197 protein-coding genes and 8 pseudogenes (2 of these 205 running past the window's edge) are annotated in these 227,900 nt (G+C 63.5%); 110 read left to right on the top strand and 95 right to left on the bottom strand.

Features of this window, described 5'->3' with window-relative positions; translation table 11 throughout:
- The 3 genes in view from ACVWW6_RS20345 to ACVWW6_RS20335 are tightly spaced (at most 13 nt apart) and all read right to left on the bottom strand, a layout consistent with a single transcriptional unit that may run on beyond the window.
- Positions 1-1,301, bottom strand: partial view of an NCS2 family permease gene (locus tag ACVWW6_RS20345; RefSeq protein ID WP_011088882.1) — the 5' portion only. 91 nt of this gene lie to the left of the window's left edge; 1,301 of the gene's 1,392 nt are visible here — the first part of the coding sequence; its start codon is at positions 1,299-1,301; the stop codon falls past the left edge of the window.
- Between the two features lie 13 nt (positions 1,302-1,314).
- The gene (locus tag ACVWW6_RS20340) at positions 1,315-3,180 is read right to left on the bottom strand and encodes an adenine deaminase (protein WP_038966716.1); all 1,866 of its coding nucleotides are present in this window, start codon (positions 3,178-3,180) and stop codon (positions 1,315-1,317) included.
- A gap of 8 nt (positions 3,181-3,188) precedes the next feature.
- Positions 3,189-3,857 (bottom strand): TetR/AcrR family transcriptional regulator, encoded by a 669-nt coding sequence (locus ACVWW6_RS20335; protein ID WP_028174416.1) that lies wholly within the window; start codon positions 3,855-3,857, stop codon positions 3,189-3,191.
- A gap of 197 nt (positions 3,858-4,054) precedes the next feature.
- Between ACVWW6_RS20335 and ACVWW6_RS20330 the strand changes: the two genes are divergently transcribed.
- Together ACVWW6_RS20330 and ACVWW6_RS20325 are read left to right on the top strand one after the other, a co-directional pair.
- Positions 4,055-5,068: a formamidase gene (locus tag ACVWW6_RS20330; protein WP_456681320.1), complete on the top strand. Its 1,014-nt coding sequence runs from the start codon at positions 4,055-4,057 to the stop codon at positions 5,066-5,068.
- An 86-nt stretch (positions 5,069-5,154) separates the two neighbouring features.
- The gene (locus ACVWW6_RS20325; protein ID WP_028174415.1) at positions 5,155-6,474 is read left to right on the top strand and encodes a dicarboxylate/amino acid:cation symporter; all 1,320 of its coding nucleotides are present in this window, start codon (positions 5,155-5,157) and stop codon (positions 6,472-6,474) included.
- Positions 6,475-6,483: 9 nt separating this feature from the next.
- Here ACVWW6_RS20325 and ACVWW6_RS20320 read toward each other — a convergent pair whose 3' ends face one another.
- Both ACVWW6_RS20320 and ACVWW6_RS20315 read right to left on the bottom strand, forming a co-directional pair.
- Positions 6,484-7,857 (bottom strand): hypothetical protein, encoded by a 1,374-nt coding sequence (locus ACVWW6_RS20320; protein WP_097532424.1) that lies wholly within the window; start codon positions 7,855-7,857, stop codon positions 6,484-6,486.
- A 96-nt stretch (positions 7,858-7,953) separates the two neighbouring features.
- On the bottom strand, positions 7,954-9,228 hold the full coding sequence (locus ACVWW6_RS20315) for an allantoate amidohydrolase (protein WP_456681319.1): 1,275 nt from the start codon (positions 9,226-9,228) through the stop codon (positions 7,954-7,956).
- Between the two features lie 408 nt (positions 9,229-9,636).
- Between ACVWW6_RS20315 and ACVWW6_RS20310 the strand changes: the two genes are divergently transcribed.
- The 6 genes and pseudogenes from ACVWW6_RS20310 (at position 9,637) to ACVWW6_RS20285 (ending at position 15,515) form a co-directional block, all read left to right on the top strand.
- A complete protein-coding gene (locus tag ACVWW6_RS20310; RefSeq protein ID WP_182872229.1) occupies positions 9,637-10,749 on the top strand; it encodes a BMP family ABC transporter substrate-binding protein in 1,113 nt (370 codons plus the stop codon).
- Positions 10,746-11,858 carry an ABC transporter permease gene (locus tag ACVWW6_RS20305; protein WP_182872230.1) on the top strand — a complete coding sequence of 371 codons (1,113 nt, stop codon included), beginning with the start codon at positions 10,746-10,748 and terminating at the stop codon, positions 11,856-11,858. Before ACVWW6_RS20310 ends, ACVWW6_RS20305 begins: the two co-directional genes overlap by 4 nt.
- Before the next feature lies 1 nt (position 11,859).
- On the top strand, positions 11,860-12,786 hold the full coding sequence (locus tag ACVWW6_RS20300; protein ID WP_011088891.1) for an ABC transporter permease: 927 nt from the start codon (positions 11,860-11,862) through the stop codon (positions 12,784-12,786).
- A 25-nt stretch (positions 12,787-12,811) separates the two neighbouring features.
- Positions 12,812-13,493 (top strand): annotated as a pseudogene (biuH, locus tag ACVWW6_RS20295) (biuret amidohydrolase).
- The gene (locus ACVWW6_RS20290) at positions 13,490-15,022 is read left to right on the top strand and encodes an ABC transporter ATP-binding protein (RefSeq protein ID WP_456681318.1); all 1,533 of its coding nucleotides are present in this window, start codon (positions 13,490-13,492) and stop codon (positions 15,020-15,022) included. The pseudogene biuH and the gene ACVWW6_RS20290 overlap by 4 nt, the downstream one beginning before the upstream one ends.
- Positions 15,023-15,035: 13 nt before the next feature.
- On the top strand, positions 15,036-15,515 hold the full coding sequence (locus ACVWW6_RS20285) for a nucleoside deaminase (protein ID WP_097532428.1): 480 nt from the start codon (positions 15,036-15,038) through the stop codon (positions 15,513-15,515).
- Positions 15,516-15,710: 195 nt separating this feature from the next.
- Here the strand turns inward: ACVWW6_RS20285 and ACVWW6_RS20280 are convergent, their stop codons facing one another.
- Positions 15,711-16,817, bottom strand: coding sequence for a hypothetical protein (locus ACVWW6_RS20280; RefSeq protein WP_097532429.1), 1,107 nt, complete (start codon positions 16,815-16,817; stop codon positions 15,711-15,713).
- A 583-nt stretch (positions 16,818-17,400) separates the two neighbouring features.
- Between ACVWW6_RS20280 and ACVWW6_RS20275 the strand changes: the two genes are divergently transcribed.
- The 4 genes from ACVWW6_RS20275 to ACVWW6_RS20260 all read left to right on the top strand — a co-directional run bounded on the left by ACVWW6_RS20275 (position 17,401) and on the right by ACVWW6_RS20260 (position 22,106).
- Positions 17,401-18,972, top strand: coding sequence for an ABC transporter ATP-binding protein (locus ACVWW6_RS20275; protein WP_028174406.1), 1,572 nt, complete (start codon positions 17,401-17,403; stop codon positions 18,970-18,972).
- Positions 18,956-20,047, top strand: a complete 1,092-nt coding sequence (locus ACVWW6_RS20270; RefSeq protein WP_028174405.1) for an ABC transporter permease — start codon at positions 18,956-18,958, stop codon at positions 20,045-20,047. The genes ACVWW6_RS20275 and ACVWW6_RS20270 overlap by 17 nt, the downstream gene beginning before the upstream one ends.
- Positions 20,034-20,951, top strand: a complete 918-nt coding sequence (locus tag ACVWW6_RS20265) for an ABC transporter permease (protein ID WP_456681317.1) — start codon at positions 20,034-20,036, stop codon at positions 20,949-20,951. Before ACVWW6_RS20270 ends, ACVWW6_RS20265 begins: the two co-directional genes overlap by 14 nt.
- Before the next feature lie 78 nt (positions 20,952-21,029).
- Positions 21,030-22,106, top strand: a complete 1,077-nt coding sequence (locus ACVWW6_RS20260) for a BMP family ABC transporter substrate-binding protein (RefSeq protein WP_456681316.1) — start codon at positions 21,030-21,032, stop codon at positions 22,104-22,106.
- A 95-nt stretch (positions 22,107-22,201) separates the two neighbouring features.
- Here ACVWW6_RS20260 and ACVWW6_RS20255 read toward each other — a convergent pair whose 3' ends face one another.
- Complete coding sequence (locus ACVWW6_RS20255; RefSeq protein WP_456681315.1) at positions 22,202-23,551, bottom strand: 8-oxoguanine deaminase; 1,350 nt, start codon at positions 23,549-23,551, stop codon at positions 22,202-22,204.
- 153 nt (positions 23,552-23,704) lie between these two features.
- On the opposite strand from ACVWW6_RS20255, the gene ACVWW6_RS20250 reads away from it, so the two are divergent.
- Genes ACVWW6_RS20250 through ACVWW6_RS20240 form a run of 3 tightly spaced genes read left to right on the top strand, consistent with a single transcriptional unit; the run spans position 23,705 to position 28,672 of the window.
- On the top strand, positions 23,705-24,532 hold the full coding sequence (locus tag ACVWW6_RS20250; protein WP_456681314.1) for an FAD binding domain-containing protein: 828 nt from the start codon (positions 23,705-23,707) through the stop codon (positions 24,530-24,532).
- On the top strand, positions 24,529-27,252 hold the full coding sequence (locus ACVWW6_RS20245; protein ID WP_456681313.1) for a molybdopterin-dependent oxidoreductase: 2,724 nt from the start codon (positions 24,529-24,531) through the stop codon (positions 27,250-27,252). Before ACVWW6_RS20250 ends, ACVWW6_RS20245 begins: the two co-directional genes overlap by 4 nt.
- A gap of 22 nt (positions 27,253-27,274) precedes the next feature.
- Positions 27,275-28,672, top strand: a complete 1,398-nt coding sequence (locus ACVWW6_RS20240; RefSeq protein WP_060908380.1) for a nucleobase:cation symporter-2 family protein — start codon at positions 27,275-27,277, stop codon at positions 28,670-28,672.
- On the opposite strand, the gene uraD is transcribed toward ACVWW6_RS20240, so the two are convergent.
- The 4 genes from uraD to ACVWW6_RS20220 form a co-directional block, all read right to left on the bottom strand.
- Positions 28,673-29,560 (bottom strand): 2-oxo-4-hydroxy-4-carboxy-5-ureidoimidazoline decarboxylase, encoded by an 888-nt coding sequence (uraD, locus tag ACVWW6_RS20235; protein WP_038966721.1) that lies wholly within the window; start codon positions 29,558-29,560, stop codon positions 28,673-28,675.
- 7 nt (positions 29,561-29,567) lie between these two features.
- The gene (gene puuE / locus ACVWW6_RS20230) at positions 29,568-30,503 is read right to left on the bottom strand and encodes an allantoinase PuuE (RefSeq protein WP_011088905.1); all 936 of its coding nucleotides are present in this window, start codon (positions 30,501-30,503) and stop codon (positions 29,568-29,570) included.
- Positions 30,504-30,917 carry a DUF3830 family protein gene (locus ACVWW6_RS20225; protein WP_011088906.1) on the bottom strand — a complete coding sequence of 138 codons (414 nt, stop codon included), beginning with the start codon at positions 30,915-30,917 and terminating at the stop codon, positions 30,504-30,506.
- 90 nt (positions 30,918-31,007) lie between these two features.
- Positions 31,008-31,286: a hypothetical protein gene (locus ACVWW6_RS20220; protein ID WP_038966722.1), complete on the bottom strand. Its 279-nt coding sequence runs from the start codon at positions 31,284-31,286 to the stop codon at positions 31,008-31,010.
- 2 nt (positions 31,287-31,288) lie between these two features.
- Between ACVWW6_RS20220 and ACVWW6_RS20215 the strand changes: the two genes are divergently transcribed.
- A complete protein-coding gene (locus ACVWW6_RS20215; RefSeq protein WP_236842105.1) occupies positions 31,289-31,747 on the top strand; it encodes a hypothetical protein in 459 nt (152 codons plus the stop codon).
- Between the two features lie 1,008 nt (positions 31,748-32,755).
- Here ACVWW6_RS20215 and ACVWW6_RS20210 read toward each other — a convergent pair.
- Complete coding sequence (locus tag ACVWW6_RS20210; RefSeq protein WP_011088909.1) at positions 32,756-33,136, bottom strand: hypothetical protein; 381 nt, start codon at positions 33,134-33,136, stop codon at positions 32,756-32,758.
- Between the two features lie 291 nt (positions 33,137-33,427).
- Between ACVWW6_RS20210 and ACVWW6_RS20205 the strand changes: the two genes are divergently transcribed.
- Positions 33,428-33,676, top strand: a complete 249-nt coding sequence (locus tag ACVWW6_RS20205) for a DUF2798 domain-containing protein (protein WP_027546509.1) — start codon at positions 33,428-33,430, stop codon at positions 33,674-33,676.
- A gap of 89 nt (positions 33,677-33,765) precedes the next feature.
- Here the strand turns inward: ACVWW6_RS20205 and ACVWW6_RS20200 are convergent, their stop codons facing one another.
- From ACVWW6_RS20200 to ACVWW6_RS20190, 3 genes are all read right to left on the bottom strand, one after another.
- Positions 33,766-35,553 (bottom strand): chloride channel protein, encoded by a 1,788-nt coding sequence (locus ACVWW6_RS20200; RefSeq protein WP_456681312.1) that lies wholly within the window; start codon positions 35,551-35,553, stop codon positions 33,766-33,768.
- Between the two features lie 12 nt (positions 35,554-35,565).
- Positions 35,566-36,219 (bottom strand): L-fuculose-phosphate aldolase, encoded by a 654-nt coding sequence (locus ACVWW6_RS20195; protein WP_178372679.1) that lies wholly within the window; start codon positions 36,217-36,219, stop codon positions 35,566-35,568.
- Between the two features lie 169 nt (positions 36,220-36,388).
- Positions 36,389-37,015: a MarC family protein gene (locus ACVWW6_RS20190; protein WP_011088912.1), complete on the bottom strand. Its 627-nt coding sequence runs from the start codon at positions 37,013-37,015 to the stop codon at positions 36,389-36,391.
- A gap of 144 nt (positions 37,016-37,159) precedes the next feature.
- Here ACVWW6_RS20190 and ACVWW6_RS20185 point away from each other — a divergent pair, with 144 nt between their 5' ends.
- The 4 genes from ACVWW6_RS20185 (at position 37,160) to ACVWW6_RS20170 (ending at position 40,861) form a co-directional block, all read left to right on the top strand.
- The gene (locus ACVWW6_RS20185; RefSeq protein ID WP_038966726.1) at positions 37,160-37,729 is read left to right on the top strand and encodes a YciE/YciF ferroxidase family protein; all 570 of its coding nucleotides are present in this window, start codon (positions 37,160-37,162) and stop codon (positions 37,727-37,729) included.
- A gap of 188 nt (positions 37,730-37,917) precedes the next feature.
- The gene (locus ACVWW6_RS20180; RefSeq protein ID WP_011088914.1) at positions 37,918-38,301 is read left to right on the top strand and encodes an Hsp20/alpha crystallin family protein; all 384 of its coding nucleotides are present in this window, start codon (positions 37,918-37,920) and stop codon (positions 38,299-38,301) included.
- 8 nt (positions 38,302-38,309) lie between these two features.
- Positions 38,310-40,700, top strand: coding sequence for an endopeptidase La (lon, locus tag ACVWW6_RS20175; protein ID WP_110116811.1), 2,391 nt, complete (start codon positions 38,310-38,312; stop codon positions 40,698-40,700).
- Positions 40,701-40,705: 5 nt separating this feature from the next.
- Positions 40,706-40,861, top strand: a complete 156-nt coding sequence (locus tag ACVWW6_RS20170; RefSeq protein WP_166466033.1) for a hypothetical protein — start codon at positions 40,706-40,708, stop codon at positions 40,859-40,861.
- A 71-nt stretch (positions 40,862-40,932) separates the two neighbouring features.
- On the opposite strand, the gene ACVWW6_RS20165 is transcribed toward ACVWW6_RS20170, so the two are convergent.
- From ACVWW6_RS20165 to ACVWW6_RS20125, 9 genes are all read right to left on the bottom strand, one after another.
- Positions 40,933-41,235: an HU family DNA-binding protein gene (locus tag ACVWW6_RS20165; protein ID WP_008139488.1), complete on the bottom strand. Its 303-nt coding sequence runs from the start codon at positions 41,233-41,235 to the stop codon at positions 40,933-40,935.
- Positions 41,236-41,579: 344 nt separating this feature from the next.
- A complete protein-coding gene (locus tag ACVWW6_RS20160; protein WP_110116812.1) occupies positions 41,580-42,812 on the bottom strand; it encodes an acetyl-CoA C-acetyltransferase in 1,233 nt (410 codons plus the stop codon).
- A gap of 264 nt (positions 42,813-43,076) precedes the next feature.
- Complete coding sequence (locus ACVWW6_RS20155; protein ID WP_162603696.1) at positions 43,077-44,540, bottom strand: GH1 family beta-glucosidase; 1,464 nt, start codon at positions 44,538-44,540, stop codon at positions 43,077-43,079.
- A 160-nt stretch (positions 44,541-44,700) separates the two neighbouring features.
- The gene (locus ACVWW6_RS20150; RefSeq protein ID WP_162603697.1) at positions 44,701-45,108 is read right to left on the bottom strand and encodes a hypothetical protein; all 408 of its coding nucleotides are present in this window, start codon (positions 45,106-45,108) and stop codon (positions 44,701-44,703) included.
- 61 nt (positions 45,109-45,169) lie between these two features.
- On the bottom strand, positions 45,170-45,337 hold the full coding sequence (locus ACVWW6_RS20145) for a hypothetical protein (protein WP_165448169.1): 168 nt from the start codon (positions 45,335-45,337) through the stop codon (positions 45,170-45,172).
- A 240-nt stretch (positions 45,338-45,577) separates the two neighbouring features.
- On the bottom strand, positions 45,578-45,811 hold the full coding sequence (locus ACVWW6_RS20140) for a hypothetical protein (RefSeq protein ID WP_027546492.1): 234 nt from the start codon (positions 45,809-45,811) through the stop codon (positions 45,578-45,580).
- Positions 45,808-46,107: a hypothetical protein gene (locus tag ACVWW6_RS20135; RefSeq protein ID WP_162603698.1), complete on the bottom strand. Its 300-nt coding sequence runs from the start codon at positions 46,105-46,107 to the stop codon at positions 45,808-45,810. The genes ACVWW6_RS20140 and ACVWW6_RS20135 overlap by 4 nt, the downstream gene beginning before the upstream one ends.
- Positions 46,108-46,233: 126 nt before the next feature.
- A complete protein-coding gene (locus ACVWW6_RS20130) occupies positions 46,234-48,708 on the bottom strand; it encodes a TonB-dependent receptor (protein ID WP_456681311.1) in 2,475 nt (824 codons plus the stop codon).
- Positions 48,709-48,856: 148 nt separating this feature from the next.
- Positions 48,857-50,215 carry a histidine kinase gene (locus ACVWW6_RS20125; RefSeq protein WP_028174383.1) on the bottom strand — a complete coding sequence of 453 codons (1,359 nt, stop codon included), beginning with the start codon at positions 50,213-50,215 and terminating at the stop codon, positions 48,857-48,859.
- 209 nt (positions 50,216-50,424) lie between these two features.
- Here ACVWW6_RS20125 and ACVWW6_RS20120 point away from each other — a divergent pair, with 209 nt between their 5' ends.
- Positions 50,425-51,045, top strand: a complete 621-nt coding sequence (locus ACVWW6_RS20120) for a response regulator (protein WP_027546488.1) — start codon at positions 50,425-50,427, stop codon at positions 51,043-51,045.
- A 77-nt stretch (positions 51,046-51,122) separates the two neighbouring features.
- A complete protein-coding gene (gene fghA / locus ACVWW6_RS20115) occupies positions 51,123-51,968 on the top strand; it encodes an S-formylglutathione hydrolase (RefSeq protein WP_456681310.1) in 846 nt (281 codons plus the stop codon).
- A gap of 165 nt (positions 51,969-52,133) precedes the next feature.
- On the opposite strand, the gene ACVWW6_RS20110 is transcribed toward fghA, so the two are convergent.
- Positions 52,134-52,703, bottom strand: a complete 570-nt coding sequence (locus ACVWW6_RS20110) for a DUF3280 domain-containing protein (RefSeq protein ID WP_456681309.1) — start codon at positions 52,701-52,703, stop codon at positions 52,134-52,136.
- 59 nt (positions 52,704-52,762) lie between these two features.
- Here ACVWW6_RS20110 and ACVWW6_RS20105 point away from each other — a divergent pair, with 59 nt between their 5' ends.
- From ACVWW6_RS20105 to ACVWW6_RS20080, 6 genes are all read left to right on the top strand, one after another.
- Entirely contained in the window at positions 52,763-53,944 is a 1,182-nt protein-coding gene (locus tag ACVWW6_RS20105; protein ID WP_456681308.1) for an ABC transporter substrate-binding protein, read from the top strand.
- A gap of 191 nt (positions 53,945-54,135) precedes the next feature.
- Positions 54,136-55,104: a YVTN family beta-propeller repeat protein gene (locus ACVWW6_RS20100; RefSeq protein ID WP_028174379.1), complete on the top strand. Its 969-nt coding sequence runs from the start codon at positions 54,136-54,138 to the stop codon at positions 55,102-55,104.
- Positions 55,101-55,910 (top strand): ABC transporter ATP-binding protein, encoded by an 810-nt coding sequence (locus ACVWW6_RS20095; RefSeq protein WP_110116822.1) that lies wholly within the window; start codon positions 55,101-55,103, stop codon positions 55,908-55,910. The genes ACVWW6_RS20100 and ACVWW6_RS20095 overlap by 4 nt, the downstream gene beginning before the upstream one ends.
- On the top strand, positions 55,907-56,755 hold the full coding sequence (locus ACVWW6_RS20090) for an ABC transporter permease (RefSeq protein WP_110116823.1): 849 nt from the start codon (positions 55,907-55,909) through the stop codon (positions 56,753-56,755). Before ACVWW6_RS20095 ends, ACVWW6_RS20090 begins: the two co-directional genes overlap by 4 nt.
- Positions 56,752-57,366 (top strand): hypothetical protein, encoded by a 615-nt coding sequence (locus ACVWW6_RS20085; protein WP_028174376.1) that lies wholly within the window; start codon positions 56,752-56,754, stop codon positions 57,364-57,366. Before ACVWW6_RS20090 ends, ACVWW6_RS20085 begins: the two co-directional genes overlap by 4 nt.
- Positions 57,367-57,502: 136 nt before the next feature.
- The gene (locus ACVWW6_RS20080) at positions 57,503-57,802 is read left to right on the top strand and encodes a copper-binding protein (protein WP_011088933.1); all 300 of its coding nucleotides are present in this window, start codon (positions 57,503-57,505) and stop codon (positions 57,800-57,802) included.
- Between the two features lie 135 nt (positions 57,803-57,937).
- Here the strand turns inward: ACVWW6_RS20080 and ACVWW6_RS20075 are convergent, their stop codons facing one another.
- A complete protein-coding gene (locus tag ACVWW6_RS20075; RefSeq protein ID WP_028174375.1) occupies positions 57,938-58,495 on the bottom strand; it encodes a PQQ-dependent catabolism-associated CXXCW motif protein in 558 nt (185 codons plus the stop codon).
- On the bottom strand, positions 58,492-59,373 hold the full coding sequence (locus ACVWW6_RS20070) for a substrate-binding domain-containing protein (RefSeq protein ID WP_038966732.1): 882 nt from the start codon (positions 59,371-59,373) through the stop codon (positions 58,492-58,494). The genes ACVWW6_RS20075 and ACVWW6_RS20070 overlap by 4 nt, the downstream gene beginning before the upstream one ends.
- A gap of 129 nt (positions 59,374-59,502) precedes the next feature.
- On the opposite strand from ACVWW6_RS20070, the gene ACVWW6_RS20065 reads away from it, so the two are divergent.
- Positions 59,503-60,429, top strand: coding sequence for a quinoprotein relay system zinc metallohydrolase 2 (locus tag ACVWW6_RS20065; RefSeq protein WP_456681307.1), 927 nt, complete (start codon positions 59,503-59,505; stop codon positions 60,427-60,429).
- A gap of 70 nt (positions 60,430-60,499) precedes the next feature.
- Complete coding sequence (locus ACVWW6_RS20060) at positions 60,500-61,318, top strand: quinoprotein dehydrogenase-associated SoxYZ-like carrier (RefSeq protein WP_028174372.1); 819 nt, start codon at positions 60,500-60,502, stop codon at positions 61,316-61,318.
- Positions 61,319-61,438: 120 nt separating this feature from the next.
- Here ACVWW6_RS20060 and ACVWW6_RS20055 read toward each other — a convergent pair whose 3' ends face one another.
- Positions 61,439-61,798 (bottom strand): hypothetical protein, encoded by a 360-nt coding sequence (locus ACVWW6_RS20055; protein ID WP_028174371.1) that lies wholly within the window; start codon positions 61,796-61,798, stop codon positions 61,439-61,441.
- A gap of 87 nt (positions 61,799-61,885) precedes the next feature.
- Between ACVWW6_RS20055 and ACVWW6_RS20050 the strand changes: the two genes are divergently transcribed.
- Genes ACVWW6_RS20050 through ACVWW6_RS20030 form a run of 5 tightly spaced genes read left to right on the top strand, consistent with a single transcriptional unit; the run spans position 61,886 to position 65,553 of the window.
- Positions 61,886-62,866: an ABC transporter substrate-binding protein gene (locus ACVWW6_RS20050; protein ID WP_039186037.1), complete on the top strand. Its 981-nt coding sequence runs from the start codon at positions 61,886-61,888 to the stop codon at positions 62,864-62,866.
- 1 nt (position 62,867) lies between these two features.
- Positions 62,868-63,605, top strand: coding sequence for an ABC transporter permease (locus tag ACVWW6_RS20045; RefSeq protein WP_028174369.1), 738 nt, complete (start codon positions 62,868-62,870; stop codon positions 63,603-63,605).
- On the top strand, positions 63,595-64,335 hold the full coding sequence (locus ACVWW6_RS20040) for an ABC transporter ATP-binding protein (RefSeq protein WP_028174368.1): 741 nt from the start codon (positions 63,595-63,597) through the stop codon (positions 64,333-64,335). Before ACVWW6_RS20045 ends, ACVWW6_RS20040 begins: the two co-directional genes overlap by 11 nt.
- Positions 64,336-64,393: 58 nt before the next feature.
- A complete protein-coding gene (locus ACVWW6_RS20035; protein WP_404521550.1) occupies positions 64,394-65,179 on the top strand; it encodes a pentapeptide repeat-containing protein in 786 nt (261 codons plus the stop codon).
- A 26-nt stretch (positions 65,180-65,205) separates the two neighbouring features.
- Entirely contained in the window at positions 65,206-65,553 is a 348-nt protein-coding gene (locus ACVWW6_RS20030) for a hypothetical protein (RefSeq protein WP_074076720.1), read from the top strand.
- Between the two features lie 10 nt (positions 65,554-65,563).
- On the opposite strand, the gene ACVWW6_RS20025 is transcribed toward ACVWW6_RS20030, so the two are convergent.
- The 4 genes from ACVWW6_RS20025 to ACVWW6_RS20010 form a co-directional block, all read right to left on the bottom strand.
- Entirely contained in the window at positions 65,564-65,773 is a 210-nt protein-coding gene (locus ACVWW6_RS20025) for a hypothetical protein (RefSeq protein WP_011088944.1), read from the bottom strand.
- A gap of 259 nt (positions 65,774-66,032) precedes the next feature.
- Positions 66,033-66,938, bottom strand: a complete 906-nt coding sequence (locus ACVWW6_RS20020; RefSeq protein ID WP_456681306.1) for a hypothetical protein — start codon at positions 66,936-66,938, stop codon at positions 66,033-66,035.
- A 25-nt stretch (positions 66,939-66,963) separates the two neighbouring features.
- The gene (gene pqqA / locus ACVWW6_RS20015) at positions 66,964-67,044 is read right to left on the bottom strand and encodes a pyrroloquinoline quinone precursor peptide PqqA (RefSeq protein ID WP_008562446.1); all 81 of its coding nucleotides are present in this window, start codon (positions 67,042-67,044) and stop codon (positions 66,964-66,966) included.
- A gap of 171 nt (positions 67,045-67,215) precedes the next feature.
- Positions 67,216-67,608, bottom strand: coding sequence for an EF-hand domain-containing protein (locus tag ACVWW6_RS20010; protein ID WP_271552127.1), 393 nt, complete (start codon positions 67,606-67,608; stop codon positions 67,216-67,218).
- Positions 67,609-67,949: 341 nt separating this feature from the next.
- On the opposite strand from ACVWW6_RS20010, the gene ACVWW6_RS20005 reads away from it, so the two are divergent.
- The 6 genes and pseudogenes from ACVWW6_RS20005 to ACVWW6_RS19980 all read left to right on the top strand — a co-directional run bounded on the left by ACVWW6_RS20005 (position 67,950) and on the right by ACVWW6_RS19980 (position 72,842).
- Positions 67,950-69,614 (top strand): methanol/ethanol family PQQ-dependent dehydrogenase, encoded by a 1,665-nt coding sequence (locus ACVWW6_RS20005; RefSeq protein WP_110116828.1) that lies wholly within the window; start codon positions 67,950-67,952, stop codon positions 69,612-69,614.
- A gap of 10 nt (positions 69,615-69,624) precedes the next feature.
- Entirely contained in the window at positions 69,625-69,981 is a 357-nt protein-coding gene (locus ACVWW6_RS20000; RefSeq protein ID WP_060908403.1) for a c-type cytochrome, read from the top strand.
- On the top strand, positions 69,978-70,901 hold the full coding sequence (locus ACVWW6_RS19995; protein WP_456681305.1) for a substrate-binding periplasmic protein: 924 nt from the start codon (positions 69,978-69,980) through the stop codon (positions 70,899-70,901). Before ACVWW6_RS20000 ends, ACVWW6_RS19995 begins: the two co-directional genes overlap by 4 nt.
- A 180-nt stretch (positions 70,902-71,081) precedes the next feature.
- Positions 71,082-71,240, top strand: a complete 159-nt coding sequence (locus ACVWW6_RS19990; RefSeq protein WP_246740558.1) for a hypothetical protein — start codon at positions 71,082-71,084, stop codon at positions 71,238-71,240.
- A 34-nt stretch (positions 71,241-71,274) separates the two neighbouring features.
- Positions 71,275-72,275 (top strand): annotated as a pseudogene (locus ACVWW6_RS19985) (Bug family tripartite tricarboxylate transporter substrate binding protein).
- Between the two features lie 141 nt (positions 72,276-72,416).
- Entirely contained in the window at positions 72,417-72,842 is a 426-nt protein-coding gene (locus ACVWW6_RS19980; RefSeq protein ID WP_028174359.1) for a hypothetical protein, read from the top strand.
- A 38-nt stretch (positions 72,843-72,880) separates the two neighbouring features.
- Here ACVWW6_RS19980 and ACVWW6_RS19975 read toward each other — a convergent pair whose 3' ends face one another.
- Entirely contained in the window at positions 72,881-73,849 is a 969-nt protein-coding gene (locus ACVWW6_RS19975; protein WP_028174358.1) for a helix-turn-helix domain-containing protein, read from the bottom strand.
- Between the two features lie 515 nt (positions 73,850-74,364).
- Here ACVWW6_RS19975 and xoxF5 point away from each other — a divergent pair.
- The 6 genes from xoxF5 to ACVWW6_RS19945 all read left to right on the top strand — a co-directional run bounded on the left by xoxF5 (position 74,365) and on the right by ACVWW6_RS19945 (position 81,944).
- Entirely contained in the window at positions 74,365-76,173 is a 1,809-nt protein-coding gene (gene xoxF5 / locus ACVWW6_RS19970; RefSeq protein ID WP_011088953.1) for a lanthanide-dependent methanol dehydrogenase XoxF5, read from the top strand.
- A gap of 81 nt (positions 76,174-76,254) precedes the next feature.
- Entirely contained in the window at positions 76,255-76,776 is a 522-nt protein-coding gene (locus ACVWW6_RS19965) for a c-type cytochrome, methanol metabolism-related (RefSeq protein ID WP_249162777.1), read from the top strand.
- A 57-nt stretch (positions 76,777-76,833) separates the two neighbouring features.
- A complete protein-coding gene (locus ACVWW6_RS19960) occupies positions 76,834-77,943 on the top strand; it encodes an S-(hydroxymethyl)glutathione dehydrogenase/class III alcohol dehydrogenase (RefSeq protein WP_011088955.1) in 1,110 nt (369 codons plus the stop codon).
- A 32-nt stretch (positions 77,944-77,975) separates the two neighbouring features.
- Positions 77,976-78,539, top strand: a complete 564-nt coding sequence (gene gfa, locus ACVWW6_RS19955; protein WP_011088956.1) for an S-(hydroxymethyl)glutathione synthase — start codon at positions 77,976-77,978, stop codon at positions 78,537-78,539.
- A gap of 638 nt (positions 78,540-79,177) precedes the next feature.
- On the top strand, positions 79,178-79,630 hold the full coding sequence (locus ACVWW6_RS19950; protein ID WP_011088958.1) for a (2Fe-2S)-binding protein: 453 nt from the start codon (positions 79,178-79,180) through the stop codon (positions 79,628-79,630).
- A 1-nt stretch (position 79,631) separates the two neighbouring features.
- Positions 79,632-81,944, top strand: coding sequence for a xanthine dehydrogenase family protein molybdopterin-binding subunit (locus ACVWW6_RS19945; protein ID WP_011088959.1), 2,313 nt, complete (start codon positions 79,632-79,634; stop codon positions 81,942-81,944).
- Between the two features lie 273 nt (positions 81,945-82,217).
- On the opposite strand, the gene ACVWW6_RS19940 is transcribed toward ACVWW6_RS19945, so the two are convergent.
- From ACVWW6_RS19940 to ACVWW6_RS19920, 5 genes are all read right to left on the bottom strand, one after another.
- A complete protein-coding gene (locus ACVWW6_RS19940; protein WP_011088960.1) occupies positions 82,218-83,945 on the bottom strand; it encodes a methanol/ethanol family PQQ-dependent dehydrogenase in 1,728 nt (575 codons plus the stop codon).
- A gap of 118 nt (positions 83,946-84,063) precedes the next feature.
- Entirely contained in the window at positions 84,064-84,717 is a 654-nt protein-coding gene (locus ACVWW6_RS19935) for a QcrA and Rieske domain-containing protein (RefSeq protein ID WP_011088961.1), read from the bottom strand.
- A 246-nt stretch (positions 84,718-84,963) separates the two neighbouring features.
- Positions 84,964-85,428: a group III truncated hemoglobin gene (locus tag ACVWW6_RS19930; RefSeq protein WP_011088962.1), complete on the bottom strand. Its 465-nt coding sequence runs from the start codon at positions 85,426-85,428 to the stop codon at positions 84,964-84,966.
- Positions 85,429-85,563: 135 nt separating this feature from the next.
- Positions 85,564-86,415, bottom strand: coding sequence for a 3-hydroxybutyryl-CoA dehydrogenase (locus ACVWW6_RS19925; protein ID WP_110116834.1), 852 nt, complete (start codon positions 86,413-86,415; stop codon positions 85,564-85,566).
- Between the two features lie 264 nt (positions 86,416-86,679).
- Positions 86,680-88,158, bottom strand: coding sequence for an FAD-binding oxidoreductase (locus ACVWW6_RS19920; RefSeq protein ID WP_456681304.1), 1,479 nt, complete (start codon positions 88,156-88,158; stop codon positions 86,680-86,682).
- A 227-nt stretch (positions 88,159-88,385) separates the two neighbouring features.
- Between ACVWW6_RS19920 and hisC the strand changes: the two genes are divergently transcribed.
- Both hisC and ACVWW6_RS19910 read left to right on the top strand, forming a co-directional pair.
- Positions 88,386-89,438: a histidinol-phosphate transaminase gene (hisC, locus tag ACVWW6_RS19915; protein WP_182869141.1), complete on the top strand. Its 1,053-nt coding sequence runs from the start codon at positions 88,386-88,388 to the stop codon at positions 89,436-89,438.
- Between the two features lie 128 nt (positions 89,439-89,566).
- Positions 89,567-90,265 (top strand): ABC transporter permease, encoded by a 699-nt coding sequence (locus ACVWW6_RS19910; RefSeq protein ID WP_011088966.1) that lies wholly within the window; start codon positions 89,567-89,569, stop codon positions 90,263-90,265.
- Here ACVWW6_RS19910 and ACVWW6_RS19905 read toward each other — a convergent pair.
- Positions 90,239-91,048 carry an extracellular solute-binding protein gene (locus tag ACVWW6_RS19905; protein WP_038966748.1) on the bottom strand — a complete coding sequence of 270 codons (810 nt, stop codon included), beginning with the start codon at positions 91,046-91,048 and terminating at the stop codon, positions 90,239-90,241. The genes ACVWW6_RS19910 and ACVWW6_RS19905 overlap by 27 nt on opposite strands.
- Before the next feature lie 297 nt (positions 91,049-91,345).
- Here ACVWW6_RS19905 and ACVWW6_RS19900 point away from each other — a divergent pair, with 297 nt between their 5' ends.
- The 4 genes from ACVWW6_RS19900 to ACVWW6_RS19885 all read left to right on the top strand — a co-directional run bounded on the left by ACVWW6_RS19900 (position 91,346) and on the right by ACVWW6_RS19885 (position 96,316).
- On the top strand, positions 91,346-92,611 hold the full coding sequence (locus ACVWW6_RS19900) for a hypothetical protein (RefSeq protein WP_182869143.1): 1,266 nt from the start codon (positions 91,346-91,348) through the stop codon (positions 92,609-92,611).
- Between the two features lie 62 nt (positions 92,612-92,673).
- The gene (locus ACVWW6_RS19895; RefSeq protein ID WP_028174348.1) at positions 92,674-92,958 is read left to right on the top strand and encodes a TonB-dependent receptor plug domain-containing protein; all 285 of its coding nucleotides are present in this window, start codon (positions 92,674-92,676) and stop codon (positions 92,956-92,958) included.
- A 168-nt stretch (positions 92,959-93,126) separates the two neighbouring features.
- Positions 93,127-94,011, top strand: a complete 885-nt coding sequence (locus ACVWW6_RS19890) for a subclass B3 metallo-beta-lactamase BJP-1 (RefSeq protein ID WP_011088970.1) — start codon at positions 93,127-93,129, stop codon at positions 94,009-94,011.
- Positions 94,012-94,306: 295 nt separating this feature from the next.
- A complete protein-coding gene (locus ACVWW6_RS19885) occupies positions 94,307-96,316 on the top strand; it encodes a putative bifunctional diguanylate cyclase/phosphodiesterase (RefSeq protein ID WP_456681303.1) in 2,010 nt (669 codons plus the stop codon).
- A gap of 2 nt (positions 96,317-96,318) precedes the next feature.
- On the opposite strand, the gene ACVWW6_RS19880 is transcribed toward ACVWW6_RS19885, so the two are convergent.
- The 8 genes from ACVWW6_RS19880 to ACVWW6_RS19845 are packed head-to-tail and all read right to left on the bottom strand — an operon-like array spanning position 96,319 to position 104,682.
- A complete protein-coding gene (locus ACVWW6_RS19880; RefSeq protein ID WP_060908416.1) occupies positions 96,319-97,038 on the bottom strand; it encodes an ABC transporter ATP-binding protein in 720 nt (239 codons plus the stop codon).
- Entirely contained in the window at positions 97,031-97,786 is a 756-nt protein-coding gene (locus tag ACVWW6_RS19875) for an ABC transporter ATP-binding protein (RefSeq protein ID WP_404521535.1), read from the bottom strand. The genes ACVWW6_RS19880 and ACVWW6_RS19875 overlap by 8 nt, the downstream gene beginning before the upstream one ends.
- On the bottom strand, positions 97,783-98,781 hold the full coding sequence (locus ACVWW6_RS19870) for a branched-chain amino acid ABC transporter permease (RefSeq protein ID WP_456681302.1): 999 nt from the start codon (positions 98,779-98,781) through the stop codon (positions 97,783-97,785). The genes ACVWW6_RS19875 and ACVWW6_RS19870 overlap by 4 nt, the downstream gene beginning before the upstream one ends.
- Entirely contained in the window at positions 98,778-99,653 is an 876-nt protein-coding gene (locus ACVWW6_RS19865) for a branched-chain amino acid ABC transporter permease (RefSeq protein ID WP_028174342.1), read from the bottom strand. The genes ACVWW6_RS19870 and ACVWW6_RS19865 overlap by 4 nt, the downstream gene beginning before the upstream one ends.
- 11 nt (positions 99,654-99,664) lie before the next feature.
- Positions 99,665-100,906, bottom strand: a complete 1,242-nt coding sequence (locus ACVWW6_RS19860; RefSeq protein WP_271611952.1) for an ABC transporter substrate-binding protein — start codon at positions 100,904-100,906, stop codon at positions 99,665-99,667.
- Positions 100,907-100,928: 22 nt separating this feature from the next.
- A complete protein-coding gene (locus tag ACVWW6_RS19855; protein WP_456681301.1) occupies positions 100,929-103,304 on the bottom strand; it encodes a xanthine dehydrogenase family protein molybdopterin-binding subunit in 2,376 nt (791 codons plus the stop codon).
- Positions 103,301-103,825, bottom strand: coding sequence for a (2Fe-2S)-binding protein (locus ACVWW6_RS19850; protein WP_060908420.1), 525 nt, complete (start codon positions 103,823-103,825; stop codon positions 103,301-103,303). The genes ACVWW6_RS19855 and ACVWW6_RS19850 overlap by 4 nt, the downstream gene beginning before the upstream one ends.
- Positions 103,822-104,682, bottom strand: a complete 861-nt coding sequence (locus ACVWW6_RS19845; protein ID WP_456681300.1) for an FAD binding domain-containing protein — start codon at positions 104,680-104,682, stop codon at positions 103,822-103,824. Before ACVWW6_RS19845 ends, ACVWW6_RS19850 begins: the two co-directional genes overlap by 4 nt.
- 255 nt (positions 104,683-104,937) lie before the next feature.
- Here ACVWW6_RS19845 and ACVWW6_RS19840 point away from each other — a divergent pair, with 255 nt between their 5' ends.
- A complete protein-coding gene (locus ACVWW6_RS19840) occupies positions 104,938-105,558 on the top strand; it encodes a TetR/AcrR family transcriptional regulator (RefSeq protein ID WP_060912642.1) in 621 nt (206 codons plus the stop codon).
- Here the strand turns inward: ACVWW6_RS19840 and hutU are convergent, their stop codons facing one another.
- From hutU to hutI, 3 genes are read right to left on the bottom strand one after another with little or no spacing between them, the layout of a single operon-like run.
- Positions 105,559-107,229 carry a urocanate hydratase gene (gene hutU, locus ACVWW6_RS19835; protein ID WP_060908422.1) on the bottom strand — a complete coding sequence of 557 codons (1,671 nt, stop codon included), beginning with the start codon at positions 107,227-107,229 and terminating at the stop codon, positions 105,559-105,561.
- Positions 107,230-107,242: 13 nt separating this feature from the next.
- Positions 107,243-108,802: a histidine ammonia-lyase gene (gene hutH / locus ACVWW6_RS19830; RefSeq protein ID WP_456681299.1), complete on the bottom strand. Its 1,560-nt coding sequence runs from the start codon at positions 108,800-108,802 to the stop codon at positions 107,243-107,245.
- Positions 108,799-110,013, bottom strand: coding sequence for an imidazolonepropionase (hutI, locus tag ACVWW6_RS19825; RefSeq protein ID WP_028174334.1), 1,215 nt, complete (start codon positions 110,011-110,013; stop codon positions 108,799-108,801). The genes hutH and hutI overlap by 4 nt, the downstream gene beginning before the upstream one ends.
- 99 nt (positions 110,014-110,112) lie before the next feature.
- On the opposite strand from hutI, the gene ACVWW6_RS19820 reads away from it, so the two are divergent.
- From ACVWW6_RS19820 to ACVWW6_RS19785, 8 genes are all read left to right on the top strand, one after another.
- Positions 110,113-111,471 carry a formimidoylglutamate deiminase gene (locus ACVWW6_RS19820; protein ID WP_456681298.1) on the top strand — a complete coding sequence of 453 codons (1,359 nt, stop codon included), beginning with the start codon at positions 110,113-110,115 and terminating at the stop codon, positions 111,469-111,471.
- The gene (hutC, locus tag ACVWW6_RS19815) at positions 111,468-112,196 is read left to right on the top strand and encodes a histidine utilization repressor (protein ID WP_456681297.1); all 729 of its coding nucleotides are present in this window, start codon (positions 111,468-111,470) and stop codon (positions 112,194-112,196) included. The genes ACVWW6_RS19820 and hutC overlap by 4 nt, the downstream gene beginning before the upstream one ends.
- A gap of 110 nt (positions 112,197-112,306) precedes the next feature.
- Positions 112,307-113,251: an ABC transporter substrate-binding protein gene (locus tag ACVWW6_RS19810; RefSeq protein WP_011088986.1), complete on the top strand. Its 945-nt coding sequence runs from the start codon at positions 112,307-112,309 to the stop codon at positions 113,249-113,251.
- A 71-nt stretch (positions 113,252-113,322) separates the two neighbouring features.
- Positions 113,323-114,096, top strand: a complete 774-nt coding sequence (locus ACVWW6_RS19805; RefSeq protein ID WP_011088987.1) for an ABC transporter permease — start codon at positions 113,323-113,325, stop codon at positions 114,094-114,096.
- Positions 114,093-114,878, top strand: coding sequence for an ABC transporter ATP-binding protein (locus ACVWW6_RS19800; RefSeq protein ID WP_038966753.1), 786 nt, complete (start codon positions 114,093-114,095; stop codon positions 114,876-114,878). The genes ACVWW6_RS19805 and ACVWW6_RS19800 overlap by 4 nt, the downstream gene beginning before the upstream one ends.
- Positions 114,871-116,103 carry a hydantoinase/carbamoylase family amidase gene (locus ACVWW6_RS19795; protein ID WP_456681296.1) on the top strand — a complete coding sequence of 411 codons (1,233 nt, stop codon included), beginning with the start codon at positions 114,871-114,873 and terminating at the stop codon, positions 116,101-116,103. Before ACVWW6_RS19800 ends, ACVWW6_RS19795 begins: the two co-directional genes overlap by 8 nt.
- A 15-nt stretch (positions 116,104-116,118) precedes the next feature.
- Complete coding sequence (locus tag ACVWW6_RS19790; RefSeq protein ID WP_110116852.1) at positions 116,119-116,832, top strand: phosphoribosyltransferase; 714 nt, start codon at positions 116,119-116,121, stop codon at positions 116,830-116,832.
- A gap of 146 nt (positions 116,833-116,978) precedes the next feature.
- Positions 116,979-117,905: a catalase family peroxidase gene (locus tag ACVWW6_RS19785; RefSeq protein WP_456681295.1), complete on the top strand. Its 927-nt coding sequence runs from the start codon at positions 116,979-116,981 to the stop codon at positions 117,903-117,905.
- A gap of 19 nt (positions 117,906-117,924) precedes the next feature.
- Here the strand turns inward: ACVWW6_RS19785 and ACVWW6_RS19780 are convergent, their stop codons facing one another.
- Positions 117,925-118,857 carry a helix-turn-helix domain-containing protein gene (locus ACVWW6_RS19780; protein WP_028174327.1) on the bottom strand — a complete coding sequence of 311 codons (933 nt, stop codon included), beginning with the start codon at positions 118,855-118,857 and terminating at the stop codon, positions 117,925-117,927.
- Positions 118,858-120,132: 1,275 nt separating this feature from the next.
- Here ACVWW6_RS19780 and ACVWW6_RS19775 point away from each other — a divergent pair.
- On the top strand, positions 120,133-121,293 hold the full coding sequence (locus tag ACVWW6_RS19775; RefSeq protein ID WP_404521520.1) for an MFS transporter: 1,161 nt from the start codon (positions 120,133-120,135) through the stop codon (positions 121,291-121,293).
- Positions 121,294-121,295: 2 nt separating this feature from the next.
- Here ACVWW6_RS19775 and ACVWW6_RS19770 read toward each other — a convergent pair whose 3' ends face one another.
- On the bottom strand, positions 121,296-122,285 hold the full coding sequence (locus tag ACVWW6_RS19770; protein ID WP_404521518.1) for a Bug family tripartite tricarboxylate transporter substrate binding protein: 990 nt from the start codon (positions 122,283-122,285) through the stop codon (positions 121,296-121,298).
- A 293-nt stretch (positions 122,286-122,578) separates the two neighbouring features.
- Between ACVWW6_RS19770 and ACVWW6_RS19765 the strand changes: the two are divergent.
- Positions 122,579-125,420, top strand: a pseudogene (locus ACVWW6_RS19765) (ATP-binding protein).
- Between the two features lie 45 nt (positions 125,421-125,465).
- Here the strand turns inward: ACVWW6_RS19765 and ACVWW6_RS19760 are convergent.
- The 3 genes from ACVWW6_RS19760 to ACVWW6_RS19750 all read right to left on the bottom strand — a co-directional run bounded on the left by ACVWW6_RS19760 (position 125,466) and on the right by ACVWW6_RS19750 (position 129,107).
- Entirely contained in the window at positions 125,466-126,404 is a 939-nt protein-coding gene (locus ACVWW6_RS19760) for an aldo/keto reductase (protein ID WP_011088996.1), read from the bottom strand.
- A 70-nt stretch (positions 126,405-126,474) separates the two neighbouring features.
- Positions 126,475-127,968, bottom strand: coding sequence for an MDR family MFS transporter (locus tag ACVWW6_RS19755; protein WP_011088997.1), 1,494 nt, complete (start codon positions 127,966-127,968; stop codon positions 126,475-126,477).
- Positions 127,965-129,107 (bottom strand): HlyD family secretion protein, encoded by a 1,143-nt coding sequence (locus ACVWW6_RS19750; protein ID WP_011088998.1) that lies wholly within the window; start codon positions 129,105-129,107, stop codon positions 127,965-127,967. The genes ACVWW6_RS19755 and ACVWW6_RS19750 overlap by 4 nt, the downstream gene beginning before the upstream one ends.
- A gap of 143 nt (positions 129,108-129,250) precedes the next feature.
- On the opposite strand from ACVWW6_RS19750, the gene ACVWW6_RS19745 reads away from it, so the two are divergent.
- A complete protein-coding gene (locus ACVWW6_RS19745; RefSeq protein ID WP_060912643.1) occupies positions 129,251-129,892 on the top strand; it encodes a TetR/AcrR family transcriptional regulator in 642 nt (213 codons plus the stop codon).
- Positions 129,893-130,070: 178 nt separating this feature from the next.
- Here ACVWW6_RS19745 and msrA read toward each other — a convergent pair whose 3' ends face one another.
- The 7 genes from msrA to ACVWW6_RS19710 form a co-directional block, all read right to left on the bottom strand.
- Positions 130,071-130,586: a peptide-methionine (S)-S-oxide reductase MsrA gene (msrA, locus tag ACVWW6_RS19740; protein WP_038966770.1), complete on the bottom strand. Its 516-nt coding sequence runs from the start codon at positions 130,584-130,586 to the stop codon at positions 130,071-130,073.
- A 29-nt stretch (positions 130,587-130,615) separates the two neighbouring features.
- Positions 130,616-131,056, bottom strand: coding sequence for a cupin domain-containing protein (locus tag ACVWW6_RS19735; RefSeq protein WP_011089001.1), 441 nt, complete (start codon positions 131,054-131,056; stop codon positions 130,616-130,618).
- 21 nt (positions 131,057-131,077) lie between these two features.
- On the bottom strand, positions 131,078-131,500 hold the full coding sequence (locus tag ACVWW6_RS19730) for an OsmC family protein (protein WP_456681294.1): 423 nt from the start codon (positions 131,498-131,500) through the stop codon (positions 131,078-131,080).
- A gap of 206 nt (positions 131,501-131,706) precedes the next feature.
- Positions 131,707-132,555, bottom strand: a complete 849-nt coding sequence (locus ACVWW6_RS19725; RefSeq protein WP_456681293.1) for an enoyl-CoA hydratase/isomerase family protein — start codon at positions 132,553-132,555, stop codon at positions 131,707-131,709.
- Positions 132,556-132,626: 71 nt separating this feature from the next.
- Positions 132,627-133,940 (bottom strand): epoxide hydrolase family protein, encoded by a 1,314-nt coding sequence (locus ACVWW6_RS19720; protein ID WP_456681292.1) that lies wholly within the window; start codon positions 133,938-133,940, stop codon positions 132,627-132,629.
- A 246-nt stretch (positions 133,941-134,186) separates the two neighbouring features.
- Positions 134,187-134,876: a VOC family protein gene (locus tag ACVWW6_RS19715; RefSeq protein WP_456681291.1), complete on the bottom strand. Its 690-nt coding sequence runs from the start codon at positions 134,874-134,876 to the stop codon at positions 134,187-134,189.
- 151 nt (positions 134,877-135,027) lie between these two features.
- Positions 135,028-135,693 (bottom strand): sensor histidine kinase, encoded by a 666-nt coding sequence (locus ACVWW6_RS19710; RefSeq protein ID WP_456681290.1) that lies wholly within the window; start codon positions 135,691-135,693, stop codon positions 135,028-135,030.
- 327 nt (positions 135,694-136,020) lie between these two features.
- Here ACVWW6_RS19710 and ACVWW6_RS19705 point away from each other — a divergent pair, with 327 nt between their 5' ends.
- The 7 genes and pseudogenes from ACVWW6_RS19705 (at position 136,021) to ACVWW6_RS19675 (ending at position 144,055) form a co-directional block, all read left to right on the top strand.
- Positions 136,021-138,864, top strand: a complete 2,844-nt coding sequence (locus tag ACVWW6_RS19705; RefSeq protein WP_456681289.1) for an ATP-binding protein — start codon at positions 136,021-136,023, stop codon at positions 138,862-138,864.
- Positions 138,865-138,982: 118 nt separating this feature from the next.
- The gene (locus tag ACVWW6_RS19700; protein ID WP_011089008.1) at positions 138,983-139,690 is read left to right on the top strand and encodes a hypothetical protein; all 708 of its coding nucleotides are present in this window, start codon (positions 138,983-138,985) and stop codon (positions 139,688-139,690) included.
- A gap of 181 nt (positions 139,691-139,871) precedes the next feature.
- The gene (locus ACVWW6_RS19695; RefSeq protein ID WP_171463800.1) at positions 139,872-140,573 is read left to right on the top strand and encodes a type 1 glutamine amidotransferase domain-containing protein; all 702 of its coding nucleotides are present in this window, start codon (positions 139,872-139,874) and stop codon (positions 140,571-140,573) included.
- A gap of 82 nt (positions 140,574-140,655) precedes the next feature.
- A pseudogene (locus ACVWW6_RS19690) lies at positions 140,656-140,978 on the top strand (GlcG/HbpS family heme-binding protein); the annotation flags it as partial.
- A gap of 90 nt (positions 140,979-141,068) precedes the next feature.
- A complete protein-coding gene (locus ACVWW6_RS19685; protein WP_456683170.1) occupies positions 141,069-141,611 on the top strand; it encodes a VOC family protein in 543 nt (180 codons plus the stop codon).
- Between the two features lie 17 nt (positions 141,612-141,628).
- A complete protein-coding gene (locus ACVWW6_RS19680) occupies positions 141,629-142,585 on the top strand; it encodes an alpha/beta fold hydrolase (protein ID WP_456681288.1) in 957 nt (318 codons plus the stop codon).
- Between the two features lie 483 nt (positions 142,586-143,068).
- Positions 143,069-144,055, top strand: a complete 987-nt coding sequence (locus tag ACVWW6_RS19675; RefSeq protein ID WP_456681287.1) for a helix-turn-helix domain-containing protein — start codon at positions 143,069-143,071, stop codon at positions 144,053-144,055.
- 317 nt (positions 144,056-144,372) lie between these two features.
- Here ACVWW6_RS19675 and ACVWW6_RS19670 read toward each other — a convergent pair whose 3' ends face one another.
- The 4 genes from ACVWW6_RS19670 to ACVWW6_RS19655 form a co-directional block, all read right to left on the bottom strand.
- Positions 144,373-146,694: a molybdopterin guanine dinucleotide-containing S/N-oxide reductase gene (locus ACVWW6_RS19670; RefSeq protein WP_456681286.1), complete on the bottom strand. Its 2,322-nt coding sequence runs from the start codon at positions 146,692-146,694 to the stop codon at positions 144,373-144,375.
- A gap of 212 nt (positions 146,695-146,906) precedes the next feature.
- Positions 146,907-147,956: an Ldh family oxidoreductase gene (locus ACVWW6_RS19665; RefSeq protein ID WP_456681285.1), complete on the bottom strand. Its 1,050-nt coding sequence runs from the start codon at positions 147,954-147,956 to the stop codon at positions 146,907-146,909.
- 2 nt (positions 147,957-147,958) lie between these two features.
- Entirely contained in the window at positions 147,959-148,840 is an 882-nt protein-coding gene (locus tag ACVWW6_RS19660) for an alpha/beta hydrolase (protein ID WP_456681284.1), read from the bottom strand.
- A 78-nt stretch (positions 148,841-148,918) separates the two neighbouring features.
- Positions 148,919-149,821, bottom strand: coding sequence for a VOC family protein (locus ACVWW6_RS19655; RefSeq protein ID WP_456681283.1), 903 nt, complete (start codon positions 149,819-149,821; stop codon positions 148,919-148,921).
- 23 nt (positions 149,822-149,844) lie between these two features.
- Here ACVWW6_RS19655 and ACVWW6_RS19650 point away from each other — a divergent pair, with 23 nt between their 5' ends.
- On the top strand, positions 149,845-150,138 hold the full coding sequence (locus ACVWW6_RS19650; RefSeq protein ID WP_171901081.1) for a hypothetical protein: 294 nt from the start codon (positions 149,845-149,847) through the stop codon (positions 150,136-150,138).
- Entirely contained in the window at positions 150,131-150,862 is a 732-nt protein-coding gene (locus ACVWW6_RS19645) for a GntR family transcriptional regulator (protein ID WP_271551115.1), read from the top strand. The genes ACVWW6_RS19650 and ACVWW6_RS19645 overlap by 8 nt, the downstream gene beginning before the upstream one ends.
- 143 nt (positions 150,863-151,005) lie before the next feature.
- On the opposite strand, the gene ACVWW6_RS19640 is transcribed toward ACVWW6_RS19645, so the two are convergent.
- A complete protein-coding gene (locus ACVWW6_RS19640) occupies positions 151,006-151,893 on the bottom strand; it encodes a branched-chain amino acid aminotransferase (RefSeq protein WP_182872288.1) in 888 nt (295 codons plus the stop codon).
- Positions 151,894-152,546: 653 nt separating this feature from the next.
- Here ACVWW6_RS19640 and ACVWW6_RS19635 point away from each other — a divergent pair.
- Positions 152,547-153,419, top strand: a complete 873-nt coding sequence (locus tag ACVWW6_RS19635; RefSeq protein ID WP_456681282.1) for an acyl-CoA acyltransferase — start codon at positions 152,547-152,549, stop codon at positions 153,417-153,419.
- A gap of 37 nt (positions 153,420-153,456) precedes the next feature.
- Here ACVWW6_RS19635 and ACVWW6_RS19630 read toward each other — a convergent pair whose 3' ends face one another.
- Genes ACVWW6_RS19630 through ACVWW6_RS19610 form a run of 5 tightly spaced genes read right to left on the bottom strand, consistent with a single transcriptional unit; the run spans position 153,457 to position 159,557 of the window.
- Entirely contained in the window at positions 153,457-154,821 is a 1,365-nt protein-coding gene (locus ACVWW6_RS19630) for a cytochrome P450 (RefSeq protein WP_456681281.1), read from the bottom strand.
- Positions 154,818-155,966: a homoserine O-succinyltransferase MetA gene (gene metA / locus ACVWW6_RS19625; protein WP_456681280.1), complete on the bottom strand. Its 1,149-nt coding sequence runs from the start codon at positions 155,964-155,966 to the stop codon at positions 154,818-154,820. The genes ACVWW6_RS19630 and metA overlap by 4 nt, the downstream gene beginning before the upstream one ends.
- A gap of 26 nt (positions 155,967-155,992) precedes the next feature.
- Entirely contained in the window at positions 155,993-157,267 is a 1,275-nt protein-coding gene (locus ACVWW6_RS19620) for an O-acetylhomoserine aminocarboxypropyltransferase/cysteine synthase family protein (protein WP_011089021.1), read from the bottom strand.
- 32 nt (positions 157,268-157,299) lie between these two features.
- On the bottom strand, positions 157,300-158,304 hold the full coding sequence (locus tag ACVWW6_RS19615; protein ID WP_456681279.1) for an amino acid--[acyl-carrier-protein] ligase: 1,005 nt from the start codon (positions 158,302-158,304) through the stop codon (positions 157,300-157,302).
- 26 nt (positions 158,305-158,330) lie between these two features.
- A complete protein-coding gene (locus ACVWW6_RS19610) occupies positions 158,331-159,557 on the bottom strand; it encodes an acyl-CoA dehydrogenase family protein (RefSeq protein WP_110116875.1) in 1,227 nt (408 codons plus the stop codon).
- Positions 159,558-159,800: 243 nt separating this feature from the next.
- Here ACVWW6_RS19610 and ACVWW6_RS19605 point away from each other — a divergent pair, with 243 nt between their 5' ends.
- From ACVWW6_RS19605 to ACVWW6_RS19580, 6 genes and pseudogenes are all read left to right on the top strand, one after another.
- A complete protein-coding gene (locus tag ACVWW6_RS19605) occupies positions 159,801-160,070 on the top strand; it encodes a phosphopantetheine-binding protein (protein WP_038966761.1) in 270 nt (89 codons plus the stop codon).
- Complete coding sequence (locus tag ACVWW6_RS19600; RefSeq protein ID WP_456681278.1) at positions 160,067-161,950, top strand: long-chain-acyl-CoA synthetase; 1,884 nt, start codon at positions 160,067-160,069, stop codon at positions 161,948-161,950. The genes ACVWW6_RS19605 and ACVWW6_RS19600 overlap by 4 nt, the downstream gene beginning before the upstream one ends.
- Positions 161,951-161,984: 34 nt before the next feature.
- Positions 161,985-162,230, top strand: coding sequence for an acyl carrier protein (locus ACVWW6_RS19595; RefSeq protein ID WP_038966762.1), 246 nt, complete (start codon positions 161,985-161,987; stop codon positions 162,228-162,230).
- Positions 162,217-163,602 carry an AMP-binding protein gene (locus ACVWW6_RS19590; protein ID WP_456681277.1) on the top strand — a complete coding sequence of 462 codons (1,386 nt, stop codon included), beginning with the start codon at positions 162,217-162,219 and terminating at the stop codon, positions 163,600-163,602. The genes ACVWW6_RS19595 and ACVWW6_RS19590 overlap by 14 nt, the downstream gene beginning before the upstream one ends.
- A pseudogene (locus ACVWW6_RS19585) lies at positions 163,595-163,714 on the top strand (SDR family NAD(P)-dependent oxidoreductase); the annotation flags it as partial. The gene ACVWW6_RS19590 and the pseudogene ACVWW6_RS19585, both read left to right, overlap by 8 nt.
- A pseudogene (locus ACVWW6_RS19580) lies at positions 163,707-163,829 on the top strand (SDR family NAD(P)-dependent oxidoreductase); the annotation flags it as partial. The pseudogenes ACVWW6_RS19585 and ACVWW6_RS19580, both read left to right, overlap by 8 nt.
- Before the next feature lie 67 nt (positions 163,830-163,896).
- On the opposite strand, the gene ACVWW6_RS19575 reads toward ACVWW6_RS19580, so the two are convergent.
- From ACVWW6_RS19575 to ACVWW6_RS19565, 3 genes are all read right to left on the bottom strand, one after another.
- The gene (locus ACVWW6_RS19575) at positions 163,897-164,157 is read right to left on the bottom strand and encodes a hypothetical protein (protein ID WP_161533867.1); all 261 of its coding nucleotides are present in this window, start codon (positions 164,155-164,157) and stop codon (positions 163,897-163,899) included.
- A 318-nt stretch (positions 164,158-164,475) separates the two neighbouring features.
- Positions 164,476-164,598, bottom strand: coding sequence for a hypothetical protein (locus ACVWW6_RS19570; RefSeq protein WP_456681276.1), 123 nt, complete (start codon positions 164,596-164,598; stop codon positions 164,476-164,478).
- A 248-nt stretch (positions 164,599-164,846) separates the two neighbouring features.
- Positions 164,847-165,533, bottom strand: coding sequence for a LuxR C-terminal-related transcriptional regulator (locus tag ACVWW6_RS19565; RefSeq protein ID WP_271551140.1), 687 nt, complete (start codon positions 165,531-165,533; stop codon positions 164,847-164,849).
- Positions 165,534-166,264: 731 nt separating this feature from the next.
- Between ACVWW6_RS19565 and ACVWW6_RS19560 the strand changes: the two genes are divergently transcribed.
- The 4 genes from ACVWW6_RS19560 (at position 166,265) to ACVWW6_RS19545 (ending at position 170,515) form a co-directional block, all read left to right on the top strand.
- The gene (locus tag ACVWW6_RS19560; RefSeq protein ID WP_271551142.1) at positions 166,265-167,164 is read left to right on the top strand and encodes a LuxR C-terminal-related transcriptional regulator; all 900 of its coding nucleotides are present in this window, start codon (positions 166,265-166,267) and stop codon (positions 167,162-167,164) included.
- 255 nt (positions 167,165-167,419) lie between these two features.
- Positions 167,420-167,569, top strand: coding sequence for a hypothetical protein (locus ACVWW6_RS19555; RefSeq protein WP_456681275.1), 150 nt, complete (start codon positions 167,420-167,422; stop codon positions 167,567-167,569).
- Between the two features lie 598 nt (positions 167,570-168,167).
- Positions 168,168-169,379, top strand: coding sequence for a Wzz/FepE/Etk N-terminal domain-containing protein (locus ACVWW6_RS19550; RefSeq protein ID WP_456681274.1), 1,212 nt, complete (start codon positions 168,168-168,170; stop codon positions 169,377-169,379).
- A gap of 356 nt (positions 169,380-169,735) precedes the next feature.
- Positions 169,736-170,515: a class I SAM-dependent methyltransferase gene (locus tag ACVWW6_RS19545; RefSeq protein ID WP_456681273.1), complete on the top strand. Its 780-nt coding sequence runs from the start codon at positions 169,736-169,738 to the stop codon at positions 170,513-170,515.
- 75 nt (positions 170,516-170,590) lie between these two features.
- Here ACVWW6_RS19545 and ACVWW6_RS19540 read toward each other — a convergent pair.
- The 3 genes and pseudogenes from ACVWW6_RS19540 to ACVWW6_RS19530 form a co-directional block, all read right to left on the bottom strand.
- A pseudogene (locus ACVWW6_RS19540) lies at positions 170,591-170,741 on the bottom strand (carbamoyltransferase C-terminal domain-containing protein); the annotation flags it as partial.
- Between the two features lie 115 nt (positions 170,742-170,856).
- Positions 170,857-172,263 carry an O-antigen ligase family protein gene (locus tag ACVWW6_RS19535; RefSeq protein WP_456681272.1) on the bottom strand — a complete coding sequence of 469 codons (1,407 nt, stop codon included), beginning with the start codon at positions 172,261-172,263 and terminating at the stop codon, positions 170,857-170,859.
- Positions 172,264-172,483: 220 nt separating this feature from the next.
- Positions 172,484-173,641, bottom strand: coding sequence for a glycosyltransferase family 4 protein (locus ACVWW6_RS19530; protein WP_304548114.1), 1,158 nt, complete (start codon positions 173,639-173,641; stop codon positions 172,484-172,486).
- A 243-nt stretch (positions 173,642-173,884) separates the two neighbouring features.
- On the opposite strand from ACVWW6_RS19530, the gene ACVWW6_RS19525 reads away from it, so the two are divergent.
- Positions 173,885-174,844 carry a hypothetical protein gene (locus ACVWW6_RS19525; protein WP_304548115.1) on the top strand — a complete coding sequence of 320 codons (960 nt, stop codon included), beginning with the start codon at positions 173,885-173,887 and terminating at the stop codon, positions 174,842-174,844.
- 346 nt (positions 174,845-175,190) lie between these two features.
- Here the strand turns inward: ACVWW6_RS19525 and asnB are convergent, their stop codons facing one another.
- The 4 genes from asnB to ACVWW6_RS19505 form a co-directional block, all read right to left on the bottom strand.
- Positions 175,191-177,167 carry an asparagine synthase (glutamine-hydrolyzing) gene (gene asnB / locus ACVWW6_RS19520; RefSeq protein WP_304548116.1) on the bottom strand — a complete coding sequence of 659 codons (1,977 nt, stop codon included), beginning with the start codon at positions 177,165-177,167 and terminating at the stop codon, positions 175,191-175,193.
- A 293-nt stretch (positions 177,168-177,460) separates the two neighbouring features.
- Positions 177,461-178,204, bottom strand: coding sequence for an FkbM family methyltransferase (locus ACVWW6_RS19515; protein WP_271551155.1), 744 nt, complete (start codon positions 178,202-178,204; stop codon positions 177,461-177,463).
- A gap of 165 nt (positions 178,205-178,369) precedes the next feature.
- A complete protein-coding gene (murJ, locus tag ACVWW6_RS19510; protein ID WP_456681271.1) occupies positions 178,370-179,989 on the bottom strand; it encodes a murein biosynthesis integral membrane protein MurJ in 1,620 nt (539 codons plus the stop codon).
- On the bottom strand, positions 179,986-180,288 hold the full coding sequence (locus ACVWW6_RS19505; RefSeq protein WP_456681270.1) for a hypothetical protein: 303 nt from the start codon (positions 180,286-180,288) through the stop codon (positions 179,986-179,988). Before ACVWW6_RS19505 ends, murJ begins: the two co-directional genes overlap by 4 nt.
- A gap of 392 nt (positions 180,289-180,680) precedes the next feature.
- Here ACVWW6_RS19505 and ACVWW6_RS19500 point away from each other — a divergent pair.
- Both ACVWW6_RS19500 and ACVWW6_RS19495 read left to right on the top strand, forming a co-directional pair.
- Positions 180,681-181,166, top strand: a pseudogene (locus ACVWW6_RS19500) (transposase); the annotation flags it as partial.
- Positions 181,167-181,616: 450 nt separating this feature from the next.
- On the top strand, positions 181,617-182,603 hold the full coding sequence (locus ACVWW6_RS19495; protein WP_456681269.1) for a heparin lyase I family protein: 987 nt from the start codon (positions 181,617-181,619) through the stop codon (positions 182,601-182,603).
- A gap of 67 nt (positions 182,604-182,670) precedes the next feature.
- On the opposite strand, the gene ACVWW6_RS19490 is transcribed toward ACVWW6_RS19495, so the two are convergent.
- The 3 genes from ACVWW6_RS19490 to ACVWW6_RS19480 all read right to left on the bottom strand — a co-directional run bounded on the left by ACVWW6_RS19490 (position 182,671) and on the right by ACVWW6_RS19480 (position 187,347).
- Positions 182,671-183,933: a glycosyltransferase family 4 protein gene (locus tag ACVWW6_RS19490; RefSeq protein WP_456681268.1), complete on the bottom strand. Its 1,263-nt coding sequence runs from the start codon at positions 183,931-183,933 to the stop codon at positions 182,671-182,673.
- Complete coding sequence (locus ACVWW6_RS19485; protein WP_456681267.1) at positions 183,914-185,176, bottom strand: nucleotide sugar dehydrogenase; 1,263 nt, start codon at positions 185,174-185,176, stop codon at positions 183,914-183,916. The genes ACVWW6_RS19490 and ACVWW6_RS19485 overlap by 20 nt, the downstream gene beginning before the upstream one ends.
- Before the next feature lie 419 nt (positions 185,177-185,595).
- Positions 185,596-187,347 carry a hypothetical protein gene (locus tag ACVWW6_RS19480; RefSeq protein ID WP_456681266.1) on the bottom strand — a complete coding sequence of 584 codons (1,752 nt, stop codon included), beginning with the start codon at positions 187,345-187,347 and terminating at the stop codon, positions 185,596-185,598.
- A 1,133-nt stretch (positions 187,348-188,480) separates the two neighbouring features.
- On the opposite strand from ACVWW6_RS19480, the gene ACVWW6_RS19475 reads away from it, so the two are divergent.
- The 13 genes from ACVWW6_RS19475 (at position 188,481) to galE (ending at position 206,557) form a co-directional block, all read left to right on the top strand.
- Positions 188,481-189,605, top strand: coding sequence for a Gfo/Idh/MocA family protein (locus ACVWW6_RS19475; protein WP_271551170.1), 1,125 nt, complete (start codon positions 188,481-188,483; stop codon positions 189,603-189,605).
- Positions 189,598-190,251 carry a sugar transferase gene (locus tag ACVWW6_RS19470; protein ID WP_246740550.1) on the top strand — a complete coding sequence of 218 codons (654 nt, stop codon included), beginning with the start codon at positions 189,598-189,600 and terminating at the stop codon, positions 190,249-190,251. The genes ACVWW6_RS19475 and ACVWW6_RS19470 overlap by 8 nt, the downstream gene beginning before the upstream one ends.
- A gap of 41 nt (positions 190,252-190,292) precedes the next feature.
- Positions 190,293-191,474, top strand: coding sequence for a DegT/DnrJ/EryC1/StrS family aminotransferase (locus ACVWW6_RS19465; protein WP_456681265.1), 1,182 nt, complete (start codon positions 190,293-190,295; stop codon positions 191,472-191,474).
- Between the two features lie 50 nt (positions 191,475-191,524).
- A complete protein-coding gene (locus ACVWW6_RS19460; protein WP_271612980.1) occupies positions 191,525-192,220 on the top strand; it encodes a DapH/DapD/GlmU-related protein in 696 nt (231 codons plus the stop codon).
- Positions 192,221-192,324: 104 nt separating this feature from the next.
- Entirely contained in the window at positions 192,325-193,242 is a 918-nt protein-coding gene (locus ACVWW6_RS19455; protein ID WP_456681264.1) for a glycosyltransferase, read from the top strand.
- Positions 193,243-193,321: 79 nt separating this feature from the next.
- Positions 193,322-194,359 carry a polysaccharide deacetylase family protein gene (locus tag ACVWW6_RS19450; protein ID WP_456681263.1) on the top strand — a complete coding sequence of 346 codons (1,038 nt, stop codon included), beginning with the start codon at positions 193,322-193,324 and terminating at the stop codon, positions 194,357-194,359.
- A 47-nt stretch (positions 194,360-194,406) separates the two neighbouring features.
- Positions 194,407-195,561 (top strand): glycosyltransferase family 4 protein, encoded by a 1,155-nt coding sequence (locus tag ACVWW6_RS19445; RefSeq protein WP_271551182.1) that lies wholly within the window; start codon positions 194,407-194,409, stop codon positions 195,559-195,561.
- An 879-nt stretch (positions 195,562-196,440) separates the two neighbouring features.
- Positions 196,441-198,684: a heparin lyase I family protein gene (locus tag ACVWW6_RS19440; protein ID WP_456681262.1), complete on the top strand. Its 2,244-nt coding sequence runs from the start codon at positions 196,441-196,443 to the stop codon at positions 198,682-198,684.
- Between the two features lie 109 nt (positions 198,685-198,793).
- Complete coding sequence (locus tag ACVWW6_RS19435) at positions 198,794-199,318, top strand: cysteine peptidase family C39 domain-containing protein (RefSeq protein WP_456681261.1); 525 nt, start codon at positions 198,794-198,796, stop codon at positions 199,316-199,318.
- Between the two features lie 34 nt (positions 199,319-199,352).
- Positions 199,353-201,443 (top strand): type I secretion system permease/ATPase, encoded by a 2,091-nt coding sequence (locus ACVWW6_RS19430; protein WP_456681260.1) that lies wholly within the window; start codon positions 199,353-199,355, stop codon positions 201,441-201,443.
- Positions 201,430-202,854 carry an HlyD family type I secretion periplasmic adaptor subunit gene (locus ACVWW6_RS19425; RefSeq protein WP_456681259.1) on the top strand — a complete coding sequence of 475 codons (1,425 nt, stop codon included), beginning with the start codon at positions 201,430-201,432 and terminating at the stop codon, positions 202,852-202,854. Before ACVWW6_RS19430 ends, ACVWW6_RS19425 begins: the two co-directional genes overlap by 14 nt.
- 1,179 nt (positions 202,855-204,033) lie before the next feature.
- Complete coding sequence (locus ACVWW6_RS19420) at positions 204,034-205,422, top strand: polysaccharide biosynthesis/export family protein (protein WP_304548129.1); 1,389 nt, start codon at positions 204,034-204,036, stop codon at positions 205,420-205,422.
- Positions 205,423-205,498: 76 nt separating this feature from the next.
- Complete coding sequence (gene galE / locus ACVWW6_RS19415) at positions 205,499-206,557, top strand: UDP-glucose 4-epimerase GalE (RefSeq protein WP_161533805.1); 1,059 nt, start codon at positions 205,499-205,501, stop codon at positions 206,555-206,557.
- Positions 206,558-207,302: 745 nt separating this feature from the next.
- Here the strand turns inward: galE and ACVWW6_RS19410 are convergent.
- Complete coding sequence (locus ACVWW6_RS19410) at positions 207,303-207,686, bottom strand: VanZ family protein (protein ID WP_161533803.1); 384 nt, start codon at positions 207,684-207,686, stop codon at positions 207,303-207,305.
- A gap of 680 nt (positions 207,687-208,366) precedes the next feature.
- Here ACVWW6_RS19410 and ACVWW6_RS19405 point away from each other — a divergent pair.
- The 5 genes from ACVWW6_RS19405 to ACVWW6_RS19385 all read left to right on the top strand — a co-directional run bounded on the left by ACVWW6_RS19405 (position 208,367) and on the right by ACVWW6_RS19385 (position 214,834).
- A complete protein-coding gene (locus tag ACVWW6_RS19405; protein ID WP_456681258.1) occupies positions 208,367-210,721 on the top strand; it encodes a hypothetical protein in 2,355 nt (784 codons plus the stop codon).
- 93 nt (positions 210,722-210,814) lie between these two features.
- Positions 210,815-211,858 (top strand): TAXI family TRAP transporter solute-binding subunit, encoded by a 1,044-nt coding sequence (locus ACVWW6_RS19400; protein WP_110116914.1) that lies wholly within the window; start codon positions 210,815-210,817, stop codon positions 211,856-211,858.
- Positions 211,855-212,475, top strand: a complete 621-nt coding sequence (locus tag ACVWW6_RS19395; RefSeq protein WP_456681257.1) for a hypothetical protein — start codon at positions 211,855-211,857, stop codon at positions 212,473-212,475. The genes ACVWW6_RS19400 and ACVWW6_RS19395 overlap by 4 nt, the downstream gene beginning before the upstream one ends.
- Before the next feature lie 36 nt (positions 212,476-212,511).
- The gene (locus ACVWW6_RS19390; protein ID WP_456681256.1) at positions 212,512-213,117 is read left to right on the top strand and encodes a DsrE family protein; all 606 of its coding nucleotides are present in this window, start codon (positions 212,512-212,514) and stop codon (positions 213,115-213,117) included.
- 820 nt (positions 213,118-213,937) lie between these two features.
- The gene (locus ACVWW6_RS19385) at positions 213,938-214,834 is read left to right on the top strand and encodes a LysR family transcriptional regulator (protein WP_038967682.1); all 897 of its coding nucleotides are present in this window, start codon (positions 213,938-213,940) and stop codon (positions 214,832-214,834) included.
- Positions 214,835-214,844: 10 nt separating this feature from the next.
- Here the strand turns inward: ACVWW6_RS19385 and ACVWW6_RS19380 are convergent, their stop codons facing one another.
- The 8 genes from ACVWW6_RS19380 to ACVWW6_RS19345 form a co-directional block, all read right to left on the bottom strand.
- Complete coding sequence (locus tag ACVWW6_RS19380) at positions 214,845-215,924, bottom strand: isocitrate/isopropylmalate dehydrogenase family protein (RefSeq protein ID WP_304564118.1); 1,080 nt, start codon at positions 215,922-215,924, stop codon at positions 214,845-214,847.
- Positions 215,925-216,004: 80 nt separating this feature from the next.
- Positions 216,005-217,486 carry an aldehyde dehydrogenase family protein gene (locus ACVWW6_RS19375; RefSeq protein ID WP_456681255.1) on the bottom strand — a complete coding sequence of 494 codons (1,482 nt, stop codon included), beginning with the start codon at positions 217,484-217,486 and terminating at the stop codon, positions 216,005-216,007.
- Between the two features lie 98 nt (positions 217,487-217,584).
- Positions 217,585-218,523, bottom strand: coding sequence for an NAD(P)-dependent oxidoreductase (locus tag ACVWW6_RS19370; RefSeq protein WP_456681254.1), 939 nt, complete (start codon positions 218,521-218,523; stop codon positions 217,585-217,587).
- A gap of 40 nt (positions 218,524-218,563) precedes the next feature.
- Positions 218,564-220,057: a sugar ABC transporter ATP-binding protein gene (locus tag ACVWW6_RS19365; RefSeq protein ID WP_028176107.1), complete on the bottom strand. Its 1,494-nt coding sequence runs from the start codon at positions 220,055-220,057 to the stop codon at positions 218,564-218,566.
- Positions 220,058-220,061: 4 nt separating this feature from the next.
- Positions 220,062-221,096 carry a hypothetical protein gene (locus ACVWW6_RS19360; RefSeq protein ID WP_456681253.1) on the bottom strand — a complete coding sequence of 345 codons (1,035 nt, stop codon included), beginning with the start codon at positions 221,094-221,096 and terminating at the stop codon, positions 220,062-220,064.
- Positions 221,097-221,140: 44 nt separating this feature from the next.
- Positions 221,141-223,261, bottom strand: a complete 2,121-nt coding sequence (locus ACVWW6_RS19355; protein WP_456681252.1) for an ABC transporter permease — start codon at positions 223,259-223,261, stop codon at positions 221,141-221,143.
- A gap of 51 nt (positions 223,262-223,312) precedes the next feature.
- On the bottom strand, positions 223,313-224,326 hold the full coding sequence (locus tag ACVWW6_RS19350; protein WP_456681251.1) for a sugar ABC transporter substrate-binding protein: 1,014 nt from the start codon (positions 224,324-224,326) through the stop codon (positions 223,313-223,315).
- 38 nt (positions 224,327-224,364) lie between these two features.
- Complete coding sequence (locus ACVWW6_RS19345; RefSeq protein WP_011089068.1) at positions 224,365-225,363, bottom strand: ABC transporter permease; 999 nt, start codon at positions 225,361-225,363, stop codon at positions 224,365-224,367.
- A 378-nt stretch (positions 225,364-225,741) separates the two neighbouring features.
- Between ACVWW6_RS19345 and ACVWW6_RS19340 the strand changes: the two genes are divergently transcribed.
- Positions 225,742-226,251, top strand: a complete 510-nt coding sequence (locus ACVWW6_RS19340; protein WP_404521450.1) for a hypothetical protein — start codon at positions 225,742-225,744, stop codon at positions 226,249-226,251.
- Between the two features lie 143 nt (positions 226,252-226,394).
- Here the strand turns inward: ACVWW6_RS19340 and ACVWW6_RS19335 are convergent, their stop codons facing one another.
- Complete coding sequence (locus ACVWW6_RS19335; protein ID WP_011089070.1) at positions 226,395-226,895, bottom strand: Lrp/AsnC family transcriptional regulator; 501 nt, start codon at positions 226,893-226,895, stop codon at positions 226,395-226,397.
- 155 nt (positions 226,896-227,050) lie between these two features.
- On the opposite strand from ACVWW6_RS19335, the gene ACVWW6_RS19330 reads away from it, so the two are divergent.
- Both ACVWW6_RS19330 and ACVWW6_RS19325 read left to right on the top strand, forming a co-directional pair.
- Complete coding sequence (locus ACVWW6_RS19330; protein WP_244647664.1) at positions 227,051-227,341, top strand: hypothetical protein; 291 nt, start codon at positions 227,051-227,053, stop codon at positions 227,339-227,341.
- Positions 227,338-227,900: the 5' portion of a 3-methyl-2-oxobutanoate dehydrogenase (2-methylpropanoyl-transferring) subunit alpha gene (locus ACVWW6_RS19325; RefSeq protein WP_028176113.1), read on the top strand. The gene runs 670 nt beyond the window's last position; the window shows 563 of its 1,233 coding nt (coding positions 1-563); it begins with the start codon at positions 227,338-227,340; its stop codon lies beyond the right edge, outside the window. The genes ACVWW6_RS19330 and ACVWW6_RS19325 overlap by 4 nt, the downstream gene beginning before the upstream one ends.

Raw genomic sequence — 227,900 nt, 5'->3', positions numbered from 1 at the left:
GTCACTTCCAGGGCGATGTAGCTCAGCGTTCCCAGGGCCATTCCGTTGATGAGGTTGTTGGTCAGAACGGTGACGAGCAGCGTCAGCACGATCGGAACCGCGTTGCCGAGATCGGTCATGTCGATGCGGGCAAGCCCCTGCATCATCAGCACACCGACGAGCACCAGCGCGGGCGCAGTCGCTTGCGGCGGGATGATGACGAAGATCGGCCAGAAGAACAGCGCAAGGAAGAAGAGCCCCGCAACGGTCAGCGAAGTCAGCCCCGTTCGGCCGCCGGCCTGCACGCCGGTGATGGACTCGATGTACGCCGTGACGACGGAGGTGCCGAGCAGCGGGCCGACGATGGATGCCGTCGCATCGGTGGCAAACGCAGCGGTGGCGTTCGGGATCGAGCCATCGGGCTTGCGCAGGTTGGCGGCGCCCGTCACGCCGATCAGCGTGCCAAGCGTCGAGAAGAATTCGGCACACAGGAAATAGAACAGCAGCGGCAGCGCGACGACGAAATGGCTGAAGAGATAGCCGAAATCGAGCGCCATGAACGTGCTGCTCGGCCAGCGGGGCCATGACATGATCGCCGAAGGCACCGACGTCACCATCTTGCCGTTGCCGCCGGGAACGAAGAAGCCGATCAGGGTGAGTACCGCGATCGACAGCATCAGCGCCGCCGGAACCCGGCGCGCCACCAGCACCGGCGTGAGCAGGAGGCCAAACAGCGTCAACAGCACCGGCGGGCTGCGCAGCGATCCCATCGCGATGTAGGTCGACGGGTTCTGGACCACGAAGCCGGCGCCGCGCAACGCAATGAAGACGATGAGCGTGCCGACGGCCGCCTGGATGCCGATCTTCAGCGCTTCCGGCACATCCTTCGCGACTTTCTCGCGCAGCTTCGACAGGCTGAGGATCAGGAACAGAACGCCGGTGAAGGCGACCATGGCGAGCGCACCTTGCCAAGGCATGCCCATCTGCTTGACGATGACATAGGTGAAGATGACGTTCGACCCCATAGCCGGCGCAACCGCGAGCGGCAGATTGGCCCACAGCCCCATCATCATCGAACCGAAAATCGCGGCGAGTGCCGTGGCGCTGACCAGATCGCCACGATCCATTCCGGCGTTGGACATGATCGCCGGGTTCACGGCGATGATATAGGCCATCGCAGCGAACGTGGTCGCGCCGGCCATCACCTCGCGGCCGACACTCGTGCCACGCTCGGTGAGGCCAAAGATGCGATCGAGCAGTCCGGCGGCTGCGCGCGGCGCCGGCTCTGCGGAGGCGGCTTGCGGCTTCGTCATCTCGTTCATCCAGTCCTCCCCCCTACCAGATCACCGGGTGCGCTTCGCCCGTCTGCACGTTGATGAAGCCGAGCGGCGCCTGCTCACACGGCGCCACCAGCACCCAGCTCCAGGGCGCGCAGGTCAGCGTCGCGAACATCAGCCGCTCGGGGAATCCCGGATACCAGCGTGGCCGGTAGGTCGGCTCATACATCCAGTCGACCTTGCGCCCCTCCGCGTAGAGCGCCTGCATCTCGGCATCGAGCGCTTGCGCCGAGCGGCAGCTCATCAGCCCGCCGACCTCGAAGCGCACAGTTGCAACGAGCTCTCCCTCACGCACCAGCGCCCACCCGCCCTGAAGTTCGATAAGCGCGTTCACCGCCTTCGCCATGGCCGCGTCTGAGGAGCCGACCACCCAGATATTGTGCTTGTCGTGCGCCACCGAACAGGCAACCGCCGTCTCCGGCGTGCGCGGTCCACAACCGCGCCAGAACATCTTTGCGATGCGCCCGTCGCCCGAAAAGCGGTCGACGATCGCAAATTTGGTGATGGCCTCGCTCTCGTCGCGCTGCACGGCACCGTCACGCACCGGCAGTTCGAGGGTGTAGAATTCGGGATGCCAATGGAAGGGACGGATCACGGCCGCCTTCATCGTGGCACGGCCGGGCTCGGCTCGCAGTTCGAAATCCTGAGGCTTGATCGAGCGCTTGATGTTGACCGTCTTCGTTGCCCAGTCCGGCCAGACGATCTCGGGCACTTGGCCGATGTAGCGCTCGCCTTCGGAGATTTGGACGCCGTCGGCCCACACTTCGGCGATCGTGAGTTTGCCAACATCCGAAAGCAGCACCACGTCGCCGAAACGGCCTGGAGCCAGGCTGCCGACGAACGGCGTAAGCCGCATGTGGCGCGCCGGATTGATGGTGAGGCACTGGATGGCGATTTCCGGCGCGAGGCCGGCCTCGATCGCGAGCCGCGCATTGTGGTCGCTGGCGCCGAGCTCGAGCGTGTGGCTGGCACTGCGGTCATCCGTCGTGAACGCGATCTGCGACCAGTCCTGCAAACCCTTCGCGAGCAGCCATCTGACGATCTCGTCCATGGCATAGACGCGCAGCTCGACGAACAGGCCGCGGGTGAGCTTGTCCCAGGTTTCTTCCGGAGTCTGCACTTCGTGGTCGGACGCGAGCCCGGCCGCCGCAAAGGCGTTGATAGAGGGCAGATCCCGCAAGCCGGAGGCATGGCCTTCGACGACGCCGCGCGCCGCGAATGTCGCCTCGATCATGCCCCAGAGCCGCTTGTAGGACGGATTGTCGGGATTCCAGACCGCTGGCCAGTCCATGACCTCGTCGAGCCCGGTCACCATCAGGCTCTCGGCCATGAAGCGCGCCTGCTCGTCGCGGCCATACCAGCCGCCACCCCATTCATAGGCCGTGGGTGGCACCGCCGAACCAGGCTGCGGAAAGATCTTGAGCGGCGAGCCGCGGCGACGCGCTTCGAACCAGAACTCGAGATTGCGCGCACCGTTGACGTTGGAGAACTCGTGGCTTGCCTCGCAGGTCCAGGTATTGCCATGCGGCAGCACCAGCGCGGCCTCCCATTCCGGCGTCAGATGCGAGCTTTCGATATGCTTGTGCACCTCGCCGAAGCCGGGCACGGCGGCAACATCAGGCCGATGCACCCGCTCGCGGACCTCGCCCGGATAGCTGCCGGCGGGCCCGACCCAGGCGATGCGGCGGCCCTTGATGACGATCTCCTGATCTTCGCTCCAGGTACGGCTGTGCACGTCGAGCAGCCTGCCGACCCGCAAGGAGCGATCGGCCGGCCGGTGGCCGAGCGCCGTCAGCACCAGGTCCTGGCGGATGCGAACCTCGTCGGGCGCAGTGATCAGAAGATCGTCGGGTATCGCATTCATGACCTGCCTCACTCTACGCCGGTACGTTCGCGGCTCGTGGTCCGCGTCCGCGAAGATTTGCCGGCCTTGCCGCCTCGCGCCGCAGCGGCATCGCGCTGCCGGACATCCTTCAGGAGGGTCGTGAGCGCCCACTCGATGGCATCGGCGATCTCGCTGCTGGTCATGCCGAAATCCTCGCGCATCGCATTCCAGGCCAGCACGTTGTTGAGATAGGACGCGAGCGCCTCCGCCTGGCGAACCTCCTTCGCGGGGAGATGTCGCACCAGCGGCGCCATCGCCTTGCGATGCTGGTCGATCAGGTGCCGCCGGAAGCCGGCGCGCACCCGGCGGCCGGCCCGCGTCATCGCAATGGCGCGCGCCAGATGCGGATGGCGGTCGAACCGCTTGCACAGTTTGCGGAAAATCTCCGGCAGCTCGTCAGGCGAGGTGAAGGGAATGTAGCTGAAGACGTTGTCCTCGATCCACTCGCCGGCCGCAGCAAACAGTTCCGCGCGGGTCTTGAAGTGCCGATAGATGGTTCGTTCGGCCACCTTCGCGCGCTTGGCCACCGCGGCCATGGAGATGTCGTCGGCCGCCTCGTCCTCCAGCGTTTCGACGAAAGCCGCAACGATGCGCTGCCGCGTCATCTCGGCATATTCGTCACGAAGACTGGCGATATGTCGCTTTGCTGTACTCATGTCAGAAGTCTGACATCAGGCGATTTGGAGGGTCAAGCCGAGACTTGAGGCACGCCGCGCCGCAACAATGGGCGGCGGCACGCTCGGCCGCCCGCCTGAAAAATGGACTTTTGCGCGTCGCCAAAATCGGATTTGCTCTTCCACGAAACGATCGCACGCAGCGGCGCGGCGCTCTGGTTCCAGCAAGGGAGCTGATCATGAACGGGCTTGGCGGGTTGAACAAATCGCCTGAGGGCGTGGTCATCGGGCTCGTGCAGCTGCAACTGCCGAACGTCGTCACGCGGGCCGATCTGGCAAGGCAGACCGAGCGTATCGTCTGGATGGTCGGCAAGGCGCGCCGCAACCTTTCCACCATGGATCTGGTGGTGTTCCCCGAATATTCGCTGCACGGCCTCTCGATGGACACCAATCCCGAGATCATGTGCCGGCTCGACGGACCCGAAGTCACGGCCTTCAAGAAGGCCTGCGTCGACAACAGGATCTGGGGCTGCTTCTCCATCATGGAGTTCAACCCGCACGGCAATCCCTACAATTCCGGCCTGATCATCGACGACCACGGCGAGATCAAGCTGTACTACCGCAAGCTCCATCCCTGGATTCCGGTCGAGCCGTGGGAGCCCGGCGACATCGGCATTCCCGTGATCGAGGGCCCGAAAGGCGCCAGGATCGCGCTGATCATCTGCCATGACGGCATGTTCCCGGAGATGGCGCGGGAATGCGCCTACAAGGGCGCCGAGATCATGATCCGCACCGCCGGCTACACCGCACCGATCCGCGAGGCCTGGCGCTTCACCAACCAGGCCAATTCGTTCCAGAATCTGATGGTGACGGCCAATGTCTGCATGTGCGGCAGCGACGGCTCGTTCGATTCCATGGGCGAAGGCATGATCGTCAATTTCGACGGCACGGTGCTGGCGCACGGCACCACCGGCCGCGCCGACGAGATCATCACCGCCGAGGTGCGGCCCGATCTCGTGCGCGAGGCGCGGATCAATTGGGGCGTCGAGAACAACATCTACCAGCTCTGGCACCGCGGCTATGTCGCGGTGAAAGGCGGCGCGATGGACTGCCCCTATACTTTCATGCAGGACATGGTCGCTGGCACCTTCCGCCTGCCGTGGGAAGACCAGGTCAAGGTCACCGACGGCAGTTCCTGTGGCTTCCCGGCACCGACACGGATGTACGGCAAGACGGCGAAGGCGGCGGAATAGAGCCGTTTTCGGCTCCGACCGCGACATTCTGGCACGGTAGTTGCTCCTTTTGACGCCCAAGACGCGTCAAATTGGGGGAGTTCACCATGTCGACCATTGCCGCGGCCCCGGCCGCCGAGCGCAAGCCGCTTTACGCCTCACTGTTCGTCCAGGTCCTGGCCGCGCTGGCGCTTGGCGTCATCCTGGGAATGGCCGTTCCGGACTTCGCGATCGGGCTCAAGATCCTCAGCGACGCCTTCCTGAAGCTGATCTCGATGATCGTGGCGCCGATCGTGTTCTGTGTCGTCGTCCACGGCATTGCCGGCGCCGGCGACCTCAAGAAGGTCGGCCGGGTCGGCGTCAAGGCGCTGGTCTATTTCGAGGTCATGACGACGGTCGCCCTCGTGGTCGGCTTGCTGCTCGCCTACCTGTTCGGCCCCGGCCACGGCATGAACATCGATCCGTCGACGTTAGATGCGAAGGCGCTCAACACCTACGCCGACAACGCCCACAAGCTGTCCGGCGGCGGCATCGGCGCCTTTCTGATGAACGTGATCCCGACCACCTCCTTCGATGCGCTGTCGCGCAATGACGTGCTCCAGGTGCTGTTCTTCGCGGTGCTGTTCGGCGTCGGTCTTGCGCTCGTCGGCGGCGAGAAGGGCGCGCTCGTCACCTCCATCATCGACGCAGCCTCCACCGTGCTGTTCCGCGTCATGGGGCTTATCGTCCGTGTCGCTCCACTCGGCGTGCTCGGCGCAGTCGCCTACACCGTCGGCAAATACGGCGTCGGCTCGCTGAAGCAGCTCGTCTCACTGGTGATGCTGTTCTACGTCTCGGTCGGCATCTTCGTGCTTGGCGTGCTCGGGGGCGTGATGGCGCTTGCCGGAATCAACATCCTCAAATTCCTCGCCTACCTGCGCGAGGAGCTCACCATCGTGCTCGCAACGGCGTCCTCCGACGCGGTGCTGCCCCAGATCATGAAGAAGCTGGAGCGCATGGGCGTGAAGGATTCCGTGGTCGGCCTCGTGATCCCGACCGGCTATTCGTTCAACCTCGATGCCTTCTCGATCTACCTCACACTTGCCGTCGTGTTCATCGCGCAAGCGACCAACACGCCGCTGTCGTTCGGCGATCTCCTCTTGGTGCTCGGCGTTTCGCTGATCACCTCAAAGGGCGCACACGGCGTGCCGGGCTCCGCCATCGTGATCCTGGCCGCGACGCTCAACGCGGTGCCGAGCATTCCGGCAATCGGCCTCGTGCTGGTGCTCTCGGTCGACTGGTTCATCGGCATGGCCCGCGCGCTCGGCAACCTCGTCGGCAACTGCGTGGCGACGGTGGTCGTGGCGGCCTGGGAAGGCGACCTCGACCGCGCCAAGGCGGCCAAGGTGCTCGAAGGCGGCGAGATGGTGGACGTGACGGCGGGCTAGCGCTCCGGATCAATCGTTCCACTGGAGGAGCGGCGTTCCATACGCCCTCCTCCAAACGGACAGGAAGCGTGGAAACCAGGAGTGAGCTACGGCGCCCTTGTAAGCCCAGGTGCGATATTTCAGACCATGCTCCGAGATCAATTCCTGATAACCGCCATGGACCTCGGTCGCGGTCCGGATGTCCTTCAATATCCCCTGGGCGCAGGCCCGATAGGTATCGCCTCCCGAGAATTCGTCGTAGTCGAGCATGCGATCGGCAAACTCGACGTTGAAGGTCGGCCAGGACGAACGCCCCTGATAGGCGGGAGCCGCGATCTTGTGGATCATCTTGTTCCGGGGATTATCCGCGGACACCAGGAAATGGAACGTGCTGGGGATGCGAAAACGCGGCTCGGCGATGATCAGATCCGTCGTGGCCGCGAACAGCGCGCGCTCGCTTGCCTCGCTCATATCCCAAAATCCGCGATGCACGCTGACGAAGTCCAGGGCGACCGATGACACCGGCGAGCCCGCCGGGCCATCCAGAGAGTGCCTGATATAGCCGCCCTTGCCGAACAGGCGGAGCAGGTCCCTCTTGTAGTGTCCGAGGTCGTGCCCGAGCAGCCGCTTCAGTTCATTCTCGTCGACGACCCCGAGCTGCACGCCCCACACGAACGTCGTGTAGACGCAGGCGTTGGTGACGAAACGCCTGCGCTCGGCACGCGTGTCCGTCGCCGCGGAACGCGGCGCGCGGGCGTCGCAGAGCAAATACCTGACACCGTCGTCGTCGAACGGCTCCAGCTCACGCGCGAGTTGAAGGATCGCGCGCTTCAGGTCGCCACCGTATTCGGCCAGCAACAAGCGGCCGGCATGCGCGCATTGTGACATCGCCAGATAGGACGACGCTCTCTCCTCGGCAAAGATCATCTGCCGCAGGCCGGCCAGAATGCCGAGCAGCGTGTCCGACGGGCGCGAGAAATAGTTCACGCCGAGATACCGTGCGTGTCCCGCCGGGACGATGGTCGTCGTGACGACGTTGGCTCGAACCGCCTCCAGCAACAGACGGACGCTCTTTTCGAGCAGACGCGCCCGCCGCACCGCGTCCTGCGCATCCATGATGGTCTCGGGGTCGAGGACATCAGGATAGAACCAGGCGAAGTCGCGCGGATAATAGGCGGATGCGTGCGGCGCTCCCGTGACGAGAAAGGACTCGGTCACCGAGAAGGCGCTGTCCATCGAGTGCCGGTAAAGATCCTCGATGGCCGACAACGAAGGATGCGACTTTCTCAGGAATCGATCACCGAGAAAATTGACGGCCTGAAGAGCGTTGGCGGCAAAGGTCGCGGCCATACCCTGGTAAAACCGATTTCCGCGATGTGACGGCAAGGAAATATCGCTGTTCATGTGCGCCTAGTGTCTCGGGATCCCGGCGATGGCCGGCCACCGTTCCAAGCGTGACTGATTCGTGTCTCGTCCCGATGACGTGCGGGCTCCCGATAGTCACTTCGCGCTGGCGCGATCCTCCCGCGGCCTGAAATTCTCGATCACCCTGAGCAGCACCCGTGCGCCGGCGTCGGCGTCGGCGAGCTCGACATGCTCGTCCGGGTGATGGCTGACGCCGCCACGGCAGCGGACGAAAATCATGCCAACATCGGCGATGTCAATCATGGCCATGCCGTCGTGCCCGGCCCCGCTCGGCAGGTCGAACACGGAAACGCCTTCCGCGGCGATCGCCTGCGCGATCTGGTCTTTCAGCCAGGACGCGCAGGGTGCGGTGCGGTTCTCGTGGGTGACATCGAGCTGGAGCGCCAGCTGCCGGCGCTTAGCGATCGCCTCGATCTGCCTGACGACGTCGGCGACCGCGCGCTTGCGGTGCATGTCGGTCGGCGCGCGCATGTCGATGGTGAAGGACACCTCGCCCGGGATGACATTGGTCGCGCCGGGCCTCGCCTGGATGTAGCCGACGGTGCCGACCAGGCCGCCCTCGTCGGTCCGGCAGAACTGCTCGATCGCGCCGATGCATTCGGCCGCGCCGGTGAGCGCGTCACGGCGCAGCGCCATCGGCACGGTGCCGGCGTGACCGGCCATGCCGTTCAGCCGCGCGGCCAGCCGTGTCGCGCCCGCAATCGCGGTGACAACGCCGACGGGCAGGTTCTGTGCTTCCAGCACCGGACCCTGCTCGATGTGCAATTCGAGATAGGCTAACAACTCGCGCCGGGCCCGCGCGGCCGCGCCGATATGGTCCGGGTCGAGGCCAAACTTGACGAGCGCATCGCGCATCGACACGCCGTCGCGATCGCGCGTGTTCAGGACGCTCTCGTCGAAAGTGCCGGCCACCGCACGGCTGCCGAGCAGCGTTGAGGCGAAACGTACCCCCTCCTCGTCGGCAAAGCCAATGACCTCGATCGCGAACGGCAGGCGCTTGCCGCGGCGATTGAGATCGGCGACGCAGGCGATGGCCGTGATCACACCCAGCGGCCCGTCCCATTTGCCGGCGTCGCGCACGGTGTCGTAGTGCGAGCCGAGCATCAGGCAGGGCGCCCCCGGCCGCTCGCCCTCATAGCGGCCGCAGACATTGCCGATCGCATCGAGATGCGCGCTCATGCCGGCCTCACGCATCCAGCCGAGGATGAGATCCGCAGCGGCGCGCAGCTCCTTGCTGAGATAGATGCGGGTGAGCTTGTCGGTCTCTTCCGAAATCGCGCCGAGCTCGTTGATGCGGCGAACGATCTCCTCGCCGAGCGATGCATCGTGAACGGCGGTTGCAGCACCCATCTCGGTCGAGCTTTCCATCTTCTGGGACCGCGGCGGCGGCGGTCCTGGCGGCGATCGATACAAGTTCAGTGCCAGCAAAATAATGCGGCCGGCGCCGTCCCAATCAGCGCGTGGTTAGCATGAATGCGCCTCGCCGGCAGGCTGCCCGACGCCAGTCATGCACATGCGAGAGCTGGTTAAGGCTGCTTAACTCTATTGCATACAATGGAATAATATTGCCCATAAATTGATCTGCTATTTTCCTCAGCAAGATTCAACCAAGATATATATCATTTATTTTTCAAATACTTGGATCCTTATGCACGCTTCATAGCCTCTGGCACAAAGCTTGCGACAACTTATCCCGGCTCCGCCAAACCGGCGGTGGCCGCGAGATCAAGGCGGGGCATCCGCCAAGGGGAGCAAGCAATGGATATTGGCAGGATTTCACGACGTCGTTTGTTGCAGGGCGGCGCCGCCCTCACCCTCGGCGCGGCGGCGGGCGCCCGCCCGGCCTTCGCGGCCGACACCACCATCGGCTTCATCTATGTCGGCTCGCGCGACGACTACGGCTACAATCAGGCGCATGCCCAGGGCGCGGCAGCGCTGAAGAAGATTCCCGGCCTCAAGGTCGTCGAGGAAGAGAAGGTGCCGGAGACCGACGCGGTCGAGAAGACGATCGAGTCCATGATCAATCTCGATGGCGCCACCCTGCTCTTCCCGACCTCGTTCGGCTACTACAATCCGCACATGATCAAGATGGCCAACAAGTTCCCGAAGCTGCGCTTCGAGCACTGCGGCGGCCTCTGGACCGACAAGGACCCGAAGAACGCCGGCAGCTATTTCGGCTATATCGACGAAGCCCAGTACATCTCCGGCATCGTCGCCGGCTACACCTCCAAGAGCGGCAAGCTCGGCTTCGTCGCCGCAAAGCCGATCCCGCAGGTGCTGCGCAACATCAATGCCTTCGCGCTCGGCGCAAAGCTCGCCAATCCCAAGGCGACGACGCAGGTGATCTTCACCGGTGACTGGTCTATGCCGGTCAAGGAAGCCGAAGCCACCAACAGCCTGATCGACCAGGGCGTGGACGTCCTCACCTGCCACGTCGACGGGCCGAAGACGATGGTCGAGAACGCGGCGCGCCGCGGCGCCTTCGTCTGCGGCTATCACACCAACCAGTCGCCGCTCGCGCCGAAGGCGTATCTCACCGGCGCCGAGTGGAATTGGGAAGCGCTCTATCCGAAATTCGTCAAGATGATCGCCGCCGGCGAGAGCATCCCGAACTTCTATCGCGGCGGCCTCAAGGAAGAGATCGTCAAGACCTCGCCCTATGGCGAAGCCGTCTCCGCCGAGGCGCGCAAGCATGCCGACGACATCAAGGCCAAGTTCCTGTCGGCGGAAGGATACGCGATCTTCAAGGGAGGGCTCGTCGACAACAAGGGCAAGACGATGATCCCTGCCGGCACCGATCGCGGCCAGAAGGATCCCGAACTGGAGAAGATGGACTATCTCGTCGAAGGCGTGATCGGAGCGACTTCGTGACCACGGAAGCGGCGGATTCCGCCGAGGCGGCCGGGACAATTGCCCCGGCCGCCGATCCGGGATTCCTCCAGCGCCACGGCGCGACAATCGAGTACATCCTGATCCCGGGCGCGGCGCTCGCCGGCGCGCTCGTGGTCTTCGGCATCTTCGTCGCGATGTTCGGCAAGAACCCGCTCGACCTCTTTTTCTACATGTACTACGGCGCCTTCGGCACCTGGTTCTCCTGGCAGAACACGCTGACGCGTGCTGCGCCGCTGATCCTCACCGCGCTCTGCACCGCGCTGCCCGCGCAGCTCGGCATGGTCATCATCGGCGGGGAAGGCGCGCTGCTGATCGGCGCGCTGTCCGCGACGAGTGCTGCGCTCGCACTCCAAGGCATGCCGCCGCTCGTCGTGCAGATCGCCATGGTCATCGCCGGCGTGATCGGTGGCGGTCTGTGGATCATGCTATCCGGCGCGCTTCGGCAGTACCGCGGCGTCAACGAGACCATCTCGAGCCTGCTGCTCGTCTACATCGCGCTCGCGATCCTCAACCATCTCGTCGAGGGGTTGATGCGCGATCCCGCCAGCCTCAACAAGCCGTCGACCCGCGAGATCGGTGCCGCCAACATGATCGGCTCCATCCCCGGCACCGACGTGCATTGGGGTCTCGTCTTCGGCCTGATCGCGGCGATCGCCGCCTACATCCTGATCTATCACACCGTGTTCGGCTTCGCCGCGCGGGTCGCCGGCGGCAACATCCGCGCCGCGAAGATCGTCGGCCTCGGCGTCAGCAAGCTGATCCTGACCGTTTGCTTCCTCGCCGGCGGCGCCGCAGGCCTTGCCGGCATGGTCGAGGTCGCGGCCGTGCAGGGGCGCACCAACGCCAATCTCGCGGCTGGCTACGGCTTTACCGGCATTCTCGTTGCGTTCCTGGCGCGGCAAAATCCGCTCGCCGTCATCCCCGTCGCGATCCTGCTCGGCGGCATCAGCGCCAGCGGCGGCCTGTTGCAGCGCCGCCTGGGGCTGCCCGACGCCTCCGTGCTGGTGCTCCAGGGCATCATCTTCGTCTTCGTGCTGGCCAGCGATGCGCTCTACGGCCGCATCGGATTCTTGAAGGGAAGATCCTGAGATGGCAGACGGATCGATCGGACTCTGGACCGTCCCGCTCGCCGTGCTCGGCGGAGCCATTCGCGTCTCCACGCCGTTCCTGTTCGTGAGCCTGGGCGAATGCATCACGGAGCGCTCAGGCCGCATCAATCTCGGCCTCGAAGGCACGCTGGTGATGGGCGCGATGAGCGCCTACGGCATCTCCTATCTCTCGGGATCACCATGGTTGGGTGTGCTCGCCGCCGGCATCACCGGGGCGCTTCTCGGCGCACTGCATGCCGGCATCTGCTCGCTGCCGCGCGTCAACGACGTCGCGGTCGGCATCGCCCTGATGCTGTTCGGCACCGGGCTTGCCTTCTATCTCGGCAAGCCGCTGATCGAGCCCACCGCACCGCGGTTGCCCGCGATCGATTTCGGCTGGTGGAGCGACATCCCGCAGGTCCGCGCGGCGCTACGCGTCAATGTCCTGTTCCTGATCGGCGTCGCGCTCGCGCCGATCCTTTACTGGGCCTTCCGGACCACACGTTGGGGCCTTCTCATTCGCACCGCCGGCGAAAGCTCTGACGCTGCACGCGCCATGGGCCATTCCGTGCTGCTGATCCGCCTGCGTGCCACCATGGTCGGCGGCTTCCTCGCCGGCATCGGCGGCTCGTTCCTGTCGCTGTTCTATCCCGGAAGCTGGAACGAGGGCCTGTCCTCCGGGCAGGGCATCACCGCGGTCGCGCTTGTCATCTTCGCGCGCTGGGATCCCCTGCTCTGCCTGTGGGCCTCGCTCGCCTTTGGCGGCGCCGCGGCGCTGGGACCGGCACTGCAATCGGTCGGCGTCACCTCAGGCTATCACCTCTTCAACGCCGCGCCCTACATCCTGACGCTGGCGATCATGATCATCACCTGCTCGCCCAAACGCACGCTGACCGGCGCGCCCGCCGAACTCTCGATCACACGGTAACACGCGACACGCAACGAGGTCGTCCATGCCCGAGCGCTACATCAAGTCCGAGCCCTATGCCTGGCCTTATAACGGTGACCTCCGTCCCGAGAACACGGCGCTGATCATCATCGACATGCAGACCGATTTCTGCGGCGTCGGCGGCTACGTCGACAAGATGGGCTATGACCTCTCGCTGACGCGGGCGCCGATCGAGCCGATCAAGAAGCTGCTCGCGGCGATGCGCGCCCAAGGCTTTCACATCATCCATACCCGCGAGGGCCATCGTCCCGATCTCTCCGACCTGCCCGCCAACAAGCGCTGGCGCTCGCGGCAGATCGGCGCCGGCATTGGCGACCCCGGACCCTGCGGACGTATCCTGGTGCGCGGCGAGCCCGGCTGGGACATCATCGAGGAGCTTAGCCCCCTGCCGGGCGAGCCCATCATCGACAAGCCTGGCAAGGGCTCGTTCTGCGCCACCGACCTGGAGTTGATCCTGCGCGTGCGCGGCATCGAGAACATCGTGCTGACGGGCATCACCACCGACGTCTGTGTCCACACCACCATGCGCGAGGCCAACGACCGCGGCTTCGTGTGTCCTGCTGCACGATTGCTGCGGCGCCACGGACAAGAGCAATCACGATCATGCGCTGAAGATGATCAAGATGCAGGGCGGCGTATTCGGCGCGGTCTCGACCTCCGAGGCCTTCATAGGAGCGATTTCGTGATCATCGGCGAAACGCCTCCGCCCTCAGGCGCGTTCGGCGTCGACGCCATCGCCATGACCATGCGCTTCGGCGATTTCCTGGCGCTCGACAATGTCGAGCTGAAGGTGCGGCCGGGGTCATTCCATGCGCTGCTCGGCGAGAATGGCGCCGGCAAGTCGACGCTCGTCAAGTGCATCATGGGCTATTACCACGCAACCGAGGGCGACATCATCGTCGGCGGCCGCGAGCAGGCGATCGCCAACCCGAAAGACGCTCACGCCCTCGGCCTCGGAATGGTCTACCAGCACTTCACGCTGGTGCCGGCCATGACGGTCGCCGAAAACCTCGTTCTGGCACGTGACAATGTGCCGGCCGTGGTGGACTGGTCGAAGGAGATGAAGCAGCTCGAGGCCTTTCTGGCGCGGATGCCCTTTAAGGTGCCGCTCTCCGCAAGAGTCTCCGACATCTCGGCCGGCGAACGGCAGAAATGCGAGATCCTGAAACAGCTCTATCTGAAGCGCCGCTTCCTGATCCTGGACGAGCCCACCTCGGTGCTGACGCCGGCGGAGGCGGACGAGGTGCTCGGCATGCTCCGCGACATGGTCGTCAAAGGCGAGCTGACGATCCTGATGATCACGCACAAGTTCCGCGAGGTCATGGCCTTTGCCGACGAGGTCACGATCCTGCGCCGCGGCAAGCTCGCCGGAGCCGGCAAGGTTGCCGAGCTGACGCCGGACGCGATGGCGCGCACCATGATCGGCGCCGAGGAGCTGACCGTGCAGCCGCCGCGCACCGGCGAAGCCGGCCAGGCGCGGCTGGAGCTGGAAAAAATTCGCGCGCTCGACGACGCAGGCGCCATTGCCGTCCATGACGTTTCCCTCACCGTGCGCGCCGGCGAGATCGTCGGCATCGCCGGCGTCTCCGGCAACGGCCAGCGCCAGCTCGTCGAGGTGCTGGCCGGCCAGCGCGAGGCCGAGAGCGGCGAGGTCCGCGTCGCCGGCGATCCCTATCACGCCAGCCGCGAGGAAATGCGGCGCCACAAGATGTCGCTGCTGCCCGAGGAGCCGCTGAAGAACGCCTGTGTCGGCGGCATGAGCGTCGCCGACAACATCGCCTTCCGCGAGTTCGACCGGGCGCCGTTCGCCAGCGGCGGCTGGTGGCTCAATCGCAGCGCCTTCCGCAACGACGCCAGGAAGAAGATCGGGCAGTACAAGATCAAGACCCGCACGCCCGATACGCCGATCTCGGCGCTCTCAGGCGGCAATGTCCAGCGCGCCGTGCTGGCCCGCGAGCTCGGCGGCGACGTCGAGGTGTTGATTGCCGCCAATCCCTGCTTCGGTCTCGACTTCGCGGCGGTGGCGCAGATCCACGCGGAGATCATGGCGGCGCGCAACCGCGGCGCGGCGGTGCTGCTCGTCAGCGAAGACCTCGATGAACTGCTCGAACTGTCCGATCGCCTCGTGGTAATGTTCCACGGCGAGTTCGTGTATGAAGCACGAACCAGCGAGGCCGATCTCACCGTGGTCGGCCGGCACATGGCGGGACACTGACTGCGGAGGACCGATGGACGGCGCACGCGACGAGCACTTTCTGCGTCTGTCCTTTGCGGTCGCCCGCCGTTCCCTCACCCATGGCAACCATCCCTTCGGCTGCGTCGTCGTCGATGCGGACGGCAAGGTGCTGATCGAAACCGAGAACGGCTACATGCCCGATTGCGACGGCACTGCGCATGCCGAGCGCCTCGCGGCAACGCAGGCCTGCCGCACGCTCAGCCGCGAGGTGCTGGCAAAGGCCACGCTCTATTCCTCGGCAGAACCGTGTGCGATGTGCGCCGGGGCGATCTACTGGGCCGGCATCGGCCGCGTCGTCTACGGCCTCAGCGAGCACCGCCTGCGCGGCGTCACCGGCAACCACCCGGAGAACCCGACCCTCGATCTGCCCTGCCGCACGGTCTTTGCCGGTGGCCAGCGACCGACGGAAGTCGTCGGGCCGCTGCTGGAGGACGAGGCCGAGGTGCTGCACGACGGCGTGTGGACGAAGTAGCCGCCACCACAAACTCGGAAGCGTAGGGTGGGCAAAGGCGCTCTTGCGCCGTGCCCACCATTTGAATGCAATCGAAGCAGAAGTGGTGGGCACGCTTCGCTTTGCCCGCCCTACGGCAGCGTCTTCCCGTAAATACCAATGGCGCCGCACGGGTCATGCGCGGCGCCATCGTTGTAGCTTGGAGTCTTCAGCCGATTAGAACTTCACAGTGATGCCACCGTAGACCGTCGATTCGGTGCAGCTCTTGGTGCTCTGGCCGGTCGCGGCGACCGTGCAGACACCCGCCATGGCGTTGTGGTCGAGACCGAACTTGTTCTGCCAGTAGCGGTAGGCAACCCAGAGGTCGACGAAGTGCGAGTACTTGTCACCCCAGACCGCCTTCGAGGCATCGAAGGTCAGGCGGATCGGTTCGCTGTTCAGCTCGGTCTTCGACTTGGTGCTGAAGATGCCGGTGCCAGACAGCGCGGGAAGGCCGTTCGAGTCGCCCTTCGGTCCGTACCAGCCGGCGCGGCCGCTGATCGACCAGAATTGCATGTTGGGCGGCAGGAAGCCGAGGTCCATGTAGTAGTTGATCTCGACGGCCCAGGTCGGGTTGTAGCTGACATTGCCGTCCGAGTTACACGTCACGCCCGCAACGCCCGGTCCGAACAGGCCGCACTGGGTGAAGGCGTTGTGGTTCGAGAACTCCCAGTACATCAACGGAGCGACGTTGATGTAGCCCTTGTAGGGAAGGTCGAAGGCGAACTGGAGACCGGCGACGACGTCGCGCTTGGCGGGCGCGAGGAAGGTGTTCTCGGTGTTGGCGTCCATGCCGACTTCGAACGAGATGTTGTGCAGCGGCCCCATGGTGAAGGCCTTGGTGTTGAAGATCTCGTTCCAGCCGAAGGTCGAGCGGAACAGGCCATAGATCTCGGTCGCACCCGCGCAGTCGCTGGCGGTGCCGCCGATGTTCACGCCGGGCGCGACGCAAGGGCTGGCGGGGTCATTGTGACCCGACTTGAACATCGAGATGGTGAAGAAGTTGGTGCCGTAGGCCCAGAGGTCGAAGTGGGTGAAGGAGTAGACCTGCTTGGCTGTGGTGCCGTTGATGCTGCCGTCGGGGCGAACACTCCACATGCCGGGGTCGGTGCCCTTGGGCATCCAGGAGAACGTGACGCGGTTGTCGATCACCAGGAAGAACGGGAGGTCGGCCGGCTTCTTGGCAGCCTTGACCGGCAGATCCGCCGCCTGGGCCAGGCCAGAGGTAGCGAGCGTAGCAAGTGACAGCGCGGCGGCTGCAATTGCCTTGAAACGAAACGACATCCTGAATACCCCCAAGTTTGGACACGTAAAAATGAACGTCCCTTGGGTGCGACACTTGCGCCGATCTCCCGGGGTGAGAAGCCTCAACTTTTTTCAAGGCATGCCGCTTGTTTCGGCAGCCGGTGGCTCTTCTCCGCGGAGTTTTGAGGATTCTTGTGCGCTCCCACCTGCCTGCACGCGGCAAGGCAAGGCGGCCCATTGCCGGACATTCCCGTTTGATTTTGTTTGCTTTTCATGTCGGAGCGAAAGGACAGACATGATGATCGGCGGCCGTCGTCACGTCGGCCTGCAAATGCATACGCGCGGTGGCGCGACTTTGCTCAACTTCACGTCAAGCCTGCACAGCCGGTTCCGATTTGGCTTGAACCGTCACAAATTTGCAACAGACGTCACGCGCAAGCCGCGCCCGCAAGGACAGTCCTGAGCCGCTGGAGCACGATCCGCGCACGGCGAGAGCGGCGACTCGCCGTCATCAACCGCCTGCCGAAGCGTTGAGCAAGGGATGACGCTTTTTCACACCTTACGCGGCGGTTCAAACTAGCTCACTATTGAGGCACTTCACCCCATGCAAGCGCATCAGCGAATGTTAGATCCGACGCCTAACGGCCTGCATTCCGGCGAGTCCCCGCTGCTTCAGACGCTCGGGCTCACCAAGCGCTATGGGGATTTCCTCGCCAACGACTCCATCGACATCGATATCTGGCCGAAGGAAATCCACGCGCTGCTGGGCGAGAACGGCGCCGGCAAATCCACGCTCGTCAAGGCGATCTACGGGCTGATCCAACCCAGCGCCGGCGAGATTCGCTGGCAGGGCGAACGAATCGTGCTGTCGGGCCCGTCGGAAGCTCGCAGCCGCGGCATCGGCATGGTGTTCCAGCATTTCTCGCTGTTCGACAACCTCACCGTTGCCGAGAACGTCGCGCTCGGCCTCGATGGGAAAGAATCCTTCAAGGACATGTCGGCGCGGCTGGAGCAGGTGTCGAAGACCTATGGACTGCCGCTCGACCCCAGACGCGAGGTCTGGCAATTGTCGGTCGGCGAGCGCCAGCGCATCGAGATCGTCCGTGCGCTGATGCAGGATCCGAAATTCCTGATCCTGGACGAGCCCACCGCCGTCCTGACGCCGCAGGAGGCCGACCAGCTCTTCATCGTGCTGGAGCGGCTGAGGGCCGAAGGCCGCGCCATCCTCTACATCAGCCACAAGCTGGAGGAGGTGAAGCGCCTCTGCGACACCGCCACGATCCTGCGCGGCGGCAAGAAAGTAGACACCTGCAATCCCCGGCTCGAGACCGCCGCCTCGCTCGCGCGCATGATGGTCGGCGGCGAGATCAAGGAGGTCAAAGCGCCCGCCGGCCGCAAGACCACCGTGCCGCGGCTCGTCGTCAACGACCTCTCGCTCGCGCCGAGCGAAGCGCACGGCGTTCGGCTGGAGCACATCTCGTTCGAGCTGAAGGGCGGCGAGATTCTCGGCATCGCCGGCGTCGCCGGCAACGGCCAGGACGAGCTGTTCGCCGCGCTCTCCGGCGAGCGCCTGTCCAAGGACCCCGGCACGGTGGTGATCGAAGGCATCGCCGCCGGGCATCTGTCGATCACGCACCGGCGCAAGCTGGGTGCCGCTTTCGTTCCCGAGGAGCGGCTCGGCCACGGCACCGCACCGCGCATGAAGCTGTCGGAGAACGCGCTGCTGACCGGGCACGCCGCCAGCGGCATGGTCCATCGCGGCTTCATCGACACCGCCGCGACGCTGAAGACCGTCGATCGCGCGACCGAAACCTTCGACGTGCGCAAGGCCAAGCGCGATCCGGAGGCTGCGAGCCTTTCCGGCGGCAATCTGCAGAAGTTCATCGTGGGACGCGAGATCCTGCGCAATCCGGCGGTGCTGGTGGTCAGCCAGCCGACCTGGGGCGTCGACGCCGGCGCCGCCGCGGTGATCCGCCAGGCGCTGCTCGATCTCGCAACCGCGGGCGCGGCCGTGCTGGTGACCAGCCAGGACCTCGACGAGCTCGCCGAGATCGCCGACCGCATCGCCGTGATGTTCCACGGCCACCTGTCGGCGCCGCTCGCAACAAGCGAAGCGACCCGCGAAAAACTCGGCCTTTTGATGGGCGGCAGCAGCCTGGAGCCGAAGGAGGCCGCGCATGCAGTTGGTGCTTGAGAAGCGCGCCGAGCGCTCCAACACGATCGCGCTGGTCTCGCCGCTGATCGCGATCGGCCTGACGATCGTCACCATGACCATCCTGTTCGCGATCCTCGGCAAGAATCCGCTCCTCGCCCTGCATGCCTATTTCATCGCGCCACTGACCGACGGCTATTCGCTCCAGGAGATCGCGGTGAAGGCGACGCCGCTGGTGATGATCGCGATCGGCCTGTCGCTCTGTTATCTCGCCAATGCCTGGAACATCGGCGCCGAGGGGCAATTCCTGATCGGCGCGGTCGCCGGAAGCTGGATCGCGGTGAAGACGCAAGGTACTGACGCCGGGGCCTGGGTATTGCCGGCCATGCTCGTGCTCGCAGCCGCTGCAGGCGCGCTCTATGCGCTGATCCCGGCGATCTGCAAGGTGAAGTTCGGCGCCAGTGAAATCCTGACCAGCCTGATGCTGGTCTATGTCGCCGACCTCTTCCTTGATTATCTCGTGCGCGGCCCCTGGCGCGATCCGCACGGCTTCAACTTCCCGACCACCGCCGAATTCGATCCGGTGGCGACGGTGCCGCTGCTGATCGAAGGCGGCCGGCTGCATCTCGGCTCGATCATCGCCCTGCTCGTCGTTGCGGCGGCAGCGATCCTGCTCGGACGAACCATCAAGGGTTTCGAGATTCGCGTAGTCGGCGCAGCGCCCCGCGCGGCGCGGTTCGGCGGATTCAACGCCGACCAGCTGATCATCCTGACCTTCGCGGTTTCCGGCGCGCTCGCGGGCCTTGCCGGCATCATTGAGGTCGCGGGTCCCGTCGGGCATCTCCAGCCCGGCATCTCGCCAGGCTACGGTTTTACGGCGATCATCGTCGCCTTCCTCGGCCGGCTGAACCCGCTTGGAATATTAATTGCAGGTCTTTTTCTCGCACTGACCTTTATCGGCGGCGAGCAGGCGCAGATCGCGATGAAGATCCCGTTGGATGTCACCAAGGTGTTTCAGGGCATTCTGTTGTTCTACGTGCTCGCCTGCGACTCCCTCATCCTCTACCGCTTCAAGCTGGTGTTCCCGAACCGACAGGTGGCCCGTGGAACTGGTTGAAGCCATCATCCTTGCGGTGCTCGCCGCCTCGACGCCGCTCCTGATCGCGGCGACCGGCGAGCTCGTGACCGAGCGCTCCGGCGTGCTCAATCTCGGCGTCGAGGGAATGATGATCGTCGGCGCGGCCTGCGGCTTTGCCGGCGCCTGGCTGACCGGCTCGATTCTGGTCGGCGCGCTGTTCGGCATCGTCGCGGGCACGCTGATGTCGCTGATCTTCGCGCTGATGGCGCTCGGGCTGGCCGTCAACCAGGTCGCAACGGGCCTCGCGCTGACCATTCTCGGCATCGGGCTCTCCGGCCTGATCGGCGCCGGCTTCGTCGGCGAGCGCATCACGCCGGCTGCGCATCTCGCCCTTCCCGGCCTCACCGACATTCCGCTGGTCGGCCGCGTGCTGTTCGGCGAGGACGCCTTCGTCTATTTCTCCATCGCGCTGATCATCGGCGTCTGGTGGTTCCTGTACCGCACGCGGGCGGGCTTGATCCTGCGCGCCTGCGGCGACAATCACGTCTCGGCGCACGCGCTCGGCTATCCCGTGCTGCGCATCCGCACCTTCGCCGTGATGTTCGGCGGCGCCTGCGCCGGCCTTGCCGGCGCCTATCTGCCGCTCGCCTATACGCCGTTCTTCATTCCGGGCATGACCGCGGGTCGCGGCTGGATCGCGCTGGCGCTGGTGGTGTTCTCGTCCTGGCGGCCGGGCCGGCTCGTGGTCGGTGCTTATCTGTTCGGCGCGGTGACCATCCTGCAACTGCACGCGCAGGGCTGGGGCGTCGGCATTCCCTCGCAATTCATGTCGGCGCTGCCTTACCTCGCGACCGTCATCGTCCTGGTCCTGTTGTCCCGCGCGCGCACCGGCGGCTCGACCGCGCCGGCCGCGCTCGGCACCGTGTTCGTGCCTGACCGCTGAGTTTTCATTTCCGCGGCGGGCGCGATGGGGCGCGCACGCTGCGGATCGTGGCTTTCCCCGACTATCTGGAGATTGATGATGAGAAAATCACTTCTTGCGCTGGCTGCCGGGCTTCTGCTTGCCGGAAGCGTCAGTGCCGCCTCCGCCGCCGACAAGCTGAAAGTCGGCTTCATTTACCTCGGCCCGGTGGGCGACCTCGGCTGGACCTACCAGCACGAACAGGGACGCCTGGCGCTGGTGAAGGAATTGGGCGACAAGATCGAGACCACCACGCTCGAGAACGTCCCTGAAGGTCCCGACGCCGAGCGCGCCATCGAGCAACTCGTCCGCGCCGGCAACAAGCTGATCTTCACCACCTCGTTCGGCTACATGGACCCGACGCTGAAGGTCGCCAAGAAGTATCCGAACGTGCATTTCGAGCACGCCACCGGCTACAAGCGCGACAAGAACATGTCGACCTATTCGGCCAAATGGTACCAGGGCCGCTACATCCAGGGCCTGATCGCGGCCAAGATGTCGAAGTCGGGCGTGCTCGGCTATATCGGCTCGTTCCCGATTCCCGAGGTCGTCTCCGGCATCAACGCGACGATCCTCGCGGCGCAGACCATCAATCCGAACATCAAGGTCAAGATCATCTGGGCCAACACCTGGTTCGACCCGGGCAAGGAAGCCGACGCCGCCAAGGCGCTGATCGACCAGGGCGCCGACGTGATCATGCAGCACACGGACTCGCCGGCGGCAATGCAGATCGCCAGCGAACGCGGCAAGCTCGCCTTCGGTCAGGATTCCGAGATGATCAAGTTCGGGCCCAAGACCCAGCTGACCTCGATCCTCGATACCTGGGGCCCCTACTACATCGAGCGCGTCAAGGCCGAGTTGGCCGGCAGCTGGAAGTCCGAGGACACCTGGGGCGGCCTGGACAGCCACATGTTCGCGATGGCGCCCTACACCAACATGCCCGACGACGTGAAGAAGATGGCCGAGGATGCCCAGGCCGCGATCACCGCCGGCAAGCTGCATCCGTTCAAATGCCCGATCGTTGGGCAGGACGGCAAGGAGGTCGAGTGCAAGGGCGGCGCCAATCTCGCTGACGGCCAGATCCTTGGCATGAATTTCTACGTCAAGGGCATCGACGACAAGCTGCCGGGCAAGTAGCACGCTTCTTGCATTGCCTGGACCACCTGCTCCTCCCGGAGGAGGTTCGGAGGGGGTAGCCACAAGCACCCGGCACTTGTGGTTGCCCCCTCTTTCTATCCCGCCTGCATCGCCCGCGCCGCGGAACTGTGGCGGCGGATGAGATCGGCGACATCCAGTCCCGGAATCGCGCCGTCGATCACGGCCCATTGTCCTGCCACCATGACCCGGTCGGCCCGGTATGCCCCGCACAGCACCAGCGCGGCCAGGGGATCGCCATGGCCGGAGAAACGCAGTTCGTCGAGCCTGAACAGCGCCAGATCAGCTGCCTTGCCCACGGCAATCTCGCCGAGTTCCGGCCGGCCGACACAGGCCGCCGAGCCCTTGGTCGCCCAGCGCAGGGCATCCTTGTGGCTGACCTTCGTCACCCCGTAGCGCGCCCGTTGCAGGAGGAACGCGGCCCGCACCTCCTGCATCAGATTCGACCCGTCGTTCGAGGCCGAGCCGTCGACGCCGATGCCGATCCCGACACCGGCATCCTCCATCTCGCAGACCGGACAGCAGCCGGACGCCAGAAGCTGGTTGCTACAGGCGCAGTGGCTGATGGTCGTCCTGGCCTTGCCGAGCCGCTTGATCTCGTCGGCGTTGAAAAAGATGCCATGGGCGAGCCAGGTCCGCGTATTGAGCCAGCCGCATTGCTCGAGATAGTCGAGTGGACGGCAGCCATACATCTGCTGGCAGAATTTGTTCTCGTCCTCGGTCTCGGCGAGATGGGTGTGCAGGCGCACGTCGAGCTTGTCGGCGAGATCGGCGGTGGCGCGCATCAGCGACGTCGTCACCGAGAATGGCGAGCACGGCGCCAGCGCGATTTGCACCATCGCGTCCGCCCCGCGCTGGTGATGCTTGGCGACCACGCGCGCGCTGTCGGCGAGAATGGTGTCCTCGTCCTGCACGACGCTGTCGGGCGGCAGCCCGCCGTCGCGCTGCGACAGGTTCATCGACCCGCGCGTGAGCAGCACGCGCACGCCGAGCCGTTTTGCGACTCCGACCTCGATATCGACGGACTCCTCGAGCCCCGCCGGGAACACGTAGTGATGATCGGTCGTGGTGGTGCAGCCCGACAGCAGCAGCTCGGACATCGCCACGGTCACACCGAGCTCCAGCGATTCCGGCGTCATCCTCGCCCACACCGGATAGAGCGCCTGGAGCCAGGGAAACAGCTCGCGGTCCATCGCCGCCGGCAGCGCCCGCGTCAGCGTCTGGTAGAAGTGATGATGGGTGTTGATAAGGCCCGGCAGCACGACGTGTTCGCTCGCGTCGAACACCGCGACATCCGCGGTCGCAGGCACGCCGCCGGCCGGCACGAGCTCGACGATCCGGCCATCCTTCGCCACGATCCCGCGCCCGGCGCCGTCGGCGAGGATGGCCAGGGGGTCCCTGATCCAGATCGGCTTTGCGTCGCTCATGATCCTGTTTCTCCCCACATCCGCTGACGGCAGACCTGCAAGGCGGAGGCCTGCCTAATCGCGTTCCCGCTGCGACTTCTTGTTGCGACTTGGCTCTGGTCTTGCAAGACTTTCTCTCGGTACAAATCACTCGATGCAAGCGCTGACGCAGCCATGGACTTGAATACCATCACAGCCGTAGCCCATCCGCAAACGCGCGCGCAGCTGCCCGTTTGGACGCCAGGTGATGCTTGGCTCGCAGGCGGCACCTGGCTGTTCTCGGAGCCACAAGCGCAGCTGACGCGGCTGATCGATCTCGCCGATCTGAAATGGCCGGCGCTGACGATCGCCGAGAGCCATCTCGGCATCGCCGCCACTTGCACCGTCGCGCAGATCGACGGACTCGCCTGCCCGCCCGACTGGCTCGCAGCGCCGCTGATCAACCAGTGCTGCCGCGCGTTCCTCGCTTCGTTCAAGATCTGGAAGACCGCGACCGTCGGCGGCAATCTCTGCATGTCGCTGCCGGCGGGACCGATGATCTCGCTCACATCCGCGCTCGACGGCGTCTGCACGATCTGGAAGGCCGGCGGCGGCGAACAGAAGATTCCCGTGATCGACTTCGTCACCGGCAACCAGCGCAACCGCCTGACGCCGGGAGACCTGCTGCGGCAGATCGATATCCCGATTGCCGCGCTGAAGCGCCGCACGGCGTTTCGCCAGATCTCGCTCGCCCCGGTCGGCCGCTCGGCGGCACTCCTGATCGGTAGCCTCGATAGCGACGGCACGCTGGCGCTGACAGTCACCGCATCGACGGTGCGGCCGATCCGCCTCACCTTTCACAAAGCCCCGGACGCGAGCGCGGTTCGCGACGCGATCGTGCAGCAGATCACCGATGACCTCTACCACACCGACATCCACGGCAAGCCGCTCTGGCGCAAGCACATGACGTTGCGGCTCGCCGAAGAGATTCGCGGCGAACTCCTGGGGGCAACGCCGTCATGAGCTTCGAGATCAACGGCAAGACGTTTCCGCAGGAGCCGCGCGCCGGCCAGTGCCTCCGCACGTTCCTGCGCGAGCTCGGTCATTTCGGCGTCAAGAAGGGCTGCGACGCCGGCGATTGCGGCGCCTGCACCGTGCTGCTCGACGGCGAGCCGGTGCACAGCTGCCTGATCCCGGCGTTCCGCGCCGAGGGGCGCACTGTGACCACGATCGAGGGCCTCGGCGGCGAGCACGGCGCGCATCCGATGCAGCAGGCCTTCCTCGATGCGCAGGGCTTTCAATGCGGCTTCTGCACCGCCGGCATGATCCTGACCTGCGCCTCGCTGAACCAGGCGCAGCGCACCGATCTCGGCGCCGCGCTGAAAGGCAATATCTGCCGCTGCACCGGCTATCGCGCGATCGAGGACGCGCTGCTCGGCAAGATCAACGTCGAGGAGAGCGTCGAGGCCGGCGCCGCCTTCGGCCGCAGCCTTCCGGCGCCAGCAGGTCCCGATGTCGTGCGCGGCAAGGCACGCTACACGTTCGACACGCAGATTGACGGCCTGCTGAACATCAAGCTGCTGCGCTCGCCTCACGCGCACGCCAGAATCACCGCGATCGACAAGTCTGCGGCGCTCAGCGTTCCCGGCGTGCATGCGGTGCTGACGCATGAGGACGCGCCATCGGTGCTGATCTCGACCGCGCGGCACGAGAAGGACTGGATGGACCCCGAGGACACCCGCATCCTCGACGACGTCGTGCGCTTCATCGGCCAGAAGGTCGCGGCGGTCGTCGCCGAAAGCGAAGGCGCCGCCGAGGAAGCCTGCCGGAGGCTCAAGGTCACTTACGAGGTCCTGCCTGCGCTGATCGATCCAGAGCAGGCGATGGCGCCCGGCGCGCCCATCATTCATCCCGACCGCACCACCGAGAACCGCGTCGCCGACGCCAGGCGCAACCTTGCGGCTGAGACCCATGGCGAGTTCGGCGATGTCGCAGCAGCACTCGCCACATCCGCCGTCACCTACGAAGCCACCTTCCACAGCCATCGCGTGCAGCACGCCGCGCTGGAGACCCATGGCGGCCTCGCCTGGCTCGACGCCTCCGGTGTGCTTAACGTCCGCACCTCGACGCAGGTGCCGTTCCTGACCCGGCGCGCGCTGTCGGACATCTTCCAGCTGCCCATGGACAAGGTCCGCGTGTTCTGCGAGCGCGTCGGCGGCGGCTTTGGCGGCAAGCAGGAGATGTTCGTCGAGGATATCCTTGCGCTCGCCGCGCTGAAGACCGGACGCCCCGTGAAGCTGGAGCTCACCCGCGAGGAGCAGTTCATCGCGACGTCGACGCGGCATCCGATGCGGGTCCACATCAAGGCCGGTGCCGATGCCGACGGCAAGCTCACCGCACTCCAGCTCGACGTGCTCTCCAACACCGGCGCCTACGGCAATCACGCCGGCCCGGTGATGTTCCACTCGCTGTCCGAGTCCATCGCCGTCTACAATTGTCCGAACAAGCGGGTCGACGGCTACGCCGTCTACACCAACACGGTGCCATCGGGTGCGTTTCGCGGCTATGGCCTGCCGCAGACGCTGATCGCGATCGAGGCCGCAATCGACGAGCTGGCCGGGCAGCTCGGCATCAGCCCCTACGACATGCGCCGGCGCAACATCGTCAAGCCAGGCGACCCCATGCTGTCGCCGCCGCCATCCGAATTTCACGACGTGCTCTATGGCTCCTACGGGCTCGACCAGTGCCTCGATCTCGTCGAGCGCGCGATGCAGGCGGATGGCCCGCGGCCGGAGCTGTCGCCGGAATGGCTGATCGGCGATGGCATCGCGCTGACCATGATCGACACCGTGCCGCCCGCCGGCCACATCGCGGACGCCATGATCGCGCTCAACGACGACGGCGGCTTCGATCTCACCGTCGGCACCGCCGAGTTCGGCAACGGCACCAGCACGGTCCACCGCCAGATCGCGGCGACGACGCTGGCGACCACCGTCGACAGGATTCGCCTGCGCCAGTCCGACACCGCCCATGGCGGCCACGACACCGGCGCCTATGGCAGCGCGGGCACCTTCGTCGCCGGCAAGGCGACGCATGCAGCCGCCATGCAGCTTGCCACGGACTTGAGGGCGGCCGCGGCCGGCGCCTGGCTTTGCGATGTCGGAAGCTGCGCGCTCGAGGACGAGTTCGTCGTGAGCGGCGTCAGGCGCATGTCCTTTGTGGAGCTTGCGAAGCTTGCGCGCGAACGCGGCCAGCCGCTCGCAGCACAAGGCAATTCCGGCGGCACGCCGCGCTCGGTCGGCTTCAACGTGCAGGGCTTTCGCGTGGCGGTGAACAAGGGCACCGGCGAGCTCAAGATTCTCAGAAGCGTGCAGGCCGCCGACGCCGGCGTCGTCGCCAATCCCATGCAGTGCCGCGGCCAGGTCGAGGGCGGCGTCGCGCAGGCGCTTGGTGCTGCGCTCTACGAGGAGATGGTGATCGACGCGGACGGCCGCGTCACCAACGCCAAGTTCCGCGACTACCACCTGCCCTCCTTCGCGGACGTGCCGCGCACCGAAGTCTTCTTCGCCGAGACCTCCGACACCATCGGCCCCTTGGGCGCGAAGTCGATGAGCGAGAGTCCGTACAATCCGGTCGCCGCGGCGCTCGGCAACGCGATTGCAGACGCCACCGGCATCCGCTTCACGGCGCCGCCGTTCAAGCCGGACCGGCTGTTTCCGGCGCTGCACGATAAATTTGGTTAGGCCTATTTTGGGGGATTCATTCGTGAGCAGCGAGGTCCATCCCGTCGACGAAGTCCTGCCGGTCCCGCGCCTGCTCGCGCTCGGGCTCCAGCATGTGCTGGTGATGTATGCCGGCGCGGTCGCGGTGCCGCTGATCATCGGACGCGCGCTGAAGCTGCCGCCGGAGGACGTCGCCTTCCTGATCAGCGCCGACCTGTTCGCCTGCGGGCTTGCGACGCTGGTGCAATGCCTCGGCTTCCCCGGCGTCGGCATCCGCCTGCCCGTGATGATGGGCGTAACGTTTGCCTCGGTCGGACCGATGCTCTCGATGGCCGCCGCGCCCGACATCGGCCTGCTCGGCATCTACGGCTCCGTCATCGCCGCCGGCCTGTTCGGCATCGTCGCCGCGCCCTTCGTCAGCCGGCTGCTGCCGCTGTTTCCGCCGGTCGTCACCGGCAGCATCATTCTCGTCATCGGCATCTCCTTGATGCGGGTCGGGATCAACTGGGCCGGCGGCGGCCTGCCGACCTTGACGAAGGTCGTCGACGGCGTTGCCGGCAGCTTTCCCAATCCGGCCTATGGGCAATTGCAGGGGCTCGGCATTTCGCTGTTCGTGCTGCTTTTCATCCTCGGCCTGATCAAATGGGGCACCGGCTTCCTCGCCAACGTCTCCGTGCTGCTCGGCATCGTCGCCGGCGCCGTGCTCGCGACCATTCTGGGCGTGATGCATTTCGACAAGGTCAGTGCTGCCTCCTGGGGCGCGCTGGTGATCCCGTTCCGCTTCGGCATGCCGCAATTCCACCTCGTGCCCGTCGTCACCATGTGTGTCGTCATGATCGTGGTGATGATCGAGTCGCTCGGCATGTTCCTCGCGCTCGGCGACATCACCGGCAAGACGGTCGACCGCGAAGCCCTGAGCCGAGGCCTGCGCGCCGACGGCGTCGGCACGCTGCTCGGCGGCATCTTCAACACCTTTCCCTACACCTCGTTCTCGCAGAATGTCGGCCTCGTCTCCGTCACCGGCGTGCGCTCGCGCTGGGTGACGGTGACGGGCGGCTGCATCATGCTCGGCCTCGGCCTGTTGCCGAAGCTCGCGGCGCTGGTCGAGGCGGTGCCGCTGGTCGTGCTCGGCGGCGCGGGCCTCGTGATGTTCGGCATGGTCGCGGCAACAGGCGCGCGCATCCTCACCTCGGTCGATTTCCGCACCAACCGCTACAATCTCTTCATCGTCGCGATCTCGATCGGCTTCGGCCTGATCCCGCTCGCCGCGCCCGGGTTCTTCCGGAACCTGCCGCATGATCTACAGCCGCTGCTGGAGTCCGGCATTTTGCTTTGTGCGGTGGTCTCGGTACTGCTCAACGCCTTCTTCAACGGCTTGGGCGGCGGCGCTGCGGCCGAGGCGGATGCAGCGGCAGTCGCGTCATCCGCACAACATGTCTAGCTAGCTGCCGCGATAGGTCGCGTAGCTCCAGGGCGTGACCAGCAGCGGCACGTGGTAGTGATTTTCCGGCTCGCTGATCGCAAAGCGCAATGGGATCTCGTCGAGGAACGGCGGCTCCGACAGCGGCACGTTGCGCTCGGCGTAATATTTGGCGACGCGGAAGCGAAGCTCGTAGCGGCCGATCGGAAGCGGACGGCCGCCGATCAACGGCTGATCGGTACGCCCATCCGCATTGGTGACGGTGCGCGCGATGACGCGGCTCTCGCCGAGACTCGCAAGCTCGATCAGCTCCACCGGGATGCCTGGCGCGGGCTTGCCGGCGTGATTGTCCAGCACATGCGTCGAGAGCCGGCCGTGCACCTTGAGCTTGTCGTCGGCGACGACGAGCTGGTCGAGCCGCAGCGCCGAGATGCGGCCGATCTCCTCGATCGCACGTCGCGTCTCGGTCTTGGCAATATTGAGCAGCCGCGTTTCGAAGTCGCGCAGCACGGAATCCTTCGTGTGACGGCGCACGCAGACGATGTAGGGGAAGCCGAACTTTTCACGGTACGCATTGTTGACGCGCTCGAACGCGGCATATTCGGCGTCCGACAGCCGGTCGAGCCCGGCGCTGTTCTGCTCGTCGGTCGATTCCGCCGTCAGGCCCGCGGCGCGCTGGGTCTTGTTGGCGAGATCGGGATGCGCCCGGATCAGCGCCAGCTGCACGTCGGGCTCGGCGCTCTGGATCGCGGCCATCAGCGCGGCGTGCAACTGGTTGATGCCGGTGAACGGCCGCTGCCCGGCGAGCTTCTCCGCAATCCACGGCGAATATTCGACGACATTGGCGAGGGCCGCGACGAAGTCGGCTTTGTCGGCGGCGTTGAGATCGGCGAGCGAGATTTGCGACATCACACCTTCACCCGATCTCGAAGGCGTCGGCAGCAAGATGCGCGTGCTTGTCGTGCCAGTGCTGCGCGATCTGGAGCCGCGTCGGCACCCAGACGCGCTCGTGCTTGCCGATGTAATCCAGGAAGCGGATCAACCCCGCGGCCCGGCCCGGCCGGCCGGCGAGGCGGCAATGCAGCCCCACCGACATCATCTTCGGCGCGGTCTCGCCTTCGGCGTAGAGCACGTCGAAGGCGTCCTTCAGATAGGTGTAGAACTGCTCACCTTCGGCAAAGCCCTGCGGGTTGATGAACCGCATGTCGTTGGCGTCCAGCGTATAGGGAATGATGAGCTGCTTGCCCCTGGCGCCCTTGACCCAATAGGGCAGATCATCGGCATAGGAGTCGCAGAGATAGAGGAAGCCGCCCTCCTCCATCAGGAGGCGGTTGGTGTTGATCGAGGAGCGCCCGGTGTACCAGCCGAGCGGCCGCGACCCCGTCGCCTCGAGGTGGACGCGGATCGACTCGGCGATCTCGGCGCGCTCCTGCGCCTCGGTCATGTCCTTGTGCTCGATCCATTTCAGGCTGTGGCTGGCGATGTCCCAGCCGGACTCCTTCATCGCGGCGACGATTTCCGGATTCCGCTTCAGCGCGGTGGCGACGCCGAACACGGTGGTCGGCCATTTGCGCTCATCGAACATCCGCCACAGCCGCCAGAAGCCGGCGCGCGAGCCATATTCGAACATCGATTCGATATTGGCGTGGCGCTGGCCCGGCCAGGGCTGCGCGCCGAGCACGTCGGACAGGAAGGCTTCCGAGGCGCGATCGCCGTGCAGGATGTTGTTCTCGCCGCCTTCCTCGAAATTGACGACGAACTGCACCGCGACCCGCGCGTTGCCCGGCCATTGCGGATGCGGCGGGTTGCGGCCGTAGCCGCGGAGATCGCGCGGGTAGCGGGTATCAGTCACTCAGACTTCCTCGAAGCGGATCGGCAGCGCGCCCTTCCACAGCACGCTCTTGCCCAGCGTCGCCAGATTCTCCAGCCCCGAGGTCACCGTGATGAAGTGATTGCCGGCGAGCTGGCCCATCTTGCTCGCGAAGCTCACGCCGCCATAGGCCATCAGGATCTCGGTCTCGCTGATGCCGCCGGGATAGAGGATGATCTGGCCCGGTGCGGGATAGCTGGTGTGGTTCTCGTAGCCGACGCCGAAATCGAGGTCGCCGAGCGGCATCCACACCGCCTCGCCGCTCCAGCGCACGTGGATGATGTGGCTTTCGAACGGCATAGCCTTGCGGAACGCGGCAACGGTCTTGGGCGCCAGTTGCTCCTCGAAGCGAGCATCGAAGGTATAGTCGCCGGCACGGATAACGAGTTTGCTCATCTCATCTCTCTGGATCGGGGGCTAAAGGCCCCACGGGGAACTTTCAAGCAAAGAGCATTCCATCGGGCTTCGCGCAAGGGGCGCGGCCCCTCACCTGCGGTCGTAGGACCAGCCGAAAATGCCGCTCCGCCGCGTCTCCGGCTCGGGCTCGGCGGCAGGCGGCGGCGCCTCCTTGAGTTCCGCCTGCGGCGGGGGTGGAGGCGGTGCGGGAAGGTTCTCGCATTTCATCGAGTAGACCAGCTTGCCGTCCGCGGTCCGCCCGATCGGCGCGCAGGGGTCCGGATGCGCCGCCGCACTCTTCGGAGTGAGCTTGACCTGCGCCGCGGCCGGCGAGGAGATCAGAAGAAGGACCAGCAGATATTTCGACATCGTTGTCGCCTGAAAACCAATTCGCCCCATTCAACCGGATTGCCGGGGGCAAGTCCATCGGGCCCAACCGGCCGATTGCCGAATATTTAGCCGGGACCAAAAAATTTGCTCGCCGCAACGTGATGGCTGCGCTTCCGATCGTGAGGCCGGCGCTGCTGATATTTGGCAGGGCCCATCGCCATGTCAGCCGCGACGACGAAATCATGTCTCACAGCCGGAGCGTCGTCACGGGAGAAACAACGATGCAAAAGACTTTCGCCATTCTCGGCGCAACGCTGATTGCCGCCGCCACCATCCAGACCGCCGCAGCCAGCGACCGCCACCACGCCCGCAAGGCGCAACCGGCTCCCATCACTCAATCGGTACGCGACTCCAACGCCGCACTCTGGCCGTCGCAGCCGACCGCGCCCGACTGGTCGCGCTACGCCAACGGCGCCATGTCGGCGCCGGCGGGACGGTGATGCTGGAAGCCTAGCGCGATAGAGCGCAACTGCTTCAATGCCGTCATTGCGAGGAGCCCGCGACAAAATTGCGAAGCAATTTTGCGCTGATGCGACGAAGCAATCCAGACCGCCTCCGCGGAAAGACTCTGGATTGCTTCGCTGCGCTCGCAATGACGGAGCGAGACGCATCGGCGTCATCCTCTAACTCGAGTCCCGACTCGCAGACACGCCTTCCCGTCCTCGCGGCTTAATTCGCCCGAGCTTTGCTTCGTCGCTCCACCCTCATTAGCCAAGAGGGCGCAGGGAAGGCCGGGTGCTGACCTAGCACCCGCGGTCCGCTGCGCGAAAGGTAGCGCAAAAGAACCGCACAGCAGCATACAGGTGTAGCCAATCACTCGGCCTTCCCTGCGCAGTGGTTGGACGGCTTATGCCGTGCTCTCCCGGGAGCCGAGTTCGTTCTGGCCTCCCTCGCTCTCGCGAAAGTCGCCGGCACCGCGCCGGTTGACGCAACTGCCGCATTCGCAAGAGCTTGACCGTAGCAACGACGGCCAGGACCACACGGTTTTGCCGTACGCACGGCTCGCTTGCTCGCCGCAGTTTTCCCGGCCCTGTCGACGGAGCCGGAAACTTACAGGCGAGACGAACCTGACAGCGCCGCTCATCCAGCGCGAAGTCCTGGGCTCACGGAGAGCAATCCGCCCTGCCCTTGACCTCTCGCGCCCGACGCTGCCGCGTCCACCGCAAGCCCGGCTCGCGAAACGTGACGACACAAGATCGCCCCTCAAGGATGAGCCGGGATGGGCGACACATACGGCATTTCCGAATTTCGGTAAAGTGGAATATTTTTGCGCAAGTGGATTGACAGCTTCGCAGGTGTTTTGCCCGTCGGGCAAGATCTCGTAGCCCGGATGAGCGAAGCGACATCCGGGGTCTTGCCACGCGCTACAGCGGTCCCGGGTATCGCTGCGCTCACCCGGGCTGCGACGAAACAGCTATGGCGAAAACAGCCGACTAATACGGCTGATATCAGTAGCCCGGGTCGTAATAATAGGGACTGCCGCCGTAATAGCCCGGACCGCCATAGTAAGGACGCCGCCCATAGTAATAGTGGTCCTCATAATAGTCGCGGCGTCGCTGCTCGGCGATCACCCCGCCGATGATGCCCGCCGCGGCGCCCATGAAGGCGAGGCCCGCCGCGTTCGGCCCGCGTCGATAGTAGCGGTGGCGGCGTGCTGCGCTGAAATCAGTGACGTCGGAGGAGGCCTGACCTGCCTTCGCGGACGCCGCCTGTGCCGGCCCGGGGGATGCCGCAGCCGAGGGCGATAACGAGGTTGCGAGCAGCGCCAGGCCTGCGCACGCGGCCAGGACGGTGTTGCGGCCGGCTGCGGAAATCATGAGTCTGCTCATTTTGACCTTCCTCTGCTTTCACTCAAACACATCGATGCAAACCGTCGGTAACGCGCAAAGCACTGAAATGGTTTCGTGATCGCGGCAATCTGCCACGCTTTGAACGATTGTAAACCGACTGACCAGATCCAGCTTGAACCACTCAACCTGAGCGGATAATGAACAGCCGCGCCGTTTTTCGGTCGCCGTAAGCGTTTCACGTGAACCAACGCATCAACCGACGCCGTCGGGATCGATGCCATTTGCAGGGTTCAACGTGACTGACGCGTCCTTTTCCGTAAGAGAAATCAGATGATTGCGGTTCGCAAACTGCCGGCGCGCTATGCGCCGATCGTAATGCCCTTTGTGCTGTCCATCCTCATGACAGCCGTGGTGTCGGTCATTTCGACGCTTCGAAGCCTCGGCGCAACGCCGGCCTTCCTCGCGACCTGGCCGGGCGCCTGGGCGCTGTCATGGCTTGTCGCCTTTCCAACGCTGCTGATGGTACTGCCACTGGTCCGCCGGATCGTGGCCTGCGTGGTCGCGTCTCCATCGCAATGATCCGGAACAGCGCCTAGCGGTCTTCCGAAAGATCACGCGCAAACACCAACGTGAAGCGCGATGACGATTCATCGCAATCTCATCGCGCTTTACGACAGCGCCCCGAGCACGCCGCGCGTGGCCTTGTCGATCTCCTCGACATAGCGGCGACGGGCGAAGTTCTCGGTGAGGAAACCGACCACCTTGCGGCTGTCGGTGGAATCGACCACCGCCAGCATCTCGGCTTCCGCCTCATCGAACACCGCCATCGCCGACTTCACGTTCATTTCCGGGATCAACACGATGTCGATCAGGCGGGCGAGCTCGATCACCTGGATGTCGTCGGCGATGGTGTCGAGGTCGCTGGAGAACAGATCGGGCAGCAGGACGAGGCCGATATATTCGTCCGCATTGTTGACGATGACGACTCCCGGCCGCGAGCCAAGCACGAATTCGCGGCGTACGGCGGCGATCGTCGTGGTCGACGGCACCTTGCCGACGTCGGAGCGCATCAGCCGCTCGACGGTCAGGTTGCGCAGCCAGCCGACGTCGTTGGCGCTGCGGATGGTCTCGCCGCGCAGATGCAGGCGCCAGGTCGAGAAGGAGTGGCCGAACATGAAGCGGACGCAGATCGAGGTCACGATGCAGCCGGCCAGCACCACGGCGGTGACGTCGACATTGCGGGTCATCTCGAGCACGAGGAACGACATCGTCAGGGGACCGCCGACGATGGCGACGCCGAGCGTCGCCATGCCCGTCAGCATCGCCACCAGCGGATCGATCACGAAGTTCGGGCTGATCAGCAACAGCGCCGCGGAGAAGAACTTTCCGATCAGGCTGCCGACGAACAGCGAGGCGAAGAACAGGCCGCCGCGGAAGCCCGAGGCGAGCGAGATCAGGCAGGCCGTCACCTTCAGGGCGATGATCAGCGCGATCAGGCCGATCGTCATGTCGTGAAAGAGATCGAGCACCATGGCGCCGTGGCCGGCCGCCAGCACCTGCGGCGTGACGATGGCAAAGCCGCCGACGACGAGGCCGCCCATCACGGGACGCAGCCAGACCGGCAGCCAGGCGAACAGGCGCTCGAACATCGGCGAGGAGCGCATCACGGCGATGCCGACGCCGCTGGTGATGAGGGCGAGACCGATCAGTGCCAAATACTGCTCGACGCCGACGGCGCTGACCTTCGGTATCTCCAGCGAATACGGCGCGCCGCCGAGCCATTGCGCGGTCAGCGCACCTGCGAGCGAGGCCGCCAGGATCGGGGCGGCGCTGCCGACCGAATAGACGCCGACGATCAGCTCGCAGGCGTAGAAGGCGCCGGTGATCGGCGCGCCGAACGCCGCGGCGATCGCGGCGGCCGCACCGCAGCCGACCATCAGGCGCAGATCGTTGCGGCGCAGATTGAAAAACTTGCCGAGCAGCGAGGCGATGCCGGAGCCGATCTGGGTATAGCCGGCCTCGAGGCCGACCGAGGCGCCGCAGCCGTTGGAGATCAGCGTCTGGCTCGACACCACCAGGCTGTCGCGCATCGACAGATTGCCGCCGCGCAGCGCATTGGCCTCGATCGGGTCGACCGCGCTGGAGATCTTCATCCGCCGCCGCGACCATTCCATGATGCCGAGCGCCAATCCGCCGAGCGCAGGCGCGATCAGCGCCGCCCAGGGGCTGACCCTGGCGTTGGCCGACAGGCGGACGTCGACGGGAATGCCGTAGATAACCATATGGGCAATCTGCGCGATCTCGGCCATCAGCGTCACGATGGCGCCGGCCAGCGTGCCGATCACCAGTGCAAGCGGGATCAGGTAGAACTCGTTGCTGCGCAAGAGCGCGCGCAGGCGAACCATGAGGCGGTTCGATCCCTTGCGATCGGCGAGATGTCTGATCCGCACGAACACCTTCTGCCCGCCCTACCCTTCCGACATGCCGTAGCCGGACATGCGCTGGCGCACGCGTTCGACCTCGGCGCTAGAGAGCAGCGGCGGTTTCCCGATCTGGAGGCAGCCGTGATATTGCCGCGCCAGGGTCTCGACCTCGACAGCGAGCCACATCGCCTTGTCCAGCGTCTTGCCGATCGCGATCATGCCGTGATGGTCGAGCAGGCAGGCAAGCCGCCCCTCCAGCGCCCGCACCGCATGTTCGGACAGTTCCTCCGTTCCGAACGTGGCATAGGGCGCGCAGCGGATGCTGTCGCCGCCTGCGGCCGCAATCATGTAGTGCACCGGCGGGATCTCCATGCCCATGATCGCCAGGATGGTGCAATAGGTCGGATGGGCATGGACCACGGCGTCGACCTCGGGCCGGGCCTTCAGGATGTCGCGGTGGAAGCGCCACTCGCTGGACGGCTTCTGATCGGGCGCGTGCGAGCCGTCCATCGCCATGAACACGATCTGGTCCGGCGTCATGGCCTCATAGGGCACGCTGGTCGGCGTGACCAGAAGCCCGTCCACATGCCGGACGCTGATATTGCCTGATGTGCCCTGGTTGATGCCGAGCGCATTCATGCGGCGGCAGGCGTCGATGATGGCCTGTCTCTTGGCGAGCTCGTCCACGGTCATCGACATCCCGATTTCATCTCGACTTCTTGGCGATGGGCGTTTGTCAGACCGGAAGTACGTCAAAGCAATATGGCAGCGCAAGCGAAAGCGACCGGACCGCCTGTCGTCTCGCCGGCCGGTCCGGCGCGGCACGAAATAGACCGTAAAATCAACGGATTAACGGATCGTCGCAATCCTACGGCAGGCTCGCCCGGACGGCCGCGATGCCGTTGATCACGAACTGCACGGAATAGGCGGCGAGCAGCATGCCGAGCACGCGCGAAAGCACGGCATTTCCGGTGCGCCCGAGGGTGCGGGCGATCAGGCTCGCGGACAGAAAGCACAGCATGCAGAGCAGGCACACCGAGAGGACGACCGCGATGATGATCGCGCGCCGCGCCCCGTAGCCGGCATCGCCCGTCAACAGCAATGTGGTCGCGATCGCACCGGGGCCGGCCATCATGGGGATCGCCAGCGGAAACACCGCGACATCGGACGCGTGCTCCGAGGTCGCCTTGTCGGCCTCGCGGGCCTCGCGATGCGGGCGGTCGCCGAAGATCATCTGGTAGGAGACGCCGAACAGCAGCAGCCCGCCCGCGATCTGGAACGCGGGGATGCCGATCCCGAGCTGGCGCAACAGCCAGTTTCCGACCAGCGCGATCACCACCAGGATCGAGGCTGCGATCAGCGGCGCGCGCAGCGCGATCGTGCGCTTGACCGTGTCGGGCATGCCCCCGGTCGCGGCCAGGAAGGCCGGCGCAAGGCCGACGGGATCGACCACCAGCAGCAGCGTCACGAAGGCGGACAGGGCGAAGTCGAGCATGCGGCTGGGTCTCGCGCGAGGTGGGGCCGCAATCCATAACGGCTCGACGCGGCCTTCGCGAGGAACATTTGCCCTCGCAGAGTCTTGGTCGCGCGAGGATTGAGGAGGGCCTCGCCTTCCCGTGTCGCCTCAAGAGGAGGATTTATGGCCAAACGAGCAAAGAAACGTGCGAACGCGAAAAAGTCCGCGGCGCGCCGCCCGCGTCAGGCGCCGAAGATGTTGAGCGACCTGTTTCTGGAGACGCTGAAGGACATCTATTACGCCGAGAACAAGATCATCAAGACGCTGCCGAAGATGGCGAAGGCGGCTCACTCCAAGCAGCTGTCCGCCGCCTTCAACAAGCATCTGCGCGAGACGCAGGGCCAGGTCAAACGCCTTGACCAGATCTTCAAGATGCTGGGCAAGCCCGCGCGCGGCAAGCCCTGCGAGGCGATCAACGGCATCACCGACGAGGGCGCCGAGATCATGAAGGATTTCAAGAACGCCCCTGCCCTCGACGCCGGCCTGCTCGCCGCGGCGCAAGCCGTCGAGCACTACGAGATCTCCCGCTACGGCACGCTGCGCACCTGGGCCGAGGAGCTCGGCATGCCGGACGCCGCCAGGCTGCTCCAGGCGACGCTCGATGAGGAAGAGGCGACCGATCACACCCTGACCGAGCTCGCCACCTCCGTGATCAACCTCGAAGCGGAAGAAGAATACCGCGCCGCCGCCTGATCGGCGCGCCCCGGCCCAACTGTTGCCTACGACGCCGCGGAACATCTCCGCGGCGTCGCAGCGACTGATTGCAAGGGCCTCCTCGGGTTCGAGGGGACAGGCATGCTCCAAACGCGCGATGCTGGAATTTTGGGGAACGGTCCCCATATCCTCGTTTTCCAACCGCAGCGCCTTCCCCGAGTTTTGCCATGCAACCCAAAAATCCCCTCGACTGGATGCTGTCCGAAGCCCTGGACTCGCTGACCCGCGCCGAACGGCTGCGGCAGCAGTTCGGCCGCCAGGAAGCCTGCTGGGAGCCGCCGATCGACGTGCTCGAAACCGAGCATGAGCTTTTGATCCTGGTCGCGCTTCCCGGCGTCAATCCCGACAATGTCGAGACGGTGATCCATGACGGCGCGCTCGTCATCTCCGGCCAGCGCACCCTTCCGCCGGAGCTTCGCAACGCCCGCATCCACCGGCTCGAGCTGCCGCAGGGGCGTTTTGAGCGCCGCATTGCATTGCCCCTTGGCCGCTACGCCATCAGCCGCTTCGTGATGGACGGCTGCGTCGCGCTGCGCCTCGCCAAATCCTGAGGTCGATCATGGCCACCGAACAGATGAATACCACCCAGACCAATTCCACCGAGTCCGACGTGAAGATCCCCGACGACGCACTGATCATCATCCCCGTGCGCGAGATGGTGCTGTTTCCCGGCGCCATCGCGCCGATCGCGATCGCGCGGCCGAAGTCCATCGCCGCCGCGCAGCAGGCGCTGCGCGAGCAGCGGCCGGTCGGCATCGTCCTGCAACGCAGCCCGGAGACCGAAGAGCCGGGGCCGGACGATCTCTATCGGGTCGCTACCATCGCCAACATCGTGCGCTACATCACCGCGCCCGACGGCACCCACCACATCGTCTGCCAGGGCGTGCAGCGCGCGCGCATCCTCGACTTCCTGCCGGGGACTCCGTTCCCGGCCGCGCGGATCCAGCAGATTCCGGAGCCGACCACGACCTCGCCCGAGATCGAGGCGCGCGCGCTGAATTTGCAGCGCCAGGCGATCGAGGCGATCGAGCTGCTGCCGCAGGCGCCGCCCGAGCTGGTCGCGATGTTCCAGAGCACCACCGCGCCCGGCGCGCTGGCGGACCTGGCGACGTCGTTCATGGACATCAAGCCGCAGGACAAGCAGGAGGTGCTGGAGACCATCGACCTCTCCTTGCGGGTCGAGAAGGTGTCGAAGCACCTGGCGGAGCGGCTGGAAGTGCTGCGCATCTCCAACGAGATCGGCCAGAAGACCCGCGCCAGCTTCGACGAGCGGCAGCGCGAGGCGATCCTGCGCGAGCAGATGGCGACCATCCAGCGCCAGCTCGGCGAAGGCGACGGCAAGGCGGCCGAGGTCGCCGAGCTGAACGCTGCCATCGCCCAGGCCAAGATGCCGCCGGAGGCCGAGGCGCACGCCAAAAAGGAGCTGCGCCGCTACGAGCGCATGCCCGAGGCCGCCGGCGAAGCCGGCATGGTCCGCACCTACCTCGACTGGCTGATCGAGCTGCCCTGGGCGCTGCCCGCGGAGAAGCCGATCGACATCAAGGAGGCGCGCCGCATCCTGGATGCCGATCATTTCGGCCTGGAGAAGATCAAGAGCCGGATCATCGAATACCTGGCGGTGCGCAAGCTCGCCCCGCAGGGCAAGGCGCCGATCCTGTGCTTCGTCGGCCCGCCCGGCGTCGGCAAGACCTCGCTCGGCCAGTCCATCGCACGCGCGATGGATCGCCCTTTTGTGCGCGTCAGCCTCGGCGGCGTGCATGACGAGGCCGAGATCCGCGGTCACCGGCGCACCTATATCGGCGCGCTGCCCGGCAACATCATCCAGGGCATCAAGAAGGCCGGTAGCCGGAATTGCGTCATGATGCTGGACGAGATCGACAAGATGGGCCGTGGCGTGCAGGGTGATCCTTCCGCCGCCATGCTGGAGGTGCTCGACCCCGAGCAGAACGGGACGTTCCGGGACAATTACCTGGGCGTGCCCTTCGACCTGTCGCGCGTTGTCTTCATCGCGACCGCCAACATGCTGGACCAGATTCCGGGTCCGCTGCTGGACCGCATGGAGCTGATCAGCCTCGCCGGTTACACCGAGGACGAGAAGCTGGAGATCGCGAAGCGCTATCTGGTGCGGCGGCAGCTGGAGGCCAACGGCCTGACGGCCGAGCAGGCCGAGATCGAGCCGGACGCGCTGAAGCTGATCGTCAAGGGCTACACCCGCGAAGCCGGCGTGCGTAACCTCGAGCGCGAGATCGGCAAGGTGTTCCGCCATGCTGCGGTGCAGGTCGCCGAAGGCTCGGCCGCGAAGGTCGTGGTGACGGTGAAGGACATCGCCACGGTGCTCGGCCAGCCGCGCTTCGAAGGCGAGATCGCGCAGCGCACCAGCATCCCGGGCGTGGCCACCGGCCTTGCCTGGACGCCGGTCGGCGGCGACATCCTGTTCATCGAGGCCTCGCGCGTGCCGGGCCGCGGCGGGATGATCCTGACCGGCCAGCTCGGCGACGTCATGCGCGAGAGCGTGCAGGCGGCGATGACGCTGGTGAAGAGCAGAGCCAGCCAGCTCGGCATCGATCCGCAGCTGTTCGAGAAAAGCGACATCCACGTTCACGTCCCGGCGGGCGCAACCCCGAAGGACGGACCGAGCGCGGGGGTCGCGATGTACACGGCGCTGACGTCACTGCTCACCAATCGCACGGTGCGCAGCGACACCGCGATGACCGGCGAGATCTCGCTGCGCGGCCTGGTGCTGCCGGTCGGCGGCATCAAGGAGAAGGTGGTGGCCGCGGCCGCCGCCGGCTTGAAGCGGGTGATGCTGCCGGCGCGCAACAAGCGGGACTACGACGACATCCCGAAGAGCGCGCGGGACAACCTCGAATTCATCTGGCTGGAGCGCGTCGACGAGGCCATCGCCGCCGCGCTCGAGCCGGCCGAGGCCAAGGTCGAAGCGGCGGAGTGAATGCGATGAAGAAACTGCTGGAAAGAGCGAAGAAATCGCGCAAGACGCAGCGGCTGCGCCAGCTGCTCGATCGCGCCATCGACGGAGTTCGCGATGCGCTGGCGGGACCCGAGCCGCGGCTTCAGCCGGTCCCGGTCCGGGTTAAGCGCCGCAAAGGCTGAACCCCTCCGTTTCAGCCCTTGCGGTCGTCGAACATCAAAGGCCCCCTCTTTTCGAGGGGGCCTTTGCTTTATCAGGCCACGGCGTCCTTGGCAGCCTTGACCGGGCGGGCGCGGACGATCTTCCGGGCCGGCTTGGCCTTGAACATCATCTCTTCACCCGTGAACGGGTTGGTGCCCTTGCGCGCCTTGGTCGCGGGCTTCTTGATGACCACGAACTTGGCGAAGCCCGGCACCAGGAACAGGCCGTTCTTCTTGAGCTCCTTGTGACCGACGTCGGTCAGCGTCTCCATGACGCTCTTGACGTCGCGCTTGGAAAGCTCGGTGGCGGTCGCAATCTTTTCGATCAACTGCGATTTGGACATTTGGGCTGGCATCGTGTCTCCTCTGATTCGTTGCCGGTTGCATATTAGACCAACCGGCGAAGGCCTAGAGCCTTCTGCACAGTTATGTCGCGATTTTACGGGCTTTTTTGGCCCCCTGTGGCAAAAAACCCTGCTTTTTAGCTACTTCCGGAGCCGGAGGAGCCTCGGGCAGCGGATTTTACCTTGTTTCAAAGGCCCGCACGCAGCCTTGCTAAAGCTGATTCGCTGCTTTCGACAAGCGACGACCGGCCTCTTTGTGCGAGGAGGGGTGCGTTTCACCCTAGAAAATAAGGGTCGGATTGCACCGCAGCCCCTCCCTCTCCCCGTTTTTGCGGGGAGAATTGAGGAGGCGTCGGCTAGACGCGCTCGATAATGATGGCGGGCGCCATGCCGCCGGCGGCACACATGGTGACGAGGCCGCGCTTCAGGTCGCGCCGTTCGAGCTCGTCGAGCACGGTGCCGATCAGGATCGAGCCGGTCGCGCCGATGGGATGGCCGAGCGCGATCGAGCCGCCATTGACGTTGACCTTGGCGCGGTCGAGCTTGAGGTCGCGGATGTATTTTTCCGCGACCACCGCAAAGGCCTCGTTGATCTCGAACAGGTCGATGTCGTCGATGGTGAGCCCCGCCTTCGCCAGCACCTTGCGCGTCGCCGGCACCGGCGCATTCAGCATCAGCGTCGGCGAGTCCCCCATGTTCGCCATCGCCACCACGCGAGCGCGGGCTTTAAGGCCATGCGCCTTGGCGTAGGCCGGCGAGGCCAGGAGGATCGCGGCGGCACCGTCGACGACGCCGGATGAATTGCCGGCGTGGTGCACGAAGTCGATGTTCAGATCCGGATATTTCTGCAGGATCAGGCCGCGATAGGTCGTGCCCTTGTCGTCGAGCGCATAATCCGCGATCGCGGGAAATGCGGGCTTCAGCGCGCTCAGGCCTTCCATCGTGGTCTGCGGCCGCGGATACTCTTCGTGGTCGAGCGCGAGGCTGCCGTCCTCGCGATGAACCGGCACGAGGCTCTTCTTGAAGTGCCCGTTCGCGATCGCATGCGCGGCGCGCTTCTGGCTCTCCAGCCCGAGCGCGTCGACGTCCCGTCGCGTGATGCCTTCCATGGTTGCTATCGCATCGGCGCAGACGCCCTGATGCGACTGCGGATGCCGCGCACGCAGGCGCAGATTGCCGCCGTCCATCATCATCGGACCGCCGCCGCGGCGTCCCTCCATCGACATCATCTCGCAGCCGCCGGCGATGACGAGGTCTTCGGCGCCCGCCATGATCGAGGATGCCGCCATGTTGACGCTGGTGATGCCGCTTCCGCAGAAGCGGTCGAGCGTCACCGCGCTGGCGCGCACGTCGTAGCCGGCATCGAGCGCCGACATCCGGCCGAGATCGCCGCTTTGTGTTGCGACCTGCGCGCTGCAGCCCCAGACGATGTCGTCGACGTCGGCGGTATTGATGCCGGTGCGATCGGCGAGCGCGCGCAGCACGGTTGCGCCGAGTTGCTGCGGATGAATGCCCGAGAGCGCTCCCTTGCCGGCCTTGCCGACGCCCCGCGGTGTCCGGCAGGTATCGATGATCAGCGCGTCAGCCATTGGCGTTGTCCTCTTGTTATGAGTGTTGAGAGGCGTTGTGAATCAGGGGGAGAGTTGAGTCAATGCGCGGTGCCTCCCCTTCGCCTCTCCCCGCTTGCGGGGAGAGGCCGGATTTTACGCGCAGCGGAAAATCCGGGTGAGGGGGAGCTTCGGCAAGGACGGTGACAGATGGACTCGCGGAGAGTCCCCCTCACCCGGAATTTGCTGCCGCAAATTCCGGCCTCTCCCCGCACGCGGGGAGAGGCGAAGGCACCGAGACCGCAGCTACACCCCCGCCGCGTTCCTCGCGATCACGTTGCGGTAGTAGCTCGCGCTGAGCTTTGGCGTACGGACCTGGGTGTCGAAATTGACGTGATAGAGCCCGAAGCGCTTGCTCAGCCCGAACACCCATTCAAAGTTGTCCATCAGGCTCCAGAGGAAATAGCCGCGCACCGGCACGCCTTCGGCGGTGGCGCGCTGGAGCTGGGCGAGATAGTTGCGCAGGTACATGATGCGGTCGGTGTCGTAGATCTTGCCGTCTGGCGTCACCACGTCGTCACCGGAGGTGCCGTTCTCGCTGATGTAGATCGCATCCGTCTTCCAGATCTTGGCCGCCAGCTTCGGCACCCAGTAGATCGTCTCCGGCGCCACGCGGAGCCAGTCCGAGTTCATGTGCGGAAAGGATTTCGGGATCGGCAGCGGCATGAAGCCGGCGCCCTGGTCGGACGGCACCACATAGTTCTGCGGCGCGTAGATGTTGAGACCGAGGAAGTCGACCGGCGAGGAGATGATCTTCAGCTCCGCGTCGGTGTATTTCGGCGCATTGGCGCCGGCGTATTTCAGGAAGGCCTCGGTGTAGCTGCCGGTCATGATGACGTTGAGATAACCCGCGTTCATCTCGCGTAGCGCGATCTCGGCGGCGCGGACATGCTCGGGCGTGTCGATCGCGGGAACGCAGACGTCGATGTTCTCGGCCGGCCCGATCCTGGTGCCGCGGCGGCCATGGGCGCGCACCGCCTGCACCGCGAGCCCATGCGCGAGCCCGCTGTTGTGCCTGACCTGGTTGACCTCTCCTTGCGGCAGCGTCACGCCGGGCGCATCGATGCCGAGGCCATAGCCGAACTGCACGAAGCGGCCGCTCTCGTTCAGCGTGAACACGTTCTTGACGCGGTCGGTCAGACGCTCGGCGACATAGGCGGCATAGTCGCCGAAGATCTTGCAGGTCTCCGTCGAGCGCCAGCCGCCAAAGCGGTCCTGGAGCGATTGCGGCAAGTCCCAATGATAGAGTGTCATCCACGGCTCGATGCCGTTCTTGAGCAGCTCGTCGACCAGGCGATTGTAGAAGTCGAGGCCCCCGGGGTTCGGCTTGCCGTCGCCGTCGGGAAACACCCGCGGCCATGCGATCGAGAAGCGGTAGGCCTTGCAGCCAAGCTCCTTGATGAGCGCGATATCCTCCTTGTAGCGGTGATAGTGCTCGTTGGCGCGATCCCCGGTCGAGCCGTCCTCGATCTTGCCGGGGATGCGGACGAACCTGTCCCAGATCGAGGCCCCTCGCCCGTCCTCGTTGACGGCGCCCTCGACCTGGTAGGACGAGGTCGCCGTGCCCCAGAGAAAGCCTTCCGGAAAGCCGCTGTCGCGCGAGGCAGCGGCCGCCGGCTTGGCGTCGGCGCCGTCCAGAGGGTTTGCGATTGCCGCCGCGGACAATCCCGCCAGCGCGGCAAACTGGCGACGCGAGACCTTGTCCGACATGTGATGCTGCCCCTGGGATGATGCTGGTGCGGCGGCACAATGACCGGTCGCGGGCGGTTTGAGAAGCGAGCTTTGAGGAAGGTCGGATGCAGAATTGCGCCGCCCGGGCCGCGACATAAGGATGCGGGCGACCCGGCCGGCCGGCGAAGCGCTCCCGCGATCAGCGCGAGCGCTTGGGAAGCTTTGGAAGCTTGCGGGGATTGAACGCAGGGACCTGTCCGGCTTGTTCAGGTGCCGCCGGCTTCTGTTCCGTCAGAATGAGCGTTCCATGGAGGATCATTCCCGGCACTTGTTGCGCCGTCGCCGTGTAAGTCGCGATCTTGCCGGGGCAGTGTCCCTCGATGTCCAGCGTGAGTTCATCATCGACGCCGAAGACCGTCGCACGTCCATCGGTATGACGTTTCGTCAACACGGTTGCGGTGAAGCGATCGCCGTCGACCTGGCAGGAGCCGTGATACGTCATCAGGCTGTCACGGCCCCAAATCTGGCCGTCTGCGACATGGACGATACCCGTCCCCTGATCGAGGGGCGTCTTGTACCACGCCGTGTAGGTGCCATCCTTCAGCATGGGAGCCGTCTCCCCTGGTAGTCCCCCGCAAACAATCCGCATGATTAGCGCTAAGAAAGCGTTAATCGCGCGGCCCGTGCCAATCCGGTCGGTCCCTGCGCAGCTCGGCTTCAAGATCCTCGATGATGCTATGAAGCAGACACGCGGCAAGCGGGTCGGTCACTTCCCGTTCCAGATGCCGATAACGCGCGATCCGGGATTCCTGCTCTCTCAACTGGTGCTCTGTCATCAGACGGGCCCTCCGGCAAACCGACGCGCAGACAGCCAAACAGTTTCGTTAAAATTTTCGGATCATTTGCCATGGTTTCCGGTCCGTTAAGAGCCGTCGGGCGCCAAGACGCAGCGCTTCATCGAGTTTCTGCGCGAACGGCTGAGCCGGGGGTAGATCGTGCCGCTCCAACCTCCCGTCTGCAGATCGCGCGTCGAGTTCACGCTTGCGAAAGATTGAGGCCCAAGCGAATCCACGATGTCACGGCACGTCGCCGGCCTTGCGACTCCCGCCGATGCTGTGCGGCTTGTTGAGGAAGAACTCCCGATTGCCGAGAGCCGCCTCCGCGTATTGATCGATCGCGACCTGGATGGCCTCGATGTGCATCCGGCACCAGCCTTCGTAGCAAGACAGGCGCCGCGCATGATCGAGCGCCTTCAGGAATTCCGGCGGCTCCTGCATGTCGGAGAAGTAGGTCGGCCTCTCCCCCTTCATGCCCGTGCCACCTCTCGCGGCGGGACAAGACGGCGCTTCTCGGCATGGACGCGCGGCGGCGTCGGCCGCCGGCGGGGAATGAAGAGGCTGGCGACGACAATCGGGTCGGTGTCACCAAGGGCGGCTCGCTCCTGGACGAGCCCGCTCATCACCGTGCGCATCTTCATGACCTCGTGGGCCACGAAAGTGCAGTCCTCGTCCCGGTTGATCTGTTCATGCATGATCGCTTCAGCCTCACGCATGCTGACACGTAACGCTCTGATGACTCTACGGATTTCATTGATGCGGTTGTCCATGGCTCGCTCCCTGGCTGGACGGCCAGCATAAGAACAAATCATGAACATTGTGTCAATCGGCCTAAGGTAGAACAGGTCGGTGCCGACACCCCATCACGAGCCTGGCGAAAGGTCGATCCGCCGAACTCAGAATGTCACCCGCATCCCCGCATAGAACGCGCGCGGCCTTGCCGGGCTCAGCGAGCGCGGGTCGGTGAATTCTGCGCCACCATTGGTGAAGTTGGGCAAGGCTTCGCGGTCGAAGAACTGTCCGTAGGTCGCGTAACGCTTGTCGAAGATGTTGTCGACCTTGCCATAGAGCTGGATGTTCTTCGCGACCTGGTACGAGGTGTGGAGATTGAACACGGTGTAGGACGGCAGCTTCGAATACTGGTTGGACTCGTCGCCGACGAAATACTGGCTCGAGACGAACAGCGCATTGCCCCCGACTTTCCAGACGTCGGTGACGTTGTAGTCGATGCCGACCTTGACCCGGTGGCGCGGGATCGCGGGAATCTGGTCGCCGGGCAGGACCTGGATGGTCTCGGTCACGGGATCCCTGAACGGACTTTCGGAGCCGAGCTCGAAAGCGTCGAGATAGCGTGCGTCGACGAACGCATAGCTCGCCTGGAACTGGAGCGTGGGCGACTTGATGTTGACCTCGGCCTCGAGCCCCTGACGCCGCGTCCTGCCGACATTGGTGAAATAGCCGAAGCCGGTGCGTCCGACCGCAGGAACGGCGACGATGTCGTCATAATTGGTGGCGCGGAAGCCGCCGATCTTCCATCCGAGCGTACCGATGTTCAGCTCCTTGGTGCCGCGGAAGCCGGCCTCCATGGTCTTGGACACGACCTGATTCAGCGGCGGGTCCGAAACCAGAAACGCCGCGAGCAGGCAGGGCCGGACCGGGTCGGCGCAGCCGAGCTCGAGCGGCGTGGGCACGCGGTTGGCCTCGGAATAGCCGGCATAGGCCGTCAGCTCCGGCGTGATCTTGTAGGTGCCGCCGATCACCGGATTGAAGCGGGTGAAGGTGTGATCGCCGTTGAGACTGGTGCCGAGCTGATCCTCCAGCGTAATGCGCGCCACGTTGAAGCGGCCGCCGCCGGTGATGGCGAGCGCATCCGTGACGTTGAACGTGTCCATCGCGTAGAGGCCGTTATACTGATTGACGGTCCGCAGCGAGACCGGACCTGCGACGGTGTCAGGTACGCCGGTCGGTCCCAGGAAGATGCCGCTGCCGCTGACGACGTAGTCTTCTCCCATCGTGCCGATCTCGGCGGTCGCATTGTAGCGCGTGACACTGGCGTCGTAGCTTGTGCCCATCACGAAACGATTGTCGTGCCCGAACAGTTGATCGGTGTTGGTGGCCTGCCCCGACACGCCGAAGCTGGTCGACCGTATCGAGCTGCGGTCGATCTCGCCGAGGATCGTTCCCGGCGCAAAAGGATTGGCGAGCTGCACGCCGTTGGTACCGTTCGCGGGCGTGGTGTCATTGCCGAAGCAAAGCAGCGTTGGATCCGCACCGCATTCCTGCACATCGGTCGGGTTGCCGTCGACCAGCTTCTGCTCGTATCTGCGCAGATGCGCGGTGCCTTCCAGCGTCCAGGTCGGCGTCGCATCGACCTTTCCGGTGAAATTGAGATAGCCGACGCGGTTGCTTGTGGTCTGCGGCGTCGTGTAGGTCGCGCCCCAATACTTGTCGAGCAGCTCGGCCGGAACGGTGGCACTGGCCCCGAAATCGTTCTTGGCGATGCCCATGTTGGCGTGGAATTCGCTGTCGCCGGCCTTGTAGCCGACGTCGCCGTAGAAGCGCCGCACGTCAGATTGCGAGAAATTGCGGAAGCCGTTGTCGTGCAGGCCTTCGAGCGCGGCGTAGACGCCGTAATTCTTGTCGACCTGCTTGCCCCATTGCGCCGAGCCCTGGATGCGGCCGAACGAGCCGCCCATGACGTCGAGCTCGGCCCCCTGATAGGTGAAGCCGTCCTTCATCTGCAGATTGAGGGCCCCGCCGAGCGCGTTGAGGCCGAAGGCGGGATTGTTGGTCACCAGCGTCACCGACCTGATCGCGGCGGTCGGGATCAGGTCCCAGTTGACCGCGTCCGAGAAGGCTTCGTTGATGCGGACGCCGTTCTGGTACACGGCAAGGCCCTGCGGCGTGCCCGTCACTGGCGAGGCAACGAAGCCGCGGAATTCGACATCCGGCTGAAACGGATTGCCGGTGACTTCGGTGATATTTACGCCGGCGATGTTGTCGCGCAGCGCGTCGGTGACGTTGAGCGAGCCGGTCCGCTTGATCTGGTTGGCATCGACGGCGTTGATGGCCGACGGAACCTTGTCGACATCGAGACCCCTGCCGGTGCCCGGCGCGGTCGGGTAGACGTAGATGCGCGTCTTGGGGCGGGTCGACGACGATGCTCCTGCTTGCGCCACCGGCCGCGACGCCACGTTGCGCCTTGTCGTCGCGGGCGGCGGCGCCGCCACCTCGACCGGCGGCAGGTTCTGAACGTTGGTCTCCTCATCCTGCGCGGCCCCGGCAGGGCCCGCAACGACCACCCCAGACAGCAGCCCCGTCGAAACCGAAGCCATCAACAAACGACGCTTGAACCAAAGACGCTTGACCATCCCAGCCTTCCCATCCGTGACCACCGGCTGTTTTGATTTTCGCCGTTTGGTCGAGACGAGTGTATTCGGCACAAGCTCACGCGCCAGCCACAAAAGATCGGGCAATATCCGCGCCCGTTTTCCCGACCAAATCGGGAATTTTTCCCGATCAGGCCGCCGCCGTCGGCACCAGCGCCTCGACGGTCAAGCCGCCGTCGCCGGAGACGACGTTGAGCGTGCCGCCCAGCGCCAGAATCCGCTCGCGCATGCCGACGAGGCCGAAGCCGAGCTTCTGGCCTGGCTCCATGCCGCGGCCATTGTCGCTAACCCGCACCAGGGCACAGAAGCGGCCATCGCGCGTGAGCTGCTCCGCCGGCTCGATGACGACATTGACCGTGGTCGCGCCGGCATGACGGAACACGTTGGTGAGCGCTTCCTGCACGACGCGGTAGATGGTGAGGTCGGCGGTCTCTCCCGTCGCCCCGAGCCCGGACGCGATCGTGGTCTGGATCGTGACATCGGGATGCGACTCCCGCCACAGCCGCGACAGCGATTCGAGTGCCTGGCCGAGGCCAAGCTCGGCGAGGCCGACGGGCCGCAGCCGCTCCAGCACGCGGCGGGTGAATTGCTGGAGCGCGTTGATCTGTTCCAGCATGGCGCTGCCGTGTTTTCGCACGGCGTCCGCGCTCGGCGCGCGTCCATCCGCCTGTTTCGCCAGCGCGCTGGCATGCGCGCGCAGCGAAAACAGATACGGCCCGAACTCGTCATGCAGCTCGCGCGCGATCTCCTTGCGCTCCACGTCCTGGAGCGACACCGCGCGCTCGGCGAGCCGCCGCTTGTCCTCGACCGCCTCACCGAGCGTTGCCGCAAGATGGTTGAGTTTGGTGCAGATCGCGGCGAGCTCGGGCGCGCCGCCCGGCGCGACGCGCGCCTCATAGTGCCCGCCCTCTAGCTCGGTCATCGCCTCCGCCAGCGACTGGAGCGGCGCCAGCGCCCGCCCGACCACCGTCATCATCACCAGGAAGAGCGCGAGCGCGATCACCGAGCCGACCTCGAGCTGGGTCACGATGCCGTCCCATATCTCGGCGATCTCGTCGTCCGGATGCGAGGTGATCCGCAGCGAGCCGGGCTTGCCATGGATCGAGACGGGCACGCTGACCGCGGTCTGCTCGGGATGAACCAGGCTGACGAACCAGGCCGGCGGCCCGCGCGTGTCGTCATCGGCGTCGGGCCGGGGCGGCGTCAGCGGGTTCCCGCCGGAATCATGAAGCGCGATGCTGACATGACGCAGCCGGCTGAGATCGCGCGCGATCTGGTTCAGCCTCGCATCCGGATCGGGCGCCTCGTTCAGGTCCGCCACGATCATCTCGATGAACTCGCGCGCGAGCCGGATCACGCTCTGGTCCTCGGCCTGCACCCGCGGCCCCGCCTCCGTGACCTGGCGGCCGATGTTGACGGCGAGCCCCAGCGCCAGCAGAAGCGCCAGCAGCAGGTTGATGCGCGCGCGCAAGGATAGATTTTGCCACATTGGTGTCGCCTGTGCCTCGCGAAGCCCGGCCCGCACCTGTCCGATGACGTTGACAGAGGCGAAGCGCCCGATATCTAATCGAAAGCGTACAGCAATCCCGGCCGGGTTGCATGAGGCGACATGAGACGCGCGTGGCTCTCCTGTCGGTATCATGCGGCGCAAAACAGGCAAGTTCAGTCACAGGGAACGCGCTGTCGCGAGGAACGCCTATGCGCATTCTGATCGTCGACGATCATCCCATTGTTGCCTCCGGCTGCCGTGCCGTGCTGGCCGACGAGGGCGAGATCGAGATCCTGGAGGCCGCCGACGCCGAAGACGGCGAGTGCGTCTTCATTGTCGAGCGCCCCGACCTCTGCGTCATCGACATCAACCTGCCGACCGTCTCCGGCTTCGAGCTGGCGCGCCGCATCCTCGAGCGCGCGCCCGAGGCCCGCATCATCATGTTCAGCATGAACGACGACCCCGCTTTCGCCGCCCGCGCAATCGAATGCGGCGCCAAGGGCTACGTCTCCAAGACCGGCGACCCCGACGATCTCGTCGAGGCGATCCGCACCGTCGGAAGCGGCGGCACTTATCTTCCGAGCGCGATCGCGCGCAGCATCGCCTTCGCCGGGCCGGCACTGGCGCAAAGCCCGCTGTCCAAGCTGAACGCGCGCGAGATGGAGATCCTGCGGCTGCTCAGCGCCGGAAAGAGCCTGTCCGAGATCGCCTGGCTGGTGCAGTCGTCCTACAAGACGGTCGCCAACACCTCGTCGATCATGCGCCAGAAGCTCGGGGTCAAGACCTCGGTCGAGCTGGTGCGGCTGGCGATCGACAGCGGCGTCGCCTGACGCGCGGGCAGCCGCCACAAATTCGGTCACACAAGCGTTGCAATGTTGATGTGGTTAAGTGCCACTGGAGTTAGGGCATGACGATTCAGACTGTCTCGACCAATAAATCCTACGGCGGCGTGCAGGGCGTATACCGCCATGCGAGCCAGGCGACCGGAACCGACATGGTGTTCTCGGTCTACGTTCCCCCGCATGCTGACGGCGCAAAGCTTCCCGTGGTCTGGTATCTGTCGGGTCTCACCTGCACGCATGCCAACGTCACCGAGAAGGGCGAATTCCGCAAGGCCTGCGCCGAGCTCGGCCTGATCTTCGTCGCGCCCGACACCTCACCGCGCGGGCCGGACGTGCCGGGCGATCCCAACAATTCCTATGATTTCGGCCTCGGGGCCGGCTTCTATGTCGACGCGACGCAGGAGCCGTTTGCGCGCAACTATCGGATGTGGAGCTATGTCACCGACGAGCTGCCGAAGCTGGTCGCCGAGAACTTTCCGGTCGATGCCAGGCGGCAGTCGGTGATGGGCCATTCGATGGGCGGCCACGGCGCGCTGACGGTGGCGCTACGCAACCCGCACCGCTATCGCGCGGCGAGCGCGTTCGCGCCGATCGTGGCGCCGTCGCAGGTGCCCTGGGGCATCAAGGCCCTGACCGGCTATCTCGGGCCCAGCAAGGACAACTGGCGCAGCCACGACACCGTGGCGCTGATCGAGGATGGCGCGAAATATTCGGGCTTCCTGGTCGACGTCGGCGACGCCGACAACTTCCTGAAGGAGCAGCTCAAGCCGGAGCTGCTGCAAGCCGCCTGCACGAAAGCGAGCATCCCGCTGACGCTGCGGCGGCAGGCGGGCTACGACCACAGCTATTATTTCATCTCGACCTTCATGGGCGATCATCTCAACTGGCATGCGGAGAGATTGAAGGGGTGAGCTCGCTCTCTCCTCCCCCTCTCCCCGTACTTACGGGGAGAGGGTTGGGGTGAGGGGCTGCTTCGGCAGAGACGGTGAGAATTGTACTTGTGGAGACTCCCCCTCACCCGGAATTTGCTGGCGCAAATTCCGGCCTCTCCCCGCAAGCGGGGAGAGGCGAAGATCTCATGGCTTGCCGTAATTCGGCGCCAGCAACCGGTTGCGGATCAGATAGCTCATCGTGCGGGTCCAGGATTCGTCGGTGTTGCCGCGCATGTCGGCGCTCGCCACCGTGATCATGTTGCCGGTCTTCACGTCGCGCAGGTAGATGTTGAGGTTGATGATCAGGTTCGAGACCTTCTGCACCATGCCGGTGATCTCCAGGTCGGCACCCAGTTGCCCGGCGAGCTTGAGGTCGCAGCCGCCGCAGGCCTGCAGATTGGCGTGACGGGCGGCGTCCCTGACCGGCGCGATGTCGAGCACCCGGAACCGGCCTGAATCAGCCAGCTCCTTCCGCAGCTGCTCGCTGATGTGATCCAGCCGTACCAGCTCGGGCTTGGAGCCGTAGAACTCGCCGGGCAGGCTGGTGTCGATCAGCTCGAAGTCGAACACGGCGAGCTTCGGCGGATCGGCGAGCGCGACTGAGCCCGTCAACAGCAAAGCGGCGAAACATAGCAGCGCTCGCATGATCGTGATTCCGCCGCTTCGCGTCGCGAGGACGAAATGCGGGGTTGCATGCCCTGACAAATCGGTCATGCTTTAACAGAGACAATTCTCCATCGGCGGTCAAGCCGGGGAGAACGCCTGGAGGAAACATGATCCGATGGTTGGTCGGCCTGATCGGCTTAGGTCTTGCTGCGACGAGCGCGTTCGCGGCCGACCCTGTCATGATCGGCGTCGGCTATCTCGGACTCGCCGGCACCAGATCGACGCTGTCGCTGGTCGAGCAGCCCGCGGAGAATGACGGCGTCGCCGGCGCACGCCTCGCCATCGAGGACAACAACACCACCGGAAAATTCCTGGGCCAGCGCTTTGCGCTGGAGGAGCGCCGCATCAGGGAAGGCGAGGACGCGGTGCAGGCCGCGACCGCGCTCGCCGAGAAGAACGGCTTCATCATCGCCGATCTGCCGGCGGATGCGCTGCTGAAAGTGGCCGACGCCCTGCGCGAGCGCGGCACGCTGCTGTTCAACGCCGGGGCGATCGACGAGCGGCTGCGCGAGGCCGATTGCCGCGCCAATGTCATCCACACCGCGCCGACGCGCGCGATGCTGGCAGACGCGCTCGGCCAGTATCTGGTGTGGAAGCAGTGGAAGCGCTGGCTGCTCGTGGTCGGCTCGCATGACGAGGACAAGCTGTTCGCCGATGCGCTGAGGCGCACGGCCACACGATTCGGCGCTAAGATCGTGCAGGAGCGCACCTTTGAAGACGCCGGCGGAGCGCGCCGCACCGACTCGGGCGTGACGCTGATCCAGCGCCAGATGCCGGTGTTCACGCAGCAGGCCCCTAGCTACGATGTGCTGGTCGCCGCCGACGAGAGCGAGGTGTTCGGCGCCTATCTGCCCTACCGCACCTGGGATCCGCGGCCCGTCGCCGGCTCGGCGGGCCTCGTGCCGCGCAGCTGGGACGCCGCGCAGGACCAGTGGGGCGCAATCCAGATGCAGAACCGCTTCGTCAAGCTGAACTCGCGGCGGATGACTGCGCTCGACATGCAGGCGTGGACGGCTGTGCGGATGATCGGCGAAGCCACCTCGCGCACCAATTCCGGCGATGTGAAAAAGGTCGCAGATTTCATCAAGGGGCCGGATTTTTCGGTCGCCGCCTTCAAGGGTACGCGGCTGACGCTGCGCGACTGGAATCTCCAGCTGCGCCAGCCGATCCTGCTGGTCGACGGCCGCATGGTGGTGTCGGTGTCGCCGCAGGAAGGTTTTCTGCACCAGGTCTCCGAGCTCGATACGCTCGGCTACGACCGTCCGGAGAGCAAATGCAAATTGAAGTGAGCGATGTGATGAGATCGAGCCCTCGCCGCAACGACGCTGCGCCCCCTCTCCCGCTTGCGGGGGAGGGTTGGGGTGGGGGTGTCTCCGCGCGCGAGAGCCCCCAAGAGGAGCGAGCCCCCACCCGCATCGCATCTATCGATGCGATGCGACCTCCCCCGCAAGCGGGGGAGGTGAAACCAATCCGCAGCGGAATGTCGCGCATGTGGCGTGTTGGGCTTCTCTCTGGACTGGCGCTCATGACCGCGCCCGCGCACGCCTACATCGCCTATGTCTCGAACGAGAAGAGCAACACGGTCTCGGTGATCGACACCGACAGCTGGACGGTGACCAAGACCATCAAGGTCGGCCAGCGCCCGCGCGGCATCGACTTCACGCGCGACGGCAAGTTCGTGATGGTCGCGGTCGGCGACGACGACACCATCCAGGTGATCGACGCCAAGACGCAAAGCGTGGTGGACAGCCTGCCCTCCGGCCCCGACCCCGAATTGTTCGCCCAGGATGCCGCCGGCAAGATCCTCTATGTCGCCAACGAGAACGACAACACGGTGACCGTGATCGATCTCGAGAAGCGCGCCCGCCTCGGCGACATCCAGGTCGGCGTCGAGCCCGAGGGCATGACCATCAGCCCCGACGGCAAGACGCTGATCAACACGTCCGAGACGACCAACATGGCGCATTTCATCGACACCGCCTCGCGCCAGATCGTCGCCAACGTGCTGGTCGACGCGCGGCCGCGCTTTGCGGAGTTCAAGCACGACGCTTCCGAATTGTGGGTGTCCTCGGAGATCGGCGGTACGGTCTCGATTATCGATCCCGGGAAGCACGAGGTGATCGGCAAGGTCACGTTCGAGATTCCGGGCCTGCGGAAAGAGGCCATCCAGCCAGTCGGCATCGGCATGACCAGGGACGACAAGACCGCCTTCGTCGCGCTCGGCCCCGCCAACCGTATCGCCGTGGTCGATGTCGCGACGCGGAAGGTGACGAAATACCTGCTGGTCGGGCAGCGGGTCTGGCACATGGCGTTCACGCCGGACGAAAAATACCTGCTCACCACCAACGGCGTGTCGAACGATGTTTCCGTGATCGACGTCGCCGCGCAGAAGGTGATCAAGACCATTCAGGTGGGCGAACTGCCCTGGGGCATCGCGATCGCGCCATGACCAGTCCCGCCTCCATCGCCGAGCCGCGCGACAGCGCGCCGAAGCTAGATCCGGCGGCGGTGCCGGCGCTGTCGGTCGACGGCGTCAGCCATGCCTACGGCCCGCGCCGGGCGTTGATGGACGTCTCCTTCAACGTGCAGCCCGCGAGCTTCACCGCATTGCTCGGCCTCAACGGCGCCGGCAAGAGCACGCTGTTCTCGCTCATCACGCGGCTGTTCGGCATCCAGTCCGGCCGCGTCGGCATCTTCGGTCATGACGTCAGCAAGAGCCCCGGCGAGGCGCTGCGGCTGCTCGGCGTCGTGTTCCAGCCGCGCACGCTCGATCTCGATTTGTCGCTGACGCAGAACCTGCTCTATCACGCCGCGCTGCACGGCATCAGCCGCCGCGAGGCGGCCGCGCGCAGCGCCGAACTGCTCGGCCGCATCGGCCTCTCCGAGCGCGCCGGCAGCAAGGTGCGCGATCTCTCCGGCGGCCAGATGCGGCGGCTGGAGATCGCACGCGCGCTGCTGCACCGGCCGCGCCTGTTGCTGCTGGACGAGCCGACCGTCGGCCTCGACGTCAAGGCGCGCGCCGATATCATCAGCCACGTCCGCCAGCTCGTCACCGAGCAAGGCATCGGCGTGCTCTGGGCCACGCATCTGTTCGACGAGATCATGGCCGGGGACGACCTCGTGGTGCTGCACCAGGGCAAGGTGCTGGCGCAGGGGCCGATGAGCCGCGTCGTCACCGAAGCCGGCGCACAGGACGTCAACACCGCCTTCATGCGCCTGACCGGCGCGCAAGTAGTGCCGGGAGGCGGCGTATGAGCAGCATCACCACGCGCGAGGCGCCGCGCGGCTTCTCGTTCCAGGAGTACATGACTTGCCTCACCGGCATCGTCTGGCGTGAGGGCTTGCGCTTCCTGCATCAGCGCGAACGCTTCGTCTCGGCGCTGGTGCGCCCCCTGGTGTGGCTCTTCATCTTCGCGGCCGGCTTCCGCCAGGTGCTCGGCATCTCCATCATCCCGCCCTATGAGACCTACATCCTCTACGAGGTCTATATCGCGCCGGGGCTGATGGCGATGATCCAGCTCTTCAACGGCATGCAGTCCTCGCTCTCGATGGTCTATGACCGCGAGATGGGCAATATGCGCACGCTGCTGGTGAGTCCGCTGCCGCGCGGCTTCCTGCTGTTCTGCAAGCTGCTGGCGGGCACCGCGGTGTCGCTGCTCCAGGTCTATGCGTTCCTCTTGATCGCCTGGTTCTGGGACATCACGCCGCCATCATCCGGCTACTTCACCGTGCTGCCCGCGCTGATCCTGTCCGGACTGATGTTGGGCTCGCTCGGCATGCTGATCTCCTCCGGCATCAAGCAGCTGGAAAACTTCGCCGGCGTGATGAACTTCGTGATTTTCCCGATGTTCTTCGCCTCCTCCGCACTCTACCCGCTCTGGCGGGTGCAGGAGGGCAGCCCTTATCTGTACTATCTCTGTGAGGCTAATCCGTTCACCCATGCGGTCGAACTGATCCGTTTTGCGCTCTACGGGCAAATCAACTGGATCTCGCTGGCGGTGGTTGCGACCTGCACAATCGTCTTCATGATCGGTGCGATTCTGGCCTATGATCCCTCGCGCGGGCTGGCGCGACGGGGCCCCGCGGGAGGCGAAGGATGAAGGTTCGGACCGTGACCATGGCCGTTCTGGCGCTCGCCGCCGCGAGCACGGCCGCGCGCGCGGCCGATCCGCGCTATCCGGACTGGCCCTGCACCCAGGCGAAAGTGCCGGAGATCTCGCTCGCCGCCGTCTGGGCCGGCCCGGCGCTCGACGATGTCCAGACCAAGTGGAAGGACGATGCCAGGATCGGCGCGCTGGTCTCAAAACTGTCGGCGCGCAAGACGCCGCTGGACGAGGCCGAGAAATCGGTGAAGGAATTCCTGGCCGGCTCCGCCGCTGACAAGACCGCGAACGCAAAGCTCCTCTTCGCCGGCCTGTTCGACACCCTCAACGCCCAGCGCTCGCAGGTCATGAACGGGCTCGAACGGGTCAGCCGCAAGCAGCGCGACGCCGCCGACAAGATCCGCGACGAGACAATTCAGCTCCAGGCACTCCAGGGCGCGACACCGCGCGACGAGGCCAAGGTCGAGGCGCTCAGCAACGAGCTGGTCTGGAAGACCCGCATTTTCGAGGACCGCCACAAGGTGGTGCGGTTCGTCTGCGAGGTTCCGACCGCGATCGACCAGCGCCTGTTCGCGCTCGGCCGTGTGATCCAGCAGGAAATGGAATAGCGTCAACCTCGCTGACGGCTCCGCAGAAGTTCCCGCGATCTCATTGCGACTATTAACCTTTGCCGCGCTATCTGCCGGAACCAAATCGCTCTAGGATGTCTTGTCGATGTGAATCTCGAAATGCCCGGAGGCCTCGATGGGAACCACCAGATTCATCCTCGCAGGCGCTGCGGTCCTCAGCGTGCTCGCATCCAGCGCTTTTGCTGACGACATGACCGGAATGGTCACCAGGATCGACCGTCTCAACGGCACGATCTCGATCCAGCAGACGCAGAAGGGAACGGTCGGCGGGAGCGCAGGCGGCGCCGGCATGCTCCAGGAGTACAAGGCCAAGGATGCCGCGATGCTGGATGCCGTCCATGCCGGCGACAGGGTGAACTACTCTGCGACCGACAATAACGGCACGGGGACGCTGACCAAGCTGCAGAAGCAGTAGGCCTCCACGGCGTCATGGCCGGGCTAGTCCCGGCCATCCACGCCTCGCCCACAGCGCGAAGAACGTGGATGCCCGGGACATAGGCGAGCGAAGCGACGCCGTCCTTCGGACGGCTATGCCCGGGCATGACGGTTACTATTGATCCGGCCGCGGCTCCGGCTGCCCTTCGTCGGTCGGCAATGCCGCGCGCTCCCAGCCGTCGGTGCCATCAGGATACCAGGCGATGTTGGAATAGCCGTAAGCCAATGCACGCCTGGCGGCGTTCCAGGACATCCAGCAGTCGGCCAGGCAATAGATCACCAGCAGCGCGGCCTTGTCGCCGCGCGACGCTTGCGCGAGGCCGCGCTGCAAATAATCGTCCATGGCTGGCGGCAAATTTCCGTAGCCGGTATCCGGCAGCCACAGGCTGCCGGGAATGTTTCTGCGCGGCGCATCGCGCCAGACCGTACCTTGGGGAAGATTTTTCGGCTTCGGCGCGCGCGGCATCACGTCGATGAACGCGCCGCTCTTATCCCGCCAGATCGCCTCCGCTTCGGCTGTGGTGAGCACGCGCGCGCCGGCGAGCGTCGCCGGCACCGGCGCACGGTAATTGTCGGTACGGTAGCCCTCAGGCTCGAACGGCTCCGGCTGCTGCGCCAGTGCCGGTGCCGCCAGAACGGCGGCGACCAGTGCAGCGGCAACGCGCCGCCTCATGGCGCCTTCTTGGCCGTCTCCGCGCCGAGCGGCCGGTCGCTCTCGTCCAGCAAGGGAACGCCGAAGTCGAGCAGGATCTTGTTGATCTCGCCCTGGTTCTCCTGGATCAGCTTGTTGAGCTGCCGCTTCCAGTTCTGGTCGGCGGGACGCACGCCCATGCCGATGCGATAGACCAGCTTCGGACCGGTGGTTTCCTTCACCAGCGGCGTGACATGGAGCGAGCCGGCTTTCTTGGCATAGAAGCCGGCCATCGGTCCCCACAGCACGCCGGCGTCGATCTTGCCGGCCGAGAGGTCGTCGATCATCGCCTGCGCGGAATTGTCGAAGCGCGTGTCGATCATCAGCGGATAGGGCTTTGCGTCGCCCATCAGGCCTGCGATCGCCATATTGGTCGCCGGCGGCGTGCCGGCGACGATGCCGACATGCTTGCCCTTGAGCCTGGTATCTTCGAGCGTGTCGACATCTTCGAGCCCGCTGCCGGCCTTTGCGACCAACGCATAGGTCGTGCGGTAATAGGGATTGGTGCCCTGCACGAGGTCGTCGCCTTGCGGGAAACCCATGATGACGTCGCAGCGATGTGCGCCCAGCGTCATCCGGACGAAGCCTGTCGCCTGCGGGAAGAACACATAGTCGAGCTTCTTGCCGAGCTTGTCGGCGAACAGCTCGGCGAGCTTGTTCTCGAACCCCTCGCCCTTCTCGTTGGAGAACGGCAGATTGCGCGGATCGGCGCAGACGCGCAGCACCTTCGGGTCGACCAGCTCGAACGAGAGGTCTCCGGTCTCGCTGGTCTGCGCCATGGCAACGCCGCCCAGCGCGCAGGACGCAACCAGGCCCCACAGCAGGAACAACCCGCGACGATGTCGTCCGGCCTCCGTCATCGCGCTTCCTCCTCGTTTTGTTTGAATGTTATCCATGCAACGCATGACGCGCCATGTTTTGCCAAACCTTGCGCTGGCTTCCCTTTGTTGCAGTGCAATGCAGCAAATCCTTTGAACTGGGGCGGAAAAGTGTCTCACATCGCTTCAATGATCGCTGCCCTGACCCTGCTCGGGATAGCGACGCTAGCACGCACTGATGCAGCCGAATTGCCTGTAAGCGAAGTCGCGCCGGGAATCTTCGTACACTCCGGGACCATTGCCCTGATGACGCGCGAGAACGAGGGCGACATCGCCAATGTCGGCTTCATCGTGGGCACTGACGCGGTCGCCGTGATCGACACCGGCGGCAGCTTGCGCGAGGGCGAGGCGCTGCTGGCGGCCGTGCGGGCCCGCACTGAGAAGCCGATCCGCTACGTCATCAACACCCACGGCCATCCCGACCATGTCTTCGGCAATGCAGCCTTCGTTGCGGAAGGAACCGGCTTCGTCGGCCACAACAGGCTGCCGCAGGCACTGGCGACGCGCGGACCCTACTATCTCGACAATTTCCGTCGCATCATGGGCGGCGAGCTGATCGATCCCGTGAAGATCGTACCGCCCACCCTACTCGTTTCGGACACGATGATGCTCGATCTTGGATCGCGCCGCCTGACCTTGCGGGCCTGGCCGGCCGCGCACAGCGACAATGACCTGACGGTGTTCGACGAGACGACCAAGACGCTGTTCGCGGGCGACCTCGTCTTTCTCCGCCACATTCCGGTCATGGACGGCAGCATTCGCGGCTGGCTTGCCCTGCTTAGGGAGCTTGAAGCGGTTCCGGCAATTCGCGTCATTCCCGGTCACGGCCCCGTGAGCGACTGGCCTGCGGCGCTGGCCGATGAACGACGTTATCTCACGACGATGCTGTCCGACGTCCGCACACTCAACAAGAAGGGCGCGCCGATCCGAACCGCCGCGGACAAGGCCGCTGAATCGGAACGGTCGCACTGGCAGCTGTTCGAGGACTACAATGCCCGCAACGCAACCGCAGCATTCTCGGAAATTGAATGGGAGTAGCGGGCGCGCTACGCTATGCAGGAATGAGCTTCGCGGACCCTGACTGCTTCGTCCGCACGGGACCATGACCATGACGGGATGCATACGCCGCCTGCCCCTTATCGCCCTCCTCCTCGGCGTCGCCTTTGCCGCGCCGACGCAGGCCGAAGAGACCTACGATCCCTGGCCGGGCCTGGTGCAGGACATCTTCAGCAACCGTCCGATGAACGACGGCGCCAACGTGATCGGCATCGAGATGCCGTATCGCGCCGAGGACGCGGCCATCGTGCCGGTGACCCTGCGCAGCAAGCTCTCGCCGGGCGATGCCCGCCGTATCCGTTCGATCACGCTGGTCATCGACCGCAATCCGGCGCCAATGGCGGCGAAATTCGAGCTCGGGCCGGATGCCAATGTCAGCGAGATCTCCACGCGCGTGCGCGTCAACAACTACACCGACGTCCACGCGGTGGCCGAGCTCAGCGACGGCCAGCTTTATGTCGCCAAGACCTATGTGAAGGCCTCCGGCGGCTGCTCCGCGCCTGCGGGAAAGAATGTCGAGGAAGCCAAGAACCGGCTCGGCCAGATGCGCTACCGGCAATTCGCGCGCGAGGACGCGCCGGCGAGCCGCGTCCGCGAGGCGCAGATCATGATCGGCCATCCCAACAATTCCGGCCTGCAAATGGACCAGGTCACGCAGCTCTATATTCCCGCCTTCTTCATCAACCAGTTGAAGCTGACGCAGGACGACAGCCCCGTGCTGTCAATGGAAGGCGGCATCTCGATCTCCGAAGATCCCAATCTGCGCTTCACCTATGTCTCCAACGGCGCCAGGCGTTTCCGCGCGGAAGCGAAGGACACGGATGGACATGTGTTCCGGAACGAGTGGGATGTGGAGAAGCCGGGGACTTGATAGTCTCGCCGTCATTCCGGGGCGGTCCGCGGGACCGAACTATGGTGCGCGATTGCGCACCTGAGAATCTCGAGATTCCGGGTTCGATGCTTCGCATCGCCCCGGAATGACGGTGTTAGATCAGAAACACCTCACCTCGGCCTCGGCCTGCGCCCGCCTCAAATCATTCACCGCCGAGTTCGCCTGCTCCGACGTGCGAAACTGGACGCCGAGATTGCCGCGCACCTGGGACATGCTGAGCGCGGTCTCGGCGGTGACGTAGCGCTCATAGGTGACGATCGAGGCCACAACGTCGATCGAGCAGGAACATTGCTCGATCGCGGCCCGTGTCTCGCCATTGGCCTTCATGCAGCCATAGACATATTCCGCGCGCGCCGCCGTCGGATAGTCGTTGGCCTCCTGCGCGCGCGCCGTGGGCACGGCCGCCGCCAGCACCGCCAATGCGGCGACAATCGGTCGTAGCTGTCCCGCCAGATTCATGAGCGTCCTCCCGCTGGTTGCGATGGAAGCTATGCTATGCGTATTGTCCTGAAAAGCACTCCCTTCGAGGAAACGGCTCACAAGGTGATGAGAGCAATTGGTCGGACATTGGCGCTCGCGGTGACGCTGGCGCTGACACAGGTCGCAAGCGTCCGCGCCGCGGATACCATCCGCCTTGCGGTGCAGAAGACCGGAACATTCTCCTGGGAGCTGGCTGCGATCCGGGCCGGCGGCCTCGACAAGGAAGCCGACCTGTCGCTGGAGGTCACCGAGCTTGCGAGCCCCGAAGCCGGCAAGATCGCGCTGCGTGCGGGCAGCGCCGACATCATCCTGTCGGACTGGCTATGGGTGTCGCGCGAGCGCGCCCTCGGCGCCAAGCTCACCTTCTACCCCTATTCCAGCGCACTTGGCGCCGTAATGGTGCCCGCGGCCTCGCCGATCAAGACGCTCGCCGACCTCAAGGGCCGCAAGCTCGCCGTCGGTGGTGGCGCGATCGACAAGAGCTGGCTGCTGCTGCAGGCGCGGATGAAGCAGGACGGCATCGACCTGAAGTCCGACGCGACCATCGTCTATGGCGCGCCGCCCTTGATCGCCGCCAAGGCGCTTGACGGCGAAATGGATGCCAGCCTCAATTTCTGGAATTTCTGCGCCCAGCTCGAGGCCAAGGGCTTTCGCCGCCTCGCCGGCATCGAGGACATCCTGCCGAAGTTGGGGGCCAAGGGCGCGGTCTCCGCGGTCGGTTATGTCTTCGACGAGGGCTGGGCCGCAAGCCACCGCGATGCGGTGGCGCGTTTCATTGCGATGACCCGCAAGGCCAAGCAGCTGCTGGTCACCTCCGACGCCGCCTGGGAGAAGATCGCGCCGCTCACCGGCACGAGCGATGCCGTCATGCTCAAGACCTACCGTGACCGTTATCGCGACGGCATTCCGCGCCGGAGCATCGCCGACGAGGAGGCCGATGCGCGCGTGCTCTATCGCGTGTTGGCCGAGACCGGCGGCCGCGACCTGGTCGGGCCGGCGGCCGAACTCGACCCCGGCACCTTCTATCATGCAGTCCCCGGAGACTGAGGTGCTGCGTCTGCTCTCGTTTTCCCTGTTCCTCGCGACCTGGTGGCTTGCAGCGCTGTTCGTCGGCGGCGCAAAGCTGCCCTCCCCGCCTGCCGTGCTCACCGTCATCATCGCGGAAGCGTCGAGCGGCGCGCTGTTCCTGCATCTCGGCGCCACGCTGGCGCGCGTCGCGCTCGCCTTCGTGCTGGCGATGTCGCTCGGCAGCGCCGTCGGCTACCTGATGGGACGGGTGAAGCTCGCCGACCGGCTCGGCGATCCCTGGCTGATCCTGCTGCTCAACCTGCCTGCGCTGGTCGTGATCGTGCTCGCCTATATCTGGGCCGGCCTGACCGAGGCGGCGGCGATCGCCGCGATCGCCATCAACAAGCTGCCGACCGCCATCGTCACCTTGCGCGAGGGCACGCGCGCGCTCGACCGTTCGCTGGACGAGATGGCGAGCGTGTTCGCGATGCCGCGCTGGCGTGCCTTCCGCCATGTCGTGCTGCCGCAGCTTGCGCCCTATATCGCGGCCTCGGCGCGTTCCGGATTGTCGCTGGTGTGGAAGATCGTGCTGGTCGCCGAACTCCTGGGACGGCCGAACGGCGTCGGCTTCGAGATCGGTGTCGCCTTCCAGCTGTTCGACACGCCGCGGCTACTCGCCTACTCCCTGACATTCGCCGCCGTCGTGCTCGTGATCGAGACCGTGCTGGTGCAGCCGTTCGAGGCCCGTGCAACAAGGTGGCGGCCCCGTGCGGCTTGAAGTCGATATCACAGGCAAGACGTTCAGGAGTGCCGCGGGCGAAACGCACGAGGTGCTGGCGCCGGTCAAGTTCGCGGTTCAATCCGGCGAGGTCGGCGTGCTGATCGGTCCCTCCGGCTGCGGCAAGAGCACGATGCTGCGCATCATCCTCGGGCTCGACCGCGATTTCCACGGGACCGTCGCGCGACCGCCGGAAGCGCGGATCGGGATGGTGTTCCAGGAGCCGCGGCTGCTGCCGTGGCGCTCGGTCGAGCAGAATGTGCGGCTTGCGGCTCCAGACATCTCCGAGGCGAAGCTGTCGGAGCTGTTCAGGATCCTGGAACTGGAAGCGCATCGCAGCCACTTTCCCGGCGAATTGTCGCTGGGTCTTGCCCGGCGCGTCGCTCTGGCTCGCGCCTTCGCAGTCGAGCCCGATCTGCTCGTGCTCGACGAGCCCCTCGCCTCGCTCGACGACGCGCTCGCGGGGCGCCTGCGCGACGAGATCGCGACGCTGGTCGCAAGCCGCCCCGTGATGACGTTGCTCGTCACCCACAGCCTCGACGATGCGGTCCGCCTCGGCGACCGCCTGTTCTTCCTGTCGCCGCAGCCGGCGCGCATTCTGGCAGAGGTGCCCATCAGCATCCCGCGTGGGGCACGCGGCGACGCAGAGATCGCCACGATCAAGGCGGACCTCGTGGCGAGGATCCAAGGCGAACATAGCGGCGAACGCGCCGGGCGTGATGCCTCATAGGCAACCACGCCAAGCGCGTGCTAAACAGGGCCGGTAGCGGAGCCTGATGATGAAGCGAATGATCGCCCTCATGACGCTTGGCCTCGCTCTCGTCGCGACCATGGCGAGCGCGCAGGACATGATGCGTGACGTCGACCTCACGTCACCCGCGATGATCTCCGCGGAAATGAGCCGGCAGGAGGTCGAGGCCATCCTGGCCAAAGCGAGCGCCGGGGCGCCGGCCGATTTCACCGGCAAGCGGTTGTCGGGGCTCGATCTCTCGGGTCTCGACCTTTCCACGGTGATTTTCCGTGCGGCACGACTCAACAAGACAAAACTCGCCGGTGCCCGTCTGGATCATGCGATCCTCGATCAGGCATGGCTGCTGGACGCTGATCTGGCGGGCGCGAGCCTGAAGGGCGCCAATCTGTTCGCCTCGCAGATGGCGCGCGCGCGTCTGGACGGCGCGGACCTGACCGGTGCTCGCATCGCTGCCGACCTCACCGGCGCAAGCCTGGTCGGCGCCTCGATCGCGGACGCGCATCTTGGCGCCGATATGCGCAACCAGTCGATGGGACTCATGCGCGCCGTGCTGCGATCCGCCAATCTGGAACGGCTGAACGCGCGCAACGCCGACCTGTCGCGCGTCGATCTTGAATTTGCCTCGCTCAAGGGAGCCGACCTGACCGGTGCGTCGCTCAAGAATGCTCAGCTCGGCGGCGCCGACCTGACCGGAGCCACCGTCACTGACACCGATTTCGAGGGCGCTGATCTTACCTCAGCGAAGCTGATCGCGCCGATCGGCCTTGACCGCGCCAAAAATTTCGACAAGGCAAAGAACCGCGAGCGCCTGATCAGGCAATAAAGGCGCGCCTTTGGGAGGATCGGCTGATGCGTTGGTTTCTGGCTTTGATCGCGTTGTTGACGTTTGCCGGCGAAGCCGCCGCCCAGACCAAGGGCAAGGGCATAAGGCTCTGGAATCTGACGACGGAGACGATCTCCGGCTTCCAGCTCTCGCCCGCCGGCAAGACCGAGTGGGGACCGAACCAGTGCCTGAACGACAAGGACAAGGAGGTAGACCACGACGAGCGGCTGCGCATCACCGGCGTCGAGCCCGGCCGCTACGACGCCAAGGTCAGCTATCCCAACGCGCGGCAGTGCGTCGTCCGCGACATCGAGATCAAGGCCGACGCGGTGTTCTCGATCGCCGACAAGGATCTGAAGGACTGCACGAAATAGGACGGCCGCGTCACGCCTTGTCGTTCGCGTGCGGATATTCGCAGCGCCACCGTACCGCCTGCCACTTCGGATGGTCGCCAACCCATTGCGCGATATAGGGTGGCGCCGCCATCGCGCATTGCCGCGGCGACCCCGCATAGTTGAACACCAGATGCTGTTCCTCGCAGGTCGCAGGCGACAGCACCGCACACACAGTCACCACCAGGTCGATCGGGTTCATGCCGGAATCCTCACGCAAGGGCGATCAAGGTTTAGCATGAAAGGCTACGTTCCGAGGAGCCGGAAGTTTCAATCCGCCGTGAGGGTTGGCCGGAACAGCCGATCTCTCTGCTGCGCGAGGTCCTAACATGCGAGGCTAGAACTTGAGCCCTTGACGCTTCCACATCGTCATGGCCGGGCTTGTCCCGGCCATCCACGCCTTGCTCCGCGGTACAGAGAACGTGGATGCCCGGGACAAGCTCGGGCATGACGACCCTGCATTAGAAATTAACGCCGAACACCAGCCGCGCCTGATGGCGCTCGAAATTGACGAGGTCGAGATTGGCGCCCGATCCGGCCGGGCGGCCCCAGGCCTGCATGCTCCAGCTCAGGGTGAGGCGCGAGCGCTCGGAGAGCTGGAAATAGGCGGTCGGGCCGACGAACAGGGCCTCGCCCGAGAATTCGCCGAGGCCGATGCCCTCGTATTGCCGGAAGTAGCGCAGCTCGCCGCCGAGCAACATGTTGGGCCGCACCCGCACGAGGCCGGCGAAGGCCGCGCCGATCGTGGAGCTTTTCTCCGACAGCCCCGCCACATCGAAGCGCGCCCATTCCGGCTGATAGATCAGGTTGAGGGCGCCGATGGCAAAGTTCGGGATCAGCTCGCGATCGAAGGCGAGCGTGAACTCGGTGCCGTACATCCGCCCCTTGGCGCCGCTGGTCTCGTCGATGCGATCGCCGTGGAGCTCGGCGGCAACGGTCAGGCCAAACGGCGCGCGCTCGCGGTCGAGCAGGCGATAGCGCAGGTCGAGCGAGGCGCCCTGGAAATTGAATTGACGGCGATCGTCGATATCGGGGACGCCGGTGATGTCGTGCAGGCTGGCGGTGGCGCCGAGCTCGATGCGGAAGTTCGGGAGCGGCACCACCTCGATCTCGACCTCCTGCGCGAGGGCGCGATAGGTGCCGCCGCCCTTGCCGAACCGCCCCGTGGTCTGGCTCTGGAATTCGCGCTCGCCGGGATTTCCGACATCGGTCCCGATCATGAAGCCGAAGATGTGCTCGGTATCAAAGCCCTCCTCGGCGTGCACGCAGGTCGGTGCAAGCGCGAATGTGCAGGCAGCCATGATCCAGAAGGTTTGAGCTCTCGCGCGCATCCCCAACACTACCACGGCTTCGACGGCGTTTGCCATCGAAGCCGCGGCAGGTTCGTCAGTCTTACTTGCGCGAAGCGCAGGCGTACATGTTGATTTCCATGCCGACCGGCACTTCCACGATCTTCGGAGCTTTCCAAGCCATCCGGGGTCTCCCAAGGTATTGAGCGCGACATCGCGCGAGGCAAAACCTAGGGCTGCGTCAGGCACAGCGCAAGTCTGGAATCGGAGCGCAAACACAGCGAACTGTCGCATATCGCTTGCGAATTTCCCTCTCGGGCAAACCGTCTTCGCTCCCAGTCAAGCGCGGCTGCTTTCACCGCAACAAGCGCAGCAGCGCGCGGCCGGCGCGCGAGTTCAGCTCCTTCGCATCGAGCGTTCCGTCCTTGTCGGGATTCGCCGCGTTGAAGCGCTGCTCCACCACAGCAAGATATTCGTCGAGCGTGAGAGTCCCGTCGTGGTCGGGGTCGGCGGCCGCGAGCTCTTTCGCGGTCAGCCGTCCGCGCAATTCGCGCGCGTCCAGCGTCCCGTCGTGGTCGGGATCGAGCTTCGCGAACAGCGCCGTAGCCGCCTTCTTCACCTCGGCAAGGTCGAGCGTGCCGTCATTGTCGGTATCAAACATCTTGACGGCATTGCCGGAGGCCGACCAGGCCGGACCGGACAGCAATGCAACCGTGAGCGCAAGCGCAACAGAGCGGCGTGACATCATGAAAACCTCCCTCACCAAGAGCTCCGATTCGAGCCGGATCGAAACGACATAAGTCCACAAGCGAGGCCCGGTTCAAGTCTGGAATTGCAAGTATCGCGCCGCACAACTCGCGGAACCGGTCGGCCCGCGCGCGGCGGCCCCGCGCTGGCATTTCCTCATGCCGTGGAATTTTTTCAGCGCCTGCGCACAAGTGAGAGTCGGTCGTCAGGTTTCCGTAAGGTAACTGACATCTGCGTCCAACATATCGGCATGACGCTTACGACTTTCGTATTGACGCGTTTTGCATTCGGGCGGAGTGTTGCTGTCGCAGCGTCAAAAGGCGCGCATATTTGGAGGAACGGATGAAACGCTTTGCGATGGCCGCGAGCCTCGTCATGCTTGCATCAACGTATGCAAACGCCCAGACCACCGAGCAACTGGTCAAGGGTGCGACCGATACATCGAACGTTCTCAACTACGGGATGGGCTACAATCTCCAGCGCTTCTCGACCCTGAACCAGATCAACAAGGACACGGTGAAAAACCTCGTCCCGGTCTGGAACTACTCCTTCAATGACGATCGCAGCGAGGAATCGCAGCCACTGGTGTACCAGGGCGTGATCTACGTGACCTCGCACAACGCGACCATGGCGGTCGACGCCAAGACCGGCAAGCAGATCTGGAAATCCAAGATCGAGTATCCCGCCGAGACGCCGCGCATCGTCTGCTGCGGCATCATCAACCGCGGCGCCGCGCTCTACGACGGCAAGGTGTTCCGTACCACCCTCGACGCCAACGTGATCGCGCTCGACGCCAAGGACGGCAAGGAGCTGTGGCGGCAGAAGGCGGCCGACATCAAGGAAGGCTATTCGATGACGGTGGCCCCGCTGGTCGCCGACGGCGTCGTCATCACCGGCATCTCCGGCGCCGAGTTCGGCACCCGCGGCTTCATCGACGGCTGGGATCCGGCGACGGGCAAGCATCTCTGGCGCACCCATTCGATCCCCTCTCCCGACGAGCCCGGTGGCGACACCTGGAAGGGCGACACCTGGAAGCTCGGCGGCGGCTCGACCTGGATCACCGGCTCCTACGATCCCGAGCTGAACACGGTCTATTGGGGCATCGGCAATCCCGGCCCGTTCAACTCGGCGGTGCGCCCCGGCGACAACCTCTACACCTGCTCCGTGCTGGCGATGGATCCCAAGACCGGCAAGATCAAGTGGCACTACCAGTTCTCGCCGAACAATCCGTTCGACTATGACAGCGTGGCCGAGATGGTCCTCGCCGACATGAACGTCGAGGGCAAGCCGACCAAGGTGCTGATGGATGCCAACCGCAACGGCTTCTTCTACGTGCTCGACCGCACCAACGGAAAGCTGCTCGCGGCCAATCCCTACGTGAAGGTGAACTGGGCGACCGGCGTCGACATGAAGACGGGCCGCCCGATCGAGACCGACGTTTCGAAGGACGCCCGCGAGGGCAAGAAGGTGACTGTCTATCCGTCGATCCTCGGCGGCAAGAACTGGGAGCCGATGTCGTTCAATCCGCAAACCGGATTGGCCTACGCCAACACGCTCGCCTTCGGCGGCAAGTACAAGGCCGAACCAGTCACCTTCAAGCAGGGCGAATGGTATCTCGGCATGGACCTCACCGATCCCTGGGAATTCGGGGACGGCGCGCGCGGCCATCTGAAGGCGATCGATCCGATGACCGGCAAGGCGAAGTGGGAGGCGCCCGCCGACATCCCGCGCTTCTCCGGCGTGCTGTCGACCGCGGGCGGCGTCGTGTTCACGGGCGCGCTGACCGGCGAGTTCGAGGCCTTCGATGCCGACACCGGCAAGAAGCTCTGGCAGTTCCAGACCGGCTCCGGCATCGAGGGACAACCGGTGACGTGGCAGCAGGATGGCGTGCAGTACATCGCTGTCACCAGCGGCTACGGCGGCGTCTACTCGCTGTTCTCCGGCGACGAGCGGCTCGCCAAGGTGCCGCCCGGCGGCTCGCTGTGGGTCTTTGCGGTCAAGCAATAGCCCCGGCAAGATGCTGAGAGAAGTGGCTTACAAGACGGCGGCGAAGATCGCCGCCGTCGCGGTGCTGACGGTCGCGCTTGCGGCGACCGCTCGTGCCGCGGATGACGCAACCGGCAATCCCGTGCAGGCGCAGATCGACCATGGCAAGTCGACCTATGCCGAGAAATGCTCGCACTGCCACGGCCCCAATCTGATGAACTCCGGCACCATCACGCCGGACCTCCGCACCTTCCCCGACGACAGGACGCGCTTCGTCACCACCGTGAAGAACGGCAAGAACAACAAGATGCCGCCCTGGGCGGACATCCTCAGCGACGACCAGATCGGGGAGCTCTGGGTCTTCATCTCGAGCCGGAGAAAGCCATGAGGCGCTGGCTCGCCGCCTGGAGCCTCGCCGCGGTCCTCGCGGCCAATGCTGCGCATGCGGCCGATGGTCCGTTGAGCGTCTGTCTCGACGAGGACCGGCCGCCGCTCTCGGTGCATCACAAGGGCAAGGCGGATTCCGGCTTCGATGTGCTGCTGGCGCAGGCGATCGCGGAGCGGATCGGACGACCGCTGAAGATCCAGTGGTTCGAGAGCAGGCTGGATGAGGATTCCAGCCCGCAGCTCGAGGCCAACGCGCTGCTCTCCGACGGACGCTGCTCGCTGGTCGGCGGCTATGCGCTGACGACGGATTCCCTCGTCAAGCCCGGCATGAAGACGGCGCGCCTGCCGGATTTCACCGGTGCCACGCGCGAGGACCGGCGGCGCCGCGTCGCGCTCGGCGAGCTCACCCCGAGCCAGCCTTACGTCTACTCGCCGATGACGGTGGTGCTCGGGCCGAAGGCGAAGGGGCGCAAGATCGCCGACATCGGCGATCTTGCCGGGCTCCGCCTCGCCATCGAGAGCGGCTCGCTCGGCGATGCGATCCTGATGACCTTCGACAAGGGACGCCTGATCGACGGCATCACGCATCTCGTTCCCGGCCGCGACGATCTCCTCGGCGCGCTCGCCAGCGGCGACTATGATGCGACACTGATCGACCTCGGCCGCTTCGATGCCCACCGCGCCGCGCATCCGGATACGGCGATCACCGCGTCCGGCTACTATTATCCGATCGGCGCCAATCGTGGTTATGTCGGGCTTGCCAGTGACCCTGCCCTGATCGACACCGTCAACAAGGCACTGACCGAGCTCGCAGCTGAAGGCAAGATCGCCGAATTCGGCAGGCAGGCCGGCCTCACCTATTTGCCGCCGCGCGAGCCCGCGATCCTCGGCGATGTCTGGATGAAGATCATTCAGCGGTGATTCTGTTCGTCATTCCGGGGCGCCCGCAGGGCGAGCCCGGAATCCATTTCTCCGCAGAGCATGCGGCCCAATCGATTCCGGGCCTGCGTGCCACGCACGCATCCCGGAATGACGGCGGGTGTGGCTGGCAGCGTCTCACTTCGTATAATGCGGCGGTTCATTCGGCCATTTGGTGAAGTCGTGAGCGCCTCCGCCACAGACCTGCGCGCCACCCTCTCCCGGGAAATCAAGACCGGCGAGCTGCTGCGCGCGCTGATCGTCGTCGGTCCGAACAAGCAGCGCCATACCTTCCAATGCGCCAATCTGTCTCGCCTGCCGACCATGGCAGAGACGGCGTGATGCAGTAGCTTCGGTAAAAATCCGGGAGAGAATCATGTCCGCAAAACTCGATCGCCGCCACTTCGTCGCCGCCGGCACCACCGCACTCGCGATGCCCTTCCTCGCGCGCAGCGCCTCGGCACAAGGCACATCTCAAGGCACCTGGCCGTCGCGGCAGATTCGCATGATTTGCAGCTACCCGGCCGGCGGACAGACCGACCTGCTCGCGCGCGCCTACGGCGAATTCATCTCCAAGCAGGTCGGCAAGACCGTCGTGATCGAGAACAAGCCCGGCGCCGCCGGCGCGATCGGCACGGCCGAGGTTGCCCGCGCGGAGCCCGACGGCCACACCATCCTGTGCTCGATCTCGACCACCTACATCATGAACCGGGTGGTGATGAAGAATCCCGGCTACGACATGGACAAGGACCTGACACTCGTCAGCGTCATTCCGGGCGCCGGCCTTTTGCTGGTCGCGAACCCCAAGACCGGCGTCAAGACGCTGGAAGATTTCGTCGCGTTCGCGCGCAAGAGCGGCAAGGTGAACTTCGGCACCTACAGCGCGGGCTCGTCCCCGCACATGACGATCAACGAGCTCAACAAGCAATACGGCCTCAACATCGGCCGGTCCATTACCGCGGCGAAGCCCCGATGTGGACCGGAATGCTGGAAGGCACGCTCGATGCCGCGATGGGCAGTTACACGGCCGCGCAATCGGTCCTGCAAAGCGACCGCGGCACCGTGTTCGCGGTGCATTCGAAGAAGGTCGACGCGATTCCGGCCATCAAGACCCTCCCCGAACAGGGCGCCACGTCGAAATTCTTCACCGTCAGCGGGTTCACCGGCTGGGCGGTGCCGAAGGCAACGCCGCAGCCGGTGGTCGACCGGCTGGCCGAGCTCTGCGTCGCCGCCAACAGCGATCCGAAGGTGAAGGAGGTGCTCGCGACCTTCGTGCTCGAACCCGCGATCGGCTTCAAGGAGACCAATGCGCTGTATCAGCGCGAGCTGCCGATCTGGATCGAGAGCGCGCGGTCGTTGGGCCTCGAGCCGGCTTGAACCTTTGGGCATGGCGCATCGGACACGCTTCCGCGGTGCGGCACGGCATCCGACCAAAGCCTAGGTCGATGTCGGCGACGGCCCCCACTATCATAGGTGGTGCCGGAGAACCTCGGGGTCCGAACGAGAAAGGCCGATCGCATGACGCCAGATGCCATCGCCATAGCCGCCATGATCATCCTGCTCTTTCCGATGGGCTATTTCACGCTGGCCTCGCCCGCCTTCCTGCTGGTGAAGCTCGACATCCGGCCCGTCGCCCTGCTGCTGCGTGGAATGTTCAATGCCCATTTCCTGGTCATGGGCGTTGCCGGAATCATCGGGACGGCGGCTTTCCTCCTCGCCGGACGGCTGCTCTTCGCCGCGGCGGTCGGCCTGCTTGCAGCTGTGGCGATTGGCGGGCGCCGCTGGTTCATGCAGCGGATGGACGACCAGCTCAGCGCGAGTGATGCGGGCGACACCGAGGCTCCGCGTCGGCTGCGCCGGCTGCACTGGAGCGGGATGCTGTGCAACGCGGTCCTGCTTGCCGCTCTGCTGGCCAGCATTCCCTACATTGCGACGACGGCATGAGCGCATTGGCCGCTCGCCGGGAGCTCCCCGGCGTGCGCCTAATGCTCGTTCGCGGCCGCGGCGCTCTGCTGCCCCTTGTGGATCGAGGACGGCACCACGCCGAAATATTTCCGGAATACGCGGCTGAAATGCGATGAGCTGGAAAAGCCCCAGGAGAATGCCACGTCGGTGATGGTCTTGCCGGCGTGGGCCTCGAGCTCCTGACGGCAGTTCTGAAGCCGCGCCTGCCAGATGTAATCGCTCACCGTGGTGCCGCGCTCGGAGAACAGCATGTGCAGATAGCGCTTGGAGCAGCCGAGCTCGGCAGAGATCTGGTCGATGCACAGATCCGGATCGCGCAGGTGCTCGCGGATGAAGAACTGCGCGCGCACATACATCGCCTCGGGTCCGACCCGATCGAACATCGTGTCGGCTTCGCGCAGCGGCAGCAGCAAAAGGTCGATCAGCGAATCGGCGACGCCGACCGCGCTGTTCGCCGACAGCTTGGCCGCCTCGTCGAAGGTCGCGTGGACGAAATCGTGGGCGATCCGTCCCGTGCCCGTCTTCGCCGACAATTTGCAGGCCGGCATCCGCTGCGACGGGAAGCCGCGGTCGCGCAGCAGCGCCTTCGGCACGATCACCACGTCGTGACGCGTGAAGGCGGGGCTGATGATCGAATGCGGGCAGGATACGTCATAGGCGATGATGTCGCCGGGATTGATTTCGATGTGACGGCCTTCCTGCTCGAAATAGGACACGCCGTAGGTCTGGAAGTGGATTTTTATGTACGGGTGTTCGTTGGCCTTGGCGCGCGCCAGCGTGTGCGCGATGCGATGCTGGCTGACCTCGATCTGACACAGCTTCAGGCGCGAGACGGTGGTGTAGTCGATGCGGCCCTCGAGCGAGGACGCCTCCAGCGGGTCGACGTCGAAATGCCCACACAGACTGGTCAGCCCGTCGATCCAGCTCTGGATCTGGCGCTTCGGCGTCATTCCCGTCGTCGAGAGCGTGTGAATGGTGTCGGACATTAATCCAGCCACTGGTTTGATTCGGAAATTTCGACGCGAATCGCGACCAGCGCTTCCGGAGCCCTCAGCCGAGATTGCGTGACGTTTACCTCGAATTTGAGCGGTCTTCTGCAACGAGCGCCATCGTTTCATTGCCACCCTTGAAGGTTAATCCTCCGCCTTAGTTGCAGCGCCGTCAAGGGGAACCTGAGCGCAGAGCGCGGTCCCGAAGCGACGCGGAAGCCGCTGAATTCGCTACTGCAAAATCAAAATCTTCGCGTCCGTGCGCTGTCAAGCAAACCAGCTTCCCTCTTGGGCAAGTTTCCCGATGACGAAGTCGTTAGGGATTGCGGCAGGAACAACAAGAACGGGCCGCTCCTGCACGTGGACCCGTGGCTCTCATCAGGAGGAGGAAACACCGCACCATCGTTTCTGGTCCCAATCGTGACCGCCCTGCACGAGCAGACGCCGGACGAGAAGCCCGGTGATTGAGCAACGCTTCGGAAACAATAAACGATACCAACGGAGGAATAACTATGCGCAAGGTGCTACTGGCGACCTATCTTGGCTCCGCGGCGGCTCTCGCCGTCGGCAGCGCTTCAGCCAATGACGAGCTGATCAAGATGTCGCAGAACCCGAAGGACTGGGTGATGCCGGCGGGCGACTATGCCAATACCCGCTATTCCAAGCTGAACCAGATCAACGCACAAAACGTGGGCAAGCTCCAGGTCGCCTGGACCTTCTCGACCGGCGTGCTGCGCGGCCATGAAGGTGGCCCGCTGATCATTGGCAACATGATGTACGTCCATACGCCGTTCCCGAACAAGGTCTACGCTATTGACCTTTCCAACGAGAACAAGATCGTCTGGAAGTACGAGCCGAAGCAGGACCCGAACGTCATCCCGGTGATGTGCTGCGATACGGTCAACCGCGGCCTGTCCTATGGCGACGGCAAGATCATCCTGCATCAGGCCGACACCAACCTCGTCGCGCTCGACGCCAAGACGGGCCAGGTGGCCTGGTCGGCCACGAACGGCGATCCGAGCAAGGGCCAGACCGGCACCTCGGCGGCGCTGGTCGTCAAGGACAAGGTCCTGGTCGGCATCTCCGGCGGCGAATTCGGCGTGCAGTGCCACGTCACCGCTTACGATCTCAAGAGCGGCAAGCAGGTCTGGCGCGCCTTCTCCGAAGGTCCGGACGACCAGATCAAAGTCGATCCGGCCAAGACGACGTCGCTCGGCAAGCCCGTCGGCGCCGACTCCTCGCTGAAGACCTGGCAGGGCGACCAATGGAAGATCGGCGGCGGCTGCACGTGGGGCTGGATGTCCTACGATCCCGCTCTGAACCTCGTCTATTACGGGTCGGGCAATCCTTCGACCTGGAATCCGAAGCAGCGTCCGGGCGACAACAAGTGGTCGATGACCATCTTCGCACGCGACGCGGACACCGGCATGGCCAAATGGGTCTACCAGATGACGCCCCACGACGAGTGGGACTATGACGGCGTCAACGAGATGATCCTCTCGGATCAGCAGATCAACGGCCAGGCGCGCAAGCTCCTGACGCATTTCGACCGCAACGGCCTTGGCTACACCATGGACCGTGAAAGCGGCGAACTGCTGGTTGCCGAAAAGTACGATCCGAAGGTGAACTGGACCTCCGGCGTCGACATGGACAAGAACTCGCCGACCTATGGCCGTCCGAAGGTGCTCGACGCAGCTTCGACCGACAAGGCGGGCGAGGACCACAACGTGAAGGGCATCTGCCCGGCCGCGCTCGGCACCAAGGACGAGCAGCCGGCAGCCTACTCGCCGGACACGCAGCTGTTCTACGTTCCGACCAACCACGTCTGCATGGACTACGAGCCGTTCAAGGTGAGCTACACCGCGGGCCAGCCCTATGTGGGTGCGACGCTCTCGATGTATCCGCCGCAGGGTGAAAGCCACATGGGCAACTTCATCGCCTGGGACGGCAAGACCGGCAAGATCGTCTGGTCGAACAAGGAGCAGTTCTCGGTCTGGTCGGGTGCGCTCGCAACCGCCGGCGGCGTGGTGTTCTACGGCACGCTCGAAGGCTACCTGAAGGCGGTCGACGCCAAGTCCGGCAAGGAGCTCTACAAGTTCAAGACTCCGTCCGGCATCATCGGCAACGTCACGACCTATGAGAACGGCGGCAAGCAGTACGTCGCAGTGCTCTCGGGCGTCGGCGGATGGGCCGGCATCGGTCTCGCCGCAGGCCTGACCGATCCGACCGCCGGTCTCGGCGCAGTCGGTGGCTACGCGGCCCTCAGCAACTACACGGCACTCGGCGGTACGCTGACCGTGTTCTCGCTGCCGGCGAACTAGCCCTACCTTCGTGTCGCTCCGGCGCGTGGATCAACTCCACGCGCCGGCTCGTCTCCACCGAACGCCTTCGAGGATAATCTCTTGCGTAAAATCTGCTTTGTCATTGCTGCGATCATCTTCGTGACTTCGGGGGGAATAGCCGTTGCGGACGGTCCGGGCGACCCGACCGCCGTCAAGAAGGAAGACGACGGAAAGTGGCTCGATAAGGAAGGAAACCCGACCTACAAGATTTCGGCCGACGGCACCGTGGACTGGTTCACCTATTCCGGATATCGCCGCTATCACTCCGACTGCCACGTCTGCCATGGCCCCGACGGCATGGGATCCACCTACGCACCGGCGTTGAAGGATTCGGTCAAGACCATGAGCTATGGCGACTTCCTCGGCGTCGTCGCCTCCGGTCGCAAGAACATCTCGACCGCGCAGGAGAACGTCATGCCAGCCTTCGGCGACAACCCCAACGTCGCCTGCTACATGGACGATCTCTACGTCTATCTGCGCGCCCGCTCCAACGAGGCGTGGGGCCGGCAGCGTCCCTCCAAGAAGGAGGAGAAGAACGAGACCTACACCAAGGCGGAAGACGCCTGCATGGGCAAGAAATGAACGTTACCAGGACCGATACCAGCTCTTGGCGTCCTGCGAGAATTTGAGGAGTTTACGATGAAGACACGTGCCGCCGTTGCTTTCGAAGCCAAGAAACCACTCGAGATCGTCGAAGTCGATCTGGAAGGACCGAAGGCCGGCGAAGTCCTGGTCGAGATCAAGGCGACGGGCATCTGCCATACCGACGCCTACACGCTCGACGGCTTCGACAGCGAAGGAATCTTCCCGTCGATCCTCGGCCATGAGGGCGCCGGAATCATCCGCGAGATCGGCCCCGGCGTGACCTCGGTCAAGCCGGGCGACCACGTCATCCCGCTGTACACGCCGGAATGCCGGCAGTGCAAAAGCTGCCTGAGCCAGAAGACCAATCTCTGCACCGCGATCCGCGCGACGCAGGGCAAGGGCGTGATGCCCGACGGCACCAGCCGCTTCTCCTACAAGGGCAAGCCGATCTACCACTACATGGGCTGCTCGACCTTCTCGAACTTCACCGTGCTGCCCGAGATCGCCGTCGCCAAGATCCGCGAAGACGCGCCGTTCGACAAGAGCTGCTACATCGGTTGCGGCGTCACCACCGGCGTCGGCGCGGTCGTCAACACTGCCAAGGTCGAGCCGGGCGCCAACGTGGTCGTGTTCGGCCTCGGCGGCATCGGACTGAATGTGATCCAGGGCGCCAAGATGGCCGGCGCCGACAAGATCATCGGCGTCGACGTCAATGATTCCAAGGAAGATTGGGGCCGCCGGTTCGGCATGACCCACTTCGTCAACCCGAAGAAGATCACCGGCGACATCGTTCCGCATCTCGTCAACCTCACCGACGGCGGCGCCGACTACACCTTCGACTGCACCGGCAACACCACCGTGATGCGCCAGGCGCTGGAAGCCTGCCATCGCGGCTGGGGCACCTCGATCATCATCGGCGTCGCCGAAGCCGGCAAGGAGATCGCCACCCGCCCGTTCCAGCTCGTCACCGGCCGCAATTGGCGCGGCACGGCTTTCGGCGGCGCGCGCGGCCGCACCGACGTGCCGAAGATCGTCGACTGGTACATGAACGGAAAGATCCAGATCGATCCGATGATCACCCACGTGCTCAAGCTCGAAGAGATCAACAAGGGCTTTGACCTCATGCATGAGGGCAAATCCATCCGTTCCGTCGTCGTCTACTAGCTCACTGCCATCACCCCAAGGAGGATCGTCCCATGACTATTGCACTCCACCCATCGATCGACAACGGCCTCAAACAGGGCAGCGGCAGCTTCGCCGGCGGCACGCTCGCCTGCAAATGCAAGGACCATCAGGTCAAGGTCGGCATCAAGGGCGACGTCGCCCACAACCACGCCTGTGGCTGCACCAAGTGCTGGAAGCCGCAGGGCGCGACATTCTCCGTCGTCGCGGTGGTGCCGCGCCAGAACGTCACCGTGCTCGAGAACGGCGACAAGCTCGAGATCGTCGATGCCTCCGCGGTGATCCAGCGCCACGCCTGCAAGGCCTGCGGCACGCACATGTACGGCCGCATCGAGAACAAGAACCATCCGTTCTACGGCCTCGACTTCATCCATCCCGAACTGTTCCAGGAGCAGGGCTCGCAGGCGCCGCAATTCGCCGCCTTCGTCTCCTCGGTGATCGAATCCGGCGTGAAGCCGGAGCAGATGGCCGGCATCCGTTCGCGGCTGAAGGAAATCGGGCTCGAGCCTTATGACTGCTTGTCGCCGGCGCTGATGGACGCGATCGCGACCCACGTGGCGAAAGCCAAAGCAGCCTGACGAAGGCGACCTGAACGAGGCGGCCCGAGCAGGGCCGCCGGACCCACGCCACGTCCGCTCGCTGGTTCAGACCAGCACCAGCGAGCCGGACGGAGGTGGCTTCCCAAGATCGCGACGAGGCCGCCGCTTCTGCACTCTGCGTCTACGAGGGCCACGCTCCCTCAGTCCTGGTCTCTGAATGACTGCGCAGCGCCGCCCGCTTTCCGATTGAAGTCGGCGGCACCTGCGTTTCTCCCTCCCTCGACTGAGGCATCCTGCTTCGTCCGTACAGTCTTTCTGGCGGACGAAGCTTTTTTGCTGCGGCCTGCTTTGCAATTGCGCAATGCGCGCGGCGCGATGCCGCGCCCTGCTTTTGACAAATCACAGATGCAACCTCTTCACGCCGAGAACAACCGGCTGTGAATGCCGGACCGGCGCGATCCCTGCTACGATCGCGCCGTGACGATGCCGCGCGAAGTTCAATCAAATAAGAACAAAACGGGAGGTATCGAACACATCCAGACATCGCCATTGGCGTTCCTGCCTCCCTCCGGGATTTGCCCGCGCGGGATGACGGCGGAACGCGGCAACGACGCACGAACCGCCGCCGGCGCATGCCGGCGCATTTAATTCATGCTTATGAAGAGCGAGGGACGATCATGATCAAGGTGAAGATCAACGGCCAGGAACAGAGCTGGGACGGCGACCCGAATCTCCCGCTACTCTGGTTCCTGCGCGACGAGGCCGGGCTGACAGGCACCAAGTTCGGCTGTGGCCAGGCCTTGTGCGGCGCCTGCACCGTCATCGTCGACAAGGAGGCGGTGCGCTCCTGCGTCACGTCGATCAACGACGTCGCCGGCCGCGAGGTCACGACGATCGAGGGATTGCATCCGAACGGCGATCACCCGGTTCAAAAAGCCTGGCGCCAGGTCAACGTGCCCCAATGCGGCTTCTGCCAGGCCGGCCAGATCATGCAGGCCGCGGCGCTTCTGATGGACAACCCGAAACCCTCGCACGACCAGATCCGCGAGGCGATGTCCGGCAACATCTGCCGCTGCGGCTGCTACCAGCGCATCGAGAACGCGGTCCATCTCGCATCGACGGGAGTGTGACATGAATTTCATCGACAATCCCCGGAAGCTTCACAGCTTCGAAAAGAACATCCGTGTCGAGAAGGTCTCGCGCCGCAGCATCCTGAAGGGGCTCGGCGTCACCGGCGGCTTCGTGCTTGCCGCGCCCGTGATGTCCCGCCAGGCATTTGCCTATGAGACCGGCGCCGGAAAGATGCCGCATGGCGTCGTGGTCGATCCGCGCGTGTTCGTCGCGGTCGCGCCCGACGGCACCGTCAGCATCGTCGCCCACCGCTCCGAGATGGGCACCGGCGTGCGCACCAGCCTGCCACTGATCGTGGCCGAGGAGATGGAGGCCGACTGGTCCAGGGTCAAGGTGCAGCAGGCCCATGGCGACGAGGTCAAGTTCGGCAACCAGGACACCGACGGCTCGCGCAGCACGCGGCATTACCTCATCCCGATGCGCCAGATCGGCGCCGCCGCCCGCACCATGCTGGAACAGGCCGCCGCCAAGCGCTGGGGCGTTCCGGCAACGGAGGTCAAGGCGGTCAATCACGAGGTCGTCCATGGCGGCAGCGGGCGCAAGCTCGGCTTCGGCGAACTCGCGGCCGACGCCGCCAAGGAATCGGTGCCGAGCGTCGAAGGCCTCAAGCTGAAGGACCCCAAGGACTTCCGCTATCTGACCAAGGGCCAGATCGGCATCGTCGATCTTCACGACATCACCACTGGCAAGGCGCGCTACGGTGCGGACGTGCGCCTTCCCGGCATGAAATATGCCGTGATCGCGCGCCCGCCGGTGACCGGCGGCAAGCTCGCCTCGTTCGATCCGAACGAGGCGTTGAAGGTGCCCGGCGTCGAGAAGGTGATGCAGGTGCGCGGCTGGCCGTGGCCGTCGAAGTTCCAGCCGCTCGGCGGCGTCGCGGTGATCGCGCGCAATACCGGCGCGGCGATCAAGGGCCGCGATGCGCTGAAACTGGTCTGGGACGACGGCGCCAACGGCAAATACGACTCCGTCGCCTACCGCAAGGAGCTCGAGGAGGCCTCGCGCAAGCCCGGCCTCGTCGTGCGCAAGGAGGGCGATGCGGACGCCGCCCTGAAGGGCGCCGACAAGGTGATCGTCGGCGAGTACTACGTCCCGCATCTCGCCCATGTCGCCATGGAACCGCCGGTGGCGGTCGCCGACGTCAAGGGCGACAAGGCCGAGATCTGGGCGCCGGTGCAGAGCCCGGGCGGCACCCGCGAGGACGTCGCCAAGACGCTCGGCATTCCGGAAGCGAACGTCACCGTCAACGTCACGCTGCTCGGCGGCGGTTTCGGCCGCAAGTCGAAATGCGACTATGCGCTCGAAGCCGCGCTGCTGTCGAAGGAGCTGGGCGCGCCGGTAAAGGTGCAGTGGACGCGTGAGGACGACATCCACAACGGCTTCCTGCACACCGTCTCGGTCGAGCGGATCGAGGCCGGTCTCGACAAGAGCGGCAAGGTGATCGCCTGGCGCCACCGCAGCGTGGCGCCCAGCATCGCCTCGACCTTTGCGGCCGGCACGGTGCATCAGGCGCCCTTCGAGCTCGGCATGGGCCTCGTCGACATGCCGTTCGAGATCGCCAACATCTCCTGCGAGAACCCGGAGGCTGCGGCGTTCACCCGCATCGGCTGGTTCCGCTCGGTCTCGAACATCCCGCGCGCCTTCGCGGTGCAGTCGATGGTCGGCGAGATCGCGAACGCGACCGGCCGCGACCAGAAGGAGACGCTGCTCGCGCTGATCGGCAGCCCGCGGATCGTCAAGCCCGCGGTGAAGGACATGTGGAACTACGGCGAGCCGCAGGACAGCTATCCGATCGACACCGCGCGCCTGCGCAAGGTGGTCGAGCTGGTGGCCGAGAAGGGCGAATGGGGCCGTCAGGTGCCGAAGGGCCACGGTCTCGGCATCGCAGTACACCGCAGCTTCGTCAGCTACATCGCGACCATCGTCGAGGTGGCCGTCGACGACAAGGGCAAGCTGACGGTGCCGCGGGTCGACACCGCGATCGACTGCGGCACCTACGTCAACCCCGAGCGCATCGCCTCGCAGATCGAGGGCGCGGCGATCATGGGTCTCAGCCTCGCCAAATATGGCGAGATCACCTTCAAGGACGGCAAGGTGCAGCAGAAGAACTTTGACGACTTCCAGGTCGTCAGGATCGACGAGTCTCCCATGGTGACCAACGTCCACATCGTGCCGCCCGCGCCGGGCACGCCGCCGAGCGGCGTCGGCGAGCCCGGCGTTCCGCCGTTCGCGCCGGCGCTGATGAATGCCATCTTCGCCGCGACCGGAAAACGCATCCGGAGCTTGCCGATCGGCAAGCAGTTGGAGGCGTAAGGAACGCACGCGGCCTCGCGCCGTCTCCATCAGCCGATGTGCCCTCTCCCCCTGTGGGAGAGGGCAGCGACGCCGGTTGCTACGATCTCGCTCGGGTGAGGGGTTTGTCTCCGCGGATAGAGACCCCTCATCCGGCGCTTCGCGCCACCTTCTCCCACACAAGGGAGAAGGGAAGACAGCACTCTCGGCACACACAAAATGCGGCGGACGTTTCAGTCCGCCGCATTCGCCACCCCCCTTTGCTGCTCCGCCTCTTTCGATCCGCCCGCGGAGCTATTTCTTCAGCGCGAACACCCAGATCACGCCGCCCTGTGGCACATTGGCCTCGATGCCGATGTTGTTGGTCACCAGCGCATCCTGGATCCGCTGCGCGTCCACACCCCATCCCGACTGGATCGCGATGTATTGCGTGCCGTCGATCTCATACGACACCGGCATGCCCATGATGCCGGAGTTGGTCTTCTGCTCCCACAACAGCTCGCCGGTCTTGGCGTTGAAGGCGCGGAAGTTGCGGTCGTTGGTGCCGCCGGCAAAGATGAGATCGCCCGCGGTCGCCGTCACCGAGCCGAACAGCTGCGACTTCGGGAAGTTGTGCTGCCACACCTTCTTGCCGGTGACGGGATCCCAGGCCTGGAGCTCGCCAAAATGATCCGCCCCCGGCTTGGTCTTCAGCCCGATGTCTTCCGGCTTGGTGCCGAGCCAGAGCTCGCCCGGCTTGAGTGCGACCTTCTCGCCGGTGAATCCGCCGCAGAAATTCTCGTTGGCGGGCACGTAAACCAGGCCCGTCTTCTGGCTGTAGGCTGCCGACGGCCAGTCCTTGCCGCCCCATAGAGAGGGACAGAACTCCACGCGCTTGCCAATCACCGGCTTGTGCGCGGGATCGACGATTGGCTTGCCGGTTTCGGCATCGATGCCCTTCCAGACGTCGGTGGAGACGAACGGCCAACCTGCCACGTAGTTGATCTTGGTCGGCGTGCGCTCGAGCACCCAGAAGATCGCATCGCGCCCCGGATGGACCAGGCTCTTGATGCTGCGGCCGTCGCGTTGCAGATCGATCAGCATCGGCGCTTCGACCTCGTCCCAGTCCCAGGAGTCGTTCTGGTGGTACTGGTGATAGGTCTTGATCTTGCCGTTGTTCGGATCGAGCGCGAGCACCGACGAGGTGTAGAGATTGTCGCCGGGATGGGTCTCGCCCGGCCACGGCGCCGCGTTGCCGACGCCCCAATAGATCGTCTTGGTGTCCTTGTCGTAATTGCCGGTCATCCAGGCCGAGCCGCCGCCGTTCTTCCAGTCATCGCCCTGCCAGGTGTCGTGACCGGGCTCGCCTTCGCCGGGAATGGTGTAGGTCCGCCACAGCTCCTTGCCGTCCTTGGCGTCATAGGCGGCGACATAGCCGCGCACGCCGAACTCGCCGCCGGAGCCGCCGACGATGACCTTGCCGTCGACGATAAGCGGCATCAGGGTCATGTACTGGCCCTTCTTGTAGTCCTGCACCTTGGTGTCCCACACCACCTTGCCGGTCTTGGCGTCGAGCGCGACGACATGATCGTCGGTGGTGGCGAGATAGAGCTTGTCCTCCCACAAGCCGACGCCGCGGCTGGTCGGATGCAGCTGGAACAGATCGTCGGGGAGCTGCCGCTTGTAGCGCCAGTACTCGTCGCCGGTTTTCGCGTTCAGCGCGATCACCTGCCCCATCGGGGTCGCCACGAACATCACGCCATTGTTGACGATCGGCGGCGCCTCGTGGCCTTCGACGACGCCTGTTGCAAACGTCCAGACCGGCGTGAGACCCTTCACGTTCGAGGTGTTGATCTGGTCGAGCGGGCTGTAGCCCTGCCCGTCATAGGTGCGCCGATAGAGCATCCAGTTGCTCGGTTCCGGATTCTCCAGGCGCTGCGCGGTGACCGGAGAATAATTCTCGATCGGGCCGGCACCGGCGGCGGTCGAGGCAAGACAGGTGAAGGCGACGAAGCCGGACAGAAACCATTGCTTCCTGGTCATGGACGTTCCCCTTTTTCATCCGTTTGAATTCTTGTGTTGAATTCTTTTCGTTCGTCCCGTCGTCCGCCCGTCGGCGGATGCGACCTCTCGTGACGCGGGCACAACCCGCGACCGTCCATCATCCTGGCTGCGCGCCACCTACCTTTCCGATGAAGTTTCCGGCGACGCTGAGCGAACCTTCAGCGAACGCCAGTGGCAGCGCCGCGAGCCGTCGCGGTGCCGGCCCGAACACGACCTGCGCGCCCGCGCGAGGATCGTATTCGGAGTTGTGGCACATGCACTTGAGCACCTCCTTGTCGCCGACGTCGCTCTTCACCCAGGCGGTGACGGGACAACCGGCATGGGCGCAGATCGCCGAATAGGCGATGATGCCGTCGACGGCGCGCGCGCGGGTCTGCTCGTCGAGCTCGGCGGGATCGAGCCGGATGACCAGGATCTCGTTGAGCCGCGAGGCGCTGCGCACGACCGAGGTCTTGGGATCCTTCGGCCAGGCATGCACCGGCGGCCCGCCGGCCTGCAGGTCGGCCGCCGTGATCAGCTTTCCCTCCTGGTCACCTTCGGAGAAGACGAGCACATCGCCCTTCTGCGGTCGTTCGTCGGAGCCGGGCGGATCCTCGCCTGCGCGCGCCGATGCGGAACAGCCGAGGCAGGCGGTGGTGGCGAGCGCACCCAGCAGCAGCGTTCGCCGCGTCTGCTCTGCGCCCGCGTCAACTTCAGGTTCCGCAGGGTTCTCGGAAGATGAGGAATTGATGTTGAACGATGCGCGCGACATGCCCGCTAGCAGGCGCTGGAACTCTGCCGAAAAAAAGGCGAAGAATTGGCGCCGCAGTGCATCAATATGGCTCTGCTCGCTTTGATTGAACGAGAGTGAACGCGTTCAAACGTATTTTCACCAGTTCTACGTCGCACCACGCGAGCGGCATGATGATTTTGCAGATCAGACCGATGATGTTGGAATTGGTGCAACGCGCCATCGCACGATGTGAGCTGCACGTTTCTCAGGCAGGCATTTTGTGTTTCACGATCTGAGCACGTGACGTGGCGAAGCGATGCGGCCTGCGACGGTTGCCGACGCCATTTCAAAACTGTCGGCGATGCGCCGTGCCTTGTCGATGAAGAGCGCAGCCGCCGCGGGCGGACAGACGTCGCGCGCGGTCTGTTCGAACAGATCGAGCCAGCGGTCGAAATGATCACCGACAAGGCCGAGCGGCAGATGCGCACGCATCGGCGAGCCATGATAGCGGCCGCTCATCAGCACGACTGACGACCAGAAGTCTCCGAGCTTGGCGAGATGCTCGTCCCAATTCTGCACGACCGCGAACACCGGCCCCAGCAGCGCGTCCTCGCGCACGCGCCCGTAAAAGCGGGTGACGAGTTCCGCGATCATCTCTTCGGTGATCCCGGTGCGCTCGATCGCATCCTGGGTCAGCAGGTTCCGGCGCGCGGCTGCCGCCTCACGCTCGGCCTTCAGTCGATCCGACATTGTCCTTTGTTATCCGTTCCGTTGTTCCCGCGGGCCGCCCAACATTGTCGGGCCAATTGCGCGCGGCGTCTTTGTCGCAGCGCAAATTGCGGGACGGGCGGCGAGGCTCGAAGGCCCCGCCGCCTACGCCTGTCATCAGGCGCCGTAAGTGTAGAAACCCTGCCCGGTCTTGCGGCCGAGATGGCCGGCATCGACCATTTCCTTCAGCAAAGGGGCCGGACGGTATTTGGGGTCGTTGAAGCCTTTGTAAAAGACCTCCATCACCGACAACATGGTGTCGAGCCCGACGAGATCGGCGAGCGCCAGCGGCCCGATCGGATGGTTGCAGCCGAGCTTCATGCCGGCGTCGATCTCTTCCGCCGTCGCGATCCCCTCCTGGAGGGCGAAGATCGCCTCGTTGATCATCGGGCAGAGGATGCGGTTGACCGCGAAGCCCGGACTGTTCTTGGCCGTGATCGCCACCTTGCCGACGCGCTGGGCGAAATCGAGCGCCTTGGCGTGGGTGTCGTCGGAGGTCTGCAGGCCGCGGATGAGCTCGAGCAGCGCCATCACTGGCACAGGATTGAAGAAGTGCATGCCGATGAAGCGGTCGGGGCGATCGGTTGCGGCGGCAAGCTTCGTGATCGAGATCGACGAGGTATTGGTTGCAACGAGCGTGCGCGGCGACAGCGTCGCGCAGAGGTCCTTCAGGATCTTGACCTTGAGCTCCTCGTTCTCGGTGGCGGCCTCGATCACCAGGTCGCAATCGGCCAGCTTCGCCCGATCGGTGGTGCCGGTGATGCGCTTGAGCGTCGCCTCGCGGTCGACCGCCGACATCTTCTCCTTCTTGACCAGGCGCTCGAGGCTGCCGCCGACGGTCGAAAGCCCGCGGTTCACCGCCGCATCGGAAATGTCGACCATCACGACCGAGAGCCCGGCCGCGGCGCAGATTTGCGCGATGCCGTTCCCCATGGTCCCTGCCCCGATGATGCCAACGGTTTGGATCATTGCGTCACATCCTTCTCATCCTTGCGGGCGTGCCGGTAGCGGCGCGGCCCCATTGTTCCTGCACCAGGGTCTAGCACCGCCGCCGGGGAGGCGCGACCTGATCCTGCCCCTTCCTTAAAGCATCCATCGCGGGAATAAAGCCGCAAAAGGGCATGATTTGGAGGCCTCGGGCCCGTTTGGCCCGCGCCATGCGGCGCATGCGCCCGTCCAGGCTGCGGCCAGGACCGGATCGATCAGCGGAGGCAACCTGCGGCGTCGGTCGCCTCATCCGAGACGGAGCACCTTGCCCGGATTCATGATGTTCTTGGGGTCGAGCGCCCGCTTGATCGTACGCATGATGTCGAGCTCGGTCCTGGAGCGATAGTGCTGGAGCTCGTCGAGCTTCTCGATGCCGATGCCGTGCTCGGCCGAGATCGAGCCGGCCATGGACGTGATCAGGTCGTTGACGACCCGCGTGATTGCCGCGGAGTACTGGTTGAGCGTCTCGCGATCCATGCCCCTCGGACCCATGAAGGAGAAGTGCACATTGCCGTCGCCGATGTGACCGAGCGGATAGGGGCGGATCGTCGGCAGGATGTCGAGCACGGCCTTGAGGCCCCTGTCGATGAACTCGGGAATCCGCGAGATTGCGACCGACACGTCGTAGCTCAGGCCCGGCCCCTCAGCGCGCGATGCCTCGGCCACGCTCTCGCGAATGCGCCACATGTTGCGCGATTGCGCTTCGGTTTGCGCGATCACCGCATCGAGCACTCGGCCCGCCTCGAGCTGATCGGCCAAGAACTGCTCCATCCGGTCCGGCATGCCCGCGCCGCCGTCCTGCCGCGGCCGGGCCGACGACCATTCGAGAAGGAGATACCATTCGGTCTCGGCCTTGAGAGGGTCCTGGGTGCCGGGAATATGGCGCAGCACCATGTCGGTGCAGGCGCGGCTCATGAGCTCGCAGGAGCCGACATTGTCGTCGGACGCGGCATGCGCCTCCGACAGGAGCTCGATCGCCGCCCTGGGATCGCGGATCGCGAGCCATACCGTGCACAAATCCTTCGGCGCGGGCCAGAGCTTCAGCACCGCCTTGGTGATGATGCCGAGCGTCCCCTCGGCACCCATGAACAGATGCTTGAGGTCATAGCCGGTGTTGTCCTTCTTGAGTGCGCGCAGCCCGTCCCAGACATCGCCGTTGGCCAGCACGACCTCGAGACCCAGCACCAGATTTCGCGCATTGCCGTAACGCAGCACCTGCACGCCGCCGGCGTTGGTGGAGAGATTGCCGCCGATCATGCACGAGCCCTGGGCACCCAGGCTGAGCGGAAAGAAGCGGTCATGGCGCGCGGCCGTGTCCTGGAGCGTCTGGAGGATGCAGCCCGCCTCCACCGTCATGGCGTAGCCGACGGGATCGACATTCAGCACATGGTTCATGCGACCGAGCGACAGCACGATGCCGCGGTGCGCGGGCCACGGCGTGGCACCACCCATCAGGCCGGTGTTGCCGCCCTGCGGCACGATGGCAATGCCGTTGTCGTAGCAGAGCTTGACGACAGCGGAGACTTCCGCGGTATTGGCCGGACGCACGACCGCCGCGGCCTGCCCTGTCAGCTCGCCGCGCCAATCGGTCACGAACGGGCGCTTGTCCTGCTCGTCCAGGATCAGGCCCTTGTCGCCCACGATGGCTCGCAAGCGGTCGAGAATGGCTGGCGTCACGGGCGCAGTCGGAATGGAGGGAGCGGTGAGAAGGGCTGCGCCCGGCATGTGTTCCTCGCTTTGCGGCTCTTCTGCGCAGCCTGGGGCGCGCCGGCCTTCGTTGTCGTTCTCAATTCTGGACGTTTGCGCGATGAGCCTAGCACGAAGGTAACGCTCGCGGGAACGTCCCCGGCTGCGACGCTTGCGCAAACCTGCCTCGGCTGCTGAACGGGAAGCGCACTTCCGTCGACGCCCGGCGTGCCTTACTGTGCCAAGATCAACCTGGATTGGAGATCATGAGCCGCTTCTGGAGTCCCGTCGTCCACACGCTGTCGCCCTACGTCCCGGGCGAGCAGCCGAAGCAGGATGGCGTCGTCAAGCTCAATACCAACGAGAATCCCTATCCGCCCTCGCCGCGCGTGCTGGCGGCGATCGCGTCGGCTGCGGAGCGGCTGCGCCTTTATCCAGATCCGCGCGCCACGCGCCTGCGCGAGGCGATCGCGGCGTATTGCGATGTTGCGGCCGAGCAGGTGTTCGTCGGCAACGGCTCCGACGAGGTTCTGGCCCACACCTTCCCGGCCCTTCTGAAGCACGACAAGCCGCTTCTGTTTCCCGACGTCACCTACAGCTTCTACCCGGTCTATTGCTGCCTTTATGGCGTCGCTCACGAGGAGGTGCCGCTCGATGCCGCGATGCGGATCGAGATCGCCGACTACAGGCGGCCGTCGAGCGCCATTCTTCTCTGCAATCCGAACGCGCCCACCGGCATCGCACTTCCGCGCGACGCGGTCGCAGCACTGCTCGCCGAAAACCCGGACCGGCTGGTGGTGGTGGACGAGGCCTATGTCGATTTCGGCGCCGAGAGCGCCGTGCCGCTCGTTGCGCACCACGACAATCTGCTCGTCATCCAGACCTTCTCGAAGTCGCGCGCGCTCGCAGGCTTGCGGGTCGGATTTGCCATCGGCCAACGGCCGCTGATCGAGGCGCTGGAGCGCGTGAAGGACAGCTTCAACTCCTATCCCGTCGATTGCCTCGCCATCGCCGGCGCCGTCGCTGCGATCGAGGACGAGGCATGGTTCCTCGAGAGCCGCACCCGCATCATCGCGAGCCGCGACGTGCTCACGCGCGATCTCGCGCAACTCGGCTTCGAGGTGCTGCCGTCGCTTGCGAACTTCGTGTTCGCGCGTCATCGGCGCCGGAGCGGTGCCGATCTCGCGGCCGCCCTTCGCCAGCGCGGCGTGCTGGTCCGCCATTTCAAGAAGCCGCGCATCGAGGACTTCCTGCGCATCACGGTCGGAACGGATGAGCAGTGCGGCCGGCTGATTGAAGTGCTGCGCGAGTTGATCTAGTTGAGGGCATGCGGCGGCCCGCCGCTTGCTCACCACAATGGAAGTTGCAGGGACCAGTCTGTGACGCGCCTTTGCCGCCTCGACATCGACGCCCCGGAGGCCGCCCGAACATTGAAGTTCAGGCGCGGATGAACGACTTCGCACGATCCGTTGGTGCCGCCTTCGCGCTGATCGGCGAGGCCGATTCCGAGCTTGTGGGCATCGTCGCCTTGTCGGTGCGCGTCAGCCTGACCGCGAGCATCGTCGCGCTCCTGATCGGCGCACCGTTCGGCGCCTTGCTCGCGATCGCCCGTTTTCGCGGACGTCAGGTCATCATCGTGCTGACCAATGCGCTGCTCGGCCTGCCGCCGGTCGTGGTCGGGCTCGCGCTCTATCTGCTGCTGTCACGGTCCGGCCCGCTCGGGGCGGCCGGCCTGCTGTTCACGCCGGCGGCCATGGTGATCGCGCAGACGCTGCTCGCGACACCGATCGTGGTGGCGCTGGTGCACAGGCCGGCGAGCCTGCTCTGGGCGGAGTATGGCGATCTGGCGCGGATCGACGGGCTGTCGGTTCTGCGCAGCATGGGGCTCCTGTTCGCGCTGGGACGGACCTCGCTGCTGACGGCCTTTCTGGCGGCCTTCGGGCGCGCCATCGCCGAGGTCGGCGCCATCATCGTCGTCGGCGGCAACATCCGCGGCTTCACGCGCACGATGACGACCGCCATCGCGCTGGAAACCAGCAAGGGCGACCTGCCGCTGGCGCTGGGGCTCGGGCTGATCCTGCTCGCGCTCAGTGTGGCGGTGTCGACCGTCGCTTTCCTGCTAGTTGGACGCGTTGGGGAAAAATAGCTGCTCGCCGCCGACCTTGTAGCCGGCAATCGCCTGCTGTCCCTTCGGGGAGACCAGCCAGTCGATGAAGGCCTGCCCATCCTGCGCCTTCACGTTGGAATGCTTTGCCGGATTCACGAGCATGACGCCGTACTGGTTGAAGAGCCGCTTGTCCCCCTCGGTCAGGACGGCGAGCTCGCCGCGGTTCCTGAACGACAGCCAGGTGCCACGATCCGACAGAAGATAGGCGTTCGAGGACGAGGCCATGTTCAGCGCCGGCCCCATGCCCTGACCGATCTCGCGATACCAACTGTCCTTGCCGGCACTGAGATCGACGCCTGCCTCTTTCCACAATCTCAGCTCGGCTGCGTGCGTGCCGGACTTGTCGCCGCGCGAGATAAACGGCGCCTTCGCCGCCGCGATCTTGCGCAGCGCGTCAGCGACGTCCTTGCCGCCGCCAATTCGCGCCGGATCGCTCTTCGGCCCGACGATGACGAAGTCGTTGTACATGACGTCGAAACGCTTCACGCCCTGCCCTTCGGACATGAACTGGTCTTCGGCGGGCCTGTCATGGACGAACACCACGTCGGCATCGCCTCTCCGCCCGATATCCAGCGCCTGGCCGGTGCCGACGGCTACGACCTTCACGTTGATGCCCTCGGCCTTCGAGAACAGCGGCAGCAAATAGCCGAACAGACCCGACTGTTCCGTCGATGTCGTCGAGGCCACGATGATGGTGCGATCCTGCGCAAATGCGCATGTTGACCAGACCAGAACCGCTGCGATGGCGGCAAGCTTCCTCATTGTGACGTCCTCGCTCCCCAGACATCTCAAACTACGCGGGGAGGATGACGCAGGGAAGCCCGACGTTCGGCGGCGCGGTTGCACTGTGGTCGGAGTCACAATGGCGAACGGCGATAATGCGGTGTCATTGCGACCGCAGCTTCTCGCGCGATGGTGTGCGGATGTTCTGCAATTGGTCCCACCCAGATTGACATCGGTGTGACGGCCGGGGCAGTTTTTCATATTGCTGGCGAATCAGCGATTGCTTCACGCCGAGTACCTCTTGGACAACTCCCTGTGCTTTCGAGACTGATATCGTTGCTGCGCCGCATCCCTGCGGTGAAATGGGCGTTTACGAGGCTTCGGCCCTTGCCGCACGGCGGAAGCATTGACGCTTTGCCGATCGCCACGGACGATTCGCCTGCCATCGTCGTCGACGTTGCAAAGGCCGCGCGCACTCCCGACATCAGCATCAGCGCCGATCCACCGCTCAGCGACCCGGGCATCGCGGTCGCGGCGCCGGTCGCCGAGGACGACACTGCGATCTCTATCATCGCGGAGAGTCCGCCGGCTGCGCGGACAGATACCGGCGACAGCGACGGTTCACCTCCGGAGACGCCGACGGAGGTCAACGGGGTCGTCGTGGAGGAGGCTTCGATCTCGTCTGTCGACGAGGAGACCGGGCCCGTTGATGTTCCCGAACTCACCGTCAGCGAGGCCGCACCTGCGGAACTCGGGACGGACGTCGAGTCGGTCGGCGCCGAAAAGGCCTCAGTCCCGTCTGTCGACGTCGATAGCGCGCCGGTCGACATTCCCGAACTCATCGTCAGTGGCAGTCCATCTCGCGAACTCTCGGCCGGCGTTGAGCCCGTCGTCGCCGAGGCGGCACCGGTTTCGTCCGTCGACGTTGAAATCGCTCCGGCTGCTACCCTCGACGTCGTCGTCAGCCACGAGCCACCTCCTAGCGTCCTCGTGGATGTTGAGCCGGCCGTCGTGGACGACCCGCCTGTCGCTCTTGTCGAGATCGAGGTCTCTGCGGCTGATATCCCAGCCGTCAGCGTCGACAGCGGGTTAACCGCCGACGTCATCATGGAGATCGAGCCGGCCCCCGCAAGCGATCCCGCACCGGTCACAGCGGTCGCCACGGAGGACACTTCTGCCGACACCTCCGGGGTCGACGCGGACATCGCGCCGGAGCCGATCCTTGCGTCTCCCGCACCGGAGATCCGCAGCGCACCGAAAGTTCGCGCAAAAGCGACAGAACCCGTCGATCGCGTGGCGCTGATCCGGCAGCGCTGGGCGGAGACCGGGATCAGGATGTGGAATCCGCGGCTTCACGGCACCGGCGATGCCACGCTGAACATCCAGGGCCGGGTCGAGCTGCTGCCGCCCGCGCCCGGCGAGACGATGCCGCGCTACGACAAGCTCGAGTTCAGGATGCTGGGCGGGCAGATCGTTTGCGAGGGCGTCATCGTCGAGGCGCCCGCACAGGCGAGCCATCGCAGCTTTACCCGGCTCGCCGAGCCAGGGAAGCCAGACCGGGTCCGCGAGCCGGTGCGGGAACGCCAGGCCGCTCTCGCCTGATCCTTTTCCCTGCGGGGATACTCGCCATATGCTAGGCTGACGCCCCGGATATGGGAGATCGCATGCCCGCGGCATCGTTGCGATTGATCGTGATCGTCGCCCTCTGCATCTCGCAAGGAGCATTGGCGGCGTCCAGTAAGCGGCCGCGCCACGTTCCGGCAACGGCACCCGCCGTCGATCCCGCGGCGCCCTACAAAGCCGACCGGCTCTCGTCCTCGCGTGGCGAGACGATCCTCAATACGCCCGGCCAGACCACCGTGCTCACGCGGCAGGTCCTCGACGACATGAAGGCGACGAGCCTGCGGGACGCAATGCGCTCGACCGCCGGCGTGACGATCGGGCGATAGGCTCGCGCTCAGCTTTCACCAAACGCACCGATATTCCCGCACGGCCCATGAATTTTTGCGGACACGTGGCAGTTGCCCCGAGCGCCAGCCACGACGTAACTTGCGCACCGCTCGGGCCACAACGCCCGCGCCAGACCAAAACGCCAAGAACACTGTGGGAGGTAAACTATGAGAAGGCTGACGGCCGCGCTGTGTGCTCTGACCCTGCTCTCGACTGGCGCGCAGGCGCAAACCATCAAGGATTTTCTGGCAGTCGCCATGAAGAAATGGACGGCGCCGTTCGAGCCGTTCCAGCTCATCGACAACATCTACTATGTCGGAACCGACGGCATTGCCGTCTATGTCATCAAGACATCGCAGGGCCTGATCCTGATGGACACGGCGATGCCCCAGTCAACCGGCATGATCAAGGACAATATTGCGAAGCTCGGCTTCAAGGTTGCCGATATCAAGCTCATCCTCAACACGCACGCGCATCTCGACCACACCGGCGGCTTCGCCGAGATCAAGAAGGAGACCGGCGCGCAGCTCGTTGCCGGCGAGCGCGACAAGCCACTGCTCGAAGGCGGCTACTATCCGGGTGACGAGAAAAACGAGGACCTCGCCTTCCCCGCGGTGAAAGTCGATCGCGCGGTGAAGGAAGGCGACAGGGTCACGCTCGGAGACACCACGCTGACGGCACACGCAACACCCGGCCACTCGCCGGGCTGCACCAGCTGGGAGATGACCGTCAAGGACGGCAAGGAGGACCGCGAGGTGCTGTTCTTCTGTAGCGGCACGGTGGCGCTGAACCGGCTGGTCGGCCAGCCGACCTATGCCGGCATCGTCGACGACTACCGCGCGACTTTCGCCAAGGCCAAGGCGATGAAGATCGACGTGCTGCTCGGGCCGCATCCGGAAGTCTATGGCATGCAGGCCAAGCGCGCAGAGATGAAGGATGGCGCGCCGAACCCGTTCATCAAGCCGGGCGAGCTCGTGACCTACGCGACCAGCCTGTCGGAGGATTTCGACAAGCAGCTCGCCAAGCAGACCGCGGCGCTGGAGAAGAAATAGCGTCATCAGATGCTGCCTTCCACCTCTCCTCGGGCGGGGAGAGGTGCGGCAACAGGTTGCGGCGACACACATAGTTAGCAGAGTGTAGCCGCAGCCTTGCAGTACTTTGCACTCGTTACTGCTCGTTTCCATGGCCTCATATCGTTAACGCGACCTCACCAACGCACGCGAGCGGAACGGCTGCGGCAGCGTGCAACCAGCGCTAGCCTTTCCGCACGAAACTCGTCTAACGCGCCCTTTACCCCCGCTGTGCAAGATCGCCCTCGTTTTGAAGGGATCCGGGGCCCGTATTTCAGTGCCTGTCGCCAATTTGAAGTCTCACTTCGCCGCCGCCATGCGGCTGTTTCGCGTACCGGCGGACAACCCGGACCTGACGCGCGCGCAGTTCGACGCCTTCTCCAAGCAGGTCCCGCTGCTCTACTTCATTCTCATGAGCAACACGATCGCGGTCGCCTACACATATGTGAACGTGGCGCCGGACTGGTTGACGATGATCGTGCCGAGCGTGCTGACCGTGCTTGCGGCCCTGCGCACCTTCTGGTGGCTGCGCCAGCGTCACCTCGTGCGCAGCGACGCCGACATCCTGCGCAATCTGCGCGCCACCAACTGGATGACATTGCCGATCGGCGCAGGCTTCACCATCTGGTCCTTCGCCCTCTACCCTTACGGCGATCCTTTCGCCAAGAGCCAGGTCGCCTTCTACATGGCGGTGACCGTGATCGGCTGCATCTTCTCGCTGATGCATCTGCGCTCCGCGGCGCTGATCGTGACGCTGGTCGTCGACGTGCCCTACGTGCTGTTCTTCTGGGCCACCGGCGAGCCGACGCTGAAGGCGATCGCGGTCAACAATCTGCTGGTCTCCGGCGCGATGGTGACGGTGCTGTTCATCTACTATCGCGACTTCGCCGATCTCGTCGCCAGCCGCAAGTCGCTGCTGGCGCAGCAGGCGGCGACCCAGGCGCTCTCGGACGAGAACTTCCGCCTCGCAAATCTCGATTCCCTCACCGAGCTGCCGAATCGCCGCCGCTTCTTCGCCGAGCTGTCGAGCGCCTTTACCGATGCCGAGCGCAGGAATGTTCGCGTCGCGGTTGGCATCATCGACCTCGACGGCTTCAAGCCGATCAACGACAATTACGGCCACAGCGTCGGCGACCGCGTCTTGATCGAGGCGGGCCGGCGCATCCGCGAGGTCTGCGAGGGCTTCGGCCCGCAGCGGGTGGAGTTCGCCCGGCTCGGCGGCGACGAGTTCGGTCTTGTCGTGTGCGGCGACCCCGAGGAGGCGGATCTGACGCGGCTCGGCGAACGCATCGGCGACCAGGTCAAGCTTCCCTACCAGCTCGACACCGCCCATACCGGTCTATCCTGCTCGATCGGCTTCGCATTGTTCCCGCAGTCGGCAACGACGGCGGAAGCGCTCTATGAATGCGCCGACTATTCGCTCTATCACGCCAAGCGCCATCTGCGCGGCCGCACCGTGATCTTCTCGAGCGAGCTCGAGGCCGAGATCCGCAGCCGTGGCGTCATCGAGAATCTGCTGCGCACCGCCGATTTCAGCACCGAGATGGACCTGGTGTTCCAGCCGATCGTGGACGCCATGAGCGAGCACACTACCGGCTTCGAGGTCCTGGCGCGCTGGCACAGCTCCCGCCTCGGCCTGGTTTCGCCGGCCGACTTCATCCCGGCCGCCGAGCGCATCGGCCTGATCCGGCCGCTGACGCAGGCGCTTCTGATCCGCGCACTCGCGACGGCCAGGACCTGGCCCGACCACATCCGCCTGTCGTTCAACCTCTCCGCCCATGACATCTGCTCGCCCGAAGGGATCCTGCCGCTGATCAGCATCGTGGAGAAGAGCGGGCTACCGCCACACCGGATCGATTTCGAGATCACCGAGACCGCCGTCACCTTCGACTTCGTGCGCGCGCAGCAGTCGATCGCGGCATTGAAGGCAATGGGCTGCGGCATTTCGCTGGACGATTTCGGCACCGGCTATTCCTCGCTGAGCCACGTGCACCGCCTGCCGCTCGACAAGATCAAGGTCGACCGCAGCTTCGTCGCCGACATCAACGACAATCCCGTCAGCCACAAGATCATCAAGTCGCTCACGGGCCTCTGCGACGACATGGAAATCGCCTGTGTGGTCGAGGGCGTCGAGACCCGCGCCCAGCTCGACAGCCTGCGCCGCCTGGGATGCGACTTCATCCAGGGCTACTACTTCGCAAAGCCCATGCGGGGCGATGCAATCGGCGAGTACCTCGCGAAGGAACGGCAACGCCTCGACGGCGCCGAGGCCAAGGTCGTGGCCTGAGGTCACACCGCGCAATAGCGCTCCTGAATGTCCTTGTCCGCCAGCAGCGCCGCGGCGCTGCTTTGATGCACGACCTCGCCCTGGTCGATGATCACGGCACGATCGGCAAGCCGCAGGGCCCATTCGACATTCTGCTCCACCAGAAGCAACGTCTTGCCTTCATCACGCAGGCGGCGGAACAACACGCCCATCTCCTCGACCAGCACAGGCATGATCCCCTCCGAGGGCTCATCGAGCAGGACCATCCTGGGCCTGGCGATCAGGGCGCGCGCGATCGCCAGCATCTGTTGCTCGCCGCCGGAGAGCGTCACGCCCTCCTGATCGAGGCGTTCCTTCAGGCGCGGAAAGGTCTCGGCGATCTCGTCGATCGCGGCACGCTCATCGATCTCGCTGCCGGCAGCAACCAGGCCGAGCCGCAGGTTCTCGCGCACGGACAGGCCAGGGACGATGCGGCGCTCTTCGGGCACATAAGCGAGGCCAAGATGAAAGCGCTGATGGGCACGGAGCGGCAACAGCTCCCTGCCCGCAAAGCGCACGCGACCCGTCGCTTTCGGCATAAGGCCCATCATTGCCCGCAAGGTCGTGGTCTTGCCCGCACCGTTGCGGCCGACGAGCGCAACCACTTCGCCCTCCTTCACCTGCAGGGAAATGCCGTGAAGGACATGGCTCGCGCCATACCAGGCGTGGAGGTTCTCGATTTCGAGCAGCGCGGTCTCAGCCATAGCCTTCACTCTGTCCGAGGTAGACCCGGCGGACTTCCGGATTGCTCCTGATCTCGTCGGGCGCGCCGTCCGCCAGCAGGCGGCCGTGATGCAGCACCACGACGCGCTTGGACAGGCCCAGCACCATCTTCATCTTGTGCTCCACCAGCAGCACGGTGCGCTTGTCGGCGAGCCGTTCGAGCAGCGCGACCATGTCCTTGGTCTCCTCCGGTCCCATGCCGGCGGTCGGCTCGTCGAGCAATAGCAATTCCGGCTCGGAGACCAGCGCAATCGCGATCTCCAGCGCGCGCTGCTGGCCATGCGACAGGAATTTCGCCACCTCGCTGCGCTTACCGAGCAGCCCGACGGCGTCTAGCGCGGCATCGGCCCGCACATTCAGCTCCGCCAGCCGGGCACGGTTGCGCCAGATGTCGTAGCTGACGGTCAGCGCCTGTGCTGCCACGCGCACGTTCTCGTGCACGGACAGGTCCGGGAAGATGTTGGTGATCTGGTAGGAGCGCGAGATGCCCTGATGCACGAAGCGATGCTGGGGCAGGCCATTCAGCTCGCGTCCCCTGAAGTGCAGCTTGCCCGAGGTCGGCGTCAAAGCACCCGAGAGAATGTTGAAGAAGGTGCTCTTGCCGGCGCCGTTCGGCCCGATGATCGAGGTGAGCTGTCCCGCCGCAAAGGACACGGTGATGCCTTCGAGCGCGACGAAGCCTCCAAAGCGCTTGCCGATCCCCTCGGCGCGAAGCAATTCGCTGCTCATGGCCGTGCCTTTCCGATGCCGAGCGCATCGAGCAGCGTGCCCCAGATGCCCTTGGGCAGGAACAGCACAAAGAGGACGAAGATCGCGCCGACAAAGATCTGCCAATGCGGCGTCCAGAGCGAGATGACGTCCTCCAGGATCAGGAAGCTCGCCGCGCCGACGAACGGGCCGAAGAAGCTGCGGGCGCCGCCGAGCAACACCATCATCACGATCATGCCGGAGGTCTGGTAGTGCAGGATGTCCAGCGGCACGATCGACAGATGCAGCGCCAGCATGCAGCCGCCAAGCGAGGAGATCGCGCCCGACAGCATGAACACGATCAGCTTGCTGCGCTCGACGTCATAGCCGCAGGCCCGCGCCCGCTGCTCGTTCTCGCGGATCGCCTCGATCACGGCACCGAACGGCGAGTTCAGGATGCGCGACTGGAGCCACAGCGCCAGCGCCGCGAAGACCATCAGCACGTAGTATTTGTTGATGGGGTCGAGGAAATTGACGGGAAGGCCGAACAGGCTGATGCGGTCGACGGTGAAGCCGCGCAGGCCGTTTTCGCCGCCGGTGAAGGACGAGGCCTGCAGCGCGACGTAATAGACGAGCTGGGCCAGCGCCAACGTTACCATGGAGAAGTAAATGCCACGGGTGCGTGTCGAGACGATGCCGATCGCAGCAGCGAGGCAGGTGCTGAGGAGCACGGCGATCGGCACCGCGGCGAACCAGGGCACGCCGTAGCGGCCGATCGCAATGCCGGTGAAGTAGGCGCCCGCGCCGAAGAAGGCGGCCTGGCCGAACGACAACAGCCCGGTGTAGCCGAACAACAGATTGTAGCCCATCACCACGACCCCGTAGATCAGGACGTTCACGGCCAGCGCCTGTGACGGCAGCAGCCAGGGCAGCACGGCAAGCACCGCGATCGAGAGCAGCACACGCTGGTCGAGAATCCAGGCGATCCCATTGCGCGAGGGCCGGGCTACCGACTCGCCGCTCGAAGGCAGCATCACGCGGTCCTCCCTCTGACGCCGAACAGGCCCTGCGGGCGGATCAGCAGCACCACCGCCATCAGCGCGAACATGACGATGGTCGCCATCTCAGGGGCGAACAGCGCGACCATGCTGATGGATATGCCGACCATGAGGCCGGCAACGACAGCCCCGACGATCGAACCAAGGCCACCGATCACGGTCACCACGAACGCCTCCGCAAGCACGAGCGAGCCCATCTCCGGATTGACGCTGCGCATGGGACCGGCGAGCACGCCGCCGAGCGCGGCGAGCCCGACGCCGAGGCCGAAGATCGCAAGCCAGACCCGGCCGATATCGACGCCGAGCACCTGCATGATGGTGGGATCGCGCGCGCCGGCGCGCACGATCAAGCCGATGCGGGTCTTTTCCAGTGTCAGCCAGAGCACCAGCAGCACCACGGCCACCAGCGCGATGACGAACAGGCGGTAGCGCGGGAAGAAGCCGATGCCGAGATCAAGCACGCCGACCAGTTGCGGCGGGGTCGGAAACGGAATGCCGTCGCTCCCGAACACGATGCGCACACCTTCGACGAGGATGTAGCTGAGGCCGAAGGTGAGCAGCAACGGATCGTCGATCGAGCGTCCATAGAGCCTGCGGATCAGGACGAACTCGATCAGCATGCCGAAGGCGCCGATCAGGATGGGAGCGAGCAGCAGTCCCCACCAGAAGCTTCCGGTGAGCGACGCCAGATACAGCCCAGCATAGGCCCCGATCATGAACAGCGCGCCATGGGCGAAATTCACCACCCCGAGCATGCCGAACACGATCGTCAATCCAAGCGCAGTGATCACCAGGACCGCCCCAAGGGCGATCCCGGAGAGAAGCTGCATGATGATCAGCGACAGGTCCATCGTCACAAGACTTACGTCGCGTGGCCGAGTTCGCTGCAGCTGCGCAGCATGTCGTCGGAGCCGGCGTCATTGGCGAGAATGGCGAACAGATCGTTGTCGTTGGTCATCGCGGACTTCTTCTTGGACTCCAGCACCAGCACCGACTGCACCGACTGATGATCGCATTTGCGGTAGTGCTGCGGCCCCTTGGTCAGATCGTACTGCAGCTTCTCCAGGGCATCGACGACCTTGTCGGTGTCGGTGCCGCCGGCGGCCTCGATGGCGGCCAGCAACGATCCGACGCCAGAATAGCCATAGGCACCGTAATCGGTCGGGATCGCGCCGCCGTTGGCGGCCTTGAATGCCGCGTTGAAGCTGGCTGCCGTCTTGCTCTGCGTCTCAAGGCCCCAATAATAGTTGGCACCGCCGACCACGCCCTCGAACACGTCAGGGCCAACCGCGAGGCGCTGGTTGTGCAGGATGACGGGCACGACGATCTTCATCTGCTGCTTCACGCCGAAATCGACCGCCTGCTTGATCGCGTTGGCCTGGTCCCGGCCGAAATTGGAGATGCAGAGCACGTCCGGTCGCATCGACATCAGCCGTGGCATGAAAGTGGAATAGTCGGCCGCCCCGAACGGATGCAGAATTTCGCCGACAGTGTCAGCACCAATGGTCGTCTGCGCGCGCTTGAAGCCGCGCAGCATCTCATGGCCGTAGGCATAGTCGGCAACGAGATGGGCGACCTTCATTCCCTTCTTCAGGGTCTGCCGCGCTACCGCAGCGGTGGTCATGTGCGGGTTGAGCGCCTCGTGGAATGTGTACTTGCTGAAATCCTTGGCCTCGTTGATCGTGTCGGACTGACTGATCGAGACGTAGATCACGCCGCGGGCGCGGGTGACCTCGTTGACTGCGAGCTGCACGGCGCTGGAGAGCGCGCCGACCACCGCATGAACCTTGTCTTTCTCGATCAACTCCAGTGTGCGGGTCGCAGCTTCGCCCGCATTGAGCTTATCGTCGCGCACCAAGAGCTCGACCTTGCGGCCGCCGATGCCGCCCTTGTCGTTGACGAGCTTGACGGCGAGCTCGGCGCATCTGACCTGGTCGCGCGCTTCCGCTGCGAACGGCCCTGTCAGCGGCGTCGGGAAGCCGATGCGGATCGTCTCATCGGCGGCGCGGCCGAGCCGGGGCATCGCGAGCAGCGCCGCGCTGGCCGAGAGGCCGGCGAGTGCGGTGCGGCGGGTTATTTTCGGAGTCGAACCGGATTTAGGCATGATTTCCTCCAGGGTCTTTTTTCTAGAAATGCTTCAGGGCTTTCAGGACTTTTGTCGGCGTGATCGGAATTGAGTTGATCGTGGCGCCGAACGGCGCGAGCGCGTCGTTGACCGCGTTGAGCACGCAGGCTGACGCCGCCGCCGTGCCGGCCTCGCCGACGCCCTTGGCGCCGAGCACGGTGTCGGCGGTCGGCGTCTCGACATGGCCGATGACGATGTCGGGCATCTCCATCGGCATCGGAACGAGGTAATCGGCGAGCGAGCCATTCATGAGCTGACCGGTTTCGCTGTAGCGGCATTCCTCGAACAGCGCGGCACCCAGCCCCTGCACGACGCCGCCGCGGAGCTGCTCGTCCACCAGCATTGGATTGATGACGCGGCCGCAATCCTCGACGATGAAATGCTTCAGCATCTTGATGAAGCCGGTCTCGACATCGACCTCCAGCGAACAGCCCTGAATGCCGTTGGTGAAGGCGAAGGGATAACCCTGCGGGGCGAAGTGATGGCTTACCGTGAGCTGCGCCTGCGTGCCCGGCGGCAGCGTATCGGAGCGGAAATAGGCGATGCGCGCGATCTCCGCGATCGGCATGCGCTGGTTCCGCGTCACCGCATCGACGACCTCGCCATCGATGATGTCGAGCGCAGATGGCTGCTCCTGGAGGATCAGCGCGGCGATCTCCAGAATATTGCGCTTGAGCGCACGCGTGGCCTGGAGCGCGGTCTCGCCGCCGATGCCGGCGCCGCGGCAGGCCCAGGTGGCGCCGCCATGCGGCGTCACCTCGGTATCGCCGGTGATGACCTTGACGCGCTCCTGCGCGAGGCCGAGCTGGTCGGCCACGATCTGGCTGATGATCGCCTCGGTGCCCTGCCCCTGCTCGGTGACCGAGATCAGGCAGCGCACCTCGCCCGACGGCGTCAGGCTGAGAATGGCGCCGTCCTGTGAGGAGATCCGCGCGCCTCCGACGCCATAGAAGGCCGGGCTCGGGTTGGTGATCTCGACAAAGGTGGCGATGCCAATGCCCCGATAGATGCCGCGCTTGCGCAAATTCGCCTGCTCGGCACGCAGCGCGTCATAATCCATCATCTCATGCAGGCGCTTCAGGCAGGCCTGATGGGACAGCGCCTCGAAGCGGTAGCCGGTCGGCGAGGTCTGCGGATAGGCATCATCGGCGATCACGTTCTGTGCGCGGATGGCAAAGGGATCGAGCCCGACCTTGGCTGCGGCCATATCCACCAGCCGCTCGGTGACGGCGCAAGCGATGGGATGGCCGACAGCGCGATACTGGCTGGTCTGCACCTTGTTCTGGAAGAGCACCTCCAGCGTGGCGCGATAGTTCCTGAAGCGATAGGGCGCGCCCATCAGGCGGATCACCTGATTGCCTTCGACCACGCTGGTGCGCGGATAGGTCGAGAACGCGCCGATCGCGGTCAGGTCAAGGACGTCCATCGCCAGGATTTCGCCCTTGGCATCGACCGCCATGCGGGCCCGGACGCGATGGTCGCGGGCATGGATGTCGGAGACAAAGGATTCAATGCGGTCGGCGACATATTTGACGGGGCGGCCGAGCAGGATCGAAAGGCCGACCACCGCCATGTCCTCGTGATAGACATGAAGCTTCATCCCGAAGGAACCGCCGATGTCGGTTGCGATGACGCGAACGCGGGCCTCGGGGATGCCGTAGTGGCGCGAATAGAGATCCTGGAACTGGTAAGGCGTCTGCGTCCCGTGATGCACCGTGAGCGCGCCGGCAGCGGGATCATAGTCCGCGACGATCGCGCGCGGCTCCAGCGTCACGGCGGTGTGGCGGCCGAAGGAGAATTCCTCCTCCACCACGTGGGCCGCATGCGCGAAGGCCTCGTCGACGGTGCCGTTGTCGAGCTGAGCGCGAAAGCAGGTGTTGTTGGCGCTGCCGGGATTGATCACCGGCCCACCCGCTTCCCGCGCACTGTCGATATCGACAACGAGGGGAAGATCCTCGTAATCGATCTCGATCAGTTCCAGCGCGTCTTCCGCGATGGCCCGGCTCTCGGCGACGACGGCGACCACGGCCTGCCCGGCCCAGACCACGCGATCCAGCGGTAACGGCAATTGCGGCGCCGAGGTCATACCCTTGAAATGATCGAGCGTGCCGGTCCAGGGCGTGCAGATTTTTGCGAGGTCCTCACCTGTGGCGACCAGATGCACGCCTTCGAGCGCACGGGTCTGCTCGGTGTTGACGGCGACGATCTTGGCGTGCGCATGCGGGCTGCGCAGGAACGCAGCGTACAGCATGCGCGGCAGGCGGAGATCGCTGACATAACGGCCGCGGCCGGCAAGCAACCGCTTGGCGTTCGGGCGTGGCACTGAACGGCCGATATAAGAGTTCGGGCGGTCGAGCGAGGTCCGTGGCGCGCTCATGTCGCGCCTCCGTTGTCGCTGCGCGCCTTGGCAACGGCATCGATGGCATCGACGATCGCCTCGTAACCGGTGCACCGACAATAATTACCCGACAGCGCGTCGCGGATCTCCTCGCGATTCGGCCGCGCCACCCGCGAGAGCAACTCGTTGGCGTTGACCAGCATGCCCGGCGTGCAGAAGCCGCATTGCAGCGCGTTGCGACGATGGAATTCGGCCTGGAGATCGGCGATCACGCCGCTTTCGGTGAGACCTTCGATGGTCTCGATCTTCGCACCGTCGGCCTGCACCGCGAACATCAGGCAGGAATGCACGGCGCGGCCATCGAGCTGCACGAGGCAGGCCCCGCAGGCGCCCATCTCGCAGCCGGCATGCGTCCCCGTCAGTTCGAGCGCATTGCGCAGGCAATCGACCAGCGTCTCGCGCGGCGCGACCTCGCAGGCAACCTTGCGGCCGTTGACGACGAGGCGGACCCGCACGGTCGCCTCGGCGTCCCCCAGCAGGGTTTCGTCGAAGCCGCTCATGCGCCCTCACCCAGACGTCCGAGCAGGCGTCCCAGCAGCACACGGGCGAGATGCAGCCGCATCGCCGGCGGCACCTCGTCGCTGTCAGGCGGCGCGAGATCGCCTTCGAGCGCGGCTTGGGCGACAGCGATACGCTCCGCATCGAGGGACGAGCCGATCACGGTCGCCTCCGCTCCCTTCACCCGTGTCGGCGTATTGCCGACAGAGAAAAAGGAGATGCGGATGTCCTCGATGCGTTCGCCGGAGAAGGTCACAAGCATGCCGCAGCCGACCAATGCATAGTCGCCGCGCCGCCGCGCCAGTTCGTCGAACGCAAAGCGCTGGTCGGCCTTGAACAGGGGAACGTAGACAGCGGTGATCAGCTCGCCGGGCTGCAAGGCCGTCTCGAACAGGTCGATGAAGAAATCGTCGGCTTTCACCCGCCGGGCGCCGGAAGGACCCACGACCTCGATCTCGGCATCAAGCGCCAGCGTCATCGCTGGAAATTCGGAAGCCGGGTCGGCAAGCGCAACGCTGCCGCCAAAGGTGCCGCGGTTGCGAATCGCGGGATGGGCGACGAACGGCGCCGCGGCATGCAGCAGCGGCGCGAACTCGGCGATCAGCGGCTCGCTCAGCATCTCGCAATGGCGCGTCAGCGCGCCGATGCGCAAATAGCCGCCTTCGCGCCTGACGCCGCGCAGCTCGTCAATATGGGTGATGTCGATCAGGAGCCGCGGCGCCTGCAGCCGCAGCGACAAGGCCGGCACGAGGCTCTGGCCCCCGGCGATGAAGCGTGCCTCATCGCCAGCGCGCGCATGAGCGTCCAGCGCCTGGTCGATCGTCGCAGCACGAAAATAGCTGAAAGCCCTCGCCTTCACCGCCGTTTCCTCGATATCCGTCGGCTCATCAGCCGGGATGCCAGATTTGTAACCATCTGGTCTCAAAATCCTGACATGCCTCCGGGGAACGGTCAACAGGAAATGACCATTTGGTCACAAATGCACCTTGGGCTATGAAGGCAACAAGACGTGCGATTCAGCGACGAAATGGCCCGAAAAGCGCAGAAACCAGCGAAGCGACCGGTCCGACGACGGCCCGAGACAGGCAGCAAGACCGCGCCAAAGCGCCGCAACATGCGCGCGGCCGACCGCGAGCGCGCAATCGTGGACGAAGCGATCCGCTTCTTTGCCGAGCATGGCTTCGAGGGACAGACCCGCGAACTGGCAAAACGCATGGGCATCACCCATTCGGCGATCTATCGCCACTTCCCGAGCAAGGAAGCGCTGATCGAGCGGGTGTACCAGGAGGTCTATCTCAGCCGCTGGTCGCCCGACTGGGGGCCGATGATCCAAGACCGCTCGCTGTCGCTGGAGGTGCGGCTGACGCGCTTCTATCTCGACTATGTCGAACGCGTCTTCGAGTACAATTGGGTGCGGATCTTCGTCTTCTCCGGCATGAAGTCGTTCGGCATCACCGGCCGCTATCTCGACATTGTCCGCCGCGAGATCATCGAGCCCGCGGCCGCCGAGCTGCGTCACGATCTCAAGCTGCCCGATGCGAAGTCCCGCCCACTGAGTGAGCGCGAGACCGAGCTGTTCTGGGGCCTGCACGGCCGCATCTTCTATCTCGCCATCCGCAAATTCATCTACGAAACGCCGATCCCGCCCGATCTCGACGCAATCGTCCGCGACGCCGTCCAGACCTTCATGGACGGCGCGAAGACGACGATGCCAAAGCTGCTGATGAGCGGCTAGCTACTTCGAAAGGCTCGGCAGATCGAGCCCCTTGTCACGAGCGCAGTCGATCGCGATGTCGTAGCCCGCGTCGGCATGGCGCATGACGCCGGTGGCCGGATCGTTCCAGAGCACGCGCGCGATCCGCTTTGCAGCTTCCGGCGTGCCATCAGCGACGATCACCATGCCGGCATGCTGCGAATAGCCGATGCCGACGCCGCCGCCATGATGCAGCGACACCCAGGTCGCGCCGCTGGCGCAATTGAGCAGCGCGTTGAGCAGCGGCCAGTCGGACACCGCGTCCGATCCGTCCTTCATGGCTTCGGTCTCGCGGTTCGGGCTTGCCACCGAGCCGCTGTCGAGATGGTCGCGGCCGATCACGACCGGCGCCTTGAGCTCACCGCGCGCCACCATCTCGTTGAAGGCAAGGCCGAGCCGGTGACGATCGCCGAGGCCGACCCAGCAGATGCGCGCCGGCAGCCCCTGGAATTTGATGCGTTCCCTGGCCATGTCGAGCCAATTGTGCAGATGCTTATCGTTCGGCATCAGCTCCTTGACCTTGGCATCGGTCTTGAAGATGTCCTCGGGATCGCCCGACAGCGCAGCCCAGCGGAACGGCCCGACGCCGCGGCAGAACAGAGGGCGGATATAGGCAGGGACGAAGCCGGGGAAATCGAAGGCGTTCTTCAGGCCCATGTCCTGCGCCATCTGGCGGATGTTGTTGCCGTAGTCGAGCGTCGGAATCCCTTGCGCGTGGAAATCCAGCATGGCCTGGACATGCTCGACCATCGAGGTCTTCGAGGCGCGCTCGACGGCCTTCGGATCGGACGCGCGCTTGGCTTCCCAGTCGGCGAGCGTCCAGCCTTTGGGGAGATAGCCGTTGATCGGGTCATGGGCGCTGGTCTGGTCGGTGACGATGTCCGGCTTGACGCCGCGACGCACCAGCTCCGGAAAAATCTCCGCGGCATTGCCGAGCAGGCCGACTGAGATTGCCTTCTTCGTCTTTGCGGACTCTTCCATGATCGCGAGCGCCTCGTCGAGCGTCGCGGCCTGCCGATCGAGATAGCCGGTGCGCAACCGCATCTCGATGCGGCTCGGCTGGCATTCAACTGCGAGCATCGAGGCTCCCGCCATGGTCGCGGCCAGCGGCTGCGCGCCACCCATGCCGCCAAGGCCGGCGGTGAGAATCCATTTGCCGGCAAGGCTGCCGCCATAATGGCGACGACCGACCTCGACGAAGGTCTCGTAGGTGCCCTGCACGATGCCCTGGCTGCCGATATAGATCCAGGAGCCGGCCGTCATCTGGCCGTACATCATCAGGCCCTTGCGATCGAGCTCGTTGAAATGGTCGAGCGTCGCCCAATGCGGCACGATGTTGGAGTTCGCGATCAGCACGCGAGGAGCATCGGCGTGGGTGCGGAAGACACCGACCGGCTTGCCGGACTGGATCAGCAGCGTCTCGTCGTCTTCGAGCTTGCGCAACGCCGCCGTAATCCGGTCAAAGCTCTCCCAGTCGCGCGCGGCACGGCCGATCCCGCCATAGACGACGAGCTCGCTCGGGCGCTCCGCGACATCAGGATCGAGATTGTTCATCAGCATGCGCAAGGGAGCCTCCGTCAGCCAGCTCTTGGCGCTGATGTCGCGGCCGCGGGGCGCGCGGATGGTGCGGTCGTTGTCCAGTCGGCGGTTCATGCGGAACACCTCTTCAGGCAAGTCTCGGAAATGGATCAGATGGGAGCACGCCGATCGCAGCCGCCGGCAGCGCATCGGCCTCGACGAGCGCGGCTGCCTTGGCGAGATCGCCGGCCATGTAGCGGTCGGCACCGAGCGCGGGCACCTGTTCGCGGAGCGCGGCGATGACGGCGACGAGCGGCGCGCTGGTCGCATGCGGCGCGCGCAGCGTAATGCCTTGCGCGGCGACCAGAAGCTCGATGCCGAGGATGGCGGCGAGATTGTCCGCCATATCGGCGAGGCGCCTCGCCGCATGCGCGGCCATCGACACGTGGTCTTCCTGGTTGGCGCTGGTCGGCGTCGAATCGATCGAGCAGGCAGCCGCACGCTGCTTGTTCTCGGCATAGAGCGCGGCCGCCGTCACCTCGGCGATCATGAAGCCGGAATTGATGCCGGGATCGGGCGTGAGGAACGGCGGCAGACCGAAATTCAGCGCGGGATCGACCAGCGTCGCGATGCGCCGCTCGCTGATCGCGCCGATCTCCGACAGCGCGAGCGCGATCGTATCGGCCGCAAACGCCACGGGCTCGGCGTGGAAATTGCCGCCGGAGACGATCTCGCCGGTCTCGACCAGGACGAGCGGGTTGTCGGTGACGGCATTGGCCTCGACGATCAGGGCTCGCGCAGCCTGCGTGATCAGATCGAGCGCGGCCCCTGCGACCTGCGGCTGGCAGCGCAGGCAATAGGGATCCTGCACGCGTTCGTCGCCTTCGAGATGCGACAGGCGGATGTCGCTGCCGTCGAGCAGCGCGGTCAGCGTCGCAGCCGCGGCGATCTGCCCGGCATGGCCGCGCAGCGCCTGGATTTCAGGGCGGAACGGCGCTGTGGAGGCCATCGCTGCATCGACCGACAGCGCGCCGGTGACGAGCGCGGCACGGGCCAGATGAAACCCACGCAGCACGCCGGAAATGGCATAGGCGGTCGAAAACTGCGTGCCGTTGATCAGCGCGAGCCCCTCCTTGGGCCCGAGGGTCAGCGGCGCAAGCCCGGCGGCAGCGAGTGCCTCGCCGCCGGACACGGTCTTGCCGTCGACAATCGCCTGTCCCTCGCCGATCATGACGGCGGTCATGTGCGCGAGCGGCGCGAGGTCACCGGAGGCGCCGACCGAGCCCTGCTGCGGAACCAGCGGACAGACGCGCCGCGCCAGCATTCCCTGCAACTGCTCGATCACCTCGCGGCGTACGCCAGATGCGCCGCGCCCGAGCGAGATGATCTTCAGCGCCATCATCAGCCGCACGATCGGCTCCGGCGTCGCCGGACCGACACCGCAGCAATGCGAGACGATGAGGTTGCGCTGGAGCAGCGCGGTCTGGTCAGGCGGGATGCGCTTCGAGGCGAGCTTTCCGAAGCCGGTATTGATGCCGTAGACGGGGGTGTCTGCTTGCGCCGCCTTGGCGACGATCGCCGCGGCTGCTTCGACACGCGGCCAGAACGACGGATCGAGCACGACGGGCTGTCCCGCAAGCACGCGCGCGAGATCGTCGAGGCTGACCGTTCCCGGTTTGACGACGATCGCCGCGTCCTGCTCCGTCATTGCCCCCTCCAAACCCGGCGGTGCAGCGGATTGAAGCCGATGCGGTAAACGAGCTCGGCGGGCCGCTCGATGTCCCAGATCGCGAGATCGCACCATTTGCCGGCCTCTAGCGTGCCGGTTTCATCGAGCACGCCAAGCGCCCGCGCGCCTTCGCGGGTGACCCCAGTGAGGCATTCGGCCACTGTCATCCGGAACAGCGTCGCGCCCATGTTCATCGCCAGCAGCAGCGAGGTCAGCGGCGAGCTGCCGGGATTGCAGTCCGACGCCAGCGCCATGTGGACGCCGTGCTTGCGGAACGACTCGACCGGCGGCTTCTGCGTCTCGCGGATGAAATAGAAGGCGCCCGGCAACAGCACAGCCACCGTTCCCGCCTTCGCCATCGCGGCCGCACCTGCTTCATCGGTATGCTCGAGATGATCGGCCGACAGTGCGGAGAATTTGGCCGCGAGCGCGGCACCGCCGAGGTTCGACAATTGGTCGGCATGAAGCTTCACCGGCAGCCCGAGTCCCCTCGCCGTCTCGAACACCCGCGCGGTCTGCTCAGCCGAGAACGCGATGCCCTCCATGAAAGCGTCGACGGCATCGGCAAGACCAGTCTTGGCAACCGCGGGCAGCATCTCCTTGCACACGAGATCGATATAGCGATCCTTGTCACCATCGGCCTCGGGCGGCAACGCATGGGCGCCGAGGAAGGACGTGCGGATCGCAACCGGCCGCTGGCGGCCGAGGCTGCGCGCGGCCGCGAGCTGCCGCATCTCGGTGTCGACATCGAGGCCGTAGCCGGACTTGATCTCGACCGTGGTGGCGCCCTCGCCGATCAGCGCGTCGAGCCGCGGCAGTGCGCTTGCGACGAGCTCGGCCTCGCTCGCCTTGCGCGTCGCGGCCACCGTCGAGACGATGCCGCCGCCGGCGCGCGCGATCTCCTCATAGCTTGCCCCCTTCAGGCGCAGCTCGAACTCGTGCGCACGGTTGCCGCCATAGACCAGATGAGTGTGGCAGTCGACGAGGCCCGGCGTGATCCAGCGCCCAGCGCAATCGATCCGCTTGATGGCATCTGCGTCAGCCGGAAAGTCCGCCGCCGCACCCGCATAGACGATGTGGCCGCCGCGCGCGGCAATCACGCCGTGCTCGATTTCGCCGAGATCGGGACGATCGGCCCGCATCGTGGCGAGGCGGGCATTGTGCCAGATCCGGTCGAAGCGCTCTGCCATGCAACTGTCCCTTCGCGGATGTCCCTGCGCCCTGGGATGCTTGACTTATATGTCTAGACATATAATCGTAAGGCGGTTCTGTCCAGCCGGCGTGTAATCATGACCCGACTGCATTTCGCCTCCGCGCTCCTGCCCTCGGGCTGGGCCAATGACGTGCAGGTGGTGATCACCGCCGGCGCGATCGCGGCGGTGACGCCGGGCGTGTCGCCGGCCGCCGGCGACGAGCGCCACGACTTCGCGCTTCCGGGGCTGGCAAGCCTGCACAGCCACGCCTTCCAGCGCGGCATGGCGGGACTTGCGGAACAGCGCGGCGACTCGACCGACACGTTCTGGACCTGGCGCGAGACGATGTACCGCTTCGCGCTGGCGATGACGCCGGACGATGTCGCGGCCGTCGCAACGCTGCTTTATGTCGAGATGCTGGAGCAGGGTTTTACCCGCGTCGGCGAATTCCACTATTTGCATCACGATCGCGACGGCTCGCCCTACGCCGACCTCGCCGAAATGGCCACGCGCATTACGCAGGCTGCCGAAGCGTCGGGTATTGCGCTGACGCTGCTGCCGAGCTTTTATGCACATGGCTCTTTTGGGGGCGCGGCACCACATGCCGGCCAACGCCGCTTCATCTGCTCGGTCGACCGGTTTGCGGCGCTGATGGCTGCCTCGCGCAAAGCGATCGCAACATTGCCAGGGGCCAATATCGGCATCGCGCCGCACAGCTTGCGCGCGGTGGCACCGGACGAGTTCGCGGCGATCATTCCGCTCGCCGACGGCGGCCCTGTGCACATTCATGCCGCAGAGCAGGTGAAGGAAGTCGAGGATTGCCTGGCCTGGTCGAGCCGGCGCCCTGTGCAATGGCTGCTGGAGCACGCACCGGTCGATCAACGCTGGTGCCTCATCCACGCAACCCACACGACGAACGAGGAGGTCACCGCGCTCGCCAGGACAGGCGCGGTTGCCGGACTCTGCCCCATCACCGAAGCGAGCCTCGGCGACGGCATTTTTCCAGCCCGCGAGTTCCTCGACGCCGGCGGCCGGTTCGGCGTCGGCACCGATTCCAACGTGCTGGTCGGTGCCGCCGACGAGCTGCGCCAGCTCGAATATGGCCAGCGGCTCAAGCATCGCCAGCGCAATGTGCTCTCCGGCGGCGCAGGCGCCTCGACCGGACGCACGCTGTTCGATCAAGCCCTCGCCGGCGGCTCGCAGGCACTTGCGCAGCCGACTGCCGGCGTCACTCCGGGGGCGCGCGCCGACATCATCACGCTCGATGCCGCGCATCCGTCGCTCGCGGGACGTCAGGGCGATGCGGCCATCGACGGCTGGATCTTTGCGGCAGGCAGCGGCGCGATTGATTGCGTCTGGGCCGGCGGCGACAAGGTCGTCGAGGGCGGACGGCACCGGCTGCGCCAGGCGGCGCGCGAGCGCTTCAACGCATCGGTGCGGAGGCTGCTCGCATGAGCCTCGCTACTGATGGCGCCGACCAGCCGACGCTCTACAAGCGGATCCGCGCCGACATCAAGAATCGCATCCTGACCGGCGAGTGGCCGCCGGGTCATCGCATTCCGTTCGAGCACGAACTCGTGGCGCGTTACGGCTGCTCGCGCATGACCGTGAACAAGGCGCTGTCGGAACTCGCGCAGGCCGACTTAATCGAACGGCGGCGGCGCGCCGGCTCCTTCGTCCGCCGGCCGCAGCATCAGTCCGCGGTGCTCAAGATCGCCGACATCCGCGCCGAGATCACCGCGCTCGGCCGCGCTTACGGCTACGAGCTGATCCATCGCAAGCTGCGCATGGCGACCGCCGCCGACCGCGACCGTCTTGGCGTGAAGAAGGCCGGCAAGGTGATCGCGATCGCCTGCCGCCACAGCGCCGACAACGTGCCGTTTGCCGTCGAGGACAGGCTGATCGACCTCTCGTCCGTGCCGAATGCCGCGACCGCGGACTTCTCGCGCGAACCGCCTGGCTCGTGGCTGCTTCACCATGTCCCATGGACAGAGGCCGAGCATACAATCAGCGCCATCGTTGCGGACGATCGCGCGGCGCAAGCGCTCGACATCGCCGTCGGCGCGCCCTGCCTCGTGATCGACCGCTACACCTGGCGCAGTACGCGCACGATCACCGCCGTGCGGCTGCTCTATCCCGGTGACTCCCACCGCCTTGTCGCCCGATTCAAGGGAGGCTGAGAGACCAATGTCGGCACAATTCGTGCAACGCTTCGGGCAAAGGTCCGCATGGACCGACACGAACAGATCAACAGGACGTCAATCCATCGATCGGCAAGAGGACGACAATCATGCGTAGTTCAAAGGTATTTGCGACAATCATTGCCCTCGCGGCCTCCACTCCGGTGCTCGCCGACGACGTCAAGGTGGGCGTCGGCATCTCCGGGTGGACCGGCTTCGCGCCGCTGACGCTGGCGAAGGAAGCCGGCATCTTCAAGAAGAACGGCCTCGACGTCACGATCAAGAAGATCCCGCAGAAGGACCGCCATCTTGCGATTGCTTCCGGCGACATCCAGTGCGCGGCAACCACGGTCGAGACCTGGATCTCCTGGAACGCCAACGGCGTCGCCACCAAGCAGATCTTCCAGCTCGACAAGAGCTATGGCGCCGACGGCATGGCCGTGCGCAACGACATCGCCGCGATCAAGGATCTGAAGGGCAAGACGGTTGCGGCCTCCGCGCCGGGCACCTCGCCGTATTTTGCGCTGGCCTGGATGCTCAAGAAGAACGGCCTCACCACGAAGGACGTGACCGTGGTGAATCTCGAGCCCGCCGCGGCCGCGCAGGCCTTCGTCTCCGGCCAGAACGACGCCGCCATGACCTACGAGCCGTATCTGTCGACCGTGCGCGCCGCGCCCGACAAGGGCAAGATCATCGCCACCACGCTGGATTATCCGATCGTGATGGACACGTTTGGCTGCACGCCGAAATTCCTGAGCGAGAATCCGAAGGCGGCGCAGGCGCTCGCCAACAGCTATTTCGAGGCGCTCGACTTGATCGCCAAGGACCAGGCCAAGGCCTATGAGATCATGGGCGCGGACGTGAAGCAGACCGGCGAGCAGTTCGGCAACTCGGCGAAATATCTGCGCTGGCAGGACAAGGCCGCGAACCAGAAGTTCTTCGCGGGCGATTTCCTGACCTTCAACAAGGACGCCGCCGAGCTCCTGCTCGAGATCGGCATCATCAAGGCCGCGCCGAAGGTCGAGGACCTCTACGACGCGAGCTTCATCAAGTAGACTTCTGCAAGCTGCCGGTTCCGCCAGGAGGCGGAGCCGGCGCGTGATCGATTATTCGGATAGACAGTTTGATGCGTCCCCTGGATCCCGTGACATCGAGGCAGCGTGTGGCCTTTGGCCTCGCTTTCTTCGTGCTGTTCGTTGCCCTCTGGTCCTGGGCGACCTTCGGCGGCCATGTGTCGAAGACCTTCCTCGCCAACCCGCTGACCATGGTGCAGGAAGGTTTTGACCTGCTGACGAAGCAAGGCTTCATGTTCGACATCGGCATGACGATCTGGCGCGTCGTCGGCGGCTTCGCGCTCGCCGCGATCATCGCGGTGCCGTTCGGCGTGCTGATGGGTGCCTACAAGCCGGTCGAGGCCTTTCTCGAACCGTTCGTCTCCTTTGCACGCTACCTGCCCGCCTCCGCCTTCATCCCGCTCTTGATCCTGTGGGCCGGCATCGGCGAGCTGCAAAAGCTGCTCGTCATCTTCATCGGCTCGGTGTTCCAGGTCATCCTGATGGTGGCGGTGACCGTCGGCGCGACGCGGCGCGATCTGGTCGAGGCGGCCTATACGCTCGGGGCCAGCGACCGCGGCATCATCCGCCGTGTGCTGCTGCCCTCCTCCGCGCCGGAGATCGCCGAGATCCTGCGGCTGGTGCTGGGCTGGGCCTGGACCTATGTCATCGTCGCCGAGCTGATCGGCTCGTCCTCCGGTATCGGCCATATGATCACCGACAGCCAGGCGCTGCTCAACACCGGCCAGATCATCTTCGGCATCATCGTGATCGGGCTGATCGGCCTCGTCTCCGACTTCCTGTTCAAGGCGTTCAACGCCTGGCTGTTTCCGTGGAAGCTCGCATGACGACGCTGAAGATCGAACAGGTCTCACGGACCTTCCCCGCGCGCCACGGAAATGCGCCGACCAGGGCGCTGGAGCCGACCGACCTCATCATCGGCAACAACGACTTCGTCACCATCCTCGGCCCCTCCGGCTGCGGCAAGTCCACGCTGCTTCGTATCGTCGCCGGCCTCGACCGCCCGACCGGCGGGCGCGTCACGCTCGACGGGCGCGAGGTGACGGGCCCGGGGGCGGATCGCGGCATGGTGTTCCAGTCCTACACGCTGTTTCCCTGGCTGACCGTGCGCGAGAACATCGCCTTCGGCCTGCGCGAGCGCGGCGTGTCGCAGGACGAACGGTACAAGATCGCCGACGCCTTCATCCGCCAGGTCGGATTGTCCGGCTTCGAGAACCATTGGCCCAAGCAGCTCTCCGGCGGCATGCAGCAGCGCACGGCAATCGCCCGCGCGCTTGCCAATGATCCAAAGATTCTGCTGCTCGACGAGCCCTTCGGCGCGCTCGACAACCAGACTCGCGCCTTGATGCAGGAAATGCTGCTCGGGATCTGGGAGCGCGACCAGAAGACCGTGCTGTTCGTGACCCACGACATCGAGGAGGCGATCTTCCTCGGCAGCCGCGTCATCGTCATGAGCGCACGCCCCGGCCGCATCAAGGCCGAGATTGCCATAGACCTGCCGCATCCGCGTTCCTACAAGATCAAGACCACGCCGGAATTCGTCCAGCTCAAGGAACGGCTGGTCGAGGAAATCCGCACCGAGGCGTTGAAGGTTGCCGAACATGCCTGACAATGGTCCTTCCTTCGACGGCGCACGCGTTCTCGCCGACCTCAATGCGCTGCGCGCCATCGGCGCCTACAAGACCGGCGTGCACAAGCCGACCTTCTCCGAACCGCACAAGCAATCGCTGGAATGGCTGGTTCAGAAGCTGCCCGACGCGGGTCTCTCCGCCGCGATTGACGGCATCGGCAATGTGTTCGGGACGAGCACCAAGCCCGGCCCAAAGCTTCTGGCGGGCTCGCACCTGGAAAGCCAGAACTACGCCGGCTGGCTCGATGGTCCGCTCGGTGTCGTCTACGCGCTCGAGGCCGCGCGGGTGCTCAATGCCGATCCCTCCGTGAACGGCGCGGTCGAAGTCGCCGCCTGGTGCGACGAGGAAGGACATTTTGGCAGCTTCCTCGGCTCGCGCTCCTATCTGGGGCAAGTCACCGAGGCCGACATCGACGCCGCGCGCGACCGCACCAACGGACAGCCCATGCGCGATGCGCTTGCCGACATGGGGCTCGCGGGACGCTCGCGCATCACCGCCGAGAAGGGGCGGCACGTCGGATATCTGGAGGCGCATATCGAGCAGGGCGATACGCTCGAGAGCGGACAGCTCGCGGTCGGCGTCGTGACCTCGATCGTCGGCATCTGGCAATACCGGATCAACTTTGTCGGCGAGCAGAACCACGCCGGTACCACCCGCATGGCTGCGCGCAAGGACGCCGGCCTTGCGCTGGCCAAATTCTGCGTCGCGATCGACGAGCGCTTCCCGGCCGCGTGCGGTCCGCGCACGGTCTGGACCACGGGCCGCATCACGCTCGATCCGGGCGCGCCGAGCATCATTCCGGGTGGCGCCGAAATGCTGTTCCAGATCCGCGACGACAACCCGGCGGTCATCGCGCGCCTGGAGGAATTGCTGAAGGCCATGTCGGACGAGGTCAACGCCAGCGGCCCCTGCAGCGTCACCGTGGAGAAGATTCGCACCGGTGCTCCCGCCTTGATGGACTCCGGCTTTCAGGACGCGATCGATGCCGCGAGCAAGGCTGTCGCCGGCGGACGATCCATCCGCATGCCCAGCGGCGCCGGCCACGACGCGCAGATGCTTGCGACCATCATGCCCGCGGGGATGCTGTTCGTGCCGTCGATCGGCGGCATCAGCCATCACTGGACCGAGAACACCGCGGACGCCGACATCGTCACGGGCGCGCAGGTCTTCGTCGACGCCTGCCGGCGAATCCTCGGTGGTTAGGCCTCTGATGCCGGCATGAGCGCAAGCGAGACTTATACCGAGGCGACGACCGGCTACTGGCAGGAGCTGACGCCGGAGGTTCCCTTGCGTTTCCCGGCTACGCCACCTTATCGCTTGGGCTATCCCGCGACACTCCCCTGCGGCCGTATCCTGGTTCTGCCGCTGCGCCAACTGCCCGATGGCAACCGCGCCGTCGCATCGCTGATCGCCAATCAGGCCTCACATCTCGTTGTCGCCGCGCTCGCCGACCACATGGCGACGCAGGCGCGCGCATTCGATGCCGAGATCATCGTCGGACTGCCGACCCTTGGTCTTGCCTTCGCATCGCTGGTCGCCGAACGGCTGGGACAGACGCGCTATGTCCCGCTCGGCTATTCCCGTAAATTCTGGTACGACGACGCGTTATCCGAGCCCGTCAGTTCGATCACCAGCCCCGACGCCGGGAAAAAGCTGCGCCTCGATCCGAACCTGCTGCCCCTGCTCGAAGGCCGCCGCGTCGTGCTGGTCGATGATGCGATCTCGACCGGCGCGACCGCGATCGCCGCCGTACGCCTGCTGCAGAAGGCCGGCGCCGAGATTGCCGGCATGGTCGTTGCGATGAAGCAGACCAATCGCTGGCATGCCTCGACCACGGCCCTTCCGGTTCGCGCAGTCTTCGGGTGCCCGCTCTTCCAACGTGGCGACGGCGGCTGGATACCGCTCGCGGAGACGCAACCCAACATTCCCTGATGGGTCAGGCGATTGCGAGCATCGGCTATGTTGGCCGGCCCGAGGCACCTGTCTTGAGCAGGATTGGGCAAAACCCGACCGCTTTGGGAAAGATCGCGGGTCCGCATCGCGGCTAGAATCTGGCTCGCACACGCGAGAGATCCGTCATGGCCGAGAGCCCGAACGATGCCGCAACGCCCGCCTCCATCGTCGAGGCCCTGAAGGCCGTCGCCGGCAATCCGCCGAAGGTCCGCGCCAGCTTCGCCAAGGGCTGGTGCGTTCGGGGTACCTACACCCCGTCGGACCGCGCGGAGGAGATTACGCGATCGCGGAGCTTCACTAGGCCATCGCGTGTGCTGGCGCGCTTCTCGGTCGGCGGCGGCAATCCCAACGTCGCGGATACCAACAACCTCGTGCTGCGCGGCTTCAGCTTCAGGCTCGGCGACGAGGATCATCGATCCGACATTCTCGTGGAAAGCGCGCCGGTGCATTTTGCACGAACGCTGGACCAGATGCTGGCCTTTCTCAAGGCGCGTATCCCGGGACCCGATGGCAAGCCGGACATGGCGAAAGTGAAAGCGTTCTCGGCGGCCAATCCCGAGACGCTGAACCAGGCGAATTACATCGCCGCGCGTGCGTTGCCCGGAAGCTTTGCCGGCACGACCTATTGGGGCGTCCATGCCTTTCCGGCAACAAACGAACAAGGCGAGACCCGCTTCATCAAGTTCAAGGTCGTCCCGGCCCGCGGCGAGATCACGCTGAGCGAGGACGAAGCCAGGACGAAGCCGGCCGACTTCCTGCACGACGACCTCGGCACGCGGATCGCTGCGGGCAATGTCCGCTTCAACGTGATGGCGCTGCTCGACCGCCCCGGCGACCCGACCATGGATGTCACCATACGCTGGCCGGACGAGGATCAACGCGACGAGGTGCGCCTGGGCACGATCGTGATCACGGGCTTCGAGCCGGATCAGGCCTGCGACGTCACCATCTTCAATCCGGCCAATCTCGCCGAGGGCATCGGTCACCCGCCGGACGAAATCTTTGCGGCGCGGCGCGCCGCCTACATGATCTCGCTCGCGAAGCGCCGCTGAGGACGGAAGGCGTCCGGATTCACGTCTCGCCGTTCGATGCACCGAGCATCTCGCGGCGCCACGCTGCCGGGCTGACGCCGACGATCGAGGAGAACACGCGCGTGAAGTGACTCTGGTTGGCAAACCCGGCCGAGATCGCGATCTCCGACAGCGGCAGGTCGCGGACGCTCATCAACTGCTTGGCGGCCTTCACGCGCTGCTGAAGCAGCCATTGGTGCGGCGGCACACCGACCGAGATTCGAAACGCGCGGGAGAAATGGCTGACCGAAAGGTCGAGCTCGGCCGCGATCCTCTGCAGCGAGAGCTTGCCGCCGAGATCCGATTCGAGCCTCTCGCAGGCGCGTTTCGCCTGCCACGGCGCGAGACCGCCGCGCGCAAGCCCGGACGTGCGCTGGAGCCCGCCATAGGTCTGGGCGACATGGGCGGTCAGCCCGAGCATCATGTGATCGATGAAAAGCTGATTGGCCTCGTCCGGCCGGCGCAGGCCCTCCTGCAGCGACGCGCCGATGTGGCGGACGATTCGGTCGTCATGGCCAACACCGATCTGACAGTCGAGCTCGTCAACCCGCGGCGCGTTGCACTGTTCGGCGATGCTGTCGAGCGCCGAACGTGGAATGTAGAAGAACAGGGAGTGGAACGGCTTGTCGATCACGTAGCGCGGATCGCACTTGAGGTCGTACAAATAGGTCGTACCCGCATGGACGTCCGCGGTCATGATGCATTTGCCGCGCTCCCAGAGCTCGCAATCCGGGTAGTCGTGAAGCTTCAGGCTGACGAGAAAGGCATCTTCGGCGGCGAGCGATCCGGACAGGCCGGGCACCGGGTTGTCATTCCGGGTTTCGGTCACCGCGAGCTCGGCGCTACGCAGCGAGCGCGTAACCAGCGAGGGCGGCGCATCCTTCAAACGCAGGAACTGCCCTAGCCTCTGTCCGTAGGCGCCTGCCTGTGTCATCGGGTCAGTCCTTCCGCGGGTCCAAGTGCAGGCCACAGCGCCCCGCAATTTGCGGAAGGTATTATCGGACATCCGCCGCAGGCTGTCCACGCGCGCACGAGGCGAACAGCTCTCGCCCGACACTTTCACATCGGCGCAACAGGACGATTTGGCAGCAACTTCAATGCGGTTTTGACGTTCCCTCTCCATCCGGAAGCTGATCACGCGTTTTCACAAATGCACGACAAAATGCCACGACGTCCCGTGCAGGTGTCGCAGCGCTGGAACGAGGTGCCGACACCGAACCTGAACTCCTGGACGTTGTCGTATTTGCCCATGGTCAGCGGAGTATCAGACTTGCCGGTCGTCATTCCCCGCGAAGGCGGGGAATCCAGTACGCCGCAGCTTCTCGGCTCCATCACAACCGCCTCTGGAATACTGGATCGCCCGCCTTCGCGGGCGAGGACAGCGAGCGTGTGGTCGCAGACACGCCTTCGCATCCTCGCGGCGTAATTCGCCCGAGCTTTGCTTCGTCGCTTCACCCTCTTAGGCCAAGAGGGCGCAGGGAAGGCCGGGTGCTGATCTAGCACCCGCGGTCCGCTGCGCGAAAAGCACACGCAGGAAGAACCGCACAGCAGCATACAGGTGTAGCCAATCACTCGGCCTTCCCTGCGCAGTGGTTGGACGGCTTATGCCGTGCTCTCCCGGGAGCCGAGTTCGTTCTGGCCTCCCTCGCTCTCGCGAAAGTCGCCGGCGCCGCGCCGGTTGGCGCGACGGCCGCATTCGCAGGAGCTTGACCGTAGCAACGACGGCCAGGACCACACGGTTTTGCCGTACGCACGGCCCGCCATTTCGCCGCAGTTTTCCCAGCCCTGTCGACGGAGCCGGAAACTTACAGGCGAGACGAACCTGACAGCGTCGCTCATCCAGCACGAAGTCCTGGGCTCACGGAGAGCAATCCGCCCTGCCCTTAACTCTCGCGCCCGACGCTGCCGCGTCCACCGCAAGCCCGGCTCGCGAAACGTGACGACACAAGATCGCCCCTCAAGGTTGAGCCGGGATGGGCGACACATACGACAAATCCGAATTTCGGCAAAGTGGAATATATTTGCGAGGAGGGATTGACGAGGCGGCGAAACAGGGGCGGTGTTTTGCCCGACAGGCAATCCGCCGGCGCCGAGATGCTCCGCAACATCTGGGAACTGCTGCGACAAATCGGGCACATCAGGACATAAAGTCGCGGTAATCGTCGGGCTTGTCGACCGCGCCCTCCTTGCCTCTGCTTCCCGAGTTCTCATGCTTTCTGCCGACCGGCCGGCGACACGGCTTGCGACGCGACTTGCCTTCCTCGTCGCGGGCTTCGGCATCGCGTGCTGGGCGCCTCTGGTGCCGTTTGCGAAAGCACGGCTCGGCGTCGACGACGGCGTTCTCGGACTGCTGCTGCTCAGCCTCGGCATCGGCTCGGTCGTCGCAATGCTTCTGACCGGAATCATGAGCGCGCGTTACGGCAGCAGGCCGATCATCATCGCCGGCGGACTCGGTCTGGCGCTGGTCCTGCCTCTGCTGGCCATCGCAAGCTCGCCGGCAACGCTGGCACTGGCGCTGCTCGCCTTCGGCGCCGCGCTCGGCTCCATCGACGTCGCCATGAACATCCATGCGGTGGAGGTGGAGCGCGCAGCGAAACGTCCGCTGATGTCCGGCTTCCACGCGCTGTTCAGCATCGGCGGCTTCGCCGGATCAGCGCTGATGACCGCGCTGCTCTCCCTGCAACTCGGCGCGCTCGCCTGCACGCTGATTTGCTCCGTCCTGATGCTGATTGCGATGCTTGTGACCTGGTCGCGCCTGCTTCGCTCAGTGCAGGTGCAGGACGGACCGCTGTTCGTGCTGCCGCACGGCTCCGTGCTTCTGCTCGCGCTGCTCGGCGCCATCACCTTCCTGGTCGAAGGCGCGATGCTCGATTGGGGCGCACTGCTCGTCATCGGCGCCGACCTCGTCTCCGAGGCGCAAGGCGGGATCGGCTACATCGTGTTCTCGATCGCGATGACGATGGGGCGACTCGGCGGCGACGCCGTCGTTGCGCGCATCGGGGATCGCACCACCCTGTTCTGGGGGAGCATCATTGCGGTCGCGGGCTTTGCGGTGCTGCTCACGGCTCCGGTTGCGGCGGTCGCCATAGTCGGCTTCCTGCTCATCGGCCTCGGCGCCTCGAACCTCGTGCCGGTGCTGTTCCGCCGGGCAGCCCGGCAGACGGTGATGCCCACGGGGCTCGCCGTCGCGGCGATCACGACCGCGGGCTACGCCGGCATCCTCGTTGGTCCCGCCGGCGTCGGCTTCGTCGCACGACTTGGCGGATTGCCGACGGCGTTCTGGCTGCTGGCTGTGCTGATGGGACTGGTCACGCTGTCGGCGCGCATCGTCGCGACGGAGCAGCGCGAGGTATCACCTGCCGACGCGTGAGCTCATGACTTGCTCAATCCAATCGATCTGATCACGGGCGCCAGGCTTGCCGTTGTCGCATCGATAATGCGCTGGAATTTGTCCGGACTTGAATCGCTGTCCGGCTCCATGCCCTGGGCACGGTAGCTCGCCTGAAGCGCCGGATCGGCCATGGCGAGGCGCGTCGTCTGCGCGATCCGATCGATGATCGCATCATCGGTGAGTTTGGGAGCAAAGATGCCGAACCAGCCCTCATATCTGAGATCCGGCATGCCGGATTCGACGGCGGTCGGAATATCAGGTGCGCCGCTCAGCCGCTTTTCGGTCGTGACCGCAAGCAGCCGGATCTTTCCGGCCCGGCTCAGCTGCTGCAATTGAACCGACATGACGCCGATGACGAGCGAGATCTGGCCGCTGACGAGGTCGTTGGTCGCCTGCGCGATACCCCGATAGGGAACGTGGACAATGTCCAGTCCGCCCGCCTGCTGCTTGAACGATTCCCCGACGAGATGATTGCCGGTGGCGATCCCGGGCGTCCCGTAGGACAGCTTGCCCGGATTGGCCTTCGCGTAGGCGATCAGTTCGCGCAAATTTGCGGCAGGCACCGACGGATGGACGGCGAAAACCAGCGCACTGTTGATCAGGCGATAGATGGCCCGGAAATCGCCGACGGAATAACCGGGATTTGACGAGGTCAGGGGAATGATGACCTGCGTACTGCCATTGCCGAGCAGCAGCGAATAGCCGTCGGGCTCCTCGCGCGCGACCGCTGCGGTTCCGATCGCGCCACCGGCGCCGCCGATGTACTCGACGAAAGTCGGCCCGAGCAGCGCCGACATCTTGTCCACCCAGGGGCGCCCGATCTGATCGCCCGCTCCGCCGGCTCCATACGGAAGCACGAGGCGAATGGGACGAGACGGATAATCGGCGGTTTGCCCGCTGCGCGGGATGGCGGCGAGCGCCGCCGCGCCCGATAACGCATGAACGACCTGTCGCCGCGAGTAGGAGGGCATGTCTCAATTCCGGAAGCGGTAGTCACTGTCGAGGCGGGACCGGCTCCCGAACCAAGCAATCGCAGCAATCCGCGACCGCCGTCAATGCTCCGCCCGGACAAGTCCCGGCGCGGTCACCATGGGACGGCGACCTAACCCCTTACGTTCTAAGTCTTATTCCGGCGAGCCGGTGGCGACCCAAGCGATCTGCGCAGATCTGCCAGCCATGCTGCTTTCGGACAGTTTACTGTACGCCTCGTTCTGCTAGACCAAAAAGTAATACCTTTTGACTCCCGTCGTGGGGGCAATGGCGCGTGCCAGAGCATAACGAAGACTCGGCCATTTCATTTGGGCCATTTCGGTTGTTTCCAAAGTCACGGCTCTTGGAGAAGGAGGGCTCGCCGCTTCATGTCGGCGGCCGCGCGCTCGATATCCTCATCTTCCTGGCCGGGCGCCCCGGTGAAGTCGTCGACAAGAGAGAGCTGGTCAAGCGCATCTGGGCCGACGTCAATGTCGACGAGGGCAGCCTGCGCTTCCATGTCGCAGCGCTGCGCAAGGCGCTCGGCGATACCGGCAAGTCGGCCCGTTATGTCGTCAATGTGCCCGGCCGCGGCTATTGCTTCGTCGCGTCGCTCGCTCAAGCGGCCCCTCCAGTCGCGCCGGTCTCCCTCGACATCGTTCCTCCGCGCTCCCTGCCCGTTCAGCTCGCGAAGATGGTCGGACGAGAGGAGGTCATCGAAAAGATCTCGAACGGACTGTCGCTCTATCGCTTCATGACCGTGGTCGGCCCGGGCGGGATCGGCAAGACCGCGGTCGCCGTCACCGTCGGGCATCGGCGTTCCCAGGATTTCGGCGGCCGCGTCTTCTTCGTCGACTTCGGCCCGCTGCGGGATGCCAGCCACATTGCAACCACCATCGCCTCCGCGCTCGGGCTGACCATCAGCGCGGAGGATCCGACGCCGGCCCTGCTGACATTTCTCAAGGCCGGCCCGGCCCTGCTGATCTTCGACAGCTGCGAACACGTGCTGGACAACCTGGCCCCCGCTCGTCGAGCGCATCGTTCGCGAAGCGCCGCAGCTTCGTGTTCTCGCGACCAGCCGCGAGTCGTTCCGGAGCGAAGGCGAGCGGATCTTCCGGCTGTTCCCGCTGGATTGTCCGCCGGAACGGGAAGACCTGGGTGTCGCCGAGGTCCTCACCTACCCCGCGGCCCAACTCTTCATCGAGCGCATTGCCCAGAGCTCGGGTCCGTTCCAGCTCAGCGCGGAAGAGGCCCCGCTCGTCGCGAGCATCTGCCGGCGCCTCGACGGCATTGCGCTGGCCATCGAGCTCGCGGCGGGCCGCGTCAATGCGTATGGCATCGCAGGCACGGCTTCCCTGCTCGACAGCCGTTTTTCGCTGCAATGGCGCGGACGACGCACGGCCGTGCCGCGGCACCAGACGCTCGCCGCGGCCCTCGACTGGAGCTACGACCTGTTGCCCGCGGCTGAGAGTGCCACCTTGCGGCGACTGTCGGTGTTCGCCGGGCCCTTCGCGCCGGAGGCGGCCGCCACGGTCGCGGCCGGCGACGGCGTCAGCGCATCGGAAACCCTCGAAGCGATCGACAGCCTGGTCACCAAATCGCTGATCTCCCCGTCGGGCTCGCGGACGCTGCGTTATCGCCTGCTCGACACCACGCGCACCTACGCGCATGGAAAGCTCAACGAGCTCGGTGAAACCAGGCAGTTCGCGCGGCGCCACGCGGAGCATTTTCGCGATTTCTTCGAGCGGGCCGAGGCCGACACGTCGACGCCGCTGCCCGAGTGGCTGCACGTGTATGGCGCGGAGCTGGACAATGTGCGCTCCGCGCTGGACTGGGCCTTCGGGCCCGACGGCGATCCCGCGCTGGGAATCGCGCTGACGGCGGCCGCAGTCACGCTGTGGGTGCGGCTTTCGCTGTTCGCCGAATGCCGCGAGCGCTGCAGAACGGCACTGGCAGCGCTCGGAGACAGCGGCGGTGACGGCCGCGTCCGCATGCAGCTCCTGTCGGCACTCGGCTGGTCGCTGATGTATGGCGAGGGCCGTGCGCGCGAGGCGCGCCCGATCCTCGAGACCACCCTCGAGATCGCCGACAGGCTCGACGACAAGGATTTCCGCCTGCGCGCGCTCTGGGGCCTGTGCATCGACCAGTTCAACAACGGACAGTTCGGCAAGGCCCGCGCACTCGCCGACCGTTTTGCGAACGCGGCGGCGAATTCTCCCGACAAGTCCGATGTCCTGCTGGGCGACCGGCTGATGGCCGTCGCGCTGCATTATCTCGGTGACCAGAACGACGCGCGGCTGTGCATCGACCGGGTGAACGCGTCGCTGCATGTGCTGGCGGAGAAGCCGAAGATATTCCCGCTCGACCTCAGGATATCGACGCAATATTTCCGGGCCCGCATCCTGTGGCTGCAAGGCCTCGCCGACCAGGCCCAGGCGCTGGCCGCGCGAACCATCGAGGAAGGCCTCGCCAACGGCCACGCGCTGACCTTCTGCAGCGTGCTGGGACAGGCGGCCTGCCCGATCGCCTTCTGGGCCGGCGATTTCGCCGCCGCGGAACGCCACGGCGCCGAGCTGCTCGAACACACCGAGCGACACGCGATCCGGCTGTGGGGCCTGTGGGCACGCGCCTTCAACGCGGCAGTCGTTGCCAAGCGCGGCGACGTCGCGACCGGCCTGCCGCTGCTGCGCGAAGAGCTCAACCGCGCCGGCGATGCGCGCTTCCTGCCGCGCTTTCTTCCTCTGCTCGGTGAACTCGCCGCGTGTTTCGGCGAGGCCGACCAGACCGATCGCGGCCTGGAGATGATCGAGGACATATTGGCGCGTTGCAACGACCGCCAGGAGCGCTGGTATCTGCCGGAGCTGACGCGCATCAAGGCCGAATTGATGCTCAAGCAGACCAAGGGCCTGCCCGCCGCCGAAGCGGCTTTTCGCGAGGCCATGGACATCGCGACGCACCAGGGCGCACGATCGTGGGAGCTGAGATGCGCCATCGGCCTCGCGCGGTTCAGACTGGGACAAGGCCGCGATGCAGAGGCGCTGGAGGTTCTGGAAACCGTTTGCCGGCCGCTGACCGAGGGATCCCGCACCGCCGACATGCGCGAGGCCCGAGGCCTGATCGCGCAGCTCCGGAACTGAGGCAGCGCTGCTCGGCCGTCGAGCGATCGCTCCGCACTGCCCGGTTCATCGGGCCCTTGGAATAAATCCGGGCACGCCAGTCTCCACCACTGCGTTGAACCTGACGTTCGTCGTGATCCCGTCTCGTATCTCCCGCATCGCATCCTCGGGCAGAGCCGAGATGTCAAAATTCTCCCGGATTCGCGCGGGATTGGTCGAGGTCGTCAGGAACGCCGTGCCGCGCTGGACGGCCCACGCCAGGCAAACCTGAGCCGGTGTCTTCTGCACGCGCCGCGCGATGGCTGTGATCACGGGATCCTCCAGCACGCGCGGCTCCATGGCATGTCCCAACGCCGCGAACGCCTGGAGCACGATGCCATGCTCGCGACAGAAGTCGAGCAGGTCCCATTCGGGAAGATACGGATGCGATTCGACCTGCACCATGGCAGGCCTGATCCGCGCGACGGCAACGATCTCGCGCAGCTTCTCCAGGGTAATGTCCGACAGGCCGATCGACTTGCAGTGCCCCTCGTCAACGAGGCGCTCCAGCGCGTGCCACGTCTCCACCAATGTAACGCCGGAATCATAGATGACCCGACCGCTTGCGTCGCGCGGATCCTGCTCGTCACCGGGCTGAAAGGCAAAGGGCGTATGGATGATGTAGCAGTCGATCTCGTCGAGTTGCAGCCGTCGGCGGCTGGCGTCGAAGGCAGGCTTGACCCGCTCCGGCCGATGATTGGTGTTCCATAGCTTCGTCGTCACGAACAGCTCCTCGCGCCGGAGCTTCCCGGCCTTGAAGGCGTCCTGCATCGCATCGCCGACCGCCGCTTCGTTGCGATAGCGCTCCGCACAATCGAGATGTCGAAATCCGGCCTCCAATGCGGCCCTGATGGCCTGCCTGGTCACGAGCGGATCCGGAATGAGCGTGCCAAATCCCACTGCCGGAATCGTCACGGACTCATGAGTTGGAATCCTCGTGTCACGAAGCGAATCGGAGGTCGTCATGGTGATACTCCCTTGTTGTCTGCTCGCCGCCCTAGCGGACGAAGCGATCGAGGTTGGCGGCTCCCCGGCATTAACCGGCAGGCCGTGGCTTGCGGAGAAAGAACACCAGCGGGATCACGACGAGCATGGCGAACATCAGGATCTCGAACTGATCGATGACCGCGACCGTGGCCGCCTGATGCGTGACCATGCCGTTGAGCGCGGCAAGGCTTGGCTTCCCGATCGGGCCCGCGCCATGCGCCGCGACGCGGAAAGGCGTGAGATGCTTGGCGAGCGCGACGTGCACGGCCTGGGTGTTGGCATAGAAGAAGAGCTGGACCACCGCGATGCCGATGGTGCTGCCATAAAGGCGCGACAGGTTGATCAGCGCGCCGCCTTCCGGGCGAAGCTTCGGATCGAGCGTGCCGAACGCGGCCCTCGCGAGCGCCGGCAACAACATGCCGAGACCGGCACCCTGGAGCATGCCGGCTTCGACCACCGGCCGCCAATCCATCGCCGGCGAATAGCCGAGCATCAGCCAATTGGCATAGACCACCAGCGCCATGCCGCCCATGAGGAACGGCCGGTAGTCGACCTGCCCCGGAACCAGGCTCGTCAGCACCAGCGCTCCCACCAGCGCCACACCGCGCGGAATGGTCATGTAGCCCGTGGTGTCGACGGGATAGTTGAGCAATTCCTCCAGCATCGGAGACGTCAACGCCAGGGTCGGCAGCAGCACGAAGCCAAGCGCGAAGGAGATGACCGTCGAGAGGACGAGATTGCGATCCCTGAACAGCGCCGTGCGGAGAAAATGCTCCCGGGTCGTCAACACGTGCACGCTGAAGAGATAGAAACCCAGGACCGAGGCGACCGCCTCGGCCCAGATCTCCGTCGAGGCAAACCATTCGAGGCGCTCGCCGCGGTCCAGCAGCATCTGTAGCCCGATCATGCCGACGGAAAAGGTCGTCAGGCCGAAGAAGTCGAAGGGCTGGCTTCGCTCGGCCCGCTTCTCGCTCAGCAGCGAGGCCATCGTCATGAAGATGAAGGCCGTCATCGGCAGGCTGACATAGAAGATCGACGCCCAGCCGTAGTATTCACTGAGCCAGCCGCCAATGGCGGGGCCGGTGCTGATGCCGAGCAGGGAGCAGACCGTCGATGCCAGGCTCATGCGCGCATGCCGCGCCGGCGTCACCTCGAGCAGGATGGCCAAGGAGAGCGGCGCGAGCGGTCCGCTCGCCGCGCCCTGGAGGATCCGCGCCAGCACGAACTGGATCGACGTCGTTGCCAGCGTGTCGAGGACAAGACCGAACGTGAAGATGGCGAGGGCAGCCTGATAGACCGCCTTGCGGCCATAGCGGCCCGCGAGCCACTGCGTGATCGACATGGTCACGGCACTTGCCGCGATATACGAGGAGAACACCCAGCCGACCTCGTCATTCGCCATCGAGAGCGTCGCCTGAATGTGCGGCAACGCTGCATTCGGTATCGAGATGTTCACAGCCTGCATGTAGATCGCGATAAGGGCCGCCGCGGAGATCGCACGATGGTCGCCGGCCGCGCCGGTCGATGGGACGGTCGTGCTCATTTGACCTCCGTCGCGAGCGCGCCTTGGAGCAGATGCGGCCAGCTGCGGCGGTGGCCGGTATCGACCCGCGCCGTCACGCTGATGCCGGAGAACAACGGCCGGGTCGGATCGAGATCGTCGAGCTCGAGGCGCACCGGCAGCCGCTGCACGACCTTGACCCAGTTCCCGGTCGCATTCTCCGGCGGCAGGACCGAGAAGTCCGACCCGGTGCCGGGACTCATGCTGACGATATGCGCCCTGAACTTGCGATCCGGATAGGCATCGACGTCGATCGTCGCCTCCTGGCCCGGACGCATGTGGGTCAGGCCGGTCTCGCGAAAATTCGCCTCGATCCAGATGTCCCGGCTGGACATCAGCGAGAACGTCGGCGCTCCCGCGTTGACGAAGCCCCCGATCTGCAAGTCGTCGACCTTCGTCACGATACCGTCGTCGGGCGCAATCACCGTCGCGTAGGAGAGATCGAGCCGCGCCCGGTCGAGCTGGGCTCTTGCCGCGCGAACCGTGGGATGACGATCGGCATCGATATCGGGATCGCCGTTGAGCGCGACGACCGTGTTGGCAATCTGCTGTTCGATCGATGCCATGCGGTGGCGGGCGACCTTGAGATCGGTCTCGGCCCGCTCATAGACCGCACGCGGCGTGAAGTCGGAGGCGACCAGCATCTTCTTGCGATCGAACTCGCGTTCGTCGAAGGAAGCCGATTCCCTGGCCGATTGCAGCTCCGCCTGCTGCTGGCGGTGGGTCGCCTTGAGCGAGTCGATCTGGAGTCGCGCGCTGCCGAGCCGCGCCTCGGCCTGATCGACCGCAATCTGATAGGGCTCGGGATCGATCCGAAACAGGACCTGCCCCCGTCGCACGCGCTCGTTATCGCGCACGGCGATCTCGACCGCCTGGCCTGACACCCGCGCGTTGATGGTCACCTTGGCGGCACGCACGAACGCGTCGTCGGTCGAGACATATTGTTCCTGCGCAAGATACATGAAGGCGCCGAACACGGCGACCACGGTCGGCAGCGCGAGCATCAGGGGCCGGCGCAGCCGCCGGCCGAGGTCCGCTCCGAACAATGGCACAGCCCCCTCGCTCCCGCGGAAGCTGCGATCGCCCAACCAGCCGGCGATTGGCGCAAAGTTCAAACGCATCGTGAGCCCTCGTCTTATCTTTTTTACTAACGTACGTTACAAATATTGTACTGCAGTGCCGCTATCAAGACGCGCGGCCATTGATTTTTATAACGGTCCATACAAATATATGTGTGGAACAGTACAACCAGGATTTTGGCGACATGGCACGGAAGAAGAGCGAAGCGGGCCCGGCGCGCCGCGGACGGCCGCCCGCCTATGACGCAGAGACGGCCCTCAAGCGAGCGACGGAGACGTTCTGGAGAACCGGCTACTCCGGCACGTCCCTGGACAAGGTCGCCGCCGCGACCGGCATGAGCCCACCGAGCCTCTACGCCGTGTTCGGCAACAAGCACACGCTCTATCTCGAAGCGCTCGCGCGCTATTGGGAGATAAGCCTTGCCGCCACGCGTGAGGCCCTCGCGGGGGACCATCCCTTGGACGAAGCCCTGATGCTGGCCTATGACGCAGCGCTGTCGATCTATTTTTCCGGCAAGGGAACCGCGCGGGGCTGCTTCGTGGTGGGAACCGCGGTGACCGAAGTCGCAGAAGATACGGCGATCCGGAACAGCGTAGCTGCGGGATTGCGCGCGATTGACGCCGATTTCGAGGCCCGCTTCCGCCTTGCCCAGGACAAGGGCGAACTGAAGCGTGATGCCGATCCGGCAGCGCTTGCAATCCTCGCCTCTGCCACGATGCATACCATCGCCATTCGCGCTCGCGCCGGCGCCCGCCGCGCCGAGCTAAGGGAGCTTGCCCGGAAGGCCGTGGACGTGATCTGCGGATGCCGGGCAGATGCGCATTGAGCCGCGAGGCGTTCTCGGGATCGAAAACCTGCGTGCCGGTGACGGTCGGGAGCAACTCTCCCGCACAATGAAATGACGACAACCGGCACATTTGCATTCCTCGTCAATAGGCGGCTGCCGTCGCGAGCGGTCCGCGCGCAAGACCCAGCCTCTCCCCGGCAATACGTGACGATGCGATCTAGCCTCCCGCAGCCGCCGCCCGCCGCGGCAGCTTCCAGCCGGGCCGGATGAAGTGACAGGTGTAGCCGTCCGGATAGCGCTCGAGATAATCCTGGTGCTCCGGCTCGGCCTCCCAGAAATCGCCGGCGGGCGTGACCTCGGTCACCACTTTGCCGGGCCACAGATGCGAGGCCTCGACGTCGGCGATCGTGTCTTCCGCGATCCGCTTCTGCTCGTCGCTCGTCGTGAAGATCGCGGAGCGATAGCTCGTGCCCCAGTCATTGCCCTGACGGTTGAGCGTGGTGGGATCGTGGATCTGGAAGAAGAACTCCAGCATCGTCCGGTAGCTCGTCTTGGCGGGATCGAAGATGATCTCGATCGCCTCGGCGTGCCCCTCGTGATTGCGATAGGTCGCGTTCTTGACCTCTCCGCCGGTGTAGCCGACGCGAGTCGAAGTCACCCCGGGCTGCCTGCGGATCAGATCCTGCATGCCCCAGAAGCAGCCGCCGGCCAACACTGCGCGTTCCGTCGTCATTTGATGCTCCATTCATTCAGTCGAGATATTCAGCGCTGGTCCGCAGCCGCATGCAAGCGCGGATCATCATGGTCATCGTGATATTCGAGGCCCAGCGGACCGATGGCGGAAACCTGCGTGACGTATTCGCCTGATTTCGCCCAGTGATAATGCCAGGTCTCGCCGGGCAGCACGATGACGCTGCCCGGCGGATAGGCCTTGACCTTGTCGCCATCAAAACGCTCGCCGAGCCCGATATAGAAGACACCCGACATGACCGTGTAGATGCGGTCCTCAGGATGCTTGTGCGGCATCAGCCTAGTGCCGCCGGGCACCTTCACCCGGACCACGTAAGGTCCGGGCTCGGCGGGATGGCCGACCATGACGGCGAGGCGCGCGCCGGATGGAAACGCCGGGAACGGCTGCCACGCGATATCCTCCGGCAGGATCGCGCGGAACCTGTCTTCATCCGGCTGATGTTGGCGAGGCATGGTGCTGCTCCCTCTGTTCGGTCAGATCAGCTTGGCGTCGAGCGTGATCGCCGCGTTGAGCACCTTCGACACCGGGCAGTTCTTCTCGGCCTCGCCGGCGATCTTGGCGAAACCTGCGTCGTCAAGGCTCGGCACCTTGGCGCGCAACGTGAGCGCCGACTTGCTGATCTTGAAGCCCTTGCCTTCGGGCTCGAGCGTAACCGCGGCCTCGGTCGAGAGCTCGTCCGGCGTGAAACCGGCAAGCTGAAGACCGAAGGCCAGCGCCATGGTGAAGCAGCCGGCATGGGCCGCAGCGATCAACTCCTCGGGATTGGTGCCCTTCTCGTTCTCGAAGCGTGTCTTGAACGAATAGGGCGTCTCGGCGAGCACGCCGGATTCGCTCGACAGATGGCCTGTGCCATCGCGGCCGGTGCCCTTCCAGACTGCTGTTGCTTTGCGGATCATCTCAATTCTCCTTGTTGGGTTTAGCGCCGGCGCTCGGTACCGGAGGAAAGCGACATTGGCACGACCGCCTGTCACCATTCCAACCGGCCGAACGCCGCAGCGGTTCCGTCGGAGCCCCGTTCCGATGGAATCGGAACGGCGCTCCGGATTCTTGTTTTGACGCGTTTTCTTCACGCGAACCGGTATCCACTTCGTTCGAAAACGCTCTAATTTCCGATCTGTCCGACGTGGAAGCCGAGCCGGTTCTCGACGTCGCCGGCGCGATGGAAGCCGCGCGCCATCAGCGCCTTGATACGGGCCTGGCTTGCCGGGCGGCCAAGCGCGGCCAGGAACGCATCCCACTCGGGCTTGATCTCGACATCGGGCGGAAGACTGGCGACATCGACCAGGCGCTTGGTCTCGGCAATAGCCTCCTTGTCGAACGACGCGATACGCATGGCGAGCGCCTCGACGAAGCCATCGAGCTCGGCATCCGGCAGCGACCGGTTCACATAGCCGTAGCGTTCGGCGAGATCGCCGCGAATGTCGTCGGCGCCGAGCAGCACTTCGAGCGCACGGCCGCGGCCCATCAGGCGCGGCAGCCGCGCCATCGGTCCGCCACCGGGCACGAGGCCCGCACCGACTTCCCATTGCGACAGGATCGCCCTCTCGCGGCTGGCAAAGCGCATGTCGCTGGCGAGCGCGAGCTCGCTGCCGACGCCGGTGGCGCGGCCCCGGATCGAGGCAATGGAAACCACCGGCGCACGGCTGAGACGCACCAGCATGTCGGGCAGCGCCTGGAGACCGGTCGGCCCGGGCGGGATGCCCAGCGAATCCTCCAGCGGCGCGAGGAAGTCGTAATGCGTGATGAAAAAGCCGTCGACGGCACTGTCGAACACGACAACCTTGACTTCCGGATCGGTCTCGATCGCGGTGACGATGTCGCCCAGCAGCGGAAGCTGCTTCGGGCCGAAGATGTTCACCGGCGGCATATCGAAGGTGACGCGCCAATATGACGGCAGGCGGCGCTCCAGGCGGATGTCCTCGGTCGTGAAGGTACGTTCGGGGCGGTTCATTGTTTGCACTCCTGATATGGCGTCGTTCAAGGACGGGGACACGCGCCGGGTGCGCGCGTCCCCCATGCGGTTCAGATCGACTGGCGCAGCGGGCGGAAGGCGGTGCGCATTTCCGCAGAGAACAGCGCGGGCTGCTCCCAGGCGGCAAAGTGGCCGCCCTTGTCGAGCCGGTTGTAGTGCATCAGCTTCGGGTAGGCCTTTTCGGTCCAGCTGCGTGGGGCGGCATAGATCTCGTCCGGAAACACGCTGACGGCGACCGGGATCTTGATGTGCTTGGGTTCGAAGAACACCAGCTTGTTCTCCCAGTACAGTCGGGCCGACGAGACCGCGGTGTTGGTGAGCCAGTACAGCGTGATGTTGTCGATCACATCGTCGCGCGACAGCCCTTCCGCCTTGCCGTCGAACACCCGCGCGATCATCGCGGCGCTGCGCGCATCGTGATCGAGCATCCAGGACGCAAGGCCCGCCGGCGAATCCACGAGGCCATAGAGCGTCTGCGGCCGGTTCGACATCTCGATCGCGTAGCCGAGACCGTGCTTGTAGAAATCGTCGAGCTGGTCGTAGGCAATGCGCTCTTCGGCCGAGAGGTTTGACGGGCGCGTTCCGCCGGGCTGCAGCGCCTTGGCGATGTCATCAGGAACCGTGGCGGGCATGTTGGTGTGAATGCCGAGCAATTCCGGCGGCGCGATCACCGCCATCTGCTCCGTCACCGCATTGCCCCAATCACCGCCTTGCGCGACGTAGCGATTGTAGCCAAGCCGCTTCATCAGCACGATCCAGGCACGCGCGATGCGCTGCGGATCCCAGCCGAGCGTCGTCGGCTTGCCGGAGAAGCCATGGCCGGGCAGCGAAGGGATCACGAGATCGAACGCGTCCGCCGCCTTCGCTCCATGCGCGGTCGGATCGGTCAGCGGGCCGACGATCTTCATCTGCTCTATGATCGAACCCGGCCAGCCATGCGTGACGATCATCGGCAGCGCATTCTCGTGCCTGGAGCGGACGTGGATGAAGTGGATGTCGACGCCGTCGATCTCGGTGACGAATTGCGGCAGCGCGTTGAGCCGCGCTTCCACCTTGCGCCAGTCATAGTCGTTCTGCCAGTAGCGCACGAGCTGCTGGACCGTGGTCAGCTGCACGCCCTGCGACTGGTCGGCGACGATCTCGCGATCGGGCCAGCGCGTTGCCGCGAGGCGCCGGCGCAGATCGAGCAGATCCTCCTCGGGCACGTTGACGTGGAAGGGGCGGATCGCGCCGCTCGCCGCCGCCTTTGCCGGACGGAGCGGCAACAGGCTCGCAACGCTGGCGGCGACCGCGGTCATCGCGGCCTGGCCCAGCAATTGACGGCGGTCGGGGTTGAGGATGTCGGCTCGTGCTTGCGTGGTCATGTTGGATCTCCCTTGCTTTGGTCGGCACCGTTGACCGAATTCGAAATCGAGACGTCGGCTCGTCGTGCAAGGAGATTGGCGCAGGCACTTCCGATTTGCTCGTTATGGATTGTTAGACCGCGTTAGCCGTTGCGAGCCTGCGCGCTAGAGGCTAGCGATCGACGATCCTGCGATGGGCGCGATACAACGCAACACGGCGTGCGATGACCAAGTCATCGCACGCCGTGAATGGAGGATGCAGCAACTTCAGGACGGCAGCGGCTGACCGGCCTGCTCGCGCACGATGTAGTCGGCGTACCAGTCCGCCCAGTTGTCGTCGTGTCCGCCGGTTCGCTTCTCATGCTCGCCATGCGCCACCGCCGCGCGGCGCAGTGCCGCCGCCAGATCGGTCTGCGAGGGGAAATTCGTGCCGTCTGCCGCGATGCGTCCGGGCAGTCGTGTGGTGATCTCCTGGAACAGCCAGCCATTGCCGTCGGGATCGCTGAACGAGGCAAAGGAGCTGTAGCTGCCGCGCTTCGGGTCAACACCGCTGACCCGGATACTGCCGAACAGGTATGGTTCGTCCGGCCCGGCATGAACGTCGCCGCCGCCGTGGAACGGCTCGCTGACCGCGATGCCGCGGCCAAGCAGATCTTGTCGTGCCGCCTCCAGATCGGAGACGATCAGATACAGGCCGCGCACCGAGCCGGGCGCTGCCGCCGTGACGTTCCTGCCGAAGATCACCGAGCAGGCCGAGCCCGGCGGCGTGAACTGGATCACGCGCCAATCGTCGCCAGAGGCAAAGTCGGCGTCCATTCGCCAGCCGAGGCGCATGTAGAACGCCTTGGCGCGGTCGACGTCGGACACCGGGATCACGACGACCTCGAGCTTCAGATCAACGCTGCGCGACGGTGAGGGTCTGGTCCCGGCTTCGCGATCGATTTCGAGTGTAGCCATGTCGAACTCCCTGATGTGAGGCGCGGGCTCTCAACCGAACCCATTCTCGCAGGCTCAACTTTGCTTTGCAGGCTCAACTTTGCGCAGAACGGCGAATGTCGCTCGTTCTCGAATGCTTGGGCTCGTTAGCGGTTCCGGACACAGTCGAACTTCAAGCAGCCGGCATCACGATGGTCACCCGCGTGCCGCCCTCCCCCGCCTCGCCATGCAACCGCGCGTGGATGCTGCGTGCGAGCCCTTCGAGAATGCGGATGCCGGTGCCCTGAAGCGGCCCGGTGGCGCCGATCCCGTTGTCGGCCACCGTGCAGACCCAGGCGCCGTCGCGGTTGTCCATGTCGATGCGGATCAGTGCCCCATTCTTGTTCGGGAAGGCATGCTTTGCCGCGTTCGTGACCAGCTCCGTCAGCATCAGCGCGAGCCGATGACATTGCGATGCCGGCAGCACGCCGCTCTCGATCGCGGCCTCGCAGCGGACGCCCGCCGGCTCCAGCACCGCTTCGGAGAGCGCTCCGCAGAGATTTTCGAAAAAAGCCCCGACGGAGACGGCCGAGTCATCGTCGTTGTCGGACAGGAGCTGATAGAGCCTGCCGAAAGCAACGACGCGCCGCTCGAACCGATCCACCGCAAGCGACACGTCCCTGGCGCCGGCCCGCGTGAAGTCGCGACGGACTGACGCACCCAGCAGCGTCAGCGTGTTCTTCATGCGGTGATGGGACTCCCGCAGCACGAGTTCCCAATCACGCGACTGATCGTCAAGGCTGGCGACAAATTGAGATCGAACGGCACTGCCGTCCGACATGGAGCCGATAACGGACATGATAGCCTCCCATTGGAATAGGACCTAACTCGGAAGCCATACTGGATGCATCGCGCGCGTTTTGCCCGTTAGACGTTGCAAGATTCTGTTATGATCGGCGGCATCACAAACCGGCAGCGGAGGCCGTCGTCGCGACGGTCAAGCCTGCTGACGATTTGTCGCAGTCGCGTCATAAACCGCTCGCGTTTAAGCAAAATTCGCGACGGGTATCCCGCCTGCATTCGGCCGATCCCCACGCGATTTCGCCACTTTCGGTCCGTTTACTGATAACCTCGCTCAGGTAGGTCAAAGCGCATACGCCAGCCCTTTCACTGGAATCATTGGCCCGTGCCGGACACTAACGACCAGGATTCGACGATTGCTTTCGGTCCATTCCGGCTGCTTGCAAAGTCGCGGCTGCTGGAGAAGGACGGCGCCCCGCTTCACCTTGGCGGCCGCGCGCTCGACATTCTCATTTTTCTCGCCGAGCGCGCCGGCGAGGTCGTTGACAAGCGCGAGTTGATCAAGCGGGTCTGGTCCGGCGTGACGGTCGACGAAGGCAGCCTGCGCTTCCACATCACGACGCTGCGCAAGGCCTTAGGCGATGCCGGCGAAGGTGCCCGCTACGTCGTCAACGTCCCCGGACGCGGCTATTGTTTCACCGCCCCGCTGCTTCACCCGGCGCCTTCGGAGAGCCGGACCAGCCCGCCTGTCGCGTCGCCCCACGCGCTGCCCTCACCGCTTGCGAGGATGATCGGGCGGGACGAGGCCGTCGAGAAGATTTCGGCCGAGCTTGCCCTGCATCGCTTCGTCACAATTGTCGGCCCCGGCGGGATCGGCAAGACCTCGGTCGCACTTGCCGTCGCGCATGGCGAGCTCACGGCCTTCGACGGCCAGGTGAGCTTCGTCGATTTCGGAGCGCTGACGGATGCCCGACTCGTTCCCGGAACGATTGCGGCCACCCTGGGCCTGACCGTCAATTCCGACGACCCGATGCCGGGCCTGCTGGCGTTCCTGCGCAGCCGGCGGACGCTGCTGGTCTTCGACAGTTGCGAGCACATCCTCGACGAGCTCGCACCGGTGGCCGAGCGGCTCGTCCAGGAGGCGCCGGAGCTCCATATTCTCGCCACCAGCCGCGAATCCTTTCGCAGCGAAGGTGAGCGCGTCCATCGGCTGTTTCCGCTGGATTGCCCGCCAGAGCGCGACGGGCTCGGCATCGCCGACATCCTTGCCTATCCCGCAAGCCAACTCTTCGTGGAACGCATTGCCGAGAGCCTGAGCGAATTCGAGCTCAGCGAGGAGGATGCGCCGCTCGTCGCCGAGATCTGCCGGCGGCTGGACGGCATTGCGCTGGCGATCGAGCTCGCGGCCGGACGCGTGAACGCCTATGGCATTGCCGGGACCGCCTCGCTGCTGGACAGCCGCTTCTCGCTGCTGTGGCGGGGACGGCGCAGCGCAATCCCGCGGCACCAGACCCTGAGCGCCGCGCTCGCCTGGAGCTACGATTTGCTGCCGGCAGCCGAAAGCGCAACGCTGCGCGGATTATCGGTATTCGTCGGGCCCTTCACCCTGGAAGCCGCGCTTGCCGTCGCGTCCTGCCAGGGTATCGGCGAATCCGAGGCCGTCGAAGCCATCTCGAACCTGCTCTCCAAGTCCCTGATCGCGACCTCGCCCGCGGAGCGGCGGCTGCGCTATCGCCTGCTCGACACCACCCGCACCTTCGTCGCCGGCAAGCTGGTCGAGAGCGGCGAAGCGGCCCGCGTCGCGCGTGCCCACGCCGAATATTTCCGCGATTTCCTGCACGACATCGCGCTCAAATCCACGGGCATGCAGAGCGCGGGCGGCTTCCTTCCCTATGCCGACCACCTGCCCAATGTGAGGGCCGCGCTGACCTGGAGCTTCTCGGATGGCGGCGACCGGACGATCGGCGTGGATCTGGCGGCCTCAGCGGCCCAGTTCTTCCTCGAGCTGACATTGCTGACGGAATGCTACCGCTGGACACAGCAGGCGCTTGTATCTCTCGATGAGGGCGTGATCGACGGCCGCCAGGAGATGACGTTGCAGGCCGCGCTCGGCGTCTCCGTGATGTTCACGCAGGGCAATACGGAGGCGGTCCGCTCCGCCTTCACGCGCAGCCTCCAGCTTGCCAGAGAGCTCGAGGACCTGCACTGGCAGCTCTGGCTGCTGCGCGGCTTGCACATCTACCTGACCAGGGTCGGAGATTTTCACGGCGCGCTCGGAACCGGCGAGCAGGGCGAAGGCGTCGCGCGGAAGCTGAATGATCCAGCCGCCACACTGAACGTGGAATGGATGCTCGGCGTCGCCCACCATCTGATCGGCAACCAGGACAAGGCCGTGCAGTTCTGCGAGAGCGCGATGGTGCACAATCCCGGCTCGCAGCGGCTGAACATCGGCCATCTCGGTTATGACGACCGCATCGTTGCACTGGTGGCGCTGGCGCGCGGGCTCTGGCTCACCGGCCGGCCCGATCGGGCCGTCGAGGCGGCCAGATACACGGTGCGCGAGGCCGAGCTGCTCGAACAGCCGCTCACCCTCGGCATTTCCCTGATCTGGACCATCTACGTGTTCCTCTGGGTGGGCGACTGGGCCAGTGCCGAAAGCCTGATCGAGCGGCTGATCGACCATTCGGCGCGGCACTTCCTCGGCCCCTACCACGCGGTCGGCATCGGCCAGAAGGGCGAGCTGCTGCTTCGCCGCGGCGACGTCGCCGGCGGGATCGAGCATCTTCGCCGCAGCCAGGCTACGCTATACGCCACACGGCACCGGATCATGACGACGGTGTTTGCGACCGCGCTTGCCGAGGGTCTCGTGGCGCAGAACCAGCCCGATGAGGCCTTGCGTACGATCGATGAGGCCATCGCCCAGATCCCCGAGCACGGCGAATCCTTCGACATGCCGGAGATGCTCAGGGTCAAGGGCGACATCCTGGCCGGGTCGGGAAATGCCGCGGGGGCCGAGAATTACTTCCGGAAGTCGCTCGATCTATCACGCCGGCAATGCGCGCTCGGCTGGGAGCTGCGGGGGGCGATCAGCCTCGGCCGCGTCTGGCGTCATGCCGGAAAGGCCGGCGACGCACGCGATCTGCTCGCGCCGCTCCTCGCGCGGTACCAAGAGGGCCTCCAGACCCGTGATCTCGTCGCCGCCAGGGAGCTCCTGGGCGCGCTGAATTGAGAGTATCTTCAACAAGATACCGCCATACTGCCTGCTCGCAACTCCTAACAACTTCTAACACGCCAAGCCGCATCCGCCCCGCCATGGTGGTGACGTTTCACGGTGGATATGGCGGGACATGGCTCTCCTTCACGATGTAATCGATGCTAGTGGCGGTTTGGACCGCTGGAGCAGCTTGAACCGTTTCACGCTCCACCTTTCCGTCGGCGGAATGCTGTTCTCCAGTGCCGGACATGCCAGAGAATTCAAGGATGTGACCGCGGAAGGCTCGACCCGGACGCAATCCGTCCGCTTCACCGGCATCACCGGGGGAGAACACTCAGGCTCCTTTCAACCGGACGCGATCACGATCGAAAGCCTGGATGGCGAGGTGCTGCGGACCTGGCGCAATCCGAGCCTTGCATTTCCCGAGGCCAGTGCCCCCGCGCTTGCGGACGAACTGCATCTCGTCTTCTTCTGCGGCGTCGCGATCTGGAACTATCTGACGATTCCATTCCTGCTCGCTCATCCCGATGTCGTGTTGGAGGAGCTGTCACCGTGGTCTGAAGGCACTGAGACCTGGCGGCGGCTGCGGGCGCAATTCCCCGCGCACCTGATCACCCTCGCACCCGAGCAGATCTTCTATTTCGACCAGAGCGCTTTGCAACGGCGGACGGATCACGATCTCTTCGGGATGAAGGTAGCGCATTATTCCTGGGCCCATGACAATTTCGCCGGCATCGTGGTGCCGACGCTTCGGCGCGTGCAGACGCTGCAGGCTGATGGAACCGTGATTGCCAGGCCCGTGCTGATGGACGTCGAGATATTCGACGCCGTGTTCGAGTAGCCGCGGCGACACGCCGCCCTCGCAACGTCTAACACCACATAACGAGCCAACGGCCCAACTTGGGTGCAGATTACGCTTGCGAGCGGCGAACGAACGCAGCAGCTCGACGAAGACTTGCACCGATGTGCTCCACCAGGAGGGAGCGCGTCATTCAGCAAACGCAATCAAGGGAATCCGTGTCATGAAAGTATTGATGGTCATCACCTCCCACGACCAGCTCGGCAACACCGGACGCAGGACCGGCTTCTGGCTCGAAGAGCTTGCAGCCCCCTACTACGTCTTCAAGGATTCCGGCGCGGAGATCACGCTCGCCTCGCCCAAGGGCGGACGTCCGCCGCTCGACCCCAAGAGCAACGAGCCCGAGTTCCGCACCGACCTGACGGTGCGTTTCGAGAACGATGCGGCGGCCGAGGCCCAGCTCGACGAGACCGTCCGCCTCGACAGCGTCCGGCAGGAAGACTTCGACACGCTGTTCTATCCGGGCGGCCACGGCCCGATGTGGGACCTCGCCGAAGACAAGAACTCGGTCAAGCTGATCGAGTCCTTCCTCGCCGCCGGCAAGACCATCGCCGTCGTGTGTCATTCGACCGGAGCGCTGCGCCACGTCAAGACGCCCGATGGCAAGCCGCTGGTCCAGGGCAAGGAAGTGACCGGCTTCACCAACGGCGAGGAAGAGGACGTGGGCCTGACCAAGGTGGTTCCCTTCCTCGTCGAGGACGAGATGTTGAAGCTCGGTGCCGTCTTCTCGAAAACGGCAAACTGGGGCGTGCACGTCGTCAGCGCCGGCCAGTTGATCACGGGACAGAATCCGCATTCGTCGGGCCCCGCCGCGCAGACGCTGCTCGCCGCCCTCAAGGGCAAGCCGATGGCGAAGGCTTCGTAAAATTCTGGATGCGGTCGCATCTCGGGAGGCGCCCGCGACGGCGCCTCCCGACGCCGCGATATTCCTCGGAGAGGACACGATCATGGACCTGCTTTCCTATGCGAAGACGATCGCAGAGCGCATCGAAGCGGAAGCTGCCCGCGCCACAGTTCCGATGGCGGTTTGCATCATCGACATTCACGGCAACATCATTCTCAAGCACCGTATGAGCGGCGCGCCGACCTTCTCGCTCGAGCTGTCGGAGCGGAAGGCCTATACGTCCGCGCTGGTGGGACTGCGAACGGCGGAACTCTCTCCGATGGTCCAGCCCGGACAGGCGCTGTTTCCCCTGATGGGAGTTGCGGGCGGACGCTTCTGCTCGATGGCGGCGGCGCGCCGCTGCACATCGACGGACAGCTCGTCGCCGGCGTCGGCATCAGCGGCGGGACCGTCGAGCAGGACGTCGACATCCTCGAGGCCGGGCTTCGCGAACCCGCGGCCACCGATACGGTCGATATGAAGATCGAGGTCGTCGTCCTCCCGGTCTCGGACGTCGAGCGCGCCAAGCGCTTCTATGCCGACCTCGGCTGGCGGCTCGACATCGACTATCAGGGCCCAAGCAATTATCGCGTGATCCAGTTCACGCCTCCCGGCTCGGGCTGCTCGGTCATTTTCGGCAGCAACCTCACGATTGCTGCTCCCGGCTCCGTGAAGGGGCTCCATCTCATCGTGTCCGACATCGAGGCCGCATGCGACGACCTGCGCCGTCGCGGCATCACCGTCGGCGAGCCGTTCCACGACCCCGGCGGCATATTCCATCATGCCAGCGTGCAGGACCTTGCCGCCGGCCCGAACCCGCAGCGCAAGAGCTACGCCTCCTACGCCTCGTTCAGCGATCCCGATGGCAACGGCTGGGTGTTCCAGGAGATCACCGCGCGGCTGACGGGACATATCGAGGACGGCGAGGAAAGCTTTACACCCGAGCTCACGGACGTCGTGCGGCGGGCCGAAGCTGCCGCGCGCGCGAGCGCCGGTGCGGGCGATCGCGCGGCGGCCTGACATCGGAGCGACGACATATGAGCATTCCAGCCACCCTCGCCCTCTCTGCTGCCCTTGCCTGCGCGACCGTGCAGGCCTCGGCGCAGGAGCTGCGGTCGAGCCGGCGCTCGATCAGCTATCACACCGTCGAGATCCGGGGCCTCAAGATCTTCTACCGCGAGGCCGGGCCGGCCGACGCGCCGACCGTGCTGCTGTTGCACGGCTTCCCCTCCTCCTCGCGGATGTGGGAGCCCCTGCTGCCGCTGCTGGCCGACAAATATCACCTGATCGCACCGGACTATCCCGGCTTCGGCAACAGCAGCGCGCCGCCGCCGTCCGGCTTCGCCTACACGTTCGACAACATCGCCGGCGTGATCGGCGAGCTCACGGCGAAGCTCGGCCTGAGCCGCTACGTGCTGTTCATGCAGGATTACGGCGGCCCCGTCGGCTTCCGCATGGCGCTGGCGCATCCCGAACGTACCAGCGCCATCATCATCCAGAACGCCGTTTCGCATGAGCAGGGGCTGGGCCCGCTCTGGGAAGCGCGTCGCAGATACTGGGCGGATCCGGCGCACGAACTCGAGGCGCTCAAGGCCAACTTCACCTCTCTGGAGGCGACACGCCAGCGGCACCTCGGTTCCAGCCCGCGCCCGGAACGCTATGATCCGGATACATGGACCGACGAATACGCGTTTCTGACGCGCCCGGGCCAGGCCGAGATCCAGACCACGCTGTTCCTGGATTACCGGACCAACGTCGCGTCCTATCCCAAATGGCAGGACTGGCTGCGCAAGACGCGGCCACCGACGCTGGTGGTCTGGGGCAAATACGATCCATCCTTCGCCGTCGCCGGCGCCACGGCCTATCGCGACGATGTTCCGGAGGCGGAGGTTCACATCCTCGAAGCCGGTCACTTCGCGCTGGACGAGGCGACCGACGAGATCGCGTCGCTCGTCCGCGACTTCCTAGCGCGACTGGACGGACACAAGGGCTGAAGACGAAAGCAGGAGGCGCGGACGGCTTCCGCCGGCGCGGCTCTCGACGTCATGATCCACTGCTGCGGGGGCCATGTCCTGCCGAAAGCTCATTCACTTCTCGCTCATCCTGACGACCACCTCCACCGCATCGAGACGCGCGGCGCGCCATATCGAGCGCCGAGGCGATCTCCAGTGAACGCCGAGCGCGAACCTCGCACCGGTGGGTCGATCGCCACATCAGGTCCGGCACCATCCTCGCGCCACGCCAATCGGCGCAAAGACTTGAAACATTTGAGAAAGTCGACCTCTCTGCGACGGGCTGTCACACCATGTTCGCGCACACAAAATCTAACACATCCTAATCATCACTAACGGGCTTCTTGTTCGGCTCACGCCTATCCTCTGAGCATGGAAAACCTTCTCGAAAGCCTTGTCGAAAGCTTTGGGCTTGGGGGTTTGCCGGTCGCCGCCAGCGGCCGCGATGCCAAGAGAGGACGAGCGATGTTTACCGACTTGCAGGCGGCGCCTGCCTGGATTGATCTTCAGGCCGAGCCGCGCGATCACCAGCTCCGCCAGGCAGCACAGGCGATCCCGAGGGAACGCGGGTGGCGCCGGATCGACCGCGGCCTTGAGGCGGCGATCGAGGACATCACGATTTCGCGATGGGAGGATTTCAGAGACAGCTCGTCGCACGAGGCGACGACGCCGGAAGATCGCTACTTCGTCGGAATTGCCCTGAAGACCACGCGTGCGAAATTGACCCGTGACCGCCAGGTGATTTTCGACGGCACCATGCCCGCAGGGACGCTTTATGTCAGCGCACCGTCGAAGCCTCTCGCCGCACAATTCCAGGCGCCCTGCGCTTTCCTGCACTTCCATATCTCCGCCGATCATTTCCCGGCGCAATCGCCTGCCGCGGAAGGACTTGGCGACCTCGTCCTGCTGCGCGACCCGCTCGCGGCCGAGCTCGCCAGGGCGCTGACCGAGCATGGCGATGCCGCGGACCGGGAGTTCACACGCTGCGTCGGCCAGACCCTTGCGATGCATCTGGCCCGGCTGGAGCCGCCGCGTGCCAGGGTCAACGCCTTGCCGAAATGGCGGCTGCGGCGCGTTGAGCAATATATCGCGGACAATTTCGACCGCTGCATCAGCCTGTCCGAACTCGCCAATGTCGCCGGCCTGTCCAGAATGCACTTCGCAGCACAGTTCCGCGCCGCGACCGGCTACCGTCCGCGCGAATATCTGCTCAATCACCGGATCGAGAATGCGAAGACGCTGCTCGCGACGACCGGGCGGCCACTGGCCGAAATCGCACTTGCCGTCGGGTTCAGCACCCAGGCGCATTTTTCGACCGTCTTCAAGCGCATCAGCGGCCAGTCTCCGGCACGCTGGCGCCTCGCCAGCAAGGCCGAGCCTCTCGCAGCGGAAGCGCTGCCGCGGCGCCGTCCTGCTGCAGAGAGGGACTGGATGGCCAGCGCGGCCGCGTAGCTCGTCCTTTCGACACGGCAGGCGACATGGCGTTGCGGAATACGCGTCTGGTTTGGTCTGCAACGTTTCGAACGTAAGTGCCCTGCCACTTGCGCCGGCTCGCGCCCTCGTCCTCCCGGGCCTACGAGCCACTCGGGGCCGTCCCTGCTCCCACACAGGACGGCCCCTCTTCTTTGTCTGTTGACGGGGATGAAGTTGCGCTCACAGCCTCCACATCGTCATTGCAAGCGCAGCGAAGCAATCCAGACTGCCACCGCGGAAAGACTCTGGATTGCTTCGCTCCGTTCGCAATGACGGGGCAAGAGGCGAACGCCCCGCTACACCGGATCGAACGCCCGGATCGGCGGCAGATTGCCGGTGAATTTCTCCACCTCCACCGTCGTCAGCTGCCCCGTGCAGCCCTGCGCGAAGGACGAGGTGCCGACGTCGCGGGTGAGCACGTTCGGATTGCCGTGGACGCAGAGCGGCGCGTCGTCCTCGGGGTCCATCGGGTCGTACCAGGCGCCGGTCGGGAGCTGGACCACGCCGGGCGCGATGCCGTCGGTGACGTGGACCGCGGCGAGGCAGGCGCCGCGCTCGTTGAACAGGCGGATGATGTCGCCGTCCTTGATGCCGCGCGCGTCGGCATCAACCGGGTTCATGCGCGCGACCTCGCGGCCGCGATGCTTGGCACCAAGCGAATGTCCGCCGAAATCGAGCTGGCTGTGCAGGCGCGTCACCGGCTGGTTGGCAACGAGGAAGCATGGCGCACCGGGCTTGGGCATGTCGGTCTTGTCGAGCCAGACCGGATGGCCCGGACAATCCGCATCGCCATGGCCGGCGATCTTCGTCGAGAAAATCTCGATGCGGCCGCTCGGCGTCGGCAGGGCGTGAGCGACCGGGTCCTCGCGGAAGCGGCGCAATCGGCCGCCGTCGTCGGGCTGCTGCGGCACGACCAGGCTGCCGCGCTGCCAGAATTCGTCGAAGCTCGGCGCTTCAAGGTCGCGCATGGCGAGCGAGGCCCGGGTCGGCTCGTAGAGATGTTTTAGCCACTCCCGCGACGTGCGTCCTTCGGTAAAGGGTTCGCGCGCCCCGAGACGCTCGGCAAGATCGGCAAAAATCTCGTAGTCGTCGCGCGCGAGGCCAAACGGCTCGGCGATCCGGTGCATCGCGACCATGAGGGGATCGTTGCTGGAATAGCCGATGTCCTCGCGTTCGAGCGTCATGGTCGACGGCAGCACGATGTCGGCGTGGCGCGCCGTCGCAGTCCAGGCGAGCTCGTGCACGACGAAGGTATCGAGCTGCGCAAAAGCCTTGCGCAGGCGGTTGATGTCCTGGTGGTGATGGAAGGGATTGCCGCCGGCCCAGTAGACGAGACGGATATCCGGATAGGTGCGCGTCTCGCCATTGTAACGATAGGTGGTTCCGGGATTGAGCAGCATGTCGGCGATGCGCGCGACCGGGATGAAATCACGGACGCCGTTGCGGCCCTGCCCGAGCGTCGGCCCCGGCACGTCGTTGACGCGGCGGCCGTAATAGCCGATCGCCCCGAGCGAATAGGCGTAGCCGCCGCCGGGCAAGCCGATCTGGCCGAGGGCTGCCGCCAGCACCATGCCCATCCACACCGGCTGCTCGCCATGCTCGGCGCGCTGGAGCGAATGCGAGACGGTGATGAGCGCGCGCCTTCCGGCAAGGCGACGGGCGAGCGTGCGGATCGTGTCCGCGTCAACGCCTGAGATCGCGGCGGCCCACTCGGCGCTCTTCGGCTGGCCATCGCTCTCCCCGGTGAGATAACGCAGGAAGACGGGCCACCCTTCGGTGTAGCGATCGAGGAAGGCCTGATCGTGCAGGTTCTCGCTGACCAGCGTGTGGACGATGCCGAGCATCAGCGCGGTGTCGGTGCTGGGCACGCACGTCGTCCATTCGGCACCGGCCTCGACCGGCAGGTCTTCACGCAGCGGGCTGACCAGGATGAACTCGCAGCCGCGCCGGTGCGCCGCCGCCATGGCGCCGCGCTCGACATGCTTGCTGATCGAGCCGCCGGCCACCATGGAGTTCTTCAGCGCCATGCCGCCGAATGCCAGCACGATGTCCGTCTCAGTCGCGATCTGCTCCCAGGTGACGTTGCGCTTGGTGATGTCTTCGTAGCCCGCGAGAATCTGCGGCAGCAGCACCGAGGAGGCGCCCGAGGAATAGGAATTCACCGAACGCACATAGCCGCCCATCGCGATATTGAGGAAGCGATGCACCTGGCTCTGCGCGTGGTGGAAGCGGCCCGCGCTCGACCAGCCATAGGAGCCGCCGAACACGGCGCCGGGCCCGCGCGTGTCGCGGATGCGGCCGAGCTCGTCGCCGAGGAGGTCGAGCGCCTTCTCCCAGCTCACGGAGACGAATTCGTCGCGGCCGCGGCGATCGTCCGGACCGGGACCTCGCTCGAGCCAGCCGCGGCGAATCGCCGGCTGGGCGATGCGCGCCTGGTGCCGCAGTGCGCCGGGGAAATTGTCGATGATGCCGTTCGGATCAGGATCGCCCGCATAGGCCCTGACCTCAAGGCCGGCTGCGCCGTTGCGCGCCGAGAACACGCCCCAATGCGAGGTGTGCGGCTTGAAACCGTCGGACAGGTCAAGGCCGGGGTCGGGGAAGCCAATCGTATCGTCCATCATCTGATCCTTGTTCCGGTACATGGTGGCAGTATACCGATCCACGTCCCGATGTCGTCGAGATCAGGGTTGACGGAAACGCTGGGCTCCCGCGCGCAACGCAGGCAGGTGGGGATGCGTGACGGAACGGTCGGCGACGGATCGCCAAAACACGCGATTTCACGCCGATAAGGGCGACCAAGTCGGCCCGGGGTGCGCCCGAGGGTCCTCGACTAGGCAACGCCTTCGGGCACCGCCACATTCAGTTTCGAGGCGAGCGCCAGCAATCGCGAAACAGTTCCCCGCGCGAGCGGAATCCCCGCGCGCGACCGTCTTTCCATTTCCTCAAAGCCGCGCTCGCCCGGCAGGTATACGCTGTCCGCCCCGGCCGCGGGCGGCAGGCTCTTGATCGCCGCGCTGAGCCGATCGACTTCAAGGGTGAAGTTGCCGCCGAAGGCCGACGGGTCGAGCACAGCCACCAGACCGTTGCCGCCTGGATCGCCGCCGTGGACGAGCGCCACGGCGATGAGTGGGTTGGCCGTCAGGACGCTGGCGAGAACCTCTATCATCAGAGAGAGGCCCGAACCCTTGGGACCGGCCATCGGAAGGACCGCTTTTGCTTCGCGCGGGTCCGTTGTCGCCTGGCCATTCCCATCGACAGCCCAGCCAACCGGAATCGGCTGACCGGCATCCCTCGCAGCCATGATCTTTCCGAGCGCCACCGATGCCGTCGACATGTCGAGGAGCAAGGGACGATCGGGATTGCCGGTCGGCGCGGCAATCGCGATTGGGTTCGTTGAGACGCCCTCTGCGCTGGATCCGTGATAGATCATCAGCGGTTTCGAAGCCGTCATAACAATGCCGATCCGTCCCGCCTGAGCGACCTGATGCGCGTAGTATCCGATCGCGCCGGCGTGGCTGATGGAGCGAACCGCGCACCAGCCGATCCCGTGGGTGTCCGCAAGCTCGCTTGCTTTTCGCGCAGCAAGGCTCATTCCGACGGCGCCGGGCGCGCGTTGTGCGTCGATCACCGCCACCGCGCCCTTGCCCGAAACCTGGCGCGGTTCGGCGGCGGGATTGATCAGACCAAGCTCGACCATCTCGACGTAGCGCGGGATCCGCAACAGCCCGTGCGAATCGGCGCCGCGCAGATTGGCCCAGACGAGCATGGCCGCCGTCTGATCCGCCTGGTCGGCCGTGAAGCCGCCCGCCCTGAGAAGATCCGCCGCGAACGGCCGGAGCGCATCGGCGCCGATCGCGACCGTGTCTGAAGCGCCCGTCATGCTCAGGCACCGAGCGGAGACGGGAAGAACTTGTCGAGCCAGCCTTTGATGATCGCCTTGGTGCGCGGCGCATCGCCTTCGGCGAGCGGGAAATGCGACGTGCCGGTGATCAGCACGAGCTCGGCCGGCTGGCCGGCCTTCTCGAACATGCGGATCGACTGCTCCGTCGGCGTGATCGTGTCGTTGGCGGTGTGCAGGAACAGGATCGGACGAGGCGCGATGTTGCCGACGACCTCGTCCGCACGAAAATTGTACATGCTCCACGCGGTCTCGACGGGAATCTCCATGATCGCCTTTGGCGAGAGATTCTTGCGCAGATGCTCCGGGATCGAGACGGCATCGAAGCGGGAGATCCACATGCTCTGGCCGGTGTCCTGCTTTTGCTTGCGTCCTTTCTCCAGAAGCGAGGTGAATTTTGCCCAGGCTTCGGGCGTCGGATGCTGGCCGCGGAATTTCCGCTCCCCGTCGCCCCAGCCGCAGGACGAGATCACGCAGGCGAAGCGATCGTCGACGCCGGCGGCGTAGACGGAGACGGCCGCGCCGAAGCTATGGCCGACCACGCCGATCCGCCCGGGATCGACCTCTTCCCTCTCCGCAAGGAACGTCAGCGCGTTCTTGGCGTCCGCGACCTGGTCGAAGCAGCGCACCTGCGCACGTTCACCTTCGCTCTCCCCGCAGCAGCGGAAATCGAAGCGAAGCGCCACATATCCCATCTGCTCGAGCATGCGCGCCTGGATTTCGGCGTGGGATTCGTCCTTCGATCCGACAAAGCCGTGCAGGACGATGAAGGCAGGCAGCCGCTGGCCCGGCTTTCTCGCGTCCGGCACGTGCAGTACGGCCGATAGCTTGAGCCCGTCAGACCGGAAGGTGTGCTTCTCTTGCATTGAAATCTCTCTCGTAGGCTGCGACAGGGGCGGCGCGCTCACGCAGTGCGCACACGGGCAAGGCTGCCCGACTTCCCGTCAGGTGATGGCGGTGAAGGGAAAGTGGAACTGACGCCATTCGAGCGGCGCGGGCGTGCCCCAGACATTCATGCAGCGCACATTGCCCGGGCGCTCGAGATTGGTGATGACATTCGGCACAAAGCCGGCGTCGTCAGCGATGAACGCCATCGATCCGGAGCACTCGATCATCGCGCCGCTGGAATCGGTGTAATAGGCGTAGGTGTTGTCGCCCGGCCGATGCCGGCCCGGCCCCCACAGCATCTGCCTGTCGAAGCGGTCAAGCAGGTCACCGAGCTTCAGGTAGTCGTTGAACTCCCTGAACTCGAAGGAGTAGTGGTGCAGCCCCACCTTGCCGCGAACGACGCCGACGATGTGATGCTGGCGATTGCCGCCGTACATCCAGCTCAGGCTGTCGTCGACCATGCGTTCGGATATGCGGAGGCCGCAGATCCTCTCGAGCTGCTGGCGCGTTGCAATCGGATCGGGCGACGTCAGATTGAGATGATCCATGCGGTTCGGTCCGACGCCGTGGGTCGGATAGCGCCGGCCGTAGATCTGGTCGCGCGTCGGCGTATGCACCTCGAAGCGCAGCCCTTCCGGCGTGGCGAAGGTGACGCCCGCGGCCATGCAATCGAGGCTGGGTTTACGCGAGATGACGCGACATCCGGCGCTCTCGACGCGCGACTCCGCCTCGCGGACGGCATCGACGGTGAGCGCCTCCAATCCGATCGTATGGGTCGCATTCTCGTGCGACCTGAGCAGCACCAGTTCCGCCGCGCGCCCGTTGGAGCTCAACCAGGTCTGCCCCTCGTCCGTGTAGGTGATCTGCAAGCCGAGGATTTCGGTCGCGTCCCGGACCACGGCCTCGATCGCCGTGGTGTTGATTTTCACGTGCCCGACCGCATGAACAATAGGCGGCATTGCTCCCCTCCTAGGGCTCGACGATGTTTGATGTCCTGATACCGCATCAGGGCAATGCGCACAAACATATTTTCGATGAAATGGTATTATTTCGAAATTACGCAACTTCGTCCGATCCTGCTCGCCGACGATGGGACCCGAAGCTGTTCGGAGAGTTCGCAGCAATCCCGTCGCTTGCTGCAGGCTTCGATCCGTTCAACACCGTGGATACCGCCGTGCCAACCGGGCAACGGCAGCCCGAACTGTTTGATATTCTTTCGAAAATCGATGATACTGACTGGCAGCAGAGGGATGGCAGGACGGCGTCGGATGCGTGAGAGGGTCAAGCCAGCAGGTGAAACACGCGCGGCTGACGTGCTCCACCGGATGCGCGCAGACATCATCAGTTGCACGCTCAAGCCCGGCGCCAAGCTGCGGTTCGAGGCGCTACGAGACATGTACGCGGTGAGCTTTTCGACGCTGAGGGAGGCGCTGTCGCGCCTCGTGGCCGAAGGGCTCGTCATCGCGGAGGATCAGCGCGGCTTCGTCGTCGCGCCGGTTTCGATCGACGATCTCAACGACCTCACCTATGTCCGCGTGCTCATCGAGCGCGAATGCGTAGCGCTCGCGATCAAGAACGGCGACGACGCCTGGGAGGCGGACATCATCGGCGCATTCCACCGGATGGATCGCCTGCAGAACCGGCTCGGCTCCAATTATTATCTCTCGGAAGAATGGGGCAAGCTCCACGGCGATTTTCATTTTTCGCTTGTTGCCGCGTGCGGCTCGCCCAACCTCCTGGAGATCCGCCAGAAGCTGTTCGAACGCGCGCACCGCTACCGCCGCATGTCCTCGCAATTCCGGACCAAATGGCGCGCCAAGGATGTCGAGCACAAGATGATCATGGATTCGGTCGTCGCGCGCGATGCCGCGAAGGCCGAGGAGCTGATCGAGCGCCATATCCGCGAGACGACCGACAACGTGATCAAGCACGCAGGCCACCTCTTCGTCACATCCGACGAGGAACGCCCCCGCCGCACGGGCCGGGTCGCCGCTGAATAGGTGCCAGCAAGGAAGGTCCTCCTGCTCGCCGTCACGCGCATCCCCTTACATTTCGCAATGCTTCTTGGCTCACCAGAGCGAACCGCGAAAGCTGATATAGAGTCGCGCCCTATCCTCTCGCAATGTTGCCCAGTGATGCCCTCTCACGCAGCAAGCTTCATTCCGTGGGCAAAATCCCAATACAGCTTTCGTGCCCGCGCGTAAAAGCGCCCTGGCCTGAGTTGCCGGTCGTCGATCCGGATCACGGGCGCGACTTTTGCGAAATTGCCGGTCGAAAAGATCTCGTCCGCACTGACGAAATCGGAGTAGCGCAGCGTTGCCTCCAACACCGTGATGCCGTCACCGCGCAAAAGTTCGATCACGCGCTGCCGCGTGATTCCGTTCAGGAACGTGCCATTCGGCGCAGGCGTAAAGACAACGCCGTCTTTCGCCATGAACACGTTCGAATTGCCGAACTCCGCGACGTTACCGAGCATGTCCAGCATCAGGCAATTCTGGAAGCCGCGCGAGGCGGCTTCCCTGAGCGCACGCGAACTGTTCGGATAAAGACAGGAGGCCTTGACATCGGCCGGCGCGCATTCGGCGGTCGGTCTGCGGAACGGCGACAGGGTGATCGCGCTGCCGACGGGCTCCGGGATCGGCGATTCGTAGATGCAAAGGCACCAGTCCGTCGTTTCCGGATCGAACAGCACACCGCCGCCGATGCCGTTCTGCGGCCAGTACATCGGGCGGATGTAGAGTTCGGCATTGACCGGGAAACGGGCGATACCTTCGCGCACCAGTCCGAGCCACGTGTCGAGATCGACGACCGGTTTTAGCCCGAAGTTGACCGCAGATTGATTGACGCGGGCGCAATGACGATCGAGGTCGGGCATAACGCCTTCGAAAGCGCGCGCACCATCGAAGATGGTCGAGGCGAGCCAGAGCCCATGGGTGCGTGGCCCCATGATCGGCACATTGCCCTCGTGCCACTGGCCTCGGAAGAATGTCCATGTCCTCGAATGGCTGATGGAATTGGTGGCGGAGACCATGACGAACCTCCATGTATGCGCGACGGACTTAGGTCCGTGGACCATAGCCTTCGCGGAAAGCGCCTTGCGGTCGACCGGTCCGGCCTCCGTTGCTGCAATCTCCGGGACAGCGACCGCCTACCGCCGGAACAAGGCGCGGTCGGGAGACAACCTAGCCGACCGAACCTGCCTGGTCGGGAGCGTAAAGGTGGACGTCGGAAAGTCCACGCTTTCCAGCGGGGTACCTCCGAAGTGGAGCTACTTACCCGAGCCGTGGTCAGGTAAGTTTGCAGCTGACCTTGTGGCACGCAGTGGTGGTTCGCTCGGTCGAGAGATGGTCAATGGCTCGTTCTTCCGAAAGACAGTACGTCAATGATGCGAGGGCCGTAGTCGGCTACGGAGATACGAAGGATTTGGCCTACAACGATTTGCTGGAGAAACTCAAAGCGCATGAAAGCGAGATTATATGTGCTCGCTCAAATGAAGGCGAACTTCTTCGACCCTTTTTGTTTCCCCCGGCCGGCGTCAATTTCCGCATCTACTGGCGAAAGAGCACTGGCAAGATTCGTTGGCAGTGCTCGTGGGGCCCTGGCGTATTGGAATTCGAGTGCGCCTGTGCTCCCGAGTGCGAAAATTGAGATCACGGTCGCATGGGGTTGAGAGGTTGGTAGGCGTTGTCCTGCATCAAAATCCGTCTCATAACTGATGCCGACATCCCGGCGGCCATAGACCTGCTGACCGGCGGATATGGGTCAGGGCGCCCTCGCAGTTTCTGGGAGGATATTTTCTCCTGCTTGAGTCACCGACTACTGCCCGCAGAAGAATTGCCACGCTACGGATATGTGATCGACATTGACGGCGAGCTTGTTGGTATCTTGCTCTTGATATTCTCGACAGTCTGGGAAAATGGCAAAGCCAAGATCCGTTGCAACGGGTTAGGCTTGTATGTTGATCCGGCATTTAGAATGTGCGCGCCACAGCTCATAAAAAAGGCCTCCGATTTCAAGGAGGCCACGGTGCTCAACCTGACGCCGGCGAAAAATACATTTCGCATGATAGAAGCCTTGAGCTACGTCAGATATTGCGGTGGACTCTTTGCCTCAATTCCCTTGCTCGGTCGAGCTAGCAAGGAGGCGCCCGCAAGGGTCGTCGATGTGCACACCAAGCTTGATGTTCGATTGGATCCACACGATCGCGACCTGCTGCTCGAGCACGCAGATTGCGGATGCATCAGTCTGTGGTGCATTACACCTCAAGATGCTTATCCTTTTGTATTTCGAATCCGGCAATTCAGCAGGGTTCCATGCGCGCAACTTGTCTATTGCCGCAGTGTGGATGACTTCGTACGCTTTGCGCGGCCGATAGGCTTATTTCTTGCCCGGCATACCTGGCATGTCGTGGTATTGCTCGACGCGAACGGACCAATTGACGGACTGGTCGGCAAATACTTCCCAGGGAAGGCCAATAGATATTTCCGCGGATCGGATCGGCCGCGGTTGGGAGATTTGGCTTATACAGAGATAGCGCTCTTCGACATCGGCCCCTGAGGCTTTCACCCTTCCCGGCGGCCGCGAGGCGCCGGGTTCACGCCCCTCCCCCGGAACTCATCGCTCGCGTCTCTGGTCCCCGCCGGCGGATTTCATAACCATTCGCCGAAGCTCTGATCTCCGGGGTCATGACGAAATCATGCTTGCTGCGCAAGTTCACGGCAGCCTCCAGCTCGGGAGGCTTCTCTTCATCGTAGCCCAGCCGCAGCTGCCTGGCGATCATCACCAGGTGAATCTGCATTTCGAGGCGCGCAAAGATTTCACCGATGCAGTTCCTCGGCCCTACGGAGAACGGGAGCATCGTCGGCGGATGTCGTTCCTGCAAGAAATCGGGACCGAAGCGATCCGGACGGAAACTATCCGCGGCTTCCCAGAGCTTGCGGTGTCGCTGGATGTGGTAAGTGGAAATATATACTTCAGTTCCGGCAGGCACGAAATAGTCGCCAAGGTAATCGTCCTTCAGCGCCCTGCGCGTCATCAGCCAGCCGGGCGGATACAGGCGTAGCGCCTCCTCAATAATGCGCCGCGTGTAGCTAAACCTCCCGAGATCATTGAGGTCAGGAAGCTCGCTCGCAGGCACATTGTCGAGCTCCCTCCATAATTTTTCCTCGACCTCCGGGTGCTGAGAGAGCAAGTACCAGATCCAATTCAGGGTGGAAGCCGTCGTTTCGTGTCCGGCGACAATCAGGGTCATCGTTTCGTTGACCAATTGGCGGTCTGGCATTATTTGGCCACTGTCCCGGTCGCGCGCTTCCATAAGCATGCCGAGCATGTCGGCGGATCTGATGTTCTTCTTCCTCCTTTCGGCGGCAACCCGGCTCACGATTTCTCCCAAAGACCTGAACTCTTTCGCAAACTCGAGGTTGCGCGCAGACTCGTCGGTCAGAATACTGAAATGCGGGCGCACGTATTCGTAGTCGGCTCCGAAGATTGCGCTGAGAACCGACTCCGCGACCATGCGGCTGATGTCGCGAGTGGCATTGACGCTCTTCTTCTCTCGAGCTGCCTGCTTCCATCTTTCAAGCAACGCCACATTGGCCGCTGTAATGACGTGACTGAACGCTCCGATCGCGTTGTGGCGGAAAGCAGGCTGGATCATCCGCCGCTGACGTTTCCAGAACTCTCCCTCGCTCACCATAAGGCCATTACCGAGGAGCCAGGCAATGCGCTTGATCGCCAGGCCTTTCTTGTAGTTCTGCCAATTCTTGCGAAGGACGTGCTCCGCGTACTCCGGAGTACTGATCACATACACGTCGGAACCGTAGACAGACGCCCTATAGATGTTGCCGTATCGTTTGAAGCATTTGCTCATCCAGCTCAGGAGATCTTGAGTTGGGCTGCAGGGCTCGTCCGGCCCTGGTGGATAAAGGTGCGCCGTTCTCGTACCTGTTTCGGACATCATACTCGTGTCCCTGACTTTGAGCCCGGCGCGTGGGGACCCCCGGATCGGACGGCGACCAACCGGTGTCGACTTTGACGGGCCGAAATTCCGGAATGCGGCCTCGTTCGGCACGTCCCGTTGGAGTGCAACGCTTTTGAGCGTTCGGCTCGCTGCGACGCCAGGTAAAGCAGCCAGTTGCGGTAGATGCGTCTGGCCGGAAGTTGCCAGCCGTTCTGCAGATCCCTTGCCAGCTGATTGGCAGGGAAATCATCGAAAAACTCCGGACGTCTGTCCAAAAGGGCCTTTCGCCGATAGGCGCCCAAGATCTCTTCTGCCTCCTCGTCCAGATAACCCGTCGGTATTGTCGGACAAACTTCGTTCTCGCCCCGGAGGAAACGGCCCATGTCCCTTCGGTATTCGCCCAGCAGGGTCTGCGTTTCGTATTCCGGGTGGCCCTGGAAATGGACGAAAAGGCTCTTCTTCTGTTGCTTGACGAAGCAATCGACACCAGCCTCCGCCGACCAGGTGAGAATGGAATATCCGCAGCTCTCGAGAGTTTCATCCTGCACCTCGTTCCAGCGGGCGTGCGGCATTCTGAAATTCGCAGGAACATCGTGCATCAACGGATGATTTCTCGTCTTCGTTTGAGTGAAGACACCGATGCATTTGGTAGGCAGCTTGTGGCGCGTAACGCCGTCCAGGTGCAGGACGGCCCCATGGACGGCCAGACAGGAGAACACCGACGACACCGTATTCTCCCGGGCCCAGTCCGCGATCTCGGCGAAGGTGGTCCAGTACGGCTCGTCCGTCAGACTGGCGGCTCTGGGTTCGGCGCCGGTCACGATCACGCCGTCCAGGCGTCTGTTCAGCAGATCGTCGGTGCCACGGTAGTATCGACGAACGTAATCGCGCCCCCATTCCGAACGGGGGGTCGCTTCCATCGTATAGAAATGCAGCCTGACGCAAAGTCGTCCGGCAGCCGCAGCCAGCAAGTCGAACAGCTGGCGCTCGGTCGACATCAAGGCCGCATCCGACATGTTGTTGATGAGCCCGATGTCGAGGCACTCCGCCCGGCTTCCCGGTGACGCCATCGCACGGGCGCCGCTGCCGGGCGCTCTCGATAAGAGGTGGTGCTCGTCCGAGTCTACGTCGATCAAGACAGTCATGCGAGTGCCTTCATGGTTGACGAACGTCAATTCGCGGCGCAGAGGGCCTGATCGAGATCCGCGACGATGTCGTCGATGTGCTCAATTCCGACGCTCAGCCTGATCATCTCGGGCCGCACGCCGGCTTTGTCCTGTTCTTCGGCCGACATTTGCCGGTGCGTTGTCGATGCGGGGTGGCAGGCGAGCGTTTTCGCGTCGCCAATATTGACCAGCCGCTTGCAGAGCTTCAGCGCGTCGTAGAACCGCTTGCCCGCCTCGAAGCCTCCAGCCACGCCAAAAGTCAGCAGCGAACACGCCCGGCCACCCAGATACTTCTGCGTCAGCACGAAATAGGGGCTGTCGTGAAAGCCGGCATAGTTCACCCACTCGACGCGGCGGTTATTGCGCAAGAACTGCGCGACCTTTGCGCCATTCTCGACGTGCCGCTCGATCCGGAGCGCGACGGTCTCGATGCCCTGGAGCAGCAGGAAAGCGTTCATCGGCGCCAGGACGGCGCCGGTGGTCCTCTGGGAGACGGCGCGGCAACGCGCAATGTAGGCGGCGGCGCCGTAGCGCTCGGTAAAGACCAGCCCGTGGTAGGATTTCTCCGGCTCGTTCATCATCGGGAAGCGCCGGCGATGCTCCGCCCACGGGAACCTGCCGCCGTCGACGATAATTCCACCAAGCGTCGTGCCATGCCCGCCCATGAATTTCGTCAGCGACTCCACGACGATGTCTGCGCCGTATTCGATCGGCCTGAGCAGGATCGGTGTCGGCACCGTGTTGTCGACGATGAGCGGGACGCCGTGCCTGTGCGCGGCATCGGCCATCGCCTGGATGTCGCAGACATTTCCGGCCGGATTCCCGACGCTCTCGCAGAACACCGCCCGTGTATCGTCGTCGATCAGCCTTTCGACGCTTTCCGGCCGGTCGTCGTCCGAAAAACGGACCGCAATGCCCTGCCTCGGCAGGATGTGCGCGAACAGCGTATGCGTGGTGCCATAGAGCTGCGGAACCGAGACGACGTTGGAGCCCATCTCCGCGAGGTTCACGACCGCATAGTTCACCGCGGCCTGACCGCAGGCCACGCTAAGTGCCTCGATGCCTCCTTCCAGGGCGGCGACGCGCTTCTCCAGCACGGCGTTGGTCGGATTGCCGATCCGGGTGTAGCGGAAGCCGTCCACTTCAAGGTTGAAGAGCGCGGCTCCATGATCGGCACTGTCGAATGCATACGAGGCCGTCTGGTAGATCGGCACGGCAACGGCTTTCGTTGCCGGATCGCTTTCGAAGCCGCCGTGAACGGCGAGAGTCTCTCTCCTCATGGAGGCGCTCCCTTCCGCTCTCCGATCCCGGGCTAGCTCCCGGCTTCCTTGGCGCATCGGTACTCCTCGAATGCTGACGGTGCCCCGCGGTCGGTCTGCGCCAGGCCAAGCAGGTCCCGCACTGCGATCGGCCACAGCGCGACGTCTTTGCCGTGGGTATGGAACATGGCGACGGCGAGACGGTCCATTCCGAAGGCTACGCAGGCAGTGTGGGCCGGCTCGCCGGCCGCATCGACGATGCCCCAGGTGGTGCCGAAATGATCGCGGTGGTAGTTGAAGCTCATGCAGGCGGTCGGTCGCTCCTCGGAGCGCAGAGGCACCAGCAGTTCGAACTTCAGCGACAGCTGCTTTTGGCTCACCGCCATCATCTGCCCGACCCGGCCGAAGAACGGGTCGTTGGCATGGTCGATCCTGAAGGTCAGCCCGAGATCTCGGGCGATCTTCTGTGCGCGTATGATCCAGCGCTCCCGGAACGCCGAGACGTGATCGGCGCTCCCGATGCAGACGAATTCGCGCATCCTGAAGGACTGCAGCCGATCGAGATCGCGCGAAGGTTCGCGACGGAAACAGTCGGCGGCCACGTCGAAGCTCCAGCCGGCTGCCGGCACGGGCCCTCGGCTCGCGGCGATCGGATAGAGCGGATAGCAGGCTGCCGGCGACAGGACGAGATCGGCTGGCGATAGCGATTCGGTCCAGTCGCCGCCGGCATCGAAGCGGCTGATCGCCGCGTCGATCTCGCTTTCTATGCCGTGCAGGCCACAGACGCAGCCGAGAAGATTGGGAAAGCTCTTCAGATAGCCCGACCTCTCAAGCTGGGCGCGGTTCATGACGGGCGGGAAGCGCATCACCTCGGTGTTCGGCTCGCGATTGCGCGAGATCACCGCCGCAATTCGCTCCACAACGTCTTCATAGAGTGCGGTGCGGCCATAGACGCCGGGAGAGCCCATCTCGTGGAACAGCGCATCCGCAAGATGGTCCAGCGGATCGGCCGGAGGCGGAGTGGAGTCCGCCGGTGCTTCGACAATGGCCAGGTTCATTAGGCCGGTTCCTTTTCAGAAGGAGATCAATCGCACAAAGAGCCCGGAACGGTGCTCATCAGCGTGGCGGTACCCATGCTGGAGAGGATGCGATCGTTATTGATCATGATCGGAGCGGAAAGCACGTCACGCAGGTGGCGACCGATACTGACGTCGGTGTCGTTGCGGTATCCGGACAGGCCGCAGGCGCGCATCGCGTGCATGACGGTCGCAACCGCGAGCTCCGAGGCCTCCACCTTGAGAAGATTGATCGAGGACTGGAAGTCGACGGACGAAAGCGCGCGCATGTCCCGTTCGCGTGCTCCATAGAGCTGGAGATTCGCGGCGATGACGGCGCGTAATTTCGTCAGGGTCATTTTGGCGGCGGTGAAGTGCGCCGCGCCGGGAGGCATATTGCCGCCCGATCCGCGGGCGGCCTTGCGAATGAAGAGCTGCGCCCGGTCCACCGCCGCAGCCGCGATCCCCGCCCAGACTGAGGACCAGCACAGGTGGGCGACGGGCGTCATCGTCTGCGCATGGATCTTTTCGTATGCTACGGGGAATATCTGGTCCGCAGCGCCTCTGAAATTCAACTTGAAGCCGGCGCTGCAGGTCCCGCGCATGCCGAGCGTTTCCCACCCGAGAGTGGGCTCCAGCGTATAGTCGTCACGGGTGATGGCGAGTAACACCTGATCGGATCCGGCGGCGGAGTCCGAGCGGCGGGCGACGGTGATGATGCCGTCCGCCTCGGCGCCGTACGAAATCACGGTCGCGTCGCGCACCAGCGAAATCTCGGTGCCGGCGCTCTCCACTGCGGCCGAGCTGAAGCGTATGTTTCCGCCGTTCTGGCCTTCCGTGGTCGACGACGCCAGCAGCATCTGCTCGGCAGCCACGCGGCGCATGAGGCTTTCATGCCAGCCACTGCCCGCGCCGTGGCGAACCAGGCACGCGACCTTGGTCTGATGCATCGCGAAGATCATCCCGACCGAAGCGCAGGCGCGGCCTAGCGCGTAACACATATCGGCCACCTCGGAGATAGGCGCACCGTCTCCGCCGAACTCGACCGGAATCTGGGCGCCCAGAAGTCCCTCCTTGCGCGCCGCGTCGATCGCCTTCCGCGGGAATCGCGCCTCGCGATCGACCGCCTCGGCCTCCGCCGCGGCGACCTGCGCGACATTTGCCGTTCGCTGCTGGAACGAGGAGCCGTCGGGAGAGAATGCTATTCGGCCAATTTCCGTGGCGACGTTGCGGAACTGAACTTCCTGCACAGTCATGGGCCCGAGCCTCCCGTTTCATGGTTGTCATGATTGGACAATGCGAGCCAGATCGAGATGAATGCCGCTCAAAATCGACAAGTAGCTCACTTCCCCTGCCGCGTCGCTGGCGCAGAAGTGGGTGTCAAGGAGCTTCCACTCCCGGGCGAGGTACCTCCGAAGCAGAGCTATTGACCGAAGGAACAGTTGGGTATCGTCGCCCCGAATGTGATCACGCCTGGCCACGGCAGGAGACCAGCTGAAATGCACAACACTGCCATCAACGTTCAGAACCGTGTTCTGTCGGTCGTCAGGAGCGTCCTCCAGCAGAACGCGATCAGCGCCGATGTCCACCCGGAGTCGCGACTCGTGGATATCGGACTCAGCTCGATGGGGATGGTCGAGTTGATGCTCAAGGTCGAAGCCGAGTTCGATCTCATCCTTCCCCAGTTCGAGATCACGCCCGAGAATTTTCGATCGGTAAAGGCAATGGAGCGGATGATCCTCAACCAGCTGGGATCCGGGTCGGGATGAAGCCAGTTGAACAGAGGTTCTGCTTCGACAACCAAGCGAGCCGCATTGAACGGGTGCGCACGCATCCCGAGCCAGCTCAGCCGCATGCGACCAGACGCGACGCTCCGCGGCGCAGACGGTCCGCCGCCAAGACCTGGCTGCAAGCCATCGCACTCACCGCACGGCTCGAAGCCCAGCCGCATCGGTTGTTCGCCGACATCGTGGAGGATTGGGCACAGCGTCAGCCCGGGCGGCCCGCGTTGCTCTCGGATGGCCAATCCTTCACCTATGGCGAACTCGCTGCCCGGATCAACCGGTATGCGCGCTGGGCGCGGGACGTCGGCCTCCAAGCCGGCCGCACCGTCTGCGTGCTGATGCCGAACCGGCCGGACTACCTCGCCTGCTGGCTCGGCATCAGCAGCGTCGGCGGGACGGTGGCGCTGATCAACACCAGGCTGGTCGGCCAGTCGCTCGCCCACTGTATCGACGTCGCTCATGCCGATCACCTCATCCTCGCTGCCGATTGCGTGGATGCGTTCGAGAGCTCACGTCCGCACCTGCACCGCGAGCCGCAATGTTGGAGCCTCGGCATCGGCGATCCAAGCGGCGATCTGGATGCGGCGCTCGCCGCATTCGAGCCACGTCCGCTGTCCTCCGCCGAACGCGGCGACGTCACGATCGACGAACGCGCGCTCCTCATCTACACCTCGGGCACCACGGGCCTACCGAAGGCGGCGAACGTCAGTCATCGCCGCATTCTCGCCTGGGGCGGATGGTTCTCCGGACTGACGGACGCGTCCATCGAGGATCGTCTCTACGATTGCCTGCCGCTGTATCACTCCGTGGGCGGCGTCGCCGCTCCCTGCAGCATGCTCTGCGCGGGCGGTTCGGTCGCGATTGCGGAGAAGTTTTCCGCTGGCAGCTTCTGGGACGACATCGAACGTTTCGACTGCACCGTCTTCCAGTATATCGGTGAGCTTTGCCGCTATTTGCTGAAGGCGCCAGCGTCTGAACAAGAGGCGCGACACCGGCTGCGGCTGGCGGTCGGTAACGGATTGCGCGGCGATATCTGGGAGACGTTCGCCAACCGGTTCGCGATTCCGCAGATCCTCGAATTCTATGCCGCAACCGAAGGCAATTTCTCGCTGTTTAATGTCGATGGAAAACCGGGCGCGATCGGCCGGATCCCGCCGGTTCTGGCGCATCGCTTTCCCGCCTCGATCGTCAAGATCGATGCCGACAGCGGCAGCCCGGTCCGGAGCGCTGCAGGGCTCTGCATCGCCTGCGCACCTGGCGAGATCGGCGAGGCCATCGGACGTATCGGTGGCGGCGATCGCGACGGCCGGCCTTTCGAGGGCTACACGGATCCCGAGGAGACCAAGAAAAAGGTTCTGCACGACGTCTTCGCTGTGGGCGATGCCTGGTTCCGCACCGGTGATCTGATGTTGCGCGATGCGCAGGGCTACTTGCACTTCATCGACCGCGTCGGCGACACCTTCCGCTGGAAGGGCGAGAACGTCGCGACCAGCGAAGTGAACGACGCAATCAGGGGCTGCCCCGGCGTTCTCGACGCCTCGACCTATGGAGTTGCGGTGTCCGGGGCCGATGGCCGCGCCGGCATGGCGGCCTTGGTGGTGGACCGAGATTTCGATCTCGGGATATTCAACGAACACCTTTCGCATCAGCTGCCGCCTTATGCAGTTCCAGCCTTCGTCAGGCTGTGCCGGGCGCTCGAGACGACCGACACCTTTAAGCAGCAAAAGCAGCGGCTGATCCGCGAGGGATTCGATCCTTCGCTGGTGGACGATCCGCTGTTCCTGCGTGATCCGGCGACCGGCGGCTATCGTTCGATCGACCGGGCCGTCTACGCGCGCGTCGTTGAGGGCGAAATCAGGCTCTGACATCGGCTCGGAAAGCCGAAATGTGAGGTGTACTATGTCGGTCAAATCGAAGATTTTCTCCGCGATGGAGCAGATCGCCGAAGAACAGAAGGTCACGCTTCCGCCGCTCGAGGACGATCTGTCGCTGAACGAAACCGGGTTCGATTCGCTGGCGTTCGCCATCCTGGTTGCGCGGCTGGAGGACGAGCTCGGTATCGATCCGTTCACTGTCGCCGAGGACGCAGCCTTCCCGTCTACACTCGGTGAGTTCGTCAGGGCCTACGAGAATGTCCCCGCCTGACATCATTGCGTTGCGCCAATATCTCGGCGCGGGGCCGAAGGACCGCACGATTTCCGATGCCCGGCACAGTGTATCGCTGACCGACATGATCGAGCACAGCTGCCTGACCGGCGGGTCCTTCGAATTATCCGGCCGCTCGGTGCTGCTTGCGACGTCGAGACAGCTGCTGTCCGCGCTTGCAATGATCGAGCTCGACGGCGTCGCCCGCCGCATCCTTCTAGGCCCGCCCGACCTCGATTGGGATCGCCTGCAGGTCCTGCTCGATCAGGCCGGGATCGACACCATCGTCACCGATCAGCCGCTACACCGATGCAGTGCTGGCAAGCGCGCTATTATCGGCGTCGACCTGCCCGAACGGAAGGCCGTGGGACGGAAGGTCGACCATGCGACCGAATGGTTGATGCTGACCTCGGGGACGTCGGGGCTGCCGAAGATCGTTCGACATACGCTCGATGGACTCGCCGGCGCGATTATCGCCGACGGGCCCGCGCGCTACCGGAACGCAACCTGGGCGACGTTCTACGACATTCGCCGCTATGGCGGCCTGCAAATTTTCCTGCGGGCCGTGATCGGCGGCGGATCGATGGTGCTTTCGGAGCCCGGGGAAGCCATTGCCGTGCATGTGGCGCGGCTGCGCGCGGGCGGCGTCACCCACATCTCCGGAACGCCGTCGCACTGGCGCAAGCTCCTGATGAGCGGCGCGTCCGCCAATTTCGCGCCGCACTATGTCCGCCTGTCGGGCGAAATCGCGGACCAGGCAGTGCTGGACGGCCTGGCCAGAGCATTTCCACATGCGTCAATCGGACACGCCTATGCCTCGACCGAGGCGGGCGTCGGTTTCAGCGTGGACGATGGGCGCGAGGGTTTTCCTGCCCACCTGATCGGGCAGAATCACGCCGGCGTCGAGATGAAGGTGGTCGACGGCTCGCTTCGGATCCGTTCCCGGCGTACGGCGCGCGCCTATGTCGGCGCCGATGCACCACCACTCGCCGACACCGAGGGCTTCGTCGATACCGGCGATATGGTCGAGCTGCGCGGCGAACGATACCACTTCGTGGGCCGTCGAGGCGGCGTTATCAACATCGGCGGGCTGAAGGTGCATCCGGAGGAGGTGGAAGCAGTGATCAACCGGCACGCGTCAGTCGAGATGTCGCGTGCGCGGTCGCGCAGGAGCCCGATCACCGGCGCCATTGTGGTCGCCGACGTCATCCTCACCAACGGCACTGATGGGGACCGCCATGAGACGATCCGCGCGGAGATCCTCAGCCAGTGCAAGGACTGCCTGGCAGTATGGAAGGTGCCCGCGGTGATCCGCTTCGTCGAGCGGCTCGACGTCACGGCAGCGGGGAAACTGGCACGCACCGATGCGTAACGTCATCGTCACCGGCGGCAGTCGCGGGATCGGCCTTGCCATTGCGCGCAGGCTCGCCGCGTCCGGCGGATACAATGTGATCGCCGTCGCGCGCCGCGAGAGCGAGGAGCTTGCGCCGCCTGCCTGAAGCCGACGACGTCGCTTCCATGGTCGAATATCTTCTCGGCGAAGGCGGCCGGAACATCACCGGCACCGTGGTGACGGTCGACGCCGGCAACACTGCCTGAGCGCCGGCAATCGGGCATCCGCCGTCGAGGGCGACATCTCCTCTGAAGTCGAGCCTGCCTGGACGCGTCATTCCGGCGATAGCCCCTTCAGATACTCGAGCATCGTGTTGCAGGCTTTCTCCGCCTCCGCGAAGGTTGAAAACGCCGAACCGCCAATCTTGATCGCGCCGTTACCCCGATAGAGCGGCCGCCACGACGCCACGTAGCCGGCACGACCATGGAAGCCGGCACCAGCAGGGGTCTCATACGTGATCACAAAGGAAAAGCCGTCGCCGGCCGCACTCCAGATTTCCATGTCCTCGACGGCACGGTGAAACAGAAGGGACATCAAGATGCGTCCGCGCACTCGCTTTCGGCTCAACCACAGAACTCCGGTCCTGACAGCAGGCCGTCAGGAGGGAACGACCCTGACCACTGGGGGGGCAGGAAGGAGGGCCAGGGCCGTCGCTCCGGATGTGCCGAGATCCAATCGGCACATCTCTGCGATCATGTCTGAAGTCGTTCGTTATAGCCCGCGACTACGTTTTACCTGACAGCGGACAAACTGCGATCGACCCAGAGCCGCAGATGACGACTAAAATACACGTCCCGCCCGATGCCTTGGCTGCGATTCTGGATCAGGCGCGAGGCCTGAGGGACTACCCCATTAGGCTTCCCGGACATCGACCTCGCCAATCAAGCGGCGCTTGAAATCAGTCTTCAGCCCCCACTTGTTCCAGCCGATCGGCTGCATTGCGGGAGGGCGCCGCCATGACAGACGCACTTTCATCACCGGCCGCCAAGGAGACGGATGATGGGCCGGGTGGTCGCTATCGATCGTGGCCTGGGACCGGCTCAGTGGCCGTCGATGTTACGGATAGCCTGCCGCACGCGCGACTGAACCAGGGTCTCCGGCAAGAAAGCCGGCGTCGGGCGGGCTCACGAGGATCTTTCCGGCCGGGTCGCTGCATCCAATGGAGGCCACCTGCCCATTGCAGTGGGAGCGACGACCGGGAATGCTGGTGCGTGACGAGCCTCTCAGCGCTCCCCACTTGTCGATCCGGGATGCGGCGCCTTCTCCCGCGGGGCAGTCGCGCGATCATGTTGCGAGATGGCGAGGGCCGCGAGCACCGTCCGATTGCTGATTTCAAGTTTTTGAAAGATGTTGTGAAGGTGCACCTTGATCGTGCCGTCGGTCGTGTTCAACCGCCGCCCGATTTCCTTGTTCGACAATCCTTCGGAGACCAGACGCATGATCTGACGCTCGCGTTCCGTCAGCGCTGTCAGCCCGCTCTCCGAATTCGTGCCCTGCTCGCGCGACGCGATCGACTCGGATGGGGTCGATGGCAGCACGTTGTGACCATTGGCGATGTGCCGCAACGACTCCACCAGAGCCTCGGTATCGGTATCTCTCAGGATGATGCTACAGGTCACGGGCGTGGCCGAGAACACCAGTTCGCAATCTTCACTCGCGACGAAGAACACCAAATGCGTCGAACGATTTTCTGAATTGACGGTCGAAAGAATTTTCGCGGCGGCGAGCCCGGGCATTGCGGGATCGACAATCGCCATATCGGGCGCCAGGCGCCGGATCGCTTCTATGCAGCTGGCGGCGTCGTTACAAGATGCAACGATATTGAAATCGGCTACGGCACCGAGCACCTTGCTCAGCCCTTCCAAGACCACCGGATGCCGGTCTGCAATGACTACACTGATACGTCGCATTGGGCGCTCCTCAGCGGATCGTCCCCTAAACATAAACCCCGCGCACCTGCTGCTGTTTCCACCACTATCGATAGAATCACCATAAATTTCTCTTAATACAAGCAGGATCGATATCGCATCGCAAGCTAGGATTAACAGGCGCGCGGCACTGCTCGCTTCCCGACTCTCACTCGGGCTGGAATGCCCGTAAGAATCCGGTGATCAGACTGCGGCGGACCAGCCTCTGTGGTTATCCAGTCCGGATAACGGCGTAAGTGCACACTCCGACATCTCCTCAATGTTCATATGCGCAGGGCCGTTAACTCGCTCACAAAATGCGTTCACGCAGAGATAGTATCGACGAACAAAGACCATCGAAAAGTTCTTCAATGTTGAGTGAGCATCTCGATCTAATTCACGCAGAGGATGCGCCAGACGGTATTTTTGGGCACCGTAACCGCACGGGTATACGCAGACCCACCTCTATAACCAACGATATATAGGGCGATCCGAAATTCGCATCTAACATTCATAAAAGCTTAAGCAAGATGGATTGCTCGAAATCCACCAACGAGACCAGGCAAAGAACGGAGGGCCATGATCGAGGTAGCTCAATATATCTAGAGACCACAAGCCGACGGAGAACGACCAACCGAACAACAAGGGCTCGTTCTTACGTCGAGGACCAAGAAAATAATTGAGTTCAACCGCCCATCGCTGTTGTGTCATTGCGTAGTAGGCTGGAGGGTAAAATGAGGAGGCGGCAGTCTTGCGAGACCGTTCTTATTGGAAAGAACGTTTTGATTAGAGAAGGCATTGCTAGAATCCTGCACACGGCAAATTTTCACATCCCGGTATCGGCGTCGAGCCCCGAGGAACTGCCGAGCACACTTCAAGCAGAAAAACTGATGTTCCTCATCGTCCATACCGGCGATGGCTTCAATGTCGCGATAGAACAAATCGGATTTGTGAAGGATCGGTATCCGGACGCGCGCATCGCGATCGTGTCCGACAATTATCGGCCGGTCGATCTTGCCTCCGCATTTCGAGCAGGGGCCAACGGATACTTCGTGAACGTCAATTCGTGCGATGCATTCATCAAATCCGTCGAGCTCGTGATTATGGGCGAGACCGTCTTCCCGCCTGCATTCCTGTCATTCGCCCTTGATGCCGGTCGCGATCACGAGCCTGAAACGGCGGAGCCCGGCAGACGACAGGCCATCCTCGCCGCTGCAGACGACGCGATCTTGCCGCAGCTCTCTCCGCGAGAAAAGGCAATTCTATCCTGCCTTATCGAAGGCGACTCCAACAAGTGCGTTGCCAGAAAAATCAATATCGCCGAGGCGACCGTGAAGGTTCACGTCAAGGCGATCCTGCGCAAGATCAGGGTCCAGAACCGGACACAGGCGGCGATCTGGGGCATGAACCATGAGTCGCTGGTGCGACCGGCAAACGATCGCGCCCCCTCAACCGTCGATGCGGGCAGAGGGATCACGAAGCCCATCGAGATGATCTCTGAAATGGAGCAGCTCAACGAGCCGGCTCCATTGGTTCCCCACTCTAACCACGTCGTGGTATCCCGTATCGACGGCCTGGTCCGCAAGGGTGTGGGCCGAGGGGCTCTCGCGGCGGCTGCTCGGCTCTGCAAGTAGGTTCAGGGCCCCGGAAACGATTGCCGTCGCGCGAGTGATCCGAGCGCGAAGGAAGTAAGCTGCGACACTTTCGCTGAGTCCCGACGCCCGGACGCCTTAGCAGGGTGCTCCTTGCTGTCCTTGCGTGACTAGCACGCGAGATCGCAGCGGATCTTGACGGGTGGACGACGCGCAACGCGCAGGCTGCGGGACATTTCTTACCGCTCCCGCAGCCATTCCCGCTTGTACCGCGCCAGCGGCGAGAGAAGGTCGCTGATGATCGTGCGCGCGCCGATCTTGATCTCGACCGTCACCGCCAGGACTGTTCTGGTACTGCAGGGCAACCTCGACGGCGTCACCCGGCCGCAACTCGGTATCTTCGCCTGCGAAAATCCGTTCCGGTCCCTTCTTGCCTTTTTCCGATGATGGCAATCTCAGCTTGGCGCGCGGCTCCTCGTACGAGTTGTGATCGCACCATGCGGTGTACCGAAGCTTCTCGCCGACGCTCTGCAGCTTTCGCGAATTTGGTTGAGCTTTACGCTGGTCTCTTGCAGCTCACGGAGATCGAGCCTCCGCTGGTCGTCGAGCTTTGCCAGCTTTCTGGTTAGTTCGTCCTGTTCCTTCCTGCAGCAGGTGCGCAGAGGTCTGCAGCTTCCGTGTTGATGACAGCAGCAGCACGGCGCGACGCGCATCCGTAAGCGAAGGCCAGTCACAGAACCCTTGCCCAAGAGATCAAACATTTTCAGCAATCCCTCGAGGGTTGACTGAAGTCCCTCCTCCTCGTTCTTCTGCTGCTCTGAACCGCACGCGGACCTCCTCGTCTCCCTCTCGGACGCCGCCCTGGAGGAACGCCTTTCCCTGCTGATAGTCACTCTGCCTGATCTTAAATATTCTGTTTCCGCATTGACGATTTCCGAGATCGCCGACCGTGTCGAAAACGCATATCCCATCGCAATCTACGACCCAATCGCTCATCTCCGGGCAATCAGTACTTTCCGAGTCACTGGACGGGAATCGGCAAAAAATGGGTAACTATGATGGTCCATTGAGTGGCAGCACTGCCGGATTAAAGTTCGACACGCAATTCGCTTGCCCCCCCGGAGCCTCAACTATCAGCAGTGGCGTGAAAATGCTCCAGACCAACAGCACAGATAATTGGGTAAGTCGTGACAATATGCCGCCTGAATTTCGCCCGGGGCCGGCCGTCTCGCTAGCAGAAGTGCTGGCCGTGCTGGCGTTCATCCGACGACATCTATCGATCATGTTGCTGACGTGTTTCGCTGGGCTCTGCATTGCCATCCTGTACCTCATCATCGTAGCACCCACGTTCACCGCCAAGGCGCAACTTCTCGTAAACTCGAAAGTGCCCGTAGTGGATGCTGCGGCGCTGTCGACGGTCGTGGAAAGTCAGATCTCAATCATAAAATCTGAGAGCATCGCTACCGCCGTAATCGAGAAGCTCGGGCTTGCTCAAGATCCGGAATTTGAAACGGGCCAAGGTAGCGGCGTGATTTCCCGGCTGCTCGGCTTGAGTCAACCGAAGACGGAAGCTAACGCCGCGCGCTATGCCGTGGAACCGTTCGAACGCAGACTTTCGGTCAAGCGCGTCGGCCCTACATTTCTTGTCGAGATTACCTTCGATTCCAAGAATCCGGATCGGGCGGCGCAGATCCTAAACGCTGTTGCGGAAACCTATATTACTCATCAAATGAACAAGACGAGTCTACAAGACGTGAAATGGGTTACGGATCGACTGAACGACTTGAGCACTCAAGCATTGACCGCAGAAGCGGCCTTGAAGGATTACGATAGGAACAAGGCGAAAGATGCAGCGGATTCCGCCGATACCCGCGATAGACTAGCCGCCGCTGCTGAATCATCAAAGAGCGCCTATGATAACTTTCGCCACGCGCTGCGTAAGACAGAAGTGACGCAACAACAATCCCCGCCGGTGTTTGAGGCCAGTCTCGTCACCGGGGCGTCGCCTCCTTTGAGGGCCAGCTCGCCAAAACCTAGAATCGTGCTTGGAATAGCGATCGTTGGAGGGCTGCTTCTTGGAAGCGCTTTAGGAGTGCTGCGCGATCTGTCTGATCGCATCCGCACCAGCGGGCAGAAAACTTGTCCAAGCGCGGAGGACGGCAGGATCGAGCGACCTCTTCCAGACGCAGTTCGACCAGATCGTCAATTTGACGCATCGGCAAAAGCAAAGCCAGTGCGCCTCACGGGTTCGGGGTGAAGACCGCCATCTTCGCCGACGATCGGCATCCCCCCGCCGACGCGCGATTGCCCCAGGGAAGGCCTTCTTGATGCGGCCACGGCCGGGATCCAGCACCGGTGCATTGATCTCATCGACCGCGATCTTGCCCGCGATCAGGATTATGTCGCGACAGCCAATCCACGGGAAGCCGAGGAGTTAATCCGAAATGGCCGCCACTTGCGGCGAATTTGACGATAGGACAAGCGCCTAAACCAGTTACCCTGAAACCCTCCGCAGATCGCCCAGGTCGCCGGGGCAGAACGCTCGTGCTGAGTGCGCCGCCAAGGAGAGGCCTGCCGGACGGGAAGTCAGCCAGCGCCAAGGGAGCCAAGTGGATGAAAGCACGTACCCGGATTCCGCTGACGAACAGTTGGAGTCACGCGATGCAGGTGATGTCCCACGAGATTCGCTCGATCAAGGATCCTGGCAAGCGTCTTGAGATCCTCGAGGCTGGTTGCGGTCCGAGGTGGCATCTCGATATCGGCGATGATGGCCATGTACTGACCGGCGTCGACCTCGATCCCGAAGCCCTTCGCATCCGGCGCGACGAAACGAAGGACCTCCACGAAGCCATCGTCGGGGACCTGCGCACGACGGATTTCGGTCATCGAACCTTCGACGTCATCTTCAGCTCCTTCGTCCTGGAGCATATACCGGGGGCGCAACAGGTCCTGGAGAACTTCAACAGATGGCTGAAGCCGGGCGGGCTGATCATCATCATGATCCCCGACCCCTATTCGGCGTACGGTTTCACCGCCAGGATGACGCCGCACTGGGTTCACCTGCTCTACTACCGTCTAATTCGCGGACAGAAGAACGCCGGCAAGCCAGGCTTCGGCCCCTACCCGGTCATCTACGACAAGGCGGTGTCGCGCGAAGGCATTCGTGCGTTCTGCGAAGAGAACGGACTGGTCTTGACCGCCGAATATGGGATGCTTAGCGACCCGCTCAAGAGCAACTTTAAGCAGCAACTGGTGAAAGCGTACACGAGGACGCTTCAGGTCCTGTCCCTGGGCCGCCTGAGCTCCGAATACAACGACGTCATCTTTATCATCCGCAAACCGGCTCTCCCCTCGAGGGCAGACCTGCAGGTCAGCGCTGCCCTTCCCGTCTGATACGCGGGTTCCCCGAGATCGACTCGAACATTGTCGCCGCTTGTCCTTCAGGACGTCGGCGACGATCAGCATTTAGGGACTGTCGGAGTCGAGCTCGAACCAGTGCCGCGACGCCCTCCCGTAACACCGCGGGCGCGAAGGGCCGAAAGCCCCCGCGCTATTTGACCTTCAAATTGAGGTTCTTCTGCATGGTCGGTGCGCGGCGATCGCCGAGGATCGAGCGCGACCGCGAGCTGGTCGGCAAGCGCTTTTGCGGTGGTCTGGATACCAGCATCTTCGGGCGGCACGTCAAATCGCGCGCCCACTGGAAGAAACACAGCGGATCGTTGTTACGGCAGCCACTAGGTATCGGTAACGGCTCGGCGCAATGGGTCGTCTGCAAGCCTATCATTCGCGTGGGCCGGTCGGCTCGCGAGATACCGCAACCGCGTCACGTTGATCATCATCGCAATGATCGGAAATGCATACATGTTTTCAATTGTTGGAAGGATGTCACGCCCGGTCGTCATACTAATTCCACAACCAAAGATGCTCGCGAACAGAGCCCAATATAGATCACTATTCAGCCTTCGCCCAACTCGCCAGGCGGTAGCTATTCCAACAAAAAGGAAAACTAGAAGCACACCGGTTAAAATCACCCCGCAATCAAGAAAGAATTCGATAATTGCATTATGCGCTACGGTGACCTGTATCAGGGTTCCTGTGTCCCAAAGTTGGCTCGTACCTATTCCGTAGCGACCAGCGCCAAACAGGAACAGACCGATATCACTCGTCCATTCCTCTAGCAGCGGACGCCAAACGTAATCAACTCGGCCCGTCAGCAGCGCATCTGCCGAGAAGCCGGAACTGCCGCCAAACCCGATCGAAAGAAGAGCGTCAACGGTTGGTCCGATCCACACCAACGATGTGACGCCAACCGCTGCAGCACCAAGAACTAAAATGACAAAGCTGCGCCGCAGGATCAGAAACAGGGAACACGAAGCCGCTACTGTGACTAGCGCAGTTCGTGACTCGAGGAGAAGAACCGCCAAAAGCGATAGACACAGGGGGGCGATCCAGAGACCGCCGCGCGTAAGAGCTCGATAGAGCAACAACGGCACCGTAGAAATGAACATGCTTCCAATCACATTATAATGTGATCCGAAATACGCTATGCACAACTGGGCCATTTCGTCCCGGTCGCTATCAGTCATTCCGCTCGCGTGAGGTGAAAGCAGAACGGACGGATTCATCAGCACAAGCGCGATAAACGAGATTGATAGCAATAGTATCGAAAGGCAGATTGCCGTCGTGATTTTCTCGAGCTCCTGAAAGGAGCACATACGCTTAAGGATAAACAGGAAGGATAGCGTGTAAAAGCTCGGCACAATGCAAGCCGATAGTACAAAGTCGACGTAGGACTCTGGAAATGACTCAGGGAAGCGACTATGCAGAAGCGGCGCGTTTGGCACTGATCGAATGAGAGCTATGGCAAACGTTGCGAAGTACAGGAGAAAAATTCTGATCGATGTTCGTTCGATTTTGTCGGTCGCGTGTAGGGGCGCAGTGTCGAACACCAGATAAGCCAAGACTACTGCTGATAATAGGTTGAAGGGCTTGAGCCCTTGGACGCCGAATAGATTGTCCGTCATAAATGGTACGCGCTGCAAAGGCCACACGAACACAAACAGCAGAAAGAAGAACGTTCCAGCTTGCGCGACCGAATACGGCAACGTGAGATAATCAGGCGCTCGGCCGTTATGGCTCAAGGATGCACTCATTGTGGACCTGCGGATCTCACCGTCCCATGAACTCCCGACATCTCGTCTCGCCGTGCGGAGCCATCGTCTTGTCTTCCCGTGCGCATTGTTGTCCTAGTCGGAGCATCACGGCGGCAATACGCTGTTCTCAAAGTCGGCTAGCGTGCTGACGAGGCTTCTTCGTTGCTCATGAGGACATTTCGTTCAAATGGCGTCCACTTCGAGTGAGTCAATTCAAAGTGGTTGCCCCGGAGCGTTTTGACTTAGCGACAAGGGGCGTCAAGGCCGCAATTAACTCGCGAGCTTTTGCGGTCGGAGAGTGATTGGCCTTAACATAGATCTGACATCGTCGAGCGACCGCGTCGTATTCATTCGCGTCCATGTCCCAGAATGCCTTCACGGATTTAGAAAGTGCCAACTCGTCCTCAGCCGATGCACCGAGGGCATGACGCACGACGATCGAGTCCGGATCGACTTGCCGGCGCGTCACGACAGGTGTGCCCACGGCGAGAGCCTCCAGGAGCGCGTTCGAGAAGCCCTCGAAATCCGATGTGCACAGAAGCATCGTCGCTTCTGCTAGAAATTGTCGAACGTCTGCCCGCCGGACATGGCCGACCAGCTCCACGTTTGGCAGATGGCGCAGGCCATTCACGGCTTCCAGTGTCGGTTGATCGACATGTCGCTCAGGCAGCCCCGCCACGCGGAACTTGACGGCCGGAAATTCCTGGGCGATTCGAAGCAGCAATGGCAAGTTCTTTCCATAGCGGAAGACACCAAGCCAGGCGACATATCTGCGTTCTGCGCGCGGCAAAGGAGCGGGCGCGTCCTCTGCTACGACAACGGCATTCTGAATGACGTGTATGGGCTTGCCCGGAAAAAGAGCTGCCAACTTTTCGCGTTGATACTCGTTTTGACAGAGGAATGCGGCCGTTCGATGCCGAGCCCAAGAATAGGCTAGCCATTCATAAGATCGAAGACCGTCTTTGCATCGTTCGTCGACGTGTATGTCGTTGACGATGCGATGAACAAACGGAATCCCTAGTTGGCCGGCGACGAAAGCCATGATGGCGGTATGGACAGCACTTGCGCCCTGGATCATGATATCTGGATGATAGGCGCGGGCGGCTGCCAATATTTTTGGGATATATGAGTAGAAATACTTCGCAACCCGCACCCCACGCGCGGGATCATAGGTTTCAATAAGTTTGATTTGCTGGCCCGACCCTACATGGGCCAAAGCGCCCTTCCAGGTAAGGAGAGCGGCTTCGTGACCGGCATTTTCAAGCGCGCGAAGCCATATTGACAGCTGGACGGCCCAGCCGCCGATCGGATAGTTATCATCCTTCAATAGATAGGGAATGGAAAAATCTATCGAGAGAATTCGCACCTGCGCACATCCTTGAAAAGAGCTCCCTAATGAGAGGACGTCAGCGCACGACGTCCAAACTCACACCCTGCAGCATAATCTCTTGAACGAGTCCGCGGCTCGACCCTTTCGGATTACCCATTCTCGGTCACAGGAGAAGACGAGACCAGCCCGGTCGGGCAATGGTATAGACGCCCATACCGTGATTTCGTGCACCAAACGCTACCGTGATTTTGCACGCCACAAATGTTTGGAGGGCAGAGGATGCTCAAACACGGCATTTGCACGCTCGAACAACTTGATCGCTCCGAGCTGGGACGTTTTGCGGAGACGCGACGCTTTTTCCACCGGCTTTGCGATATTGCGCTTTACGAAGCACTGGCACGCCGTGGCGGGTCGGGCGATGAGGCTCTGCAGGCGGCAGTGCTGAACCTATTTCCTATTACCAATGGCGCTTACAAGCGCACCAGCCGCGAGCGCTTTGGTACATTTGACCGCGAGGTGCTAAGTATATTGGCGCGGCTTTTCTCCTCAAATGCACCGCTGAGCGTCCACGATGTTGCCGTGTCCGATGGGCGGACTGCCTGTGACTTCTATCGTGTCCTGTCGGCGCATTTCAGCGAGCTCGAGTTCCTGGCAAGCGATCTCTGCCTGCGCGTCACCAGACTTTCTTTTCCCAAGGTGCGGCTAAGTGTCGTGGTCGACGAGAACGACGTCCCACTGCAGCTCGTACGGCCGCCATTTGTACTAAATTTGGCGCGGACAGAAAGTTGGCTCTACCCTGTCAATCACTTGTTGCGGATGTTTTGGCGGCCTCGGGCCATGGCTGCGCTTGAAGCTGCGCGCGCAGGTGATGGAGCCGTGATCCGGGACCATATCCTGCTCTTGTGCAGCGAGGCGCGAAAATATCTCGATAGCCGCGCCAACTTTCATATCAAGAACTATGATATCTTTTCGCCGCCGGCCGGCCGCTATCACGTGGTGCGGGCCATGAATGTTCTCAATCCGAGCTACTTCTCACCGGCCCAGCTTACTCACGCAATATCTAATTTGCGGGACGCGCTGCATGAAGGCGGTGTGCTGGTGCTCGGCTCCAATGGCGAAGCGGGCTCGACGGTGCATGGCGGTGCTTACCAACGGCGCAATAATCAGCTGGTAGAGATCTGGAGCTGTGGCGGCGGCCCGCCCATCTCCTCGATGCTCTCTCGCGATCGACCGACCTAGCGCTGATCAACGCCACACTGCGGAATATTGTTCGATAATTCGGCACGGATCCCATGATCGCTGGAACCGCCATCGCGGTTGGGCGTTCGCTGGCGGAAATCATTGAACAAGCAGCATACCGAGACTGCCATGACGGAGTTGGTACGTATCGCCGCGCAAACGCCAACCGAACTGCGTCTCCTCGAGCGTCTTGGCAAACAGACGCACCCCGCCGTCCTCCCAAACCGCGTTTGATAGATCCGCTCTTCGAACGGACCACACAGGACGCCAACATCAAGAGCGCTCGTGTAAGGTCGCACGCCTGCTGGAGTCCGGTAGAAACGATGAAGGTGTCATCGCCATATCTTCAATTCAAAAGCGATGCTAAGCGTCTTGTTCCGGTGTCCGCCACCGAAGCATCGCCCCACCGACGATGCCACGCCTGAAACATCAGAATATTCCAGATGAGGAAATCTCGCTCACTATCTCCGCTCAAGAATTCGGCCCAAAGCGAGCGAATGGCCTCGACGTAAAACACATCACCGGCCCCCAGGCTAGTTTCGCTCATCAGGTCTTCCGCCCAATCCCGTAACGGACCGCGCAACCAATCTGCGAGCGGAACCCCGAACCCCATTTTGGGGCGCTCGACCAACTTATCGGGCACATGGCGGGCAAGAACACGCCGGAGCAAGTGTTTGGGGCGCCGGGCACGCGCGTTCTGAGACGACGGAAGCCTCCAGACCCATTCAACCACGCGATGGTCGAGGAGCGGAACACGCACCTCAAGCGCGACAGCCATAGAAGCTCGATCAACCTTAGTCAGTATGTCATCGGGCAAGTACGTGCACATATCCAGGTAGCGCATACGGTCCACCGGATCTGGCAAGAGGACCTCGAGGTCTTGATCCCAGCAGGCCGTCCGGACCTCTTGTGATCCTTTTACAAGTTTGTCTTGGTTCTGTGAGAACACTTCATAGTACACGGAACCGATCGATGACATTGAGAGGATTTGCGCCAACCGATGGGCCTTTTTGCCAACACGCGGCACGCGCCAAAAGTACGGTGCATGGCGCGCGATGCTGTCGTAAGTGCTAGGCGGCACGGCGCAAATGCTTGAAGACACGAGGCGGCGGAGCGCGAGCGGAATCTTCGCACGCGATCGCCAAACGTCCGCCGTCGATTGATACCGGCCGTACCCGGAAAACAATTCGTCTCCACCATCTCCCGACAGAGCCACCGTGACACGTTTTCGCGTCAACGCGGAAACAATATGGGTCGGGATCTGGGAGGGGTCGGCGAATGGCTCATCATACATCTCGGCCAACTTCGGCACCACATCGAGAGCGTCAGCGCCGCTAACGGGAAAGGTCGTATGGTCGGTCCCAAGATGTCGCGCAACAGCCTCAGCGTGTTTCGCTTCGTCGAATGCCGGGTTCTCAAAGCTGATCGTAAACGTCCTGACTGGTCTTAGAGAAGCTTTCTGCATCAGTGCGACGACAGTTGATGAGTCGTAGCCGCCTGACAGAAAGGCGCCAAGCGGAACATCCGCTATCATGCGGCGTGATACTGCATCGTGCAGCAACGCCTCGAGCTCATCGACCAGTCCCTCTTCGTCGGCTCGCAGCGTGCTACGCTGCCCCTGCGAAACAACATCGGCCAGATCCCAGTACGCGCCCACTTCGGGACCGCCGCCCCTTGGAATTTTGACGAAGCCGGCGGGCGGCAGTTTGTAGACACCTTCATAGATCGTGAATGGACCTGGCACATAACCCTGCCGAAGAAAGGCGGCGATCGCTCCACGATTGAGACTCGGCTTCCAACCGGGATGGGCGCGCAGCGCCTTCAATTCCGATCCGAACAAAACTAATCCGTCAAAAATCGCCCAATAGAGCGGCTTTTCGCCCATTCGATCACGAGCTAGGAACAGTTGACGCTCACCGGCGTCCCACGCTGCGATCGCGAACATCCCGTTCAAGCGCGCGATGGTCGATTTGACGCCCCATTGGGCGAATCCTTCGACAACAACTTCTGTATCTGAATGCCCACGAAACTGAACTCCGCAACGATCCAATTCGGCCTTCAGTTCTCGGAAATTGTATATTTCACCGTTGAACGTAATTGTATAACGGCCGTTGGCCGAGACCATTGGTTGATGTCCCAGCGAGGACAAGTCGATAATTGCCAGGCGACGCTGCCCGAAGGCAATGCCGGCTTGCTCGCTCAACCACACTCCGCTGTCGTCCGGCCCGCGATGACTCAAGGTTTGCGTCATTGCAGACGCCCGCCTTTTCAGATCTTGCAGGGTGCAACCATCGCGCTCCCAAATACCGGAAATTCCGCACATGCTTGAAAGGAGCTCCCCCTGATGAGCGCGGACGTCAACGCACGGCATCCAAACTCAGATCCTAGCAGTTTAGTATTTTGAACCGGTCCGCGGCTTGACCCTTTCGGACTACCCATTCTCGATCGCAGGAGACGCCCAGACCCGCAGATCGCGAAACCAGACGCCCAAAGCCCCAGTCAAGCCGGGTGAGCGGTTCGGCAAGTTCACTAGATAGGTTGCTGTCACGCGTCGCCATCCCAATAGAGCTGAATGACGTCCTCCTCTTCGCTGATGGCAAGATGAGGTCTGAATCCCTACACACGCCAAGCATAGAGCCAGACGAGATATTTGGCGCTCGGTGCTGACAAAAACGGGGTGGGCATGGGTGGCCCTGGCAGATCTTCACACACCGTCGCGTCTCTAACCGTGATGCGGAAGCCCGCTCGCGAAAGCGCCGTCCACAGTTCCGCAACCTGGTCTTGCACAGCAGGATTGCCGTGCAGTTCGCATGCAACATACTTGACCATCCTCATTTTGCCTGTGGCGCACAGGTCTTTGAGCACGCCAAATTCGCTGCCCTCAATATCGACCTTGAGATAATCCACCGGCTCGGTAATCAGGTCACTTAAACGCACCGCGTCCACCAGCACCCCTGCCCCATTGCCGACATGGCCGCCCAGCGATCCCTCAGGCACAAACGATACCTTGCCAGCGGCATCGCTGACGGCGGCGCGAACCACCGTGACCGAGGTGAGGCCCAGCGCGCGTACATTCTCTTCCAGAAGGTCAGCGGTCTGCGGGTCGGCCTCAAAGACGGTGATGCGGGCACGCGGATAGCGCTGCTTGAACCAGATCACACTCATGCCAATGTTTCCGCCGCAATCAAGGATCACGGGCGCGTCGCCTAATCCGGCGACCTCATAGCCGCGGTCCAGAAAAATCTCACGATAGAGCGACAGCATCACCCCGGCGTCCATATAGCGCACCGGCCCGAAGGGAAAGCGAAACGCGCCGGGGACGCGGCGAGGGTTGTGTTCGCCCAACCAGAAGAGGCGCATGCAGGTCCACGAGCGTGTTCGTCTGATGACATGGACCATACCACGCGCCTGCCTGACCAGGTCTGCAAAGCTAAGGGTTCTGGGTGGGGAGCTAGCCGCTTGTACACTCATGGAAATTCTTCCTTGCTCGCGAGGGACGCAAACATCGATACGCTCATCTGCGGTCTATGCGGGTTTTGCCCGCACGCAGCCCCAGGGTAGCCGACTGGACAGCATGGCCCAGAGCTCGCCGACCTCTGGCACGCGCAAGGCCAGCAGCAGCGCAGCATAGATCACCAGGCCCGCGGCGCTCGGCAAGGCGATCTGTGCCAGCAGCGGCAGCGCGGCCACCTGGGGCAGCATCGCCAACAGCGCGCATGTCAGCCACAGGAAAGCTGCCGCCACCGCGGTTTTGGTCAGCGAAAGGCCTAGCTGCGGCAGGCGCAGCCCTTGCAGCCGTCTGTTGAGAATGAGCAGCAGCGTCAGCGCGCCAATCAGATAAGTCAGCGTGGTAGAGAACGCTATGCCTGCTACGCCCCAGATTTGCATCAGCAGATAGTCGAGGACGGCGTTGAGCACCAGCGAAAGCACGGCAACGTTGCGCAGCGTACGATTGTCTTGCAGGGCGTTATAGATCCGTCCGTTGATAAAGCCGTAGGTCACGATGAATATATTCGGCGCGAGAAACATCACGGCGGTCGCCACCACATCGGTGGCCTGCGCGCTAAAGTTGCCATGGTGATAGAAACCCTCCACCACCGGGCGCGACAACGAACTCAGCAGCGCGCCGGCGGGCAAGAGGATGATTGCGGAAAAAATGACCGCTTGGCGGAAGGTGGTGGTTAAGAGCGAAAATTCGCGGCGGGCCACATGCAACGCGAAGATCGGCAAAAGCGCCGTGGAGAGCGCCGTAGAAAAGATCCCCGAGGGCATCTCCACCAGCTTGATCGCGTAGCTGAGCGAGGCGATGCTGCCCGGCGGCAGGAGCGAAGACATAAACTGATCGACCAGATTGTTGCCGTTGACCAGCAGCGCCCCTATCAGCGCGGGCGTGGAAAGCGCGGCGATGCGCTGAATGCCCGGATGCCGCCAGGAAAAATCGAAATGAAAGCGCAGACCCATGCGCAGATAGGCAACAACGACCAGCAAGAGATTCAGCGAATAACCCACAATCGTGGCCCAGCCCAGGGCGTAAATGCCCCAGGAACGCGCAAACAGCAAAAACGCGATGGTGCTCAGGGTAATCGTGACGGGAGCCAGCGATGGCACAGCAAACCGCCCATAGGCATTCAAAACGGAGCCGACCAGCGTCACCAGCACTTGCAACAAGAGCACGGGCACCAAGAAGCGCAGGAGGATGACCGCCAGCGCCTGCGTGGGGGCATCCATCTGCCGGGCGAAGACCGTCACCACTAGCGGCGCGCCCGCGACCAGCGCCGCCGTCACCACCAGCGCAATCAGCGTGCCCAGCGTCATCGCTGCCCAGAGCAGGCGCATGGACTCCGCCTCGCCTTTGTTTTCGCGGTAGTCCACAAAGACCGGAATCAATGCCGCGCCTACCGCCGCGGTCAGGATGCCAGAAATGGTTGTGGGAACGATCAGCGCCACCGTATAGGCGTCCATGGTGGGGCCAGCGCCAAAGGCCGAGGCCGTGAGCACCTGGCTGACGATGCCGAGCAGCCGGCCGGCAACGGTGACATAGAAGACGACCGAGATGGCGCGGCCAACGTGAATCACGGTCCCCCGGCTTTTGAGCGAGCCATCGCGCGGGGGAGCCTTTTCCTCGAGATTTGTGGATATACTCATGCCCAAATTGTCTCATAAAGCTCTTGTGCTGCAACGGGCTCGCGTGCGCGCGAGGTCACGACGTTGGACAGAAGCGCATTGCCAAGAGGCTGGCCGGTCAACGTACCGATAGCCATGACCGCTGATGCAATCGAGATGAGCGCAAAGGACGAGTTCGGAAAATTCGCTGCCGCGCCCCATTGACCGGCCTGCGCGCGCAAGGCGAAAATGCCGCTGGCCATCACAAAGGGCAGCGAATGCTTCAATTGCATGCGGGCCAATTGGGTGTCGACTCCGAGACCTCCGCTCGCGCGCCTCATGCGTGCGGCCTCCTCCAGCAAGGCCTTCGTACTTCCTGCGTAGTAGTGCAATGGAACCGTGCAGCGAACGCGCTGACGATCGCATCTCCACAGGTCGTGCCTGATACCGCGGGATTCCGACATGGGCCTTGCTGCGTAATTGGTCCGGTCACCGACATCGAAGAGGCGACGATAAATCAGTCGCACCAAAGAAAAGCTGTGGCTGTCTGCTCGACGCGCGTCATCTCTTCCCCCGGGCGAAGTCAAAGGTTCGTAGCCGATCAAGAACGAGCATAGCCAAATGCATATCAGGTGTTCAGCAGTCCCGAAGCCGTTTTGGCGGATAAGAAGCGGTTTTGGCGGATAATTGGGGTTACCTACGAGGTGTGGTCTGAGCCCCGCAAACTGCACCCATGATGCCGAGCCGTTTCACGGAAGAGCAGATGATCGGGATTTCTCCGGAGCAGGACGCGGGTGCGACGACCGCCGATATCTGCCGCAAGCACGGGATCTCGAGCGCGACGTTCTACAAATGGAAGGGAGGCCAAGTACGGCGGGCTGGAGGTTTCCGACGCCAAGCGGCTGCAGGCGCTTGAGGACGATAACGCGGAGCTGAAGAAGCTGCTGGCGCAAGCTCTACGCTCGACATGACCTCGCTGAAGGATGCGGCTGAAAAGATGCTGACGCCCGCCGCAGCGCGAGAGGCCGTCGCTCATTTTCCCAGCAGTTCGATGTAAGCGAACGGCGGGCGTGTGGGTCACCGGCGCGGATCGAAGCTCGGTTCGCTACCGTGCTAACAACCTGGTGATAAGGCTGTGCGGAATTGGTTGCGCGAGCTTGCAGCGGTTCGCCGTCGCTTCGGCTATCGCCGCCTGTTCGTGCTGATGCGCCATGAGGGACTTGTCATGAACCACAGCAGTTCCGTCTCTATCGCGAGGAACACCCGGAGCGGACAGCCTGGGCCTCTGTCCGAAGCCAGGGTGTGAACCGCTGCGCCAGGAGCGAGGATCGTCATGTCGCCATTGCTCCAGGCCGAGACGCTGTTCGCGCCGAACCGTCCGGTCATCAGCTTCGGATCCGGCCACGAGGCGTGATGCTCGGTGCGCACCGTGTTGCCTCGCATTCTGCACATCGCCATACAATTCGTGATGCATTCCTCGGGGGCTCATGCCTGCGGTAGTCCTTATTTTCCTTCGATTGGATCAGTCGAAAATTGTATCGTGATTTGAATGAGTTCCTTTCACGCGGGACCAAGCATTTATACGGCAGTAGGCTGACCGACTTTCACGACAGAGCGTTGCTGTATTCTTGCTCAGACTACAAGTCGCCTACAGACAAGCGGGATAGCAATGACAATAACGATACCCCTTATCCTTGCGCTGGCAGGCAGCATCGCGAACATCTCTGATGGATCGACATCCCTCGATACGAGGATAGCAGACGCAGGTGGTTCGTGGAATCTGCAGGCCGAGAGCCTGTTCGACGATACTCACAGCTCTACCGCCACACACAGCGATATCGCCGGCGATACGAGCGCTCCATCGCAGCCTGTAAATAGACCAACTGCTCCATCGATTACGTCGTTTTCGGCTAAGTCGCAGACCCGATTTCTTATTGGTGGCGACGTCTACCACATTGAGACGGCGGGTAAGAGCTATAGTATAACCAGCCCCGATCCGCAGACCCTGCGGTTCGAGGTCCAGAAGGGCGACAATTGGGCAGCGGGTGGTGATGGCTCAAACTGTGATCGCTCTGAAATTCAAAATGAGTCGATGGGCGTCCCGACCAGCTGGGGTGCAGTGATCCCGCCCGGTGCTCCGATTGGCATGGACTATCAGTTCATGGTGGAGGCCAATGGGCCCAATGGGTCATTTGTAAATACTCAAAACAGATCAAACGGCTGGTTTGTCGTCGGTCAAATGCACAATGACGACATTGCGAGCGGCGTGGGGACCTCACCGCCGTTCGCGGTCCAGATGGACGGCGACCGTCTGCAAATCGTCGCCCGCTATGTTCCGCCCGGTGGGAATCCCAGCAATTCCTCATCCGCTCTCCATATGCTGACGCTCTGGACCGACCCGAATCCGATTCAGACTGGCGTCTACAACGACATTCGCGTTCGAGCCAATTTTTCCAACAGCGGCAGCGGGTACCTGGACGTCTGGATCAACGCCAAACAGGTTGTGAACTACCAGGGTCCGCTGGGTTATGGGCAAGGCACCTATTGGGAATACGGCATCTATCGCTCGACGGCGCGCGAGACGAGTGCCGTCCGTTACCGAAATTTGATGTTAACAATCGAATCGTCAACGCCTGTCTCGTCACGACGACCCTGACTGACGGTGTGTAGCCTCGCTGCGCGAGTATCATCGAAGGCTGGCTGAGATGCGAAGAGAATAGGTCCTATTCGCATTTCCCCCTAAGTTTGAATACCTTTTCATAAGCACCCAAAAGCTTTGTCGACTCGTGGTGCCAAGCGAGTTCGTCGTGGATCCTTTTCTGACCGAATGCACCCATGGCATCGCGTCGCACCGGATCATCTACAAGTTCCAGTATCCTGTCGCCGAACTCCGCGGTATCCGCATTCTGTACATATAAAGATGCCTCTCCAGCCGAAAAACGGCCCTCGGTCAGGTCAAATTGCACAATAGCCTTACCCAGCGCCATATACTCCATGATCTTGTGCATCGTTGATTTGTCGTTCATCGAGCTAGGGCGGTCCGGATTTACGCAGACGTCTGCCGTGGAGAGTATGGTGAATAGTGTCGCATCATCGACACGACCCGTGAACGTAACCAATTCGTCCACTTCAAGGGCCATTGCAAGCTTCTTGATCTCCTCCAATTCCCGCCCACTCCCGACAATGACGAACTGGACATTGTCGCGGTTTCGTGTCCAGCGGATGTGCTTGATTGCCTCCAGTAGCAGATCGATCCCCTCCTGCCTGGCAATAACACCTACATATCCGACAAGGAATTTCCGTCCCTTCTTCCAAGCCGGGTCTGGTGGAAGTGAGCGCACGCGCGAAAAGTTCGGAGCGGAGCGCACAACGAACACCCGATCTGGCTTCATTCGCCCTCGTTCAATGGCAATGGTGCGATATGAGTGGTTGGTTGCGATCGATACGTCCGACAATGCGAATGTAATCCGCTCAAGTAGAACCATAACCCGCCAGAGAAAACCACGACGCCCGAATTTTGCCTCGTAAAGCTCCGGGTTGATATCGTGGTGATCGAAAATGAACGATTTTCCGAATAGAAACTTATGAAATGCACCAACTATGAAAATGAGATCCGGCGGATTGCACGCGTGGATCACATCAAACCCGCGCGTTGTGAGAATTTTCACACTCAGCACGAACTCCCAGAATAGTGCCGCGCTGTACTCGACGAGATAGCCCAGCACCCCACTACCTTCTACCGGCAACCAGTGGCGATAGACCGAGATTCCCTCGATAATCTCAAAGGAGGCCGTTGCGCCCGGTCCCTTCGGACAAATTACAGACACTTCATAGCCATGCCGCGATAATGTCGTGGCTTCCGACCACACTCGGCCATCGAACGGCACTGGAAGATTTTCGACGATGATAAGCACCCGGCGGCGAACCGAACCAACACTCGCTTGATCGTGGCGCGCAACGCCATCGTCACGAGAGAGTGTTGACATCAATGATCTGCCTCGCATGTAGCGCCATATGCTTCGCCCACCCTCTGGTATCGATGACGAGCTCGAACAGCTCCGACTCGGCGACCGACTTCGGGACTAGCAATTTGCGGAGCGCAGGCAAATTGGAGAATGCATAGCCAAGATTCTGCCCCAGCAATTTCGACGGTTCGACGTGCGGGTCGTATATCGACAAGCCAACGTGCAACCGGAGGAATTTGCGAGCCAAGTCGATATTGGGACTCTCGCGAAGATCGTCGCTGTCCTCCTTGAAGGCAAGCCCGAGCATGAGCACCCGCCCGCCCGCCGGAACGGCCTTCAGGCAATTCTCAAACAGGAAATTCTTGTGCTCATCATTCGATCTGAGAACCGAATCCACTAGCCAAGTATGTGCCCCGACGTCACTTGCGATGTGTTGGAGCGCGCGAACGTCTTTCGGCAGGCAGGAACCGCCGAATGCGCCACCTGGCCTCAAATAGTAGGGTGAGATGTTGAGCTTTGTATCCGAGACAAAGATCTTATGGACAGTCGTCGCGCTAATACCGAGCTTATCGCAAACGCGACCGACTTCATTGGCAAAGGCAATCTTTACTGCGTGAAACGAGTTATCGACGAACTTTGTCATCTCCGCCGCGCGATAATTCGTGTAGAAGACCGGCGCCGCGATATTTGCGTTCAACTCGTCAAGAGCCGTGCACTTTTCTCCGTCCTTCGTCCCAATCACGATCTTCGGTGGATTGAAAAAGTCATCGATCGCCACGGATTCGCGCAAGAATTCGGGGTTATAGACAACCTCGACCAGGTCCATCCTGTCTCTCAATGCGCTCTCGAAGATCGGGAGGACCAGTTCCTCGATGGTACCGGGCCGCATTGTGGAGCGAAATACGAGAGTCAACGTCGTCGCGCGGGTGGGGCCGACTAACTCCGCGATCTGATGGGAAACTTCCGCGATGAAGCTCATATTGTGAGATCCGTCCGGCGCACTGGGCGTTCCCACACAGACTATGGCCATGGTGCAACTATCGAGATGCCCGCTCGCGTCCTTCGTCGCGCTCAGCAAATTCTTCCTGACAGCGCGCTCTACAAGTTGATCGAGACCAGGCTCCGTGATTGGCGATTTACCCGCATTTACGATCGCCACCTTTTCATCGCTGACGTCGACACCGACGACTTCGTGGCCTTGCCTGGCGAGGCAAGCGGCCGTCGTCATGCCGACGTAACCAAGTCCGAACACCGCAATCTTCATCTTAATCCTTCAAGCATTCCGTTCTGCTGGAAACGCTGGCGGCTACTCATGCCTGCAAGGTCGACGTTCTGATTCAGAGACAATATGTCGATCAGCCCCCTATGACGCCTTCACGCGCCAACCACCGAAGCGCATCGTGCGTCTTTAAAGGAAGGATCCAATCATTCGGACCCGGCACCCGAGTGTATTCTTTCGTCCGGAGTGAGCTTCAACTCATCCGCGCAGAACCTCCACTTTTTTGGGCTACCTATTCTGGCTGTGACGAAGAGAAGACAGGCAGAAGAGTGGTCACGTGGCCTTGGGCGTGCCCTCGCCGAGACACTTGGCTGCGATCAACACTTGAGACCTGCCGATCTGCAAGGAGCGCCATACTGGGAGCTTCGTGCACATAATCACGCTCGTAGCGGTCTGCCTCTTGGCTATACGCCAAAACGAAAGAGGTGCCCGTAATTGTCACGAAGTTCGGATAGATACCGCCGAACCGCAACCTGAATCCGGTATGAGACCGATTCTGAATCCGGGCAAGCATCCGGCCGCTCGTGATGAACGCAGCGTATGTCCGCCGCCCTGCCGGGCGGGATATCGACGACCACTCGAACACATCCATCCCCGTATTCGTACGCGACAGCGTCCTGGTTGACTGTAACTTCTTTCAAAGAAGCGATCTGTGGTTCTTGCTTCACGACTAGGATCCGTCGCGCCATCGCCTCCCCGTTTTCGATGCGGAGTTGCTCAGCAAACATCTTTACTGTGATCGTTCCGTCGTCAGGGCGAATGCCGTAGCTGCGGCAGACGGCGTCCCCGAGGGTCCGCCAACAGAGTTTCCACCGCAAGGATGCAAGCTGTTGGAGGAACTCCGCCAGTTGGCTACCGTGGTCTCGGAAAATGTCGTGATGCCCGGCAACAAAGCACGGCTTGCCCAGGATTCCGTCAAATGCGAAGTTCTCAATGCCGTGGTGGATGTACCGCCGGGTATAAATCGAGAATCCCCCATACCGGACGATGGCGACACTCCACAGGTCTGCAAGTGTCGTTTCGTTCGACGCGTCATCGGCTGGTGCGACTTCCGTGTTCACTGCCGCGAAGAAGCCATTTCGCTTGAGAGCGGACGCTGCCTCGGGCGAGAATGCCCCTTGCGGGAAAACCATCACGTTTTCATGATCAAGCGCGGTCTCGTTGAGCAGGGATCTCATCCGACGCCTGGCGGTCTTCAGCCTTCTGTCGAGTAGGTCCGCTGAACGGGCTGAAAATTCACCACGGGTGTGATCGCAGCCGTGCACGCAGACGGACAGCTTTCCGCTGTTTCGCCGAAAGGCGGCAACAGTGTCGCGATTTGTTCGCCGCCAGTTCCATGGAATGAAGGCGACGGTCGTCGCGAACGTTTGCTTGTCGGCCAACCGCAAAAGTTCGCCAAAGTCGAGAAAGCCGTACCGTGGCCACAGAGGTGGATCATCGATGATCAGGCACGCGTTTGTTTCGGAGGTGGTCCAGCAGACGTCGCGGAACGACCACTTCAGATACATGACGACGGGCACCGCACCAGCAAAGCGCTTCTTCACATCGAAATAGGTCGCAGCGCGTTCGCAAATGTCCACCATCGCCAGTGAAGCATCGGCAAAGAAGCGCACGCCAGCATTAGCAAATCCGACGAACAGGTGCCCCTCGGGTGCCCCGAGGATGCTCTGCAATTCGCCATCATCCCGGATGACAAGCGCAGCATCCGCGGCGCCGGGCTCCAGTTGAATCTGCAGGGCCGACATTGGACCGCACATGTCTGGAAAAGTATCAGTGACGAACACGGTTGTTGGCCGCGCCTCAATGCCGTCGATCTCCGCGTCCGGGTCTCCAGTGATCTGGCGCAACAGAGCCCTGCCGCGATCCGCAGCTTGGAATCCATAGACGAACACCGAAGTAGCTGCCGCCAACCAGTCCGGAAACGTTCCGGCCTTGCAGGGCCGCAGGGCTTTGGCGAGACATGACGCGGAAGTCAGGACGGAGAACTGCGGATGACTTGCCATCAGCGAGGCTACATTGCCCTCGTTCGCTTCGCTGACTGTCAGCGCCATCCATGGGATTCCAAAAAACTCGAGGATTTCCGACAGATTGCAATCGTCGGGCGATGGAGTGTCGTCGCTGCGGAGCAAGAGCGCGATCGAAGAACCTGTGTCCATGGCGCCTCGTTCCATCCTGGACTGTCGCATCACCCTTCGCGAGACGACCATGGCGTCGCTTGAGCGGGGTCGACAAACTCCGCGATCTGACGGGAAAGCTCCACGATAAGGCTCATGTTGTGAGATCGTCCGGGGCGCTATGCGTTTGTTGGCTCACATTCTTCGTTGCGCTCAGACGCCAATGACTTCGTCGCCATCCTGGAGAGGCAGGCGGCGACTGTCATACCGACGTAGCCAAGTTCAAACATCGCACGTCTCATTGTAGTCCCTGTAGTCCCTCGCTTCCACTGCCCTTAGAGTAGCGTTCGGGCGCGCCCAGCCAGGGCAGGCAAAAGGGTTGCTGCCGACGGCTGATTGGGTACCCATTTGTGAGTACGCGGGGACAAATTGTGGTGCAAACCCATTGCCAAGCACCGCACATGCCGCACATACAGAATCGCGTTCAAACGCCAAGCCGCTGAGGAATTTCTCGCCGGTGAGACGCTCCATGCCCGTCGAAGCGCCACGATGTCTGCCGAAACCGAACGACTGATGGATGAGGGCGAGCCGGGACCGTCAAGAGAACGGAGTTGCAGCTGCTGCTTGCCACCATAACAAGTTGCCGTACTGCATGATGGAAAGTCGTGGTCCTGCCCTTCCTGCCGGTCCTCGGCGCCTCCCCTTCCGCCTATTTGCCTGCCAGGCCGGTGACGACGCCGAGGCCCTGCTCTTGATCGGCTGCTGTCAACGGCGCTTGGAATCCCACAGCGTCAGCGACCCTGCCGGTATCAATTCGCTCGCCGGAATTGCCGAGACGGACAGCGTCGTGCGCGAAGCAACGAACAAGGTCGGTCTTCAGCGCCTTTGACCCGACGCAAGCACAGCGGCCTGAATTCGAATGCTGCGGCGCGTCGGCAAAGCTCCGTGGCAATTAAGTGGGCCGATCCCGGCGCGATTCGACGCAAAAAGTAATTTGGGTCCTACCCCGCAGCTGCGTCGCCCGGCTCCGCCTTGTCAAGGCCACAGCACGCGCAAGCACGGGGGGTATTCCGACCTGTGTACCCCAAAAGAGCGTAGATCGTAACCCGTGTGCTTCAGCAGCGCGCACGCCCAATCGGCTATCTTGAATCGACACTCGCAGACAAGGAGCCAACATGGCGAATACCCGTGATCGTGAGGACGTGAAAGTTCAGATCGCGAACGGCGGCCCGTCGCTCGCGGTCATCGGTTGCGGCTACTGGGGTTCGAAACACATCCGCGTCAGCTGCGACGTACGCGATGCAAGGATGTCGATGGCTGTTGATCCGCGTCCTGACAGATTGGAATATATCCGCTCACAATACCCTTCTGTGGCTGTTTCGCGTGATATCGGCGCGGTACTGAATAACCCCTCTATAGACGGTGTCATTGTCGCCACCCCTGTAGAGACGCATTTTGAATTGGCGCGAGCGATCCTCCAGGCCGGAAAGCACGTGCTCGTCGAGAAGCCGTTGGCCATGACGAGCGCGCAATGCCGGGAGTTGAATGCGATCGCCGAAGCGCGCAAGCGCGTGCTGATGGTCGGGCACACGTTCGAGTATCACCCGGCGGTCGGTGTCATGCGCCAGATGATCCAGAGCGGCTCTCTCGGCGAGCTGTACTACATTGATTCGCGGCGCCTGAATCTCGGTCTCTACCGGCAGGACGCCAATGTCCTTTGGGACTTGGCGCCGCACGACCTCTCGATCATCTTCTGCTTGCTGGAGGAGGTGCCGCAAACCATCGGCGCCTGGGGTTGCGCGCACGTTCTGCCCAACGTCGAGGATGTTGTTTACGCCAAGATGGGCTTCAAGAGCGGCCCGACGGCCCATGTGCATGTTTCCTGGTTGGACCCGGTAAAAGTACGCCAAATCACGATCGTCGGAAGCGATGCGATGCTGGTGTTCGATGACGTGCAGCCGTCCGAGAAAGTGCGCGTATACCAGAAGCGATTTAGGCCGAGGATCGACGGCGACTCCTACGCCGACTTTCAGTCGGCCTATCATCATGGCGACGTTCATATACCCGCGATATCCAGCAGCGAACCGCTGAAACTCGAGGTACTCGACTTCGTCAATTCGATCATAACGGGGGAAAGGCCGCGCGCGGACGGACTTCACGGGCTGCGCGTTGTCGAAGCGCTCGAGGCGGCATCGGCGTGTCTACGGCTGAAGCACAAGCACAGTAGCAACGGCAACGATCACCGGATGGTTCGGCGGCGTAACATGCCGGCGGGGGGTCCAGAAATTGCCGTTGCATGAAGCCACGCGACGGAAGACAACCCCGCGGGAATTTGGCAAGCGGGCGCTCGACGTCGTGATCAGCGTTCTCGCCATCGTGTTGCTGTCCGTCGTCTTCGTGGTGGTGTGGATAGCAATCCATCTCGACAGTCCAGGACCAGCGGTGTTTCGCCAACGTCGGATCGGGCGAGACGAGAAACCGTTCAACTGCTTCAAATTCCGGACACTCCAACACAACGCCGACGAAAACATCCATCGCGAGGCGATCCGGAGGGCCTGGGCAAAGCAACCCCTGTCGAACGACCCCGCCGCCCCGTACAAGCTGACAGACGATCCTCGCGTGACGCGCGTCGGACGGTGGCTGCGGAGAACCAGCCTCGACGAGCTGCCTCAATTCCTCAACGTATTGCGGGGCGACATGAGCATCGTCGGTCCGCGGCCCGCGATTCCTTATGAACTCGAACACTTCCGCGACTGGCACCATAAGCGTCACATTGTGAGGCCCGGAATAACCGGAATTTGCCAGGTGCGCGGTCGGGGTCGTGTCAGCCCCGAAGTGATGCTCGAGATGGACGTCGACTATGCAATGAACTGGACCTTATGGACCGACCTGAAGTTGATTGCCCTGACGTTTCCCGCGGTGCTGCGGGGGCACGGGGCCCGCTGACGTTCTCAAGACACAAAGACGGATTCTCGTGAGGTTCGAAAATGCAAATTCCGTTTGTCGATCTTAAAGCGCAATATGAGACGATAAGAGACGAGGTAGCCGAAGCAATTCGGGGTGTTCTCAACTCCACGCAGTTCATAGGCGGCGAGGCGCTTGCCTCGTTTGAGAAAGATTTCGCCGCGTATTGCCAGGTGCGCCATGCGCGCGGCGTGGCGAACGGCACGGACGCGATTCATCTGGCGCTACGGGCCTTGGGTATTGGTCACGGCGACGAGGTGATTACAACCGCCCATACCTTCATCGCCACTGCGGCCGCGATCGCGGCGACGGGAGCGCGCCCCGTGTTTGTCGATATCGATCCGGAGACCTACACGATCGATCCCACGATGATCGAGCGCGCCGTAACGGATCGCACAAAAGCGATTATCGCAGTCCACCTCTTCGGACAGCCGGCTGACATGGGTCCAATCAAGGACATCGCGCGGCGGCGCGGGCTCTATGTAGTGGAAGACGCGGCCCAGGCACACGGAGCGGAATATCGGGGGGTCCGAACCGGGGCGCTCGGCGACGTCGCATGTTTCTCGTTTTATCCGGCGAAGAACCTCGGGGGCTATGGCGACGGGGGAGCGATCACCACCAACAGTGCCGCAATCGCCGAGCGGATAGAACGATTGCGTGACCACGGTCGAACCACCCACTACAGCCACGCCGAGATCGGGTTCAACAGCCGGCTCGACGCTCTCCAGGCGGCAATCCTGCAGATCAAGCTCCGGCGTCTGGATGAATGGAACGCCAATCGGCGGCGCGCTGCGGAGTGGTACGCGGGGGAGTTGGCGCAATCTGGGATCGAGACGCCGTTCGTTCGAAAGGGCTCGACGCACGTCTACCATTTGTATGTGATCACCACGAACGAGCGGGACGCAATGCGGATCAAGCTCGACGAGGCCGGCGTGGCAACCGGGATCCACTATCCGTTGCCGCTCCACCTACAGCCAGCTCTCGCACATCTCGGCTACAGGCAGGGCGACTTGCCGTGCTGCGAAGCGATGGCCGCTCGATCATTGTCCCTGCCCATGTTTCCCGAACTCACACGCGACGCGGTACGCCATGTCGCCGCGATTGCGCGCGCTGCAGCCGAGCGGCACGGTCACAAGATCGCGCAGCGGAGGCCGACGTATTCGCCCGCCGCGCTGAGCGCCGACGGCGGGAAGGAGTGCCGATGAATCGAATCAGCGCATGGGCGGTGGTCCAGACCGAGGCCATCGGTGCGGCCGTGACGATCGCCGAGTTCGCCGTGGTGCGGCCTGGTGTTACGATTGGCAACGGGGTGGTCATTCACCCGCATGTCGTGATTGAGAGCGGCGCTAGAATCGGCGACAACGTCGAGATCTTTCCGGGAGCCTATATCGGCAAGGCGCCCAAAGGTGCCGGCGCGTTGTCGCGCCCGCCGCATTTCGAGGCGTGGGTCGATATCGGCGCAGATTGTTCGATCGGACCGCACGCGGTGATTTTCTACGACGTCTCGCTCGGCGCGGGGACCCTGGTCGGGGATGGCGCCTCGATCCGTGAACAATCGCGGATCGGCTCGAAGACCGTCATCGGACGTTACGTCACGATCAACTACAATACGCGAATTGGCGACCGCGTTCGGGTGCAGGATCATACCTGGCTGGCGGGCAATATGACGATCGAAGACGACGTGTTCATTTCGGGTTGCGTCGGCACTTCGAACGACAATGCGATCGGCCGCAACGGTTACGACGGTTCGCCCATGCTCGGGCCCCATATCGCGCGCGGCGCGGCAATCGGCCTGGGAGCCAACCTGCTGCCAGGCGTCAGAATCGGCGCTGGCGCCGTCGTCGGCGCCGGCGCGGTGGTGACGAAGGACGTGCCCGACGGTGCGCTCGTGATGGGCGTTCCGGCGGGGATCCGACGACGGCTCAACGAGGTTAGCGACGCGGACCAGTGACTCGATGGCAGTTCGTGCCAAGCGTCGAGGGAACACCAATCGTGAGAATCCTCTGTGTCACCAATATGTATCCGAGTCCGCAGAGGCCGGGCTCCGGAGCCTTCGTGTGCCAGCAGGTGGAGCAGCTGCGCCGGTTTGGCCACACGGTCGACGTCATCGATATTCTCGGATCCCAGTCCAAGATGAATTACCTGAGATGCACTCTTGATGTCGTGCGAATGACGAGCGCGGTGGCATACGACATCGTCCATGCGCATTACGGTTATTCGGCATATCCTGCAATGTTTCGATTGCGGGCGCCGCTCGTCATCACGCTGCACGGGACCGACGTAATTGGGCAGAGCATCTTTGAAAGGTTGAGCACGCGGGCCGTGTCGCATTTCGCCGATGCCGTCATAGTCGTTTCGGAGGAGCTGCGGAGACGGATTCCGGGAATCGTGATTCCCTGCGGGGTCGACCTCGGCGTATTCAAGCCGTACGATCGCGATAAAGCACGAGCACGGCTGGGGTGGCCGAAAGACAAGCATATCGTTCTGTTTCCATTTGATCCGGCGCGCCCTGAGAAGAGATACGATCTTGCAAGAGCGTCAATCGAGCGACTTGTGCAGGAAGGCGTCGACGCGGAGTTGATGACGGTTGTCAATGTGCCGAACGGCGAAATGCCGTGGTGCTACAGCGCGGCCGACGCCCTGCTTCTCTGCTCGGATTATGAGGGGTCGCCGACCTCTATCAAGGAAGCTCTCGCGTGCAATCGTCCGGTGGTGGCGACGGACGTCGGCGACGTTGGCGAGCTGTTAAACGGCATCGCGGGAACGCGGATCTGTCCGCAGGACGCCGGGACGATTGCCCGCAACCTTCGAGAGGTTTTTGACTGGTCGCGGAGCAGCGAGTTCCGGGGTCGGGCGGCAATGGCGAGATACGATCAGGTGCTCACGGTGGAAAAGATCGTCGGGGTATATGACGACGTTCTCTCCAACCTCAGGACAAAGGCAGTGGGCAAGCGGTTGCTGCGGAGCGGATGACGACAATGCGACGGCTGGACCTTCACCGACCAACGGAGCCTCGAAGAGGCATTTCAGCGCCGACCAATCGAGGGTTAGCATGAAGCAGGCTCTCAAGGACGGCATGATCCACTTGGCTCATCGGTCTGGGCTAATGCCAACCTGCCGCAGGATCTTTGCCGGCAGGGCAGCTATTCTGATGTTCCATGAGATTCAACAAGATTATCGCTCGGAGCTGACGACCGGGACCTCAGTTGCCCTTTTCGAACATTCACTCAACTGGCTGCGTCAGGAAGGGTGGGAGATCGTCAGTTTCGAAACATGCCTCGAGCGATTGGCCACGGATCATGGACCACGTCGCTATGCGGTGATTACCTTTGACGACGGCTATAGAGACAATCTCGCGACCGCGCTTCCAATCCTCGAGCGAAACAACGCCCCGTTCATGATGTACGTTCCCACCGGCGCTCCAACACGAACGCTGCGATCGTGGTGGCTGGGTTTGCGCGAATTGTTTCGCATTGGAGACGCGGTTACGATCGACGCGATGGGCATGCGATTCTACTGTCCGGAGTTTCGCGAAAAGGTGTCGGGCCTAAGCAAGGTCATTGAGTGGATTCACCAAGATTATCACCGGGTTGAGATGCTCGGCTCAACGTTCAAGAAGGCGGATATATCGCTATCGGCTTTGAACGAGGCGTATTTCCTCAATGAACGCGAGCTTCAAAAGCTGGCCCAGCATCCTCTCGCGTCGATTGGCGGGCACACCGTTTCGCACGCAGCACTGTCGGCCCTGGACGTTCTTTCAGCGCGGGCCGAAATGGCGGATAACCGCTGCTATCTGGAACAATTGCTGCAGCTTCCGGTTCGGCACTTCGCTTATCCTTACGGCGACTCTAAAGCATGTGGTCCCCGCGAAGCACATCTCGCGAAGGAAATCGGCTTTTCGACCGCAGTAACGACGCGGAGTGGGCAAGTATCCGATAGCAAATCAGATCGTTTTGCGCTTCCTCGTGTCGGCGTTGGGGGGCCATTCGATACGAGGATCAGGTTCGAGGTTCGCATGAGCGGCATTCAAGCGGCGGCGGCTCGCATGCTGCAAATGAGAAGCTTTACATCGAGCGCGCTTGAACGTTGAATTTCGTGCGACTTGGACTGAATCAGTCCACGTGGGAGAGCGCTGAGATGCGTATACTACACTTCACTGAATGCATAGGCCGGGGAGGGAAAGAACGGCAAATCGTCGAACTTTTGGGGGGACTCTCCCCTCATCGCGACATTGAGTCATTCGTCGCGGTTATCTATGAGGAGGATGATCAATTCGAAATTGACAGTGAACATGCGCAATACATTCCGCTCCTTCGCAAAGGCAGGAGGGATTTGCACCTTTTCAAGAGTTTGTACGATCTGACCTCTAGTTTGAAAATTGATATCGTCCACTCATGGGGCTCCATATGCTCCATTTATGCTGCTCCAGTTGCGAAATTGTGCGGCGCGGCTTTCGTCAATGGCTTCGTGCGAGACGCGCCGTCGCATCTGACGCTGTGGAATAAAGACTATGTAATGGGCAAGCTGACAGTCCCATTTTCAGACATTGTCGTCGCCAATTCGCGCGCGGGCCTAGCTGCCTACCATATTCCCGAGCGCAAAGGTCTATCGATCTACAATGGGTTTAATCCTGCAAGAGTCCTTAACTTAACGGACGGAACAGAGCTTCGTAGCACGCTGGGCATCACGACCCCCCACATTGTCGGGATGGTTGCTAACTTCAGGCCCGGAAAAGATTACGCAACCTTTGTCGAGATGGCGTGCCGCATTTGCCGCCTTAGGGACGATGTTACTTTTCTGGCTGTTGGCAGCGGCAAAATGTTGCCGCGAGTGCGCGATAGCGTTCCACCAGAACATTCGCCGCGTATAAAGTTTCTGGGGCGGCGGAAAGATATAGAGAGCATCGCTAATCTCTTCACGGTGGGGGTACTCGCCACCAACAACCGTCTACACGGGGAAGGCATCTCCAACGCAATCACCGAATGCATGGCATTGGGTAAGCCGATCGTTGCAACAAACGATGGGGGCACTCCTGAATTGGTCCTGGACGGACAGACGGGATTTCTTGTGCCGAGCCACGACGCTGGAATGTTGACCGATCGTGTGCTCAGACTCCTCGATGACCGAGCGCTTGCCAGTCAATTCGGTATCGAAGGGCGTCGGCGTGTTGAAACAGCATTCTCGCTCGATGCGATGTGTAACGCATATCTCTGCCTTTATCGGAGGATGGCGTATAGGACGGGGCGCGCGACAGAGGAAGGAGCGATTACTAGAGATATGGTCGATGATTAATCATTCGATCGTATTCCTCTCGATCGCGTCGAACGCGGCAATGTGCTCTCAGCGCCTCGCTCATGGCCAGAGCTCGTGAGGAGCCGGCAGCGGTCAAGCACAGCCGAATCGTGATGGTCGCGTCTGGAAGACCGACATCCGCGATTTTGAGGGGACGCCTCCACGACAGAGCTCAGATTGCGAGAACGGTCCGACGCGCTGGTCGCTCCCATGCTTGACCGCGCTCAGCAGACCTTTCCTAACGGCACGCTCTACAGAGGCTCCTTCGAGACCGGGCTCCGTGATCGGCGATTTACCGGCATTGACGATCGCCACTTGCGGATTGCGCCTGGAGAGCACGAGATCACGCGCTACGCAGGCGCCCCCGTAATACCCGCAACGTTTGCCAGGGTCCCGCTGGCGAGCTGCTTGGAGCGAGCCCACGCGATCATTCGCAAGGGCAAGCACATACGTTGGTATTATGTGTAGAAACTAAGTTGCCTTCCCAAGGCAGGTCGCCGAAATCGAAAGCAGTTCCAGGGACTTGCCGGCAAGTGCCCCTGGCGCGCCGCATTTGCGGGAATTTTTGCCTTACTCGCTTATTTTTTTGGCCACACTCGCTCATTAACCAGCCGGCCATCAGCAGTTGGGGGGGCAATTCCCACTGCTATGAAATCGGCTCGCAACGCCAACCGCTTGCGAGCGCGCGGTATGTCGCGCGCCATCGCGCCCGCGGCAGTGGAATTCCCTTGTCAACGTCAAAGAGACTCTCTGTAACTCGGAGGCCTGAAATTGGATACTACCGGAACTATCACGAATTTCACGACCACGCCTGGAACTCGGTTTAATGGCGTCGGGGGCGACGTCTACGGCATCGAGACGGCGGGCAAGAGCTATAGCATGACCAGCCCGGACTCGCAGACCCTGCGATTCGAGGTCCACCAGGGCGACAATTGGACAGGGGGTGGTGATAGCTCACACGTTGATCGCTCTGAAATTCAGAACGACTCGGCGAGCGTTGGGACCAGTTGGGGTGCAGTGATCCCGGCCGGTACTCCGATTGGCATGGACTATCAGTTGATGGTGGAGGCCAATGGGCCCAATGGGTCATTTGTAAACACGCAAAACAGCTCGAACGGCTGGTTTATCGTCGGTCAGATGCACAATGACGACATTGCGAGCGGCGTGGGGACCTCACCGCCGTTCGCGATCCAGATGGACGGCGACCATCTGCAAATTGTCGCCCGCTATGTTCAGCCCGGTGGGAATCCCAGCAATTCCTCATCCGATCTCCATCTGATGACGCTCTGGACCGACCCGAATCCGATCCAGACCGGTGTCTACAACGACATCAGGATCCAAGCCAATGTTTCCAACAGCGGCGGCGGGTACCTGGACGTCTGGATCAACGGCAAGCAGGTTGTGAACTACCAGGGTCCGCTGGGTTATGGGCAAGGTACCTATTGGGAATACGGCATCTATCGCTCGACGGCGAGCGAGACAGCCGCCGTCGACTATCGCAACATGACACTGGTCACCGGATCGCAGGCGGCCAGTTGGACGGGTGTGGGCGCCACGGCACCGACACAACCCACGACGCCCACGGTGACGCCGGCCGTGACGCAGGCCACGGCCTCTCCGGGAACGGGCATCGAGCATGCCGGAGATACCATCACCCTGTCGCTTGCCTTCAACAAGGCCGTGACGGTGACGGGCACGCCGACGCTGTCGCTCAACGACGGCAATATCGCCACCTATGCAGGTGGCTCGGGCACCAGTACGCTCACCTTCAAAACGACCGTTGCGTCGACCGACACGAACACCTCGGCGCTCGCCATCACCGGCGTCAATCTTCCGAGCGGTGCGGGCATCAAGGACGCCTCTGGGGTCGCGGCGAGCCTGTCGGGTGCGGTGAAGACGTTCACCGGTCTCCAGATCGATCCGGTCTTGCCGGCGGTGACTCAGGCCACGGCTGTTCCGGGAACGGGCACCGAGCACGTCGGGAACGCGATCACGCTGGCACTCGGCTTCAACGAGGCGGTGACGGTGACGGGCACGCCCACGCTGTCGCTCAATGACGGCGGCACGGCCACCTATGTGGGTGGTTCGGGCACCGGTACGCTCACCTTCAAGACAACCGTCGCGTCGACCAACACCAGCACCTCGGCGCTCGCCATCACCGGTGTCAATCTTCCGAGCGGTGCGGCCATCAAGGACGCGAGCGGTGTCGCCGCCAATCTCGCTGGCGCCGTGAAGACGTTCTCCGGTCTGCAGATCGACCCGACGTCATCGACGCCGACGACGCCCACGACCCCAACGACGCCAACGACGCCAACGACCCCAACGACCCCAACGACCCCGTCCGTGGCCACGCCTGTCCTCACGATCGCGGATAACTCGCTCTGGGTGGCCGGGAGAGGCGGTACCGTCGACCTGGGCACGAAGGTGACCACGACCGACTCCAACGACGTCGTGACCGTGAACATCACGGGGTTGCCCAAGTACGAGACGATCACCGACAAGCTCGATGGTCAGACGTTCCGGGGGAATAACATCACCTTGACGGCAGCGCAGGTCGACAGCGGACTCGAACTGCACTCGTACTATCGCGGCGGGGGCCACCCGACCGCAACGCTCACGCTGACCGCAAGCGCAAAGGATCCGACCACCGGTGCCGTTGCTACGGCCTCGCCGCAGAGCATCACCGTGGTGGATCCCCGACCTGAGGCCGCCACGACCACAACGTCGTCGCACCACCACCACACCGCGACGGATCAGCAGCCTGTTGCCACCACGACGGCCGCGGCCCCAACGACCTCGCAGACGATCGAGCCAACGGATCATCAGCAGGCGGCCGCTGCAAACACGGGGTTCTTGGCAAGCCGGGGCTTTGCGCTGCTCCAGCAGCATTTTGACCCGGCTGCCAGCACCCTGGCAACGACCGCTGCCCATCCGACCATGCCGGCAGATCATCCGGCTGCGACCGGTACCACGATGGCGTCGTTCGCAAGCCAGAGCTTTGCGCTGCTGAACCAGTACTTGGCCGCTCACACCGGCCAGGTGGATCCCGGTCAGATCGTGGCGGCTGTGTCGCAGGCGACCGGTTGGGGGCACGACTCGTTGCTGGCCCGACCGCAACACTAAGGCCGAGCCGCACCCAGGTTCAGCGCCTGGGTGCGGCCCCGTCAATGTTTGGGAATGCATGAGAAGGAACATCATACGCGGCCGGTAGCCGCGAAGGGTTGAGTATTAAATGGCGATCCAGAATGGAAATGCCCATGCCGCAGATCTCGGGCTTCGATCCCTGGCTCTGTTCCTGCGCCTTCATGGCGTGAACGCCGAGCCCGACCAGCTCCGCGACCGTTGCGGGGAAAGCGCAATCGGCATCCGTGCGATGCTTCGCTGCGCCCGCGATTTCGGACTGAAGGTCGGTTCGCGCACGACACATTGGAAACAGCTCGCAAGCATCAGCCTTCCCGGAATCGCAGCGCTGCGTGATGGCGGATTTCTGCTGCTCGGGAAGGTCGAGGACGACGCCGCGCTTGTGCTGCATCCGACCTCGTCACATCCGAAGTTGATGCCGCGTGCAGAATTTGAAGAAATCTGGGACGGCCGCTTGCTCCTGGCCGGATCTCAAAACCTCGCCGATCGGGCGCAGCATGCCTTTGCCGGTCTGATTGCGCGCGGGCGTGACCTGGTTGCGCTCGCCGGCGATGCTCTGGCGTCTGCACGCTCCGCCGAACGTAGCGATATGCCCGTCCAGGAGTCGGGGTCCTGAACCTACGGATGGCGATGAGTCGGGGCTCATTGCGATGGCGATATTGCTGCGGTGCCATGGCATTGCGGCCGACCCGGAGCAAATACGCCATCGCATGGGCACCTCGCGGATCGGTGTGACCGAAATCCTGCGCTGTAGCAGGGAGTTCGGCCTCAAGGCCAGGGCACAACGGTCAAGCTGGAATAGGCTTGCCGTCACGCCGTTGCCGGCAATAGCCGCGCTGCGCGACGGCAGCTTCCTGATCCTGGGCAAGGTCGTCGACGACAGCCTTCTCGTTCAGCGTCCATTGGCTTCCCGACCCGAATCCATGACGCAGGCCGAACTCGAGGCCATCTGGGACGGCGACATCATCCTGATGACCCGGCGTGCGGCCCTGACGGATCTCTCCAGGCGGTTCGATATCGGCTGGTTTCTCGGTGCGGTCCACAAGTATCGCCGTCTTCTCGGCGAAGTGCTGATCGCGTCGTTCTTCCTTCAGGTCTTTGCCCTCGTCGCGCCGCTGTTCTTCCAGGTCGTCATCGACAAGGTACTCGTGCATCGAAGCATCAGTACCCTCGACGTCCTGGTGGCGGGGCTCGTCGCGTTGACCTTGTTCGAGACCGTTCTCGGCACGTTGCGCGTCCATCTGTTCGCGCACACGACGAACCGCATCGACGTCGAGCTCGGCGCCCGGCTGTTTCGTCACCTGATGGCGTTGCCGATCGCATACTTCCAGACGCGTCGCGTCGGCGATTCTGTCGCACGCGTTCGCGAGCTTGAGAACATCCGTCAGTTCCTGACGAGCTCGGCGCTCACCCTTGTCGTCGATCTTTTGTTCACTGTCGTCTTCCTTGCGGTCATGTTCTACTACTCGACGGCGTTGACGTGGATCGTTCTGGCGTCGTTCCCGTTCTACATCGGAATTTCCGCCGGCGCCGCGCCGCTGTTTCGCCGGCGACTCGACGAGAAGTTCAATCGCGGCTCGGAGAACCAGGCCTTCCTCGTCGAAAGCGTCACGGGCGTCGAGACTCTGAAGGCAATGGCAGTCGAGCCCCAGATGCAACGCCGCTGGGAGGAGCAACTCGCCGGCTATGTGGGGGCGAGTTTCCGCGTACTCAGCCTGAACAATACGGCGAGCCAAGCGGTCCAGATGATCAACAAGCTGGTCACGGCCGCAACGCTCTACTTCGGTGCCAGGTTCGTGATCGGCGGCGACCTGACCGTCGGAGAGCTGGTCGCGTTCAACATGCTGGCGGCGCGGGTAAGCATGCCGGTGCTTCGGCTCGCGCAGATGTGGCAGGATTTCCATCAGGCCCGGCTGTCGGTCGATCGTCTCGGCGACATTCTCAACACTATTCCGGAGCCGAGCTTCAGCTCGGCCCGCGCCGCGCTGCCGACGATCCGCGGCAAGGTCGTATTCGAGCACACGACCTTCCGCTACCGCGTCGACGGCCCCGAGGTGCTGCACGATGTGTCCTTCGGCATCGAGCCCGGCCAGGTCATCGGTATCGTGGGCTCTTCGGGCTCGGGCAAGAGCACCATCGGCAAACTGATCCAGCGTCTCTACGTACCGGAGAGCGGACGCGTGCTGGTCGACGGCGTTGACCTCGCGACGGTCGACCTGACCTGGCTTCGGCGCCAAATCGGCGTGGTTTTGCAGGAGAACGTGCTCTTCAATCGCTCGATTCGCGAGAATATTGCACTCGCGGACCCGGCCATGCCGATGGAGCGCGTCATCGAGGCGGCGTCACTCGCCGGCGCTCACGACTTCATCTTGGAGCTGCCCGAGGGCTATGACACCATCGTGGGCGAGCGCGGCAGTAGTTTATCCGGCGGGCAGCGCCAGCGTGTCGCGATCGCGCGCGCACTCATTACCAACCCCCGCATCCTTATCCTCGACGAGGCCACCAGCGCGCTCGATTACGAAAGCGAGCGCGCCATCCAGCAGAACATGAAACGGATCTCCGCCGGCCGGACTGTCATCGTCATCGCTCATCGGCTTTCCACCGTGCGCAATGCGAACCGCATCATCACTCTCGAGCATGGCCGCATCGTCGAGGACGGAAGCCATGATGAACTCATTCGCTCGAACGGGCGCTACGCAAATCTCCACTATCTGCAGGCCGGTATCCATGACGTCCGCTAGCCGGAATATCGTTCCGTTTCCGAGAGCCGAGGTTCGACGGCGTGAGCAGGAGATTGCATTTCTGCCCGCGGCGCTCGAGATCACCGAATCGCCGCCGTCGCCGATCGGCCGCGCGATCGGGGCGAGCATCATCGCGGTCTTTTGCGTCGCGCTGTTGTGGGCATCATTGGGGAGCGTCGACATCGTCGCCACTGCGACGGGCAAGATCGTGCCTGGCGGACGTACCAAGCTGATCCAGCCGTTCGAGACTGGCGTCGTCCGCGCCATTCACGTGCGTGATGGACAGAGCGTCAAGGCCGGCGACGTTCTGATCGAACTCGACCCGACGATGACGGAAGCCGATCAGGAGCGCCAGAGAAGCGATCTCGTTGCAGCCGAACTCGACGTCGCGCGGCTGCGCGCGGCGCTCACCAGCGATCCGCTCGCCGCCTTCCGATCACCACAGGGCGCGAGTGCCGCGGAAATCGAGATGCATCGTCAGTTTCTGATCAGCCAGCGCGCCGAGCAGAGCGCCAAGCTCGCGGAGATCGAACGCCAGCAAGGTCAGAAGGAAGCGGAGCGGGCGACCACATCGGCGAGCGTGGCGAAGCTCCAGGCGACGATACCGGTGCTGCAGGAGCGGGTCGACATTCGCAAGGGACTCGTCGACAAGGCCCTGGCTTCGAAGGTTGTCTATCTCTCCGAGTATCAGGAGCTGGTTGGCCTTCAGCAGGATCTGGTCCTCCAGCAAAGCCGGCTCGGCGAAGCCGACGCCGCCATCGCCTTGCTGAAGGAAACGAAGGAAAGGACTGCCGCGGAGTATCGGCGCGCCACCTACGACGCACTCGCGAAAGCCGAGCAGAAGGCGGCGAGCGCTGCGCAGGAAGTGGTCAAGGCGGAGCGGCGCACGAAGCTTCAGCATTTGACTGCGCCGGTCGACGGCGTCGTGCAACAACTCGCCGTTCACACGGTGGGAGGCGTGGTGACGCCGGCACAGGCGCTGGCCATCGTGGTTCCAAGCGAGAGCCAGCTCGAGATCGAGGCCATGCTCTCCAACCGCGACATCGGCTTCGTCCATCCTGGACAGAAGGCGGAGATCAAGATCGATACGTTCAACTTCACGCGCTACGGGCTCCTGCATGGGGACGTGCTCAGCGTGTCGACCGACGCCATCACGCGGGACAGGCAGGGCGGACCGAACGACCGCGCGTCGGGCACGGCGCAAGGCAGCAGCGAGCCGAAAGGCCAGGAGCTGGAATATGCGGCGCGGATCTCCCTCGACCGCACGCACATGCAGGTGGAGGACAAGCTCGTCAAGCTCGGCCCCGGCATGGCGGTGACGGTCGAGATCAAGACCGGTGCGCGCAGGATCATCAGCTACCTTCTCTCGCCGCTGGCGAGATACAAGCAGGAGGCGCTGCGGGAGCGGTAGACGAAGCGGAGGATCATCGACGAGCATGCAGGTAACTGGAAGGCCGCCATTGGGGCCGAGCAAGCACAGCATCCGTCAATCCGACCACGGCCGCGCCAGAGACCGCCATAGTGGACCTATGATCGACATCGAGCGGGACCGCGCACCGTATCCTGTAATCGGCATCGCCTGATCCGGTTTGCACCCTTGACCCGCGCTAGTCGACTGACGGGTGGCGTTGGACTCGAACGGTCCAATCCGGAGTATTTTGCCCCGCATCGCAATACGAGCCCGTGCCATCAGGAAGGGCAGAGGGTCATCCCGGCTGAACGTCGCGATCTTTGATGTGGCTCAGGTCGCGATGGACACTGCTGTGTGATCGCAGCTCTCCGGGCAACTGCCCGTCCGCCAGCCTCAAGTCAAACTCGTCTGCTCTTTCGAGCGCCCTTACCAATACATCTTCCACCAGGGGAACGAGACGCTGCTGACAATGCGCATCTGGTGAACGTGTCGAGCGGAATGGGAGCCGTGGGACAATCCTGCTGCTGCGCAGAATTGCTGTAGAGTGCAGTGCCCGGACGGATCGGCAAGGCTCGAGGCGAGCTTTTACGATTTCCGAAATATGCCTACTGGCATTTGCTCGCCGGCGACGCATCGCTGTACCGAGGATCCGAAAACGGCACACCACGAGCCGGCTGGTGCCAATATCAATAGAGCAGTCAATCTGCCCCTTCCCACGGCTCCTCGATCGCCCTGCCGCCATCGACCTAACGTGCCGGAAGCTCGGTAGACGCCGGCAAGTTGGAAGGACGCACAACTCCTAGCAGTGAGCTACCCGATCACTCGCCACTTGAGCCGAACCAGGACAGTCCGGGTCATTGGATAGAAATTCGCAATAGCCGGGTGGGACGGGCAAAAAGTAGGTAACTACGATGGTCGATTGAGCCGCGACGGCGCGGGATTAGATTCGGGCAGCCGTCGAAGCGCCCTCCCCGATGGGTTCGATGGGAATGCCCAATATTGATAGAGGACCGATCAGTCGAACAGAGTGGAAGAAGGCACCGAGCGGTTCGGCGTCAATGAGAGAGCAGAACGAAATTTTGCGGATCGCCTGTCCGGACGATTACTCGGACGGTTGTTGACGTGCTGCCTTCCGCGAACACATTTGAAGCGGTAACAACTTCGTGCGGGATTGACGCCATGCCGAACTCCAGACTGCGCAATAGCCTCCATATCGATATCGGCGTCCCTGGCTGCCGTCTGGGTCGTTGCATCAAATGGGGCTTATTGGCTGTTGGTCTGACGATTTCCGTCACTCAAGCAAAGGCCGAATATCTGGTGAACGTCGGAGATGTTCTGGAGGTCGCGGTTGCGGGCGTGCCGGAGCTGCGACATCGCGCTGCCGTCCAAATGGACGGGAACGTTTCGTTGCCACTGGTCGGAACGCTTCCGGTAGCCGGCCTGCCCTTACCGCAGATCCGAGCCAAAATCGGGGCTGCACTGGCGAGGAAGGTATTTCGACAGAGGACGTCCGATGGCCGTGAGACGGCCGTCGTGATCGACGCAGACGAGGTCACGACGGTCATCGCGGAATACAAGCCGATCTACGTAAACGGGGATGTATCGAAGCCGGGTGAGTACCCCTATCGTCCGTCCATCACCGCACGCCAGCTCGTCGCCGTGGCCGGCGGCTACGACATCATGCGCATCAGAATGAACAACCCATATCTCGAGTCAGCAGACCTGAGAAGCGAGTATGGTTCGCTTTGGACGGAGCTGGCCAAAGAGCAGGCGCGCATGTGGCGCATCAAGACTGAACTTGGAGAGGGAGCTCAGATCAGTCCAGGCGCTCTGATGGACGCGCCCCTAGCTCGATCGGCAATTTCGGAAATCGTGAATTCCGAAAAAGAATATCTGAAGACCAAGCAGAGTGATTATCAGCAGGAAAAAACCTTCCTTCAGCGCGGTATTCGACAGGGAGACGACGAGGTCCGCGTGTTGTCAGAGCAGCAGAAGAAGGACGAAGAAGGACTTCAGGGGGATCTTGAAGAGCTGCAGAAAGCGACCGAGCTCTTCGGCAAGGGGTCCCTGATCAGCCCTCGCGTTACGGATGCGCGTCGCGCGGTGCTGCTGTCATCAACCCGGAAGCTGCAGACCTCTGCGCAACTGCTGCAGGTCAAGAAGCAGCAGGACGAGTTCGTCAGAAAGCTGGCGAAGCTGGATGACCAGCGGAGGCTCGACCTGCTCCGTGAGCTGCAAGAGACCAGCGTAAGGCTCAATCAGATTCGCGAAAAGCTGCAGAGCGTCGGCGAGAAACTTCAGTACACCACAATGGTTCGATCACAACTCGTGCAAGGCGCCGGCAACCACGTAGAGATTGCCGTCATCAGGAAGGGCGATAAGGGGCAGGAACGGATCATCGCAAGCGAAGATACCGAGCTGCAGCCGGGTGACGCTGTCGAGGTCAGCCTCCACTACCAGGATGGTCCTGCCGTCTCTCCTCGAAGGCTCGGCAGTTCAAATATTCCATCAGAGGCAGGCCGGACCGATGCGGCCGCGGGCGATTCACTGCGCGTCGGACAGAGATGATAAGGACCGACGCAATTCCGGAACGGAAGCTGCGGCGTCTTCCCGCACATCGTTGCGCACACGGAAGGTGTCCGAGATGATCTTGGTGACCGGAGGTGCCGGCTATATCGGGTCCCACGTTTGTATCGCGTTGCTGGACGCCGGGTTCGACGTCGTTGCCGTCGATAATCTTTCCAACAGCAACAAGGCCTCGCTTGAGCGGGTCCAATCCATCTGCGGGCGATCGCTCGTCTTCCGGCACGCAGACATCCGGAATGAAGTGGTGATCTGCGAAATGCTTCGTGCCTGCGGAGTGACTGCAGTCATTCACCTTGCAGGGCTGAAGGCGGTGGGCGATTCCAACGTACGGCCCATGATGTACTACGAGAACAACGTCCTGGGAACGATGCGGCTGGTGTCGGCCATGAAGAGGGCGAATGTAAAGACGCTCGTCTTCAGCTCGTCCGCGACCGTCTATGGGATACCCAGGTACCTGCCACTCGACGAGAAGCATCCCCTCGGTCCGACCAATCCGTACGGCCGCACAAAGCTCGTCATCGAAGAGATGCTGAAAGATCTCTGCAGGTCCGACGACCGTTGGAGGATCGGCAATCTGCGCTACTTCAATCCGGTTGGCGCGCACGAAAGCGGGCTCGTCGGGGAAGACCCGCTGGGCGTTCCCAGCAACCTATTGCCGTTTGTGGCGCAGGTGGCGATTGGACGACGGGAAAAGCTGCGGATCTGGGGAAACGACTATGATACGCCTGATGGCACCGGAATCCGCGACTTCATTCACGTGGTCGATCTCGCATCCGGGCATTTGAGTGCCCTGCGCCATCTCCAGCAACCCGGCCTGATCACCGTCAATCTTGGAACGGGCAACGGCAGCAGCGTTCTGGACATCGTCCGTACGTTTGCATCGGTGAGCGGGCGACCAATCCCCTATGAGATCGGGGAGCGCCGGGCCGGTGATGTCGCCGCCTGCTATGCCGACCCGACGTTTGCGAAGGACGTGTTGGGCTGGGCATCGACGCGGTCGTTGGAGCAAATGTGTGCGGACCACTGGCGTTGGCAATTGCAGAACCCCAATGGCTATCAGGGCAGCGAGCTTCCGAAGGTCCGAGAGCGGTCCAGGCATCTCCGTCATCATGCGTGAGCGTGCGCGTCCGAGGTGTTGGAACGCGCACCGGAGCGGCTGACCGCATGAGTGGAGTTCGGGGCGAGCCGCGGCAGCGCGCATGCCCCCATCAGAGGTAGCTCGTAATGACCCTCACCCCGGAGCAAGCCTGCAGGTAAGATGCAGTCGCGCGTGGGGATTTGCGATGCCACACTATCGTGCGTACGTCCTGGATGAACACGGCCAATTGGGAAGCGTGGTCAACCTTCACTGCCCTGACGACGCGTCCGCAACCAAGCGGGCCGGGCGGCTGGCGGATGGTCACGAGGTTCAGATTTGGCGACTGGTTGCCGAGCTCAAATTCGACGCTCCGCAGCACCGATCCAGGCGGCGACGAAGTGTCCGCGCACCAATGCACTGAGTGCTCGATTGAGCGTTGCGCGTTCGCCTCGGTCCGCTCCACAGACAATTTGTATTGCGGTTCGACTGCCAACTACTCGCCGGTACGCGCTTTCAAGGCGTCGACAGCGACCCGCTCCGCATGAGCAACCCGGCTTCATCATCGCGCACTGCGACGGCCACCCGCGCATCGCCGGCGTTAGCGCGTCGCGCCGCCTGCCGGCGGTTGAGGACGTCGCTTCCATGGTGAACTATCTCCTCGGCGAAGGCGGCAGGAAACACCGGTAACACCGCCTGACCGTCGCGGTGCTGCTCACCGTGCTCTCAGATTCCGCGCGTGGTATGTGACGCGCAAGAAGCTTTGGTTTAGGCAGATCAGCCCTGCTCATTGGGGACGTTCGCGTGTCAGTGGGTCGGGATCTTCGCCAACTTGCGCTATCGGCCGGCCGGCCGCGGCGGACAGCGCGAAGCCAGCGCAGGCCGAGAGCGCATCGACCACAAAATCCGCAAACCTCGCGTGCCGTCCCGGCACCCATAATTGCATAATCTCAAGCAGGCCGATCAGGGCAACGGCGATCGCTGAAACAGTCCAGCGCCGCTGCGGATAGGCTAGGGAAAAGAGAATCCCCACCAGAAGAAAGGCGAGCGCGTGATCGCCTTGCTGTCCGAGAACAGGGTGAGGCCGAACGTCCTCAGGTCCGAGCGTTACGAAAGTGACAGCCGCCGCGAGCAGCCACGCGACAAGCCGAAGAAGAGCGGTACGAACCATTAACGCGCCCCGATTGGTAGCCCGAGCCGGGGCTTTTCATTTCCGAGACTCGATATCAAGAGCATGTTCCCTCCACCCACCGCAAACGGCAACCTCAATACTCATAACTAACGAGTCAGCGAATATTCTTCGTACGCAGCGTGCAAAAACATCATTAGACGTTCGACCTGATACAGGCTGCCATGCATAGGGAGTACCCATCCATGGCAGTTGTTCTGAAGAGCTGCTTCTTGGCAACAATAGCTGCTGTGGTTGCACGTAAGAACTGACGACCCGTTTGTTTCGGCCGAAGGCAGTAGCAACCTGTAGTGCTTGCTCCGCGCCCCTATCCAGGCGCGATAGAGCGCGCTTGCCGTTCTTGTTCTTGGTGCACCCTGAAGGCAGGCCTGGAATGGGCGGTCCCAGGCTCGAGCTCACTGGAGCCGCTCATTGGCGAAGACGGCGGGCCCGCCACCGTTCGTTGGCGATCAGTTCCATTCGCGAAACACAGATACACGGGAAAGGCCTTTGAACAATTCACGGCTTCGATGATCGGGCACAATCTGTGGCCTAACCCGAAAGTGGTGGGGAGGGTCCTCCATCCGAGCTATATGATTCGCGTAAAGATGCTGGGCATAATGATGCATCAGGGGGAAATCGTACCGCCACGCGACAGGTGATTGCAGATGAGTCGCAGGGTCATGTTCAACGGGAAAGTGGTGAAGATCTCCCTCACGCGGCGAGAACGTGCCCCCCTGTGCATGGCAGCGGTCATGCTCGCTATGACATGGGCGTCGGAAACGGACGCTTCCCCGCGTCAGGCGCGGCACCTCGCAGACGCGCAGCAGGCGACGACTGCCCGCGACCGCGGTTCTGACGAGTTCAAGACCTGGCCGCCGCGCTCAGGAAGGGACAAATCGATACAGATCGCGCAAGCGACGACTCCCCACACAGGAGCCCCGCAGCAACCTCCGGAGCAGCAACGCGACTGGGCAGAGTCACTGTCTTGCGAACTTGCCTTTGCAAGGCGCGACATTGCGCTGCTGCAACATTTCGAGCAGGAGCGCGACCGGGCCGACTGGCTCGCGCAGGATCTTGACGCTGCGCGGCGCGAGGTCGAAACGCAAAAGGCGTTGGTGGCGAAGGCCGTCGAGGAGGCTTCCCGCCTGAAGGAAGCTTCCCGGCCGAATCGAGCGGGCGAGAGTGGCCCGGCTGAGTTGCAGGCATCGCTGCAGGAGGAGCGCGAGCGGTCGGTACGGCTGGAGCAGGATCTCGCAGCCGCGCTGCGCAATGTCGAAACGCAGACTGCGCTGGCGACGAAAGCGGGTGAGGAAACGTCCCGGCTGAAACAGGCGGGAGAGAGCCAAGCCGTGGAGCTGCAGAAGGCCCTGCAACAGGAGAGCGAGCGAACAGCGCGGCTGGAGCAGGATCTCGCAGCCGCGCGGCACGATGCCGAAACCCAGACTGCGCTGGCGACGAAAGCAGGTGAGGAAACGTCCCGGCTGAAACAGGCAGGAGAGAGCCAAGCCGTGGAGCTGCAGAAGGCCCTACAACAGGAGAGCCAGCGGACAGCGCGGTTGGAGCAGGATCTCGCAGCCGCGCGGCACGATGCCGATACCCAGACTGCGCTGGCGACGAAAGCAGGTGAGGAAACGTCCCGGCTGAAACAGGCAGAAGAGAGCCAAGCCGTGGAGCTGCAGAAGGCCCTACAACAGGAGAGCGAGCGGACAGCGCGGTTGGAGCAGGATCTCACAGCGGCGCGGCAAAACGTCGAGTCCCAAACTGCGTTGCTGGTAAAGGCAAACGAGGCAAAAGAGGAAATGTCGCAGCGAAGTCGGGCGGCGGAGGCCAGCGCCGCAGACTTGACGCAATTGATGCAGAAGGAGCGCGAAAGGGCCGACACGCTTGCGCAAGATCTCTCCCTGACGCGAAGCGCCATTTATGCATATCAGGCGCAAACCGCGCTGTTGGCGAAACCCAGCGAGGGCCCGTCCCGGCTGAAAGCGGCAGCAGGGGGCGATGCGGTGGAATTGCAGAAATTCCTGCAACAGGAGCGGGATCGGACCGGCCGGCTGGAGCAGGCGCTTGAGGCCGCGCAACGCGATATCGATGCGCAGACCGCCCTGGCGGCAAAAGCGAGCGACGAGGTCGTCAGGCTGACGCAGGCCGCAAAAGCCGGCGCCGCGGAGCAGATACGATCGATCCAGAAGGAGCACGAGAGAGCCGATGCGCTGGCGCAGGATCTCTCGATGGCACGCAGCAAGATCTACGCATACGAAGCTCAAGCGGCCAAAGCCAGCGAGGAAGCGGCACAGCACAAGCAGACTGAAGCGAGCGAAGTCGCCTCCTTGGGGCAATCGCTGCAACGGGAGCGCGAGCGGGCCGAGCAGCTGGCGCGGGATCTCGCGAAAGCAGGCCGCGATCTCGACGCGCAGACCGAGCGAGCATCCAAGGCGAGCGAGGAAGTCCTACGGATCAAGCAGGCCGGAGAGCGAGACTCGGCCGAGCTGCGCGGCTTGTTGCAGCGTGAGCGCGAGCGGGCCGAAGGACTGGAGACGGAGATCGCATTGGCGCGTCTCGACAACGGCGCCTTTGTGGCGAAACATCCCTCGCCCGCGTCTCAGCCGGCGACGACCGGAAAGGCCATGCGTGAGCCGTTCGCAGCGCCGGCGCGACAAATCCAGGATCAGCCGGTCCAGGAGAAGCCAGCCCAGGATAAGCAAGTCCAAGATCAGGCCATAGTGGCGCGCAGCCCAGGCGACGCCCGGGTCAATCCTGACGAAGCAGTGCAAGTCGCGAGGCTGATCGCGCGCGCGAGCTTGCTGCTCGAACAGGGAGACATCGGCGCAGCGCGGATCGTGCTGGAGCACGTCGCCGGGATGGGCAGTGCGCAGGCAATCTTCGTGCTCGCTGAAACCTACGATCCGCTGATCCTACCCAGTCTTGGAACGTATGGAACTCACGGGGACGCGACCAGGGCGCGAGATCTCTATGCGCGGGCCGAAGCCGGCGGCATCAAGGAGGCGAAAGCGCGATTCGAAGCCTTGCGTCGATAACACGGTCTTGTGCGGCGATTTTCCAAACCGACCACGCGCAATCGAGGATCGAAAGCGCCGACACGGATGCAGCATGTTTAGAGGAGTTGGTCGATGAAAAGGCTTACAGGATTGCGTCGGCTGCTCCTGCTCGCGTCGTTCGCACCATTGCTGCTGGCGATTCAACCTTGGGCGGATGCGCGGCCGCAAGATACTCGACCTCACAAGATTCGTCTGGCACGGCCCGAGCCGCCGCAGCCAAGGCCTCAGGTGATCTCCATGAACGCCTGGACGATCGGCCTGGCCGGAGGTCTCCTCGAGGGCGCGCCGATCCGCCTGGCGGCGGAGATCGCCCGTGTGGTCGACGATGGAGATAACCTGCATGTTCTGCCGGTTGTCACTCGTGGCGCCGCGGAAAACCTTAATTCCCTGCTCTATTTGCGCGGCATCGACGCGGCGATCATCAATTCCGACGCGCTCGAGGAATACAAGATCCAGGTGCCGGACATCCAGCGACGAATTGCGTATGTCCTCAATCTGTTTCCGTCCGAGCTGCATATCTTCGTTCGACCCGAGATTCGAACCTTGAACGATCTCGCCGGCAAGAAAGTCAACTTCAATACGCTGGGCACCGCTGCGGCGTATTCGGGGCCGCTGATCTTCAGTCGCCTCAATCTCGAGGTCGAGAAGACGTTCATTCCACATCAGGTCGCGCTCGAGCAGATGCGCAAGGGCGAGATGGCCGCCGTCGTCTTCATTACTTCGAAGCCGGTGGATGCTTTCGTGCGGGGCCGTTGGGAGCCAGGTTTCAAGTTCCTGCCCCTCCCCTACGAGAGCAAGTTCGAGGACTACTATCTTCCCGCCGCCCTCGATGGGACCGACTATCCCAATCTGATCAAGCCGGGCGAACGGGTTTCAACGATCGCCGTGCCGACCGCTCTGGTCGCCTTCAATTGGCCGGCCAACTCGAACCGCTCTGAGCGCGTCGCGCGCTTCATCGATCACCTGTTCTCCCGGATCGACAGATTGCAGGGGCCAGGCTTCGATCCGAAGTGGAAATCCATCAACCTTGCTGCGACGGTTCCGGGTCTCACGCGCGTCCCTGCGGCGCAGCTGTGGCTGGATCGCCAGCCCCGCGCAACACAAGCATCGCAATGAAACGCGCCGCGGTCCTTCTTCTTATTGTGCTCGGAGCTACAGGCGGCATTGCGTTGGCCCAGGATCCCATGACGCAGCTCCGTTCCTGCCTTCAGAAGGACCACGCGGAGCGCCTGGCGTGTCTGAATAAAATGACGCGTACCATCGCGCCTCAGAATCGCCCGACGCCCGAAGACGACTGGATCGTCAGCCAGACGACCTCCCCCATCGACTACTCACCGATCGCGACCGCTACGACATCGTCGCGCAGCGGGACCGGCGAGTCCGCGATGCAATTATCGATTCGCTGCCGCGGTGGCCGGACGGAGCTGGCACTCGCGGGACCCGGCATCTCCCGCGGAGGCGGTGACGATGCGATTTCCTATCGCGTCAATGACAATCCGGCGGTGCAGGTTTCGGCAGCCGCCCCGGCATTCGGTCCCGGCGTCGCGTTCACCGGGGACGTCGTTCGCTTACTGCAGTCGCTTCCAGGCAGCGGGGACCTTATTGTCCTGCTCTCACCACGGGGCGGCGCTGCCCGTGACGGGACGTTCTCCCTCGCCGGGCTGGATGCGGCGCGTGCGAAGATCGCCGCGGCGTGCAAATGGCCGCGCGCGATCGCGACACCAAATCGTTGATGGTGTGCATATGATTTTCTTCGATGGAGGCGGATAATGATCAGATTTCAACATATCGCCAAATCGGTCGTGATGGCAGCGATCGCCGTTCTGGTTTGCGCATCGTTTTCGGCCGCGGAGCAGGGCGGAAAGTACTGGACGCCGGCGGACGGGCAACCCGTCCCGCACAAGGCGGGCCATGCGAGGCAACACGTGGCGAAGCCGACGACGGCGACGGCGACGCGGAAGCAATCCGCGTTTGCCCGCATGGAGGATTCGGCCGCAGCAAAGAAAAGAGAACATCATTTGATCCTGCAGGTGAATACCAACGACCCCGCAGCGATGAATCTCGCGCTCAACAACGCGACCAATGTGGCGCAATACTACAAGGACGCTGGCGAGAAGGTGAAGATCGAGGTCGTCACGTTCGGGCCCGGCCTGCACATGCTGCGTGAAGACACCTCGCCGGTAAAGACGCGCATCGAGGAGATGGCCCTGAGCACGCCCGAGGTTTCGTTCAAGGCCTGCGGCAACACCCAGGAGAAAATGCAGAAGGCCGAGAGCAAGGACATACCGATTGTTCGGCAGGCGGAGGTCGTGAAGTCGGGCGTCGTGCGCGTGATGGAATTGCAGGAGATGGGCTGGACCTACGTCAAGCCGTAGGCCAACCATGTCAGGACCGACCCAAACCAACCCCAGATTTCCATCGGGGTCGCGTATTCAGGTAAAGCCCACGGCTGGCCCTCGCCTGGCTGGAAAGACCGGGAGCGTAATTGGCGTTGGATACTATCCGAAGAGTCTCCGTGTGGTTCTCGACGGATCGAAGGCTCCGCTTACTCTTCACGCAGACTATGTGGTCGCGATTGATGCGCGAACCGACCATCCACGGTCGGATTGATGGATGGCGTCTCCGGTATGGACTTGAAGATCACCTGCCTTCTTACCGATTGAAAAACGGGGACTCTCGCTCCAGTCCGTCAAGGTCCGGATCGCCCTCTCCGGCGGGTGAGATCGTCCGCGCGGTAAGATCACGTCACCGCCAGCGCAGTCACTTTGATGCAGGACCTCAAGCTATAGCGCGGGGTAGCCTTACACATCGTCAGGGCCCGATATCGGAAAAGACCGTCCGAGAAATCAGCTGCTCAAACGGTTCCCCCCGTTAAGCCGCCGATTTGGTGGGCGCACCAGGGCTCGAACCTCGGACCCGCTGATTAAGAGATTGCGACGGGTTGAGAGCAATCAATGGCTTGCCGGCCTCAGACTGGAGCTTATCCGGCCGAAAATGGGCGTCTGCCGCGCGTTCACAACGCTGCTTTTGCCCGGCCGGCCGGAGTCTTGCTGCACCGCAACTTGGCTGCAGATTTCTTCGTGCGCGTGCCTGCCAATCAGCACTGGATATTGCGGGTGGACCCATTCCGGGCAAAGAGAGGAACCCTCGTCCTCCTGCGATAAACAGCATAGACGCCGAACAAGGTAGCAGCCGTTGTCGAACATCAATCTCAAGCTTCTCCATACCTTCCTGCTCGCGGCGGAGCACGAAAGCTTCAGGAAAGCCGCACAGGAATCGAACCGGTCTCCGTCCGCGGTGAGCATGCAGGTCCGCGGGCTGGAGGAGCAGATCGGCGTCCAGCTCTTTCGCAGAACGCCGCAGAAGGTCCTGCTGACGCCCGAGGGCCGGATCCTGTTCGAACAGGCCAAGCGTGCGCTGCAGGAGGTCCAGTCAGGGCTCGATTTGCTGACGGAAGCAGCTCAGTCGCGCAGCCGCCACATTCAGATGGCCTGCGTCCCGACGCTTGCGACTGGCTGGCTTCCGAACATCCTGGCGACTTTCAAGATCCGTCATCCGAACACCCAGGTGCAACTCATGGAGTTGCCGACCGGGCCCATGCTTGAACTGCTGCGACGGCGGGATGTCGAATTCGGAGTTGGTCCGCAGATTCCGGGCATGGAGGATTTCGAGTTCGAGCCGATCCTCGAGGATCCGCTCTATGCTTGCGTGCCGCCCGTCTTCGACGAGGGACAGTCGAGCGTCTGCTTTGCCGACCTCGTCGACAAGCCCACGATCATGCTGTCGAAATCGACTGCCGTCCGGGGATTGATCGATGACACGCTGGAGACACTCGGAATCCATCTCGATGTCCCGTTCGAGGTCCAGCAGGCCACGACGGCAATGGCCCTTGCGGCGTCCGGGCTCGGCATTGCAATCGTGCCCCGGGTCGCGCTGGTGCAGGCCGGAGTGCAGCAATTTCGCATGGTGCCGATCTCCAACCATGTCGGGCTCCGTCAGGTCGGCCTGATCACCGCGCGCGGGCCGATCCTCCGCCCCAACACCGAACGGCTGATTACCTTGATACGAACCAGCCTTGCCCAGCTCCGCTGAGCCCGACGCATCAAAGCCGTTTCAGCAGAGCATCCACGACCTGATTGGTCGGCGCGACGCCGCCGATGTCGCGGGTCCTCAATGCGGGGTCCTCCAGCCCGGCGCACACCGCAGCTTCGATCCTGTCGGCCCCAAGCTTCAGCCGGCTATCGCGATGGCGCTGATCCAGACGCCTCAGCATCAGGATCGATGCCAGGATGGTTCCATAGGGATTGGCGAGTCCCTTTCCCGCGATGTCGGGCGCCGAGCCGTGCGAGGCCTGGAAGAAACCGATCCCGTCACCGACCTCTTCCGATGGAGCCATGCCCATGCCGCCGACGGTCGCCGCACCGAGATCGGAAATGATGTCGCCGAACATGTTCTCGGTAACGATGACGTCGAAATGAGAGGGCTTGTTGACGAGATGCACCGTCATCGCGTCAACAAGGACGTGCTCGGCCTCGATGTCGGGATAATCCTTCGCCACCTCGTCGAACACGGCACGGAAGAACGCGTAGGTCCGCAGCACATTGGCCTTGTCGCAGCAGGTCACGCGGCGCCGTCCGTCCTTCGGCGAGCCGTTGCGCGTTCTGGCCAGTTCGAACGCGAACCGTACGATGCGCTCGACGCCCTTCCGGGTCTGGACGAGGGTATCGACAGCCACTTCTTCCCTCAGTAGCGCACCGGCGCCGCGCGCGGCATAGAGTCCTTCGCTGTTCTCCCTGACGATGACGTAATCGATCGGACCCGGCCGCCCCAGGGGCGACGGAACGCCCTTGTAGAGTTTGATCGGCCGTACATTGGCAAAAAGGTCGAGCTTGAAGCGGAGCGTCAACGTGAAGTCGAGCCCGGCCTCGGTCCCGTCAGGATGGACCACGCCGGGAATGCCGGCCGCACCGTGCAGAATGGCGTCGGCCGTCCTGCAGCCTTCGAACGAGGCTGCCGGGAACGAGTCCCCCGTCTTCAGGAAATGATCGGCGCCCGCGGGATAGTCCACGAACCGCAGCGTTCCGGCCTGGACGCCGGCCTGCAGCACCGCGACCGCCGCACGCGCCACTTCAGGGCCGATGCCGTCGCCATGCACGACAGCAATTGTGTAAGTGTCTTTCATGATACTCGCTCGGTGAATTGCATCTGTGGTTGCCTCAGATTGCGCACGGCAGGCACGCATGCGATCGCATCGTCTCAAGGTCAGTCCAGCTTGATCCAGACACCCTTCGTGTGCAGATACTCGTCGAGATGCTCGGTGCCGCCCTCGCGGCCATATCCGCTCATCTTGTAGCCGCCGAATGGCATTGCGGGATCCAGCGCGTGATAGGTGTTCACCCATACCGACCCTGCGCGGAGGCTGCGAGAGATGACGTGGGCCTTGCTCACGTCGCGCGTGAAGACACCTGCCGCGAGCCCGTACGGCGTCGCATTGGCTCTTTCCACGGCCTCGTCGAGGGTGTCGAACGGCAGCGCGGAAATGACCGGGCCGAAGATTTCGTCACGGGCGATCTGCATATCATCGGAGACGCCGGCGAACACGGTCGGCTCGACGAAGTTACCCTTCGCAAGATTCCCCTCCCTCACGCGCCGGCCGCCGGCCACCACCTTCGCGCCCTCCTCGCGCCCGCTTTGCAGGAAGCCCTCGACCTTGTCGAGCTGTCGCTGGGAAACGAGAGGTCCGATCTCCGTCGTCGGATCCGCGCCATCGCCGATCTTCAGGGCCGAGGCGAACTTCCCGAGCCGCTCGACCAATTCATCATGGATTTTACGCTCCACGAACAGGCGCGAGCCGGCGATGCAGATCTGGCCCGAATTGGCGAATGCGGCCATCGCGGCGATCGGCACGGCCTTGTCGAGATCAGCGTCGGCGCAGACGATGACCGGTGACTTTCCGCCAAGCTCGAGAGACACCCGCTTGAGGTTGCCGGCCGAAGCCCGGATGACCGCCTGGCCGGTCGCGGTGGAGCCGGTGAAGACGATCTTGTCGACATCGGGATGCTCGGCCAGAGGCGCGCCGGCCTCCACCCCGGTTCCGGTCACCACGTTGACGACGCCGGGCGGCACGCCGGCCTCGTTCATCAGATCCGCGATCAGCAGCGGCGTCAGCGGCGCCTCTTCCGACGGCTTGAGCACGATCGTGCAGCCGGTCGCGAGCGCGGGCCCGATCTTCCAGACCGATGCGGCCGTCGGCGCATTCCACGGGATGATGGCGCCAACCACGCCGACGGGCTCCTTCCGGGTGAACGAGACGATGTCCCCCGGAAGCGAATTATCTACCGTCTGCCCATGGAGCGCGGTCGCCATGCCGGCGTAGTATCGCAGCATGCCGATCACGCGAAGCTTGTTTGCGCGCGTCCGGGCGATCGGCATTCCCATATCGGCCGTATCGGATTGGCTGATCTCCTCCCAGTGCTTCTCGAACAGGTCGGCGATACGCAGGAGCAGCGCCTGCCGCTCGAACGGCTTGAAACGGCTCCACGGTCCTACGAAAGCGCGTCGGGCCGCAGCGACCGCCACGCTGATGTCGGCCGCCTCGCCGCGCGGTACACGACCGATCACTTCGCCGGTCGCAGGATTGCGCGTCTCGAAGACCTTGCCCGAGCGGGCTTCCACCCACGCGCCATCGACGAACATCTTTCGGGCTCGGCCGTCGAGCGGAAATCGGATCTCAGCTTTCGTCATCGTAGTACTCCTGTCTCAATAGAGGCGATGGACGGATGCCTCGCCGTTGTCTGATTTCGCGCTTTCATAGCGTTGATTCTTCAACTCGGGCAGGGCCTCTAGGCGGCCGGATGCGGCTTCCGCAGGAAGCGCGCCAATTCCGGTATGTACGCCCCGCCGTGACCGCTCTCGACCACTGCCGCGATCGCGCCGGCAACGCCGTCCGCGATCGTCCTGGATGCGCCGGATGCGCTTGCCATGGTCCGGTAGTAATCGATGTCCTTCAACGCATTGCCGATGAAGAACGGGACCGTGCCGACGTCGTCCGTCACGATGGCTGGCGTCATACGCTGTAGCGCAGCGCCGGCCCCACCTCCTTTGGCGAGGACATCGACGAAAACCGCGGGATCGACGCCCGCATCGGCCGCCTGTGCGGCGGCTTCGCTGAGCAGCGCCATGAACCCGATCGAGACATAGTTGTGGAGCAGCTTGAGCCGATGACCAAAGCTCACCGGCCCAACTCTTTCGACCCGCTCGGTGAAGGATGCGAGGACCGCGCAGGCATTCTGAAAATCTGTTTCGTCGCCTCCAACCAGAAGGTTCAGCGCCCCATCTTCCGCATGCTTTGCCGTGCGGGTCATGGGCGCATCGAGGAAGGCCCCGCCGGCGGTGCGGACGGCCGCGGCCATCCGCAATGTCGATTCCGGCAATGCGGTCGAACAATCGACGATGATGGTTCCCTTGCGCAGCCGGGACAAGACGCCCGCGTCACCGGTGAGAACCGCCTCGACCTGGGGCGAACCGGTGACGCAGAGGATGATGATGTCCGATGCTTCCGCGACGTCAGCAGGAGTCTTGCAGGCTGTGGCACCGAGTCCGACGAGATCGTCGACGGGCTGGTTGCCCGGGTGATCGAGAAACGCCAGGGGAAGCGGCCCCGCGCCAAGACGTTCTTCGCGATGCCGTGGCCCATCAGGCCCACGCCGATAATTCCGACCCTCGTCACGGTGACCTCGTTCATCTCTTGCATGTCCGGTCGCCGGTGTCGTGCCCCACATGATCGTGTTGGGACAGCCGGCATATGCTGTGGCAGGCCGTCTAGTGGACGGCGGCGTACATGATCTGCTGCTCGGTTGCCTCGGCTGTCTTGATCTCTTCGACGATCTTGCCCCGCTTTGCGACCAGGATGCGGTCCGAGAGTGCCAGGACCTCGGGCAGGTAGGAGGAGATCACGACCACGGCGAGACCGTCGTCAGCCAGGCTATTGATGAACTGGTGGATCTCGACAATGGCGCCGACGTCGACACCGCGGGTCGGCTCGTCGAAGATGATCAGCCTGGGCTTCTGGATGAGCGACCGCGCGATGACGACCTTCTGCTGGTTGCCGCCGGAGAGTTCGATCACCCTGGCCTTTTCATTGATCGACCGAAGCTGAAGCCGCCCGGCCCATTGTCGCGCGAGCTCCTTCGCCTGTGTCATCGAGATCACGGACAGCGGGTTCGAGAAGCGCGAGAGCTCGCCCAGATGCAGGTTCTCGGCCACCGTCATTGTCTCGAAAAAACCGTCGAACTTGCGGTCTTCCGTGACGTAGACGATGCCCTCGCGGACCGCCATCCGCGGAACCCGGTAGCGGACCGATTTGCCGCGATACTTGATCTCGCCACCATGGAAGATGTCCCGCTTCAACACGCCAGCGACCACCTTCATCATTTCGGTGCGACCGGCGCCGACCAGCCCGAAGACACCCGTCACCTGTCCTGCGAAGATAGAGAATGACGTGTTGCGGACCATCGTGCCCGAAGACAAATTCTCCACGCTGAGCACCCGTTCACCATACGGCCTGGGCGGGCGGCCGTGATCGCCATGCAACGTCTCGGTCAGGTTTCGTCCGACCATTGCCTGGATGACCGTATCGCGCGTGAACGTCTCCTTGACATCCGATGCGACCAGCCGCCCGTCCCGGAGAATTGTAATGCGATCGGCCAGCTGCAGCGCCTCTTCAAGCGCGTGCGAAATGAAGATGATCGCGACCTTGTCGGCCACCAGACGCCGGATCAGGTTGAAGAAGTGTCGCTTCTCCTCCGGCGTGAGCGTCGCCGTCGGTTCGTCGAAGATGATCACCTTCGCCTTGTGATGAACGGCGCGCGCGATCTCCACCATCTGCTTTTGCGCCGCTCCGAGCTGCGAGACCTGTGCCGTGGGATCGACCTGGAATCCCATGCCAGCCAGGAATTGTCGGGCCTGGATGTAGAGTCCCCGCAGCCTATTGAACACCTTCTCCTCGCCTAGGTAGATGTTCTGTGCCACCGTCATCGACGGCACGAGATTGGTCTCCTGGTAGACCATGACAACGCCCTGCTTCAGGCCTTCGGCAGGCGTCGACAACTGCACCGGCGTCCCGTTCAGGAGCATCTCTCCGGAAGTGAGCTTGTAGACGCCGGCAAGAACCTTCGTCAGCGTCGACTTGCCGGCACCGTTCTCGCCGAGAATGGCGTGAACCTCTCCCGGCGAAACGGCGAAATCGACTTCCTGGAAGGCGGGGATCCTTCCAAACAGCTTCGTTCCGTTGCGGATTTCCAGAATTGGCTGCATGCGATTACTCCGAGAGGGCCGTCGCCGGATCGCGGATTTCCAGGACCGCGTTCGAACCGCGGCTGGCGAGGTAGAGCGCGCCTGCGCATTCGGCGGCCGCCACGACACCATGCCGCGTGCCGTCCGCGCGGGAGTGGAAGGATCCGATGGGCGTCATGCTCGCGTCGCAATACGCTATCAGCCCATAAGACCGCGTGACCGAATAGGGCTTCAGGATGCCCATCTGCTTCAGCTGGCTTCCCTGCATCGGCTCCTTGAAGCTGCGTCCTGAACAGAGTGACGGGGCCACCCAGTGCTCTTCCGGCAGCTCGTTGACCATACGGGTCCTGTATTCATCCTCGCGCAGGATGAACTCCACGAGCTGGTTGCGCACGGAATAGAAGGAAAGCCAAATGCCACCGGCAGCCGCGCGCGTCAGGCGTGCGGGATAGCCAGGCAGGCCGGTGACAAGCTCAACGGGCTTTCCAGCCGGAAGCGCCAGCGCAAGGACGCGGTGACGCAGACACTCGGAGACGAACACCTGTCCGTCTGATGCCGCCAATCCGGATGGCCACCCCAATCCGGTCGCTGCGATCGTAACCCGGTCCTTGACGAGATCGACGACGACGACTGAGCCGGAAAGATCCTTCGTCATCAGCGCACGCCGCCAGTCGAGTGCACCGACATGTTTCGACCCGTTGCACACGGCGAGCGTCGACTCGTCCAGCCACGCGATCGCGGTCGGGCAATGCAGGACGTCACCAGAAGGCTGAACCACCTTGCCGTCGAAGCGACCGCCCCGTACGACGAGGCCCTTGCGGTCCAGCCCGATCGCCAGCGCGTCACCCAGTCCAGCCATCGCCGAGATGGGGGCATCGAACATTGCCACCGTCTCCGGACCTGAGGAGGAGGTCGGCCGCAGACGGAGCAGCCCGGAGCCGCTCGAGGCAAAGAGGTTGGCACCGAGAGCCACGAGGTTGTCGACCTGATCGACCTGGCAGAGGATCGGCGCGGCCTCGAGCTTCTGGTTCGGCAGGAACGGGCCGTCGAGCACCGGCACCGTGACCGCGCCTTCGCGGCGCCCCAGCACTTTGTCGATCCATTTCACGAGCGGCGGCCCCAATAGCTGTCGACACCGCAGAACGCGGGGTCGGCTCCCTCCAGCCGGTATGTCCCCATCCGGTTGTTGAAGATTCCGCAGAGATAAAGCACGCCCTTGTGCTCGCGCATCGAGGTGATCATGGGATGCTTCTGACCGCCCTGATCCCAATAGCTTTCGAGGATCTCGCCGCGCTCGTTGAACTTGAGAACACATCCGGTGTTCAAATTCGGCATCAGCCAGGCATCTTCGGAGCACCGCCGCGACATCCTCTTGCGGAAGCCCGGCATCTCGAGCGACAGGTCGAGCGCCGGTGTACGCATCCCCATCAAGGCCAGCCAGTAGCACCCGTCGGACGCGCGATTGATGTTGTCGGGGTAACCGGGAAGGTTCGGAATGACGACCTCCACCTCGCCCTTCTTCGGTCCATCGAAATAGTACCGACTGATCCGGCAAGCCCAGCTTTCCGCGAAGAGCAGGGATTCGTTGTCGTAGGACATGCAGATGCCGTTCGGAAACACCAGGTTCTTCAGAACGGTCCGGGTCCTTCTGGTCTTCGGGTCGTAGCGGATGATACGACCGTTGCCGCGACTCTCGAGCGCGTCCGAGTACCAGTCGTGCATCTCGAATCGCGTCGTCGCCTCGCTGAAATAGATCGTGCCATCGGGCGCGATGTCGAGATCGTCCGCGAGCTTCATGTTGGAATCGTCGATGATCGACAGCAGGCTCCGGTTCGTCTCCGCGGTCAGCCGGCGCACCGTGCCGTTCAGCTCGACTTGATAGAGGCCCATTCCCGCGACGCAGATGTTGAGATGTCCCTGGCGATCGAACGCCATCCCCAGCGGCGAGCCGCCGATATGCGCCAGCACCTCCCAGCGCTGATAATCGGGCGGAAGCCAGCGCACGATGTCGCCGTGACGGTTGCCTGTGTAGAGGTTGTCGTGGCGATCGAAGATGACGTCCTCGGCGCCCTCCAGAATGCCAAGGCCGATGACGCCGACGTCGCGCAGCCTGTCGTTCGGTGCCATGGCGCCGGCGCCCAGGTCCGTCGGGATGGGGTCGGGCATGCGGGCATAGGCCGGGGAAATGTAGACGCTCCGCAGCAGCTTGTGGCGGTTCTTGACCCAGCGCACGTCAAGGAAGACGGCGGCGACAAGGATCAGACCCAGCACGAGGTCGGCCCCGGGGCCGGAGATCGCGAGCGCGAGGAAGCTGTTCGACAGGAGCAGCACGAAAACGGCCCCCATGATCGCCTTGGAGACCGTGCCCCGCCCACCACCAAGCGAGATGCCGCCCAGCACAGTGGCCGTGAGCGCCTGCAGCTCGAGTCCCGCCCCGACGTCCGACGCCGCGCTCCCGATTCGGCTCGCGAACAGGAATCCGGACAGGGCAACGAGGGTGCTGCAACAAACATAGGCGCTGAAGATCGTCCAGCGAATATTGATGCCGGCATTGTACGCCGAACGGCGCGCCCCACCGACGGCGAGTAGATGCCAGCCATACCGCGTGCGCGAGAGCACCACGTGAACGCCGATTGCGATGGCGGCCGTGATCAGGAAGGAGACCGGCGCCAGCCCGACATTCGCGGTGCCGAGATATTCAAACGCGGCGGAGTCGGACATGTTGGTCACAATCGCCGTCGAGAACTCGGGAAAGACGATCTCGAACAACGATCGGAAGATGATGAGGGTGACCAGTGTCGTGAGGAACGCCCGCATCCTGACATAGCCGACAAGCAGCCCGTTCAAAGCACCGCATGAGGCTCCGACAGCCAGTGTGGCAATGAGACCAGTACCAGCGCTCCATCCCTCGACATTCATGCCGATCAGGGACATCAGCACGGACAGTGCGAAAACCGAGCCGACGGACAGATCGATTCCGCCCGACATCATCACGATCGTGAGGCCGAGAACGATCAGCCCAAACTCCGCAAACTGGCGCGCGAGGTTTCCGAGCGTGGTCCATTCGAAGAAGTGCGGAACGAACGGCCCCAGACCGAACACGAGCAGCGCCAGCGCCAGGAACGGGATGGCGCTGTCGACCCACTTCTTGGTGAGGACCTCCCCGATCACGTGATCGGGGAGGAGCTTGTACCGCCAGCGAACGATATCGGTCGATAAACTCATCTCGTCCATTCCCTGCGCGCGCCGGCCTGGGGCCTTAGCGCCACATGCCCCTTACTTGAGCTCGTCGAGCGTCCAGCAGTTGCGGCCGGTCGCATTGTTCTTGTCGACCCGCGTCACCGGCCCGAAGAACACGTCCTTGACGGCAGCCGCCTTGCGGTTGCCTTGCAGCAGCTCGGATATCTGGCCTGCCGCGATCTCGCCCTGGATGTCGGCATGGAAGTTATAGACGACGGTCAGGAGCCCTTTCTTGATGCTGTCGCAACCGGTCTGGCTTCCTGCGCCATTCGTGACGATCGTGACCTGCCCGGTCTTGCCCGCGGCTGCCACGGCAGCTCCGGCGCCGACCTCGGCGTTGTCCCAGATGCCCATCACGCCGCAGAGATCGGGATGCTGCTGGAGAACCGTCGCAGTGATCTGGCGCGCCTTGTCGGAGTCGTAATTGGCGGCCTGATCGGAGACGAGCTGAAGGTCGGGATTGGCGGCCAGCACCTCGTTGATGCCCTGGCGCATGTAGATGTTGGCCGCACCGGTCTCCACCCCGGCGAGCCAGACGACCTTGGTGGACGGGCCCTTGCCCTTGGCGCACGCCTTGGCGAGTTCGCCCATCTCGATCCGGCCCATCTCGATCCAATCGTTTCCCACATACGAATCCGTCTGGGTCGCCGACTGCATGTTGACCTGAAGCACCGGAATTCCGGCCTCCTGAGCCTGCTTCAATTGGCGCGCATAGGTCTGCACGTCCGGATTCTGCACGATCAGCAGATCGGGCTTCTCGGCGATCGCGCCGGTCAGCGCGCGAATGCCCGCCTCTGTATTCATGTTGGGATCGCGCACTTCGAGCGTGAAGCCATAGCGTTGAGCATGCCGCTGCCATACCGTCACCCAGGCCTGGTTGAGGTCGAAGCCCTGGGAGATCGGAACGAAGATCACCTTCTTGCCCTTGAGGGCCTTCAGATATGCCTCTCTGCCGACCTGCTGCATCTCGGCGGCGATGCTCGGCGTCGCGGACGCAAGGCCCCCGAGCACGAGGCCCGTCAACAACAATTTTCGCAGAACTGAAACCATGATGTCCTCCCGGTTTGTAATCGCTTGAGGCGTTCGTCCTAGATATCGCCACTCTGCGAGGTCTGTTCGTCGCGCGGATTGAGCAGCGCATCGATCGCCAGAGCGCCAAGCAGGATCACGCCCTTGATGAGGTTCTGGGCCGTGAAGCTGATGTTGAGGATCGTCATGCCGTTGGTGAGAACGCCGACAAGGATCGTGCCCACGATCACATTGCGGACACCGCCCTGCCCACCGCTAAGGCCAATGCCACCAAGCACAACGACGAGAAGCACATCGTAGATCAGCGTCGAGTTGTACAGGCGCGTGTTGATGCCGGAGACCACCGCGCACATCAGGATGCCGGACAGAAATGCGATCAGGGCGCTGGCGGCATATTGCGAGATGATGACCGGCCGGGCCGGCAATCCCATGGTGCGCGCGGCGAAAGGATTGTCGCCGGTCGCGTAGATGAACCGCCCGAAGCGGGTCTTCCGCAGGAACAGGGCCACGAGTCCAGCCAGCACCGCCGCCACGCAGACCGAGACGGGAACGCCGGCGATCGTCCCTGTTCCGAGGAACGTGAACCAGCCGTGCCCCGTCGGAGCATAGACCACGTCCGACTTGAAGACGATTCGCCCCGCGCCGTAGACCACCGATGCGAGGCCGAGGGTCGCAAAGATCGGCGGCACGTCCGCCACCGCGACGAGCGTTCCGGTGCCGACGCCGACGAGGATGACGAGCAGCCCGCCAACCACCAGTGCCCAGCCAAACGGCAGGCCGGTGGTCGACAGCCAGATGCTGAACGCAACGCCGATCACCATCACCGCGATCATGGTCAGGTCGATGCCGCGCCCGACGACGACCAGCGCCATGCCGACCGCAAGGATGCCGAGCGTCGCGACGTTGTTCAGCAGCGTGAGGATGTTCCCGGCGGTGAGAAACCTGGGCAGGAAGATCGAGAAAGCCGCGATCAGGACGAGCGTGATGCAGAAGATGACCTCCTCCTGCGTCAGCCTGAACGATGGAATTCCACGCACCAGATGCTCCGAGCGGCTCATGTTCCGGTCAACCGTTTCCGGCTTCGGAGGCGCGACCGGGCCGAGCCCTCGCGCAGGATTGACTGCTCGCGATCATTGTTGTTTCCCCGCCTGCAATAGGCTCTTCTTGGTGGGCAAGATGAGCGAGGTCTCCCCGCCTCATGCAAGGCGCTTTTTCTGACCCCCTGTTTCGTTTTTCTGATCCTCCGGCATTTTCACGCTCACACCGGCAGTGTCGTCGAGATCTCGGCCGTTGAGAAAAACTGACACCCCCGTCAGAAATACTGCGCTTCGCCGGCATTGCCTCGGCGCTTCGTCTACTTGAAGATCGAAACGCGATCGGCGCCTCGACCAATCACAACGAAACAGAGCCGATTTCACCTGACAGGGAGGTAAAGTATGAAATTCCGCAGACTGCTCGCGCTCGCGGGTGTGTTTTTTGGCATGAGCACCGTTGCGCTCGCTCAAACTCAGACCGACGATGAGTGCCTGAATCCCGGAAACGACGAACTCTTGAAGCAGGGATGCTCCTATCTCGACGAGTTCATGAAGGCATTCAACTCGCGAGACGCGGAAGCCTGGGCCAAGACGGTCCATTATCCGCACATCCGGATCGCCGCCGGCCAGGTTCAGATCTGGAACACGCCGGAAGAATATGCGCAATCGAACGACGCGAAGCAGTTGGCGCAGGCCTCGACCTGGGCGCGTTCGGCATGGACGTATCGCAAGCTCGTGCAAAAATCCGACGACAAGCTGCACTTCATCACGCGGTTCACGCGCTATGACGCCAACGACAAGCCGATATTGTCGGCCGATTCCTTCTATGTGATCGTCAAGAAGGATGGGCGATGGGGCGCCCTGGTGCGATCGAGCTATGTCGGCATCATCGGCAAGAAGACCGCGTTCTGATGCTCCGCTGGCTTCCGCTCGAACACGGGAGCTGGCGTCGAACCGAATGCTCCTGGCTTAGGCGCGCGGCGCCACGAGCATCTTTCGTCGGGCTCCCGATCGCGGGAGCCCGCCCCTCAGGGGCCCGTTCGAAACAGCCGCGCTTACGGCGGACCGGCCTTGGAGGGATCGATCGAAATCTGGCGCTTCAGGGTGCGCAGGCCGAATGTCGTTCGCGACTGCCGAATACCCGGTATCCTGTACAACGACTGTCGCAGGAAGCGCTCGTAGTGATCGGTGTCTCGCACGACGACCTTGATGAGATAGTCGTAATCGCCGGTCACCAGGTAGGCCTCCATCACCTCCGGAATCCGCGACAGGGCAGTACCGAAGCGATCGAGCACCTTATCGTCATGCTTGTCCAGCGTGATCTCGACGAAGGCGATGTTGTTGTATCCGAGATTGGCGTGATTGAGCACCGCGACATATTTCTCGATCGCTCCGTTTTCCTCCAGGCGCTTCACTCTGGTCCAGCATGGAGAACTCGAGAGCCCGACCTGCTCCGCCAGCGCACTCGTCGTCAAGCGGCCGTTCTCGCAAAGCGCAGAGAGAATCCGGCGATCCAGATGATCGAGATCCTCGACGGGGCTGCGCTTGGAGGGCATGGGTCAATCCTTCTGTCTTTTTGCATTCCGGCGGGAAACTTTTCCGCGATTCCGGCCAATACACCGGAATTTTGGGAAATTTTCTCGAACCAGGAGATTATCATTGTGCGGCGGGAGAACGTGACATGCAACCTCAACAGCGCCGATCCGTCAGCGTGATCGCCACCACATCCGACCCCTTTGACGGGATCGTTCGGCTCGTCCTCGACGCGGCGCGGTTCGGCTTCGGCCTCGACCAGGTCGCGATGACGACCTGCCCCGGTGGCGGCCGGACGATACGGATGGTCCTTGAAGTCCAGCCGTCGGCCGATTGCGCTGACATCGCGGAACGGCTGTCGCGCCATCCGGCGATCACGGACCTTCGCGTCGTGGGGCTCGCGCGCGAGGAATCCGGTCGGCCAGGCGTTGTCTCTGCAGAACCGGCAAACGAGCGGATGCTTCCATGAACAGCCCCACGCCACTTCGCTTTCACGTTCCGGAGCCTGCAAGCCGTCCGGGGGGCAAGCCGGATTTCTCCGGCGTCTCGATTCCGAAGGCAGGCTCAGTCCGGCGCCCGCCGGTCGACGTGCTCCCTGAGGAGATTCGTGACCTCGCCTACTCGATCATCCGCGTGCTCAATCACGAGGGCCGGGCAATCGGGCCATGGGTGCCGGACCTCTCCCTGGACGAACTGGTCGCCGGCCTGCGCCACATGATGACCCTGCGCACGTTCGACGCGCGCATGCAGATGGCGCAACGTCAGGGCAAGACGTCTTTCTACATGCAGCACACCGGCGAGGAAGCGGTGAGCTGCGCGTTCCGCATCGCGCTCGGCCCCGACGACATGAACTTCCCGACCTACCGTCAGGCCGGCCTGCTGATCGCGCATGACTATCCGCTCGTCGACATGATGTGTCAGATCTATTCCAATGAGCATGATCCGCTAAAGGGCCGGCAATTGCCCGTGATGTACTCCTCGAAAAAGCACGGCTTCTTTTCGATTTCGGGCAACCTCGCCACGCAGTT

The sequence above is a fragment of the Bradyrhizobium sp. USDA 3311 genome (assembly GCF_054062495.1).
This window is presented reverse-complemented; position numbering and strand designations above follow the sequence as displayed.

What these genes read in the sequence shown, in the direction of transcription:
- ACVWW6_RS20150 (WP_162603697.1), bottom strand. Translation starts at nt 45,108, where the DNA reads ATGCTGAAGGATGGCACCTACACGGCGTGGTACAAGACGCCCCTCGAT.
- ACVWW6_RS20145 (WP_165448169.1), bottom strand. Translation starts at nt 45,337, where the DNA reads ATGACAGAGCACCAGTTGAGAGAGCAGGAATCCCGGATCGCGCGTTAT.
- uraD (WP_038966721.1), bottom strand. Translation starts at nt 29,560, where the DNA reads ATGTCGCAAATCTCGCTCGCCGATCTCAACGCCGCCGACAAAGCCGAC.
- ACVWW6_RS19710 (WP_456681290.1), bottom strand. Translation starts at nt 135,693, where the DNA reads ATGTCCGTTATCGGCTCCATGTCGGACGGCAGTGCCGTTCGATCTCAA.
- ACVWW6_RS19930 (WP_011088962.1), bottom strand. Translation starts at nt 85,428, where the DNA reads ATGTCGGATCGACTGAAGGCCGAGCGTGAGGCGGCAGCCGCGCGCCGG.
- ACVWW6_RS20125 (WP_028174383.1), bottom strand. Translation starts at nt 50,215, where the DNA reads ATGTGGCAAAATCTATCCTTGCGCGCGCGCATCAACCTGCTGCTGGCG.
- ACVWW6_RS20170 (WP_166466033.1), top strand. Translation starts at nt 40,706, where the DNA reads ATGAAGAAACTGCTGGAAAGAGCGAAGAAATCGCGCAAGACGCAGCGG.
- ACVWW6_RS19895 (WP_028174348.1), top strand. Translation starts at nt 92,674, where the DNA reads ATGCCCGCGGCATCGTTGCGATTGATCGTGATCGTCGCCCTCTGCATC.
- hutH (WP_456681299.1), bottom strand. Translation starts at nt 108,802, where the DNA reads ATGACGGAGCAGGACGCGGCGATCGTCGTCAAACCGGGAACGGTCAGC.
- ACVWW6_RS19335 (WP_011089070.1), bottom strand. Translation starts at nt 226,895, where the DNA reads ATGCCCTCCAAGCGCAGCCCCGTCGAGGATCTCGATCATCTGGATCGC.
- ACVWW6_RS19880 (WP_060908416.1), bottom strand. Translation starts at nt 97,038, where the DNA reads ATGGCTGAGACCGCGCTGCTCGAAATCGAGAACCTCCACGCCTGGTAT.
- ACVWW6_RS19660 (WP_456681284.1), bottom strand. Translation starts at nt 148,840, where the DNA reads ATGCAAGAGAAGCACACCTTCCGGTCTGACGGGCTCAAGCTATCGGCC.
- ACVWW6_RS20225 (WP_011088906.1), bottom strand. Translation starts at nt 30,917, where the DNA reads ATGAGCAAACTCGTTATCCGTGCCGGCGACTATACCTTCGATGCTCGC.
- ACVWW6_RS19565 (WP_271551140.1), bottom strand. Translation starts at nt 165,533, where the DNA reads ATGCGACGTATCAGTGTAGTCATTGCAGACCGGCATCCGGTGGTCTTG.
- xoxF5 (WP_011088953.1), top strand. Translation starts at nt 74,365, where the DNA reads ATGCGCAAGGTGCTACTGGCGACCTATCTTGGCTCCGCGGCGGCTCTC.
- ACVWW6_RS19925 (WP_110116834.1), bottom strand. Translation starts at nt 86,415, where the DNA reads ATGATCCAAACCGTTGGCATCATCGGGGCAGGGACCATGGGGAACGGC.
- ACVWW6_RS19495 (WP_456681269.1), top strand. Translation starts at nt 181,617, where the DNA reads ATGACAATAACGATACCCCTTATCCTTGCGCTGGCAGGCAGCATCGCG.
- msrA (WP_038966770.1), bottom strand. Translation starts at nt 130,586, where the DNA reads ATGACGACGGAACGCGCAGTGTTGGCCGGCGGCTGCTTCTGGGGCATG.
- ACVWW6_RS19345 (WP_011089068.1), bottom strand. Translation starts at nt 225,363, where the DNA reads ATGAGCCGCTCGGAGCATCTGGTGCGTGGAATTCCATCGTTCAGGCTG.
- ACVWW6_RS19655 (WP_456681283.1), bottom strand. Translation starts at nt 149,821, where the DNA reads ATGCCGCCTATTGTTCATGCGGTCGGGCACGTGAAAATCAACACCACG.
- ACVWW6_RS19745 (WP_060912643.1), top strand. Translation starts at nt 129,251, where the DNA reads ATGGCACGGAAGAAGAGCGAAGCGGGCCCGGCGCGCCGCGGACGGCCG.
- ACVWW6_RS20075 (WP_028174375.1), bottom strand. Translation starts at nt 58,495, where the DNA reads ATGAGGCGGCGCGTTGCCGCTGCACTGGTCGCCGCCGTTCTGGCGGCA.
- ACVWW6_RS19810 (WP_011088986.1), top strand. Translation starts at nt 112,307, where the DNA reads ATGCGTAGTTCAAAGGTATTTGCGACAATCATTGCCCTCGCGGCCTCC.
- ACVWW6_RS19465 (WP_456681265.1), top strand. Translation starts at nt 190,293, where the DNA reads ATGCAAATTCCGTTTGTCGATCTTAAAGCGCAATATGAGACGATAAGA.
- ACVWW6_RS20260 (WP_456681316.1), top strand. Translation starts at nt 21,030, where the DNA reads ATGAGAAAATCACTTCTTGCGCTGGCTGCCGGGCTTCTGCTTGCCGGA.
- ACVWW6_RS19490 (WP_456681268.1), bottom strand. Translation starts at nt 183,933, where the DNA reads ATGTCAACACTCTCTCGTGACGATGGCGTTGCGCGCCACGATCAAGCG.
- ACVWW6_RS19875 (WP_404521535.1), bottom strand. Translation starts at nt 97,786, where the DNA reads ATGAGCAGCGAATTGCTTCGCGCCGAGGGGATCGGCAAGCGCTTTGGA.
- ACVWW6_RS19365 (WP_028176107.1), bottom strand. Translation starts at nt 220,057, where the DNA reads ATGCAGCCAATTCTGGAAATCCGCAACGGAACGAAGCTGTTTGGAAGG.
- ACVWW6_RS19840 (WP_060912642.1), top strand. Translation starts at nt 104,938, where the DNA reads ATGCGCGCGGCCGACCGCGAGCGCGCAATCGTGGACGAAGCGATCCGC.
- hutU (WP_060908422.1), bottom strand. Translation starts at nt 107,229, where the DNA reads ATGAACCGCCGACTGGACAACGACCGCACCATCCGCGCGCCCCGCGGC.
- ACVWW6_RS20315 (WP_456681319.1), bottom strand. Translation starts at nt 9,228, where the DNA reads ATGGGTGCTGCAACCGCCGTTCACGATGCATCGCTCGGCGAGGAGATC.
- ACVWW6_RS19575 (WP_161533867.1), bottom strand. Translation starts at nt 164,157, where the DNA reads ATGTCCCTTCTGTTTCACCGTGCCGTCGAGGACATGGAAATCTGGAGT.
- ACVWW6_RS19640 (WP_182872288.1), bottom strand. Translation starts at nt 151,893, where the DNA reads ATGGTCTCCGCCACCAATTCCATCAGCCATTCGAGGACATGGACATTC.
- ACVWW6_RS19375 (WP_456681255.1), bottom strand. Translation starts at nt 217,486, where the DNA reads ATGACGAAAGCTGAGATCCGATTTCCGCTCGACGGCCGAGCCCGAAAG.
- ACVWW6_RS20210 (WP_011088909.1), bottom strand. Translation starts at nt 33,136, where the DNA reads ATGAGCAGACTCATGATTTCCGCAGCCGGCCGCAACACCGTCCTGGCC.
- ACVWW6_RS19475 (WP_271551170.1), top strand. Translation starts at nt 188,481, where the DNA reads ATGGCGAATACCCGTGATCGTGAGGACGTGAAAGTTCAGATCGCGAAC.
- ACVWW6_RS19905 (WP_038966748.1), bottom strand. Translation starts at nt 91,048, where the DNA reads ATGAGGAAGCTTGCCGCCATCGCAGCGGTTCTGGTCTGGTCAACATGC.
- ACVWW6_RS19560 (WP_271551142.1), top strand. Translation starts at nt 166,265, where the DNA reads ATGAGGAGGCGGCAGTCTTGCGAGACCGTTCTTATTGGAAAGAACGTT.
- ACVWW6_RS19650 (WP_171901081.1), top strand. Translation starts at nt 149,845, where the DNA reads ATGTTTGATGTCCTGATACCGCATCAGGGCAATGCGCACAAACATATT.
- lon (WP_110116811.1), top strand. Translation starts at nt 38,310, where the DNA reads ATGGCCACCGAACAGATGAATACCACCCAGACCAATTCCACCGAGTCC.
- pqqA (WP_008562446.1), bottom strand. Translation starts at nt 67,044, where the DNA reads ATGGCTTGGAAAGCTCCGAAGATCGTGGAAGTGCCGGTCGGCATGGAA.
- hisC (WP_182869141.1), top strand. Translation starts at nt 88,386, where the DNA reads ATGAGCCGCTTCTGGAGTCCCGTCGTCCACACGCTGTCGCCCTACGTC.
- ACVWW6_RS20140 (WP_027546492.1), bottom strand. Translation starts at nt 45,811, where the DNA reads ATGAAGGGGGAGAGGCCGACCTACTTCTCCGACATGCAGGAGCCGCCG.
- ACVWW6_RS19380 (WP_304564118.1), bottom strand. Translation starts at nt 215,924, where the DNA reads ATGAAAGACACTTACACAATTGCTGTCGTGCATGGCGACGGCATCGGC.
- ACVWW6_RS19715 (WP_456681291.1), bottom strand. Translation starts at nt 134,876, where the DNA reads ATGGCTACACTCGAAATCGATCGCGAAGCCGGGACCAGACCCTCACCG.
- ACVWW6_RS19850 (WP_060908420.1), bottom strand. Translation starts at nt 103,825, where the DNA reads ATGAGCGGCTTCGACGAAACCCTGCTGGGGGACGCCGAGGCGACCGTG.
- ACVWW6_RS20010 (WP_271552127.1), bottom strand. Translation starts at nt 67,608, where the DNA reads ATGATGTCACGCCGCTCTGTTGCGCTTGCGCTCACGGTTGCATTGCTG.
- ACVWW6_RS20310 (WP_182872229.1), top strand. Translation starts at nt 9,637, where the DNA reads ATGGATATTGGCAGGATTTCACGACGTCGTTTGTTGCAGGGCGGCGCC.
- ACVWW6_RS20060 (WP_028174372.1), top strand. Translation starts at nt 60,500, where the DNA reads ATGACGGGATGCATACGCCGCCTGCCCCTTATCGCCCTCCTCCTCGGC.
- ACVWW6_RS20340 (WP_038966716.1), bottom strand. Translation starts at nt 3,180, where the DNA reads ATGAATGCGATACCCGACGATCTTCTGATCACTGCGCCCGACGAGGTT.
- ACVWW6_RS19960 (WP_011088955.1), top strand. Translation starts at nt 76,834, where the DNA reads ATGAAGACACGTGCCGCCGTTGCTTTCGAAGCCAAGAAACCACTCGAG.
- ACVWW6_RS19595 (WP_038966762.1), top strand. Translation starts at nt 161,985, where the DNA reads ATGTCGGTCAAATCGAAGATTTTCTCCGCGATGGAGCAGATCGCCGAA.
- ACVWW6_RS20080 (WP_011088933.1), top strand. Translation starts at nt 57,503, where the DNA reads ATGGGAACCACCAGATTCATCCTCGCAGGCGCTGCGGTCCTCAGCGTG.
- ACVWW6_RS20025 (WP_011088944.1), bottom strand. Translation starts at nt 65,773, where the DNA reads ATGAACCCGATCGACCTGGTGGTGACTGTGTGTGCGGTGCTGTCGCCT.
- ACVWW6_RS19680 (WP_456681288.1), top strand. Translation starts at nt 141,629, where the DNA reads ATGAGCATTCCAGCCACCCTCGCCCTCTCTGCTGCCCTTGCCTGCGCG.
- ACVWW6_RS19670 (WP_456681286.1), bottom strand. Translation starts at nt 146,694, where the DNA reads ATGGACGATACGATTGGCTTCCCCGACCCCGGCCTTGACCTGTCCGAC.
- ACVWW6_RS20245 (WP_456681313.1), top strand. Translation starts at nt 24,529, where the DNA reads ATGAGCTTCGAGATCAACGGCAAGACGTTTCCGCAGGAGCCGCGCGCC.
- ACVWW6_RS19975 (WP_028174358.1), bottom strand. Translation starts at nt 73,849, where the DNA reads ATGTCCGACACCATTCACACGCTCTCGACGACGGGAATGACGCCGAAG.
- ACVWW6_RS19855 (WP_456681301.1), bottom strand. Translation starts at nt 103,304, where the DNA reads ATGAGCGCGCCACGGACCTCGCTCGACCGCCCGAACTCTTATATCGGC.
- ACVWW6_RS19440 (WP_456681262.1), top strand. Translation starts at nt 196,441, where the DNA reads ATGACCAGCCCGGACTCGCAGACCCTGCGATTCGAGGTCCACCAGGGC.
- ACVWW6_RS19665 (WP_456681285.1), bottom strand. Translation starts at nt 147,956, where the DNA reads ATGACGGGCGCTTCAGACACGGTCGCGATCGGCGCCGATGCGCTCCGG.
- ACVWW6_RS19730 (WP_456681294.1), bottom strand. Translation starts at nt 131,500, where the DNA reads ATGATCCGCAAAGCAACAGCAGTCTGGAAGGGCACCGGCCGCGATGGC.
- ACVWW6_RS19400 (WP_110116914.1), top strand. Translation starts at nt 210,815, where the DNA reads ATGAAAAGGCTTACAGGATTGCGTCGGCTGCTCCTGCTCGCGTCGTTC.
- ACVWW6_RS19420 (WP_304548129.1), top strand. Translation starts at nt 204,034, where the DNA reads ATGCCGAACTCCAGACTGCGCAATAGCCTCCATATCGATATCGGCGTC.
- ACVWW6_RS19790 (WP_110116852.1), top strand. Translation starts at nt 116,119, where the DNA reads ATGAGCGCAAGCGAGACTTATACCGAGGCGACGACCGGCTACTGGCAG.
- ACVWW6_RS19555 (WP_456681275.1), top strand. Translation starts at nt 167,420, where the DNA reads ATGATCGTGCGCGCGCCGATCTTGATCTCGACCGTCACCGCCAGGACT.
- ACVWW6_RS19795 (WP_456681296.1), top strand. Translation starts at nt 114,871, where the DNA reads ATGCCTGACAATGGTCCTTCCTTCGACGGCGCACGCGTTCTCGCCGAC.
- ACVWW6_RS19780 (WP_028174327.1), bottom strand. Translation starts at nt 118,857, where the DNA reads ATGACACAGGCAGGCGCCTACGGACAGAGGCTAGGGCAGTTCCTGCGT.
- ACVWW6_RS19820 (WP_456681298.1), top strand. Translation starts at nt 110,113, where the DNA reads ATGACCCGACTGCATTTCGCCTCCGCGCTCCTGCCCTCGGGCTGGGCC.
- ACVWW6_RS19935 (WP_011088961.1), bottom strand. Translation starts at nt 84,717, where the DNA reads ATGTCGCGCGCATCGTTCAACATCAATTCCTCATCTTCCGAGAACCCT.
- asnB (WP_304548116.1), bottom strand. Translation starts at nt 177,167, where the DNA reads ATGTGCGGAATTTCCGGTATTTGGGAGCGCGATGGTTGCACCCTGCAA.
- ACVWW6_RS19860 (WP_271611952.1), bottom strand. Translation starts at nt 100,906, where the DNA reads ATGCCTAAATCCGGTTCGACTCCGAAAATAACCCGCCGCACCGCACTC.
- ACVWW6_RS19615 (WP_456681279.1), bottom strand. Translation starts at nt 158,304, where the DNA reads ATGAACCTGGCCATTGTCGAAGCACCGGCGGACTCCACTCCGCCTCCG.
- ACVWW6_RS19995 (WP_456681305.1), top strand. Translation starts at nt 69,978, where the DNA reads ATGAGGCGCTGGCTCGCCGCCTGGAGCCTCGCCGCGGTCCTCGCGGCC.
- ACVWW6_RS20190 (WP_011088912.1), bottom strand. Translation starts at nt 37,015, where the DNA reads ATGCTCGACTTCGCCCTGTCCGCCTTCGTGACGCTGCTGCTGGTGGTC.
- ACVWW6_RS19785 (WP_456681295.1), top strand. Translation starts at nt 116,979, where the DNA reads ATGGCCGAGAGCCCGAACGATGCCGCAACGCCCGCCTCCATCGTCGAG.
- fghA (WP_456681310.1), top strand. Translation starts at nt 51,123, where the DNA reads ATGACGATTCAGACTGTCTCGACCAATAAATCCTACGGCGGCGTGCAG.
- ACVWW6_RS19445 (WP_271551182.1), top strand. Translation starts at nt 194,407, where the DNA reads ATGCGTATACTACACTTCACTGAATGCATAGGCCGGGGAGGGAAAGAA.
- ACVWW6_RS19735 (WP_011089001.1), bottom strand. Translation starts at nt 131,056, where the DNA reads ATGCCTCGCCAACATCAGCCGGATGAAGACAGGTTCCGCGCGATCCTG.
- ACVWW6_RS20270 (WP_028174405.1), top strand. Translation starts at nt 18,956, where the DNA reads ATGCAGTTGGTGCTTGAGAAGCGCGCCGAGCGCTCCAACACGATCGCG.
- ACVWW6_RS20255 (WP_456681315.1), bottom strand. Translation starts at nt 23,551, where the DNA reads ATGAGCGACGCAAAGCCGATCTGGATCAGGGACCCCCTGGCCATCCTC.
- ACVWW6_RS19480 (WP_456681266.1), bottom strand. Translation starts at nt 187,347, where the DNA reads ATGGACACAGGTTCTTCGATCGCGCTCTTGCTCCGCAGCGACGACACT.
- ACVWW6_RS19410 (WP_161533803.1), bottom strand. Translation starts at nt 207,686, where the DNA reads ATGGTTCGTACCGCTCTTCTTCGGCTTGTCGCGTGGCTGCTCGCGGCG.
- ACVWW6_RS20105 (WP_456681308.1), top strand. Translation starts at nt 52,763, where the DNA reads ATGATCCGATGGTTGGTCGGCCTGATCGGCTTAGGTCTTGCTGCGACG.
- ACVWW6_RS20130 (WP_456681311.1), bottom strand. Translation starts at nt 48,708, where the DNA reads ATGGTCAAGCGTCTTTGGTTCAAGCGTCGTTTGTTGATGGCTTCGGTT.
- ACVWW6_RS20160 (WP_110116812.1), bottom strand. Translation starts at nt 42,812, where the DNA reads ATGGCTGACGCGCTGATCATCGATACCTGCCGGACACCGCGGGGCGTC.
- ACVWW6_RS20180 (WP_011088914.1), top strand. Translation starts at nt 37,918, where the DNA reads ATGCAACCCAAAAATCCCCTCGACTGGATGCTGTCCGAAGCCCTGGAC.
- gfa (WP_011088956.1), top strand. Translation starts at nt 77,976, where the DNA reads ATGACTATTGCACTCCACCCATCGATCGACAACGGCCTCAAACAGGGC.
- ACVWW6_RS19760 (WP_011088996.1), bottom strand. Translation starts at nt 126,404, where the DNA reads ATGACGACCTCCGATTCGCTTCGTGACACGAGGATTCCAACTCATGAG.
- ACVWW6_RS19695 (WP_171463800.1), top strand. Translation starts at nt 139,872, where the DNA reads ATGAAAGTATTGATGGTCATCACCTCCCACGACCAGCTCGGCAACACC.
- ACVWW6_RS20275 (WP_028174406.1), top strand. Translation starts at nt 17,401, where the DNA reads ATGTTAGATCCGACGCCTAACGGCCTGCATTCCGGCGAGTCCCCGCTG.
- ACVWW6_RS20325 (WP_028174415.1), top strand. Translation starts at nt 5,155, where the DNA reads ATGTCGACCATTGCCGCGGCCCCGGCCGCCGAGCGCAAGCCGCTTTAC.
- ACVWW6_RS19645 (WP_271551115.1), top strand. Translation starts at nt 150,131, where the DNA reads ATGCGTGAGAGGGTCAAGCCAGCAGGTGAAACACGCGCGGCTGACGTG.
- ACVWW6_RS19675 (WP_456681287.1), top strand. Translation starts at nt 143,069, where the DNA reads ATGTTTACCGACTTGCAGGCGGCGCCTGCCTGGATTGATCTTCAGGCC.
- ACVWW6_RS19515 (WP_271551155.1), bottom strand. Translation starts at nt 178,204, where the DNA reads ATGCGCCTCTTCTGGTTGGGCGAACACAACCCTCGCCGCGTCCCCGGC.
- ACVWW6_RS19600 (WP_456681278.1), top strand. Translation starts at nt 160,067, where the DNA reads ATGAAGCCAGTTGAACAGAGGTTCTGCTTCGACAACCAAGCGAGCCGC.
- ACVWW6_RS19800 (WP_038966753.1), top strand. Translation starts at nt 114,093, where the DNA reads ATGACGACGCTGAAGATCGAACAGGTCTCACGGACCTTCCCCGCGCGC.
- ACVWW6_RS19775 (WP_404521520.1), top strand. Translation starts at nt 120,133, where the DNA reads ATGCTTTCTGCCGACCGGCCGGCGACACGGCTTGCGACGCGACTTGCC.
- ACVWW6_RS20110 (WP_456681309.1), bottom strand. Translation starts at nt 52,703, where the DNA reads ATGACCGATTTGTCAGGGCATGCAACCCCGCATTTCGTCCTCGCGACG.
- ACVWW6_RS20155 (WP_162603696.1), bottom strand. Translation starts at nt 44,540, where the DNA reads ATGTCGGACAAGGTCTCGCGTCGCCAGTTTGCCGCGCTGGCGGGATTG.
- ACVWW6_RS20095 (WP_110116822.1), top strand. Translation starts at nt 55,101, where the DNA reads ATGACCAGTCCCGCCTCCATCGCCGAGCCGCGCGACAGCGCGCCGAAG.
- ACVWW6_RS19755 (WP_011088997.1), bottom strand. Translation starts at nt 127,968, where the DNA reads ATGAGCACGACCGTCCCATCGACCGGCGCGGCCGGCGACCATCGTGCG.
- ACVWW6_RS20220 (WP_038966722.1), bottom strand. Translation starts at nt 31,286, where the DNA reads ATGTCGAAATATCTGCTGGTCCTTCTTCTGATCTCCTCGCCGGCCGCG.
- ACVWW6_RS19405 (WP_456681258.1), top strand. Translation starts at nt 208,367, where the DNA reads ATGTTCAACGGGAAAGTGGTGAAGATCTCCCTCACGCGGCGAGAACGT.
- galE (WP_161533805.1), top strand. Translation starts at nt 205,499, where the DNA reads ATGATCTTGGTGACCGGAGGTGCCGGCTATATCGGGTCCCACGTTTGT.
- ACVWW6_RS19890 (WP_011088970.1), top strand. Translation starts at nt 93,127, where the DNA reads ATGAGAAGGCTGACGGCCGCGCTGTGTGCTCTGACCCTGCTCTCGACT.
- ACVWW6_RS20020 (WP_456681306.1), bottom strand. Translation starts at nt 66,938, where the DNA reads ATGGCAAACGCCGTCGAAGCCGTGGTAGTGTTGGGGATGCGCGCGAGA.
- ACVWW6_RS19525 (WP_304548115.1), top strand. Translation starts at nt 173,885, where the DNA reads ATGCTCAAACACGGCATTTGCACGCTCGAACAACTTGATCGCTCCGAG.
- hutC (WP_456681297.1), top strand. Translation starts at nt 111,468, where the DNA reads ATGAGCCTCGCTACTGATGGCGCCGACCAGCCGACGCTCTACAAGCGG.
- ACVWW6_RS19550 (WP_456681274.1), top strand. Translation starts at nt 168,168, where the DNA reads ATGGGTAACTATGATGGTCCATTGAGTGGCAGCACTGCCGGATTAAAG.
- ACVWW6_RS20005 (WP_110116828.1), top strand. Translation starts at nt 67,950, where the DNA reads ATGAAACGCTTTGCGATGGCCGCGAGCCTCGTCATGCTTGCATCAACG.
- ACVWW6_RS20165 (WP_008139488.1), bottom strand. Translation starts at nt 41,235, where the DNA reads ATGCCAGCCCAAATGTCCAAATCGCAGTTGATCGAAAAGATTGCGACC.
- ACVWW6_RS19355 (WP_456681252.1), bottom strand. Translation starts at nt 223,261, where the DNA reads ATGAGTTTATCGACCGATATCGTTCGCTGGCGGTACAAGCTCCTCCCC.
- murJ (WP_456681271.1), bottom strand. Translation starts at nt 179,989, where the DNA reads ATGAGTATATCCACAAATCTCGAGGAAAAGGCTCCCCCGCGCGATGGC.
- ACVWW6_RS19430 (WP_456681260.1), top strand. Translation starts at nt 199,353, where the DNA reads ATGGCGATATTGCTGCGGTGCCATGGCATTGCGGCCGACCCGGAGCAA.
- ACVWW6_RS20035 (WP_404521550.1), top strand. Translation starts at nt 64,394, where the DNA reads ATGATCGCCCTCATGACGCTTGGCCTCGCTCTCGTCGCGACCATGGCG.
- ACVWW6_RS20085 (WP_028174376.1), top strand. Translation starts at nt 56,752, where the DNA reads ATGAAGGTTCGGACCGTGACCATGGCCGTTCTGGCGCTCGCCGCCGCG.
- ACVWW6_RS19630 (WP_456681281.1), bottom strand. Translation starts at nt 154,821, where the DNA reads ATGATGTCCGAAACAGGTACGAGAACGGCGCACCTTTATCCACCAGGG.
- ACVWW6_RS19720 (WP_456681292.1), bottom strand. Translation starts at nt 133,940, where the DNA reads ATGACCACGCAAGCACGAGCCGACATCCTCAACCCCGACCGCCGTCAA.
- ACVWW6_RS19590 (WP_456681277.1), top strand. Translation starts at nt 162,217, where the DNA reads ATGTCCCCGCCTGACATCATTGCGTTGCGCCAATATCTCGGCGCGGGG.
- ACVWW6_RS19610 (WP_110116875.1), bottom strand. Translation starts at nt 159,557, where the DNA reads ATGACTGTGCAGGAAGTTCAGTTCCGCAACGTCGCCACGGAAATTGGC.
- ACVWW6_RS19750 (WP_011088998.1), bottom strand. Translation starts at nt 129,107, where the DNA reads ATGCGTTTGAACTTTGCGCCAATCGCCGGCTGGTTGGGCGATCGCAGC.
- ACVWW6_RS20195 (WP_178372679.1), bottom strand. Translation starts at nt 36,219, where the DNA reads ATGTCGATGACCGTGGACGAGCTCGCCAAGAGACAGGCCATCATCGAC.
- hutI (WP_028174334.1), bottom strand. Translation starts at nt 110,013, where the DNA reads ATGGCAGAGCGCTTCGACCGGATCTGGCACAATGCCCGCCTCGCCACG.
- ACVWW6_RS19940 (WP_011088960.1), bottom strand. Translation starts at nt 83,945, where the DNA reads ATGACCAGGAAGCAATGGTTTCTGTCCGGCTTCGTCGCCTTCACCTGT.
- ACVWW6_RS19390 (WP_456681256.1), top strand. Translation starts at nt 212,512, where the DNA reads ATGATCAGATTTCAACATATCGCCAAATCGGTCGTGATGGCAGCGATC.
- ACVWW6_RS19370 (WP_456681254.1), bottom strand. Translation starts at nt 218,523, where the DNA reads ATGTGGGGCACGACACCGGCGACCGGACATGCAAGAGATGAACGAGGT.
- ACVWW6_RS19685 (WP_456683170.1), top strand. Translation starts at nt 141,069, where the DNA reads ATGAAGATCGAGGTCGTCGTCCTCCCGGTCTCGGACGTCGAGCGCGCC.
- ACVWW6_RS20280 (WP_097532429.1), bottom strand. Translation starts at nt 16,817, where the DNA reads ATGTCGTTTCGTTTCAAGGCAATTGCAGCCGCCGCGCTGTCACTTGCT.
- ACVWW6_RS20320 (WP_097532424.1), bottom strand. Translation starts at nt 7,857, where the DNA reads ATGAACAGCGATATTTCCTTGCCGTCACATCGCGGAAATCGGTTTTAC.
- ACVWW6_RS19545 (WP_456681273.1), top strand. Translation starts at nt 169,736, where the DNA reads ATGAAAGCACGTACCCGGATTCCGCTGACGAACAGTTGGAGTCACGCG.
- ACVWW6_RS19770 (WP_404521518.1), bottom strand. Translation starts at nt 122,285, where the DNA reads ATGCCCTCCTACTCGCGGCGACAGGTCGTTCATGCGTTATCGGGCGCG.
- ACVWW6_RS20300 (WP_011088891.1), top strand. Translation starts at nt 11,860, where the DNA reads ATGGCAGACGGATCGATCGGACTCTGGACCGTCCCGCTCGCCGTGCTC.
- ACVWW6_RS20250 (WP_456681314.1), top strand. Translation starts at nt 23,705, where the DNA reads ATGGACTTGAATACCATCACAGCCGTAGCCCATCCGCAAACGCGCGCG.
- ACVWW6_RS20100 (WP_028174379.1), top strand. Translation starts at nt 54,136, where the DNA reads ATGTCGCGCATGTGGCGTGTTGGGCTTCTCTCTGGACTGGCGCTCATG.
- ACVWW6_RS20335 (WP_028174416.1), bottom strand. Translation starts at nt 3,857, where the DNA reads ATGAGTACAGCAAAGCGACATATCGCCAGTCTTCGTGACGAATATGCC.
- ACVWW6_RS19425 (WP_456681259.1), top strand. Translation starts at nt 201,430, where the DNA reads ATGACGTCCGCTAGCCGGAATATCGTTCCGTTTCCGAGAGCCGAGGTT.
- ACVWW6_RS19350 (WP_456681251.1), bottom strand. Translation starts at nt 224,326, where the DNA reads ATGGTTTCAGTTCTGCGAAAATTGTTGTTGACGGGCCTCGTGCTCGGG.
- ACVWW6_RS19620 (WP_011089021.1), bottom strand. Translation starts at nt 157,267, where the DNA reads ATGAGGAGAGAGACTCTCGCCGTTCACGGCGGCTTCGAAAGCGATCCG.
- ACVWW6_RS20135 (WP_162603698.1), bottom strand. Translation starts at nt 46,107, where the DNA reads ATGGACAACCGCATCAATGAAATCCGTAGAGTCATCAGAGCGTTACGT.
- ACVWW6_RS20120 (WP_027546488.1), top strand. Translation starts at nt 50,425, where the DNA reads ATGCGCATTCTGATCGTCGACGATCATCCCATTGTTGCCTCCGGCTGC.
- ACVWW6_RS20330 (WP_456681320.1), top strand. Translation starts at nt 4,055, where the DNA reads ATGAACGGGCTTGGCGGGTTGAACAAATCGCCTGAGGGCGTGGTCATC.
- ACVWW6_RS19605 (WP_038966761.1), top strand. Translation starts at nt 159,801, where the DNA reads ATGCACAACACTGCCATCAACGTTCAGAACCGTGTTCTGTCGGTCGTC.
- ACVWW6_RS20000 (WP_060908403.1), top strand. Translation starts at nt 69,625, where the DNA reads ATGCTGAGAGAAGTGGCTTACAAGACGGCGGCGAAGATCGCCGCCGTC.
- ACVWW6_RS20205 (WP_027546509.1), top strand. Translation starts at nt 33,428, where the DNA reads ATGATTGCGGTTCGCAAACTGCCGGCGCGCTATGCGCCGATCGTAATG.
- ACVWW6_RS19805 (WP_011088987.1), top strand. Translation starts at nt 113,323, where the DNA reads ATGCGTCCCCTGGATCCCGTGACATCGAGGCAGCGTGTGGCCTTTGGC.
- ACVWW6_RS19395 (WP_456681257.1), top strand. Translation starts at nt 211,855, where the DNA reads ATGAAACGCGCCGCGGTCCTTCTTCTTATTGTGCTCGGAGCTACAGGC.
- ACVWW6_RS20285 (WP_097532428.1), top strand. Translation starts at nt 15,036, where the DNA reads ATGGACGGCGCACGCGACGAGCACTTTCTGCGTCTGTCCTTTGCGGTC.
- ACVWW6_RS19485 (WP_456681267.1), bottom strand. Translation starts at nt 185,176, where the DNA reads ATGAAGATTGCGGTGTTCGGACTTGGTTACGTCGGCATGACGACGGCC.
- ACVWW6_RS20070 (WP_038966732.1), bottom strand. Translation starts at nt 59,373, where the DNA reads ATGACGGAGGCCGGACGACATCGTCGCGGGTTGTTCCTGCTGTGGGGC.
- ACVWW6_RS19725 (WP_456681293.1), bottom strand. Translation starts at nt 132,555, where the DNA reads ATGAACCGCCCCGAACGTACCTTCACGACCGAGGACATCCGCCTGGAG.
- ACVWW6_RS19945 (WP_011088959.1), top strand. Translation starts at nt 79,632, where the DNA reads ATGAATTTCATCGACAATCCCCGGAAGCTTCACAGCTTCGAAAAGAAC.
- ACVWW6_RS19910 (WP_011088966.1), top strand. Translation starts at nt 89,567, where the DNA reads ATGAACGACTTCGCACGATCCGTTGGTGCCGCCTTCGCGCTGATCGGC.
- ACVWW6_RS19505 (WP_456681270.1), bottom strand. Translation starts at nt 180,288, where the DNA reads ATGAGGCGCGCGAGCGGAGGTCTCGGAGTCGACACCCAATTGGCCCGC.
- ACVWW6_RS19950 (WP_011088958.1), top strand. Translation starts at nt 79,178, where the DNA reads ATGATCAAGGTGAAGATCAACGGCCAGGAACAGAGCTGGGACGGCGAC.
- ACVWW6_RS19435 (WP_456681261.1), top strand. Translation starts at nt 198,794, where the DNA reads ATGGCGATCCAGAATGGAAATGCCCATGCCGCAGATCTCGGGCTTCGA.
- ACVWW6_RS19920 (WP_456681304.1), bottom strand. Translation starts at nt 88,158, where the DNA reads ATGCCGGGCGCAGCCCTTCTCACCGCTCCCTCCATTCCGACTGCGCCC.
- ACVWW6_RS20055 (WP_028174371.1), bottom strand. Translation starts at nt 61,798, where the DNA reads ATGAATCTGGCGGGACAGCTACGACCGATTGTCGCCGCATTGGCGGTG.
- metA (WP_456681280.1), bottom strand. Translation starts at nt 155,966, where the DNA reads ATGACTGTCTTGATCGACGTAGACTCGGACGAGCACCACCTCTTATCG.
- ACVWW6_RS19980 (WP_028174359.1), top strand. Translation starts at nt 72,417, where the DNA reads ATGACGCCAGATGCCATCGCCATAGCCGCCATGATCATCCTGCTCTTT.
- ACVWW6_RS19450 (WP_456681263.1), top strand. Translation starts at nt 193,322, where the DNA reads ATGAAGCAGGCTCTCAAGGACGGCATGATCCACTTGGCTCATCGGTCT.
- ACVWW6_RS19700 (WP_011089008.1), top strand. Translation starts at nt 138,983, where the DNA reads ATGGCTCTCCTTCACGATGTAATCGATGCTAGTGGCGGTTTGGACCGC.
- ACVWW6_RS19340 (WP_404521450.1), top strand. Translation starts at nt 225,742, where the DNA reads ATGAAATTCCGCAGACTGCTCGCGCTCGCGGGTGTGTTTTTTGGCATG.
- ACVWW6_RS19570 (WP_456681276.1), bottom strand. Translation starts at nt 164,598, where the DNA reads ATGAAAGTGCGTCTGTCATGGCGGCGCCCTCCCGCAATGCAGCCGATC.
- ACVWW6_RS20050 (WP_039186037.1), top strand. Translation starts at nt 61,886, where the DNA reads ATGAGAGCAATTGGTCGGACATTGGCGCTCGCGGTGACGCTGGCGCTG.
- ACVWW6_RS20185 (WP_038966726.1), top strand. Translation starts at nt 37,160, where the DNA reads ATGGCCAAACGAGCAAAGAAACGTGCGAACGCGAAAAAGTCCGCGGCG.
- ACVWW6_RS20030 (WP_074076720.1), top strand. Translation starts at nt 65,206, where the DNA reads ATGCGTTGGTTTCTGGCTTTGATCGCGTTGTTGACGTTTGCCGGCGAA.
- ACVWW6_RS20090 (WP_110116823.1), top strand. Translation starts at nt 55,907, where the DNA reads ATGAGCAGCATCACCACGCGCGAGGCGCCGCGCGGCTTCTCGTTCCAG.
- ACVWW6_RS19865 (WP_028174342.1), bottom strand. Translation starts at nt 99,653, where the DNA reads ATGGACCTGTCGCTGATCATCATGCAGCTTCTCTCCGGGATCGCCCTT.